The sequence below is a fragment of the Vibrio pomeroyi genome, assembly GCA_041879425.1.
GTDB classification, from domain to species: Bacteria; Pseudomonadota; Gammaproteobacteria; order Enterobacterales; family Vibrionaceae; genus Vibrio; species Vibrio pomeroyi_A.
In genome coordinates this window covers 3,171,929-3,402,614 of the sequence record CP090854.1, presented here as the reverse complement: position 1 = coordinate 3,402,614, position 230,686 = coordinate 3,171,929, and the positions used below count along the sequence as shown (strand labels likewise).

At 45.6% G+C, this 230,686-nt stretch carries 227 protein-coding genes, 2 tRNA genes, 4 rRNA genes and 1 riboswitch (2 of these 234 cut by a window edge); of the genes, 125 read left to right on the top strand and 108 right to left on the bottom strand.

Annotated elements, in window-relative coordinates:
• Positions 1 to 371: the end of a uroporphyrinogen decarboxylase gene (hemE, locus tag L0992_15100; protein XGB67003.1), read on the top strand. It extends 697 nt beyond the left edge of the window; 371 of the gene's 1,068 nt are visible here — the last part of the coding sequence; its start codon lies beyond the left edge, outside the window; its stop codon occupies positions 369 to 371.
• Between the two features lie 104 nt (positions 372 to 475).
• On the opposite strand, the gene L0992_15095 is transcribed toward hemE, so the two are convergent.
• Both L0992_15095 and L0992_15090 read right to left on the bottom strand, forming a co-directional pair.
• Positions 476 to 1,069 carry a uracil-DNA glycosylase family protein gene (locus L0992_15095; GenBank protein XGB67002.1) on the bottom strand — a complete coding sequence of 198 codons (594 nt, stop codon included), beginning with the start codon at positions 1,067 to 1,069 and terminating at the stop codon, positions 476 to 478.
• Positions 1,069 to 1,995 carry a D-2-hydroxyacid dehydrogenase gene (locus L0992_15090; protein XGB67001.1) on the bottom strand — a complete coding sequence of 309 codons (927 nt, stop codon included), beginning with the start codon at positions 1,993 to 1,995 and terminating at the stop codon, positions 1,069 to 1,071. Before L0992_15090 ends, L0992_15095 begins: the two co-directional genes overlap by 1 nt.
• Before the next feature lie 71 nt (positions 1,996 to 2,066).
• Between L0992_15090 and L0992_15085 the strand changes: the two genes are divergently transcribed.
• Positions 2,067 to 2,654: a DUF416 family protein gene (locus L0992_15085; GenBank protein XGB67000.1), complete on the top strand. Its 588-nt coding sequence runs from the start codon at positions 2,067 to 2,069 to the stop codon at positions 2,652 to 2,654.
• A gap of 57 nt (positions 2,655 to 2,711) precedes the next feature.
• Here L0992_15085 and L0992_15080 read toward each other — a convergent pair whose 3' ends face one another.
• Complete coding sequence (locus L0992_15080) at positions 2,712 to 4,043, bottom strand: IS4 family transposase (GenBank protein ID XGB66999.1); 1,332 nt, start codon at positions 4,041 to 4,043, stop codon at positions 2,712 to 2,714.
• 138 nt (positions 4,044 to 4,181) lie between these two features.
• Positions 4,182 to 5,333 carry a hemolysin family protein gene (locus L0992_15075; protein ID XGB66998.1) on the bottom strand — a complete coding sequence of 384 codons (1,152 nt, stop codon included), beginning with the start codon at positions 5,331 to 5,333 and terminating at the stop codon, positions 4,182 to 4,184.
• A 270-nt stretch (positions 5,334 to 5,603) separates the two neighbouring features.
• Between L0992_15075 and hupA the strand changes: the two genes are divergently transcribed.
• The gene (gene hupA, locus L0992_15070) at positions 5,604 to 5,876 is read left to right on the top strand and encodes a DNA-binding protein HU-alpha (protein ID XGB66997.1); all 273 of its coding nucleotides are present in this window, start codon (positions 5,604 to 5,606) and stop codon (positions 5,874 to 5,876) included.
• A gap of 47 nt (positions 5,877 to 5,923) precedes the next feature.
• Positions 5,924 to 6,622: a DUF1481 domain-containing protein gene (locus L0992_15065; GenBank protein XGB66996.1), complete on the top strand. Its 699-nt coding sequence runs from the start codon at positions 5,924 to 5,926 to the stop codon at positions 6,620 to 6,622.
• 176 nt (positions 6,623 to 6,798) lie between these two features.
• On the opposite strand, the gene purD is transcribed toward L0992_15065, so the two are convergent.
• Together purD and purH are read right to left on the bottom strand one after the other, a co-directional pair.
• Complete coding sequence (gene purD / locus L0992_15060) at positions 6,799 to 8,088, bottom strand: phosphoribosylamine--glycine ligase (protein ID XGB66995.1); 1,290 nt, start codon at positions 8,086 to 8,088, stop codon at positions 6,799 to 6,801.
• An 85-nt stretch (positions 8,089 to 8,173) separates the two neighbouring features.
• The gene (purH, locus tag L0992_15055; GenBank protein XGB66994.1) at positions 8,174 to 9,766 is read right to left on the bottom strand and encodes a bifunctional phosphoribosylaminoimidazolecarboxamide formyltransferase/IMP cyclohydrolase; all 1,593 of its coding nucleotides are present in this window, start codon (positions 9,764 to 9,766) and stop codon (positions 8,174 to 8,176) included.
• 325 nt (positions 9,767 to 10,091) lie between these two features.
• On the opposite strand from purH, the gene zntR reads away from it, so the two are divergent.
• A complete protein-coding gene (gene zntR / locus L0992_15050; GenBank protein ID XGB68743.1) occupies positions 10,092 to 10,523 on the top strand; it encodes a Zn(2+)-responsive transcriptional regulator in 432 nt (143 codons plus the stop codon).
• A 121-nt stretch (positions 10,524 to 10,644) separates the two neighbouring features.
• On the opposite strand, the gene fis is transcribed toward zntR, so the two are convergent.
• From fis to L0992_15005, 9 genes are all read right to left on the bottom strand, one after another.
• Positions 10,645 to 10,941 (bottom strand): DNA-binding transcriptional regulator Fis, encoded by a 297-nt coding sequence (gene fis / locus L0992_15045; protein ID XGB66993.1) that lies wholly within the window; start codon positions 10,939 to 10,941, stop codon positions 10,645 to 10,647.
• 23 nt (positions 10,942 to 10,964) lie between these two features.
• Complete coding sequence (gene dusB, locus L0992_15040) at positions 10,965 to 11,933, bottom strand: tRNA dihydrouridine synthase DusB (protein XGB66992.1); 969 nt, start codon at positions 11,931 to 11,933, stop codon at positions 10,965 to 10,967.
• A 139-nt stretch (positions 11,934 to 12,072) separates the two neighbouring features.
• Positions 12,073 to 12,960, bottom strand: a complete 888-nt coding sequence (gene prmA, locus L0992_15035) for a 50S ribosomal protein L11 methyltransferase (protein ID XGB66991.1) — start codon at positions 12,958 to 12,960, stop codon at positions 12,073 to 12,075.
• Positions 12,961 to 13,146: 186 nt separating this feature from the next.
• Positions 13,147 to 14,490 (bottom strand): acetyl-CoA carboxylase biotin carboxylase subunit, encoded by a 1,344-nt coding sequence (gene accC, locus L0992_15030; GenBank protein ID XGB66990.1) that lies wholly within the window; start codon positions 14,488 to 14,490, stop codon positions 13,147 to 13,149.
• A 15-nt stretch (positions 14,491 to 14,505) separates the two neighbouring features.
• Positions 14,506 to 14,961, bottom strand: coding sequence for an acetyl-CoA carboxylase biotin carboxyl carrier protein (accB, locus tag L0992_15025; GenBank protein ID XGB66989.1), 456 nt, complete (start codon positions 14,959 to 14,961; stop codon positions 14,506 to 14,508).
• Between the two features lie 74 nt (positions 14,962 to 15,035).
• Positions 15,036 to 15,485 (bottom strand): type II 3-dehydroquinate dehydratase, encoded by a 450-nt coding sequence (gene aroQ / locus L0992_15020; GenBank protein ID XGB66988.1) that lies wholly within the window; start codon positions 15,483 to 15,485, stop codon positions 15,036 to 15,038.
• 322 nt (positions 15,486 to 15,807) lie between these two features.
• Positions 15,808 to 17,757, bottom strand: coding sequence for an acetate--CoA ligase (gene acs, locus L0992_15015; protein XGB66987.1), 1,950 nt, complete (start codon positions 17,755 to 17,757; stop codon positions 15,808 to 15,810).
• 218 nt (positions 17,758 to 17,975) lie between these two features.
• Positions 17,976 to 18,608, bottom strand: a complete 633-nt coding sequence (locus L0992_15010; GenBank protein ID XGB66986.1) for a 3'-5' exonuclease — start codon at positions 18,606 to 18,608, stop codon at positions 17,976 to 17,978.
• A gap of 11 nt (positions 18,609 to 18,619) precedes the next feature.
• Positions 18,620 to 20,452 (bottom strand): DUF294 nucleotidyltransferase-like domain-containing protein, encoded by a 1,833-nt coding sequence (locus L0992_15005; GenBank protein ID XGB68742.1) that lies wholly within the window; start codon positions 20,450 to 20,452, stop codon positions 18,620 to 18,622.
• A 229-nt stretch (positions 20,453 to 20,681) separates the two neighbouring features.
• Between L0992_15005 and L0992_15000 the strand changes: the two genes are divergently transcribed.
• Positions 20,682 to 21,863 (top strand): 3-phenylpropionate MFS transporter, encoded by a 1,182-nt coding sequence (locus L0992_15000; GenBank protein XGB66985.1) that lies wholly within the window; start codon positions 20,682 to 20,684, stop codon positions 21,861 to 21,863.
• 131 nt (positions 21,864 to 21,994) lie between these two features.
• Positions 21,995 to 25,426, top strand: coding sequence for a hybrid sensor histidine kinase/response regulator (locus tag L0992_14995; protein ID XGB66984.1), 3,432 nt, complete (start codon positions 21,995 to 21,997; stop codon positions 25,424 to 25,426).
• A 79-nt stretch (positions 25,427 to 25,505) separates the two neighbouring features.
• Here the strand turns inward: L0992_14995 and L0992_14990 are convergent, their stop codons facing one another.
• The 4 genes from L0992_14990 to L0992_14975 all read right to left on the bottom strand — a co-directional run bounded on the left by L0992_14990 (position 25,506) and on the right by L0992_14975 (position 29,474).
• Entirely contained in the window at positions 25,506 to 26,891 is a 1,386-nt protein-coding gene (locus L0992_14990; GenBank protein ID XGB66983.1) for a class II fumarate hydratase, read from the bottom strand.
• 12 nt (positions 26,892 to 26,903) lie between these two features.
• Positions 26,904 to 27,290: a hypothetical protein gene (locus L0992_14985; protein XGB66982.1), complete on the bottom strand. Its 387-nt coding sequence runs from the start codon at positions 27,288 to 27,290 to the stop codon at positions 26,904 to 26,906.
• Positions 27,291 to 27,493: 203 nt separating this feature from the next.
• A complete protein-coding gene (locus L0992_14980) occupies positions 27,494 to 29,197 on the bottom strand; it encodes a cation acetate symporter (protein XGB66981.1) in 1,704 nt (567 codons plus the stop codon).
• A 10-nt stretch (positions 29,198 to 29,207) separates the two neighbouring features.
• Positions 29,208 to 29,474 carry a DUF4212 domain-containing protein gene (locus L0992_14975; protein ID XGB66980.1) on the bottom strand — a complete coding sequence of 89 codons (267 nt, stop codon included), beginning with the start codon at positions 29,472 to 29,474 and terminating at the stop codon, positions 29,208 to 29,210.
• A gap of 426 nt (positions 29,475 to 29,900) precedes the next feature.
• Between L0992_14975 and L0992_14970 the strand changes: the two genes are divergently transcribed.
• Positions 29,901 to 31,652, top strand: coding sequence for a potassium/proton antiporter (locus L0992_14970; GenBank protein ID XGB66979.1), 1,752 nt, complete (start codon positions 29,901 to 29,903; stop codon positions 31,650 to 31,652).
• Here L0992_14970 and L0992_14965 read toward each other — a convergent pair.
• The 11 genes from L0992_14965 to aspA all read right to left on the bottom strand — a co-directional run bounded on the left by L0992_14965 (position 31,649) and on the right by aspA (position 46,358).
• Complete coding sequence (locus L0992_14965) at positions 31,649 to 32,278, bottom strand: response regulator transcription factor (GenBank protein XGB66978.1); 630 nt, start codon at positions 32,276 to 32,278, stop codon at positions 31,649 to 31,651. The two genes, L0992_14970 and L0992_14965, sit on opposite strands and share 4 nt — an antisense overlap.
• Positions 32,279 to 32,489: 211 nt before the next feature.
• A complete protein-coding gene (locus L0992_14960) occupies positions 32,490 to 34,349 on the bottom strand; it encodes a protein-disulfide reductase DsbD (protein ID XGB66977.1) in 1,860 nt (619 codons plus the stop codon).
• Positions 34,350 to 34,524: 175 nt separating this feature from the next.
• Entirely contained in the window at positions 34,525 to 35,013 is a 489-nt protein-coding gene (locus tag L0992_14955) for an arginine repressor (GenBank protein ID XGB66976.1), read from the bottom strand.
• A 326-nt stretch (positions 35,014 to 35,339) separates the two neighbouring features.
• The gene (pyrI, locus tag L0992_14950) at positions 35,340 to 35,804 is read right to left on the bottom strand and encodes an aspartate carbamoyltransferase regulatory subunit (GenBank protein ID XGB66975.1); all 465 of its coding nucleotides are present in this window, start codon (positions 35,802 to 35,804) and stop codon (positions 35,340 to 35,342) included.
• Between the two features lie 15 nt (positions 35,805 to 35,819).
• A complete protein-coding gene (gene pyrB, locus L0992_14945) occupies positions 35,820 to 36,749 on the bottom strand; it encodes an aspartate carbamoyltransferase (protein ID XGB66974.1) in 930 nt (309 codons plus the stop codon).
• A 529-nt stretch (positions 36,750 to 37,278) separates the two neighbouring features.
• Positions 37,279 to 38,289: an ornithine carbamoyltransferase gene (locus tag L0992_14940; protein ID XGB66973.1), complete on the bottom strand. Its 1,011-nt coding sequence runs from the start codon at positions 38,287 to 38,289 to the stop codon at positions 37,279 to 37,281.
• Between the two features lie 147 nt (positions 38,290 to 38,436).
• Positions 38,437 to 39,348: a carbamate kinase gene (arcC, locus tag L0992_14935; protein ID XGB66972.1), complete on the bottom strand. Its 912-nt coding sequence runs from the start codon at positions 39,346 to 39,348 to the stop codon at positions 38,437 to 38,439.
• Positions 39,349 to 39,420: 72 nt separating this feature from the next.
• Positions 39,421 to 40,644 (bottom strand): arginine deiminase, encoded by a 1,224-nt coding sequence (gene arcA / locus L0992_14930; protein XGB66971.1) that lies wholly within the window; start codon positions 40,642 to 40,644, stop codon positions 39,421 to 39,423.
• A gap of 815 nt (positions 40,645 to 41,459) precedes the next feature.
• Positions 41,460 to 42,908 (bottom strand): YfcC family protein, encoded by a 1,449-nt coding sequence (locus L0992_14925; GenBank protein ID XGB66970.1) that lies wholly within the window; start codon positions 42,906 to 42,908, stop codon positions 41,460 to 41,462.
• Positions 42,909 to 43,418: 510 nt separating this feature from the next.
• Positions 43,419 to 44,726, bottom strand: coding sequence for an anaerobic C4-dicarboxylate transporter (locus L0992_14920; GenBank protein ID XGB66969.1), 1,308 nt, complete (start codon positions 44,724 to 44,726; stop codon positions 43,419 to 43,421).
• Positions 44,727 to 44,906: 180 nt separating this feature from the next.
• Positions 44,907 to 46,358 carry an aspartate ammonia-lyase gene (gene aspA / locus L0992_14915; protein ID XGB66968.1) on the bottom strand — a complete coding sequence of 484 codons (1,452 nt, stop codon included), beginning with the start codon at positions 46,356 to 46,358 and terminating at the stop codon, positions 44,907 to 44,909.
• Between the two features lie 284 nt (positions 46,359 to 46,642).
• Here aspA and fxsA point away from each other — a divergent pair, with 284 nt between their 5' ends.
• The gene (gene fxsA / locus L0992_14910) at positions 46,643 to 47,182 is read left to right on the top strand and encodes a membrane protein FxsA (GenBank protein ID XGB66967.1); all 540 of its coding nucleotides are present in this window, start codon (positions 46,643 to 46,645) and stop codon (positions 47,180 to 47,182) included.
• 131 nt (positions 47,183 to 47,313) lie between these two features.
• Here the strand turns inward: fxsA and trmL are convergent, their stop codons facing one another.
• The 4 genes from trmL to L0992_14890 all read right to left on the bottom strand — a co-directional run bounded on the left by trmL (position 47,314) and on the right by L0992_14890 (position 50,633).
• Complete coding sequence (gene trmL, locus L0992_14905; GenBank protein ID XGB66966.1) at positions 47,314 to 47,793, bottom strand: tRNA (uridine(34)/cytosine(34)/5-carboxymethylaminomethyluridine(34)-2'-O)-methyltransferase TrmL; 480 nt, start codon at positions 47,791 to 47,793, stop codon at positions 47,314 to 47,316.
• A gap of 77 nt (positions 47,794 to 47,870) precedes the next feature.
• On the bottom strand, positions 47,871 to 48,488 hold the full coding sequence (locus L0992_14900) for a superoxide dismutase (GenBank protein XGB66965.1): 618 nt from the start codon (positions 48,486 to 48,488) through the stop codon (positions 47,871 to 47,873).
• Between the two features lie 76 nt (positions 48,489 to 48,564).
• Complete coding sequence (cpxA, locus tag L0992_14895) at positions 48,565 to 49,944, bottom strand: envelope stress sensor histidine kinase CpxA (protein XGB66964.1); 1,380 nt, start codon at positions 49,942 to 49,944, stop codon at positions 48,565 to 48,567.
• Positions 49,944 to 50,633 (bottom strand): response regulator, encoded by a 690-nt coding sequence (locus tag L0992_14890; GenBank protein ID XGB66963.1) that lies wholly within the window; start codon positions 50,631 to 50,633, stop codon positions 49,944 to 49,946. Before L0992_14890 ends, cpxA begins: the two co-directional genes overlap by 1 nt.
• A 180-nt stretch (positions 50,634 to 50,813) precedes the next feature.
• Between L0992_14890 and L0992_14885 the strand changes: the two genes are divergently transcribed.
• From L0992_14885 to L0992_14870, 4 genes are all read left to right on the top strand, one after another.
• The gene (locus L0992_14885) at positions 50,814 to 51,323 is read left to right on the top strand and encodes a CpxP family protein (GenBank protein ID XGB66962.1); all 510 of its coding nucleotides are present in this window, start codon (positions 50,814 to 50,816) and stop codon (positions 51,321 to 51,323) included.
• A gap of 163 nt (positions 51,324 to 51,486) precedes the next feature.
• Positions 51,487 to 52,395 carry a CDF family cation-efflux transporter FieF gene (gene fieF, locus L0992_14880; GenBank protein XGB66961.1) on the top strand — a complete coding sequence of 303 codons (909 nt, stop codon included), beginning with the start codon at positions 51,487 to 51,489 and terminating at the stop codon, positions 52,393 to 52,395.
• A 317-nt stretch (positions 52,396 to 52,712) separates the two neighbouring features.
• The gene (pfkA, locus tag L0992_14875) at positions 52,713 to 53,675 is read left to right on the top strand and encodes a 6-phosphofructokinase (GenBank protein ID XGB66960.1); all 963 of its coding nucleotides are present in this window, start codon (positions 52,713 to 52,715) and stop codon (positions 53,673 to 53,675) included.
• Positions 53,676 to 53,886: 211 nt separating this feature from the next.
• The gene (locus L0992_14870; GenBank protein ID XGB66959.1) at positions 53,887 to 55,218 is read left to right on the top strand and encodes an IS4 family transposase; all 1,332 of its coding nucleotides are present in this window, start codon (positions 53,887 to 53,889) and stop codon (positions 55,216 to 55,218) included.
• Between the two features lie 54 nt (positions 55,219 to 55,272).
• Here L0992_14870 and tpiA read toward each other — a convergent pair whose 3' ends face one another.
• Positions 55,273 to 56,043 carry a triose-phosphate isomerase gene (gene tpiA / locus L0992_14865; GenBank protein XGB66958.1) on the bottom strand — a complete coding sequence of 257 codons (771 nt, stop codon included), beginning with the start codon at positions 56,041 to 56,043 and terminating at the stop codon, positions 55,273 to 55,275.
• Positions 56,044 to 56,292: 249 nt separating this feature from the next.
• Between tpiA and L0992_14860 the strand changes: the two genes are divergently transcribed.
• Both L0992_14860 and L0992_14855 read left to right on the top strand, forming a co-directional pair.
• Positions 56,293 to 56,640 (top strand): 5-carboxymethyl-2-hydroxymuconate isomerase, encoded by a 348-nt coding sequence (locus L0992_14860; protein ID XGB66957.1) that lies wholly within the window; start codon positions 56,293 to 56,295, stop codon positions 56,638 to 56,640.
• Positions 56,641 to 56,735: 95 nt separating this feature from the next.
• Entirely contained in the window at positions 56,736 to 57,158 is a 423-nt protein-coding gene (locus L0992_14855) for a DUF805 domain-containing protein (protein XGB66956.1), read from the top strand.
• 100 nt (positions 57,159 to 57,258) lie between these two features.
• Here L0992_14855 and L0992_14850 read toward each other — a convergent pair whose 3' ends face one another.
• From L0992_14850 to glpX, 3 genes are all read right to left on the bottom strand, one after another.
• Positions 57,259 to 57,606, bottom strand: a complete 348-nt coding sequence (locus L0992_14850) for a DUF3135 domain-containing protein (protein XGB66955.1) — start codon at positions 57,604 to 57,606, stop codon at positions 57,259 to 57,261.
• A 137-nt stretch (positions 57,607 to 57,743) separates the two neighbouring features.
• The gene (locus tag L0992_14845) at positions 57,744 to 58,370 is read right to left on the bottom strand and encodes a transcriptional regulator (GenBank protein ID XGB66954.1); all 627 of its coding nucleotides are present in this window, start codon (positions 58,368 to 58,370) and stop codon (positions 57,744 to 57,746) included.
• Between the two features lie 182 nt (positions 58,371 to 58,552).
• Positions 58,553 to 59,560: a class II fructose-bisphosphatase gene (gene glpX / locus L0992_14840; GenBank protein XGB66953.1), complete on the bottom strand. Its 1,008-nt coding sequence runs from the start codon at positions 59,558 to 59,560 to the stop codon at positions 58,553 to 58,555.
• 324 nt (positions 59,561 to 59,884) lie between these two features.
• Between glpX and zapB the strand changes: the two genes are divergently transcribed.
• Complete coding sequence (zapB, locus tag L0992_14835; GenBank protein ID XGB66952.1) at positions 59,885 to 60,127, top strand: cell division protein ZapB; 243 nt, start codon at positions 59,885 to 59,887, stop codon at positions 60,125 to 60,127.
• A gap of 94 nt (positions 60,128 to 60,221) precedes the next feature.
• Here zapB and rraA read toward each other — a convergent pair whose 3' ends face one another.
• The 7 genes from rraA to priA form a co-directional block, all read right to left on the bottom strand.
• Complete coding sequence (gene rraA, locus L0992_14830) at positions 60,222 to 60,737, bottom strand: ribonuclease E activity regulator RraA (protein XGB66951.1); 516 nt, start codon at positions 60,735 to 60,737, stop codon at positions 60,222 to 60,224.
• Between the two features lie 73 nt (positions 60,738 to 60,810).
• A complete protein-coding gene (locus tag L0992_14825; GenBank protein ID XGB66950.1) occupies positions 60,811 to 61,728 on the bottom strand; it encodes a 1,4-dihydroxy-2-naphthoate polyprenyltransferase in 918 nt (305 codons plus the stop codon).
• 155 nt (positions 61,729 to 61,883) lie between these two features.
• Complete coding sequence (gene hslU, locus L0992_14820; GenBank protein ID XGB66949.1) at positions 61,884 to 63,224, bottom strand: HslU--HslV peptidase ATPase subunit; 1,341 nt, start codon at positions 63,222 to 63,224, stop codon at positions 61,884 to 61,886.
• A gap of 57 nt (positions 63,225 to 63,281) precedes the next feature.
• On the bottom strand, positions 63,282 to 63,830 hold the full coding sequence (gene hslV / locus L0992_14815; GenBank protein ID XGB66948.1) for an ATP-dependent protease subunit HslV: 549 nt from the start codon (positions 63,828 to 63,830) through the stop codon (positions 63,282 to 63,284).
• Between the two features lie 220 nt (positions 63,831 to 64,050).
• Entirely contained in the window at positions 64,051 to 64,590 is a 540-nt protein-coding gene (ftsN, locus tag L0992_14810; protein ID XGB66947.1) for a cell division protein FtsN, read from the bottom strand.
• A gap of 122 nt (positions 64,591 to 64,712) precedes the next feature.
• On the bottom strand, positions 64,713 to 65,717 hold the full coding sequence (gene cytR / locus L0992_14805; GenBank protein XGB66946.1) for a DNA-binding transcriptional regulator CytR: 1,005 nt from the start codon (positions 65,715 to 65,717) through the stop codon (positions 64,713 to 64,715).
• A gap of 240 nt (positions 65,718 to 65,957) precedes the next feature.
• Entirely contained in the window at positions 65,958 to 68,159 is a 2,202-nt protein-coding gene (gene priA / locus L0992_14800) for a primosomal protein N' (GenBank protein ID XGB66945.1), read from the bottom strand.
• Between the two features lie 344 nt (positions 68,160 to 68,503).
• Between priA and rpmE the strand changes: the two genes are divergently transcribed.
• Both rpmE and L0992_14790 read left to right on the top strand, forming a co-directional pair.
• On the top strand, positions 68,504 to 68,722 hold the full coding sequence (rpmE, locus tag L0992_14795; GenBank protein ID XGB66944.1) for a 50S ribosomal protein L31: 219 nt from the start codon (positions 68,504 to 68,506) through the stop codon (positions 68,720 to 68,722).
• A 333-nt stretch (positions 68,723 to 69,055) separates the two neighbouring features.
• The gene (locus L0992_14790; GenBank protein ID XGB66943.1) at positions 69,056 to 70,345 is read left to right on the top strand and encodes a malate dehydrogenase; all 1,290 of its coding nucleotides are present in this window, start codon (positions 69,056 to 69,058) and stop codon (positions 70,343 to 70,345) included.
• A gap of 165 nt (positions 70,346 to 70,510) precedes the next feature.
• On the opposite strand, the gene metJ is transcribed toward L0992_14790, so the two are convergent.
• Entirely contained in the window at positions 70,511 to 70,831 is a 321-nt protein-coding gene (metJ, locus tag L0992_14785; GenBank protein XGB66942.1) for a met regulon transcriptional regulator MetJ, read from the bottom strand.
• 208 nt (positions 70,832 to 71,039) lie between these two features.
• Between metJ and L0992_14780 the strand changes: the two genes are divergently transcribed.
• The 3 genes from L0992_14780 (at position 71,040) to metF (ending at position 75,811) form a co-directional block, all read left to right on the top strand.
• Entirely contained in the window at positions 71,040 to 72,221 is a 1,182-nt protein-coding gene (locus L0992_14780; GenBank protein XGB66941.1) for an O-succinylhomoserine (thiol)-lyase, read from the top strand.
• A 2-nt stretch (positions 72,222 to 72,223) separates the two neighbouring features.
• On the top strand, positions 72,224 to 74,635 hold the full coding sequence (locus L0992_14775) for a bifunctional aspartate kinase/homoserine dehydrogenase II (protein XGB66940.1): 2,412 nt from the start codon (positions 72,224 to 72,226) through the stop codon (positions 74,633 to 74,635).
• Between the two features lie 276 nt (positions 74,636 to 74,911).
• Complete coding sequence (metF, locus tag L0992_14770; protein XGB66939.1) at positions 74,912 to 75,811, top strand: methylenetetrahydrofolate reductase; 900 nt, start codon at positions 74,912 to 74,914, stop codon at positions 75,809 to 75,811.
• A 173-nt stretch (positions 75,812 to 75,984) separates the two neighbouring features.
• Here metF and L0992_14765 read toward each other — a convergent pair whose 3' ends face one another.
• From L0992_14765 to argE, 3 genes are all read right to left on the bottom strand, one after another.
• On the bottom strand, positions 75,985 to 76,524 hold the full coding sequence (locus L0992_14765; protein XGB66938.1) for a PadR family transcriptional regulator: 540 nt from the start codon (positions 76,522 to 76,524) through the stop codon (positions 75,985 to 75,987).
• A gap of 349 nt (positions 76,525 to 76,873) precedes the next feature.
• Entirely contained in the window at positions 76,874 to 79,510 is a 2,637-nt protein-coding gene (gene ppc, locus L0992_14760; protein XGB66937.1) for a phosphoenolpyruvate carboxylase, read from the bottom strand.
• Positions 79,511 to 79,761: 251 nt separating this feature from the next.
• Entirely contained in the window at positions 79,762 to 80,898 is a 1,137-nt protein-coding gene (gene argE / locus L0992_14755) for an acetylornithine deacetylase (GenBank protein ID XGB66936.1), read from the bottom strand.
• Positions 80,899 to 81,052: 154 nt separating this feature from the next.
• Here argE and argC point away from each other — a divergent pair, with 154 nt between their 5' ends.
• The 4 genes from argC to argH all read left to right on the top strand — a co-directional run bounded on the left by argC (position 81,053) and on the right by argH (position 86,405).
• Complete coding sequence (gene argC / locus L0992_14750; GenBank protein XGB66935.1) at positions 81,053 to 82,057, top strand: N-acetyl-gamma-glutamyl-phosphate reductase; 1,005 nt, start codon at positions 81,053 to 81,055, stop codon at positions 82,055 to 82,057.
• Positions 82,058 to 82,069: 12 nt separating this feature from the next.
• Entirely contained in the window at positions 82,070 to 82,858 is a 789-nt protein-coding gene (gene argB, locus L0992_14745; protein ID XGB66934.1) for an acetylglutamate kinase, read from the top strand.
• A 113-nt stretch (positions 82,859 to 82,971) separates the two neighbouring features.
• Positions 82,972 to 84,183: an argininosuccinate synthase gene (locus L0992_14740; protein XGB66933.1), complete on the top strand. Its 1,212-nt coding sequence runs from the start codon at positions 82,972 to 82,974 to the stop codon at positions 84,181 to 84,183.
• Positions 84,184 to 84,530: 347 nt separating this feature from the next.
• Positions 84,531 to 86,405 carry an argininosuccinate lyase gene (argH, locus tag L0992_14735; GenBank protein XGB66932.1) on the top strand — a complete coding sequence of 625 codons (1,875 nt, stop codon included), beginning with the start codon at positions 84,531 to 84,533 and terminating at the stop codon, positions 86,403 to 86,405.
• Between the two features lie 253 nt (positions 86,406 to 86,658).
• On the opposite strand, the gene L0992_14730 is transcribed toward argH, so the two are convergent.
• Positions 86,659 to 86,907, bottom strand: a complete 249-nt coding sequence (locus L0992_14730) for a DUF3624 domain-containing protein (GenBank protein XGB66931.1) — start codon at positions 86,905 to 86,907, stop codon at positions 86,659 to 86,661.
• An 87-nt stretch (positions 86,908 to 86,994) separates the two neighbouring features.
• Here L0992_14730 and L0992_14725 point away from each other — a divergent pair, with 87 nt between their 5' ends.
• Positions 86,995 to 87,342 (top strand): RidA family protein, encoded by a 348-nt coding sequence (locus tag L0992_14725; protein XGB66930.1) that lies wholly within the window; start codon positions 86,995 to 86,997, stop codon positions 87,340 to 87,342.
• 235 nt (positions 87,343 to 87,577) lie between these two features.
• On the opposite strand, the gene L0992_14720 is transcribed toward L0992_14725, so the two are convergent.
• The 3 genes from L0992_14720 to L0992_14710 all read right to left on the bottom strand — a co-directional run bounded on the left by L0992_14720 (position 87,578) and on the right by L0992_14710 (position 90,288).
• The gene (locus L0992_14720; protein ID XGB66929.1) at positions 87,578 to 89,044 is read right to left on the bottom strand and encodes a dihydrolipoyl dehydrogenase; all 1,467 of its coding nucleotides are present in this window, start codon (positions 89,042 to 89,044) and stop codon (positions 87,578 to 87,580) included.
• A gap of 291 nt (positions 89,045 to 89,335) precedes the next feature.
• The gene (locus L0992_14715; GenBank protein XGB66928.1) at positions 89,336 to 90,064 is read right to left on the bottom strand and encodes a glutathione peroxidase; all 729 of its coding nucleotides are present in this window, start codon (positions 90,062 to 90,064) and stop codon (positions 89,336 to 89,338) included.
• 44 nt (positions 90,065 to 90,108) lie between these two features.
• Complete coding sequence (locus L0992_14710; GenBank protein XGB66927.1) at positions 90,109 to 90,288, bottom strand: hypothetical protein; 180 nt, start codon at positions 90,286 to 90,288, stop codon at positions 90,109 to 90,111.
• On the opposite strand from L0992_14710, the gene oxyR reads away from it, so the two are divergent.
• Entirely contained in the window at positions 90,287 to 91,180 is an 894-nt protein-coding gene (gene oxyR, locus L0992_14705) for a DNA-binding transcriptional regulator OxyR (protein XGB66926.1), read from the top strand. The two genes, L0992_14710 and oxyR, sit on opposite strands and share 2 nt — an antisense overlap.
• A 92-nt stretch (positions 91,181 to 91,272) precedes the next feature.
• Here oxyR and L0992_14700 read toward each other — a convergent pair whose 3' ends face one another.
• Positions 91,273 to 93,834, bottom strand: a complete 2,562-nt coding sequence (locus L0992_14700; GenBank protein ID XGB66925.1) for a PBP1A family penicillin-binding protein — start codon at positions 93,832 to 93,834, stop codon at positions 91,273 to 91,275.
• A gap of 151 nt (positions 93,835 to 93,985) precedes the next feature.
• Here L0992_14700 and pilM point away from each other — a divergent pair, with 151 nt between their 5' ends.
• The 18 genes from pilM to L0992_14610 all read left to right on the top strand — a co-directional run bounded on the left by pilM (position 93,986) and on the right by L0992_14610 (position 114,695).
• Positions 93,986 to 95,011: a type IV pilus assembly protein PilM gene (pilM, locus tag L0992_14695; protein ID XGB66924.1), complete on the top strand. Its 1,026-nt coding sequence runs from the start codon at positions 93,986 to 93,988 to the stop codon at positions 95,009 to 95,011.
• The gene (locus L0992_14690) at positions 94,995 to 95,594 is read left to right on the top strand and encodes a PilN domain-containing protein (protein XGB66923.1); all 600 of its coding nucleotides are present in this window, start codon (positions 94,995 to 94,997) and stop codon (positions 95,592 to 95,594) included. The genes pilM and L0992_14690 overlap by 17 nt, the downstream gene beginning before the upstream one ends.
• Positions 95,587 to 96,198: a type 4a pilus biogenesis protein PilO gene (pilO, locus tag L0992_14685; GenBank protein XGB66922.1), complete on the top strand. Its 612-nt coding sequence runs from the start codon at positions 95,587 to 95,589 to the stop codon at positions 96,196 to 96,198. The genes L0992_14690 and pilO overlap by 8 nt, the downstream gene beginning before the upstream one ends.
• Positions 96,185 to 96,703: a pilus assembly protein PilP gene (locus L0992_14680; GenBank protein ID XGB68741.1), complete on the top strand. Its 519-nt coding sequence runs from the start codon at positions 96,185 to 96,187 to the stop codon at positions 96,701 to 96,703. Before pilO ends, L0992_14680 begins: the two co-directional genes overlap by 14 nt.
• A gap of 35 nt (positions 96,704 to 96,738) precedes the next feature.
• The gene (locus L0992_14675) at positions 96,739 to 98,457 is read left to right on the top strand and encodes a type IV pilus secretin PilQ family protein (GenBank protein ID XGB66921.1); all 1,719 of its coding nucleotides are present in this window, start codon (positions 96,739 to 96,741) and stop codon (positions 98,455 to 98,457) included.
• 176 nt (positions 98,458 to 98,633) lie between these two features.
• Positions 98,634 to 99,152, top strand: a complete 519-nt coding sequence (gene aroK / locus L0992_14670; GenBank protein XGB66920.1) for a shikimate kinase AroK — start codon at positions 98,634 to 98,636, stop codon at positions 99,150 to 99,152.
• Between the two features lie 25 nt (positions 99,153 to 99,177).
• Positions 99,178 to 100,266 carry a 3-dehydroquinate synthase gene (gene aroB / locus L0992_14665; protein XGB66919.1) on the top strand — a complete coding sequence of 363 codons (1,089 nt, stop codon included), beginning with the start codon at positions 99,178 to 99,180 and terminating at the stop codon, positions 100,264 to 100,266.
• A 79-nt stretch (positions 100,267 to 100,345) separates the two neighbouring features.
• The gene (locus tag L0992_14660; GenBank protein ID XGB66918.1) at positions 100,346 to 101,863 is read left to right on the top strand and encodes an AAA family ATPase; all 1,518 of its coding nucleotides are present in this window, start codon (positions 100,346 to 100,348) and stop codon (positions 101,861 to 101,863) included.
• Between the two features lie 69 nt (positions 101,864 to 101,932).
• Positions 101,933 to 102,778, top strand: a complete 846-nt coding sequence (locus tag L0992_14655) for a Dam family site-specific DNA-(adenine-N6)-methyltransferase (protein XGB66917.1) — start codon at positions 101,933 to 101,935, stop codon at positions 102,776 to 102,778.
• A gap of 204 nt (positions 102,779 to 102,982) precedes the next feature.
• Positions 102,983 to 103,657 carry a ribulose-phosphate 3-epimerase gene (rpe, locus tag L0992_14650; GenBank protein XGB66916.1) on the top strand — a complete coding sequence of 225 codons (675 nt, stop codon included), beginning with the start codon at positions 102,983 to 102,985 and terminating at the stop codon, positions 103,655 to 103,657.
• A gap of 118 nt (positions 103,658 to 103,775) precedes the next feature.
• Positions 103,776 to 104,462 (top strand): phosphoglycolate phosphatase, encoded by a 687-nt coding sequence (locus tag L0992_14645; GenBank protein XGB66915.1) that lies wholly within the window; start codon positions 103,776 to 103,778, stop codon positions 104,460 to 104,462.
• A gap of 151 nt (positions 104,463 to 104,613) precedes the next feature.
• Positions 104,614 to 105,630, top strand: coding sequence for a tryptophan--tRNA ligase (trpS, locus tag L0992_14640; GenBank protein XGB66914.1), 1,017 nt, complete (start codon positions 104,614 to 104,616; stop codon positions 105,628 to 105,630).
• A 385-nt stretch (positions 105,631 to 106,015) separates the two neighbouring features.
• Positions 106,016 to 108,610, top strand: coding sequence for an ExeM/NucH family extracellular endonuclease (locus L0992_14635; GenBank protein ID XGB66913.1), 2,595 nt, complete (start codon positions 106,016 to 106,018; stop codon positions 108,608 to 108,610).
• Between the two features lie 200 nt (positions 108,611 to 108,810).
• Positions 108,811 to 109,389 (top strand): aminodeoxychorismate/anthranilate synthase component II, encoded by a 579-nt coding sequence (locus tag L0992_14630; GenBank protein XGB66912.1) that lies wholly within the window; start codon positions 108,811 to 108,813, stop codon positions 109,387 to 109,389.
• 464 nt (positions 109,390 to 109,853) lie between these two features.
• Positions 109,854 to 111,065: an aspartate aminotransferase family protein gene (locus L0992_14625; protein XGB66911.1), complete on the top strand. Its 1,212-nt coding sequence runs from the start codon at positions 109,854 to 109,856 to the stop codon at positions 111,063 to 111,065.
• Between the two features lie 107 nt (positions 111,066 to 111,172).
• Positions 111,173 to 112,192 (top strand): arginine N-succinyltransferase, encoded by a 1,020-nt coding sequence (astA, locus tag L0992_14620; protein ID XGB66910.1) that lies wholly within the window; start codon positions 111,173 to 111,175, stop codon positions 112,190 to 112,192.
• Positions 112,193 to 112,231: 39 nt separating this feature from the next.
• The gene (astD, locus tag L0992_14615; GenBank protein XGB66909.1) at positions 112,232 to 113,689 is read left to right on the top strand and encodes a succinylglutamate-semialdehyde dehydrogenase; all 1,458 of its coding nucleotides are present in this window, start codon (positions 112,232 to 112,234) and stop codon (positions 113,687 to 113,689) included.
• 214 nt (positions 113,690 to 113,903) lie between these two features.
• Positions 113,904 to 114,695 carry a DUF1338 domain-containing protein gene (locus tag L0992_14610; GenBank protein ID XGB66908.1) on the top strand — a complete coding sequence of 264 codons (792 nt, stop codon included), beginning with the start codon at positions 113,904 to 113,906 and terminating at the stop codon, positions 114,693 to 114,695.
• Between the two features lie 143 nt (positions 114,696 to 114,838).
• On the opposite strand, the gene crp is transcribed toward L0992_14610, so the two are convergent.
• The 6 genes from crp to L0992_14580 form a co-directional block, all read right to left on the bottom strand.
• Positions 114,839 to 115,471: a cAMP-activated global transcriptional regulator CRP gene (gene crp, locus L0992_14605; protein XGB66907.1), complete on the bottom strand. Its 633-nt coding sequence runs from the start codon at positions 115,469 to 115,471 to the stop codon at positions 114,839 to 114,841.
• Positions 115,472 to 115,710: 239 nt separating this feature from the next.
• On the bottom strand, positions 115,711 to 116,580 hold the full coding sequence (locus L0992_14600) for a phosphoribulokinase (GenBank protein XGB66906.1): 870 nt from the start codon (positions 116,578 to 116,580) through the stop codon (positions 115,711 to 115,713).
• Between the two features lie 77 nt (positions 116,581 to 116,657).
• Positions 116,658 to 116,870, bottom strand: a complete 213-nt coding sequence (locus L0992_14595; protein XGB66905.1) for a YheU family protein — start codon at positions 116,868 to 116,870, stop codon at positions 116,658 to 116,660.
• 129 nt (positions 116,871 to 116,999) lie between these two features.
• Complete coding sequence (locus L0992_14590; GenBank protein ID XGB66904.1) at positions 117,000 to 117,992, bottom strand: hydrolase; 993 nt, start codon at positions 117,990 to 117,992, stop codon at positions 117,000 to 117,002.
• 293 nt (positions 117,993 to 118,285) lie between these two features.
• Positions 118,286 to 118,756, bottom strand: a complete 471-nt coding sequence (locus L0992_14585) for a TIGR02444 family protein (protein ID XGB66903.1) — start codon at positions 118,754 to 118,756, stop codon at positions 118,286 to 118,288.
• Positions 118,753 to 120,675, bottom strand: a complete 1,923-nt coding sequence (locus tag L0992_14580; protein ID XGB66902.1) for an ABC transporter ATP-binding protein — start codon at positions 120,673 to 120,675, stop codon at positions 118,753 to 118,755. Before L0992_14580 ends, L0992_14585 begins: the two co-directional genes overlap by 4 nt.
• Before the next feature lie 173 nt (positions 120,676 to 120,848).
• Here L0992_14580 and kefG point away from each other — a divergent pair, with 173 nt between their 5' ends.
• From kefG to L0992_14555, 5 genes are all read left to right on the top strand, one after another.
• Complete coding sequence (kefG, locus tag L0992_14575; protein XGB66901.1) at positions 120,849 to 121,433, top strand: glutathione-regulated potassium-efflux system ancillary protein KefG; 585 nt, start codon at positions 120,849 to 120,851, stop codon at positions 121,431 to 121,433.
• Complete coding sequence (gene kefB, locus L0992_14570; protein XGB66900.1) at positions 121,420 to 123,216, top strand: glutathione-regulated potassium-efflux system protein KefB; 1,797 nt, start codon at positions 121,420 to 121,422, stop codon at positions 123,214 to 123,216. Before kefG ends, kefB begins: the two co-directional genes overlap by 14 nt.
• 138 nt (positions 123,217 to 123,354) lie before the next feature.
• Positions 123,355 to 123,555 (top strand): YheV family putative metal-binding protein, encoded by a 201-nt coding sequence (locus L0992_14565; GenBank protein XGB66899.1) that lies wholly within the window; start codon positions 123,355 to 123,357, stop codon positions 123,553 to 123,555.
• Positions 123,556 to 123,649: 94 nt separating this feature from the next.
• The gene (gene slyD, locus L0992_14560) at positions 123,650 to 124,240 is read left to right on the top strand and encodes a peptidylprolyl isomerase (GenBank protein ID XGB66898.1); all 591 of its coding nucleotides are present in this window, start codon (positions 123,650 to 123,652) and stop codon (positions 124,238 to 124,240) included.
• A gap of 236 nt (positions 124,241 to 124,476) precedes the next feature.
• Entirely contained in the window at positions 124,477 to 125,442 is a 966-nt protein-coding gene (locus L0992_14555; GenBank protein ID XGB66897.1) for an isoaspartyl peptidase/L-asparaginase, read from the top strand.
• Between the two features lie 166 nt (positions 125,443 to 125,608).
• Here the strand turns inward: L0992_14555 and L0992_14550 are convergent, their stop codons facing one another.
• Entirely contained in the window at positions 125,609 to 125,836 is a 228-nt protein-coding gene (locus L0992_14550; protein XGB66896.1) for a SlyX family protein, read from the bottom strand.
• A gap of 5 nt (positions 125,837 to 125,841) precedes the next feature.
• Entirely contained in the window at positions 125,842 to 126,819 is a 978-nt protein-coding gene (locus L0992_14545; protein ID XGB68740.1) for a hypothetical protein, read from the bottom strand.
• Positions 126,820 to 126,950: 131 nt separating this feature from the next.
• Between L0992_14545 and fkpA the strand changes: the two genes are divergently transcribed.
• The 39 genes from fkpA to rplQ all read left to right on the top strand — a co-directional run bounded on the left by fkpA (position 126,951) and on the right by rplQ (position 149,553).
• Positions 126,951 to 127,727 carry an FKBP-type peptidyl-prolyl cis-trans isomerase gene (gene fkpA, locus L0992_14540; protein XGB66895.1) on the top strand — a complete coding sequence of 259 codons (777 nt, stop codon included), beginning with the start codon at positions 126,951 to 126,953 and terminating at the stop codon, positions 127,725 to 127,727.
• Between the two features lie 205 nt (positions 127,728 to 127,932).
• Positions 127,933 to 128,658: a transcriptional regulator gene (locus L0992_14535; GenBank protein XGB66894.1), complete on the top strand. Its 726-nt coding sequence runs from the start codon at positions 127,933 to 127,935 to the stop codon at positions 128,656 to 128,658.
• The gene (gene tusD / locus L0992_14530; protein ID XGB66893.1) at positions 128,652 to 129,041 is read left to right on the top strand and encodes a sulfurtransferase complex subunit TusD; all 390 of its coding nucleotides are present in this window, start codon (positions 128,652 to 128,654) and stop codon (positions 129,039 to 129,041) included. Before L0992_14535 ends, tusD begins: the two co-directional genes overlap by 7 nt.
• Positions 129,038 to 129,394, top strand: a complete 357-nt coding sequence (tusC, locus tag L0992_14525; protein ID XGB66892.1) for a sulfurtransferase complex subunit TusC — start codon at positions 129,038 to 129,040, stop codon at positions 129,392 to 129,394. The genes tusD and tusC overlap by 4 nt, the downstream gene beginning before the upstream one ends.
• Positions 129,395 to 129,402: 8 nt before the next feature.
• Positions 129,403 to 129,678 (top strand): sulfurtransferase complex subunit TusB, encoded by a 276-nt coding sequence (tusB, locus tag L0992_14520; protein ID XGB66891.1) that lies wholly within the window; start codon positions 129,403 to 129,405, stop codon positions 129,676 to 129,678.
• A 182-nt stretch (positions 129,679 to 129,860) separates the two neighbouring features.
• Complete coding sequence (rpsL, locus tag L0992_14515; GenBank protein ID XGB66890.1) at positions 129,861 to 130,235, top strand: 30S ribosomal protein S12; 375 nt, start codon at positions 129,861 to 129,863, stop codon at positions 130,233 to 130,235.
• A gap of 107 nt (positions 130,236 to 130,342) precedes the next feature.
• On the top strand, positions 130,343 to 130,813 hold the full coding sequence (rpsG, locus tag L0992_14510) for a 30S ribosomal protein S7 (GenBank protein XGB66889.1): 471 nt from the start codon (positions 130,343 to 130,345) through the stop codon (positions 130,811 to 130,813).
• 165 nt (positions 130,814 to 130,978) lie between these two features.
• On the top strand, positions 130,979 to 133,075 hold the full coding sequence (gene fusA, locus L0992_14505; protein ID XGB66888.1) for an elongation factor G: 2,097 nt from the start codon (positions 130,979 to 130,981) through the stop codon (positions 133,073 to 133,075).
• Positions 133,076 to 133,222: 147 nt separating this feature from the next.
• On the top strand, positions 133,223 to 134,407 hold the full coding sequence (gene tuf, locus L0992_14500) for an elongation factor Tu (protein ID XGB66887.1): 1,185 nt from the start codon (positions 133,223 to 133,225) through the stop codon (positions 134,405 to 134,407).
• Between the two features lie 314 nt (positions 134,408 to 134,721).
• Entirely contained in the window at positions 134,722 to 134,910 is a 189-nt protein-coding gene (locus L0992_14495) for a bacterioferritin-associated ferredoxin (protein XGB66886.1), read from the top strand.
• 81 nt (positions 134,911 to 134,991) lie between these two features.
• Positions 134,992 to 135,474 (top strand): bacterioferritin, encoded by a 483-nt coding sequence (gene bfr / locus L0992_14490; protein XGB66885.1) that lies wholly within the window; start codon positions 134,992 to 134,994, stop codon positions 135,472 to 135,474.
• 425 nt (positions 135,475 to 135,899) lie between these two features.
• The gene (gene rpsJ, locus L0992_14485) at positions 135,900 to 136,211 is read left to right on the top strand and encodes a 30S ribosomal protein S10 (protein ID XGB66884.1); all 312 of its coding nucleotides are present in this window, start codon (positions 135,900 to 135,902) and stop codon (positions 136,209 to 136,211) included.
• 14 nt (positions 136,212 to 136,225) lie between these two features.
• The gene (gene rplC, locus L0992_14480) at positions 136,226 to 136,855 is read left to right on the top strand and encodes a 50S ribosomal protein L3 (protein XGB66883.1); all 630 of its coding nucleotides are present in this window, start codon (positions 136,226 to 136,228) and stop codon (positions 136,853 to 136,855) included.
• Positions 136,856 to 136,871: 16 nt separating this feature from the next.
• The gene (rplD, locus tag L0992_14475; protein ID XGB66882.1) at positions 136,872 to 137,474 is read left to right on the top strand and encodes a 50S ribosomal protein L4; all 603 of its coding nucleotides are present in this window, start codon (positions 136,872 to 136,874) and stop codon (positions 137,472 to 137,474) included.
• The gene (gene rplW / locus L0992_14470; protein ID XGB66881.1) at positions 137,471 to 137,773 is read left to right on the top strand and encodes a 50S ribosomal protein L23; all 303 of its coding nucleotides are present in this window, start codon (positions 137,471 to 137,473) and stop codon (positions 137,771 to 137,773) included. The genes rplD and rplW overlap by 4 nt, the downstream gene beginning before the upstream one ends.
• Positions 137,774 to 137,787: 14 nt before the next feature.
• Positions 137,788 to 138,612 carry a 50S ribosomal protein L2 gene (rplB, locus tag L0992_14465; GenBank protein ID XGB66880.1) on the top strand — a complete coding sequence of 275 codons (825 nt, stop codon included), beginning with the start codon at positions 137,788 to 137,790 and terminating at the stop codon, positions 138,610 to 138,612.
• A gap of 19 nt (positions 138,613 to 138,631) precedes the next feature.
• Entirely contained in the window at positions 138,632 to 138,910 is a 279-nt protein-coding gene (gene rpsS / locus L0992_14460) for a 30S ribosomal protein S19 (GenBank protein ID XGB66879.1), read from the top strand.
• 10 nt (positions 138,911 to 138,920) lie between these two features.
• A complete protein-coding gene (gene rplV / locus L0992_14455; GenBank protein XGB66878.1) occupies positions 138,921 to 139,253 on the top strand; it encodes a 50S ribosomal protein L22 in 333 nt (110 codons plus the stop codon).
• Positions 139,254 to 139,271: 18 nt separating this feature from the next.
• Positions 139,272 to 139,970, top strand: coding sequence for a 30S ribosomal protein S3 (gene rpsC / locus L0992_14450; GenBank protein ID XGB66877.1), 699 nt, complete (start codon positions 139,272 to 139,274; stop codon positions 139,968 to 139,970).
• 11 nt (positions 139,971 to 139,981) lie between these two features.
• Entirely contained in the window at positions 139,982 to 140,392 is a 411-nt protein-coding gene (gene rplP, locus L0992_14445) for a 50S ribosomal protein L16 (protein XGB66876.1), read from the top strand.
• Positions 140,392 to 140,583, top strand: coding sequence for a 50S ribosomal protein L29 (gene rpmC / locus L0992_14440; GenBank protein XGB66875.1), 192 nt, complete (start codon positions 140,392 to 140,394; stop codon positions 140,581 to 140,583). The genes rplP and rpmC overlap by 1 nt, the downstream gene beginning before the upstream one ends.
• On the top strand, positions 140,583 to 140,837 hold the full coding sequence (rpsQ, locus tag L0992_14435) for a 30S ribosomal protein S17 (protein XGB66874.1): 255 nt from the start codon (positions 140,583 to 140,585) through the stop codon (positions 140,835 to 140,837). Before rpmC ends, rpsQ begins: the two co-directional genes overlap by 1 nt.
• A 162-nt stretch (positions 140,838 to 140,999) precedes the next feature.
• Complete coding sequence (gene rplN, locus L0992_14430; GenBank protein ID XGB66873.1) at positions 141,000 to 141,371, top strand: 50S ribosomal protein L14; 372 nt, start codon at positions 141,000 to 141,002, stop codon at positions 141,369 to 141,371.
• A gap of 11 nt (positions 141,372 to 141,382) precedes the next feature.
• Positions 141,383 to 141,700 (top strand): 50S ribosomal protein L24, encoded by a 318-nt coding sequence (gene rplX, locus L0992_14425; GenBank protein ID XGB66872.1) that lies wholly within the window; start codon positions 141,383 to 141,385, stop codon positions 141,698 to 141,700.
• A 24-nt stretch (positions 141,701 to 141,724) separates the two neighbouring features.
• A complete protein-coding gene (gene rplE, locus L0992_14420; protein XGB66871.1) occupies positions 141,725 to 142,264 on the top strand; it encodes a 50S ribosomal protein L5 in 540 nt (179 codons plus the stop codon).
• A gap of 16 nt (positions 142,265 to 142,280) precedes the next feature.
• A complete protein-coding gene (rpsN, locus tag L0992_14415) occupies positions 142,281 to 142,586 on the top strand; it encodes a 30S ribosomal protein S14 (protein XGB66870.1) in 306 nt (101 codons plus the stop codon).
• Between the two features lie 29 nt (positions 142,587 to 142,615).
• Positions 142,616 to 143,008, top strand: a complete 393-nt coding sequence (rpsH, locus tag L0992_14410; protein XGB66869.1) for a 30S ribosomal protein S8 — start codon at positions 142,616 to 142,618, stop codon at positions 143,006 to 143,008.
• 13 nt (positions 143,009 to 143,021) lie between these two features.
• Positions 143,022 to 143,555, top strand: a complete 534-nt coding sequence (rplF, locus tag L0992_14405; protein ID XGB66868.1) for a 50S ribosomal protein L6 — start codon at positions 143,022 to 143,024, stop codon at positions 143,553 to 143,555.
• 9 nt (positions 143,556 to 143,564) lie between these two features.
• Positions 143,565 to 143,918 carry a 50S ribosomal protein L18 gene (rplR, locus tag L0992_14400; GenBank protein XGB66867.1) on the top strand — a complete coding sequence of 118 codons (354 nt, stop codon included), beginning with the start codon at positions 143,565 to 143,567 and terminating at the stop codon, positions 143,916 to 143,918.
• Between the two features lie 14 nt (positions 143,919 to 143,932).
• A complete protein-coding gene (rpsE, locus tag L0992_14395; protein ID XGB66866.1) occupies positions 143,933 to 144,433 on the top strand; it encodes a 30S ribosomal protein S5 in 501 nt (166 codons plus the stop codon).
• 7 nt (positions 144,434 to 144,440) lie between these two features.
• Positions 144,441 to 144,617 (top strand): 50S ribosomal protein L30, encoded by a 177-nt coding sequence (gene rpmD, locus L0992_14390; GenBank protein ID XGB66865.1) that lies wholly within the window; start codon positions 144,441 to 144,443, stop codon positions 144,615 to 144,617.
• 5 nt (positions 144,618 to 144,622) lie between these two features.
• Positions 144,623 to 145,057, top strand: coding sequence for a 50S ribosomal protein L15 (rplO, locus tag L0992_14385; protein ID XGB66864.1), 435 nt, complete (start codon positions 144,623 to 144,625; stop codon positions 145,055 to 145,057).
• 20 nt (positions 145,058 to 145,077) lie between these two features.
• Complete coding sequence (secY, locus tag L0992_14380) at positions 145,078 to 146,412, top strand: preprotein translocase subunit SecY (protein ID XGB66863.1); 1,335 nt, start codon at positions 145,078 to 145,080, stop codon at positions 146,410 to 146,412.
• A 41-nt stretch (positions 146,413 to 146,453) separates the two neighbouring features.
• Positions 146,454 to 146,567 carry a 50S ribosomal protein L36 gene (gene rpmJ / locus L0992_14375; protein ID XGB66862.1) on the top strand — a complete coding sequence of 38 codons (114 nt, stop codon included), beginning with the start codon at positions 146,454 to 146,456 and terminating at the stop codon, positions 146,565 to 146,567.
• A gap of 148 nt (positions 146,568 to 146,715) precedes the next feature.
• Entirely contained in the window at positions 146,716 to 147,072 is a 357-nt protein-coding gene (gene rpsM, locus L0992_14370) for a 30S ribosomal protein S13 (protein XGB66861.1), read from the top strand.
• A gap of 19 nt (positions 147,073 to 147,091) precedes the next feature.
• The gene (gene rpsK, locus L0992_14365; GenBank protein ID XGB66860.1) at positions 147,092 to 147,481 is read left to right on the top strand and encodes a 30S ribosomal protein S11; all 390 of its coding nucleotides are present in this window, start codon (positions 147,092 to 147,094) and stop codon (positions 147,479 to 147,481) included.
• A gap of 31 nt (positions 147,482 to 147,512) precedes the next feature.
• Positions 147,513 to 148,133 (top strand): 30S ribosomal protein S4, encoded by a 621-nt coding sequence (gene rpsD, locus L0992_14360; GenBank protein ID XGB66859.1) that lies wholly within the window; start codon positions 147,513 to 147,515, stop codon positions 148,131 to 148,133.
• 22 nt (positions 148,134 to 148,155) lie between these two features.
• The gene (gene rpoA, locus L0992_14355; protein XGB66858.1) at positions 148,156 to 149,148 is read left to right on the top strand and encodes a DNA-directed RNA polymerase subunit alpha; all 993 of its coding nucleotides are present in this window, start codon (positions 148,156 to 148,158) and stop codon (positions 149,146 to 149,148) included.
• A 24-nt stretch (positions 149,149 to 149,172) separates the two neighbouring features.
• A complete protein-coding gene (rplQ, locus tag L0992_14350) occupies positions 149,173 to 149,553 on the top strand; it encodes a 50S ribosomal protein L17 (protein ID XGB66857.1) in 381 nt (126 codons plus the stop codon).
• 329 nt (positions 149,554 to 149,882) lie between these two features.
• Here rplQ and L0992_14345 read toward each other — a convergent pair whose 3' ends face one another.
• Together L0992_14345 and L0992_14340 are read right to left on the bottom strand one after the other, a co-directional pair.
• The gene (locus L0992_14345) at positions 149,883 to 150,377 is read right to left on the bottom strand and encodes a DUF2780 domain-containing protein (protein ID XGB66856.1); all 495 of its coding nucleotides are present in this window, start codon (positions 150,375 to 150,377) and stop codon (positions 149,883 to 149,885) included.
• A 134-nt stretch (positions 150,378 to 150,511) separates the two neighbouring features.
• A complete protein-coding gene (locus L0992_14340; protein ID XGB66855.1) occupies positions 150,512 to 151,132 on the bottom strand; it encodes an FKBP-type peptidyl-prolyl cis-trans isomerase in 621 nt (206 codons plus the stop codon).
• A gap of 213 nt (positions 151,133 to 151,345) precedes the next feature.
• Here L0992_14340 and L0992_14335 point away from each other — a divergent pair, with 213 nt between their 5' ends.
• Positions 151,346 to 151,930 carry a lysine transporter LysM gene (locus L0992_14335; protein ID XGB66854.1) on the top strand — a complete coding sequence of 195 codons (585 nt, stop codon included), beginning with the start codon at positions 151,346 to 151,348 and terminating at the stop codon, positions 151,928 to 151,930.
• 50 nt (positions 151,931 to 151,980) lie between these two features.
• Here L0992_14335 and L0992_14330 read toward each other — a convergent pair whose 3' ends face one another.
• The 11 genes from L0992_14330 to L0992_14280 all read right to left on the bottom strand — a co-directional run bounded on the left by L0992_14330 (position 151,981) and on the right by L0992_14280 (position 161,940).
• Positions 151,981 to 152,829: a DMT family transporter gene (locus tag L0992_14330; protein ID XGB66853.1), complete on the bottom strand. Its 849-nt coding sequence runs from the start codon at positions 152,827 to 152,829 to the stop codon at positions 151,981 to 151,983.
• Positions 152,829 to 153,281 (bottom strand): GNAT family N-acetyltransferase, encoded by a 453-nt coding sequence (locus tag L0992_14325; protein XGB66852.1) that lies wholly within the window; start codon positions 153,279 to 153,281, stop codon positions 152,829 to 152,831. The genes L0992_14330 and L0992_14325 overlap by 1 nt, the downstream gene beginning before the upstream one ends.
• Before the next feature lie 57 nt (positions 153,282 to 153,338).
• Positions 153,339 to 153,905, bottom strand: coding sequence for a Crp/Fnr family transcriptional regulator (locus tag L0992_14320; protein XGB66851.1), 567 nt, complete (start codon positions 153,903 to 153,905; stop codon positions 153,339 to 153,341).
• Positions 153,906 to 153,976: 71 nt separating this feature from the next.
• Complete coding sequence (locus tag L0992_14315) at positions 153,977 to 155,731, bottom strand: lysophospholipid acyltransferase family protein (GenBank protein XGB66850.1); 1,755 nt, start codon at positions 155,729 to 155,731, stop codon at positions 153,977 to 153,979.
• A 12-nt stretch (positions 155,732 to 155,743) separates the two neighbouring features.
• Positions 155,744 to 156,187, bottom strand: coding sequence for a hypothetical protein (locus L0992_14310; GenBank protein ID XGB66849.1), 444 nt, complete (start codon positions 156,185 to 156,187; stop codon positions 155,744 to 155,746).
• A gap of 10 nt (positions 156,188 to 156,197) precedes the next feature.
• Positions 156,198 to 156,635 (bottom strand): YHS domain-containing protein, encoded by a 438-nt coding sequence (locus tag L0992_14305; protein ID XGB66848.1) that lies wholly within the window; start codon positions 156,633 to 156,635, stop codon positions 156,198 to 156,200.
• A gap of 12 nt (positions 156,636 to 156,647) precedes the next feature.
• A complete protein-coding gene (locus tag L0992_14300; GenBank protein ID XGB66847.1) occupies positions 156,648 to 157,397 on the bottom strand; it encodes an NRDE family protein in 750 nt (249 codons plus the stop codon).
• 2 nt (positions 157,398 to 157,399) lie between these two features.
• On the bottom strand, positions 157,400 to 157,942 hold the full coding sequence (locus tag L0992_14295; GenBank protein ID XGB66846.1) for a DinB family protein: 543 nt from the start codon (positions 157,940 to 157,942) through the stop codon (positions 157,400 to 157,402).
• Between the two features lie 19 nt (positions 157,943 to 157,961).
• Positions 157,962 to 159,095: an ATP-grasp domain-containing protein gene (locus L0992_14290; protein ID XGB66845.1), complete on the bottom strand. Its 1,134-nt coding sequence runs from the start codon at positions 159,093 to 159,095 to the stop codon at positions 157,962 to 157,964.
• Positions 159,092 to 159,679 carry a DedA family protein gene (locus L0992_14285; protein ID XGB66844.1) on the bottom strand — a complete coding sequence of 196 codons (588 nt, stop codon included), beginning with the start codon at positions 159,677 to 159,679 and terminating at the stop codon, positions 159,092 to 159,094. Before L0992_14285 ends, L0992_14290 begins: the two co-directional genes overlap by 4 nt.
• A 284-nt stretch (positions 159,680 to 159,963) precedes the next feature.
• Positions 159,964 to 161,940 carry a bifunctional 2',3'-cyclic-nucleotide 2'-phosphodiesterase/3'-nucleotidase gene (locus L0992_14280; protein XGB66843.1) on the bottom strand — a complete coding sequence of 659 codons (1,977 nt, stop codon included), beginning with the start codon at positions 161,938 to 161,940 and terminating at the stop codon, positions 159,964 to 159,966.
• Between the two features lie 450 nt (positions 161,941 to 162,390).
• On the opposite strand from L0992_14280, the gene cysD reads away from it, so the two are divergent.
• From cysD to cysC, 4 genes are all read left to right on the top strand, one after another.
• A complete protein-coding gene (cysD, locus tag L0992_14275; GenBank protein XGB66842.1) occupies positions 162,391 to 163,299 on the top strand; it encodes a sulfate adenylyltransferase subunit CysD in 909 nt (302 codons plus the stop codon).
• An 18-nt stretch (positions 163,300 to 163,317) separates the two neighbouring features.
• The gene (cysN, locus tag L0992_14270) at positions 163,318 to 164,748 is read left to right on the top strand and encodes a sulfate adenylyltransferase subunit CysN (protein ID XGB66841.1); all 1,431 of its coding nucleotides are present in this window, start codon (positions 163,318 to 163,320) and stop codon (positions 164,746 to 164,748) included.
• Between the two features lie 65 nt (positions 164,749 to 164,813).
• Complete coding sequence (locus tag L0992_14265) at positions 164,814 to 166,538, top strand: SLC13 family permease (GenBank protein ID XGB66840.1); 1,725 nt, start codon at positions 164,814 to 164,816, stop codon at positions 166,536 to 166,538.
• Positions 166,539 to 166,562: 24 nt separating this feature from the next.
• A complete protein-coding gene (gene cysC / locus L0992_14260; GenBank protein ID XGB66839.1) occupies positions 166,563 to 167,183 on the top strand; it encodes an adenylyl-sulfate kinase in 621 nt (206 codons plus the stop codon).
• 147 nt (positions 167,184 to 167,330) lie between these two features.
• On the opposite strand, the gene L0992_14255 is transcribed toward cysC, so the two are convergent.
• The 7 genes from L0992_14255 to L0992_14225 form a co-directional block, all read right to left on the bottom strand.
• Positions 167,331 to 168,239 carry a TIGR03899 family protein gene (locus L0992_14255; GenBank protein XGB66838.1) on the bottom strand — a complete coding sequence of 303 codons (909 nt, stop codon included), beginning with the start codon at positions 168,237 to 168,239 and terminating at the stop codon, positions 167,331 to 167,333.
• 431 nt (positions 168,240 to 168,670) lie between these two features.
• A complete protein-coding gene (locus L0992_14250) occupies positions 168,671 to 169,186 on the bottom strand; it encodes a DUF3299 domain-containing protein (GenBank protein ID XGB66837.1) in 516 nt (171 codons plus the stop codon).
• A gap of 14 nt (positions 169,187 to 169,200) precedes the next feature.
• Positions 169,201 to 170,460: an ABC transporter permease gene (locus tag L0992_14245; GenBank protein XGB66836.1), complete on the bottom strand. Its 1,260-nt coding sequence runs from the start codon at positions 170,458 to 170,460 to the stop codon at positions 169,201 to 169,203.
• Complete coding sequence (locus tag L0992_14240; GenBank protein ID XGB66835.1) at positions 170,457 to 171,173, bottom strand: ABC transporter ATP-binding protein; 717 nt, start codon at positions 171,171 to 171,173, stop codon at positions 170,457 to 170,459. Before L0992_14240 ends, L0992_14245 begins: the two co-directional genes overlap by 4 nt.
• Before the next feature lie 140 nt (positions 171,174 to 171,313).
• Positions 171,314 to 172,036: a DUF2796 domain-containing protein gene (locus L0992_14235; GenBank protein ID XGB66834.1), complete on the bottom strand. Its 723-nt coding sequence runs from the start codon at positions 172,034 to 172,036 to the stop codon at positions 171,314 to 171,316.
• A 42-nt stretch (positions 172,037 to 172,078) separates the two neighbouring features.
• Positions 172,079 to 172,369, bottom strand: coding sequence for a DUF2607 domain-containing protein (locus L0992_14230; protein XGB66833.1), 291 nt, complete (start codon positions 172,367 to 172,369; stop codon positions 172,079 to 172,081).
• A gap of 90 nt (positions 172,370 to 172,459) precedes the next feature.
• On the bottom strand, positions 172,460 to 173,011 hold the full coding sequence (locus L0992_14225) for a YtfJ family protein (protein XGB66832.1): 552 nt from the start codon (positions 173,009 to 173,011) through the stop codon (positions 172,460 to 172,462).
• A gap of 251 nt (positions 173,012 to 173,262) precedes the next feature.
• On the opposite strand from L0992_14225, the gene L0992_14220 reads away from it, so the two are divergent.
• Positions 173,263 to 173,463 carry a DUF1107 domain-containing protein gene (locus L0992_14220; protein ID XGB66831.1) on the top strand — a complete coding sequence of 67 codons (201 nt, stop codon included), beginning with the start codon at positions 173,263 to 173,265 and terminating at the stop codon, positions 173,461 to 173,463.
• A gap of 110 nt (positions 173,464 to 173,573) precedes the next feature.
• Here L0992_14220 and msrA read toward each other — a convergent pair whose 3' ends face one another.
• Positions 173,574 to 174,203, bottom strand: a complete 630-nt coding sequence (msrA, locus tag L0992_14215; GenBank protein ID XGB66830.1) for a peptide-methionine (S)-S-oxide reductase MsrA — start codon at positions 174,201 to 174,203, stop codon at positions 173,574 to 173,576.
• Positions 174,204 to 174,397: 194 nt separating this feature from the next.
• Between msrA and L0992_14210 the strand changes: the two genes are divergently transcribed.
• The 4 genes from L0992_14210 (at position 174,398) to L0992_14195 (ending at position 180,747) form a co-directional block, all read left to right on the top strand.
• Positions 174,398 to 176,110 carry an autotransporter assembly complex protein TamA gene (locus tag L0992_14210; protein XGB66829.1) on the top strand — a complete coding sequence of 571 codons (1,713 nt, stop codon included), beginning with the start codon at positions 174,398 to 174,400 and terminating at the stop codon, positions 176,108 to 176,110.
• A complete protein-coding gene (locus L0992_14205) occupies positions 176,107 to 179,865 on the top strand; it encodes a translocation/assembly module TamB (protein XGB66828.1) in 3,759 nt (1,252 codons plus the stop codon). The genes L0992_14210 and L0992_14205 overlap by 4 nt, the downstream gene beginning before the upstream one ends.
• A gap of 87 nt (positions 179,866 to 179,952) precedes the next feature.
• Positions 179,953 to 180,309 carry a gamma-glutamylcyclotransferase gene (locus tag L0992_14200; protein XGB66827.1) on the top strand — a complete coding sequence of 119 codons (357 nt, stop codon included), beginning with the start codon at positions 179,953 to 179,955 and terminating at the stop codon, positions 180,307 to 180,309.
• Between the two features lie 81 nt (positions 180,310 to 180,390).
• A complete protein-coding gene (locus L0992_14195) occupies positions 180,391 to 180,747 on the top strand; it encodes a DUF2799 domain-containing protein (protein XGB66826.1) in 357 nt (118 codons plus the stop codon).
• Between the two features lie 88 nt (positions 180,748 to 180,835).
• Here the strand turns inward: L0992_14195 and fbp are convergent, their stop codons facing one another.
• Positions 180,836 to 181,846, bottom strand: coding sequence for a class 1 fructose-bisphosphatase (gene fbp / locus L0992_14190; protein XGB66825.1), 1,011 nt, complete (start codon positions 181,844 to 181,846; stop codon positions 180,836 to 180,838).
• Between the two features lie 270 nt (positions 181,847 to 182,116).
• On the opposite strand from fbp, the gene mpl reads away from it, so the two are divergent.
• From mpl to thiQ, 5 genes are all read left to right on the top strand, one after another.
• The gene (gene mpl / locus L0992_14185) at positions 182,117 to 183,475 is read left to right on the top strand and encodes a UDP-N-acetylmuramate:L-alanyl-gamma-D-glutamyl-meso-diaminopimelate ligase (GenBank protein ID XGB66824.1); all 1,359 of its coding nucleotides are present in this window, start codon (positions 182,117 to 182,119) and stop codon (positions 183,473 to 183,475) included.
• Positions 183,476 to 183,513: 38 nt separating this feature from the next.
• Positions 183,514 to 184,137, top strand: coding sequence for a UbiX family flavin prenyltransferase (locus L0992_14180; GenBank protein ID XGB66823.1), 624 nt, complete (start codon positions 183,514 to 183,516; stop codon positions 184,135 to 184,137).
• A gap of 43 nt (positions 184,138 to 184,180) precedes the next feature.
• A riboswitch (TPP riboswitch) is annotated at positions 184,181 to 184,300 on the top strand.
• Positions 184,301 to 184,353: 53 nt separating this feature from the next.
• On the top strand, positions 184,354 to 185,346 hold the full coding sequence (gene thiB / locus L0992_14175; GenBank protein XGB66822.1) for a thiamine ABC transporter substrate binding subunit: 993 nt from the start codon (positions 184,354 to 184,356) through the stop codon (positions 185,344 to 185,346).
• Positions 185,347 to 185,428: 82 nt separating this feature from the next.
• A complete protein-coding gene (gene thiP, locus L0992_14170; GenBank protein XGB66821.1) occupies positions 185,429 to 187,024 on the top strand; it encodes a thiamine/thiamine pyrophosphate ABC transporter permease ThiP in 1,596 nt (531 codons plus the stop codon).
• A gap of 10 nt (positions 187,025 to 187,034) precedes the next feature.
• Positions 187,035 to 187,739, top strand: a complete 705-nt coding sequence (gene thiQ, locus L0992_14165; protein ID XGB66820.1) for a thiamine ABC transporter ATP-binding protein — start codon at positions 187,035 to 187,037, stop codon at positions 187,737 to 187,739.
• A 106-nt stretch (positions 187,740 to 187,845) separates the two neighbouring features.
• Here thiQ and L0992_14160 read toward each other — a convergent pair whose 3' ends face one another.
• Positions 187,846 to 188,370 carry a ribosome-associated protein gene (locus L0992_14160; GenBank protein ID XGB66819.1) on the bottom strand — a complete coding sequence of 175 codons (525 nt, stop codon included), beginning with the start codon at positions 188,368 to 188,370 and terminating at the stop codon, positions 187,846 to 187,848.
• A gap of 118 nt (positions 188,371 to 188,488) precedes the next feature.
• On the opposite strand from L0992_14160, the gene pmbA reads away from it, so the two are divergent.
• Positions 188,489 to 189,832, top strand: coding sequence for a metalloprotease PmbA (pmbA, locus tag L0992_14155; protein XGB66818.1), 1,344 nt, complete (start codon positions 188,489 to 188,491; stop codon positions 189,830 to 189,832).
• A 92-nt stretch (positions 189,833 to 189,924) separates the two neighbouring features.
• Here the strand turns inward: pmbA and mgtE are convergent, their stop codons facing one another.
• The 12 genes from mgtE to L0992_14095 all read right to left on the bottom strand — a co-directional run bounded on the left by mgtE (position 189,925) and on the right by L0992_14095 (position 199,199).
• Positions 189,925 to 191,280, bottom strand: a complete 1,356-nt coding sequence (gene mgtE / locus L0992_14150) for a magnesium transporter (protein ID XGB66817.1) — start codon at positions 191,278 to 191,280, stop codon at positions 189,925 to 189,927.
• 148 nt (positions 191,281 to 191,428) lie between these two features.
• Positions 191,429 to 191,704, bottom strand: coding sequence for an HPr family phosphocarrier protein (locus L0992_14145; protein ID XGB66816.1), 276 nt, complete (start codon positions 191,702 to 191,704; stop codon positions 191,429 to 191,431).
• 2 nt (positions 191,705 to 191,706) lie between these two features.
• The gene (gene rapZ, locus L0992_14140) at positions 191,707 to 192,576 is read right to left on the bottom strand and encodes an RNase adapter RapZ (protein XGB66815.1); all 870 of its coding nucleotides are present in this window, start codon (positions 192,574 to 192,576) and stop codon (positions 191,707 to 191,709) included.
• A gap of 1 nt (position 192,577) precedes the next feature.
• Positions 192,578 to 193,039 carry a PTS IIA-like nitrogen regulatory protein PtsN gene (gene ptsN, locus L0992_14135; protein XGB66814.1) on the bottom strand — a complete coding sequence of 154 codons (462 nt, stop codon included), beginning with the start codon at positions 193,037 to 193,039 and terminating at the stop codon, positions 192,578 to 192,580.
• A 1-nt stretch (position 193,040) separates the two neighbouring features.
• On the bottom strand, positions 193,041 to 193,328 hold the full coding sequence (hpf, locus tag L0992_14130) for a ribosome hibernation promoting factor (protein XGB66813.1): 288 nt from the start codon (positions 193,326 to 193,328) through the stop codon (positions 193,041 to 193,043).
• Between the two features lie 64 nt (positions 193,329 to 193,392).
• Entirely contained in the window at positions 193,393 to 194,853 is a 1,461-nt protein-coding gene (locus L0992_14125; protein ID XGB66812.1) for an RNA polymerase factor sigma-54, read from the bottom strand.
• A gap of 54 nt (positions 194,854 to 194,907) precedes the next feature.
• On the bottom strand, positions 194,908 to 195,633 hold the full coding sequence (gene lptB, locus L0992_14120; protein ID XGB66811.1) for an LPS export ABC transporter ATP-binding protein: 726 nt from the start codon (positions 195,631 to 195,633) through the stop codon (positions 194,908 to 194,910).
• Positions 195,634 to 195,635: 2 nt separating this feature from the next.
• Complete coding sequence (lptA, locus tag L0992_14115; protein ID XGB66810.1) at positions 195,636 to 196,130, bottom strand: lipopolysaccharide transport periplasmic protein LptA; 495 nt, start codon at positions 196,128 to 196,130, stop codon at positions 195,636 to 195,638.
• A complete protein-coding gene (gene lptC / locus L0992_14110; protein ID XGB66809.1) occupies positions 196,111 to 196,674 on the bottom strand; it encodes an LPS export ABC transporter periplasmic protein LptC in 564 nt (187 codons plus the stop codon). The genes lptA and lptC overlap by 20 nt, the downstream gene beginning before the upstream one ends.
• A complete protein-coding gene (kdsC, locus tag L0992_14105) occupies positions 196,671 to 197,228 on the bottom strand; it encodes a 3-deoxy-manno-octulosonate-8-phosphatase KdsC (protein ID XGB66808.1) in 558 nt (185 codons plus the stop codon). The genes lptC and kdsC overlap by 4 nt, the downstream gene beginning before the upstream one ends.
• The gene (gene kdsD / locus L0992_14100; protein ID XGB66807.1) at positions 197,228 to 198,199 is read right to left on the bottom strand and encodes an arabinose-5-phosphate isomerase KdsD; all 972 of its coding nucleotides are present in this window, start codon (positions 198,197 to 198,199) and stop codon (positions 197,228 to 197,230) included. Before kdsD ends, kdsC begins: the two co-directional genes overlap by 1 nt.
• 34 nt (positions 198,200 to 198,233) lie before the next feature.
• Positions 198,234 to 199,199, bottom strand: coding sequence for a calcium/sodium antiporter (locus L0992_14095; GenBank protein ID XGB66806.1), 966 nt, complete (start codon positions 199,197 to 199,199; stop codon positions 198,234 to 198,236).
• Between the two features lie 265 nt (positions 199,200 to 199,464).
• Here L0992_14095 and mlaF point away from each other — a divergent pair, with 265 nt between their 5' ends.
• The 8 genes from mlaF to L0992_14055 all read left to right on the top strand — a co-directional run bounded on the left by mlaF (position 199,465) and on the right by L0992_14055 (position 204,926).
• Entirely contained in the window at positions 199,465 to 200,259 is a 795-nt protein-coding gene (gene mlaF / locus L0992_14090) for a phospholipid ABC transporter ATP-binding protein MlaF (GenBank protein ID XGB66805.1), read from the top strand.
• A gap of 1 nt (position 200,260) precedes the next feature.
• Positions 200,261 to 201,040, top strand: a complete 780-nt coding sequence (gene mlaE / locus L0992_14085) for a lipid asymmetry maintenance ABC transporter permease subunit MlaE (GenBank protein XGB66804.1) — start codon at positions 200,261 to 200,263, stop codon at positions 201,038 to 201,040.
• Between the two features lie 2 nt (positions 201,041 to 201,042).
• On the top strand, positions 201,043 to 201,534 hold the full coding sequence (gene mlaD, locus L0992_14080) for an outer membrane lipid asymmetry maintenance protein MlaD (protein ID XGB66803.1): 492 nt from the start codon (positions 201,043 to 201,045) through the stop codon (positions 201,532 to 201,534).
• Between the two features lie 4 nt (positions 201,535 to 201,538).
• Positions 201,539 to 202,198, top strand: a complete 660-nt coding sequence (locus tag L0992_14075) for a phospholipid-binding protein MlaC (protein XGB66802.1) — start codon at positions 201,539 to 201,541, stop codon at positions 202,196 to 202,198.
• Positions 202,198 to 202,506, top strand: coding sequence for a lipid asymmetry maintenance protein MlaB (locus L0992_14070; GenBank protein XGB66801.1), 309 nt, complete (start codon positions 202,198 to 202,200; stop codon positions 202,504 to 202,506). The genes L0992_14075 and L0992_14070 overlap by 1 nt, the downstream gene beginning before the upstream one ends.
• A 13-nt stretch (positions 202,507 to 202,519) precedes the next feature.
• A complete protein-coding gene (gene ibaG / locus L0992_14065; protein ID XGB66800.1) occupies positions 202,520 to 202,774 on the top strand; it encodes a BolA family iron metabolism protein IbaG in 255 nt (84 codons plus the stop codon).
• Between the two features lie 8 nt (positions 202,775 to 202,782).
• Positions 202,783 to 204,048 carry a UDP-N-acetylglucosamine 1-carboxyvinyltransferase gene (gene murA, locus L0992_14060; protein ID XGB66799.1) on the top strand — a complete coding sequence of 422 codons (1,266 nt, stop codon included), beginning with the start codon at positions 202,783 to 202,785 and terminating at the stop codon, positions 204,046 to 204,048.
• 152 nt (positions 204,049 to 204,200) lie between these two features.
• On the top strand, positions 204,201 to 204,926 hold the full coding sequence (locus L0992_14055) for a 1-acylglycerol-3-phosphate O-acyltransferase (protein ID XGB66798.1): 726 nt from the start codon (positions 204,201 to 204,203) through the stop codon (positions 204,924 to 204,926).
• Between the two features lie 108 nt (positions 204,927 to 205,034).
• Here the strand turns inward: L0992_14055 and L0992_14050 are convergent, their stop codons facing one another.
• From L0992_14050 to arcA (L0992_14030), 5 genes are all read right to left on the bottom strand, one after another.
• Positions 205,035 to 205,424: a RidA family protein gene (locus tag L0992_14050; GenBank protein ID XGB66797.1), complete on the bottom strand. Its 390-nt coding sequence runs from the start codon at positions 205,422 to 205,424 to the stop codon at positions 205,035 to 205,037.
• Positions 205,425 to 205,559: 135 nt separating this feature from the next.
• Entirely contained in the window at positions 205,560 to 206,021 is a 462-nt protein-coding gene (pyrI, locus tag L0992_14045) for an aspartate carbamoyltransferase regulatory subunit (GenBank protein ID XGB66796.1), read from the bottom strand.
• A 12-nt stretch (positions 206,022 to 206,033) separates the two neighbouring features.
• Positions 206,034 to 206,963 (bottom strand): aspartate carbamoyltransferase, encoded by a 930-nt coding sequence (gene pyrB, locus L0992_14040; GenBank protein XGB66795.1) that lies wholly within the window; start codon positions 206,961 to 206,963, stop codon positions 206,034 to 206,036.
• A gap of 287 nt (positions 206,964 to 207,250) precedes the next feature.
• The gene (locus L0992_14035; protein ID XGB66794.1) at positions 207,251 to 208,255 is read right to left on the bottom strand and encodes an ornithine carbamoyltransferase; all 1,005 of its coding nucleotides are present in this window, start codon (positions 208,253 to 208,255) and stop codon (positions 207,251 to 207,253) included.
• 155 nt (positions 208,256 to 208,410) lie between these two features.
• A complete protein-coding gene (gene arcA / locus L0992_14030; protein ID XGB66793.1) occupies positions 208,411 to 209,631 on the bottom strand; it encodes an arginine deiminase in 1,221 nt (406 codons plus the stop codon).
• Positions 209,632 to 210,207: 576 nt separating this feature from the next.
• Here arcA (L0992_14030) and rraB point away from each other — a divergent pair.
• Positions 210,208 to 210,624, top strand: a complete 417-nt coding sequence (rraB, locus tag L0992_14025) for a ribonuclease E inhibitor RraB (protein XGB66792.1) — start codon at positions 210,208 to 210,210, stop codon at positions 210,622 to 210,624.
• A gap of 125 nt (positions 210,625 to 210,749) precedes the next feature.
• The gene (locus tag L0992_14020; GenBank protein ID XGB66791.1) at positions 210,750 to 211,544 is read left to right on the top strand and encodes a hypothetical protein; all 795 of its coding nucleotides are present in this window, start codon (positions 210,750 to 210,752) and stop codon (positions 211,542 to 211,544) included.
• Between the two features lie 24 nt (positions 211,545 to 211,568).
• Here the strand turns inward: L0992_14020 and L0992_14015 are convergent, their stop codons facing one another.
• From L0992_14015 to pepA, 5 genes are all read right to left on the bottom strand, one after another.
• Entirely contained in the window at positions 211,569 to 212,474 is a 906-nt protein-coding gene (locus L0992_14015) for a bifunctional helix-turn-helix transcriptional regulator/GNAT family N-acetyltransferase (GenBank protein XGB66790.1), read from the bottom strand.
• 81 nt (positions 212,475 to 212,555) lie between these two features.
• Positions 212,556 to 212,960 (bottom strand): DUF2061 domain-containing protein, encoded by a 405-nt coding sequence (locus tag L0992_14010; protein XGB66789.1) that lies wholly within the window; start codon positions 212,958 to 212,960, stop codon positions 212,556 to 212,558.
• 220 nt (positions 212,961 to 213,180) lie between these two features.
• Complete coding sequence (locus L0992_14005; protein ID XGB66788.1) at positions 213,181 to 216,054, bottom strand: valine--tRNA ligase; 2,874 nt, start codon at positions 216,052 to 216,054, stop codon at positions 213,181 to 213,183.
• A 102-nt stretch (positions 216,055 to 216,156) separates the two neighbouring features.
• Positions 216,157 to 216,606, bottom strand: coding sequence for a DNA polymerase III subunit chi (locus tag L0992_14000; GenBank protein XGB66787.1), 450 nt, complete (start codon positions 216,604 to 216,606; stop codon positions 216,157 to 216,159).
• Positions 216,607 to 216,705: 99 nt separating this feature from the next.
• Positions 216,706 to 218,226: a leucyl aminopeptidase gene (gene pepA, locus L0992_13995; GenBank protein ID XGB66786.1), complete on the bottom strand. Its 1,521-nt coding sequence runs from the start codon at positions 218,224 to 218,226 to the stop codon at positions 216,706 to 216,708.
• Positions 218,227 to 218,418: 192 nt separating this feature from the next.
• Here pepA and lptF point away from each other — a divergent pair, with 192 nt between their 5' ends.
• Together lptF and lptG are read left to right on the top strand one after the other, a co-directional pair.
• Positions 218,419 to 219,519 carry an LPS export ABC transporter permease LptF gene (gene lptF / locus L0992_13990; GenBank protein XGB66785.1) on the top strand — a complete coding sequence of 367 codons (1,101 nt, stop codon included), beginning with the start codon at positions 218,419 to 218,421 and terminating at the stop codon, positions 219,517 to 219,519.
• 3 nt (positions 219,520 to 219,522) lie between these two features.
• Positions 219,523 to 220,593 (top strand): LPS export ABC transporter permease LptG, encoded by a 1,071-nt coding sequence (lptG, locus tag L0992_13985; protein ID XGB66784.1) that lies wholly within the window; start codon positions 219,523 to 219,525, stop codon positions 220,591 to 220,593.
• Positions 220,594 to 220,656: 63 nt separating this feature from the next.
• On the opposite strand, the gene L0992_13980 is transcribed toward lptG, so the two are convergent.
• Entirely contained in the window at positions 220,657 to 221,133 is a 477-nt protein-coding gene (locus L0992_13980) for an RDD family protein (protein XGB66783.1), read from the bottom strand.
• A 195-nt stretch (positions 221,134 to 221,328) separates the two neighbouring features.
• Here L0992_13980 and L0992_13975 point away from each other — a divergent pair.
• The 8 genes from L0992_13975 to L0992_13940 all read left to right on the top strand — a co-directional run.
• A tRNA-Leu gene (locus L0992_13975) sits at positions 221,329 to 221,413 on the top strand.
• A gap of 475 nt (positions 221,414 to 221,888) precedes the next feature.
• Positions 221,889 to 222,296, top strand: a complete 408-nt coding sequence (locus L0992_13970; protein ID XGB66782.1) for a VOC family protein — start codon at positions 221,889 to 221,891, stop codon at positions 222,294 to 222,296.
• An 83-nt stretch (positions 222,297 to 222,379) separates the two neighbouring features.
• Positions 222,380 to 223,633 (top strand): HD-GYP domain-containing protein, encoded by a 1,254-nt coding sequence (locus L0992_13965; GenBank protein XGB66781.1) that lies wholly within the window; start codon positions 222,380 to 222,382, stop codon positions 223,631 to 223,633.
• A 611-nt stretch (positions 223,634 to 224,244) separates the two neighbouring features.
• Positions 224,245 to 225,799 (top strand): 16S ribosomal RNA (locus tag L0992_13960).
• 65 nt (positions 225,800 to 225,864) lie between these two features.
• Positions 225,865 to 225,940, top strand: a tRNA-Glu gene (locus tag L0992_13955).
• A 313-nt stretch (positions 225,941 to 226,253) separates the two neighbouring features.
• Positions 226,254 to 229,145 (top strand): 23S ribosomal RNA (locus tag L0992_13950).
• 128 nt (positions 229,146 to 229,273) lie between these two features.
• A 5S ribosomal RNA gene (gene rrf / locus L0992_13945) occupies positions 229,274 to 229,389 on the top strand.
• 390 nt (positions 229,390 to 229,779) lie between these two features.
• Positions 229,780 to 230,686: ribosomal RNA gene (locus L0992_13940) — 16S ribosomal RNA — on the top strand (it continues 648 nt past the right edge of the window).
• Together the 16S, 23S and 5S rRNA genes with 1 tRNA gene alongside form the textbook arrangement of a ribosomal RNA operon.

Here is a 230,686-nt window from a genome sequence, read left to right as displayed (position 1 = left end):
GCCTAATCCGTGAAAACGAAGGTCGTCGTGTTCCAGTTACTCTGTTCACTAAGAACGGCGGCATGTGGCTTGAGTCTATCGCAGCAACTGGCTGTGATGCTGTAGGTCTAGACTGGACAATCAATATCGCAGACGCGAAAGCTCGTATTGGTGACAAAGTAGCACTGCAAGGTAACATGGACCCTTCTATGCTTTACGCTCAACCAGAACGTATTCGTGAAGAAGTAGGTAGCATTCTTGAAGGCTTCGGTGACGGTGGTACAGGTCATGTATTTAACCTAGGCCACGGTATTCACTTAGATGTGCCGCCAGAAAACGCTGGTGTATTCGTTGACGCTGTTCACGAATTGTCTAAGCCTTACCACAAGTAATTCTGTGTAAGATGATTGAAAGCGCTGCTGGGCAACCCGCAGCGCTTTTTTATTGCCTGAAGCTTGGCATTTAATACTTGTTGAATTTCGTCACGTACAGTTAATTAGGCATTTAGATCATGGTAGGCCAAATGCTCTGAGATGTGCTTTCGGATATAAGGAATAACCTCACTTTCAAACCAAGGGTTCTTTTTAAGCCAGATATTATTACGCGGTGAAGGGTGGGGAAGTGGTAAAAACTCTGGTGCCCAAGCCTGCCAGTTTTTGACAGTCTCTGTTAATGTTTTGGTTGTCCTTTCCTTCAAATAATAGTTTTGCGCATACTGCCCAATCAAAAGTGTCATTTGAACATTGGGCAGTGACTGCAATACTTTCTTATGCCAGAGCTCAGCACATTCTGGCCTTGGAGGGAGGTCGCCACTTTTTCCTTTCCCCGGGTAACAAAAACCCATAGGCACAATCGCCACTCTTTGTTCGTCATAAAAGGTATCGCTGTCTATCCCGAGCCACTCTCTTAATCTTTCACCACTGGCATCGTTCCAAGGGATGGATGACTCATGCACCTTGATACCCGGCGCTTGGCCTATGATCAGCAAGCGCGCGTTTGGATGTGCTTGAATGACAGGGTTGGCACCATGCGAAAGGTGAGGCTCACACGCTGTGCATTGTCGTATCTCTTTAAGTAGCGAAGAGGACATCAGTAGCCTTTATCAAAATCAATGATATGGTTCAGTGTAAAACCATCTCGCCACTGTTGGTAATTCTCTGTGAAGATCTCGACCACTTGTCTTGGTTCACTGAGTGCAGCAATGTGTGGCGTAATCGTCACTTGCGGGAGTTTCCAGAAAGGGTGGTCTTGCGAAAGGGGCTCGCTTTCAAATACGTCTAAAAATGCGTGTTCTACCCATCGGTTTTTAATCGCTAACAACAAGGCTTTGTTGTCTAAGCTTTCCCCTCTGCCGACATTAAACAGCAGCACATTAGAACAATAACTGAGAGTAGTTTGATTAAGCAGTTGATGGGTTTCAGGTGTCGATGGCAGGGTATTGACCACAATATCTGCTTGCTTGAGGGCGGCTTCTAACTCATTGATGTGGAATGTATCTTTGAAGGTCTCTTGTTTTGATGGGATACCAGTGCGGTTGACACCAATGGTATGAATGCCAAACGCTCCAGCGGTTTTTGCTAAATGGCTACCAATAGACCCCGTTCCTAAAATCACCATGGTTTTGTCAGTTAGGCTAGAATAAAGCTGAGGCTGCCAGTTTCCTTGCTGTTGTTGCTGGTGGTAATGAGGAAAGTGTCTAAAGTGGCTGATTGCGTAACCTAAAACGTACTCCGCGATAGCAGGACCGAAGATGCCTTTGACGTTGGTCAGCGTGTAATCCTGACGAAGCTCTGGCTGAGTGAGCTTATTGATGCCAGCGTAGGTGCTTTGTACCCAATCAAGCGTTTTAAACTCGTTAAGACGCTCGGCTATCAGGGGGGGTGAGGCTAATACAATCTCAGCTAACTCGGGGTTTTGAGTGATTTCTAAGTCGGGTAAATCCTGGTTTAGAATCAGTTGCGTATAGGTATCGTCATGCTCAGTAAGAATATAGAGCTTATTCGTAAAATTGTTCATCGGCTTACCTTTTCCCTCCAGGGTTTATCAAGTACACTTTCGCTGTCTTTTTCTGCAATTATTGAGTGACTATGCTTCAGAATCCACTGCAGGTTCGTCTTGAAAAGTTAGAACCTTGGCAACAAATTACCTTTATGGCGTGTCTATGTGAGCGTATGTACCCTAACTATGCCATGTTTTGTGAGAATACAGAATTTGCGGAAGCTCGAATCTATCGTGATGTTTTGGATAGCATTTGGGAAATCCTAACGGTTAAAACGGCAAAGGTGAACTTTGAACGTCAACTAGAGAAAGTAGAAGAACTATTCCCTAGCGCAGATGATTTTGACTTCTATGGTGTTTACCCTGCTATGGACGCGTGCCAAGGCTTAGCAACGCTGATCCATGGCCTTCTTGACCGTGAGCACATGTTTGAAGCTGTGATTAAAGTGAGTCAACAATCGGTGAAGACGGTTGCTGAGCTTGAGTTTGCTCAAGGCGCAGATGAAGTGACAAACGAAAATCAGAAAGAAAACGAAGCGGTGTGTGAAGAGTGGGATGTTCAGTGGGCCATCTTCCGACCTCTACGTGAAACGACTGAGCGTGACCTAGAGCTTATTAAAGACCTACGCCACGAACTGCGTGAAGACCCAGTCAGTAACATTGGTGTCGCGTTATAATTCGTTATCGCATCAAAGTACGAATAAAAATAAAGGCTCCCTTGGGAGTAATGCCAGTCAGTTAAGCTGACTGGCATTTTTTCTGTTCGTTGCATATTTCTTGGGTTTCAGTTTCACCCAACGAGGGGAACTTCTATCTTCTCTTCGAGGTGGCAGGGTAAACATGGATATTTGCTTGAGTAGTACTTCATAATGTTTAGGAAGTTTTCCAGGACTCGTTAAAGGTAAAGCCGCGAAGTATTGAGTCACAGCCATAGCACTACTCGTAAAGCTTAATTGATTTGGCCAAACGCTATCTAATTGACTCGCAGCCTTTGTCATGACTTGTCTTATAAGGTTATAGGCGAGCAAAATTCCCCAGAGCTCCTGCTTGACCATATCTGGGCGCTTACTGCGTAATGTATACTCACTATCAAGCAAGGTTTGCTTCATTTCCCGATAGCCTAATTCGATTTCCCAACGATAGCGATAAAGCTCTACGATGTCTTCACCAGGAAAGCGCAACCCATCACGCATTGATGTAAGCACCTGATATGTCTTTCCTTTGATAATTTTCGACACTAACCTTGCTTCTATTGTCTCAGGGAGATCACTGAACTTCTTTCTTGCCTGATGTGTCGTTTTTATATCAACGATAGCGTCACTCTGACTGTATTTATGAACGACTTCATACTGGAAGTCTTTTTTCACAGGGAGCATCCAATGCCTTTCTTTGCCTACCTTATTCCAGCGATTAAGTAGCCCTAGAGAGTAGTATCCTTTGTCAAAAATAGTCAACGAATGATCGGGGGTTTGTTCAATGAGTTCTTCTGCAAGGCGCATTTCGCTGGTGCGATAGTCAGAGAATGTACTATCGATTAGTTGATGACTTGTAAGCTCCATCAAGCAAACCATACGTACCTTAGGGTAAATATTCTCAGATGATTGATTGCTTTGTGCTTTAAACTCTTGATGATTTTCAGGTGTATCTGTCGTTCTCCAAACGACACCATCGACGGATAGAAGGTTTAGTCCACACCAAGTTTCGAAGTTAGACGATTGATAGCTATGCGCAGCCATCTTCTTAAAGACTTGCTTAACACCTTCTTCGCCTAATCTCTGTCTCGCTTGAACAACAGCACTTGGGGCAACAAAGCGCTGTTTGTCTGGCAGAACAATATCGAGTTGGTTAGCGATATCCCAAACAGATTGTTGACGAAAGAGACTCATTCCAACAACGGACCAAAGTACAGCCTCCAAAGGTAACCGTCTTCTTCTAACGGTTGCGACGCCAGCTTGCTCAAAACCCTGCTGGATAAGCTCTGGACTAAGAATTTCAGAGTATTTTTCAAAGTGGTGAAAGGTATTACATGACTGAAAAGTATTGACAAGTTGGCTTTCTAAAGACATAAAAAAATCCGATATTAGTTTCCTAATATCGGATTTTGAAGCCTTTTGAGGATCGGTCAAATGATCTCACAAATTTCTTAACTGATCGGCATTACTCCCTTGGGAGCCTTTATTGTATCTGATGATATCAAATCTAGATTAAGCGTCTTTTTTCTCTTCTTTTGGCGCTTGCTCTTCATCCGCAGTTTTTGAATCAGAGGTTTCGTTGTCTGTTGGAGCTTCTTCCGTTAGCTCGTCCTCTTCATCGCGGTTTTCGATAACACCGTGCGTCTCTTTCCACTTCTCCCAGCGTTGAAACGCCAGTTCTTGCATGTCAGTGGTCTTATCCGCTTCGTCGACGATCTCTTCGCCTACAAGGTGCTCAAAGATATCTTCTAGAGTGATAATGCCCTGAATTGTGCCGTACTCATCAACAACCAAAGACAGTTGCAGACGGTTTGCCATCATTTGGTCAAATGCTTTCGCTAGGCCCATGTTGTTCAGTAACACGTGAATAGGACGCATCACTTCACCTAGCGCTTTTTCGCCACAACCGGCTTGCTGCAATCTAAACAGCTCTAAGCGGTGGACAAAGCCGATGATGTTATCACTCTGCTCGCTGTAGACCAGTGGGCGAGAGAATGGCGTGTCTTTGTGTTGCTCAAGGAAAGTATTCACACTCATTTCCGCATCAACACGGAATACAACCGGGCGTGGCGTCATTACTTGAGTCACAGGCACGTCTTGAATGCCAAGTAGGTTGCTCAGGATTTTTGATTCGCCTTCTGCAAACTCACCGCTCTCTTTTGCCAAAATTGCCATTGCAGACAACTCATCACGCATTTTTGGTGCTTGGTGACCGCGAGCCAGACGCTTTGTAATTTGCTCTGAGAACCAAACAAACGGAGTTAGGAAGAACACCATCCAACGAAGTACAGTTGATGATGCTGGAGCAAGTTGACGCCAGTAGGTTGCACCAATCGTTTTTGGAACAATCTCAGACAAGACCAAAATACCCAGAGTTAGCACGGCTGAGAATACACCCAACCATTGGCTACCAAATACAACCGCTGCTTGTGCACCCGCTGTCGCTGCACCGATAGTATGCGCGATGGTGTTGAGCGTTAAAATTGATGCCAGTGGACGGTCAATATCTGTTTTCAGTTTGTCTAATGACTCTGCTGCAGGGTGCCCATTTTGTTTTAGTTGAGCAATGTAGCTCGGACTAATACTCAAAAGTACAGCTTCCAAAACAGAACAAATGAAAGAAACTCCAATAGCAATGGAGACGTAAATAGTTAGCAGCAGCATGTTTGCCCTTAAATTAAATTGTACGCTTTATCAGCGATTCAGCGTGGATTATAGAGAAAAAGTAGTGGCTAGGTCATCATTAATTTTGCGCTGAGCCCCTTTTAAACAAGGGCTTGCTCAATAAAATCAGTAACAAATTGTGAGTTATTACTCATATTATGGCTAAAACTACGGCATTAGAGCTAAAGATCGACGACAAACCTTTGCCAGATGGGGCATTTATGTTTTAGAGTGAATTGAATTCAAAAATACAAAGAAGGGAAACCTAAAATGAACAAGACTCAATTAATCGACTTTATTGCTGAAAAAGCGGACCTTTCTAAAGCACAAGCTAAAGCTGCTCTAGAAGCGACTCTTGGCGGTGTTACAGATGCTCTTAAAGATGGCGATCAAGTTCAGCTAATTGGTTTTGGTACTTTTAAAGTAAACCACCGTGCAGCTCGCACTGGTCGTAACCCAAAAACTGGTGACGAGATCCAAATCGCTGCTGCAAATGTTCCAGCATTTGTTGCAGGTAAAGCGCTGAAAGATTCAGTGAAATAATCTAAACTGTACCGAGGTAGTCGTATTCCACCTCGGTACAGGTTTTTATGAAAAAAGCATTTCTTCTCGTTTCACTGTTATCTACATTTCTCATTGGCTGTTCTTCAACAAGCCCTCGCAAAAACCTAGAGCAATTTGAAACTCATACCGGCGGCCAGGTCATGGGCGACGCGACAAGTTTCTACTGGGTCACCAACAAGCTAACACAACCTCATACTTCAGCTGACTACGTCACTGTGGGCGATTACGGCTGGTACCAAACTGACTATGCTTGGTCGGAAGGTGTACTGCGTGAATTCATTCGTGAAGGCGAACAGCGTAATTCATCGAATGAGCTAGTCCCTTATCGCGTCCATGTGCGTTTCAATAAGTCAGGCGAAGCTGTGTATCAACAGTATCGTCTTAACAACAAGATCTTACCTATCCAAGCTAAACAGCTTGAGAACTACCAGAAGGAAGCTAAGTCGGTTCTAGATACCACAATGAAGCAGTATGACGAAGGTTTTCGATTGATTCAGGGTTACTGGAATGGCAGCTCTTTCGAAACATGTTCTGGTGGCGAATTTGATAGCTTTGAGTTTAACCAGACCTTACCAAGCTTCGTGATTGACCGATTGGCGTCTGTGGAAAGCTATGCCGCGTTTCTAGGCAGCGATTCACTCGGTAAAATGTCGGTTGAAGAGTTACTGATGTTAGCTGATGACAGCCATGACTGTGTGACAAGGCCATCATTACTGAAAGAGTAGTGAGCAATCAAAGAATTAAGAGTATTTGGCCTATGGTAGGCCAAGTGCTGATTTATCTGTACAGCCGCAGATGAAGCAATAAAAAGGCGCCTTAGAGGCGCCTTTTTTCATTTTGTTGCGAACAGTTTTTGCGTCACTCACTCACCGTATTCGGATTAAGCGAGTGACGATATTGATTACTGCTCTTGCTCGCGCGCAATCGCACGGTAACCAATGTCATTGCGGTGGAACATACCATTCCAGCTAACTTGCTTCGTTAACGCGTAAGCGCGCTCCTGAGCCTCAGAAACTGTGTTACCTAGCGCTGTTGCACAAAGTACGCGGCCGCCGTTTGTCACAACGTCGCCAGCTTCGTTATTTGTAGTACCTGCGTGGAAAACCTTTTGGCCTTCAACTTCGCTTGTTGGTAGTGAAATAACGTCACCTTTTGCGTAGTCAGCAGGGTAGCCGCCAGCTGCAAGAACAACACCGATCGAAGCGCGTGGATCCCACTTAGACTCAGCTTCGTCCAGTTTCTCGTCGATAGCCATTAGGCAAAGCTCAACAAGGTCTGACTCCATACGCATCATGATAGGTTGCGTTTCAGGGTCGCCGAAGCGGCAGTTGTATTCGATAACCTTAGGCGTTCCATCAGCATCGATCATTAGGCCAGCGTAAAGGAAACCAGTGTAAGGTGCGCCTTCAGCGTCCATACCGCGTACCGTTGGGTAGATAACTTCCTCAAGGATGCGGTTGTGGATTTCAGGAGTCACAACTGGAGCTGGAGAGTAAGCCCCCATGCCGCCAGTATTAGGACCAGTGTCTTTGTCGCCAACACGTTTGTGATCTTGGCTGGTGGCCATAGGAAGAACGCTAGAACCGTCAACCATTACGATGAAGCTTGCTTCTTCGCCTTCAAGGAACTCTTCAATCACCACGCGGCTGCCTGCCTCGCCAAATGCGTTGCCAGCAAGCATGTCTTTGATTGCGTCTTCAGCTTCTTCAAGTGTCATCGCAACGATAACGCCTTTACCTGCAGCAAGGCCATCAGCTTTTACTACGATTGGCGCGCCCTGCTCACGTACGTAAGCGATAGCTGGATCAATCTCAGTGAAGTTTGCGTAGTAACCCGTTGGGATGTCATGACGAGCTAGGAAGTCTTTAGTGAATGCTTTAGAACCTTCAAGCTGCGCTGCTGCTTGAGTCGGGCCAAAGATAGGCAGACCAACTTCGCGGAATGCGTCAACCACACCAATCACTAATGGCGCTTCAGGGCCAACGATAGTCAGTTCGATTTTTTTCTCTTGAGCAAACGCGACTAAACCTGCGATGTCTTCAACGCCGATGTTTACGTTCTCAAGTTTCGGCTCAAGCGCAGTACCTGCGTTACCTGGAGCAATGAATACTGTTTCAACGTTTGGGTTTTGTGCTGCTTTCCAACCCAAAGCATGTTCTCTACCGCCAGCACCGATGATTAATACGTTCATGTTTCAATCCTTAAGTCTTTAATTCTTAAAAGCCCCTCAAAGTTGAGAGGCTCGATAATTACTAATCGTTTAGATAAACAGGAAATTAGTGGCGGAAGTGACGCATGCCTGTAAAGATCATCGCCATGCCGTGCTCGTCTGCTGCTGCGATAACTTCGTCATCACGCATAGAGCCGCCCGGTTGGATAACACACTTGATACCCGCTTCTGCTGCCGCGTCGATACCGTCACGGAATGGGAAGAATGCATCTGATGCCATCACACAACCTTCAACCTGTAGACCTTCGTCTGCAGCTTTGATGCCTGCGATTTTCGCAGAGTAAACGCGGCTCATTTGGCCTGCGCCTACACCGATAGTCATGTCACCTTTCGAGTAAACGATCGCGTTAGATTTAACGTACTTCGCTACTTTCCAGCAGAATAGCGCATCTTTTAGCTCTTCAGCTGTAGGTTGGCGCTTAGAAACCACTTTAAGGTCGTCTTCAGACACCATGCCTTGGTCACGGTCTTGAACTAGCAAGCCACCGTTAACGCGTTTCACGTCAAAGCCAGTTGTCTTAGTTGTCCATTCGCCACACTCAAGTAGGCGAAGGTTTTTCTTAGCCGCTACGATTTCTACTGCTTCAGCAGAAACAGAAGGTGCAATGATAACTTCAACGAATTGACGCTCAGTGATAGCCGTTGCTGTTGCTGCGTCTAGTTCACGGTTGAAAGCGATGATGCCGCCAAATGCAGACGTTGGGTCTGTTTTGAATGCACGGTCGTAAGCTTCTAGGATGTCTTCACCTAGTGCTACACCACATGGGTTAGCGTGCTTAACGATCACACATGCTGGCTGGTCGAACTCTTTCACACACTCAAGTGCTGCGTCAGTGTCAGCGATGTTGTTGTAAGAAAGTGCTTTACCTTGAATTTGGCGAGCAGTAGACACTGACGCTTCTTCTGGGTTTGCTTCAACGTAGAATGCTGCTGCTTGGTGGCTGTTCTCACCGTAGCGCATGTCTTGTTTCTTCTCGAACTGCTGGTTGAATGTACGAGGGAATTTAGACTCTTCGTCACCTTCTTTGTTCTCGCCGTAGCTAGGAACCATAGTGCCGAAGTAGTTTGCGATCATGCCGTCGTAAGAAGCTGTGTGCTCGAATGCTGCGATAGCTAGGTCGAAGCGAGTCTCTAGCGTTAGAGATTTCTCGTTCGCGTCCATTTCAGCAACAACGCGCTCGTAGTCGTGTGCGTTTACAACGATAGTCACGTCTTTGTGGTTTTTCGCTGCAGAGCGAACCATTGTAGGACCGCCGATGTCGATGTTCTCAACAGCGTCAGCAAGGGTACAACCTTCTCTAGCAACGGTTTCTGCGAATGGGTATAGGTTTACAACAACCATATCGATAGGGTTGATACCGTGAGTTTCCATCACGTCATCGTCTTGACCACGACGGCCTAGAACACCACCATGAACTTTTGGGTGCAGAGTCTTAACACGGCCATCCATCATTTCTGGGAAACCAGTGTAGTCAGATACTTCTGTAACAGAGATGCCTTTTTCAGCAAGCAGGCGAGCAGTGCCACCGGTAGATAGGATATCTACACCACGGTTAGCAAGAGCTTGTGCAAATTCAACGATACCAGTTTTGTCTGATACGCTGATTAGAGCGCGGCGAATTGGACGAGCGTTATTCATGCTTCCATCTTCCTCAAATTCATGGGGTTAAAATAAAGATATTTGCCAAAAAAGAACTTGTTTCTATCTTCTTAGCGTGGATTATCTTAGATACCAGTAAGAGATAAAATATTGGCCAGTTTTGGTAAAGACCTTTTGGGTTTGTCTTATGATCTAGCTATAAGATAACCAACTCCAAATTTGATGGCGCAGATTCTAACTAATTTATTACAAAAAAGCTCGCGCAATCGTTTGGCATCTCAAAATTAATTATGAAAAGTACCATTTCAGCCTGAAAAGTAACGATAAGGTTAATTGTGGAATGGACGAAAGAGTAGGAAAAAACATGTTCCAGATCGGTGAATTAGCGAAACGATGCGGTGTGACGGCCGATACCTTGCGATTTTATGAGAAGAATAACCTGATAGCGCCAGCCAGTCGCAGTGAGTCTGGTTATCGTCTCTATGATGAAAATAACCAGAAACAGGTGACCTTTATTCTCAAATCCAAAGAGTTGGGGCTGAGTTTGGATGAGATTAAAGAATTGCTTGAGATTCGTTTGGAAGCGACGCAGCACAGTTGTGCCGAAGTGAAGTCGATTACTACAGCCAAGTTGGAGATGATCGATGAAAAGATTACCGAGCTCACCAAGATTCGTACGGCACTCAAGAAGATTAATGATGCGTGTTGTGGCCACATAGACGACGATGCGAGCCATTGTTCTATTCTGGCAGCCTTAGACTCAGCTAATCTTGATAAGGGGCGTTGCTGTAGCTAACAGCGCCTTTCATAAACAGTTCTGATGCTAGATTCTTTCTGGTACTCAATCGACAAGCCAAAAAAAAGCCAAACTCAATCAATGAGCTTGGCTTTCAATTCAATTAATTACGAAAGAACGATTAGTTCATGCCGTATTTTTTAAGTTTCTTGCGAAGAGTACCGCGGTTGATACCCATCATAGTTGCTGCGCGAGTTTGGTTACCGCGAGTGTACTGCATGATGGTGTCTAGTAGTGGCTGTTCAACTTCAGCTAATACTAGTTCGTATAACTCGCTGACTTCTTGACCGTTTAATTGAGCAAGGTAGTTTTTCAATGATGCTTTCACTGAATCACGTAGTGGTTTCTGCGTGATTTGGTCTTGTGATGTTACTGTAGTCACTGTCAATGCTTCTGAAGTCAGATTTTGTTCGAACATATTCGGTCTAGCTCTTCTCGTAATTATGGTGCAACGTTATCAAAATAACCTTCTAGCGCCTCAAGCTGCAGATCACCTGCTTCGAGTGCGTTGAAGGTACGGCGAAACTCACTCGCTTGTTCATGCTCTTTTAGATACCAACCCACATGCTTACGAGCGATGCGAGGGCCTAAAAACTCTCCATAGAATTCATGCAGAGCGTTAACATGACCAAGCATGATGTCCTTCACTTCCAAGATTGGGAGCGGGTCCATCGTGGTGCCGTTTTCCAAATAGTGTAGGATTTCGTTAAAAATCCACGGACGACCTTGGGCAGGACGACCAATCATCAAAGCGTCAGCGCCGGTGTACTCCAGCACAAACTTAGCTTTTTCCGGGCTATCGATATCACCGTTAGCAATAACCGGAATAGATACAGCTTGTTTCGCCGCTTTAATGTGTTTGTATTCTGCCTCACCTTTGTACATACAAGCGCGAGTTCTCCCGTGAAGGGCAAGTGCCTGTATGCCGCAGTCTTCGGCTATTTTAGCGATTTGGACACAGTTTCTGTTATCTGTATCCCAGCCTGTACGAGTCTTTAACGTTACTGGAACGTCGACTGCGTTTACGACAGCCTTCAAGATCTCTTCAATGAGTTCTGGATGCTGAAGTAGGGCAGAGCCCGCAAGCTTCTTATTCACTTTTTTGGCTGGACAACCCATATTGATATCGATGATTTGCGCACCGTTATCGACATTGAATTGAGCAGCCTCGGCCATAAGCTGTGGATCTGCACCAGCGATTTGTACTGAACGAATGCCCGATTCGCCTTCATGTACCATACGCTGCTGAGACTTCGACGTTTTCCAAACCTTAGGATTGGAGGACATCATTTCACTGACTGCCATCCCCGCACCATAGCGAAGACACAACTCACGGAATGGTCTATCCGTTACGCCAGCCATTGGAGCGACGATTAGATTGTTCTTAAGTTGATAATTTCCGATTTTCAAAACGTCATCACAGTTCTGTACCAGCAAGGGCGCGCATTTTACGCATTTTTTCGCTGCGTGAAAAGACTAATATTTGAGCATTTACAAATTGTTTTTGTAATTTGCATAAAATTCAATCAATTAGCGCCCAAAGTCTTGTCTAGCCTTGCTTGCGACCAGAGATACGACACCACTCTTGTTGCTCGATGATCGGATCAATGTGAAGCTCATCACGATAATAAGTCGCAACATCTTCCGCTTGTGTATCTAAAACACCCGACATCGCAAGTACACCATTTGGCTTAACTAGGCCTTTAATGATGCCTGAAAGGTCGCGTAATGGACCCGCAAGAATGTTGGCAACAACAACGTCAGCCAGCAAACCTTCAGGTTGATCTTGTGGCAAGAACACCTCTAGTTGCTCAGCAACGCCATTGCGTTGTGCGTTGTCTTTTGATGCAAGCAGAGCTTGAGGATCAATGTCGATCCCGATAACTTTTGCTGCGCCAAGTTTGATCGCTGCGATCGCTAGGATGCCTGAACCACAACCGAAGTCGATCACGGTTTTGCCTGTAAGGTCTAGGCCTTCAAGCCACTCAAGACACAATGCCGTTGTTGGGTGAGTACCTGTACCGAATGCAAGACCTGGATCCAGCATTACGTTTACAGCGTCAGGTTCAGGGATATCGCGCCAGCTAGGGCAGATCCATAAACGCTCACCAAACTTCATTGGGTGGAAGTTGTCCATCCATTCACGTTCCCAATCCTTGTCTTCAATTTGCTCTACTTTATGAGCAAAGTCTGCAGGGAACATGTTGCTTGCTTTAATCTGCGCTAGAACGACACCAGTATCAGTCTCAGCGTCGTAAAGCGCGAGAATGTCAGTATCACCCCAAAGGCGAGTTTCACCCGGCAGAGGCTCAAATACAGGGGTATCTTGTGCATCCAGGAAAGTTACAGAAAGAGCACCAGTCTCTTCCATTAACATGTCGCCGATTTGTTCGGCATTTTCATTGGTAGCATTAAGCTTGATTTGAATCCAAGGCATGGCTGCATCTTCTATATGAGAAAAATTGGATGGCGAGTCTAGCAGAAAATATGAGCAAATTCACCAAAACCCCACGGAATAAAATGGGGATTAAAGATTGAGTTTTTCGGGGCTCTAAAAACAAAAATGCTCACCGAAGTGAGCATTTTAAATGTTCTTAAAAGAACCGATTACTTAGGGTTAGTTTTATTGCAGACCAAGCTTCTTCTCAAGGTAGTGGATGTTCGCACCACCGTGTTGGAAGTTTTCGTCGTTCATAATAGACAGTTGAAGTTCAGTATTAACGTTAATACCTTCAACGATCATCTCACCCAGTGCGTTCTTCATACGAGCGATAGCAACATCACGGTTCTCACCGTAAGTGATCAGCTTACCAATCATTGAATCGTAGTGTGGTGGCACTGTGTAACCTGTGTAGATATGAGATTCCCAACGTACGCCCATGCCGCCTGGTGCGTGGAAACGTTCAATCTTACCTGGAGAAGGTAGGAAACGAACTGGATCTTCAGCATTGATACGACATTCGATTGAGTGGCCACGCAGCTTAATATCATCTTGAGTGAATGATAGAGGCTGACCAGCAGCAATACGCAGTTGCTCTTTCACTAGGTCGATACCCGTTACCATTTCAGTAATCGTGTGCTCAACCTGGATACGAGTGTTCATTTCGATGAAGTAGAACTCACCATTCTCGTATAGGAATTCAAATGTACCTGCGCCGCGGTAACCAATCTCAAGACAAGCACGAGTACAGCGTTCGCCAATGTACTTACGCATCTCTTCAGTGATACCTGGAGCTGGAGCTTCTTCAACAACTTTCTGGTGACGACGCTGCATTGAACAGTCACGCTCACCTAGGTGGATAGCATTACCTTGGCCATCTGCAAGCACTTGTACTTCAATGTGACGTGGGTTTTCTAGGAATTTCTCCATGTAAACCATGTCGTTGTTGAAACATGCTTTTGCTTCAGCACGAGTCATCGCGATAGCTTCTGTTAGTTCTGCTTCAGAACGAACAACACGCATACCACGACCGCCGCCGCCGCCAGATGCTTTGATGATTACTGGGAAACCAATGCGCTTAGCGTGCGCTTTGTTTTTCGCGTCGTCATCATCAAGAGGACCGTCAGAACCTGGTACACAAGGTACGCCAGCTTTCTTCATCGACGTGATAGCTGACACTTTGTCACCCATCATGCGAATAGTTTCAGCTTTAGGGCCAACAAAGATAAAGCCACTGCGCTCTACCTGTTCTGCAAAGTCTGCATTTTCAGATAGGAAGCCGTAGCCAGGGTGAACGGCTACTGCACCTGTAACTTCAGCAGCGCTGATGATACGAGGGATGTTTAGGTAGCTATCGATACCACGAGCTGGACCGATACAAATGGTTTCGTCTGCAAGCAGTACGTGCTTAAGATCGCGGTCAGCTGTTGAGTGAACAGCTACCGTTTTAATACCAAGCTCTTTACATGCACGCAGAATACGTAGTGCAATCTCACCACGGTTCGCGATTACTAATTTATCTAACATAATGAGTGCTCTCTATTATTCGATAATTACTAGAGCTTGGTCGAATTCTACTGGTTGACCGTCTTCAACTAGGATAGCGGTAACAACACCAGACTTATCAGCTTCGATTTGGTTCATCATTTTCATTGCTTCAACGATACATAGAGTTTCGCCAGCTGTTACTGATTGACCAACTTTAACGAATGGTTTTGCGTCTGGGCTTGGAGCGCCGTAGAAAGTACCAACCATTGGAGAAAGAACTTGGTGTCCCGCTGGAACTGCTGGAGCCGCTGCTTCTGCTGCTACAGGTGCCGCCGCAGGAGCTGCTGCCGCTGCTACAGGAGCTGGAGCTGCTGCATATTGAACAGGTGCTACAGGTGCAGTGCTGTTACGACTGATTCGTACTGACTCTTCACCTTCAGAGATTTCTAGCTCAGAAATACCAGACTCTTCAACCAATTCGATTAGCTTTTTGATTTTGCGAATATCCATTGTTTCTTTCTCTTTATCTGTTAATTGAACTTACTCTATGACTGAGTAGGTTAGTAATAGTTCGTTGTTTATGTTTACTTTGAGTTGAGCTTGCTGAGCGCAGCGGTCAAAGCAAATTGATAACCTTGGGCACCTAAGCCACAAATCACACCTTCTGCTTTATCAGATAGGTAAGAGTGGTGACGGAATGGTTCACGCGCGTGAACATTCGATAGATGAACCTCAATAAATGGGATTGCTACGCCAAGTAGTGCATCACGCAGTGCCACACTGGTATGTGTAAAGGCTGCTGGGTTGATAATGATAAAATCAACATTTTGATAAGCACTATGGATCGCTTCAATCAGTTCATACTCGCGATTTGACTGTAAGTGAGATAGCTCAACATCGTGTGCTTTCGCTTGCTCGGTCAATGAGCTAATTATCTGGTCAAGTGTTTGAGAACCGTAGTGTGCCGGCTCTCTTAGGCCTAACAGGTTAAGGTTTGGGCCATTTAAAACTAGAATGCGAAACTTTGTAGACATCGTGGGGCTATCTTCCTTTATCGTGTTTACGAACGTGAATGTTGCCATTTTATTGAAAATTTGCGGTTAATTTCTAGTGAGAAAAACCCAAATTTAAAAATTAGAACCAGATTATAGCTAATTCAGCGCAAATCGCAGCAATTTACTGGTCTAATCTCCTATTGATACAGCGTGGAATTGTTACCAACTTAACAAAAAAGCGCCTTAGCCTTAATTTGGGGCGGGATATTTGAGATCAAGATCAGCCATAAAAAAACCGCCACATAGGTGACGGTTTAGGTAAGGTCTGTTTTAAACAGTAATTCAGGGTGTGACTGGTTGCTTATGCCAGTTCTGCTTTCTCGGCAATCAGCTTATCAACCACACTTGGGTCTGCCAAAGTAGAGGTATCACCTAGGTTACCTGTATCGCCGGTAGCAATCTTACGCAGGATACGACGCATGATTTTACCTGAACGAGTTTTCGGCAATGAGTCGGTCCAGTGCAGCACATCTGGCGTTGCGATTGGGCCAATCTCTTTACGTACCCAGTCTTTTACTTCTTTATGAAGTTCAGCAGTTGGGAACTCGCCATCATTCAGCGTGATGTAAGCGTAAATCGCTTGGCCTTTAATATCGTGAGGAATACCCACAATCGCTGCCTCTGCGATCTTATCAAACGCGACTAGAGCCGATTCAATCTCTGCTGTACCCATACGGTGGCCAGATACGTTAAGTACGTCATCAACACGCCCCGTAATCCAGTAGTAGCCATCTTCATCACGACGAGCGCCGTCACTGGTGAAGTACATGCCTTTAAATGTAGAGAAGTAAGTCTGTTCAAAGCGGTCATGATCGCCATGCACGGTACGCATTTGGCCCGGCCAAGAATCTAGGATTACTAGGTTGCCGTCGGTTGCGCCCTCAATGATGTTACCCATGTTATCAACCAGTGCTGGTTGAACACCGAAGAATGGACGCGTCGCTGAGCCTGGTTTTAGATCGGTTGCGCCCGGTAGTGGTGCGATTAAGATGCCGCCCGTTTCTGTTTGCCACCATGTATCGACAATTGGAGATTGCTCATTACCAATCGTTTTGTAGTACCACTCCCACGCTTCTGGGTTGATAGGTTCACCTACTGAGCCCATGATTCTTAGGCTATCACGAGAAGTGCCTTCAACAGCCTCGTTGCCTTTCGCCATTAGTGCACGAATTGCTGTTGGCGCAGTATAAAGAATATTCACTTGATGCTTATCGACCACTTCACTCATGCGGCTTGTGTTCGGGTAGTTCGGTACGCCTTCAAACAAAATGGTTTTTGCACCATTAGCGAGTGGCCCGTAAACAAGGTATGTGTGACCCGTAATCCAACCCACATCCGCAGTACACCAGAAGGTTTCGCCTTCTTGGTAGTCAAATACGTATTTAAAGGTCATCGCTGCATAAACAAGGTAACCACCAGTGGTGTGCATAACACCTTTAGGTTTGCCCGTTGAGCCTGAGGTATAAAGGATGAATAGTGGGTCTTCTGCGTTCATCTCTTCTGGTGGGCAATCTGCAGATACATTAGCAATAGCATCGTGCCACCACACATCACGGTGTTCATGCCAAGCAACATCGCCGCCAGTACGCTTGAATACCACAACCTTTTCGATGTTCTTCACTTCAGGGTTAGTCAGCGCTTCATCAACGTTTTTCTTCAATGGAACAGCACGGCCGCCACGCACGCCTTCATCGGCAGTGATCACGACTTTAGAGTTTGAATCGATAATACGACCAGACAGAGCTTCTGGTGAGAAACCACCGAATACCACTGTATGAACCGCACCAATACGGGTACACGCCAGCATAGCAACAGCTGCTTCAGGTACCATTGGCATGTATAAACAAACCACATCACCTTTACGTACGCCTTGCTCTTTCAGAGCATTTGAAAACAGGCACACTTCTTTGTGTAGTTCATTAAAAGTTAGAGTTTTATCATCGGCAGGGTCATCACCTTCCCAGATGATTGCGACTTCATCACCGCGTTCTGCAAGGTGACGATCGATACAGTTAGCCGATACGTTAAGCGTGCCATCTTCAAACCAGCGGATGTCGATATGACCAGGGTCGAAAGAGGTATTTTTTACCTGTGTGAAAGGCTTAATCCAATCAACGATTTTTCCGTGTTCACCCCAAAAGCCTTCAGGGTCAGAAACAGATTGCTGGTACATGGCTAGGTAAGTGTCATTATCCGCGTGTGTGGTTGATTTAATATTTTCTTTTACCGGATAAACGTGGGCTTCACTCATTGCATCTCTCCTTGTGCCTACATTCCTAATGAACTGGCAACTTCCTTTGTGTTCAGTTTCTAGGTCTATTACAGAACCGTCTTTGTGTTATCACTCTCGGCTAGGACGGCGATTTCCACAATTAGACTTTAGGATGAGACGCCGCTTTTCACTTAAAAAATAGCGAGTTAAGTTCATTTTTGAGATGTTGCTCTCTATGTAGAAAGCCAGTGGTTGAATTAAGAGTAAGAAGAGTTGAATCGGGGCAAGTCGCCGTGCTTTAGGCGAACAAAGATCAGCGCAGCGGAGATAGCGTCTTGTAATGCATCATGTTTATTGACTGGAATAGGCAAATCGAGCTGGCGACAGATGGCATCCATACTGAGATCGAAGTAGGCGTTGGGCAGCTGTCTTTCGAGTTTGTCTTGGTAGAGTTGGCTCACTTCGACTAATCGGTTAGGCAACGGAAATCCGAGCTGTTTTAAACAGGCACGGTCGAGAATTTTCTTGTCATAGCGGATGTGATAGCCGACTAAAGGACGATTACCAATGAAGCTCAGTAGTTCTATTAGGGCTTGTTTCTCTTCGATTCCGTGCTTGAGATCTTGATGGCGAATACGGTGGATTTTTATCGAATTGCAATCGAGTGATTGAGGCGCCCGTAGCCGCACTTCAAAAGGTTGGCTGGTGATGATTCGGTTACCGATGATCTTTGTCGCGGCAATGGTCACCAGTTCGGCTTGATTGGGATCGAGGCTGGTGGTTTCACAATCGAGTGAAACATATTCTTGATGAACAGGCGCAGTAAATAGAGGCTGATATGAAGAGCCTTTGAGCTTGTGATGCCAGTAATAGCGAACCAGTCTATTCATCGTTCAATCGCCTAGTCCCTTATCTGATAGTGATAGCCAAGCCATTGCTTGAATTTCTTAACCACGTGCAGGCTATGACGAAGCAGATCTCGGTCTGCTCGTTCCATCAATTTGACGTCGATTTTATTACTGCTGTGCTGTTGCGATAGGCGTTGCGATAAGCGCCACTTAAAGAACTGCTTGAGCGCTTCATTGAGGTTATCCGCGGTGCTTTGCTCTAGCACTTTCTTACTCACGAGATGCTCAATACGTTCAAAGGTGTTATTGACCGTGACACCATGTTCAAGGCTCAGTGCTCTCACACCGTGAACAATTGGGAAAATACCGCCTTGTTTGATGTCGAGTCCTGACTTGGACTGTTTCACGTTACCGAAAAGGGTCAAGGGAACCGAGAAGTTAAGGGCTGGGCGGCAGAACTCGGTCAGAATCAATTCTTGTCCGAGCATCAAATCACTCAAGTGCTGCTTGACCGGTTTTAATAGTTCCCTGTTGCCTGCAACGGCTTGTGCATCCGCCATGATGGCGATATCCATCACTGTCTCTGGCGTTGCTTTTCTTACCCAACTGGTGAGGGTTTGTTTCCATTCTTGCTCTGAATGCACCCATTTCGGGTTGTTGACCATCACGTTGCCCGGGCATAACGGATAACCCAATTGCTGCAGTGTGTGGGTGAGGTCGTTCATGGCACTTTGGCATTGATGCCACTCCAAACCATCTTGAATTATTAACGCGTTATCTTGATCGGTTTTGAGGATTTGCTCTCCACGCCCCTCAGAACCTAGCACGATGAGACAGCAATGATTGTGCAGCGCTGGTGGGATAACCAACTCAAACGCTTTCTCTATGATCTGTTCATTTACGGCTGAAATTAGCTCCATGATAAAGCGTGTACGAATGCCATTACTGAGTAGGCTTTCGACCAATTGACGCTGCTTGTTGGAAGCCATGGCCAGTTCTTCAATGCTGGTGGCTCGCGCAATTCGCAAAGTAAGCACGTGCGAGTGAGTAGAGAACGCACTGAGTATTTGCGTCATATCCACCATGCCCACTGCGTTTTGACCATCACAAACCATCAGCCTTTTTACACGATTTCGGGTCATGGTTATCATGGCATTAAATAAGAAATCGCCTTGATTAACATGCAGAACAGGGAAGGTTGCTATCTCGCCAACCGCAGTATCGAGTGGGCGATTATCGAGCATCACCGCGTGCAATAAATTGGTTCGTGTGACGATTCCATACGGGAAGATACATGATGATCCAAAAGCTTTTGGAACATCATGATCTAAATGAACCAGAGCCGAGTCAAGCCCTTGTTCTTTCAGGGTTTGAGTGACTTGATTAATGGGTTGTTCGGGTTTGAGTATCAGTGGTGGGTGATAAATCGAGTCGTCGACTTTGGTCAGTATGAACTCGGCAAGATTCTGTTGTTGCTGAGCCGCTTCAATCAGTGCTTTGCGGGTAGAGAGGTTACTATCAAAGTAAGCCGCGAACTGGCCATTGGCGTGGTAAAGCTCAAGGAAGATATCTGTTGGTAATAGATAACTTAAGGTATCTTCTAGCGCGATATATTGGTGCTTGGTGTGAGGCTCAAACTGGCTGCGCACATCGAAAATATCGTCATTGGCATAGTGCGCGTAGATCTCACCATCGCTGCTGGCACGCTCTTCGACGGCCCCTTTAATCAGAATATGCAGATGGCGACTTGGGCGGTCGGCCTCCAATATCACCTCGTGCGCTCGGTAATAAACCACATCTAATGAGGAACGCAGCGTTAATTGTTCCGCGTCGGACAGGCTATCGAAGGGCGGGTGCTGCATATTAAATTTATCAGGCATAAGCATCGAAAGAGTTAGGAGTCTCTTTTCAGTCTGACAAATTACCAGCGAAGCTCCAGACGACTTTAGTCTAAATGCGATCGTGAGTGCTGGTGAACGCTGGATATTTGAACTAAATGGGATGTCGATATTCATTGAATACAGGAATGCTATCTCTTCAATAATTCCCTTTTTCATCCTATGCGACGTAGGCATAATTGGTGCTGCTTCTTTTTGCACATTTTATAGGTCGCCTATGTTTAGTCCTTCTCCCTATGGCTGGATCTCCCAGTACTTTCTTGGTTTCTTTTTTGCCTATGGTGTTTATTTGCCATTTTGGGCACTGTGGTTTGAAGACCAAGGCGTTTCTGCAGGTGACATTGGTGTATTGATTGGTATCGGCTTTGCGACGCGTTGTGTGGCAAACCTCGTTATTACGCCTCGTATCCATAAAGTTGAACACTTAATGCCGGCTCTGCGTTGGTTGAGTTTTGCGGCACTGCTGTTTGTTGGCTTCCACTTCTTCACTGGCGGTAGCTTTATATTAATGCTGTTGGCAACGGTGCTGTTTAACCTCTGTTATGGGCCGATCATTCCGCTTTCGGATGCGATGGCTAACCACTACAGCCGTCTTAATATGCTCGACTACGGACGCACTCGTTTGTGGGGGTCGATTGCCTTTATCGCAGGTTCGACTGTGGTGGGTTACTTGGTCGCGCAATTTGGCACGGACATGATCTTGTACACGGCGTTTGCTGGTGTGTTGGTGTCATTAGTGCTGGCGATGAGAAATCCGAACGTGATGCCAGTGACACACTCTCAGCAGCAAGCCGTCCGTCCTAAGCTGGGTGAACTGCTGCGAGAGTCTTCTGTTGTGAAGTTCTTGGCTTTGATGGCACTGCTGCAAGGTAGCCATGCCGCTTATTACAGCTTTAGTGCGATTTACTGGAAAGAAGCGGGGCACTCTGAAGCCATTATTGGTTACCTATGGAGCTTGGGCGTGGTTGCCGAAGTGGCGGTGTTTGCTTTGAGTAAGCGATTGTTCTCTGGGTTAACGTTGCGTACTTTGTTTGTTGTGGCGGCCTTAGGTGTGATGGCTCGTTGGGGTATCACAGCATCAACCACGGCCATTGCTGCTCTGATTTTGGTGCAACTACTGCACGGTGTGACCTTTGCGATGGCACATATCGCTGCGATTCAATACATTCAATCTGAAGAACAAAACAAGATGGTGGCGTTACAAGCTCTGTACAACGCAATCCCGCTGGGCGCATTCATTGCTCTAATGACAACACTAAGTGGTTGGGGCTATGAGCTATGGGGTGCCAATATCTTCTGGGCGATGGCTGCGATGGGTGGACTGGCACTGTTCATTAAACTGGATGAAAGAAGCTCTGTGGTTGAAGTGAATCAACCAGAGTCAGAAGTTCATAGCTGATAACCAATCGTGATTATTAGAGTCTAAAGCACAGAATTTAAGCGATGCGATTGAGTTAATCCCACATCCTTAGTTAAATGAAACCTCTCCCTTATGGAGAGGTTTTTTTATGGATGAAGAAAGGGTTTTCAATGCAAGGATGGGTAGTAATTCCAGTCTCTTTAGCCTACTTGGGCGTGTTATTTCTGATCGCTTGGTATGGAGACAGGCAGGTTCGTTGGCTATCGCGTTGGCGACCGTGGATCTATAGCCTTTCGATTGCGGTGTATTGTACTTCGTGGACCTTCTATGGAACGGTGGGTCAGGCGAGCAATAACCCTTGGTCTTTCTTACCCATCTATCTCGCACCGATTCTGGTATTCACTCTTGGGTGGCGGATCTTAGCGCGACTGATTCTGATAGCGAAGCGTGAACACATTACCTCTATTGCCGACTTTATCGCGGCTCGCTACGGAAAATCCCAAGGCTTGGCGGTGGCTGTCACCGTGATTGCTGTAGTCGGCATTCTTCCTTATATCGCGCTGCAATTGCGTGGTATCACAATGGGGCTCGATATTGTTGCTCCGAGCCTGGCGCAAGATTTTGGCTATCAGGATTATCACGTCTCTTGGTTTGTGGTTGGCGCACTGGCCATCTTCACCATGTTGTTTGGTACCAGGCACATCGACAATACGGAACATCACCGTGGCATGATGATGGCGGTGGCGTTTGAGTCTATCGTTAAGCTGGCGGCATTCTTGATTGTTGGTCTGTTTATCATGTATTTAGCGATGAGCAGCGATAAAATAGACCTGCTGGAAGTGGCGGCTTCCACCTACGAATCACCGAATATTCCGACCTTAATTATTCATACCGTTTTAACCATGTTGGCGATTGTCTGTTTGCCACGCCAATTCCATACCATGGTAGTTGAAAACGAACGCCCTCAAGATCTGCATACAGCACGTTGGTTATTTCCGCTTTATCTTATTTTGATGGGTTTGTTCGTACTGCCAATAGCGTGGGCAGGTCAGGGATTATTGACCGACATGCCAGCCGATACTTACGTGATCAGCGTGCCAATGGCAGAGGGTGCTAATCATATTGCCTTGCTCGCTTTCTTAGGTGGTACTTCTGCTGCGAGTGGCATGGTGATTGTCTCGACCATCGCGTTAGCAATCATGGTTTCGAACGATTTAGTGATGCCTTTGCTTCTGCGTCGTATGCGCTTAACTCAAAGAACCCATCGTCATTTTTCGGGTCTGTTACTCGTTATTCGTCGCGGGTTGATCCTGTTGCTTCTGCTTGGCGCTTGGGTGTTCTATCAGGCGCTCGATACCATTCATTCCCTATCGGCAATTGGCTTCCTTTCATTTGCGGCGATTGCTCAATTCGCTCCGGCACTGATTGGCGGTTTGTACTGGCGTCCGGGTAACCGAAAGGGTGTGTATGTCGGCTTAATGGTCGGTTCGGTGATTTGGCTGATTACTCTGATGAGTCAAACCAGCATGTTGGCAGGCGATAGCGAAAGTAACCTTTTGCTGTGGATTATCACGCCGCCAGAACTGCTCAGTAGCTGGAATATCAGCAGTTCTAACTGGGGCATTGTGCTGAGTATTGTGCTCAATACCTTGTGCTATGCCGTGGTTTCGATGTCGACCAGACCAAGCCTAAGTGAGCGCTTACAATCAGCGGCATTCGTTGGTACGCCACTGCCTGAAAATGAAAATATCAGCCTGTATCAGAACCGTGTAACGGTCGCTGAACTAGAGATGTTGGCATCGCGTTTTGTCGGTCGAAAGCGTGCGAAAAGCGCCTTACACAGCTATTGGCAACAACACGGACAGCCGCTGCTTCCCAATCAACAAGCGCCCGCAAGTTTGATTCGCCATGCAGAGCGCGTACTCGCGGGTGTATTCGGTGCTTCTTCCGCTAAGTTAGTACTTACTTCTGCTCTGCAGGGCAGAAATATGCAGCTTGAAGAGGTCGCGACCATCGTTGATGAAGCCTCTGAACTGTATGATTTTAGCCGTGGTTTACTACAAGGTGCGATTGAACACATTGGTCAAGGCATCGCAGTGATCGATAAGCAAATGAGGCTGGTGGCGTGGAACCAACGTTACTTAGAACTGTTTGAATTCCCTGCGGGTTTGATTCAGGTTGGGCGACCCATTTCAGATGTGATTCGCCACAATGCCGAGCAAGGTTTGTGTGGTCCGGGTGACCCAGAAGATCACGTTCGCCGCCGTGTTTATCACCTTGAACAAGGCACGCGACACACCTCTTCACGTATTCGTCCTGATGGCCGAGTAATTGAGGTGCAAGGTAATCCGATGCCAAGTGGCGGCTTCGTAATGAGCTTTACCGACATCACGGTATTCAGACAAGCAGAGCAAGCGTTAAAAGATGCCAATGAAACCTTGGAATCAAGAGTACACGAACGAACTCAAGAGCTAGAAAAGTTGAACCATCGCTTGGTCAAGGCGACACAAATCTCTGACCAAGAATCGCAATCTAAGAGTCGTTTCTTGGCGGCTGTGAGTCACGACTTGATGCAGCCACTCAATGCAGCGCGCTTGTTTGCTTCGTCACTTTCAGAGGTAGCAAAGGAGCAAGAGGTGAAGCAGCTTTCGTCTCACATCGAGAGTGCGCTAGGCGCTGCAGAAGATCTGATTGGTGACTTGCTAGATATCTCTCGATTGGAATCTGGGAAATTGGAAACCAACATTCACGCGATTGCCGTGCATGACGTACTAACTAACTTGAATGCGGAATTTAGTGCCTTAGCGAGACAACAAAAAATTGAGTTTCAGATGATCCCATCGTCATTGTTCATTCACTCAGACCCTAAGTTATTGAGGCGTGTGATTCAGAACTTTTTGACCAATGCTTTTCGTTATAACCCTGAAGGGAAAGTGGTGCTTGGTGCGAGGCGAGTGAACGGTCAGGTACGAATCGATGTGTGGGATAACGGAACTGGTATTGATGAAGACAAGCAACAAGAGATCTTCGAAGAGTTCACTCGTGGTAGCCAAGTTCGTGCTGACCAAGGGTTGGGGCTAGGGCTAGCCATCTCCAAAGGTATTGCTCATGTGCTTGGTCATCAAATTTCGATGCGTTCATGGCCGGGTCAAGGCAGTGTTTTTTCCATCACCTTAGCTCGAGCAGAAAAAGTTGCTCCAGTCGTGCAAGCTTCGACACCAGTGGTGACCAGCGACATCGAGCATCTCAAGATATTGTGTGTCGACAATGAACGAGAAATTTTAGTCGGTATGGAAAACTTGATTGGACGTTGGGGCTGTGAGGTTAAGACGGCGGTTGATCTGGTCGAAAGCTTGAAGTGTCTCGACGATGGCTGGCAGCCGGATGTCATTTTCTCGGATTATCGTCTCGACAATGGTCGAACAGGCCTTGAAGTCTTACAGCAGTGTCGATTGCGCCTTGGAGATTCTTTTGAGGGGGTCATCATCAGTGCCGATAGAACCGATGACATGTTGGCAGCGATAAAGGCCAACAGCTTTAGCTTTATTGCTAAGCCAGTGAAGCCACTAAAACTCAGAGCGGTATTGAATCGTGTGAGTTAATTCAATTAACTATTAGAGACTAAAAAGGCCTCAGATGAGGCCTTTTTTGATCCGATAGACTTGTTATGAGTTACTGATTTTAACCTGCAATGCCACCTTGAGTGAGCGCGGTTGGATCAAGCAGCTTGCTGAGTTCTTCTCGGCTGAGATCGGTTTCTCTTTCTGCAACATCAAGGATTGGCAAACCCTCTTTGTAGGCTTTCTTGGCAATATCCGCAGCTTTCAAGTAACCAATTACAGGGTTGAGTGCCGTCACTAGAATTGGGTTCTTTGAAAGTGCTAAATCAAGATTGTCTTGGCGCACCGTGAAGGTCGCAACCGCTTTATCTGCTAGTGCGACAGAGCTGTTAGCTAAAAGCTCTATACTCTCTAATACGTTATGAGCAATCACTGGCAGCATTACATTTAGTTGGAAATTACCAGATTGGCCTGCGACAGTAATGGTGGTGTCGTTACCAATCACTTGTGCTGCTGCCATTGCTGCGGCTTCTGGAATCACAGGGTTTACTTTGCCCGGCATGATAGAAGAACCTGGCTGTAGCGCCTGCAATTCAATTTCACCTAAGCCTGCTAATGGGCCTGAGTTCATCCAGCGAAGATCATTTGAGATCTTCATGATCGCAACTGCTGCAGTTTTGAGCTGACCCGAGAATGCAACGATCGCGTCTTGGCTACTGAGGTTGAAAAAGAAGTTTTCACTTGAGTTAAAGCTGATCTTTGTCGACTGCGACAAGTTACTCGCAAACTTATCGGCAAAGCGTGGGTCGGCATTGATCCCGGTTCCGACCGCTGTACCACCTTGAGCGAGTGCTTTGATAGCGGGTAGGGTGCTTTCAATAGCTTGCTTAGCGTGTTCAATCTGGAACTTCCAGCCACCAAGCTCTTGAGCAAAGGTAATTGGCATCGCATCCATTAGATGAGTACGGCCTGTTTTTACTACCTCAGCTAGCTCTTGCTGTTTAACGGTAAGTGCTTCTGAAAGGTGAGTTAATGCAGGCAGCAGTTTGTTTTCAGCCATCAGAGCGACACTGACTTGAATTGCGGTTGGTACCACATCGTTGCTGCTTTGGCCCATATTGACGTGATCATTCGGATTCACGTCACCCTGCAAACTTCTTGAAGCGAGTGTTGCAATCACTTCGTTGGCATTCATGTTGGAGCTAGTACCAGAGCCAGTTTGGTAAACATCGATCGGGAATTGATCGAGGTATTTACCATCGATGATCTCTTGGCTCGCTTCGGCGATCGCGTTGGCAATATCACCTTCTAATAAGCCTAACTGAGCGTTGGTGTCTGCGGCGGCCTGTTTAATGAATGCTAATGCTTGAATGAAGCTGGTTGGCATCTTGTGTGAACTAAAAGCAAAGTTATCTGCAGCACGTTGAGTTTGTGCTTGGTATAGCGCATCAGCAGGGACTTTCACTTCCCCCATGCTGTCTTTCTCAATTCGATATTGTAGGGTCATTTTCTATCCTTGTTAGCCAAGTGGGGCTTGGACTTGTTGTAGTGTTTGGCTGAGATTCAAAAAACGCGCTTGGCCTTGAGGTTGCTGGCAGTAATGGCGTTTCAAATAAAATAGTGGTGAGTGAATAGAGTCTAAGCAGATATGACGAAAGGCGAAACTGCGTTCAGGAGACTCAATCGCTTCAATCAAATGGAAGAAAACTTGGCGCAGGTAAAGCTCGCACAACAAGATGTTTTCTTGGGCGGCGTGCTTTTCATAGTAAGCGGAAAGCGTCAGTGCGCACTCGATGTAGTCTCGAATCACAAACGGCTCATGGCCTTGAACTTGCTCTAATGAAGCAAAGCGATCTTGTGCTTTGTAAAACCTCGAATAGAGACCCTGCTGTTCTTTCATCATCATTTGCATTTTCCCATTGGATGTTAATGATAATTATTATCAAATGAGATTTTAAAAACAACCCTTTGTTTCTCTTTTTATAAAATGAAAGGGAAAAAGAAAAAGCCGATACATAACGTATCGGCTTTCTGAGATTCAGTACCTAATCCCTACAATGTAAGTACTGATTCATTTTTTGCTAAACATCTTTTTTTTTGTGGTTGTGTTTAGTGGTCGTGAGCTTCACCAGCACCTTTCGGGTAACGGATGTTCTCAACCATATCTTGTACATCTTGTGGTACTTCAGCTGTTACTTTGTTTACAGCAATCGATACTACGAAGTTTAGACACATACCTAGCGTACCGATGCCTTCTGGGCTGATACCAAACCACCAGTTTTCAGGTGTGCTTGCTGCAGGGTTAATGAACTTGAAGTAGATGATGTAGCTTGCTGTGAATGCAATACCTGACAACATACCTGCAATTGCGCCTTCCTTGTTCATCTTCTTGTAGAAGATACCTAGGATAATCGCTGGGAAGAAGGATGCTGCGGCTAAGCCGAAGGCAAACGCTACTACCTGTGCTACAAAGCCTGGTGGGTTAATACCCAAGTAACCTGCACCGACAATCGCGACCATGGCTGCCAAACGAGCGGCTAACAGCTCCTGCTTGTCGGTCATGTTTGGTCTGAAGCCTTTCTTCAACAAGTCATGTGAAATCGACGTTGAGATTACCAATAGTAGACCCGCGGCTGTTGATAGTGCGGCAGCTAGGCCACCTGCTGCCAGTAGTGCTACAACCCAGTTTGGTAGTTTCGCTAGCTCAGGAGAAGCCAGTACGATGATGTCACGGTTAATCTTCATCTCGTTGCGCTCATCGCCCGAGTAGAACATTTTGCCATCGCCGTTCTTATCTTCCCAACCTACTAGGCCAGTGCTTTCCCAGTTTTTGTACCAGCTTGGTGCGTCTGCTGCTGCGACACCTTGCATGTCTGGGCCGTTGATTGTTTCGATCATGTTTACACGAGCGAATGCTGCAACGCCTGGTGCTGTTGTGTATAGCAATGAGATGAACAGTAGAGCCCAACCCGCTGAGATACGAGCATCACGTACTTTTGGTACAGTGAAGAAACGAATGATTACGTGTGGAAGACCCGCAGTACCTACCATTAGAGCCGCACAGATGAAGAAGACATCCACCATGCTCTTGTTACCTTCGGTATAGGCGGTAAATCCGAGTTCTTCGGTGAGCCCATCCAGTTTATCAAGTAAGTAAACATCCGTGCCTGATAGCGTAGAGCCCATACCAACTTGTGGAAGTGGGTTACCTGTCATCATGATTGATGTAAAGATTGCTGGAACAAGGAAGGCGAAAATGAGGACACAGAATTGAGCTACCTGCGTATAAGTGATGCCTTTCATGCCACCAAGTACTGCGTAGAAGAACACAATACCCATACCAATGATGATACCTAGGTTAATGTCGACTTCTAGGAAACGAGAGAATACAACGCCCACACCACGCATCTGACCTGCAACGTACGTGAATGATACGAAGATTGCACAGAATACCGCTACCATACGGGCTGTTTTCGAGTAGTAACGCTCACCGATGAAATCAGGAACCGTAAACTGACCGAACTTACGTAGGTAAGGTGCTAAACATAGCGCAAGTAGTACGTAACCACCTGTCCAACCCATTAGGTAAACTGCACCGTCGTAACCAACGAATGAGATGATACCTGCCATTGAGATGAATGATGCTGCCGACATCCAGTCAGCGGCAGTCGCCATGCCGTTTGCTACTGGGTGTACACCACCGCCAGCAACGTAGAACTCACTGGTAGACCCTGCACGAGCCCAGATTGCGATGCCGATATATACCGCGAAAGTAATACCGACGAGAATAAACGTCCAAGTTTGAATATCCATGTGCTAGCCTCTAGTCTTCCTGTACGTTGTATTTTTTGTCGAGCGCATTCATGCGAACAACGTAAATAAATATCAGCGCCACGAAGGTGTATATCGAACCTTGCTGAGCGAACCAAAATCCTAGCTTGAACCCGCCAAACTGAACGGTATTGAGGGCATCCACAAATAAGATGCCAGCGCCGTAAGACACTGCAAACCAGACCGCGAGCAGTGTTCCCATAATTCCCAAGTTTTCCTTCCAGTAGGCTTGAGCATGTTCCGTAGATTCGAACGCCATTGCCTTCTCCTTTATTCCGTTTTCGTAGAAACCGTTTTGTGAAACCGTTTTTGTAAAATAGCTTGTTAACGTAATGTTACGATTTAGAATGTAGCAAGGATGAGTCAAGGGATCTGTGCAACTTTAGTCGGGATAGTATTGGCGCTAATGTACTGAAATATGGGAGTTGGAAGGCAGAACCATAGAAAAATGTGATGTTACAAGGTTGTTAAATTAGCCAAAGGTCTAACAAAAGTGGATGAATTAGAGTGAGAGTCATAAAATTTAACAACTAAATGACTGAGAAACGGTATTTAGTCCTGCGTATGACACGAAGGGAAACATAAGTTTGTTATAGTAACTAAAGCACTTTCATCGACCGTGCCATGCTTAGCGGCAGAAGATCAACATGCCTATATCTTGAGTTTTATTCTTTGGGGGAACGAATTGGACGCAATAACTATCAACCACTTATTTTTAACTGGTGCGGTGCTCATCGCCATCAGTGTGCTTTTCTCACAAGTGTCCTCACGATTGGGCGTTCCGATTCTTTTGATCTTTTTGTTCGTTGGTATGTTGGCGGGTGAAGATGGTCCGGGTGGTATTAATTTTGATGATTACTCACTGACTTATTTGGTGAGTAACCTCGCGCTTGCCGTGATCTTGCTTGATGGCGGTATGCGAACCAAGGTCGCAAGCTTCAAGGTCGCGTTCTGGCCGTCGCTCTCATTAGCGACAATAGGCGTAGCCTGTACCGCGACGCTAACCGGTTTAATGGCGGCTTGGCTGTTTGACCTATCACTGATGCAGGGCATTTTGGTTGGTGCGATTGTTGGTTCAACCGATGCGGCAGCGGTATTCTCTTTGCTGAAAGGGCAGAGCCTTAACGAGCGTGTTGGCTCAACCCTAGAGATCGAATCGGGTACCAACGACCCAATGGCGGTCTTCCTGACGGTGACTTTAATAGCGCTACTTGGCACCCCAGATGCCGAGATGGGAATGAACTTCCTACTGAAAAGTTTCGCGATGCAGTTTGGTGTCGGCACGCTTATCGGGCTTGGTGGTGGTTGGGTTCTATGGAGTCTAATCAACCGAGTACAGCTGGCTGATGGCCTGTATTCGATTCTGGTGCTCAGTGGCGGTGTGGCTCTGTTTGCCTTCTCTAACATGCTTGGCGGCAGTGGCATCCTATCAATTTACTTAGTGGGCTTGTTCATTGGTAATCGTCCGACGCGCTCTCGACACTCGATTCTTAATGTCCTTGATGGTATGACGTGGCTAAGCCAAATCGTGATGTTCCTGGTGTTGGGTTTATTGGTAACACCATCGACCTTGATGGACATTGCTCTTCCTGCGTTAGCACTGGCTTTCGGTATGATCTTGTTTGCTCGTCCACTGTCGGTTTGGTTGGGCTTGCTACCGTTCAGAAGCTTTACCACCAAAGAGCGTTGGTTTGTTTCTTGGGTCGGTTTACGTGGCGCGGTGCCGATCATTCTGGCTGTGTTCCCGATGATGGCTGGCCTGCCTAATGCTCAGCTTTACTTCAATATCGCGTTCTTCGTGGTTATGGTGTCGCTAATTGTTCAAGGCGGCAGTTTGATGAAAGTCGCGAGATTAGCTCAAGTGACGCTACCTCCAACGCCGACACCGATTTCTCGTACAGGCATTGAAATCTACCCTGCTAGTGAGTGGGAGATGTTTGTCTACAAGCTGAAAGAAGAGAAATGGTGTGTCGGTGAGCCACTGAAGCGCTTGTCTATGCCGGAAGGAACGCGAATTACCGCACTGTTTAGAAAGGATGCCTTACTTCACCCATCGGGCAGTACCGTGCTAGAGGCGAACGATATTCTCTGTGTGCTTGGTCAAGATAAAGACCTAGATAGCTTAAGTGAGCTTTTCAGTGAGGCACCGTTGGCCGAAGACGCAGCTCGATTCTTTGGTGATTTCTTCCTTGAGGTTGGGCTATCGATTGCCGCGGTGAGTGACTGCTATGGCATTGAACTAGGCTCGGAAGAAGAGCGCGACATGACGCTAAAACAGTTGGCTGAACGTGAGCTTGGCGCGCACCCAGTATTGGGCGATAGCTTCGAGTGGCATGACATCAATTGGGTGGTTGCAGAGATAGATGATCATAAAGTCGTCAAGCTGGGTCTGTGTTTGCCTAAGACGACTTTAGAAGAGGATATGAGCGAAGCCTAGTTATGGACTTCTTGTAGCAAGATAACTGCTTGAGTGCGGTTTTTCACATCCAGTTTACGGAAGATGGCTGTCATATGGGCCTTGATGGTCGCTTCCGAAACATTCAATTCATAGGCGATTTGCTTGTTCAGCAGGCCGTCAGAAAGCATCCCTAATACCTTGTATTGCTGAGGCGTCAGTGTGGAAATCTTTTCCGCAAGGTCGCTGCAGGCAGCATTGTTGGTAATCAATCCTTCAGGGAAGAACGGGTCGCCATTCAGCACTTGATTGAGTGCACTCACCAATTCACGCATATCACTCGACTTAGGAATAAAGCCAAACGCACCGTGGCTCTTCACTTGAGTCACTACGCTGGCATCTTCACTGGCAGAAATCACCACAATCGGTAGATCTGGGTATTCCGCACGAAGTTGAATGAGACCAGACATACCATTTGCTCCCGGCATTTTCAGATCGAGAAGTAGCAGGTCGGGTTCATCTTCTTTCTTAAGCAGAGTCAGTAAGGCGTCGAGAGAATCAGCCTCAAGCAGGTTCGCACCGCTGATCGCCATATGAACTGACTGAAACAGGGCGTTGCGGAAGAGAGGGTGGTCATCAGCAATGATGATGGTATAGGTCGAGTCCATGACGTTCATACTTTTAACAATTTAGTTAATATTTATTATCATCCTGATTGAGTATGTGGACAATATCTATGCATTAAAAGTCTGAACCATATCGACTTTTATCCCTGTTCTTGGAAAGCGTTTCCTATAATCACAAAAAAGCCGCACTGCCATCTCGTTATGAGGAGCAGTGCGGCTTTCGATAGAGCTTATATTTAGACGAATGTCGTCGTTATAGCTGGTGGTCTTGCATGTGTTTTAAGAATACATCGGCAGGCATAAAACCAGTCACACGAGCATTTGGAACATGGTTACCCTCGCCATCCCAGAACTCAATGGTTGGTAAGCCAAGTACCTGTAATTGTTTAAGCAGTTCAATGTCTTGAGGCATGTTTCTCGTCACGTCAGCTTGAAGCAATACGAAGTCAGAAAGCTTGTTCTCAACATCAGCTTGATGGAAGGTGTACTTCTCAAACTCTTTACACGCTACACACCAATCGGCGTAGAAATCGAGCATCACAGGTTTACCCAGTTTCTTCGCTTCGATGAGCTGGATTTCGAGCTCTTCAACGGTGTTGATACGTGCAAATTGGATATGCTGTTGTTCTACTGTTACGCTCTTCTCCGCAAACCAATAGTTCAACGCAGGCTGTGCGGAAGCAAACAAGCCAAGCATTGCGATGATGCCCACAGCGCTCTGTTTCCAACCACCGAATGGCAGCGCATTCTTGCTGTGATACAGCCAACCGAAGGCGATGAAGCCAAGACCAGACCAAAGTACGGTTGCCCATAACTCAGGGATAATACGCTCTAGCAGGAAGATAGGAGCTGCTAGCAAGATAAAGCCGAATACGATCTTCACCTTATCCATCCAGCTGCCAGCTTTCGGTAGTAGCTTATTACCAAACACGGCAACCAAAATCAGTGGGATACCCATACCCATCGCCAATGCGTACAGAGCAATTGCGCCGGTAAACAGGTCACCACTTTGAGCGACATACAACAGTGCACCGGATAGTGGGGCTGTGGTACAAGGCGAACACACCAAGCCAGAGATAGCGCCCATCGCAAACACGCCTAAGGTATTGCCGCCTTGTTGTTTGTTACTTTGGTTGTTGAGCCATGTTTGGATGCTGCTCGGCAGTTGCAGGTTATAAACGCCAAACATCGACATGGCTAACGCCACGAATAGAACGCTCAATGCAATTAACACGTAAGGATGTTGCATCGCCGCTTGGAACTGCATGCCTGCAGAGGCAACCACTAAACCTAATAGGGTGTAGGTTAGCGCCATACCTTGCACGTAGATGAAGGACAACATCAGCGCGCGACCTTGGCTGAGTTTACCGCCACCCAATACGATACCCGTTAGAATTGGGTACATAGGCAGAACACACGGTGTAAAGGCTAAGCCAACACCAAGTGCTAAGAATAATAATGGCGTCCACCAACTGTCACCGAGCTTATCGGCTAGGCTCGCTTCTTTTGAAACGGGTGCACTTGATTGTGGAGTGGTGTTAATTGCAACGTCTGTTTTTGGAGAAGCTTGCTGTGTTGAAACACCGGTCTCACTGTTTGCAGACGATGAATCTTGCGACATTGCATTAGCTTGAGAGTCGCCTGAACCAGAATCTGTAGCTGTAAATGGTTCAATATCGATGATTCTAGTCTCGGGTGGATAGCAAAAACCTGCATCCGCACAGCCTTGATATTTAACGATCAGCTGTGAACCATCTTGGTAACTCTGTAGCGGAACTTGCACGAATAACGGCTGGGTATAAATGCTCACCTCACCAAAGAATTCATCTTGGTGTGGTTTACCATCTTCTAATTCAACGTTACCGATCGCGAGATTTTGCCCAGTGAAAGATAGGCTATGTTGGTAGAGGTAGTAGCCTTCTTTTACCTGCCAGTCGAGAAGCACCTTGCCGTCTTGCTGGTAGTAATTGAAAGGGAAAGCTTGGTCTACAGGGACAAAACCGTTGTTATTGCCTCCGAAGCTTGGCTCGGCGTTGTCATTTCCAAAAAGCGCCCACGCAGGCTGGGTGAATAGGGAAATACAAACAAAAAGTAATGTGGCAAGTCGTCGCATACTATTTAGTCATCAAAATGGAGTTGAAGGTATCTTAACTCAATCAGACCGTAATAGTTTGTGATTAGTTTCATCGACCAGCAAATATCCGCTAGGGCGGGTGAGCCACCTTCGTAGGCAGTCGAGAGAGAGTCAGCAGCGCAACTGCAGTGAACAGACCTTGCCAGTAAGACATTTAGGCAACGCCCAAGCGTGCTTTGACCACTTGTTCGCAAGCATCAATGTTGGTTGTGTCTTTCGGGATAATTAACACGGTGTCGTTGCCGCCAACAGTGCCGATAATCTCGGTATGTGGGTCGATATCAACCAATCGTGCCACTAACTGTGCACAACCAGGGTGGGTTTTTACTATTACCATCGCTTGGTTATGAGTGATTAATTCAATCTGCGATGAGATGGATGCATCGACACGAACTGGTGCGCTTTCAACGGTGATGCAGTACACCTTTTTGCCACAGGCGTTCTGGATTTTTACCACGCCGAGCTGTGACAAAATGCGAGATACAGTCGATTGGCTAATACCGGTATAACCGATCTCAACCAGTTTCTCACGCAGTTGGTTTTGGGTCGAGAAGCTTTGTTGTTGTAGTAAGCGTTTGCACGCCGCAGTCAGTGTTTTATCTTCAGCTGAATACAAGCAACCGTGCTCAGTGATTTCGTTCATGAACAACTCCTTAAGGTCAACGTGTGGATATCGCTTGTCCATAGCGCCGAGCGCACTCCCAAAGCCGTAGAGTACGATTATTAATAGGGCTTACCGATGAATCCCGAAGTAAAGAAGGGAGGGTATGCGAGATGTATGATCATCTATTCATTGAGTCTACCACTAAAGGATAGTTATCTTTTTGAAGGCGATCACCAAATAATATTCTGGTTTATTGCTTTTATTTTGGGGTTTTATTCTTTGGTTGATGGATATTTATTCCGGCGTGGGAATAAATATCCATGTTATCTAAGTGGCTTTTGTTGCGAAGGTAATACCGCTAAGGGTTAGCGAATTTCATTCATGATCTCGCGAGAGAATACTTTTTCACAATAGTGACATTTTAGCTGCACTTTTTCCTGTTTTAGCTGCACTTTAAAGTGACTTTCTACAGGTTCACCGTGTGAAATACAGTTGCTATTTGGGCAAGAGAACACACTGTGGATTTGCTCTGGCAGCACAAGGGTTAGCTTGTTAACTACTTTGTACTCTTCAATCTGATTCACCGTGGCCTGCGGAGCATAAAGAGCCAATTGGTTGGCTTGTTCCTTGGTCAGGAAGATGTTCTCAATCTTGATTAGGTCTTTATGGCCAAGTGCCGATGATGGCAGGTTTAAGCCCATAGTGATGCGCTGTTCTGTCTTGTGCAGCTTAAACAGTTTAAGGATTTTGATACCAAGGTGAGCAGGGATGTGGTCAATCACGCTGCCGTTACGGATCGCTTCTACTTGTAGCTGAGTTTGTTTAACCATGACTGTTTCTCCTGCTTATAAAGTGTCGTTAAGAACTAGGGCCAATAGGGCTTCGCGAGCATATACACCGTTTTCAGCTTGTTCGAAGTAGTAAGCGTGTGGCGTTTTATCTACATCAGTTGTGATTTCGTCGACACGTGGCAGTGGGTGAAGCACTTTCATGTTTTGGCGTGCATCTTTCAGCGTATCAGCTGTTAGAATGTAAGCCGATTTCATGTGCGCGTATTCTGATGCATCAAAGCGCTCTTTCTGTACGCGAGTCATGTACAGAACATCCAGCTCAGGCACCACTTCTTCAATGCTGCTGTGGGTGCTGTATTGGATACCCATCTCTTCCAGTTCTTCACAGATGTAATCAGGCATCGCTAACACTTCTGGCGCAATAAAGAAGAAACGTACGTTATTGAATTTTGATAGTGCTTGCGTCAATGAGTGTACGGTGCGGCCATATTTTAGGTCGCCGACGAATGCCACATTGAGGTTATCAAGCGTGCCCTGCGTTTCGTAAATCGAGAACAGATCCAGCAAGGTTTGCGTCGGGTGTTGGTTGGCACCGTCGCCGCCGTTTACCACCGGAACACCGTTAGAAAATTCAGACGCTAAACGCGCTGCCCCTTCTTGTGGGTGACGCATGACAAAAGCATCGACGTAAGATGAAATAACCTGCACCGAATCGGCTAGCGTTTCGCCTTTCTTCGCCAGTGATGTGTTACCGCCATTATCAAAGCCGATGACCGTGCCACCAAGGCGTTGAACGGCGGTTTCAAATGAAAGACGAGTTCGAGTTGAAGGCTCGAAGAAGCAGCTTGCAACGACTTTATTTTTTAGCAACTCTGGGTTTGGCTCGGCCTTGAGTCTTGCTGCTGTGTCGACGATAAGCTCCAGTTCATTACGAGTGAGCTCAGGTATGGAGATGATGTGCTTGTTAAATAACGAATGCGCCATAACGGGTCTTCCTTCTATGCATACAGTCAAATTGCGGACAAAAAAAAGCCCCCTAAAAATAGGAGGCTTCGAAACGATCAATAGAGCAAAATAAAAATGACACCAACGCCACTCTCGGACGTGTAGTTTGACAATCATGTGCGACAAAATTGCAGTTCATTTTTTGCTCTCTTAAGACAAATTGCGGAGGATTATACTCAGATAAAAACGCCATGCAATACTTTCTGTAAAGTATTCATTTAATGGATTTTTATGCGAAATAACGTCTGCATTTGGCTTTGATTTAAGCCCTTGTTGAAACAGAAAATCTCAGGCTTTTTGGGGCGATAATCCCTTCAAGTTCATGAAAAAAAATGCGGGCTTTATCCAAGGGTTAAATCCCAAGTACGCCACCCGCATTTCCCTGTCATTGCACTTAACTTGTCAATGTCTTGCGAACAAGTGAGTGCTTAACTTATTAGTTGTTTCGATTCTTAGCTGTTTAGCTGTTTAGCTGTTTAGCTGTTTAGCTGTTTAGCTGTTTGGGTAATTAACTGCCTAGGGTTGCAACCATTACTGCTTTGATGGTGTGCATACGGTTTTCAGCTTCATCGAACACGATAGAGTATTCAGACTCAACCACTTCATCTGTTACTTCAACGCCGTCTTTTAGTTGTGGATATTCAGCAGCAAGCTGTTTGCCAACAGTGGTGTCTTCACCGTGGAAAGCCGGTAGGCAGTGCATGAATTTCACATGTGGGTTACCCGTTGCTTTCAGCATTTCCATGTTCACTTGGTAAGGCATCATTAGGTTGATGCGCTCAGCCCATGCTTCTTTCGCTTCGCCCATGGATACCCAAACATCGGTGTACAGGAAGTCACAACCTTGCACGCCTTCTTGAACATCTTCAGTCAGTGTGATTTTGCCGCCTGTGTGCTCTGCGATTTCACGACACTGAGCCAATAGTTCTTCTTGTGGCCAGAACTGTTTTGGAGCAACAAGGCGAATGTCCATACCCATTTTCGCTGCGCCAACCATCAGAGAGTTACCCATGTTGTTGCGAGCATCACCTAGGTAAGCAAAGCTGATTTCATGCAGTTGTTTGCCACGGCCGTATTCGGTCATGGTTAGGAAGTCTGCAAGGATTTGAGTCGGGTGGAATTCGTCAGTCAGGCCATTCCATACTGGCACGCCAGCGTATGCGCCTAGCTCTTCAACGATCTCTTGACCGAAGCCGCGGTATTCAATGCCATCGTACATACGACCAAGAACGCGAGCCGTATCTTTCATTGATTCTTTGTGGCCAATTTGAGAGCCAGATGGGCCTAAGTAAGAGACGCGAGCACCTTGGTCGAATGCCGCAACTTCGAATGCACAACGAGTACGAGTCGAGGTTTTCTCAAAGATAAGCGCAATGTTTTTGCCAGTCAGTTTTGGCTGTTCGTAACCGTTGTACTTCGCTTTTTTAAGCTCCATAGAAAGATCTAACAAGTGTTGAATTTCGCGTGGAGTGAAATCTAGTAGTTTTAGGAAGTTACGATTGCGTAGGTTAAAAGCCATGATGTATTCCTTTTTAGATTTAGGCGCTTCCTTGTTACAGGGAAAGAAAATCCAAGAAAGCGCGATTCAATATTTAGTTAAATTTGTTCGGTTCTGTTTGTTACGTTTAATTCTGTGTTTACAAGGTTATAGAGGCTCGTTAGCCCGTTAACCCTTGGTAATATTGGTGCCCGCTTGGCCTTGCAGGATTTGCAAGCCATCTTCGAGTGCGCCGATACCCACAACTTTGCCGCCTTGCTCAATGAATTCGCACGATGCTTCGATTTTTGGCCCCATCGAGCCCGCATCGAATTCAAACATCGCTAATTCACTTGGCGTGGTACTGCGCAATGCGTGTTGAGTCGGTTTGCCCCAATCAAGGTATACAGCGTCCGCATCGGTCAGAATCAGCAGTGCATCCGCATCCAATTGTTTCGCTAAGAAAGCCGCTGACATGTCTTTGTCGATAACCGCTTCCACACCAACTAATTTGCCATTCTCTTTTTTGACTGGGATGCCACCGCCGCCAGTACAAATTACTAGGTGACCTGCATCGATAAGCTGGGTGATCGCTTCGTGCTCAACAATGCCTGTTGGTCTTGGGCTTGGTACTACGCGACGGAAATGTTGGCCGTCGGGTTTGACGATCCAGTGGAATTTCTCTGCCAATTCACGCGCTTCCGCTTCTTCGTAGATTGGGCCAATCGGCTTAGTTGGATCCGCAAACGCAGGATCATTTGGATCAACCGTCATTTGGGTCAACATGCACGAGATGTTGCGGTTAGGCAGGTAGTTCTTGAACTCTTGCATCAACATGTAACCGATCATGCCTTGAGTCTCACTGCCTAATACATCCAGCGGATATGGATTTACTTTCTTGTATTCCAAACCTTGCAGAGCAAGTAAGCCAACTTGCGGGCCATTACCGTGCACTAACACCACGTTGTACACTTTTGCGATTTCAGAGATGGTTTTCACCGCCGTTTCAATATTGCGGCGTTGAACATCGGCTTCTAACGGCTCACCGCGACGAAGTAGGGCGTTACCACCGAGTGCGACAACAACAGTTTGCTTAGTCATAATTGTGTTCTCTCATTTTGGCCAAGCTGAGATGATTTAAGATTGCTCAACTTGGCCGTTTCGTCTTAGTGATTAGATACCATCACGCTCAATTGGGCAGCTCATGCAGCGTGCGCCACCGCGACCGCGGCCAAGTTCATCGCCTGGAATCGGAAGAACGGTGATGCCTGCTTTGTCGTATTTTTCGTTGGTGTAGGTGTTGCCTTCGTAGCCAATCACGACACCAGGTTTAACGGTTAGAACGTTGTTTGCATCGTTCCACTGTTCACGTTCTGCATGGAAGTTGTCACCACCTGTTGTGATGAGGTTCAGCTTGTCTACGCCCAGTGCTTTTTCGATAGCCGTTACGAAGTAGCCTTCTTCTTTCACTTTTACTGCGCCAGACTCATCGCCAGTTAGGTTCCAGCACTGCACATCTTTACTCACCACTTCTGGGTAAACAGAGAAGGTATCTTCGTTCATGTGCGTCATAACGGTGTCTAAGTGCATGCAAGAGCGGTGTTTTGGTAGCTGCATTGCGATAACTTGTTTCGCTTGACCGTGTTTGAATAGGCTCGATGCTAAGTGCTCAACACCTTGTGCTGTTGTACGCTCAGACATACCGATAAGTACCGTGCCGCGACCGATAACAAGAACGTCACCACCCTCAATGGTTGAGTTGTCGTAGCTGATGCTTTCTTCATCGCCGAAGTATTTAATGAAGTCTTGGCCTGCGAATGTTGGGTGCCAGCGGTAAATAGCGCGAACGTGGTTAGTTTCACGTTGACGAGCTGGTTTCGCCATTGGGTTGATTGATACACCACCGTATACCCAGCAAGATGTGTCGCGAGTAAATAGATGGTTTGGTAGAGGCTCGATAATGAAGTCAGTTGGCGTGTGCATGCCTTGCATCATTGAAGATGATTTCATTGGCATTTCAGCGTAAGACAGACCACCCGTTAGGATTTTCGCTAGCTCTAGGTTTGGTAAGTCGCCTAAGTAGCAGCGCACATCGTTAGCAAAAGTTTTGCCTAAGCGGTAATCAGAAACTTGATGGCTCAAAAGCCAATCTTTCGCTTCTGGCACGGCTAGCGTGTCTGCTAGTAGGTCAGTAAGAAGAAGAACCTCAACACCTTGATCACGTAGCGTTTGAGTAAATGCGTCATGCTCTTTACCTGCACGCTCAACAGCCAGTACGTCATCAAACAGCAAATCGTGACAGTTAGAGGGTGTTAAGTGAGTCAGTGCGCGTCTTGGGCGGTGAACTAGAACGCGGCGTAATTGACCTATTTCAGAACCTACATAGAACTTACTCATGATCGTCTCTCTCTTATATATTTGAATTACTTTTATCGCTAAGAGTAATTATTTATTTTCAGTTGAGAAGAATGAATTATTTATTCATATCTCTTGTCTGGAATTAATATTACGCCTGCTAGTCAGGTATTCTTAGAGATCTATCACAAATCGTTTTTTATCCCGCAGCCCTTTAAAATTAAGGGTTTTAACAAACTTTATGCACTTTTAACTATTGGCTATCCCTTCTAAATAGTTAACTCTTTGGGAACATTATGCATGCTTTTTTCACTCGTATTACTAGAATGGGAATTCTAGGGGTTTATATGCAAATTAAATTTATTGATAAGAATGAGCTTAAGGTGGAAGTATGCAATGTTAGTATTTATATATTTAATTTTGAATGTGAAATTAATTATTCCTTAACAATTTAAATGCGAATTAAGCTATTGCGGTCACACTTTATAATCGAGTGTTTTAATCCGGTTTTCTATGAAAATAGCTAATGTTTGTCCTTTGGTTATTACAGCGTAAATTACTTTAAATATAATTAACGCTAATAAGTGACTAAGTATTTCTCTAAATATAGTAGCGATGAATATTTGCTTTTTAATTAACCTTAGCATCGATATTTAAAGGTTAGCTTTGCTTTCTAGCAAGTGTCTCAGCTCGTTTAGGTTTTGCTGCTTTGATAGGGCGATAGGTTGAGAGAGAGGCTCTTAATGATGCGTGTGCAGCTTGTGAGGGTGTTTCGATGGAAGGGTCTTGTTGGTCATCGATAGTGACAAAAAAGCCGCTAGAAAGCGGCTTTGAGTGAGAAAGTGAGGTGTGTTTGTTTAGATAAGCGCACCAATACTCAGAACAATGATGCAGAACACCATCAAGATACCGATTAATGGCATTACCCATTTAACCCAGCGTACGTAAGGGACACGAGCTATCGCCAAACCACCCATTACTACCGCAGAGGTTGGTGTGATTAAGTTCACCAAGCCAGAAGCTGATTGGTAAGCGGTGATAACAAGGTCACGACCTACGCCAGCAAAGTCGGCCAATGGTGCCATGATTGGCATAGTGAGTACCGCTAAACCAGAGGTTGATGGCACTAAGAATGACAAGAGAATCTCTAAGAAGAACATCACGTTAATAAAGATAACCGAAGATAACCCAGTGACCATTTGCTCTGCAGAGAAGAGGATAGTGTCGGTGATCATACCGCGGTCCATCACCACCACAATACCACGCGCGATACCTATGATAAGCGCCACGCCAAGTAGGTCACGAGCACCATCAATGAAGCTTGAAGTAAACTCTTCTTCGCTCATGCGAGACACGATACCAACGATGATGGTCGCTGCTAAGAACATTGCAGAGATCTCTGCCATCCACCACCCAGCAACGGATACACCGTAAATCATGACCGCGAATGAGCCGCCAAAAATGGTCAGAATCAGTTTTCGAGTTGTGGTGAATTCAAGTTTTTCGCCACTTGCGTTGCCAAGGAAGTGCGCTTTGTTCTCTTCGTACTTGTCGTACACAATTGATTTGCTTGGATCGGCTTGAACCATTCTTGCGTAACGCATGACGTAAGCAACACAGATACCCCAGCCAACAATCAGCATACCAACACGCAGCACAATACCGTCGGTAAATGGAATGCCAGAGGCGTTGGCAGCGATAACCGTTGCGAACGGGTTAATGGTCGAGCCAAGCACCCCAATGCCCGCGCCAAGCAGTACCGTTGCAGCAGCGACCAGAGGGTCGAAGCGAGCTGCCATCATCACTGGTACTAGTAGGGTGTAGAAGGGCAGTGATTCTTCCGCCATGCCGTAGACAGTACCGCCCGCGGCAAACAGTGCCATCAGTATTGGTATCATCAACTCTTCTCGCCCTTCTAAGCGGGCGGTGACGCGTTCGATACCGGCATCAATCGCGCCAGTTTTAGTCACTAGCCCTAAGAAGCCACCAATGATTAAGATGAACAGTGAAACGTCGATTGCCGCAGCTTCATAGCTATTGTGGTCGTAGAAGCCGTCAATAGGCGCTAGCAGTACGTCAATCACGCCTTGAGGGTTGCCCTCTACCGCTTGATAAGTGCCTGTTACGGGTACTTCTCGGCCGAGTTCTTCATTCATTGCTCGGTCGTATTGTCCCGCAGGAACAATCCAGGTAAGCAGAGCAACGAATGCAATTAGAATAAATAGAATGGTATAAGCAGAAGGGAATTTAAAATTGGCAAAGAAGCCACCCTTTTTGGTCTCGCTTGGTATCGTTTGAGTTGTCATGGCTATCTCCTTACATCATCTTAAATAGAAGTGATGTGAATTAGCGACTAATGATTTATAGATCGTAAATACATTGACTCTTATAAAGTGCCCAACGAGAAAAAGTTGCTGACTTTAAATTAAGGTTGTTTTTATATTTACCAATCCAAATGAATTTAGATTTATTTTAGCTGCGGTTATTTTATTCCTTACGTTGGTATTTAAGTTTGGTGTTGTTCACAAAAATAATTGCCAATGAATGGGCTGGAAAATGGCAAAAAAACGGTAAGGTTTTTTGGTTGATTAGCTTGGATTAATATTCGATGTAGATTAAAGGAAAGCGAGGGGGGATTGATTTGATAGGTGTTGTTTCTAGTGGGGTTGAATAACCTTGGAATTTTATTCAAACTTTATTTTTGGGCGGGTTTTAAAGTTTATAATGGTTATTTGACGTGTATCAAATATCACATTGAGTAGAAAACAAAAAAGGAAGCCGAAGCTTCCTTTTTAAAGTCCAATCATCAGCGAATGTTAGATAAACAGACCGCCGAATGCGAAGCCTAACGCTACCGCAGTACTGATTGTTACCACACCTGGAATGAAGAATGGGTGGTTGAATACGTAGTTACCGATACGCGTTGAGCCTGTGTCATCCATCTCAACCGCCGCTAGTAGTGTTGGGTAAGTTGGAAGTACGAACAGCGCACTTACCGCAGCGAAAGAAGCAACCGCTGTTAGTGGTGCTACGCCAATCGCTAGAGCTGCAGGCATAAGTGCAACGGTTGTTGCGCCTTGAGAGTAAAGCAGCATAGAAGCGAAGAACAGAACAAGCGCCAGCATCCATGGGTAGTCAGCCAGTAGAGCGCCTGCTACGTCTTTGATTTCAGCAACGTGTGCGTTTACAAACGTTGAACCTAACCAAGCCACACCAAGTACACATACACACGCCGTCATACCAGAGCGGAATGTTGGAGCTGAAGAAATCTTAGCTGCATCAATCTTAGTGAACATAACGATTGCTGCCGCTGCTGCTAGCATCACAGACATGATTGCTTCGTTACGACCTAGTGCAGGGTTTTCAATTAGGCCAACAGAGCTAGAGATAGCTGCTGCGTAGCAAACCACGAAACCAATCGCTGCTAGGAAGATGTAAGTCGCTTTCTTCGCTGTTGGAAGGATCTCGCGCTTCTCTTCTGTTGCCAGTTTGATTAGACCTTTCTCTAGACGCTCTTGGTAAACAGGATCGTCTTTCAGCTCGCTACCCATGTAGTTCGCGACAACCGCGCCAACCATACAAGCGATGAAGGTTGTTGGGATACAAACCATCAGTAGCGTTAGGTAATCAACACCGAACGGTGCAAGCATTGCCGCGAAAGCCACAACCGCTGCCGAGATTGGCGAAGCTGTGATAGCAATTTGAGAGGCTACAACTGCGATAGACAGTGGACGAGAAGGACGCACGCCTTGGCCTTTCGCTACTTCTGCGATAACAGGAAGTGTTGAGAATGCTGTGTGACCAGTACCCGCCATTAGTGTCATTACAAAGGTCACGATTGGCGCATAAAAGGTGATGCGTTCAGGGTGCTTACGCAAAAAGTTTTCTGCAATTTGCACCAACCAGTCCATACCGCCAGCAACCTGCATTGCAGCAATTGCGGTGATAACAGACATGATGATCAAGATTACGTCGATCGGGATGAAAGATTGGCTTGTTGGAACGCCAAGAATAAGTGATAGGGCAATAACACCAGCACCACCGGCAAAACCGATACCGATACCGCCAATTCTGGCCCCCAAAAAGATAAAGAGCAGGACGATAAATAGTTCTACTGCAATCATAAGTAACACCTCATTTAGATTTTATTATGTGAACATTCGCCGCCGGAATGTTCACATAATAGTTCTATGGTTTAGGTTCAATTAAGCAAAAGTGCAACATACAGAAATCCACAAAATAAACAGGGTTAACCGTATTGGAGCCTAAAAAAGGGCTCCCTTTGGAGCCCTTTCTCGCTAACTTTATTCGTAGCGCTTCGCTTTATACTGAGGATGCATCAAATTTTCAACAGAGAAAATGTCATCAAGTTCTTCTTCGGTCAATAAACCGCGCTCTAGAACCACATCACGCACGCTCTTACCTGTTTCTGCACAGATCTTACCAACAATGTCACCTTCGTGGTGGCCAATGTATGGGTTAAGGTAAGTAACGATACCGATAGAGTTAAATACGTGAGACTCACACACTTCTTTGTTTACAGTAATGCCGTCTACACACTTGTCGCGTAGGTTCACACAAGCGTTTGTTAGGATGTCTAGAGACTCAAACATGCTTTGTGCAATAACGGGTTCCATTACGTTCAGCTGAAGTTGACCACCTTCTGCAGCGAAAGAAACCGTGTTGTCGTTACCTAGAACTTTGAAGCAAACTTGGTTTACTACTTCAGGAACAACTGGGTTTACTTTAGCAGGCATGATTGAAGAACCAGCTTGCAGTTCAGGTAGGTTTAGCTCGTTCAAGCCAGTACGTGGACCTGAAGAAAGCAGACGCAAATCGTTACAAATTTTAGACAGCTTAACGGCTAGACGCTTAAGCGCACCGTGCGTCATTACGTATGCGCCACAGTCAGACGTTGCTTCGATTAGGTCTTCAGCAGGAACACACTCTAGGCCAGTTACTTCAGCTAGGTGTTTCACTGCAAGGCCTTGGTAACCCGGTGCTGCGTTTAGACCAGTACCGATTGCCGTTGCGCCTAGGTTAACTTCAAGCAGTAGCTTTGATGTGTATTCTAGGTTTTTGATTTCTTCGTTGATGGTTACAGCCCAAGCGTGGAACTCTTGGCCAACCGTCATTGGAACTGCATCTTGAAGTTGAGTACGACCCATCTTCAAAATTGTGTTGAATTCTTGGCTCTTAAGCTCGAATGCACCTTTTAGGTATTCAATCGCGTCGATCAGTTTTAGTACGCTGTTGTAAACAGAAATACGGAAGCCAGTTGGGTAAGCACAGTTTGTAGATTGGCTGCGGTTTACATGGTCGTTCGGGTTGATGAACTCATATTGGCCTTTTTCTTTGCCCATAAGCTCAAGTGCCACGTTCGCAACTACTTCGTTCGCGTTCATGTTTACAGAAGTACCAGCACCACCTTGGAAAACGTCTGATGGGAACTGATCCATGCACTTACCCGTGTCTAGAATTAGGTCACAAGCTTGGATGATGTATTTAGCCACTTCGCTAGGAATTACACCTAACTCTTTGTTTGCTAAAGCCGCTGCTTTCTTTGTCATCACCATACCGCGAACGAATTCAGGTACATCTGAGATCGTTACATTTGAGATGTTGAAGTTTTCAACTGCGCGTAGAGTGTGGATGCCGTAGTAAGCATCAGCCGGAACATGACGTTGACCTAAAAGATCTTCTTCGAGACGAGTAGCTTGAGGAGCATCAACTTGTGCTTCTGATAGAGTAGCCATAACAGGATCCTTAGAGAATTATTCTGATTATATAGTTAGTTATTAGCCTATTCTGTGTGCAAATACTCCGTTCGCTAGAATATTGGGCTGATAAATCCGTCCTGACTTATGTGGCACATGATACTGTACCTAGCGCATAAAAATAGTAAGTTGATCACCTTTTTCGCTTTTGTTTCGTCAATATTTTGCAAAGTTATTCTTGGTCAATAAACACGCTTATTTACAGGATAAATTTGAGATTGATAGAGCTTTCAGCGTAAACTGCAAGTAACAAAGGAGGGCGTGTGTTTCCTATCTTATTATTACTATTTATCTTCGTACCCATCATTGAGATTGGGCTATTTATTCAAGTTGGTGGCTTCTTAGGATTGTGGCCAACTATTGCGTTAGTGTTGATTACTGCATTTGTTGGTGCCTCACTGGTTCGTAGCCAAGGCATTCAGACACTGATGTCTGTACAAGGCCGTTTGCAACAAGGCGAAATGCCTGCACAGCAGATTCTTGAAGGCGTGATGCTTGCGGTTGCAGGTGTATTGCTGCTGACTCCGGGCTTTATGACGGATGCACTGGGTATGTTGGTATTGCTGCCAGCACCAAGAGCGATGATTGCTAAGAAAATGATGGAAAAAATGGTGGTTAAAAACATGTCTGGCGGCTTCCATGCTGGTGGACAAGCGGGCTTTGGTCAGGGGCCATTTGGACAAGATCCGTTTAACTCAGGTTCGTTTAAGCAAGACCCATTTGATCAGTCAAAAGACGGCAACACCTTTGAAGGTGAGTTTGAGAAGAAAGACGACGACAACGATCGTAACCGCTTAAACTAATCCTGCTACCTATATAGAAAGACAACAACTGAAAAGGCTCTTACCTTTATCCTTCGTAAGAAAGAGATAATGGTAAGAGCCTTTTTTATTGTCTATTAGCGATGACAGATAATAGGTGTTTGAGGGTTTGGTTATACCGCGCCTTCGAAGCCCATTTGTCGCCATGCTTCAAACGCGATGATTGCTACAGCATTGGATAGGTTCAGGCTGCGTGCGTCTGGCATCATTGGAATACGAATACGTTGTTCCATCGGCATGCTCTCGATGAACTCAGCAGGTAGGCCGCGTGTCTCAGGGCCGAACATCAACACATCGCCTTGTTGGAACTTGGCATCGACGTGGTGACCTGTGGTCTTGGTGGTACACGCAAAGATACGGTAGTCACCTTCACGTTCGTTCTCTAGATACTCAAGGAAGGCTTCTAGGTTCTTGTGACGCTTAACACGCGCTAGGTCGTGGTAATCCAAGCCAGCACGACGAACTTTCTTCTCTTCAAAATCAAAGCCAAGCGGTTCAATCAGGTGTAGGTTTGCGCCGCAGTTAGCACATAGGCGGATGATGTTACCCGTATTGGGTGCAATTTCAGGTTCGTATAAAGCGATATCAAACATGTTGGTTCACAAGAATAATCAAAGATAGCCAGAGTATACGGTGGCAAGCTGAGTGAGTACAGTTCACCACCATTCGCTTACGCTTTATTCGCGAGTGCCTGTGCGTAGTTTTCAGCAACCGCCTTCCAATTCACCACATTCCACCATGCGTTGATGTAATCAGGGCGACGGTTTTGGTAGCTGATGTAGTAGGCGTGTTCCCAAACATCTAGTGCAAGAATTGGCTCACCGTTGCTGGCGATGGTATCCATCCACGGGTTGTCTTGGTTTGAGGTCGAGATGATTTTCAGTTGACCTTCTTCTACCACCAACCACGCAAAGCCTGAACCGAAGGTATTGATTGCCGCTTGAGCGAACTGATCTTGGAACGTCTCGAAATCTCCGAATGTACTCTTGATAGCATCACCAAGCTCGCCAGTTGGTTCACCACCGCCGTCTTGAGACATACAGTTCCAATACAAGATATGGTTGTAGTAGCCGCCACCATTGTTACGAACGGCAGGACTGTGTTGTGAGATGTTAGCGAAGATCTCGGTCAGAGATTGCTGTTCTAGTTCGCTGCCAGACACCGCCGCAACAAACTTATCGTAGTAGGTTCTATGGTGCTTGCTGTAATGCACTTCCATCGTTTTAGCATCAATGTAAGGTTCTAGGGCATCGTAAGCGTAGGGTAGATCAGGGAAAGTGTGCGACATGGTAAATCCTCCATAATTAGAGGATTTACCATAATGATAATAGCAATCATTATCAACTGCGATCTTTGTGGGGGTATTACACCGGTAAGATAGGTAGGGTGATTTCGAGTTGTAATCCACCTAACTGGCTGCGGGTTGCTGTGATGGTTCCGCTGTGTTGGCGAATCGCACTCTCTGTAATGGTTAACCCAAGCCCTGTGCCACCGGTATTACGATCACGGGCAGTAGAAACGCGATAGAAAGGTCTGAAGATAGAATCTAATTCATCATCAGGCACACCATCACCGTTATCGTTCACGCAAATCGTCAGCTGATCTTGCACCACGTGGAACTGCACATCGACTTGATCTTTACCGTAGTAGATGGCGTTACGCGTGATGTTGTCTAGCGCACTCATCAGCAGCTTAGGATTACCCGAAATAGAACGCTCAGGGATCTCAGAGAACGTCAGCTGTTTGCCCATCTGTTCGGCTTCAAACTGAGCGTCTTTCAAGATCTCTTCCCATAGGCTCGAGATAGGCTGAACCTCACGAGTGATGTGGCTGTCGACCTGCATGCGCGATAGCGTCAGTAGCTCGCTGATCATCTGTTCCAGACGTTGTGCTTCAGTATCGATACGCTCAAGTTCTTGGCTCTCACCTTGTTTACGAATTGCCAGTGCGTTGGCCATGCGCAAACGCGTCAGTGGTGAGCGCAGCTCGTGTGAAATATCAGAGAGTAGTCGCTGCTGCCCTGAAATCATCTGGTTCACGGCTTCAACCATCTGGTTAAAGCTCTCACCCGCTTGTCTGAATTCAGATGTGCCTTTTTCAAGTGTTGGATCAACCTCAAACTGACCTTTCGCCACACGTTGCGCTGCGCGCTCAAGCCTGCGGGCTGGTTGGCTTAATGCCCAAGCTAACCAAAGCAATAGTGGGGTACTCGCCAACATCACGGCAAGTAATAGCTGCAGAGGTCTATCAAACAGTCGCAGTAAGAACGGCGGTGGTTGGTTCCACTTCACTCCGGCATACATCAGCAACTCTTCACCGGCGAGAGTAATCGGCACTGGCCCTGCGACCATGTAGTGTCCGTAGAGTTTTTGCTTCGGCATCTCAGGGTTATCAATCGACGTAACAAAGTTACGAATCGCCTTGAGCTTATAGTCCGAATGTCTTTTCGAGGTTAGAACCGCACCCTCAAGATCGGTTAAATAGATGCGGGCGCGAGAATCCTTGCGGCTGCGTGGCGCCTCAAGTTGGAACACAATTTTGCCGAGGTTCGGTTCTCTGGCGTAGCGTTTCTCAGCGGCCTTGGCGATACGCTCTAATTTACCGAGATGATCAGCAGGCACATCGCGCGCGACTCGCGGATCTAAATGAGGAAGTGACAGTACCGACAAAAGCACCAGTAACATGGTGAACCAAAAGATAGCAAAGATACGTCCATATAAGCTGGTGATTTTAGGGATACGCATTAATCCTCCTCTACTAATAAGTAGCCACGACCGCGTAAGGTCTTGATACGAGACTTTCCGTCGCTGCGCTCTGGGATCTTTTTACGCAAGTTGGATATGTGCATATCAATTGCGCGGTCAAACGCTGCCAGCCTTTTGCCCAACACATCTAAGCTCAATGCTTCTTTGGTGATCACTTGCCCCGGGTTTTGGATAAGGTGACTTAGCAGAGCAAACTCTGTGGTGGTGAGATCGATAATCTCGCCATTACAGTAAGCTTCTTGTTTGCCAGGGAATACTTCAATGTCTTGGTATTGAATTCTATCACTGGCCGCTTTCGGTGCCGCGGTGGTTTGCGTTCGACGCAAGATGGCACGAATACGTGCTAGAAGCTCTCGGTCACTGAAAGGTTTAGGTAAATAGTCATCTGCGCCAAGCTCTAGGCCGATCACACGATCGATCTCTTCACCTTTTGCGGTCAGCATCAGTACGGGTGTTTCCCAATTTTCTCTTAGCTTCTTGAGAGTTTCCATGCCATTCAGGCGCGGCATCATCACATCCAAAAGAATCAGGTCAATCTCATCATTGATCGCTTCGAGCCCCGCGTAGCCGTCATTAGCTTCGGAAACAGTGAAGCCCTCAAAGCTCAGAATGTCTTTAAGTAAGCTGGTTAACTCGGTGTCGTCATCAATAAGAAGAATGTTCGCCATAGGGAAGCCTTAATCGGTTATTTACACGTTAATAATACTGCTAATTATTGGTCAGCTTTCACTCTTTACGATTCTTTACGCTTTCTAAACGTCACTTTACGAGGGAAAGACTAATCTATATTCAAGCGCTGAGAAACAGACGCAACACATGACTTATTATACCGAATTGAGGCAACAATTATGAAAATGACTAAGAAACTTGTACTAGCAGCTGCGGCACTTCCACTAATGTTAGGTACAGCAAGCGCGTACGCATTTGGCGGCGGCGATAAAGGCGACCACAAAGGCATGCACGGTAAATGTGGCGGCTTCGATAAGAAAGTGATGCGTCAACTAGACCTAACTGACGCACAAAAAACAGAATTGAAAGAGATGCGCGAAGCGAATCGTGCAGAGATGAAAGAAAAACACGCTGGCAATAAAGCCGATAAAATGGCGAAAATGAAAGCGCACCAAGAGAAAGTTCAAGCATTGGTACTGGCTGACAACTTCGATGAAGCAGCAGCAAACGACCTAGCAAGCGAAATGGTTGAGAAGCAAACTGAGCGTCGCGTGGCAATGCTGAAGAAGCAACACGAAATGATGAGCGTACTAACGGCTGAGCAAAAGACTCAACTGAAAGAAATCCAACAAGAGCGCATGACTAAGTGTGCTGAAAAAATGGAAAAACGCATGAATAAGGACAAGTAATTCGAGCTTGATAAAGCAGCTTTGAATGAAAGTGTTTAGAAAGAAGCGGCCGTGTGCCGCTTTTTTTGATTCCTAAAAATGAATGTCTTACACCCTAGTTGTCATATTCAATTGGTTGTTTGCAGGTTATACTTTGTGCTATCAGTCACTTTATAGCCAAGTTATGAAACAAGAATACGCACGTTTAGTTACGCTCGCTGCTTGGGCAGCCACCACCATCGCCACTATTTTATTGATAGTGAAAGTCGCAGCATGGTGGGTGACAGGTTCTGTGAGTCTGTTGGCTTCCGTGGTCGATTCAATGTTGGATATCGCGGCCTCTGTCGTTAACCTCATCGTCGTTCGTTACTCTCTGCAGCCTGCCGACAAAGAACACACTTTTGGTCATGGTAAGGCTGAATCTCTTGCCGCATTAGCACAGGCGATGTTTATCTCAGGCTCGGCTTGTTTCCTCATTCTTAATGGTATTGAGCGCTTCTTCAGACCTCATGAACTCAACTCTCCAGAGATTGGTATCTACGTCAGCTTATTCGCGATGATGATGACCTTCGGTTTAGTGCGCTTCCAAAAACACGTGGTGAAGAAAACGGGTAGCCAGGCGATTGCCGCTGACTCATTACACTATCAATCTGACCTCTATATGAATGCTGCGATCATGCTGGCACTGGCGTTAAGCTGGTTTGGTATTGGCCAAGCGGACTCTGTATTCGCGGTGGGTATCGGTATCTACATTCTTTACAGCGCTTATCAAATGGCGATGGAAGCGATTCAATCTCTGCTTGATCATAAGCTGCCGGATGAAGAGCTAAAACAGATTAAAGAGACATCGTTGAGTATCGAAGGCGTGTTGGGTGTGCATCAATTACGAACGCGTCGTTCGGGGCCAATTCGCTTTATTCAATTGCACTTAGAACTTGAAGATGAGATGCCACTTATTGAAGCGCATCGCATTTCTGACGAAGTTGAGGCCAAGCTTATCTCCGTATTCCCTGATGCTGATGTATTAATTCACCAGGATCCGTATTCGGTTGTATTTGGACCAGAGAAGCAGCAAAAATTCCACTCGTGGTGATACGGGCTAAAAGTTGAGTGGCAAATGGTAAGTGGGCGGCTTTTGAACTAGAGTGAGTAAAAATTACTAGTTCTTTGGTGATTCAAAAACCACCTTAGTAACAATTAATGTTGATTCTGATGTGAATCAACAAAGTTATTGAGTAAAACTGTAATACTCTTACAGAAGTAGAAATGTTACATAATTTTACGCGATTTAAGTGCTATTCCTGTTGAGGAAATGTAACATAACGCACAAATATAGATTTAAAATCTTGTTGATATACAATCAGCAAGAACAAGAATTGAATAATAGATTCCCAAAAATCGAGGGTGAGCATGATTAAGAAGATCGGTGTTTTGACCAGTGGTGGTGACGCTCCAGGTATGAACGCAGCAGTTCGCGGCGTTGTTCGTACTGCGTTATCAGTTGGCATTGAAGTTTACGGTATTTACGATGGCTACCAAGGCCTTGTTGAAGACCGTATCGAAAAGCTTGACCGTTCAAGCGTATCTGACGTAATCAACCGTGGTGGTACCTTCTTAGGTTCTGCACGTTTCCCTGAATTCAAAGACGTTGCTGTTCGTGAGAAAGGCATCGAGAACCTTAAGAAACACGGTATCGAAGCACTTGTTGTTATCGGTGGTGACGGTTCTTACATGGGTGCTAAGAAGCTAACTGAGATGGGGTACCCATGTATCGGTCTTCCAGGCACAATCGATAACGATATCGCAGGTACTGACTACACAATCGGTTACCTAACTGCGCTTAACACAGTTATCGATTCAATCGACCGTCTACGTGACACATCTTCTTCTCACCAACGTATTTCTATTGTTGAAATCATGGGCCGTCACTGTGGTGACCTTACGCTTATGTCAGCAATCGCGGGTGGTTGTGAGTACATCATTACTCCAGAGACTGGCCTAGATAAAGACCAGCTTATCGGCAACATCCAAGATGGAATTGCTAAAGGTAAGAAGCACGCAATCATCGCTCTAACAGAGCTTATGATGGACGCGAACGAGCTTGCTAAAGAGATCGAAACAGCAACAGGTCGTGAGACTCGTGCAACGGTTCTTGGTCACATCCAACGTGGTGGTCGTCCTACTGCATTTGACCGTGTACTGGCTTCTCGCATGGGTAACTACGCTGTTCACCTTCTTCAAGAAGGTCACGGTGGTCGTTGTGTTGGTATCGAGAAAGAAGAACTTGTTCACCACGACATCATCGATTGTATCGAGAACATGCAGAACCCAGACCGTTCTGAGCTATTCCGCGTTGCAGAAGAGTTGTTCTAAGCCGCGCTTAGCGTTCGCTTAAAGAATTTAAAAACCGCTGATTTTTCAGCGGTTTTTTTATACCTGTCGTTTGAGTTTTCATAAACAGCAGGCAATAAAAAAGGCCAACCTAAGTTGTAATGCCGATCAGTTAAGAAATTTGTGAGATCATTTGACCGATCCTCAAAAGGCTTCAGAATCCGATATTAGGAAACTAATATCGGATTTTTTTATGTCTTTAGAAAGCCAACTTGCCAATACTTTTCAGTCATGTAATACCTTTCACCACTTTGAAAAATACTCTGAAATTCTTAGTCCAGAGCTTATCCAGCAGGGTTTTGAGCAAGCTGGCGTCGCAACCGTTAGAAGAAGACGGTTACCTTTGGAGGCTGTACTTTGGTCCGTTGTTGGAATGAGTCTCTTTCGTCAACAATCTGTTTGGGATATCGCTAACCAACTCGATTTTGTTCTGCCAGACAAACAGCGCTTTGTTGCCCCAAGTGCTGTTGTTCAAGCGAGACAGAGATTAGGCGAAGAAGGTGTTAAGCAAGTCTTTAAGAAGATGGCTGCGCATAGCTATCAATCGTCTAACTTCGAAACTTGGTGTGGACTAAACCTTCTATCCGTCGATGGTGTCGTTTGGAGAACGACAGATACACCTGAAAATCATCAAGAGTTTAAAGCACAAAGCAATCAATCATCTGAGAATATTTACCCTAAGGTACGTATGGTTTGCTTGATGGAGCTTACAAGTCATCAACTAATCGATAGTACATTCTCTGACTATCGCACCAGCGAAATGCGCCTTGCAGAAGAACTCATTGAACAAACCCCCGATCATTCGTTGACTATTTTTGACAAAGGATACTACTCTCTAGGGCTACTTAATCGCTGGAATAAGGTAGGCAAAGAAAGGCATTGGATGCTCCCTGTGAAAAAAGACTTCCAGTATGAAGTCGTTCATAAATACAGTCAGAGTGACGCTATCGTTGATATAAAAACGACACATCAGGCAAGAAAGAAGTTCAGTGATCTCCCTGAGACAATAGAAGCAAGGTTAGTGTCGAAAATTATCAAAGGAAAGACATATCAGGTGCTTACATCAATGCGTGATGGGTTGCGCTTTCCTGGTGAAGACATCGTAGAGCTTTATCGCTATCGTTGGGAAATCGAATTAGGCTATCGGGAAATGAAGCAAACCTTGCTTGATAGTGAGTATACATTACGCAGTAAGCGCCCAGATATGGTCAAGCAGGAGCTCTGGGGAATTTTGCTCGCCTATAACCTTATAAGACAAGTCATGACAAAGGCTGCGAGTCAATTAGATAGCGTTTGGCCAAATCAATTAAGCTTTACGAGTAGTGCTATGGCTGTGACTCAATACTTCGCGGCTTTACCTTTAACGAGTCCTGGAAAACTTCCTAAACATTATGAAGTACTACTCAAGCAAATATCCATGTTTACCCTGCCACCTCGAAGAGAAGATAGAAGTTCCCCTCGTTGGGTGAAACTGAAACCCAAGAAATATGCAACGAACAGAAAAAATGCCAGTCAGCTTAACTGACTGGCATTACAACCTAAGTTGACCTTTCATTCAATTTAAACGGTGAAGTTTAAATTAAGCTTTTGCTTCAGCTGCTGCTTTAGCGATAGCTGCGAAGCTTTTCGCGTCAAGAGCTGCGCCGCCAACTAGAGCACCGTCGATGTCTGGTTGTGCGAAGTAAGCTGCTGCGTTGTCTGGCTTAACAGAACCGCCGTATTGGATAACAACTTTCTTAGCTACTTCTTCAGATTTCTCTGCGATGTGTGCACGGATTTGAGCGTGGATGCGTTGTGCATCTTCAGCTGTAGCTGCTTTACCAGTACCGATAGCCCAGATTGGTTCGTAAGCGATGATAGCGCCTTCAAGAGCTTCAACACCTTGAGTGTTGATAACAGCGTCAAGTTGACGTGCACATACTGCAACAGTTTCGCCTGCTTCGTTTTGTGCTTCAGATTCACCGATACAAAGAACTGGAGTTAGGCCGTTCTCTTTTAGGAATGCGAATTTCTTAGCTACGAACTCGTCTGATTCGTTGTGGTATTCACGACGCTCAGAGTGACCGATGATGATGTGAGATGCGCCGAACTCTTTAAGCATTGCTGGAGACATGTCGCCAGTGAATGCACCGCTGTTGTTTAGGTCAGAGTTTTGAGCACCTAGGATGATCGCGCTGCCCGCTTCAGTAAGCGTACGCTCTGCTAGATCAACGAAAAGTGCTGGTGGAGCAACTGCTACGTCTACGCCTGTTACGCCTTCAAGTTCAGCGTTAAGACCGTTTAGTAGATCAACAACCATTTCTTTGCTGCCGTTTAGTTTCCAGTTACCCATAACTACAGGATGACGCATAGGAATATCTCCAAAGTATTTAAATAAATCGAATGTAAAAAAGTAAACTTTATTACGAAATAATATAACAGATTAATATCAACAGATCATGACTGTGGTCATGACTTTCTTGGATCTTACTCAATGGTCAGAGTAGATTTTGAGCATATATCAGTGATCCGGCAGACAGAATAATAGCTAACTTCTCGGATTTTTCATCGTTAGTTGGTATTAAGGGACAAACGATTGCGTTAACAATAGGAAGTAATAATGCCGAATCTAGTTCTAGAGTACTCAAATTCAGTGGACGAGCGAGTGAATATCCAAGGTTTACTAGAAGATCTTCATAAAGTTGCATTAAACTGTGGCTTGTTTGATGTGCCTTCTGTGAAGTCGCGTTCACTGCGTTGTCATAACTGGCTAGTCGGTGATGAAGAAGACAGTGTGGATTTTATTCACATTAGCTTCGAGTTACTTTCAGGACGTACTGAAGAACAGAAAAGAGAACTGTCGCGTTCGTTAATGCAAACCTTACAAGAACAGGCGAGCCATATCCGCAGCCTAACGGTGAACATAAGAGATATGGACAAAAGCTGCTTTCAGAAAGTGATTAACTGATTTTTTAATAAAAGTGATTAACTAAATAAAAGTGATTAACGAGCAATTTGCTGCTAACTTTTTGGGTAGCGTATTAATTTTTTGAGTATTTTTAGATGTCGATGAAAGATTTACTGCTCTCTTTCAAAGGGAGAATTGGTCGTAAGACTTACTGGATGTGGAACATTTTCTACTACATTGCGATTACTGGTTTTGCTTCTGGTATCTCGGTTTTGTTCCCTGCGTACTCTTACATTCTACTACCTATCTTCCTACTGATGCTGGTTATCCCAGATCTTGCGGTAACTGCCAAGCGTTGGCATGACCGTAACAAATCGAACTACTGGTTACTGTTGAACGTGCCGCTGGTACTTGGTCGTTTGGCTTCACCAATGGCAGCAACGACAACAGAGTCGGTATCGCCAATTCATATGGTGGCAACCGTTGCAGCATTAGTGTGTGGTTTATGGATTCTGATTGAATGTGGCTTGATGAAAGGCACTGAAGGTCGCAATGATTACGGCGAAGATCCGGTGTAATCGCAGAATGATGAATGAACAAAAGGGAGCATAGCGCTCCCTTTTTTTGTTTTATAACAGTCTGATATTCATGTGTGTCTGCTGTTAACTTATATTCGCTTTAATACATTTTTGGCTCTGTATTGGGTCTAAAAGGCACCACATTTTCTGGCAGAGTTTCTTCAAAACCACAGCGGCCTTCGAGCGCGTCTTGGAACTTACAGACCTGACAGCGTAACTCCTGCATAAGTACGACATTGGCATGGTGCGGATTCTTACAACGGCTCACCACCAAGTCGATATGACTTTGTTGAGCGCGGAGTCTGTCTTGCATGGTTTCAGAAGCCGAACAAATCATCTGTTCGCACATCTCGTGTTTGAATTGATTGAATGCTTTAGGATCGCTTTTCGCGAGTTGGACAAGTTCATCAAAGGGTGGCAGTTTTTGATCAGGTTGTGGATGTGCCATCATTCCTTCCTTAGAATTAAGCATGTTTCATATGCTTTAAGCTTAAGAAAGAATTCTGTACAAATTTTGTTCTATTGGCGTTTTCTCAATATTGAGACGAGATCAGTGGCTTAGCGTTCGGCTTTAGCTGCTTGGGATTACGATAAAGGCGTAGGTGTTAACGTGTAAGTGCAACGTCGTTCGCCAGCAATAATGTGCTCAGTGCGGCTTACGTGGCATTCGTCTTTGAGCAGTTCAGTGAAAACATTGAGCTCTGACTGGCATAGGCTAGGGCAGCGAGTCGCCGCCTTGCAGATAGGGCAGTGGTTTTCGATCAAGATGTAATGATCGTCATGCTCTTGAAGCTCAGCCATGTAACCCTCTTCCTCACGAAGTTGAGTCAGTTTTTCGAGCTTACTGATCAGGTCATTGCAGCCAGATAGGGCAGATTGATATTGCTTGAGGGTGTGCTGTTCACGCTCGGCAGCGACCTTAGCAAGCCCTTCTTTACCAAACAGGTTCTCGACTGCATCAATGACTTGAATCGTCAGTTCACCGTGTCGGTCTGAAAATTGTCCGTGGCCATGTTGAGTAAGGGACCAATGACGAGTCGGGCGACCGACTTTCACTTTCACGTCATGAAACGCAAGAATACCGTCATCTTCCAGGCTTTGCAGATGCTGCCTCGCACCCATTGTCGTCATGCCAAATTCTTCTGACAGTTGTTTCGCGGTTACCGCGCCTTGACGCTTAATGGTCTGTAAGATTTTGTCGCTTGTTTTCATACTATCCCTACCTCATGAACCTTACTATTATGAGGCAAGGTGTTTATAAAGCAAACCATTTACTATATTGACCGTAATTTACGCTTTGGACAGAAAGCAGGGGGTGATTGTCATAGGCCAATAAAACAAAAAGCTGATACTTGGTATCAGCCTTTGTCTGTTCTGTTTAACCTAATTTAGGTTTACAGGATATGACCCACTACTTCTGGATCTTTACGCTCTAGGTAGTGGATTGATTTGATGCGGCGAATCGTGCGGCAGCGGCCACGGATAAGCAGCGTTTCTGTTGTCGCAATATTGCCTTGACGAGAAATGCCTTCTAGCAAGTCACCCTTAGTGATGCCTGTTGCTGAGAATACAACGTTGTCGCTGCGAGCCATGTCTTCCATTTTCAACACGATACCAGCCGTTACACCCATTTCTGCACAACGTTCTAGCTCAAGTTCACCGTGTTTGCGGTTCTCTTCTGTGTCGCCTTTTACTTCGTGACGAGGAAGAAGACGACCGTGCATGTCACCGTCAAGTGCACGAATAACAGCAGCCGACACGACACCTTCAGGTGCGCCGCCGATGCAGTACATGACGTCTACTTCGCTGTCAGGCATACAAGTTAGGATAGAAGCCGCAACATCACCATCTGGCACTGCGAATACACGAACGCCCATAGCTTGCATATCGGCGATAACTTGATCGTGACGTGGCTTAGCCAGTGTCGTTACAACCAGTGTATCCAGTGTTTTGCCCAGAGCCTTAGCAATGTTTTCTAGGTTTTCTTTCAGTGGCAGTTCTAGATCGATAACGCCTTTAGCGCCTGGACCTACAACTAACTTTTCCATGTACATATCAGGCGCTTTAAGGAAGCTGCCTTTTTCGCCTGCAGCCAATACTGCCAATGCATTTGATTGGCCCATTGCTGTCATGCGTGTCCCTTCAATTGGGTCAACTGCGATGTCGACAGCGTCGCCGCCCACACCTACGTTTTCGCCGATGTATAGCATAGGTGCATCATCGATTTCACCTTCGCCAATAACAATCTCACCGCTAATTTCGGTTTTGTTAAGTAGGCTACGCATTACTTCTACAGCAGCGCCATCTGCAGCGTTTTTGTCGCCACGGCCAAGCCACTTGTAACCAGCTAGTGCTGCACCTTCTGTGACACGAGAGAATGACATTGCTAAATCGCGTTTCATGCGGACTCCAAAATTTTCAAAGGGGGAATAGAAATTTCGCGCCGGATTTTACCATATCCAAAAGGAAACGTTTGCCTTTTTGTTTTTTGGGGATTGCTCTCGATCAATTTGCAGTGGAAAACCGCTAATATTCATCAAAATAATTGGTTTGCCGTTGTGGCAGTAATCATTCACGTCAATATTCGGTAAAAAGCGCTGTTTTTTTCATCGAATGGCGCAAAATATCGAATATATTGAGTGTTTATCCTTGCTCTGCTGAGTAGAATGGGGAAATAAGTGGAGTGAACCTTCACCATCAAATGGATAACTTAAAGGTAGGCCAGAATGTCTTTTGAAGTACTAGAGCAGCTAGAAGCAAAAATTCAAACAGCAGTAGATACAATTGCACTTCTTCAAATGGAAGTGGAAGAGCTTAAAGAAGAGAAACAAGCACTAGCAACAGAAGCTGGTGAGCTTAAAGCAAGCCGTCACGAGCTAGAGCAAAAAACTCAGCAGATGCAAGAAGAGCATTCAGCATGGCAAGATCGCATCCGTAACCTTCTTGGTAAAATGGATGAAGTAGAGTAATTCACTCTTCAGATTTAAAAAACGACCCCTACTCAGGGGCGGGCGTTTTTGTTTGTTCTTAATTTTGGAGAGGGTAGCTTGGCGTTAACATGGGTTACTCAACCTCTTCTTCAACATCCAAATCAAGCTCAACATCCAAAGGCTCTGCAGAAAGAATAATGCCCGTGTTATCGGCGTAGAGGTAATCTTCCGGTAAGAAGGTCACGCTGCCAAAGTTCACTGGTACGTCTATTTCACCAACACCTTCTTGGCTCGCACCAACAGGAATAGAAGCGAGGGCTTGGATGCCTAGGTTCATGTCTTCAAGTTCATCGACTTCGCGAACGCAGCCGTAAACCACAATCCCTTCCCACTCATTGTCTTCGGCAAGTAAGGCCATCTCAGCGTCGATCAGTGCTTTACGCAGTGAGCCGCCGCCATCGATTAACAACACACGCCCTAGACCATCTTGCTCTAATACCGATCGAATCAAAGCGTTGTCTTCAAAGCACTTTAATGTCGTGATCTGTCCTGCGAAGGATGCTCGTCCACCGAAGTTGCTGAACATTGGCTCCACGACATCAACTTGATCCAAATATATGTCGCACAGTGCTGAAGTGTTGTATTCCATTAGTATACCTTTTGAACAATGAGCTTACTTTGAGTATATCGGTGCTTGATCCCTTTGCAATGATTAGTCTCAATTAACTCAATAGAGTTTGAGCTACGACAACCCCTGCAAACAATAGGTTAGTGACCAATGAGCATTTCACAATCACAGGCATCATTGGCGCGATCTGTGCAGGTTTCTCTGTTTCCCAAACCGCCTTACCATGCTTGTAAACAATCACAATGCTCAGTAAAAACGGCAGGCTGATCCAGACTGGTTTTTCTTGAATCAGTAGGTAAATAGCAAAAGAGACAAGGGCTAATCCAAGCAGCGCAAAGTGGTAGTGTTTGGCTTTACGCTGGCCAAGGCGAACGGCCATGGTGCGTTTGCCACATTCACTGTCGTTTTCGATGTCACGCATGTTGTTGATATTGAGTACCGCAACCGCCATCAAGCCACAGCCCAATGCCGGAAGGAACAGGCTTGGTTCAACATGACCTGTGTGTAGGAAGTAAGTCCCTGACACGCCTAACAAACCAAAGAAGATAAACACCGATAAGTCGCCAAGGCCAATGTAGCCATAAGGCTTATTACCCACGGTGTAAGCAATGGCTGCCACAATTGCTAATACGCCTAATGCGATGAAAGATAAGATACTTTCAATTGAGGTCAGCGCATGAAAAATCAGAATCAACCCAGCAATCATGGTAAACACGATGTTGAGGATGATGGCTTGCTTCATGGTTTTAGCGGTGACCGCGCCAGACTGCATTGCGCGTGTAGGACCTAGACGATTTTCGTTGTCGGTGCCTTTTACTGCATCACCGTAGTCATTAGCTAGGTTCGACAGAATCTGTAATAGGGTGGCGGTTAAAAAAGCCAGTAGTGCTATCGATAAAGAAAACTGATCGCTGGCGAACGCTAAACTACTTCCTGTAAGAATAGAGACGAGTGCGAGAGGCAGAGTTTTCGGTCGTGCGGCATCAAGCCAAATCAGTAGAGATTGTTTCATCGTAGGTCTATTTCGTTGTAAGTCTTCGTTTCATACTGTGATTTGAGTATACGCCCATTTTTCGGGTAATAAAAAGCCCACTCGAAAGTGGGCCTTGAATTCGCTTATTAGCTGCTATTTCTTTGAGTTAGAGCAATAAGTTGGAGTTTCGTGTGCTACAGGATGAAGCGGCTTAGGTCTTCGTCTTCAACGAACTCGCCAAGCTTCGCTGTTACGTAAGCTTCATCAATCACTAGCTTGCTGCCAGCCTTGTCTGTTGCGTCGAATGAAATCTCATCCATCAAGCGCTCCATTACTGTGTGTAGACGACGTGCACCGATGTTTTCAGTGGTTTCGTTCACGCGCCATGCAGCGTCAGCAATCTGGTTGATACCATCTTCAGTGAACTCAATGCTCACATCTTCTGTTTTCATTAGGGCAATGTATTGCTCTGTTAGAGATGCTTTTGGTTCAGTCAGGATGCGTTTGAAGTCATTCGCTGAAAGCGCTTCAAGTTCTACACGAATTGGTAGACGACCTTGTAGTTCAGGGATCAGGTCAGATGGCTTAGCCACTTGGAATGCACCTGATGTGATAAACAAGATGTGGTCCGTTTTCACCATGCCGTGCTTAGTTGATACTGTGCTGCCTTCGATAAGAGGCAGTAGGTCACGTTGAACACCTTCACGAGATACGTCTGGGCCTGAGCTGTCGCCACGCTTACAGATTTTGTCGATCTCATCGATGAATACGATACCGTTGTTTTCAGCGTTGAAGATCGCGTTCTCTTTTAGCTCTTCTTGGTTCACAAGCTTAGAAGCTTCTTCTTCCGTCAGTGCTTTGAATGCGTCTTTGATTTTCATCTTACGCTTTTTCTTGGTGTCGCCCGCTAGGTTTTGGAACATGCCTTGTAGCTGGTTGGTCATCTCTTCCATGCCAGGAGGTGACATGATTTCAACGCCCATTTGTGGTGCTGCTACATCAACTTCGATCTCTTTGTCGTCTAGCTTACCTTCGCGCAGCTTCTTGCGGAAAATCTGACGAGTGTTTGAAGAGGTCGCATCTTCGTTTGATTGCTCGTTCTGACCCCAAGCATCACGTGCTGGTGGCAGTAGGGCATCAAGAATACGTTCTTCAGCCTGTTCTTCAGCGCGGTATTGTACTTTTTCCATCGCTTGCTGGTGCGTCATCTTGATCGCAACGTCCGTTAGGTCACGGATGATGGTTTCAACTTCTTTACCCACGTAGCCCACTTCGGTGAACTTAGTCGCTTCTACCTTGATGAACGGCGCGTTTGCTAGTTTCGCTAGGCGGCGAGCAATTTCTGTTTTACCAACACCGGTTGGACCGATCATCAGGATGTTCTTTGGTGATACTTCAACACGCAGGCTTTCTTCAAGCTGCATACGACGCCAGCGGTTACGCAGTGCGATAGCCACTGAACGCTTAGCGTTGTCTTGGCCGATAATGTGGCGATTGAGTTCGTGAACGATTTCGCGAGGAGTCATCTCAGACATGGTTTTTCCTTAATTCTTTAATCACTGTTGATACAAGATTTTGGGTAGAAGCGTTTGTTATTCTGGCTTTGGCAGCTCAACAGTGCTTTCTAGCTCTTCAACAGTGTGGTGATGGTTGGTGAACACACAGATATCGCCAGCAATATTCAGCGACTTCTCTGCGATTTCACGCGCATCTAAATCAGTATTTTCGAGTAACGCGATAGCAGCGGCTTGTGCATAGTTACCACCCGAACCGATAGCAATCAGGTCGTTCTCTGGTTGAACTACGTCACCGTTACCCGTAATGATCAGTGAAGCGGTTTCATCCGCTACTGCAAGCAGTGCTTCTAATTTACGTAGAGCACGGTCGCTACGCCAATCCTTTGCCAGCTCAACGGCAGCTTTGGTTAGGTGGCCTTGGTGCATTTGTAGCTTGCTTTCAAATTTTTCGAATAGCGTGAAAGCATCAGCTGTACCGCCAGCGAAACCTGCCAGTACTTTGTTGTTGTATAGGCGACGTACTTTGCGGGCATTGCCCTTCATTACAGTATTGCCTAGAGATACTTGTCCATCACCCGCGATGACGACTTTATTATTACGACGTACAGATACTATGGTGGTCACGAGTAGGGCCTCTTAATATTCTTATCTTTGGGTATAAAAAGTATATGAGGATGGCACTCGGATAATTCAAGGAACCACGAGTGATGTCGCGCAACTTATCGGTGGAAGTTGTAAGGAAATTTGGTGAAAGGGGCTAAATAAAAGAAAACCTCCACAATGGGAGGCTTTCGGTGTTTGCTGCGACTCGAGCGGGGTTACACAACTGCGTTATCGCTTATCACTACTCGGTATCTTTCCAAATAGCACAAGGTTCGATTTTCGCGCGTTGTAGCTTGTGGCGATCTCGCTCGGCATCACGCTTCAACTTGTAGGGTCCTAGAACCACGCGGTACCAGCTACTGCCGTCTTTCTTACGGATTTCACTTGAAATACCTTGGAAGGCAATATCCAGTTTACGTGCTTCTGCCTGTGCTGAGGTTTTGTAAGCGCCACACTGCATGATGTAAGGGATCTTAGAGATCTCTTGCTCTTTGGCTTTGACTTCAATCTCGCGGCTCGGCAGCGTTTCAACGTAGTCCCACTTCTCTTCTGGAGGTGGCGGAATCACTTTCGCTGGTTTTGGCTTAGGCTTCGGTTTGCTCACTACTGGAGCCGGCGCTGGTGGCTCAGGGTCATTACTCAATAAGTAAAGTCCGTAACCAAATCCACCAACAAGGAGGATCGCCAAAAGACCACTACGCCATGGTTTACGGCGAGGGGCTTGCTTCTTGGTCGGTCTCTTCGTGCCACGACCGCGCTTTACATAATCTCTATTAGCCACAAGACAATTCAATAGTTGGTAATTCAGCTCTCATGGTAATCCAGATTGCGCGAGGATAATAGTGCAGAAATGGAAGCGGCACATCAAAATGTGCCGCAGATTTATATCGGTATTTCTATGGCTTACATTCGAGGTGGCGCAGTACTGCCACGAACTACTAATTTGGCTTCTAGCAGACGAGAACCTGCTTGCACATCGTTGCCTTTCAGTAGATCAAGCATCATCAACATCGCTTGGCGTCCAATCTCATAACGAGGTTGAGAAATGGTGGTTAGCGGTGGATCGCAGTATTGAGCGAATTGAATGTCATCGAAACCAACAATTGATAAGTCTTGAGGAACTCGTAAACCTAACTTCTTCGCTTCTTGAATTGCACCAATGGCCATCGCATCGTTGTGACAGAAGATAGCGGTTGGTTGTTCAGGCAGCGCCAGTAACTGACGAACCGCTTGAGCACCCGCTTCAAAAGTGAAGTCGCCGACTGTGCTGTAGGCTGGGTTCATTGCCACACCTGCACGACGCAGAGCTTGTTGGTAACCTTGTTGTCGGAACTTACATAGAGTTGCTGATACAGGACCTGAGATTTGAGCGATACGCTTATGGCCTAACTGAGCTAGGTAATTCACGGCTTCAAATGCAGAGGTCAGGTTATCGATGTGTACCGTTGGGAGTTCAAGCTCAGGAGCGAATTCACACGCCATTACCATCGGCGGTAAGTTCTTTTGTTCAGGCTTGCTGACATCAAACGGGTGGTCGGTGCCAAGCAGTAGCATGCCGTCAGCTTGTTTAGTGAAGACAAGGTTAACAAAAGAAGACTCACGCTTCTTTTGCTGGCCGCTGTCACCCAATAGAACAAGGTAGTCATTTTCTACTGCGGCATCTTCGATACCACGAATGATCTCGGCGAAATATGGGTCACAGATATCAGGAACGATAGTGATGATGGTTTTTGATTCGTTGCGACGTAAGTTTCTAGCTAATGTATTGGGTGAGTATCCAGCTTCAAGTACTGCTGTTTCCACTCGCTTACGAGTTGAAACTGAGACTTTCTCAGGGTTCATCAATGCACGTGATACAGTGGCTGTTGAGACGCCTGCTAGCTGGGCAACATCCTTCATTGTCGCCATAAATTAAACCCTCTTTTAAGTTCCTTTGTCGCCTAAGTATCTAAGGCGTGAATAATAAATGTAATCGGATAGATATTGTGAAAGTGTTGCTAACACTTTTTTTATTGCAATATTTTATTCGTTTAATCCGTGTAAAGTTACGGCTAGATTAACAAAAATCACATGACTAGTGTGAAGTTGCTCACGAGAAATATGAAATATTTGTGAACAAACTTATCATTAGTTTTAACCCGCGTGGGTTTAGCTTAAATCTTGCGGCTCGATATCGAGTGACCAGCGGACTTTTTTCGCAGCGGGTAACATATTGATTGCCGGTTTCGCACTCATTAATAGCTTCTGCATCAATGAACGGGTTTGTGTTTGCAAGATCAGCTGCCAGCGAGATTTACCTGCTCGTTTGGCTAATGGCGCAGGGGTTGGCCCCAACACCATGCAATATTGGTCGAACAGTGGATGTGATTCCAATGTATGACGAACCTGACGTAAGAACTCTTCCACCAAGCGTGTGTCATTTGCTTCTGCTCTGAATAGTGTCATGAACGTATAAGGAGGTAACATCGCTTGTTTACGTTCTGCTAAAGCCGTCTGAGCAAAGTGGTTATAGTCTTTGTGTAACAGCGCTTGCAGTAATCCGTGCTCAGGGTGGTGAGTTTGTAATATCACTTCACCGGGTTTGCTTGCACGGCCTGCACGACCAGCGACTTGAATAAACAACTGAGCAAGGCGTTCAGACGCTCGGAAATCACTGCTATATAAAGAGCCATCAACATCCAATAACGCCACAAGTGTTACGTCAGGGAAGTGGTGACCTTTGGCAAGCATCTGGGTACCAATCAGGATTTGGTATTCACCCTTACGAATTGATTCTAATGCGCTTTCTAAGCTGCCTTTACGGCGGGTGCTGTCGCGGTCAATACGTATGGTTTTGTATTCAGGGAATAGCTGACCAAGCTGCGCTTCAAGTTGTTCAGTACCCACACCTACCGTCACCAAATTAGCAGACCCACAGCCTTGGCAGTTGTGCACGATATGCTGTTGTGAACCACAGTGGTGGCAACGCATCTCATTGCTGTATTGGTGATAGGTGTAGTAGGCATCGCAGCGCTTACATTCAGCTGTCCAACCACAGTCGTGACACATCAATGCCGGAGAGAACCCACGGCGGTTGAGAAACAACATCACTTGGTTGCCTGCTTTGAGGTGTCGTTGCATCTCGGCAATTAAAGACGCTGATAAACCACTTTCCAGATATTCGCCTTTCACATCCAACACTTTATTGGTGGTCGGCAAAGCGACCCCCGCACGTGAAGTAAGAGTGAGGTAATTGTATTTGCCTATCTGAGCATTGTGCAGCGTTTCAAAAGCGGGTGTTGCTGACCCTAACACAACCGGAATTTGCGCTTTATGAGCTCGCATGATCGCCACATCACGAGCGTGGTAGCGCAGGCTATCTTGTTGTTTATAAGAGGCATCGTGCTCTTCATCAACAATGATGATGCCTAAATCCGTAAACGGCGTGAACAGCGCAGAGCGGGTACCAATCACGATGCCCGCTATTTTGTCGCGCGCCGATAACCACGCATTCAGTCGCTCAGAATCATTTAGCCCTGAATGGATAACCTCAACAGGCACATTAAAGCGTCGCTTAAAGCGATTAATGGTCTGCGGCGTTAGGCCGATTTCAGGTACCAAGACCAATGCTTGTTTACCCTTATCAAGTATCGGCTTGATCATATTCAGGTAGACCTCTGTCTTACCTGAGCCGGTAACGCCCTCCAATAAGAAGCAGCCAAAGTCGGTCTGGCTATTGACGGTCGCGATCGCGATAGCTTGTTCTGCATTGAGCTTGGGTTTGTCTTGGTCGTTCTCAAGATCTTCAGGCCAAGGTTGGCGCTTCGGCTTTTTCTCTACCGATTCAATCCAACCTTTTTCTTCTAGCGTCTTGAGTACTGCGCTGCCCACCTCTTCATCAATGAACTCTTGATGAGGAACGGGACCGTGCTCAAGCATGTGCATTACTTTGGCTTGCTTAACGGCGCGACCAAAGCCTTGCATCAGTTGGTCTCGGCCTGATGGCGTTAACTGCCACTCGACCAGTGTCGCAAAGTCGGCCGCTTTACCTTTGCGTAACGCACTCGGTAGGGCATTGGCAAAGGTTTCACCTAATGGGTATTGATAGAACTGACTGCACCACGTTAACAGTGAGTAGACTGATTCAGGCCAAACCGGTTGGTTATCCAATAGCGCTTTAATTGGCTTGAGCTTGTCTAGCTCGAATTCGGATTCGTTAACCAGAGCCGTAACTATTCCGGTTAAGGTTTGTCGTCCAAAAGGCACAGAGACTCGTCCACCAATAATCGGAAATAGGTGGTTTGGAATCTTGTAATCGAACTGCTTGTCGAGTGGAACAGGCAGTGCCACACGGGCAATCATTGGACGCATAAAGGGACGGCTTTATCTGAGTTGACGAGAGCGAACAGTCTAAAGGATAAGGCGGTTAAATTCGAGGAGCAGTTTGAATGAGAGAGGGTAAGCTAACGCATGAAGGCAGCTATCATCCCCAAATTTCAATCAACACTTCTGCTTAAAAAGGAAATAAAGACACAATTGGTGAAAAATGTATCAAATCAGTTGATCCTACCTTATAGATTCATTACTATACTGCGCCTTGAAGGTATGGCTTCGTCACTCTTTTGTGCGAACGCGGTGTCTTTATTTCTTTTTTAAACTACGTGTGGTGTGCGGCTTAGAATCGTATAGCGACACGGCCTACTTGAGGTTATCCCATGAAAGCTGGAATCCACCCAGAATACAAAGCAGTTACTGCTACTTGTTCTTGCGGCAACACATTTGAGTTCAACTCAACGCTAGCAAAAGAATCAATCCACCTAGACGTATGTGACAAATGTCACCCGTTCTACACTGGTAAGCAACGTATCGTAGATACTGGCGGCCGTGTTGATCGCTTCAACAAGCGTTTCGGTGCTCTTTCTAGCAAGAAGTAATTCTCGCTATTTAGACATAAAAAGGACACTTCGGTGTCCTTTTTTGTTGCCTGCAATTTGTAAAATCACTGACTCCCACTCAAGTATCCATCTCACCTAACGATAAGTGGCCTCTTTATTCTATTGCGGGGCAATTCCTTGCTTATCATTCACCACTAAAATTCCGCACGAAAGTTCAACAAGCGATAGTAATTTCAACTGCTCACTGGTCTTATTAGTAGTGAAATCTCGTTTTTTAATGAGACAGAGGCTTCAACCACCTAGGAACTTTGAAGTACATCCATTAACATGAACAAGATCCCCCAAATAATAATATCCTAGGAACCTACACCTATGTCTGAAGACAGCAGCCAAGCTCAATCCTCTCAAGAATTATCGCCTCAAGAACAATTCCGTCAGCAAGCTCTTGATTATCATGAGTTCCCGATTCCAGGCAAAATTGCCGTAGAACTGACGAAGCCTGCAAACTCTGCAGAAGACCTAGCACTTGCATACAGCCCAGGCGTGGCTGAGCCTGTTCGCGAGATCGCACAGAACGTTGATAACGTTTATAAGTACACAGGTAAGGGCAACATGGTTGCTGTTATCTCTAACGGTACTGCGATTCTTGGCCTAGGTAACCTTGGTCCTATTGCTTCTAAACCTGTTATGGAAGGTAAAGCGCTACTGTTTAAGCGTTTTGCTGGTTTAGATTCTATCGATATTGAAGTAAAACACCGCACAATCGATGAGTTCGTTGATACAGTTGCGAACATTGCAGATACATTCGGCGGTATTAACCTAGAAGACATCAAAGCACCAGACTGTTTTGAGATTGAACGTCGCCTGATTGAGCGTTGTGATGTACCAGTATTCCACGATGACCAACATGGTACTGCGATTGTAACAGCAGCAGGTATGCTGAACGCGATCGAGCTTCAAGGTAAGAAGCTAGAAGAGTGTAAGATCGTTTGTCTAGGTGCTGGCGCAGCAGCGGTTGCATGTATGGAACTACTGATTAAGTGTGGCGCTCAGCGTGAGAAGATCTACATGCTTGACCGTAAAGGTGTGATCCACACTCGTCGTGACGACCTAAACGAATACAAAGAGCTGTTCGCAAACAACACTGATAAGCGTACGCTTGAAGATGTAATCGAAGGCGCTGACTTATTCTTGGGTGTATCTGGTCCAAACCTGCTTCCAGCAGAAGCACTAACACTGATGGCTGATAAGCCAGTTGTGTTTGCATGTTCAAACCCAGATCCAGAGATCAAGCCAGAGCTTGCTCACGAAGTTCGTTCTGACCTTATCATGGGTACAGGCCGCAGTGATTACCCTAACCAAGTAAACAACGTACTTTGTTTCCCATTCATTTTCCGTGGTGCACTAGACGTGCGTGCAAGCGAAATTAATGATGAAATGAAGCTAGCAGCGGTGAAAGCGATTCGTGAACTGGCGAAAGAAGAAGTTCCAGCTGAAGTACTAGCTGCGGCGGGTGAAACTGCACTGGAATTTGGTAAAGGCTACATCATTCCTAAGCCAATGGACCCGCGCCTACTTCCTCGCGTAGCGAAAGCAGTAGCAGAAGCGGCTGTTGAGTCTGGCGTAGCTCGTATCGAGATGCCTGCTAACTACATGGCGTAGTAGTTGCTGCTCTGTTGAGAGAAAAGAATAATAAAAAACCGACTCATCTGAGTCGGTTTTTTTATGTCTATCATTCACAGCGCAATCATAAAATAGCAATGCGTGATGTGATAAATAGGGTTCAGCTAGAGCGAATCAATATTGAAGGCAGTGACTGAGTTGTTTTTATTCTTCGTCAAACGCTTCGAACTCGATACCCATCTCTGTCATCAGTTTTTTCACTTCAGCAGGAATATCGTCTGGGCGGTCTTTACGAAGGTCTTCATCCGTTGGTAGTGGTTGGCCTGTGTACGCATGTAGAAAGGCTTCGCACAGTAGCTCACTGTTTGTTGCATGGCGTAGGTTGTTAATCTGGCGGCGGGTACGCTCGTCAGTTAGAACCTTTAACACTTTTAGAGGGATAGAAACTGTAATTTTCTTTACTTGTTCGCTTTTCTTTCCATGCTCAGCATATGGGCTTATGTATTCACCATTCCAGTCGGCCATTGCGTACCTTCATCACTTTAGTTGTTAGAATAAATTAATAGTGGTGATTTTAGCGGGATTTACCGCCATAAGCAAAGACATATAGACGTCTAGAAGTGTTGACGTCTCACGTTTATGAAAGTAAAGTGAATAACATATATCTAACACAGCCGTAAAATGCCGACAAGCAGCTGTGATTCTCAGACGCAAAACTTGTAAGGAAGCACCTATGAGCAGCCGGAAGCCAGCAACAATCGCAGTACGTACTGGTATCGAGTCAGACACGCAACACCATGCCGTTGTCCCACCTATTTATCTTTCGACTAACTATGGGTTTCCCGCTTTTGGTGAAGTGCCAAAGTACGATTACACCCGTTCTGGTAACCCAAACCGCGGTTTACTAGAAACTGCACTGTTTGAGCTTGAATCGGGCAAGGGCGCGGTGGTCACTAACTGTGGTACCTCGGCGCTAAACTTATGGGTTTCTGCTTTCTTAGGTGGCGATGATCTTATTATCGCACCACACGACTGCTACGGTGGTACTTACCGTCTGTTTAACACTCGCTCACTGAAAGGTGACTTCAAAGTTCTGTTCGTTGATCAATCGGATCAAGCGGCACTGGATGCAGCGATCGCGCTTAAGCCAAAGTTGATCTTAATTGAAACACCATCGAATCCTTTGGTTCGTGTGGTTGATATTGCAGAAACTTGTCGTAAAGCGAAAGAGGTTGGTGCTCTGGTTGCTGTCGACAACACGTTTTTGACTCCTGTGTTCCAAAAGCCTTTAGAGCTGGGTGCTGATTTTGTTATTCACTCAACCACTAAGTACATCAACGGACACTCGGACGTTATTGGTGGTGTTGTCGTTACGAAAACAGAAGAGCACGCTGAAGAGCTAGCATGGTGGGGCAACTGTATTGGTGCGACCGGCACACCATTTGATAGCTACATGACTCTACGTGGTATTCGTACGCTAGGTGCGCGTATGCGAGTTCACGAAGAAAGCTCACGTGAAATTCTCGCGTCTCTGCAGCAACAAGATCTTGTCGGTACTATTTATCACCCAAGTCTTCTTGAACACCCGGGTCATGATATTGCGAAGAAACAGCAGTCTGGCTTTGGTTCAATGCTGAGCTTTGAGTTTGCGGGCTCATTTGAGGCGCTTAAATACTTTGTCGATAAGTTAGAGCTATTCTCTTTGGCGGAATCACTGGGCGGTGTGGAAAGCTTAATTTGCCACCCTGCGTCGATGACTCACCGTGCAATGGGCGAAGAAGCACTGGCAGAAGCGGGTGTTTCTCAACAGTTACTGCGTCTTTCTGTTGGCCTTGAAGATGCTGAAGACTTGATTGATGACCTCAAGCAAGCGTTTGAAAAGACACAAGGCTTTATCGCTGAAGGGGAGGGTTAATAATGGCAACCTTTCGCCAGCTACATAAATTTGGTGGCAGCAGCTTAGCGAATCCTGAGTGTTACCAACGCGTGGTCAACATTCTTAGAGAATACTCATCAGCCACTGACTTGGTCGTGGTATCGGCAGCGGGTAAAACCACTAACCGCTTGATTGAGTTTGTTGAAGCGCTCGACAAAGATGGTCGTATTGCCCATGAATGTTTGCAAGCACTTCGTCAGTTCCAACTTGAGCTGATTGAAGCACTGCTTGAAGGTGAGTCTGCGGCTCAGCTAACGGCCACCATTCAACAAGAATTTACCGCTTTAGGTGAGCTAACGGCTCCTCTAAGCGAAGCGCAAAAAGCACAAGTGCTAGGACACGGTGAGGTTTGGTCTTCACGTTTGTTAGCCGCTTTGTTGTGCCAACATGATTTACAAGCGGTTGCTCAAGATGCACGTGCCTTTTTGCGTGCAGAAGTAGGTGCTCAACCTGAAGTTGACCGCGCACGCTCTTATCCTCTGATTAAAGAAGCCTTGGCGCAGCATGCACATTGCCGTGTCGTGATTACTGGCTTTATGGCTCAAAATACTGAAGGTGAAACGGTTCTACTCGGCCGTAACGGCTCGGATTACTCTGCAACTGTGATTGGTGCATTGGCTGAGGTTGAACGCGTAACGATTTGGAGTGACGTCGCTGGTGTATACAGCGCAGACCCTCGTTTGGTTTCGGATGCATGCTTACTACCTCTGCTTCGCCTTGATGAAGCGAGTGAGTTAGCTCGTTTAGCGGCTCCAGTACTTCACAGCCGAACTCTACAGCCTGTGGCTCAAAGTGCTATGGACTTAAGCTTACGCTGCAGCTATCAGCCAGAGGCGGGCTCTACACAGATAGAGCGTGTACTGGCATCGGGTCGCGGCGCAAAAATCATTACCTCTTTGGATGAAGTGCTTATCGTACAGCTGACGTTTGGTCACGGACATGATTTCGACCGTCTAGAGAGTGAAGTGCTTGAAGGGCTAAAGCGTGCTCAACTCGAGCCGCTTGCTTATGAGCTTGAACCGGATCAGCACTGTTTGCGCCTTGCTTACACAGAAGAGATCGCTGGTGGTGCTTTAGAATATCTACAAGATCACGCGATTGAAGCTGAGATTAAGCTTAAAGAAGGTTTCTCTTTGATTGCTGCCGTGGGTGCTGGCGTGACTAAGAACCCGAACCATTGCTACGGTTTCTACCAGCAGCTTAAGAGTTCGCCGGTTGAGTTCATCTCGGAGGCCAACTCTGGCTTGAGCTTAGTGGCAGTGATTCGCAAGAGTGAAACATCAAGCCTAGTGAAAGGCATTCACTCTCAACTATTCCAAGCGCAGAAGCGTGTTGCGATTGCTTTGTGTGGTAAGGGCAACATTGGTTCAAGCTGGTTAAGCCTGTTTGCTGAGCAAAAAGCGGAACTCGAAAAGCGTCGTGGAATGAACTTTGAATTGGTTGCGGTGGTTGATAGCCAAACTTATTGGTTCGACGACCAAGGTATTGATGCGACTTCGGTAGGTAAGCGCTTTGACGACGAAGCGATTGCCAACAATGGTAACGACTGGTTAGAGCGTTTAGGCTCTATTCAGGGTTATGACGAAGCAGTGGTTCTGGATGTGACTGCGAGCCCAGTGCTTGCGGAAAAATATCTGCAAATCGCACAACAAGGTATTCACCTTATCTCGGCAAACAAGGTGGCAGGTTCTGCATCAAGCGAGTACTACCATCAGGTACAAGATGCCTTCGCGAAGATCAGCCGTCACTGGTTGTACAACGCGACAGTGGGTGCAGGTCTGCCGATTAACCACACGGTACGCGACTTGCGCGAAAGTGGCGATGACATCATTGCGTTGTCTGGCATTTTCTCGGGCACGTTGTCGTGGTTGTTCCAACAGTTTGATGGCACTGTGCCGTTCAGTGAGTTGGTTGACTTAGCATGGCAACAAGGCCTGACTGAACCAGACCCGCGCGCTGACCTTGATGGTTCAGACGTAATGCGTAAGCTGGTGATTCTGGCTCGTGAATCGGGCTTAGACATTGAGCCTGAAAACGTAAAAGTAGAATCACTGGTCCCTGAAGAGTTGCAAGAACTGTCAGTAGATGACTTCTTTGATAAGGCTTCTGTGTTGAGCGAAGAGTTGGCTGAGCGTTTAGAGAAAGCGCACTCTCAACAGAAGGTTCTGCGTTACGTAGCGCGTTTAGAGAAAAATGGTAAGGCAACGGTAGGTGTTGAAGCCCTATCAAAAGAACACGCTCTAGCTAACTTGCTGCCTTGCGATAACATCTTTGCGATTGAGAGCAAATGGTACAAGGATAATCCATTGGTTATTCGTGGCCCGGGTGCAGGTCGTGAAGTAACTGCGGGTGCAATTCAGTCGGACCTAAACAGAATGTCTAGTCTGTTCTGATACTCAGATCAATTGTTTTAGTACGTAAATAGCATACTATTCACTAAGATAAATAAGGCTGAAAGCACGATGTGTTTTTCAGCCTTTTTTCTACATTATTTCTGCTTTGCGAGTCATCTAACTACTTGAGTTTTACTCACGATCTACTTGAGAAAAATTCATAATGGATCTGTTGACATTAAATCATATTCAATACATTCTACAGACATATAGACGTCTAAACGTCGTTTAAGGATTTGAGATTTTAGTGGTCGCTTTTGCCACAGGGAGAGTAAGATGGGATACACACACGCTAGTCATATCGACGCTTTAAATCAGAATATCGCTGAGCTTTCTGACAACATCAATGTGTCATTTGAGTTTTTTCCACCAAGCAGTGAGAAGATGGAAGAGACCCTGTGGAATTCTGTTCACCGTCTTAAAACACTTCAACCAAAATTTGTATCAGTAACCTACGGTGCAAACTCGGGTGAACGTGATCGTACCCACTCAATCATTAAAGAAATCAAAAACCAAACAGGTCTAGTCGCAGCGCCACACCTAACGTGTATTGATGCGAGCCGCGAAGAGCTGATTCAAATCGCCGACGATTACTGGGTAAATGGCATCGAGAGCATCGTTGCTCTGCGTGGTGATATTCCAGCAGGCGGCGGCGCGCCAGAGATGTACGCATCTGACCTAGTTGAGCTGCTTAAATCTCGTCACGACTTTGATATTTCAGTAGCGGCATTCCCAGAGGTTCACCCTGAAGCAAAAAGCGCTCAATCGGATCTTATTAACCTAAAACGTAAAGTGGATGCCGGTGCTAACCGTGCCATCACTCAGTTCTTCTTTGATGTAGAGAGCTACCTACGCTTTCGTGACCGCTGTGTAGCGGCTGGCGTTGATGTTGAGATTGTACCGGGCATTCTGCCGGTTTCTAACTTCAAGCAAGCGTCTCGCTTTGCTGCGATGAACAACGTAAAAGTACCAGGCTGGATGGCGAAGCAGTTTGAAGGTTTGGATGATGATCCAACGACTCGTCAGCTTGTTGGTGCTAGCCAAGCAATTGATATGGTTCGTACACTGAGCCGCGAAGGTGTGAAAGACTTCCACTTCTATACGCTAAACCGTGCAGAAATGACTTACGCACTTTGCCACACATTAGGTGTTCGTCCACAAGTCGCCGCGCTTTAAGTAAAGTCAAAGAAGTAAAGCCTAAGCGCTTGTAAAAAGTCTCTGGCTGTAAAATTTCAAATCCTATAGATACAAAAAAGGCTTGGACTCTAAGAGTTCAAGCCTTTTGCTTTTCTAGCTTCTAGCTTCTAGCTTCTAGCTTCTAGCTTCTAGCTTCTAGCTTCTAGCTTAACTTAAGCAAGAGCGCCAAGTTCAAGCAGTACTTCTTCAGCCCATACAATCCATGCTTCACGGATAAGTAGGTTACGACGAAGAGTAAGACGCTCAAGGCGTGCTTGCTTGTCTAGTGTTGATGGCGTTGCGTAGTAAGCCGCTTCGATTTCACGGTAGTGAGAAACCAGTTTGCGAGACTCTTCTACTAGCTCAGCAAGTTGTACACGGTAAGCGTCAGAAGGTTGTACAGCACAAGCCATTAGCTTAGCTGAGAACTCGTCACGAACGGTTGGGTGTGCAGTTGGTTGTTCAAACCATTCACCTAGCGCGCCACGGCCAGCATCAGTGATAGAGTAAACTTTACGATCAGGTTTGCCTTCTTGAGGCTCAAGCACGCAAGTTACCTGGTCGTTCTGAGCCATTTTATTTAGCTCGCGGTAAACTTGTTGGTGGCTAGCTTTCCAGAAGTAACCAATGCTTGCGGAGAATTCTTTTGTGATATCGTAACCAGTAGCATCGCGTGTACTTAAAACGGTTAGAATTACGTGTGGTAATGACATGTCTGAAATCCAAATGGTAAACAGTAAACAAATACTTAAACAACAAGTGTGCTTCTAATGGCACGTTATATTGGTTATGTTTAAGTAGCACCAACTCATCGGTTGGTTATGTCACCTTACAAAGCCGTTTATCACCTAGGTTGACCAGTTTATTGGTCAAGATGCTGCAGATTATTTTTTTGGAGTGTTTCCGCAGCGGAGCAGTAGTATATCTAAATAATAAGCATAAAGTAGAATACATGGACAAAATAACCCAAAAAACTGACAAAAAACTAAGTATCGCTTATTTTGTAAAATAAAAAGGTCGCACTAGGCGACCTTTTGTCTATTGAATAGTAGGAATCACTAATTAACCAGTGTTTCGCATGCCTGCTGCAATGCCTGCAATCGTCACCATTAGCGCTTCTTCAAGCTCTGCTGGTGGTGTTTCACATTTACGAGTACGGTAAAGCAGCTCAGCTTGAAGCATGTTTAGTGGCTCAACGTAGATGTTACGTAGGCGGATTGACTCTAGTCCCCAAGGGTCGCTCTGCATTAGGTTCTCGTTGTTCTCAACATTCAGCACGGCTTTGATGTCTTTTTGCAGCTGTTCACGCAGCAATTCACCTAACGGTAATAGCTCTTCGTCAACAAGACGTTGGTCGTAGTACTTAGCGATTTCCATGTTGCACTTCGAGTACACCATTTCCAACATACCGAGACGGGTAGAGAAGAACGGCCACTCGCGACACATCTCTTCCAGTAGGGCTTGATGGCCTTGATCTACAGAGTACTGAATCGCTTCACCAGCGCCTAGCCATGCAGGCAGTACTAAACGGTTTTGGCTCCAAGAGAAAATCCATGGAATCGCACGTAGGCTTTCTACGCCGCCGTTCGGGTTACGTTTTGCAGGGCGAGAACCAAGAGGCAGTTTGCCTAGCTCCAGTTCAGGTGTCGCTTGACGGAAGTAAGGTACGAATTTTTCTTCGCCACGAACCACGTTACGGTAAGCCTCACAAGATACTTGAGACAGCACTTCCATTAGGTCGCGCCACTCTTGTTTTGGCTCTGGTGGCGGCAGAAGGTTCGCTTCTAGAATCGCACTTGCGTAAAGGTTGAAGCTGTTTACAGCAACATCTGGCAAGCCAAGCTTAAAGCGGATCATTTCGCCTTGCTCAGTTACACGTAAACCGCCTTTCAAGCTCTTAGGTGGCTGAGAAAGAAGAGCAGCGTGCGCTGGCGCACCACCACGACCAACCGTACCGCCACGACCGTGGAATAGAGTCAGTTCAATGCCTTCTTCATCACAAACCTTAACCAGCTTGTCCATCGCGTCATATTGAGCCCAACCTGCAGACATTACGCCCGCATCTTTCGCTGAGTCAGAGTATCCGATCATCACCATCTGGTGGTTCTGGATAAAGCCACGGTACAAGTCGATGCTCATTAGCTGTTTCATTACTGCTTCTGAGTTGTTCAAGTCGTCTAGCGTTTCGAACAGCGGACACACGTCCATGCGGTACGGACAGCCGCATTCTTGCAGTAGCAAGTGAACAGCCAGTACATCTGATGCAGTACGTGCCATAGAAATTACGTAAGCACCGAAGGCTTCACGAGGTTGAGCAGCAATGACCTTACAGGTGTCTAAAACCTCTTTAACCTGTTCAGATGGCTCCCAATCGCGAGGAAGAAGCGGTCGCTTAGAGCTTAATTCATTGGTTAAGAAAGCAATCTTGTCTTGCTCGCTCCATTGGTCGTAATCGCCAATGCCTAGGTAGCGAGTCAGTTCAGACAGTACATCTGAATGACGGGTACTTTCTTGACGAACATCGAGACGCACTAGGTGTACACCGAATGCTTTTAGTCGGCGCAGAGTATCAAGCAGAGAACCGTCTGCGATTACGCCCATGCCACATTCGTGCAACGATTGGTAACACGCGTAAAGCGGTGTCCAAAGTTGCTCGATGTTCTGTAGTGTTTCTTTCTTCGGAACCTCTGTGTCATGCAGTTTTGCATCCAACACTTCTAGCGTGTTGTTCAGCAGAGTACGTAGGTTCTTCAGGATTGCACGGTAAGCTTCGTGCTCATCACCGGCTAGTTCACGAACGGCATCATTACACTTAGTCATCGACAGTTCGGTAATTAGCTCGTTAACGTCACCTAGGTAAAGGTCTGCAGCTTTCCAGCGAGATAAGCGTAGCACTTCTTTAGTGATGGTGTGCGTTACGAATGGGTTACCATCGCGGTCACCGCCCATCCAAGATGAGAAGTGTACCGGGCGTGCATCAATCGGCAGGCCTTCACCAAGATAGCCTTTTAGTCGGCCATCCATTTCACGTAGGAAATCAGGAACGGCTTCCCAAAGCGAGTTTTCTACAACCGCAAAGCCCCACTTAGCTTCATCAAGTGGCGTTGGGCGTTGCTGACGAATCACATCAGAGTGCCAACCTTGAGCGATAAGTTGCTCTAGGCGACGTTCGGTTTTCACGCGCTCTTTGTGCGATAGGTCGCTTAATTCTAATTTAGACAGGCACTCGTTGATCTTAACCAGCTTGTTGATCATGGTGCGACGAGTGATTTCTGTTGGGTGTGCAGTCAAAACGAGTTCAATGTTCAGGTCGCGAACGGCTTGAGCCGCATCTAGCTTGCTGATGTCGTTTTGGTTTAATTTGGAAAATAGAGATTGCAGCACGTCTGGTTCGCAAACATGCTCCTCACAGTGGCGAGAGATGGTGTGGTACTGCTCTGCCATGTTGGTGAGGTTGAGAAATTGGTTAAATGCACGAGCAACAGGAGTGAGTTGTTCGTTCGGCAGGTTTTTGATTTCTTCAACTAGGCTGTCACGGTCAGCTTTGTTGCCTGCGCGGGCGGATTTGGAAAGTTTACGGATAGTTTCCACTTTCTCTAAGATAACGTCACCATGTGCATCTTGGATTGTGTTACCTAGCAAGCGTCCCAGCATGCTTACGTTACTCTTGAGAGCGGCGTATTTCTCGTTCATTGTCATCCTGCCTCGTAAAAAAATTACATCCATTGTTCCTTGTTAAGTACACAATCTAGCGAAAACTGCTGTATCTAGTCAAATAAAGCATTCTAAGTTTGCAATTATTAGTTTTCGAAATGCGGGAGAAGTAAATTTTCCAAGACTTCGGAATAAAGTGAAATTTAATTACAAGATCAGGCTTTGGCAGGGATAACAGAATAAAAGCCACCTTTTTGGGCGGCTTTTATAAAAAAATATCGAAAGGGTAGCAATAACTAGAAACAATATTTACGGATGGATTTACTCAGAACATCAATCGTTGGATCGATAAAATCGAAGCTTAAGAACTCATCCGGTTGGTGAGCTTGGTCGATTGAGCCCGGACCCAGAACTAAGGTTGGGCAAAGTTCTTGAAGGAAAGGTGCCTCGGTACAGTAGTTCACGGTTTGTGATTCAGTTTCGCAAACGGATTCCATGCCACCGATAAATGGGTGGTCGTGTTGGCACTCGTAACCCGGGATAGGTTCGTGCAGTGGCGTAATTTCAATTCTGCCCGGCCATTTGGCTTCCACTTCTTTCAGTGCGCTGCGCAGCATGTTATCCAAGCCATCTAAGCTGATACCCGGTAAAGGACGTACATCGTAGTGCAGCTCACAGCAACCACAGATACGGTTGGCGCTGTCGCCACCGTGAATATGGCCAAGGTTTAGAGTAGGGCTTGGAATTGCAAAACCCGGGTGATGGTACTCTTTGACTAACTTGTCACGCAGCTGCATTAACGCAAACAACACTTCATGCATGATCTCGATGGCATTGACGCCTAGTGCAGGATCAGAAGAGTGACCTGATTTACCGGTTACTCGCACTGCATTTGCCACGTGGCCTTTGTGTCCACGAATCGGCACTAGGCTAGTCGGCTCACCAATGATGCAGTAGTCCGGTTTAAATGGTGCATTCTCCGTGAAGTGACGAGCACCTAGCATGGTGGTCTCTTCATCACAGGTTGCCAATACATAAAGTGGCCTTGCCTGATTACTCCAATCCATCTTTTTTGCCGCTTCATAGACGAAAGCGAAGAAGCCTTTCATGTCGGCCGTGCCTAATCCGTAGAAGCGATTATTGTGCTCTGTCAGTGCATGAGGGTTAAAGTTCCAACGCCCTTCATCAAATGGCACGGTGTCGCTGTGTCCTGCTAATAGCAAGCCACCTTCACCAGAACCCATCTTTGCGACCATATTATGTTTGCCGGGCTCGACTTCCACGACCTCTACGCTAAAACCCAAGTCTTTAAACCATTGAGCCAATTTTTCGATCACTTTTTCGTTGCCATGATCCCAGCTTGGATCGGTAGAACTAATAGAGTCGGTGGAAATTAGGCCTTTGTAGACCTCAAGAAAACTCGGTAATTGCATAATATCTTCACTTCTACTATTGACAGGAAAACTATAAGTCGGTAAAACACATATTAAATCATATTTAATGCATAAGAAATCAAATAAAGCTAAAAATTAAGTATGAATAGTCAAATTTTGAAATGTAACTTACCTCAGAAATGGATGTGTTGAGATGTTGAAAACCACGATCATTGGCGCAAGCGGCTACACAGGAGCAGAACTGGCTCTAATGATAAACAGACACCCTGAGCTCACGCTATCAGGTTTATATGTCTCAGCCAATAGTGTAGACGCAGGTAAACCTATTGCGGCATTGCACGGTAAGTTAGCTGGCTTGATTGATATGCCAGTACAACCATTAACGAATCCAGAAGAAGTGGCAAAGCAGTCTGATGTGATTTTCTTAGCCACTGCACACGAAGTAAGCCATGACCTAGCGCCAATCTTTCTAGAGAACGATTGCCAAGTGTTCGACCTATCGGGAGCCTTCAGAGTGAAAGGCGAGAACTTTTACCAAGAGTTCTACGGTTTTGAACACCAACACGAGCAATGGCTAGATAAAGCCGCTTACGGTTTAGCGGAATGGAATGAGCAAGCGATTAAAGAAGCTCAACTTGTCGCAGTCGCGGGTTGTTACCCAACCGCATCACAATTGGCGATTAAGCCTTTGGTTGAAGCGAAGTTACTGGATGAGAGCCAATGGCCTGTGATTAACGCAACGAGTGGTGTTACAGGAGCGGGTCGTAAGGCGACCATGGTTAACAGTTTCTGCGAAGTGAGTCTGCAAGCTTACGGCGTATTCAATCACCGTCATCAACCTGAAATGGCTGCACACTTAGGATGTGATGTGATTTTCACTCCGCACCTCGGCAACTTTAAGCGCGGTATTTTAGCGACCATCACCATGAAACTGGCTGAAGGCGTGACAGAACAACAGATACAAGATGCTTTTGAGCAAGCTTACCAAGGTAAACCTGCGGTGAGATTACTCGAAGAGACATTGCCAAGAATTCAAGACGTAGAACATACACCTTTCTGTGATTTAGGTTGGAAGGTTCAAGGTCAGCACATCATCGTTGTTTCAGCGATTGATAACTTATTAAAGGGTGCATCTAGCCAAGCGATGCAGTGTTTAAATTTACGTTATGGTTTTGCGCCATTAACTGCGTTAGTGTAAGGAAATCTAGATATGAGCCTTAATAATCAACCATTAATCATAAAGTTAGGTGGCGCTGCGCTATCTTGTGGTGAAACACTTAGCAAGTTATTTGGTGCTATCTCTGCTTACCAACAACAAGCCCAACGACCAATCGTGATTGTTCACGGTGGTGGTTACCTTGTTGATGATTTGATGAATAAGTTGAACCTCGAAACCGTTAAGAAAGAAGGGTTACGTGTTACTCCTTATGATCAGATCCCTGTGATTGCTGGTGCACTAGCGGGTACGGCGAATAAATTACTTCAAGGTCAGGCGATTAAAGACGGTATCAATGCCGTTGGTTTGAGCCTAGCGGATGGTGGTTTATGCAAAGTGAGCGAACTGAACCCTGAGCTGGGTGCAGTAGGAAAAGCGGAGCCGGGCGACTCAACCGTCTTGCAAGCGATTCTTAATGCTGGCGCGCTGCCAATCATCAGTTCAATTGGTCTGACTGAACAAGGTCAACTGATGAACGTCAATGCCGACCAAGCTGCGGTTGCCGTTGCTGGCGCACTAGATGCTGAGCTGGTACTTCTTTCTGATGTAAGTGGTGTGTTGGATGGCAAAGGCCACCTCATTCCAAGCCTTAATCAACAACAAGCCGATGACCTTATCGCAGGCAAAGTAATTACCGACGGCATGATCGTCAAGGTTCAAGCCGCACTAGAAGCAGCTAACGACCTCGGACGACCAATCGAAGTTGCTACTTGGCGATACCCAGAAAAGCTAACACAACTGTTTTCAGGTAAAAGCATAGGAACACAGTTTTTACCTCAGTAGTTCTCACAACGAGTCACTACTTAAAGAATTTAGACAAACTAAATAAACATATAATTATGAAGTCATTTCCAACGCTGACCGCCATGTGCAGTATGGAAACTAGGAGAAAGAAAATGAGCAAAGTTAACGTAAAGAAAGTTGTAGTAGCCTACTCTGGCGGTCTAGACACATCAGTAATCATCCCATGGTTGAAAGAGAACTATGACTGTGAAGTGGTTGCGTTTGTCGCGGATGTTGGTCAAGGCGACGAAGAGTTGATTGGTATCGAAGAGAAAGCAAAAGCTTCGGGTGCTTCAGAGTGTTACATCGCTGACCTTAAAGAAGAGATGGTGGCAGATTACATCTACCCAACACTAAAAACAGGCGCTTACTACGAAGGTAAATACCTACTAGGTACTTCTATGGCTCGTCCAATCATCGCGAAAGCGCAGGTTGAAGTAGCACGAAAAGTAGGTGCTGACGCACTGTGTCACGGTTGTACTGGTAAAGGTAATGACCAAGTTCGTTTTGAAGGTGCATTCGCAGCACTAGCACCAGACCTACACGTAATTGCACCATGGCGTGAGTGGGATCTAGTGAGCCGTGAAGAGTGTCTAGATTACCTAGCAGAACGTAACATCCCTTGTACTGCTTCTCTTACTAAGATTTACTCGCGTGATGCAAACGCATGGCACATCTCTACAGAAGGTGGCGTTCTAGAAGATACATGGAATGCGCCAAACGAAGATTGCTGGGCTTGGACTGTAGACCCAGAGCAAGCGCCAAACGAATCTGAAACAGTAACGCTTAAAGTTGAAAAAGGCGAAGTGGTTGCGGTTGATGGCGAAACAATGACGCCGTACAACGCACTGGTTTACCTAAATGAGAAGGGCGCTAAGCACGGTGTTGGTCGTATCGATATCGTAGAAAACCGTCTTGTTGGTATGAAGTCACGTGGCTGTTACGAAACTCCGGGTGGCACCATCATGATGGAAGCACTACGTGCAGTAGAGCAGCTAGTTCTTGATAAAGCGGCATTCGAATTCCGTGAAGAGCTAGGTGTTAAAGCTTCTCACCTTGTATACGACGGTCGTTGGTTCACTCCGCTTTGTAAGTCAATCCTTGCAGCGACAGAAGAGCTAGCACAAGACGTGAATGGTGAAGTGGTTATCAAGCTTTACAAAGGCCATGCAACGGTAACTCAGAAGCGTTCTGACAACAGCCTATACTCAGAAGAGTTTGCAACCTTTGGTGAAGATGAAGTTTACGACCAAAGCCACGCTGAAGGCTTCATTCGTCTTTATTCGCTATCAAGCCGTATCCGTGCTCTGAATAGCCAAAAGTAATCCTAACAATGAGTTAGTGAGCTAGCCTTTGATGAAAAATTAAAGGTCAGTAAACAGACATTATTATGCAAAGCCCATTCACTATTGATTAGTGAGTGGGCTTTTTAGTTTCTATTCGCCTAATAAATCAGCTTCGGTTTTTACTATCGAATGGCATATAATTCGCGCTCCACGCTGAAAATAATCAATGGATTCAACTTTTGGTGAATAAATATGTGAAAATAATGAATTAATACTTTATTTTCATTTTGAATTGCCGTAAGTTTAAACCATCAGAAAAATACTGAATCTTAATCAGAATTATCATTTGCAAAAACAGTGAGCACTGTGCAATTAGGAGATACACAATGGCATTATGGGGCGGTAGATTTACCCAAGCAGCAGACACCCGGTTCAAAGATTTTAACGATTCTCTTCGTTTTGATTACCGATTGGCTGAGCAAGACATTGTGGGCTCAATTGCCTGGTCTAAAGCTCTACTGTCGGTCAACGTATTAACAGAAGAAGAGCAACAGAAGCTTGAGTTAGCGCTGAATGAGCTAAAACTTGAGGTGATGGAAGATCCTGAACAGATTCTACGTTCTGATGCAGAAGATATTCACAGCTGGGTTGAGCAACAACTTATCGGCAAAGTCGGTGACTTGGGTAAAAAGCTTCACACTGGCCGTTCTCGTAATGACCAAGTGGCGACCGACCTGAAACTATGGTGTCGTCAGCAAGGTAACCAACTGCTATTGGCATTGGATCGCCTACAAAGCCAAATGGTGAATGTTGCTTCTCAGCATCAAGAAACCGTGCTTCCTGGCTACACTCACTTACAACGTGCTCAGCCGGTAACTTTTGCTCACTGGTGCTTGGCTTACGTTGAAATGCTTGAGCGTGATTATTCACGTTTGAATGATGCGATTAAGCGTCTAGATACATGTCCGCTGGGTTCTGGTGCCCTTGCAGGAACAGCTTACCCGATGGACCGTGAAGAGTTAGCTCACAACTTAGGTTTCCGTCGTGCAACGCGTAACTCTCTAGATTCTGTATCTGACCGTGATCATGTGATGGAGCTGATGTCGATCGCTTCTATCTCTATGCTTCACCTTTCACGTCTTGCAGAAGATATGATTTTTTACAACTCAGGTGAATCAAACTTCATCGAGTTAGCGGATACCGTGACGTCAGGTTCATCTCTGATGCCACAAAAGAAAAACCCGGATGCGCTAGAACTTATCCGTGGCAAAACGGGCCGTGTTTACGGTTCATTAGCCGCAATGATGATGACAGTAAAAGCTCTGCCTTTGGCGTACAACAAAGACATGCAAGAAGATAAAGAAGGTCTGTTCGACGCTTTAGACACTTGGAATGATTGTATGGAAATGGCGGCACTTTGTTTTGACGGCATTAAAGTGAACGGCGAACGTACACTTGAAGCTGCGAAGCAAGGTTATGCAAACTCTACTGAACTGGCTGATTACCTAGTAGCGAAAGGCATTCCTTTCCGTGAAGCTCACCACATTGTGGGTGTAACAGTAGTAGCGGCGATTGCTAAAGGCTGTGCGCTGGAAGAATTAACCATCGCAGAGATGAAAGAGTTCTCTGAGGTGATAGAAGAGGATGTGTATGACATCCTGACCATTGAATCGTGCCTTGAAAAACGTAGCGCGCTAGGTGGTGTATCACCACAACAAGTGGCTTACGCAGTAGACCAAGCTGAGAAACGTTTGGCGCAGCGTGATACTTCAATCGTTAAGGTTCGTCCTGCTCGTTTGACTGACATCGAAGCATTAGAAGGCATGGTGGCTTACTGGGCGAACATGGGTGAAAACCTACCTCGTTCTCGTAATGAACTGGTGCGTGATATTGGCTCGTTTGCGGTCGCAGAGCATCATGGTGAGGTGACAGGTTGTGCATCGCTCTATGTGTATGACTCTGGCTTAGCGGAAATACGTTCACTGGGCGTTGAAGCCGGTTGGCAAGGCCAAGGGCAGGGAACCGCGATTGTTCAGCACTTGGTTGAGAAAGCACGCCAAATGGCCATCAAGAAGGTGTTTGTACTGACTCGTACGCCTGAGTTCTTTATGAAGCATGACTTCTTACCAACATCGAAATCTCTGCTACCTGAGAAGGTACTGAAAGATTGCGACCAGTGTCCTCGTCAACATGCGTGTGATGAAGTGGCTTTAGAAGTGAACTTGGTCGAGCAGATTATCGCTAAGGTGAATGTTGCATAAGGCATTGATTTTATAGTCCCTAAAAAAAGATCAAAAATCTGATCTTTTTTGGGAACAAATTAAGAAAAGCCCGGTCTATTAAAGTACCACTGCTTTTTCTTAGAATTTTCTAAGAAAGCCCTAGAATCGATTGGTTCTGGGGCTTTTTTCTATCTGTTGTGTGGCAAATTATACTCGTTCGATGGTTGTGACCAATTATCGGAGTATTGAAGCTAGCGTCTAACCATTATTGCCTATCCAACAAACACCTCAGCTAACGCTTTTTGTTCCTCAAAGGCAGCACCACAAACTTCATTATCCAATGCAACGATAGCAAGCCACTGAACGCGAAAGCCGCCATCATCAAAGCGATGGCATTGATGGCTTTCGGGGCTTCTTTGAAAAATAACCACCATACTCCCCAGCTCAAGATAGACAGCACCGTGAGCTGATTCATACAACGTTGGCAGCGGCCGAGTTTGTTGAAGATTTTTTCATTTTTATTGCAATGAAGACATGTCATCTTGGGCTTGATTCGCGTTATGCTTGTTGCCCTGATAATACCACGTCACAAGATATTGGATCACGGTGACATAGAGAGAGAAGATCGATGATTGAGCGCCAAGAAACCAAGCAACGCATGAGCCGTATTGTTAAACATAACGGTACTATCTACCTATGTGGCCAAGTTTGTGCTGATGCAACTAAAGACATCACGGAACAAACACAGACAATGCTAGACAAAGTGGAAGCGCTACTTGAGCAAGCAGGCAGCGACAAAGAGCACATGCTGTCAGCAACGATTTACTTGAAAGACATGAAAGACTTCCAAGAAATGAACGCAGTTTGGGATGCATGGGTACCAGAAGGTCACGCTCCAGCTCGCGCATGTGTGACTGGCGATATGGCTCGCGAAGCGCTACTTGTTGAAATCTCTGTGATTGCTGCTGAGAAGTAATTGCTAAGTATTTAGCGACAGGCAATGGCTTCAAGAGATTCCAGATACCTCGTCCCTCGGTTCTGGAATGACGTAGAGGATTTTGTTCCTACCATATTGTGAAAATTATCGTTATTTCTGATAGTGACGAAGGAGCGTAATCGGGAGTCTGTTATTTGCTCGTTGCAAAAAAGGAAAGCCAATGGCTTTCCTTTTTAGTATCTAGTGTTTGCTAACTGCTAACGATAGTCTGAGATTAACAGCCCGGTCCGCAATCTAGACAGTGTTTCACCGTCTCTGGACCTAGGTGCAGTTTCGCATTCAAGTCACGTAGTGCTGTCCGTACACCTTCTTCAATCACTGGGTGGTAGAAAGGCATGTCTAGCATTTCCGAAATCGTCATCTTATTCTGATGTGCCCAAGCTAATAGGTGCGCCAAATGTTCTGCGTTTGGTCCCATCATCTCAGCACCAAGGAAGCGGCCTGTACCTTGCTCACCGTAAACGTGCAGGATACCTTTGTTGCGTAGCATTACTCGTGAACGACCTTGGTTCTCGAAAGACACTTCACCTGTTGCGAAACAGCCACATGTGCCTAAGCGTGTCGTGATCTCTTTGTACGTTTCACCAACCATCGCGATTTGCGGGTCAGAGAATACTGCAGAGATTTTAGAGCGGCGTAGGCCTGCACGAATCTCAGGGAAGCGACCTGCGTTGTCACCAGCAATGCGTGCTTGGTCAGCGGCTTCATGTAGCAGAGGCAGTTGGTTGCTTGCATCACCCGCAATGAATACTGATGGCAATGATGTTTGTAGCGTGTAGTGGTCTGCGATAGGAACACCACGTTCATCAAGCTCAAGAGAGGTATTCTCTAGGCCAAGTTTGTCTGTATTAGGACGACGACCTGTTGCTGCCAGTACGTACTCAACGATGTTAGTTTCTAGTTCACCTTGCTTATTGATGAACTGGATTTCGACACGTGGTTCACCCGATTCAGTGGTAATACGCTTCATGCTCTCGATTTTTACGTCGGCATCTAGGTAGAACTCTTCATTGAAGGCCCTGTCTGCGTAAGCCATGATCTCTGGGTCGGTTACTGGGCCAACTTGACCACCCAAACCGAACAGTTTGGTCTTCACACCTAAGCGATGCAATGACTGACCAAGCTCTAGGCCAATAACGCCAGGGCCAAATACAGCAACAGATTCTGGTAAATCATCCCAGCTGAACACGTCATCATTAATGATTAGGCGGTCGCCAAGTTCATTCCAAACTGCTGGGTATGCAGGGCGCGAACCTGTCGCGATAACAATACGCTTAGCAGTCACAACCGTATGGTCATCAATTTGCAGCGTGTTGTCGTCTAAGAATTTTGCGTAACCAGAGATCTTGTCTTGCTCTGGGATTTCATCAACACCTTCTAAAACAAAACCAACAAAACGGTCACGTTCAAACTTAACTCGATCCATCACTTCACGGCCGTTAATCACGATATCGCCTTGTGGGTGAACGCCAAAAGCCGGAGCTTTCGCGATTTGGTGTACGCTTTCTGCAGCTGCAATAAGCAGTTTAGATGGCATACAACCAACGCGAGCACAGGTGGTACCGTAAGGGCCGCCTTCAATCATCACGACACTGTCAGTGTGTGCTTTTGCAGCGCGGTAAGAACCTAGACCTGCCGTACCGCCCCCGATAACTGCTACATCTACATTGACTTGTTTCATAATAATTTTCTCGCAATGGCTGAATTTAGTTTGAACGAACCCCTCCAACTCTGGTGATTTTTTTGAGAGTCAGGATAACGGGTCAGTTTTGTGATTCTGTTTTATTAGGTTTAGCTTGTGACTCTGCTTTTGTTACTAACTATAGATTAGTTAAAACTGAGCGAGCCACAGGCTATATTCTTTTTCCAAAGCTCACATGAGAGTGGTTTGGAATAGCTAACCCACAAGAGGGTGGGTTAACTGATATTGCTAGTTCACTTAATTGCTAAGCGTTTATTAGCGACTAAGTAATTAACCTAGGAAAGCTTCTAGTTCTTCGCTGCCACCAATGTGTTTGCCACCGATGAAGACTTGAGGAACAGTAGTGCGACCAGAGATTGCACGTAGGCTTACTGTTGTTGCATCTTTACCTAGAACCACTTCTTCGTAGTTTAGACCTTTGTCGATTAGGTTCTGCTTCGCTTTCATACAGAAAGGACAGCCTGGCTTAGTGAATACTGTGATTGACTCTTGCTCTTTGTGCTCAGGAGCAAGGTAGTTCAGCATAGTATCTGCATCAGAAACCTTGAACGGGTCGCCTGGTACGTCTTCTTCGATGAACATTTTTTCTACCACGCCGTTTTTAACCAGCATGCTGTAGCGCCATGAACGTTTGCCGAAGCCGATGTCGTTTTTCTCAACTAGCATACCCATGCCGTCTGTGAAATCACCGTTACCATCAGGGATGAATGTGATGTTTTCCGCTTCTTGGTCTGCTTTCCATGCGTTCATTACGAACGTGTCGTTTACAGAAACACAAAGGATGTCATCAACGCCGTTTTCTTTGAACACTGAGTGTAGTTCGTTGTAACGAGGTAGGTGGCTTGAAGAACATGTTGGAGTAAACGCGCCTGGTAGGCTGAATACGATAACTGTCTTGTCTTTGAAAAGCTCTTCTGTCGTTACGTTAACCCATGCATCGCCTTGGCGAGTTGGAAATGTTACTTGAGGGATTGATTGACCTTCTTTAGATGCAAACATATTGATTTCCTTAAATAGTATTTTTAATTTTGTTCTATTAGAGCTTAACGTTTTTCGTTGCTCTGTTTCGTTTTGTTGAGCCCATTATTAGATAAATTCTTTGATAGCTCTAATCGTTTGATGTTATGGTTTTGATAGGTAAATTCTATCAAGAGCATTTTTCTTTTAAATGTTGCTATGAAAACCCTTGTTCTTATTAAAACCTGAGGTAAGAGACTGATCATGAACATTCGTGACTTTGAATACTTGGTGGCGCTCGCAGAGCACAAACACTTCCGAAAAGCGGCAGAAGCGTGCTTTGTAAGTCAGCCCACACTGAGCGGTCAAATACGCAAACTCGAAGATGAAATCGGACTTCAGTTAACCGAGCGTAGCCCAAGGAAGGTGATATTTACAGAATCAGGGTTACAACTTGTTGAGCAAGCCAAGCGCATTCTCAACGAGGTGAAGACCTTTAAAGATATGGCGAGTGGACACGGCGAAGCAATGACTGGGCCGATGCACATTGGTTTTATTCCGACGGTTGGCCCTTACATTTTGCCTAAGATTGTTCCTCATCTGAAAGAGAGCTTTCCTGAGCTAGAGCTCTACCTGCATGAAGCGCAAACTCATCAATTGGTAAGTCAGTTAGAAGATGGCAAGCTTGATTGCTTGGTACTGGCTGCGGTCGATGAAACCGCGGTGTTCAAAGAGATTGATGTGTATGACGAGCCGTTAAGTGTTGCCGTGCCGTGTGACCATGAGTGGGCTCAACAAGACAGCGTCGATATGTTGCAGTTAAATGGGCAGACAGTACTGGCGCTGGGTGATGGTCACTGCTTAAGAGACCAAGCATTAGGCTTCTGTTTTGCTGCAGGTGCAAAAGATGACGAGCGCTTTAAAGCGACCAGCCTAGAAACGCTACGAAATATGGTGGCAGCAGGGGCGGGTATTACTTTGCTTCCACAGTTATCAGTACCGAAAGAGAAGCAGAAAGACGGTGTGTGTTACGTGCCTGCGGTGAACCCAACACCTTCACGTCGTATTGTGGTTGCATACCGTCCGGGCTCTCCATTGAAAGGACGCTTTGAGCAACTGGCGGAGACTATTCGCACTCAATTGGAAAAGGTCGTTTAGCTTCATCTCCGTATAGCAGATACAAAAAAGGGTTGATATGAATTCATATCAACCCTTTTTATTTGCTCATGTCGTTAGGTTCAAAAAACTATCTAGAACAGTTCTTCTACCGTTTCACCTGAAGAGGTGGAGTAGATATCATCATTGAAACGTTCAGTGATGTACTCAGTAGGCTCAGTGCCTTTCTCGAAGTACTCGAACATTGATGAGCTATCGAACTTGTTGGTCAGTAAGCCAGTATCACGGTCAATACGAACGCGGACGATGTTTTCCGGAATCTCTTTACGCTCAGCAGGAACGCCTGCGAGTGCAGTACCCATGAAATCAACCCATGCAGGTTCTGCTGTTTTTGCGCCAGCTTCTGCACCAGTAATCTGGTTTTTACCAAGGTTAGAGTTCGCTTTAGTGCGACCTAGGTTGCGGTTGTGGTTATCAAAACCAACCCATACCGTTGCAACCATGCCAGGGCCGTAACCGCTGTACCAAGTATCTTTCGAGTCGTTGGTCGTACCGGTCTTGCCACCAATGTCACGACGCTTCAATGGTTGAGCACGCCAGCCTGTTCCATTCCAACCCGTACCCGCACTCCAGTCACCGCCACCCCAGATGTTGCTGTACATCATTTCACGAACAAGGAAAGCGTTCTGCTCAGAGATAACTTGAGGTGCGTACTGCACTTCAGCGTCAACGTCTTGTTCGGCAAACTCATCCGCCATTGGATCTGCGGTAATAGTCTGTTTGCAATCTTCTTTACACACAACTTTCGGTGTTGCTTCAAACTCAGTTTCACCAAATGGTGTCTCAACGCGGCTGATGTAGAAAGGTTCAACGTAGTAACCACCATTCGCGAATACTGAGTAACCTTGTGCTACTTTCATTGGCGTTAAGCTACCAGCACCAAGCGCAATAGTCTCAGAACGAGGCACTTCATCAATATCAAAGCCGAAACGAGTTAGGTAGTTACGAGTGTCATCTAAACCAACTTCACGCAGCACACGTACCGCCATTACGTTTTTCGATTGAGCTAAGCCAATACGCAAACGAGTCGGGCCAACGTAGGTTGGTGGCGAGTTCTTTGGTCGCCATGCCGTACCTTGGCTCTTATCCCATTGGTTAATCGGTGCATCGTTGATCAGTGAAGCCAGTGTTAAGCCTTTCTCAATCGCTGCTGAATAGATAAATGGTTTGATACCAGAACCCACTTGACGAATAGATTGCGTCGCACGGTTGAATTTGTTGTGTACGAAGTTGAAGCCACCCACCATCGACAATACTGCACCGTTGTTCGGGTTCATTGCCACAAATGCAGTGTTTGCATTGGGCACTTGGCTTAGACGCCAAACAACAGGTGTTTCCGATTCTGCTGTCGCTGACTCTTCTGTCGGCTCTTCAGAAACTTCGTCGCCTGTGACGGCTTCATGGCGAACCCAAACTTGCTCACCAACAGCAAGAATCTCTTTTGCTTGCGAAGGAGCAGGGCCTTGACGGTCGTCTGTTAGGAACTTACGTGCCCAGTTCATACCTTGCCATTCAATTGTGCCTTCGCCTTGGTTTTTAACCCAAACCTGAGCGCTTTTCGAATCAACTGAAGTCACAACCGCAGGGACTAGGTCACCATAGGTTGGCTGAGACTTAAGGTGTTTAACGATTTCGTCTTGGTCCCAAGCCGATTGCTCGGTTTGCCATAAGACTTTTTCAGCACCACGGTAGCCGTGACGCTCATCGTAGCCAAGCAGGTTCTTAATCGCGGCTTGGTTCGCTGCTTTCTGTAGTTTTGAATCAACGGTCGTGTAGACCTTCATGCCTGATGTATAAGCGGCTTCGCCATAGCGTTCGACCATCCAAGCACGTGCAACTTCTGCAACATACGGCGCGCTGAGTTCAATCTCTGCACCGTGGTACTTCGAGATAAGCTCTTCACTGCGAGCTTCATCAAACTCTGCTTGAGTGATGTATTTCTCGTCCAACATACGACGTAATACAACGTTACGACGGTTGGTCGCACGCTCAACAGAGTAGATTGGGTTCATTGTCGATGGTGCTTTTGGCATACCCGCAAGCGTAGCTAACTCACTCAGGGTTAGATCCGGAAGATCTTTACCGAAGTAAACACGCGCTGCTGCGCCGAAACCATATGAACGGTGACCAAGGAAGATCTTGTTTACGTACAGCTCCATGATCTCTTCTTTGCTAAGCAGTTGCTCAATGTGGATCGCAATGAAGATCTCTTTAATCTTACGCATGATCTTTTTCTCATTAGATAAGAAGAAGTTACGCGCAAGCTGCTGAGTAATGGTACTCGCACCTTGTTTAGCAGAACCCGACATAGCAACCACGATCGCTGCACGAGTAATACCGATTGGGTCAATACCTGGGTGTTCGTAGAAACGGCTATCTTCGGTAGCAATCAAAGCCTCAACTAAGTGGCGAGGAATCTCGTCATAAGTGACTGGATTACGACGCTTTTCACCAAATTGAGAGATCAACTTACCGTCTTGACTGAAGACTTGCATCGGCGTTTGGAGTTCTACGTCGCGCAAAGTGGCAACATCAGGCAACTCTGGTTTTACGTAATAATAAAACCCGAAAATTGTACTGACTCCAAGAATCATGCAAATCAATGTAAATATGAATAATCGCTTTATGAACTTCACCGGATAATCCCTGATTAGTTAAGGCTGATAAGCAGCAAACCCTTGTACTCTAGGCTAAAAACTTAGCTTTCGTTTATTAACGCTTATTTAACTAATAATCACAACCCCTAGATAATCAACGAAATGCTTGGCACTTCAGGAGCTAGGTCACATGGGTTCATCATTAATTACAGGTATAGATATAAATCATCACAGCATCAAAGCCGTGGTACTAAAACCCGTGGGGGAGTTGTATGCCCTAGTGGGATACAAAGAGCTGCCGATTTCGGACGACATTTTTACAGCTAACCATACTTTGGAGTATCAGAAAACTGTTAAGAAACTCAAAGAACTTAGGAAAGGACTGCCTTTTGGCTGTCGCAACGTCGCCATTTCGGTACCAGATAACACAGTGATCAGCAAAGTACTGCAAATAGAGAGTGAGTTAGAAGACAGAGAAAAAGAGTTTTCGATCTATCAAACCTTTGCTCACCAGTCTCCCTTTCCTATCGAGGAGCTGAGTTTAGATTTTGTAAAGCTGGAAGACAAACGATTTGGTAAAGGATCGACAAGCAGTTATCAAGTGTATGCCACTCGCAAGGAAGTGGTCGATAGCCGAGCTGATGCGCTAACTAAAGCAGGCTTTAAACCTGTGGTCGTGGATACGCAGGCTCACGGGCTGCTTAATATCTGGCAATTGGCTTCGCGCTTGTATCCCGATAAGAAGAACTGGTTGCTGGTGGATGTTGGAATCGACCAAACCTCGCTAGGGGTTATCCCGCAGAGTTCAGCACCTTTTTATAAAGATATCGCCTTTGGCACTCAAGATCTTCGCAGCTCGGATAACCCGAGTGATATAGAAGGCGTGTTCGGCACGGCTGAAGATACCCACCGATTTATTGTCAATTTGATCGAAAAGCTCAAGCGTCAGTTGCAGCTCTATTCTTCAGTCAATGCACTTCAGCCTATTTCAGGAATCTGGTTAATGGGCGAGGGAGCTAGCATCCCGATGGTTACTGAAGAGCTAGAGCGCCATTTTCAGTTGAGCTGTGAGTCGCTTAATCCTTTATCTCTGTTTGAGAACAAAGTGGCGAAGCGACGTCGACTGCCCATGGACTGGCAACACTTTGGCATTGCCGCGGGTATGGCGATGAGTGGACTCAAGTGGCAGGGAGAAAAGCATGTTGCATCAAATTAACCTGCTGCCTTGGCGTGATGAGATTCGTGCTCAGCACAAAAAGCGTTTTGTTCATCTAGTCATTCTCGGTGTCATCATTGCGCTTGGTGGGCAATGGGCGGTCGGTAACTATTTTCACGACCAACAAGCCAAGCAGCAAGCGCGCCTCAACTATCTCAATCAATACATCGCTGAGCTCGACCGACAGATTCAGTCTTTAAGAGTCGCGGAACAAGAGCATAAAGCCATTCTCACTCGACTGGATGTGGTGGAGTCTCTGCAGCTTGGCCGCAATAAGACCACCGACTTCATGAACCTGATGCCAGAGCTGATTCCTGAGGGGGTGTATGTCGACAAGATAAAGATGAATGGTCAAGAGATAGAAATGTCGGGCATCAGTGACAGTACGGCTCGTCTCGCCACTATGTTGGACAACCTAGAACGATCTGATTCTCTGGAAGGGGTCGAGATGCACTCTATCGTTCATAACCGCAAGCGCTTCAATAAAGAGTTTCAGACCTTCAAGGTCTCTTTTGTGTTCAGTCCAGTGTCATTAGAGGGCACGACCGCACATAGAAAAGGCAAGGGGGCTAACCATGGCTAGCTTTCAAAGCATGATGAGTCTACAAGATCTTGATATCGATGAGATAACCGAGTGGCCGTTGCTGCCTCAGCTTCTAGTCATTCTGGTGTTGATGATATTAATCCAAGGTGTCGGCACTTGGCTTTATGTGTTGCCACTCGACGATGAACTGCAACAGATGAAGCAGCAAGAACAAACCTTAAAGACGACCTTGCGAATAAAGGCCAATAAGGTTGCGGCCTTACCTAAATTGCAGAGCCAGTTAGATGAACTAACCAGTCGCTACGATTATTTGTTGGAGCAGCTGCCGGTTCAAAAAGAACTGGCCAGTATGTTGGCGTCTGTGAATGAACTCGGCTTAGATAATTCGCTGACCTTCACTCGAATCGATTGGGGGCAAAAGCAGAACAAGGAGTTTCTCTTTCGTTTACCGCTCAATATCGAACTGACGGGTGACTACCATGAGATTGGCGACTTCTCTGCGGCCATCGCCAAGCTACCGCGCATCATTAGCTTTGATGATGTGAACTGGCAGCGAGTCAGCCAAGAAAGCAGCACGCTGCACTTTAGGGTTCGAGCTTATACCTACCAGTTTAAATCGGAGGTCAATGATGAAACCCAATAGCGTGCTCTACTCAATCGTGTTGCTGCTTGTGCTGTCAGGCTGCAAAGCCAATCAAGATTCACTCGAAGACTTTGTAGTGCAGGTTGAAGCCAAGGCGAGAAAAGACGTTGAGCAACTTGTCCCTGCGACTGAGTTCTTGGCTGCGACTTATCAGCGCCGAGCTTTTCGTCCTCCCTTTGAACTTCCCAAAGAAGCCATTGTGCAAAACCAGCCTTTGGTTAAGAAAGACTGTTGGCAACCTAGCGCTCGCTCTCGTAACGGAAAGCTAGAGAAGTACCCACTTAGCAAGTTGCGTTTAAGAGGCGTGATGGGCAGTGGGTCAAGTGTATTTGGGCTAGTGCAAACACCGAAAGGCAACGTGGTAAACGTCAAGAAAGGCCAGTTTATCGGCCTAAACAATGGCCGAGTTACTAAGGTGACGAGCCAGTACGTTCAGATTAATGAAACTCTTCCAGATGGCTTAGGTTGTTGGCATAAGCGCAACGTTAGGCTGGCTCTGAAGTAAACCAATGTCACATGATGTGGATATGAGATGTAAATATGAATAAAGGAATAAGTGGATTAGTGAGCAAGGCTCTACAAGGTTTTGCTGTGTCTGTGATGTTGGTTTTTAGCGTACTCAGCCACGCAGAGAGCTTGCCTAATAAATTAGAGAATATTGATTTTAGGGTTAATAAGGATAAAGACGCCGTCATCATTATTGAATTAGCCACCAGTACCGCGGTGGTCGATGTGCAGCGTGCTCAGGAAGGCTTAAGTATAGAGTTACTTAACACTCAGGTTGATGACGACAAACTCTACCTTCTGGATGTGAAAGATTTCGCCACCTTAGTTGAAGGGATTGAAGTCTATAAAGAGACACCGAGCACTCGGCTCCTCGCGACCATCAATAATGACTACCAGTATGAATACAACCTAAAAGGTCGCTTCATTGAGGTGGTGATCAGTAAGCCGGTTATCGATGAAACGACCGCTGAGAAAAGCATCCTAGAGAAAGAGGGCAAGCTGATCTCAATTAACTTCCAAGATATCCCAGTACGAAACGTCCTTCAGTTGATCGCTGACTATAACGACTTCAACCTTGTCGTGTCTGACTCGGTCGCGGGTAACCTGACTTTACGTTTAGATGGCGTACCTTGGCAGCAAGTTCTCGACATTATCTTGCAAGTTAAAGGATTGGATAAGCGCGTGGATGGCAATGTCATCTTGGTTGCGCCGAAAGCTGAGTTGGATCTTCGAGAGCAGCAAGCGCTCGAGAAATCTCGTTTGGAAGAGGAGTTGGGAGAGCTCAAGTCGGAAATCATCAAGATCAACTTTGCTAAAGCCACCGACATCGCTGACATGATTGGCGGTGAGGGTGCGGTGAGTATGTTGTCTGATAGGGGCTCTATTACCATTGATGAGCGCACCAACTCTTTGTTGATCCGTGAGTTGGAAGAGAACATTGCCGTGATAAGAGGCATTATTGAATCCTTGGATATCCCAGTGAAGCAGGTGCAAATAGAGGCGCGTATCGTGACCGTCACTGAAGGTAATCTTGATGAGCTTGGTGTGCGCTGGGGTGTATCCTCGACCAACGGAAGCTTCACTGTTGGTGGTTCAATAGAAGGTAATCATCCATCACAAATCACGCCGTATGACGATGATGGCGGCAATAGTGTGATTGATGACTACCTCAATGTTAACTTGGGGGCGACATCGCCGAATGCATCGAGTATTGCCTTTCAGGTGGCCAAGCTTGGCTCGGATACGCTGCTCGACCTTGAGCTGTCGGCACTGCAACAAGAGTCGAAAGCTGAGATCATTTCTAGCCCACGCTTAATCACCACCAATAAAAAGCCCGCTTATATTGAGCAAGGTACTGAAATTCCTTACTTAGAGTCCTCTTCAAGTGGTGCAACGTCGGTCGCATTTAAGAAAGCGGTATTGAGCCTTAAAGTGACGCCGCAGATCACGCCCGACAATCGCTTGGTATTGGATTTGAGTGTGACTCAAGATAGACCCGGACAAGTGGTAAAAACCGGAACTGGGGAAGCGGTCGCGATAGATACCCAAAGAATAGGCACGCAAGTGCTTGTTAATAATGGTGAAACGGTCGTTCTTGGTGGGATATTTCAACACAGCGTGAGCAGCACAGTCGATAAAGTTCCTGTGTTGGGAGACCTACCTTTGTTAGGTGCATTGTTCCGTCGCAGCTACGAAAATGTGGGCAAAAGTGAACTGCTTATTTTTGTCACGCCTAAAGTTGTGATTCAGTAATGAACAATTAGATTAAAAATAAAGTTGCATTAGTGGCACCTAACCTTGATAATTTCGGGTCTTATCACGAATTATCTGTGAGGAATCGGTGCCACGGGCCTTTTAATTTCAGTACTTGTACTGACCTACCTTGTGGCGATGTCATTGAATTAACGTTGTAAATTACTGCTAAAAACATGGCTGAGAAACGCAATATTTTTCTTGTTGGCCCAATGGGCGCCGGCAAAAGTACAATTGGTAGACACCTAGCTTCCCAACTTCATATGGAGTTTTTAGACTCTGACACTGTGATCGAAGAGCGCACTGGCGCAGACATCGCATGGGTTTTTGATGTTGAGGGCGAAGATGGTTTCCGTAAGCGCGAAGAATCTGTAATCAACGATCTGACAGAAGAACAAGGTATTGTTCTTGCGACAGGCGGTGGTTCAGTGCTGAGCAAAGAAAACCGTAACCGTCTATCTGCACGAGGCATTGTTGTATACCTAGAGACAACAATTGAAAAGCAACTTGCTCGCACTAACCGCGACAAGAAACGCCCTCTACTTCAAACAGACAACCCGCGTGATGTGCTAGAAGATCTAGCTGTATCTCGCAACGCACTATACGAAGAAGTGGCGGACTACACAGTTCGTACTGACGACCAAAGTGCAAAAGTGGTAGCCAACCAGATCGTAAAAATGCTAGAAGAACGTTAAGTTCATTTTTTCGGAGAGCAAACCCATGGAACGGATTACGGTCAATCTAGCTGAGCGTAGCTACCCAATCTCTATTGGCGCCGGGTTATTTGAAGACCCGGCGTACCTTTCTTTTTTATCAGGCAAACAGAAAGTTGTTGTTATCAGTAATGTGACAGTAGCGCCTCTTTATGCTGATAAAATTTTATCGCTATTGGATCAAGTTGGCTGTCAGACTTCTCTTTTAGAGTTGCCAGACGGTGAACAGTACAAAACCCTTGAAACGTTCAATTCAGTGATGAGCTACATGCTTGAAGGAAATTACAGCCGCGATGTGGTGGTGATTGCTTTAGGTGGTGGTGTTATCGGTGACTTGGTCGGTTTTGCTGCTTCTTGTTACCAGCGCGGTATTGATTTCATTCAAATCCCAACGACACTTCTTTCTCAAGTGGACTCTTCTGTAGGTGGTAAAACTGCAGTAAACCATCCCCTTGGTAAGAATATGATCGGCGCTTTTTACCAACCGAAATCTGTCATCATCGATACTAACTGTTTATCAACGCTTCCAGAGCGTGAGTTTGCAGCGGGTATTGCTGAGGTGATAAAATACGGCATCATTTACGATGAAGCCTTCTTTGATTGGTTGGAACAGAATCTAGAGAAACTTTATCAACTTGATGAAGAGGCACTGATTACCGCAATTGCTCGTTGTTGTGCAATTAAGGCAGAAGTGGTAGCTCTAGATGAAAAAGAGTCAGGAATCAGAGCGTTATTGAACCTAGGTCATACATTTGGTCATGCGATCGAAGCAGAACTAGGCTATGGTAATTGGCTACATGGTGAAGCTGTGTCATCAGGCACTGTAATGGCAGCGAAAACGGCGCAATTACAAGGACTGATCTCTCAGCAGCAACTTGAGCGAATTATTTCTATACTCAAGAATGCGAAACTGCCAATCCATACGCCAGAAAGCATGTCTTTTGAAGACTTTATGAAGCACATGATGCGTGATAAAAAAGTGCTGTCTGGTCAGTTACGTTTGGTATTGCCAACAAGTATTGGTACTGCTGAAGTGGTCGCTGATGTGCCTCAAGACATCATTAAACAAGCGATTGATTTCTGCCGTACTCTTTAAATTTGGTTGTGAGGTTGCCTAGTTAAACTCTAGGCAACTGAAGCGTTTTACTGATCGATCTTATCAGTAGGGATCCCCAATGAGTTTGGCTCATGAATTAAGAGTATTAGAGTTAGAATCTCAAGTTGAGCTGCTAGAGCGCTTACAGCTTTTGACTAACTTTGGTTCAAACCTAGTCACGGTTGCTGGTAAAACTGGCTCGGGCCGTTCTTGGTTAGTTCAGCGTTATCTTGAAGCGTGGTCGACAGAAAAAAATCAGTGCTTACTGCTTTGTCACCCAAGCCAAGACGATCAACAACGCCGCGCGCTTATTCTTAGCCAAATTGTTTCAGATCCACTCTTTAATCAGCATGACTCTTTATCTGATAGCCTCACTCGGTTACTGGATGGAGAGCCGTGCAGTGTGGTTATCGTCGTTGATGATGCCCAACGACTTTCTGAGCTATTGGTATCCGAATTATGGATGTTGGTACTGGAAGCTCAATCAAACCCTCAATGGACGATCAATATCGTTCTCTTCTCGGATACGGGTCACTTAGACACGCTATTAACACGTCTGAGTTACGGCCAACCACACAAGCCTATCGACCTTGAAATCGATGACCTTTCGCAACCAGAAGCTGAACATTTCTTTGAATCACTGGTGATTCGATATGTTGATGATGAGTCTGAAACTCGCGTGCGACGTGCGTTTAATAAAGCGCAACCTCTGCCCGGCGAGTTAATGGCTTTAGGAGAATTGAAAGTGGAAAAAAGGATTATTATTCGCTCAATCATTGGCTCACCAATCAATATCGCGATTGTGGTGGCCTTGTTGCTGTTGTTAATTGGTGGTGGTTATTGGTGGATGTTCAGTCAGCCAACACCAGACGATAAAGCGCAGTCGCTTATTGCACCGATTGAACAGACCGCTATTCCAACCTTTGAAGTGGAAAGTGGCACTGAACAAACTGGCGTTGATGGATCTGTTGATTCTGAAGCTGAAACCGACATGAGTTACCAAGGTGCGGATGATGACAGTTCGTCTCTGCCACCGACTGTCGTTGAAGATACAGCGAGTGTTGGGGAAGTCGAGCAAGATCAGCAACGTGTTGTGATCACCTCTGACGTGGTTGATGCTCTGCTTGATGATAAGCCTGAAAGTGCCGATACCAGCGCGATTGACGCGGCAGTTGAGGAAAACACAGGGGCAGCGGTTAGCGCACAACCTGATTCTGCACAAGCCGAGCCACAACCAACAGTCGATGAAGAATCAGAACTAACTGATTCTACGCCACCGACCAAAAAGATTACCTTCTCATTTGCTCGTGAAGAGTTACAAGCTATCTCGCCACGCGCGTATACCTTGCAGTTGAGTGCGATGACCTCATTGGAGGATGTGCAATCTTTCATTGAAGAGTATGACCTTGAGAACAAGGTTCGTATTTACCCAACACTTCGCAACGACATCAAGTGGTTTATCATCACTTATCAAGATTACCCAACGATTCAAGTGGCGAGAGACGCGGTAAGTGCGTTATCAAAACCCCTTCAACAGTTGGAACCTTGGGCAAAATCGATGAATCAAGTGCATCGAGAGATAGAACGTGCGAAATAACCCTGAGCTTAGCCTCAAAATATGTTACATTCCGCAGCCTTATTTTTGAGTTGATAGATAGAGCAGTAAATGAAAAAGCAGCGTGCCTTTCTAAAATGGGCTGGTGGTAAATATGGCCTAGTTGAAGACATCCAACGTCACCTGCCACCTGCTCGTAAATTGGTAGAACCGTTTGTCGGTGCCGGCTCAGTATTCCTGAATACTGACTTTGAACAGTACCTGCTTGCAGACATCAATCCCGATCTTATCAACCTGTACAATCTACTTAAAACCGATCCTGAAACCTATATCACGGAAGCGAAGCGCTGGTTCTGCCCTGAGAACAACCGCAAAGAAGCCTTTCTAGATATTCGTGCTCAGTTCAACGATACCGACAACGTCATGTATCGTTCGCTTGCCTTCTTGTATATGAACCGCTTTGGCTTTAATGGCTTGTGTCGATACAACAAGAAGGGCGGTTTTAACGTTCCGTTTGGTTCTTACAAAAAACCTTACTTCCCAGAAGCCGAGCTGGAGTTTTTTGCTGAGAAAGCGAAAAAGGCCACCTTCGTCTGTGAGGGATATCATGAAACCTTTAGCCGTGCTCGCAAAGGCTGCGTGGTTTACTGTGATCCTCCGTACGCTCCGCTATCGAATACCGCTAACTTTACCTCTTACGCAGGTAATGGCTTCAGCTTAGATGATCAGGCAGCTTTGGCTGATGTCGCTGAAAAAGCCGCAATGGAACGTGGTATTCCTGTTTTGATTTCAAACCACGATACGACACTAACGCGTCGCTTATATCATGGTGCGGAACTGAACGTGGTGAAGGTGAAGCGCACCATCAGCCGTAATGGTGCTGGGCGTAATAAAGTTGATGAGTTACTGGCGCTTTTCCATAAAGAGAAAAACCAGCAACACACATTAACGGAATAGGTCTGGTCAGAATAACCTCCAAATTCATTAAATTGAGTGACCAACGGATACTTTCTTAAACTAATCTTTCGAACTGCTAGGATCTGCTTAGGTGCTTAGGTAGAATTGCACACCAAATAGTCTTGGGCTTGAGTCTTGTATTTGTGTATGAGAGAGCACCAAGGCGGTGACATTCGCAATTTACTCACTCTTAAGAGGTTTGGTATGAAAGATTTTCTAATCGCTCCATCGATTTTGTCTGCAGATTTTGCTCGTCTTGGTGAAGACGTAGAAAAAGTGTTGGCAGCTGGTGCTGATGTTGTGCACTTCGATGTGATGGACAACCACTACGTACCTAACCTGACTTTTGGCGCGCCTATCTGTAAAGCGCTGCGCGACTACGGTATTACTGCTCCTATCGATGTTCACCTAATGGTTAAACCGGTCGACAGCATTGTGCCTGAGTTTGCAAAAGCGGGCGCATCAATGATTACCTTCCACGTTGAAGCATCAGAGCACATCGATCGCACTCTACAGCTCATCAAAGAACACGGCTGTAAAGCGGGTGTCGTTCTTAACCCTGCAACGCCTCTGTCTTGCCTAGATTACATCATGGATAAAGTAGACATGATTCTACTGATGTCTGTGAACCCAGGTTTCGGCGGTCAATCTTTCATTCCTCACACGCTAGATAAGCTACGTGCAGTTCGTAAGCTAATTGATGAGTCAGGCCGTGACATTCGCCTTGAGATTGATGGTGGCGTAAAGGTTGATAATATCCGTGAAATCGCAGAAGCGGGCGCGGATATGTTCGTTGCGGGTTCAGCTATCTTCAATCAACCAGATTACAAAGAAGTGATTGATGAGATGCGTGCAGAGCTTGCAAAAGTTAACGCATAAAAGTAGAACTAGGGTCAGTTGACCTAAAATCAAAAATTTAGATAAAGGGGCTCATTGGCCCCTTTTTTACGTCTTATTGCTCAACACATAAGACGAATATAATTAATAGGAAAGTAAGATGTCATTAAGCTCAATAAAACTGATCGCCTTTGATTTGGATGGAACCTTGTTAGACAGCGTGCCTGATTTGGCTGTTGCCGCTGACCAAGCTTGTCAGGAGCTGGGTTTCCCTTCAGTGAGTGAAGAACAAGTTCGCGACTATGTTGGCAATGGTGCTGACGTGCTTATCGGTCGTTCATTAAGCCGTGATCTAACTGTGGACCCAAGCCTAGAGCCTGAGCTGCTGAAGAAAGCGCGCATCTTGTTTGATGATTTTTACGAACAGGGCGGTCACAAGCTGAGCCACCTTTACCCATCAGTAAAAGAGACGCTGGCTGAGCTACATAAAGCGGGCTTTACTATGGCGCTTGTGACTAACAAGCCATCGAAGTTTGTACCCGACGTTCTGGCGCAACACGGTATCGATAAGTACTTTGTTGATGTCTTGGGCGGCGACTCTTTTCCAGAGAAAAAACCAAACCCAGTCGCGCTGAACTGGTTGCTAGAAAAGCACAACGTAAAAGCGGAAGATATGCTGATGGTTGGTGATTCAAGCAACGACATCAAAGCGGCGAAGAATGCGGGTTGTCACTCGTTTGGCCTGACTTACGGCTACAACCACGGTGAGCCAATTTCAGTATCAAACCCTGACTATGTGGCGGATAACGTTGCTCAATTACTAGATGTCGTTCTAGTTTCAGCATAAAGCGTACAAAAGTTAGCGAACCCACTAGCAAAATACTTATCAATGAGTACACTGGATGAGCCGCGCAGAAAGAGCTGTGCGGCTTTTCTATATTTAAGTTAAGAAGCTAAGCGTTCAATAAACTTAGCGAATAAGCAAAGGAATTAAAACCATGAGCAAGCCCATCGTATTGAGTGGTGTTCAACCATCTGGTGAACTAAGTATCGGTAACTACTTGGGTGCTCTACGTCAATGGCAACAGATGCAAGATGATTACGATTGCCAATACTGTGTTGTAGACCTTCACGCAATTACGGTTCGCCAAGATCCGAAAGCACTGCATGAAGCGACTCTAGACGCATTAGCAATCTGTCTTGCTGTCGGTGTTGATCCAAAGAAGAGCACGCTATTTGTTCAGTCACACGTACCAGAGCATGCTCAACTTGGTTGGCTTCTTAACTGTTACACACAAATGGGTGAACTGAGCCGTATGACTCAGTTTAAAGATAAGTCTGCACGTCACTCAAACGACGTAAACGTAGGCCTATACGACTACCCAGTGTTGATGGCTGCAGACATCCTGCTTTACGGTGCTCACCAAGTGCCAGTAGGTAGCGACCAGAAACAACACCTAGAGCTAGCGCGTGATATCGCCACTCGTTTCAACAACATCTACGGCCCTGAAACACCAATCTTCCAAGTGCCAGAACCTTACATTCCAACCGTGAATGCACGTGTAATGAGCCTACAAGATGCGACTAAGAAGATGTCTAAGTCGGATGATAACCGTAAGAACGTGATTACTCTGCTAGAAGAGCCTAAGTCGATCATCAAGAAGATCAACAAAGCGCAAACTGATGCAGAAACGCCACCACGTATTGCTCACGATTGGGAAAACAAAGCGGGTATCTCTAACCTAATGGGTCTTTACTCAGCAGCGACGGGTAAAACGTTTGAAGAGATCGAAGCGCAGTACCAAGGCGTTGAGATGTACGGCCCATTCAAGAAAGATGTAGGCGCAGCATTGGTTGAGATGCTTGAGCCGATTCAAGCTGAATACCACCGTATCCGTGCTGACCGTGCTTACATGGACGCAGTAATGAAAGCGGGTGCTGAAAAAGCGTCTGAGCGTGCTGCAGTAACACTGAAAAAAGCATACGAAGCAGTAGGTTTTGTTACTCGCCCATAGGGTGAACTAAAACAACTCGCTTGATAATTTGAGCCCAAAGTAGCTTCTGTTTACTTTGGGCTTTTTAATGCCCATTCTATTTGCCTTCCTCGAGAACTCCTTGTTTGAATTGATAATTTACGCAGTATCTGGCTAGCATATCCATCATGTAAATGCTGTGCAGGTGATCTTATTCAGCACTTCTGAACTTTATAAATTCATGCTCATTTCTATATATGTTGGAAATATATAACGTGCCAAACAATTGATGATTCCAAAGTGATAAGTTCCTCATTTTCTTGCCAACTGACTTATTCCTTTCATAAATAAACCTGATAGTTACCACAAAATACATGACTGTCCATAGATGGCAGTGACTATAAATCAATGAACTCAGGTGAAACGGATGGCTCTTTTACACAAACCTTCATTGCTAGCAGTGGCAATTGGTAGCTTGTTAACCACAAGCGCATACGCTGATTTGTTTATTTCACAGTATGTGGAAGGCGGCAGCTACAACAAAGCGGTTGAGATCGCCAATAACGGCGATAGCAGCATTAATTTAGATGGTTATTCACTGGCTAAGTCAGCGAACGGCAACGGATCATGGGGCGCCACTTTACCTTTAGATGGCCACGTTTTAGCGCCCGGTGAGGTGCTTGTTGTTGCTCATACCAGTGCCAGTGATGAGATTAAGGCGGTCGCTGACATTCTCAATGCTTCATTGGCTAATCATAATGGCGACGATCCACTGGCTATCCTGAATTCAGACTCAAGCGTGCTGGATATGATTGGTGTGATGGGTGATGTGGACTGGGGCAAAGACGTTACCTTGGTTCGTGCTGAGCAAACACCTTCGGCGACGTTTGACGCTTCACAGTGGGTATCGCTACCAAAAGACAGCATTGAAGGACTAGGTTCACTAGACAGTGTGGAGCTGCCAGAAGCCTTCGCTTGTACGCAAGATGGCTCTGACCCAGTATTCACCACCATTCAAGAAATCCAAGGTGAGGGCGCTACATCACCATTCATTGATGGCTACCCGTACATCACCGACGATGAGTACTTCGTAAAAGGTGTGGTTAGCGCAGTGACAACGGGCCTAACCAAAGGCTTCTATCTGCAAGCGCTTGAGGATGACTTCAATTCAAGCACCTCTGAAGGTCTATTTATTCACACCAACCAGTCAAGCTCAGATTTAGCTGCGGGCGATGTGGTGTGTGTGAAAGGTAAGGTTCAAGAATACTACAGCCACACTCAGCTTAAAGTTGAAAACAATCAATGGCTAAAACAGGGTGAACAACAAGCCCCTGAAGCGACGGCGATTGAAGCGTTAGACAGTGATGAGAACTTTGCTGCAACGCTTGAACGTTACGAAGGTATGTTGGTGAAAACAACCGAAGCGCTTGATATGCGTGTGACGCGTACCTTTGGTTATGACTACGCAGGCCGTCGTAACAACATGGTATTGGCCCATGAGCGTATTAACATGCAGCCTAACCAGCTTTTCGCAGCGGGCTCTGATGACGCGAAACATCAAACAGAAGACAACGCTGATCGTCGTCTTTTCGTAGAAACGGATCAAAAAGCGGGTGACGGCCAAGTTCCTTTCTACCCAGATTTTGGCCGTACCGACATCGACCAAGATGGTTCGACCGAAGACTACATCCGTATCGATGACACCATTGTTGGTCTAGAAGGCGTGTTGACATACAGCTATGGTGAATACCGTTTAATTGCGACTAACCAGATCTCGGCTGAAAACTTCGTTCGTAACGACCCACGTACCGACAAGCCAGACATGGATGAAGGTGACCTACGTATCGCGACCTTCAATGTATTGAACTACTTCAACTCTCCATTTGGCGGTGATGCGAACCAGCACGGCAACAACCGTGGCGCGAACACCATCACTGAGTTTGAAATGCAGCAAGAAAAGATTGTGAACGCGATTCTTCGTCTAGACGCTGACATCATTGGTTTGATGGAAATTGAGAACAACGGCTTTGGTGAAGGTTCTGCTATTCAACAGCTTGTTAACCAGCTGAATGATCGCATTGAGCGTAAGAAAGACCGTTATACGTTTGTCGCTGTTGATTCAAATGAAGATGGCGTAACCGACGAGATGGACTCGATTGGTACCGACGTTATCACAACAGGTGTTATTTACCGTAAAAAGGTAGTTAAGCTCAAAGACAGCCGCGTTATCGCTATGCCAAGCCAGCAAGCACCAGAGGTGTTAGACGATTCAGGTAAGGTGATTGAAGACGGTAAGAACTACCAGCGTGACTCGTTAGCGCCAACCTTCAAAGTTAAAGGCACTAAAGAGAAACTCACCGTAGCGATTAACCACTTTAAATCGAAAGGCTCTAAGTGTTGGGAAGATGCAGCACCAGTTGAGCAGGGCGGTCAAGGTGGAGTTGATGCCGACAAGCAAGGCTCATGTGAGAACTTCCGTGTAGCAGCGGCAGTTGCTTTGGGTGAAGCGCTAGACGGCATTGAAGGCCATAAAGTGATTCTGGGTGATATGAACTCGTACGGCATGGAAGATCCAATGCTGGTGCTAACGGATTACTCTGAAGAGAAATACGGTAAGCAAATCAAAGCGGCTCGTAACACTTATATTGATGGTGTTGAACAGTTTGGTGACAGCGGTGCGGTAATTACTAAGAACTACGGTTACATTAATGCAGTGGCTCAAAAGCACCCAGATAGCTGGAGCTACTCATACAATGACGAAGTGGGTGCACTGGATCATCTGTTGATCAGCGACAGCCTGAAAGACATGGTGGTGGATGCAACGGATTGGCATATTAACGGCGGTGAATCGACGTTGTTTGACTACAACGAAGAGTACAAAGGCGATCTACCTAAGTACCAAGATCACTTCCGTTCATCGGATCATGATCCTGCGGTTCTTGAGCTCAGAGTCGGCGGTTCATTCGGCTTGGGTGCATTGATGTCATTGTTTGGCCTAGCAATGTGGCGTCGTCGCAAGTAGCTAAATTGTAAGTAGATTGGCAAGCCATACAAGCAAGCCAATTCAGATAACTTAAGGCTATCTGTAAACAATTAAGGTCAACCTAGGTTGGCCTTAATTATTGGCGAAATGCAGTTTCCACTTGCCTTTCGCTATGGGTATTGCACAATACCGCCCCTATATCTCCCAATCCTTTAGTATTTAGTAAACGATTTCGACCCATGTTACTTATCATCGATAACTACGACTCCTTTACCTATAACTTATATCAGTATTTCTGTGAGTTAGGGGTAACTGTAAAAGTTGTACGCAACGATGAGATTGATATCGCAGGTATCGAAGCGCTGAATCCTAGTCACCTTGTTATCTCGCCGGGTCCTTGTACACCGGATGATGCGGGAATCTCTCTGCAAGTTATAGAACACTTCGTTGGCAAGCTGCCGATCTTAGGTGTGTGTCTTGGTCATCAAGCCATTGCTCAAGTGTTTGGTGGTGAAGTGGTGAGAGCCAGACAAGTAATGCACGGTAAAACTTCTCCTATACGCCACAATGGCAAGAGTGTTTTTCAAGGATTGAATAACCCGTTGACCGTGACGCGTTACCACTCACTCGTGGTGAAAAATGGCACGCTACCAGACTGCTTTGAACTGACGTCTTGGACGGAATTTGAAGATGGCAGCATGGATGAAATCATGGGTTATCAACACAAAACCTTGCCAATTGATGCGGTGCAATTTCACCCTGAATCGATTAAAACAGAGCAAGGACACCAGCTTCTCGCTAACTTCCTAGCACGCTAAGTGTTTAAGTTTGACCCTTTCTTCGCCTAAATAAGCCAGTTAAACCTGTCAGCCCATTCGTTAAGCGTTTAAATTCGGGCTTTACGCGCCTCTCTCCCTCTGACGCCGATCACTTTTTATAACATTTCTCTCTCGCTTCGCTAAGTTTTTAGCCTATGCAAAATTATTCGCCTTATTTCCTCTCGAACCCTATATACCACTGTGCCAGTAAGGCTTTGCTATTGCTGGTTATACGTTTAGGTAAAAAAAGCTTCATAAAACAGATTAATTGATGCATAAATAGTCATAGGTAGTGACGTTTAGCTGGTTGTTAGGGATGGCTAAAGAATAATCTACTATTGAAAAGGTTAATTAAATGTAAATATAATGCTGCAGCGGGATTATGGCGAGACAAAATATCTTTGTCTCACTTATGAACCATTACGCTTATTTGCGAAGCTTGCGGTATCGAGAAGGAATGTACGATGACAGTGGAAAATAAAGTAGAACGTAGTCTGTTTAATGAGGTGATGGTGCCTTGTTATAACCCAATGGAAATGATCCCGGTAAAAGGGGAAGGCGCACGCGTTTGGGACCAACAAGGCCGAGAGTATATCGACTTTGCTGGTGGTATCGCTGTGAGCTGTTTGGGTCACTGTCACCCGGCAATGGTTAAAGCAGTTACTGAGCAAGCAAACAAGATTTGGCACCTAAGTAACGTGATGACCAACGAACCTGCACTGCGTCTAGCGAAAAAGCTAACAGACGTATGTTTTGCAGAAAAAGTATTCTTTGCAAACTCTGGCGCGGAAGCGAACGAAGCAGCTCTAAAGCTAGCTCGTCGTTGGGCGGCGGATGTTCACGGTCCTGAGAAATCTGAAATCATTGCATTCAAACAAGGTTTCCACGGTCGTACTTTCTTTACCGTAACGGTTGGTGGTCAAGAAGCTTACTCTGATGGTTTCGGTCCTAAACCGGGCGATGTGACTCACCTTCCTTACAATGATATTGCAGCACTAGAAGCGCACATCTCTGATCGCACTTGTGCAATCATGATGGAACCTCTGCAAGGCGAGGGCGGTATCATCTCACCAACCTCTGAATTCGTGAACACAGTTCGTGAACTGTGTGACAAACACAATGCACTACTTATCTTTGATGAAGTACAAACCGGTAACGGCCGTACTGGTAACTTTTATGCTTACCAAGGTCTAGGTGTAACACCAGACATCTTGAGCACTGCTAAATCACTGGGTGGTGGTTTTCCTATTGGTGCAATGCTCACGACGACTGAATTAGCGACACATCTAAAAGTCGGTACGCATGGCTCTACTTACGGTGGTAACCCACTGGCGTGTGCTGTTGCAGAAGCGGTTGTTGATGTGGTTAGCCAACCTGAAACATTAGCTGGCGTGAAAGAGCGCGAAGCATTGTTCCGTGATGGTCTTGCTAAGATTAACGACAAGTACCAAATCTTCAGTGAAGTTCGTGGCAAAGGCCTACTACTAGGTGCTGCGCTTAACGAAGAGTGGCAAGGCCGTGCACGTGACGTATTAGTAGCAGCAGGCGAACAAGGCTTGATGGTACTGGTTGCTGGTGCAAACGTGGTTCGTTTCACGCCATCACTGGTCATTACTACACAAGAAATTGAAGAAGGCCTATCAAAACTAGACAAAGCAATCGCTACGCTAGTTTAGCCTGAGCGGCGTCATAGGAATGATCGCCAATAGAGCGATCCCATGACGTTCTGCTAAAGGCCCAAGCTTCTGGTTTTGGGCCTATTTTGCATCTGGAGGGAATATTGATGCTAGTTGTTCGCCCAATAAAATTATCTGATTACGATGCGCTGCATACTTGCGCGGTTGAATCTGGTCACGGATTCACATCTCTTCCTGTTAACGAAGAACTGTTAACTAACCGTATTACTCACTCTGAATACAGCTTTGCCAAACCAGACGTGACTGAACCCGGTGATGAAGGCTACCTAATGGTTGGCTTTGATACCGAAACGGGTGAAGTTGCAGGTACCACGGGTATCGAAGCCTCGATTGGCTGGGATGTACCGTTTTACTCTTATCACATCAGCAAGGTGGTTCATTCATCGCAAAAGCTTGGCGTTAATAACGTGGTTAAGCTACTGACTTTTGGTAATAACTACACCGGATGCAGTGAAATTTGCACGTTATTCTTGCGCCCTGACTTCCGTGGTGGTTTGAACGGTCGTTTGATGTCGAAGTGCCGATTCCTACTGATGGCTGAACACCCAGAGCGTTTCTCGAAAACAATTTTTGCTGAGATGCGGGGGGTATCGGATGCCGAAGGTAATTCTCCTTTCTGGCAATGGCTGCAAGAACACTTCTTCTCGATTGATTTCACACTTGCTGATTATCTAACCGGTATTGGTAAGAAAGGCTTCATTGCTGATCTTATGCCGAAGCTACCTATCTATGTGAACCTACTGAGCAAAGAAGCTCAGGCGGTGATCGGAGAGGTTCATGACAATACGCGCCCTGCACTTAAGTTGTTGGAACGTGAAGGTTTCACCAACCGTGGCTATGTCGATATCTTTGATGCGGGCCCAACGGTTGAGTGTGATTTAAGAAACATCGAATCTGTGCGTCATGCGATTAGAGCTCAGGTGAAAATTGCAGAGCACTCAAGCTCTAAAGACTTCCTAATTGGGAATACATCATTTGAGAACTTCCGCGCAGTAGCCGCGAAAGGCGCGTATGACCAAGCAAGCGACACAGTGATTTTATCATCTGAAGTAGCAAGCGCTCTTGAAGTAAAAGAAGGCGAATTCGTTCGCATGTTGGCTCAGTAAGAGCAGCGATTATCTGTCGAAGATTTTAAGGATAGAAGTATGACTCAGTGGATAGCAGGACAGTGGGTGGCAGGTCAAGGTGACGCCATGACATCAGTAAGCCCATACAATAATGAAGTAGTGTGGCAGGGTGATAGCGCAACGCCAGCACAGGTTGAATCTGCAGTGGCAGCAGCTCGTGAAGCCTTCTTGGTTTGGAAAAAACTGAGCTTTGCAGAGCGTGAAGCGATCGTGTTGAACTTTGCTGAGAAGGTAAAAGAGAACAGCGAAGAAATTGCGCAAATCATCGCAAAAGAGACGGGTAAACCGATCTGGGAAACTCGTACTGAAGCGGGAGCGATGGCGGGTAAGATTGCTATTTCCATTCGTGCTTACCATGAGCGTACCGGTGAAGCTTCACGTGAAGCAGCTGGCAACCAGATTGTACTTCGTCATCGTCCATTGGGCGTGATGGCGGTATTTGGTCCTTACAACTTCCCAGGTCACCTACCTAACGGTCATATTGTTCCAGCTCTGCTATCGGGTAATACTGTGGTATTCAAACCTTCAGAACAGACACCTTGGACGGGTGAGTTCGCAATGAAGCTATGGCAAGAAGCGGGTCTTCCTGCTGGCGTGATCAACCTAATGCAAGGCGCTAAAGAGACAGGTATCGCACTGGCTGATGCTAAAGGTCTTGATGGCGTGTTATTCACGGGTAGTGCGAATACGGGTCATATCCTGCATCGTCAATTCGCGGGTCAACCGGGCAAGATGCTGGCACTAGAAATGGGCGGCAATAACCCTATGGTGATCAGTGACCAATACGGTGATGCGGACGCAACGGTATACACCATTATCCAATCGGCGTTCATCAGTGCTGGTCAACGTTGTACATGTGCTCGTCGCCTGTATGTTCCTGTTGGCGAGAAGGGTGACCTACTGATCGATAAGCTGGTAGCGGCTACGCAAAAGATTCGTGTTGATCAGCCTTTCGCTGAACCAGCACCTTTCATGGGCCCACAGATCTCAGAAGCCGCTGCTAAGTTTATTTTAGACGCACAAGCAAATCTGCAATCGTTAGGCGGTGTAAGCCTAGTCGAAGCAAAAGCGGGTGAAGCGGCGTTTGTTTCTCCGGGTATTATCGATGCAACTAACATTGTTGAACTACCAGATGAAGAGTACTTCGGTCCATTGCTACAAGTGGTTCGTTACCAGTCACTTGAGCAAGCGGTTGAATTAGCTAACGACACACGCTTTGGTTTGTCTGCTGGTTTAGTATCGACAGACGATTCTGAGTGGGAATACTTCGTTGACCATATCCGCGCGGGTATTGTTAACCGTAACCGCCAACTCACAGGCGCAAGTGGTGATGCACCATTTGGTGGCCCGGGTGCTTCTGGCAACCTACGTCCAAGTGCTTACTATGCGGCGGACTACTGTGCTTACCCAATGGCTTCAATGGAAGGTGGTGAAACTCAACTGCCAGCGACATTTAGCCCGGGTATCGAGCTGTAGTTTAGATTGATATTGAGCTAAGGCTCATTCATTAGTTATGAGATAAGGAAGCGGCGTATCGCTTCCTTATTTTAACCAAGCTCAGCATCAAGATTGGGCGGTAGATAATAATAGAACAAGTATGTCACAGGCTGATGGCTGCTGACTCTATGTCCAGCCTCTCCCTTTCTAATCCAAATTACTAGCTTGCTAGAACCTCTGACAAGGAGTCACCATGACGCCCGATCTACTCTTTAAATCACTATGGGATGATTACATTCATAGGCTTTGTCCATCGGCTGAGAAAGTACACCACTTGCTGAAAGAAGATGAAGCGCTGATTAACGATCACATTGCGCTACGTACTTTTAATGTTGACCCGCTGGGTATTGAAACATTGGCTAAGCCTTTCCTTGAGCTGGGTTACAAAGCGTGTGGTGATTACCTGTTTGAAAGCAAGAAGCTAGTCGCGAAGCATTACGAGCACCCAGACCCAAAACAGCCGAAAGTGTTCATTAGTGAATTGAAGGTAGAAGAGTGCTCAGGTGAGTTACAACAGATCGTTGCTAAGTTGGTTGAGCAAGTCGATGCAAGCAAGCTGCAAGGTCATGAATTCCTGTTTGGCGGACGCCTTTGGGATTTAAGTTTCGCGGATTTCCAAGTGCTTGCAAAAGAGAGTGAATACGCGTCTTGGTTGGCGGCTCATGGTTACGGCGCAAACCACTTTACGGTGAGCGTAAACCAACTCAATGCCTTTGATGAAGTACAGGCAGTGAATGACTATCTGAGCGAATCTGGTTTCACTATCAATGCATCTGGTGGTGAGGTTAAAGGCTCTCCAGAGGTCTTATTAGAGCAGTCATCAACAATGGCAGACAAAGTCCCAGTTTCATTTGTTGAAGGCAATGAGATGATTCCTGGAGGCTTCTACGAGTTTGCTAAGCGTTATGCGATGGCGAATGGAGAGCTTTATACTGGTTTTGTTGCAGCATCGGCGGACAAGATCTTCGAAAGCACCAATGGTTAAACTGTTAACGGCTGAGTTTTACTGACTCGGCGTTAATGTCATGCCTTTACTCATTCTGGTCTAGATGCATGATAAACAGATAATAAAAAAGCCACCAAATTTGCATTTGGTGGCTTTCAAATTTTTGGCTCAGTTAATCGAGATTAACGAGTGCCGTATACCACGATAGTTTTACCGTGTGCAGAAATTAGGTTCTGCTCTTCTAGCATCTTCAAGATACGACCTACTGTCTCACGAGAACAACCAACGATCTGGCCAATCTCTTGACGAGTGATCTTGATTTGCATGCCGTCAGGGTGAGTCATTGCATCTGGCTGTTTTGCTAGGTTTAGTAGCGTTTGAGCGATACGACCTGTTACGTCAAGGAACGCTAAGTCACCAACCTTTTGGCTAGTTACTTGTAGGCGGCTCGCCATTTGCGCTGAAAGGCGCATCAGGATGTCTGGGTTCACTTGGATAAGTTGACGGAATTTCTTGAAAGAAATTTCAGCTACTTCACAAGGAGATTTAGCACGAACCCAAGCAGTACGCTCTTGGTCTTCTTCGAACAAGCCTAGCTCACCGATGAAGTCGCCTTGGTTTAGGTAAGAAAGAATCATTTCCTTACCTTCTTCGTCTTTGATAAGAACTGCCACAGAACCTTTAACGATGTAGTACAAGGTTTCTGCCTTTTCACCAGCATGAATCAAAGTACTTTTTGAAGGGTACTTATGAATATGACAGTGTGAAAGGAACCACTCTAATGTTGGATCGGTTTGAGGTTTACCTAGAACCATAATATCTCACTTCCTCTGCAGGGTATGCTTGCCGCTTTCCGTATTTTAGCTAAGCCTGGATTGACTTGTAGGATAAGAGCACTCGTTGAGCGCTGCAAGCTATCTTGTGTTTCGTTTAAGAATAGTATCCTTTTTCAGGTACTATTTCTTGATTTTAATCGTGACCAAGCTACGATTTTTTACGCAAAATTGTGCACATGATCACGGTATGAAAAGTAATCAACCAGAACGTCGTTTTGTTAACCTATTTTTCCGGTTTCGATGAGTTGTTGTAGGATTGGCCTTACAATGAGCTCCATAGCAAAACTCATCTTGCCCCCTGGCACCACTAGCGTGTTATGACGAGACATAAATGAGCCGTCAATCATTGCCAAAAGGTAAGGGAAATCGACGTTTTTGATACCACGCAAACGTATAACTACGAAGCTTTCGTCTAAACTTGGAATCCCTTTGGCGTTGAGTGGGTTCGATGTATCTACGGTTGGAACGCGCTGAAAGTTGATATGTGTGCGTGAAAACTGCGGGGTAATGTAGTTAAGGTAATCATCCATTGAACGGACAATAGAGTCCATTACCGCTTCACGAGAGTGGCCACGATCGCGTGTGTCACGAACGAATTTTTGAATCCACTCTAGGTTTACGATAGGTACCATGCCAATCAGCAGATCGACGTGTTGAGATACATTAATATCGCCATCAACCACACCGCCGTGCAGACCTTCGTAAAACATCACATCGGAATTTTCAGGGATATCTTGCCATGGCGTGAAGGTGCCCGGCATTTGATTATAAGGAACAGCTTCATCGAAAGTGTGTAGATAACTACGTACTTTACCGGTGCCTTCGTTCCCGTATTGACGGAAGAACTCTTCTAATGCACCAAAGTCGTTGGCTTGTGGACCAAAGTAGCTAATGTGCTTACCTTGCTCGCGCGCCTTGCGGATCTCGACATCCATTTCTGGTCGAGTGAATCGGTGGAAACTATCCCCTTCAACCCAAGCAGCCTTCACGTCCATCATATTGAACATTTTGCGGAAGGCTTCTGAGGTAGTGGTGGTGCCGGCTCCAGATGAACCCGTCACCGCAATAATTGGATGTTTAGCGGACATGACAACCCTTGTCGTTTGAGTAACTTACTTGTTAGCAATCGTTTTCCACTATAACACGGCTCCTTTCTAAGCGCAGCCTAGAAGCGTTTTGTCACCTGGATATCAACGGTCTCGTGCAGTTCGGAAAACACGATGCTCACGTCACCAGAAGCTAATTGATGTTTCACCTGATCAATCTTGTTTTGCAGTGAGATCTCAACGTCGCCATAGTCTGTGCCTTCACGCAGCACGAATTCTTTGATGAGGTTTTCCAGTGTCTCTGGCGCGATGTCTTGCCATGGGATGATCATAAATACTTCTCTCTTTTATGTTCATTGATATGTTGATTAGTGTGTCTAGTGATGTTTTTAATACAACCCCAATTTGGGGCTGCGCTATCTTATCAAGGTTTCGCGTTTATATTTAGCAAGGCTTCGTCGTTATGCAGAACCTTGGATACTTTCATAATACGCAGGTAAGGCTTCTTCTAACCAGAATCGTGGTTTGAGTGTGCTGCCTGTGATGAACCCAACATGGCCGCCTTTCTGAAACAGGCGATAATCGATGTTATCGGGTAGGACGAATTTTGGAATCACATCATCGGTCATGAAAGGATCGTCTTTGGCATGAATGATCTGTGTTGGTAGTTTTATCTGATTGAGCTTAGGAAGAGCAGAGCACTGTGCATAATAGTCTTGCGCGTTTTTGAATCCGTGCAGGGGTGCAGTAATCCGTTCATCAAACTCATACAGCTTGTCTATCTTCTTGATGGATTCAGCTGTGATGCCGAGTTTCTCCTGCAGCAGCTTCACCTTTTTCAAGGCATTCGATTTGAGTGAATTAAGCAGGTACTTCTTATAGAGCTTCGAGAAGCCTCGTTCTATGCGACTTGAACAACAGGCCAAATCAAAAGGGGCAGAGACTATCGTTGCTGCAGACAGCAGTGGATCATCTGCGTATTCCGCCAAATAGTTCGCCAACATGTTTCCGCCCAAGGAGATGCCAACCGCCACCTTTGGGTTATTGGGAAATTGAGCGTGTAGGTGCCTGAGGAAGAAGCGAGCGTCTTCAACTTCACCAGAGTGATATGCGCGAGCCAAGCGATTCGGTTTTCCGCTACAGCCTCTAAAGTGCATCATCACCGACAGCCAACCATCTTTAGCAAACGCATTCATTAGTCCATTAGCATAAGGGCTCTCAAAGCTGCCTTCCAAACCGTGGAACAGCACGAATATCGGCTTGTTCTTTATATCGTCACTATTTGGATTGTCGCCATCTGGCGATTCGCTCCAAGCAAGATCGAGAAAATCACCATCGGGTGTTTCTAAGGTTTGCCATTGCGGGTTGAACAACGCCTGCTTTCTAATAAATCGTGGCACTAAGGTTTGTAAGTGCGGATTAGATAGACCAGCTGCTGCGGTAAATATTGTCATAAAAACAGTCCATGCTTCTTTTATGGGCTTTGGTAAAGTGTTGAGCTTTTAGCGGAACGCCCACGTTTTTATTTGAGCTTGGTTGATTCTCGGCATAAGCGCAAGGGTTTCACTGATACAGGCAACAAAAACATGCCATAGGTAACTGATTGAATAATATCGGAGTTAGTCTTGTTGCTTGCTGTATGAGTGGCGTGTTCTATCAATAGAATCTACCCGCTATGTTGTAAACATCGATAGGAACCGCTCAGATAAGCTTGGTTCTTGATTGAATAAAAGGGAAAGGAAACGGGTTAGGGCTGAGGTGCTGGTTCAGAAAATGCGTCGTAGAGGTTTTCTGCCCCTAGTAAACGGCAGTATTGAAATGCGAGAGGCGATTGCTGATTGGCGTACAATGGTAGGGAGTTAATACAATCGACGAGATCGGACTGCTGTTGTTTCTCAAGTTGCAATTCGAACTGTAAGGCTTCACGGTACAGTGAATCAACAACGTGCGCCTTGAGATGCTTGCGTAGCTCTCGATAACTATGGAGTAGGGTTTCAGAGCGGCTTAAGCATTGTTGTACCTTGTGCCACTCTTCTTCCGCAAAGGAGAGTTGCTGCTCATCAAGCCATTTGAGAAGCAGCAGTAGATTGACGTTGCCGTGGAACTGGTTTTGCAAAGCTAAGCACGCATCCTTTACACCGCGCACACTGTAATACTGAAGGCTAAATTGCCATAGTCGTTCCAGTGTTAGTGATATTGGGGCGTGCTCTGGGCTCATAAGCTATCCATATCCTGTTCCATCTGCTCAAGCTCTTCTTGAGTGGACATCCAATCCATTTCAACTTCTTCTAGCTGTGACTTACTGCTCGCTTGGAGAGCGAGTACTTTATTCAGTTTAGCCTTATTTTCAGCTTCATACAGTGAAGTGTCGGATAATTCTTGCTCGGCTTCTTCAAGAGCCTGCGTCAGCTTATCCATCTGCTTTTCAAATTGAGTCAACTTTTTACGCAGTGGTGCAGTCAGTTTACGGAACTCGGCTTCTTTACGCTTCTGCTCTTTTTTCGCTGCTGCACTGTTGGCGCCGTCTTTCGCTGGTGCCAATGCTTGTGCTTCTTTACGCTCAACTTTTTGTTGTTCGGTTAGCCACTTGTAGTAATCGCTTAGGTCACCATCAAACGGTGCCACTTGGCGATCGTGAACTAGGTACAGGTCATCTGTGGTTGCACGCAGTAGGTAACGGTCGTGCGACACGATAACCATTGCGCCTTCAAACGTTTGTAATGCAAAAGTCAGCGCCTGACGCATGTCGAGATCCAAGTGGTTGGTTGGTTCATCGAGTAGCAATAGGTTAGGTTTTTGCCATACCAGCAATGCCAATACCAAACGCGCTTTTTCACCACCTGAGAATGGTGCCACTTTATCCAGTGCTTTTTCACCTTGGAAGCCAAAGCTACCTAGGTAATCACGCAGTTGTTGCTCGGTGTGCTTAGGCGCAATCTGCATCATGTGTTGCAGCGGTGTTTCTTCTGGGTGCAGGGTTTCTAGTTGGTGCTGAGCGAAGTAGCCAATCTTAACGCCTTGTGAATAGCTCAGTTCACCGCCTTGTTGTTTCAGCTCACCTGAAAGCAGTTTGATTAGCGTTGATTTACCTGCACCATTTCGACCAAGCAGACCAATGCGGCTGCCCGGAACGAGATTTAGGCGAATCTTTTCCAGAATTAGGTTGTCGTCGTAGCCTGCTGATACCTCGTCCATCATCATGATTGGGTTTGGTAGGGCGTCTGGCTCTCTGAACTCAAAGTTGAATGGGTTATCAAACTGAGCGGGTAGTACTTGCTCCATTTTCTCTAGCGCTTTAATACGGCTTTGCGCTTGGCGAGCCTTTGAAGCTTTGTAGCGGAAACGGTCGATGTAGCTCTGCATGTGCGCCATTTGTTTCTGCTGCTTCTGGAACATCGCTTGTTGCAGGATCAGCTTTTGCGCTCGTTGAGTTTCAAACGACGAGTAGTTACCCGTGTATTCGTTAAGCTGTTGGTTTTCAACATGGACGATACGGTTGACGATAGGATCTAAGAAATCTCTATCGTGCGAGATAAGCACTAGAGTGCCCGGGTAGGTTTGTAACCAACGCTCTAGCCACATTACAGCGTCTAAATCTAAGTGGTTGGTCGGCTCATCGAGCAGTAATAAGTCACTGCGACACAGTAGGGCTTGCGCTAGGTTCAAACGCATACGCCAACCACCAGAGAACTGAGTCAGGTTCCATGTCATTTGTTCTTGGCTAAAGCCTAGGCCGTCCAACAACTCGGCAGCACGTGCCTTGATGCTGTAACCACCAATGGTTTCGATCTTGCCGTGGATCTCTGCGACCAATGTGCCGTTGTCGGCTTGCTCCGCTTTCTCTAGTTGATCTTCAAGGCCGCGGTATTCACGGTCGCCATCAATCACGTATTCAATTGCTGTTCTTTCTAATGCAGGCGTTTCTTGAGCAACCCAAGCCATTTCCCAATGCGCTGGTTTGCTGAATGAGCCGGCATCAATAGACAGTTCGTCCTTAATTAAGGCGAACAGCGTAGATTTACCACAGCCGTTTTTACCAACCAAACCGATCTTGTCGCCAGGGTGAAGAGTCGCAGATGCTTGGTCAAGGAGTGGCTTACCGCCGCGTAGCAATTGAATATCAGAGAAAGTAATCATATAGAGATAGCATAGAAATTAGAGGTGAACAGACGCCTGCATAGTAGGCTGAAACCAGATAAAAGTCGATCACAATGCAATTTGCGTTATGATGCCAATAACATATTAATAACTTTTGCTTAAATTCTTGTGGCCTTGCCACCGTTTAGCCCTCAAAGGAATGTTTCAAAGGAATGAGTAATACTCCCTCGACAGACAAAGTCGTGCCAAAGGTGTTGATCATCTACGCGCACCCAGAGCCGCAAACTTCTATTGCCAATCAGATGATGATTAAAAAGATAGAGTCGCTCGGTCATGTCAAAATTCATGATCTCTACGCCATCTACCCAGACTTCTTCATCGATGTGCCTTATGAGCATGAATTACTGCTCGAGTACGATGTGATTGTGTTTCAACATCCTCTGTTTATGTATTCCTGTCCCTCATTATTAAAAGAGTGGTTTGACCGTGTGTTGGGCAAAGGTTTTGCGTTCGGTGAACAAAGCGCGCTTAAGGGGAAGCACTGGCGTAGCGTTATCACAACCGGTGGTAAAGAAGAGGCGTTTGGTGCCGCAGGCTATAATAAATATCCATTACAAGAGCTCTTGCAACCTTTCGAACTCACCGCTGCTTTGTGTCAGATGAACTGGATATCACCTCTGGTTTTACACTGGGCACGAAATGTCTCGGATATGACGCGTTACCAACACGCTGAAGCGTATCGAAACTGGTTGCGAGACCCGCTACAAGAGATAGGAGCGAATGATGGCTCTGACTAATGATTTTTTGCAAAGTAGTGTTATATTTCTAGCAGCTGCTGTAGTCGCGGTTCCTATCGCGCAGCGAGCTGGCTTGGGCTCAGTATTGGGTTACCTTCTGGCAGGCGTTGCTATTGGCCCATGGGGGCTTGGTTTAATCAGTGATGTCGAGGCGATTCTGCACTTCTCCGAATTCGGGGTGGTACTGCTGCTCTTCCTGATTGGCTTAGAGCTTAACCCTAAAAAATTGTGGCAGATGCGGGCGCCTATTCTCGGATTAGGTGGCGCACAAGTGCTGATCACCACTCTGATTATTACTGCCATCGCCTGCATGTTCGGTTTAACTTGGCAAACGAGCTTGGTCATCGGTATGGGTTTAGCCCTATCTTCGACCGCGATTGCCTTGCGTGTCATTGAAGAGCGAGAGCTTGGCGGCAAAGAAGCAGGGCAGTCTGGCTTTGCAGTGTTACTTTTCCAAGATATTGCAGTCATCCCTATGCTGGCGATGTTGCCTCTGCTTGCGGGTAATACCGGCGGCAGCTGGGCGGACATGTTATGGATGCTAGGCGGAGTAATTGGTTTGCTTGTCGGTGGTCACTTCTTATTGAGACCGCTATTCCGATACGTAGTCATGAGTGGCGTGCGTGAATTGTTCACGGTCGCAGCGCTGTTATTGGTAATTGGTATTGCCGTTATCATGCAGCAGATCGGTTTATCGATGGCATTGGGCACATTCTTGGCGGGCGTGCTTCTGGCTGAAAGTGAATATCGACACGAGCTTGAGATCGCGATTGACCCCTTCAAAGGATTATTGCTTGGTCTGTTCTTCATCTCGGTGGGGATGGCGGTGAACTTGGGTTTACTGGCTGAAAGCCCATTTGCGATACTGATTGCCGTTTCTGCATTGGTCGTATTGAAAGGTTTAGTGCTGTATGCGCTGGCTCGAATCTTTGGTACTCAAGCAAAAGCGCGTAGCCGAATGGCGATGATTCTCAGCCAAGGTGGTGAGTTTGCTTTCGTTATTTTTACCGCAGCGAGTGCTCAGGGTATCTTAAGTGGCGAACAAGTGTCGTTCTTACTGGTGGTTGTGAGTCTGTCGATGGTGACCACGCCATTGATGCTCAAGCTGCAAGACCGATTCTTTGCTCGTCAACTGAATCAAATCAGTGAGAACGCGATGTCTTCGGATGTTGTCGATCGCAGCCCTCGAGTAATCATTGCTGGCTTTGGTCGTTTCGGTCAGATCATTGGTCGTTTGATGTATGCCAACAAGATTCGAATTACTGTCCTCGAAAGTGATGCCAGCCAAATACACATCCTGAGAAAGTTCGGCTACAAGGTATTTTATGGTGATTCAACACATCTAGAACTGTTACGTGCAGCCGGAGCTGATAAAGCAGAAGCCATCGTGTTGTGTACGGATTCTCCTGATGAAATCATGAAAACCGTCGATTTGTGTAAGCAGCACTTCCCACGCTTAAAGATCTTAGCGCGTGCACGAAGCCGTGTTGAAGCGTATCAATTACTTAACCACGGTGTGAGTAACTATTCCCGTGAAACCTTCCTTGGGGCTCTCGATTTAGGTCGTCAGACATTGACCGAACTTGGCATGCACCCATATAAAGCGAAGCGAGCAGAAGCACACTTTAGGAAGTTGGATAATGGTATGCTGAAAGAGTTGCTTCCTCAGCATAACGAGGATGCCGAGTTAGCCCAAAGAGCGAAAGAGGCTCGTAAAGAGCTTGAAGAGATCTTTGGACATGAGATGGAAAATGATCACCAATCTCGAAACTATTGGCAGTAGTTAGAGTGAATAGCAAATAGCTTGAGCATAGAAATAACAGTCTTTAGAACCAATCTAATAATAAACGCGGTCTCTGCTTAGCCTTTAATAAAGCTAGAGTGGAAGAACCGCGAATCCAGAGTAGTAAAGGATATCAACGTGAAACAGAAAAAACGCTTTATCGCAGGGGCGAGCTGCCCAAGCTGCAACACTCAAGACACGCTTCGCTGGTGGATTGAGAATAATATCGAGCTGGTGGAATGTGTCGATTGTGACTTCACAGAGCAACGTAAACCGAAAACTGTAGAGAAATCTGAACACGCGAATCAAGAAATGATCGGTATTTTTAAGCCAGAATGATTGAGTTTCGTTAATTGATCCCCATAATATCCCGGTACAGAATTTTTCCTAAGCTCAACTGTTCGAGCTTAGTCCAAACCTCCTTGGAGCTCTCATGAAAATTGAAAAGAACGTAGTAGTTAGTGTTGCATATCAAGTGAAACTTGAAGATGGCGTAGTAGTTGACCAATCAACTGCAGAAGCTCCACTAGATTACCTTCACGGTCACAACAACCTAATTACAGGTCTTGAAAAAGAGCTTGAAGGCAAAGTTGCTGGTGACAATTTCTCTGCAACTGTTACTCCAGAAGACGCTTACGGCGAGCACAACGATGCTCTAGTTCAACGTGTTCCTGCTGACGTTTTCCAAGGTGTTGAACAAATCGAAGTTGGCATGCGTTTCCTAGCGGATACTGACCAAGGTCCAATCCCAGTAGAAGTTACTGAAGTAGATGGCGACGAAGTTGTTGTTGACGGTAACCACATGCTAGCTGGCCAAACTCTAACGTTTGACGTTGAAGTGGTAGCGGTACGTGAAGCGACTGAAGAAGAAGTTCAACACGGTCACGTACACCAAGAAGGCGGCTGTGGCGGTCACGGTCACGACCATGATCACGAAGGCGGTTGCTGCGGTGGCGAAGGCCACGACCACGGTGAAGAGAAAAAAGACGGCTGCTGCGGCGGCGGTAGCTGTGGTTCTCACTAATACCGAATTAGCGGTTTAGATTAAGAATCTTGAAAGCCTCCCTTGTGGAGGCTTTTTTCGTATTAGCGGCGGCTTTTTGCGCCTGACTTTTAATCTACCGAACTAAGTGCCCGCAAATCTAAGTGTCCGTAAATCTAAGCATTCGCAAAAAGTTTGGTTTTCGCTATCAGACATCGAGCCGTGGATGTGATATTGATAGGCACAACATTATAAGACGACATCAGTGGAGAGTTCGCATGTCACAACCTTTTTCAATTGCCATTCATGGTGGTGCGGGAACCATCTTGCGAGAGCAAATGAGCGATGAATTAAAAACGGGTATTACTGAAGCGTTAGAGAAATCGGTTCTGGCTGGTTATCAAGTGCTGCAATCGGGCGGTGATGCTCTGGATGCGGTAGTGGCATCCGTTAAGGTGATGGAAGACAGCCCTCATTTTAATGCTGGTAAGGGCTCGGTTCTGACTCATGATGAGTTTGTTGAGATGGATGCATCGGTGATGCACGGCCGTGAAATGGATGCGGGTGCGATTGCTGGTGTCCGTCATATCAAAAACCCGATTGAACTTGCGCGTGATGTGATGTTAAAAAGCGACCACGTACTATTGATTGGCGAAGGGGCAGAGAAGTTTGCCTTTGAACATGAGTACACCTTCACTGAGCAAGATTACTTCTTTACCGAGCGTCGCTACGACCAGCTTCAATCAATGAAAGAGAAAGGTATCTTTGCCTTGTCGGAAGCGAAGTACGACGAGCAGCATGCCGAGAAATACCCAGACGACAAAAAGTACGGCACGGTTGGCGCGGTGGCGTTAGACCAATCGGGTAACTTGGCGGCTGCGACAAGCACTGGCGGTGTGACTAATAAGAAGTATGGTCGTGTCGGTGATTCACCTATCATTGGCGCAGGTACCATTGCCGAGAATGGTAACGTTGCGGTTTCCACTACCGGAATGGGCGAGTTCTTCTTAAGAAAGATGGTTGCCAGTGATGTGGCAGCACGAATGCGCTATCTCAAAGAAGATGTACATACCGCTTGTGAACACATCATCCAAGGTGAGCTGAAAACCATGGGTGGCGAAGGTGGCTTGATAGCGATTGATGGCCAAGGTGATATCCACTTCGGCATGAATAGTTCAGGGATGTATCGTGCAAGTGTTGATACTGACGGGCGTGTCGAAGTGAAGATTTACGCCGATGACTAAACCTTTGGTGGTTTGGTTCTAATTTGGTGGCTTGGTTCTAAATAGTAGACATAAAGAAAGGGCGACAGAGAATATCTGTCGCCCTTTCTTTTTATTCGTAATCAACAAGCATTTCGATAGCTAACACACTCAATCGTTAGCGAACTGTAGTTGATTTGAAACGCGCTTAATAGTGCGGTGGTGGCGTTTCTTCTGATGCGTCGGCCAAGTTTGAACCATCAATGTTCTTCACTTTACCCACGACATACTTCATTTGGTCTTTCATCTTAGTGATCAACATCTGTTGCTGGCTAAGCGCTTCATTGAGTTCTTCAATGGTCTGTTCTTGGAAAGCTAGCTGACATTCTAAGTCATTCACGCGGCTTTCTAGTTGTTCAACTCGCTTTTCTGTCATCGTTCTTAATCCACATTCCAAGCTTGGGCTATGCCCGCAGAGGTGCCCGATATCACACGGTTCTTATCATCAAAGGCTGCATCATACACTACCGCACGGGGAGGGCGAGCATCTTTTAGTGGCTCAGCATCGTGATGAGAAATTCGTTTTCCGTCTTGAGTATTCCAAACGCTGACTTGGCTCGACGGTGTACCCGTCACCAACATACTGCCATCGTCAGAAAAACGCGCACTAGAGAAGATCAGCTGTCGCGACCAGCTCTGCAACTGTGCTTGAGGTTCACCAGTTTTAAGATCCCAAATCATCGCTTGGTTGCCGCCATCAGAGGTAAAAGCCAGTTCACCATCGCGCTGTAGCGCAACTCGTACTACTCTTTGTTCATGCTCAAAGGTACGTAATACCAAGCCTGACTCGGTATCCCACAGGTAGGCTTTATAGTCGTTACCACCTGATAACGCGTAGCGACCATTGGAAGAAAGGGAAACAGAATTAACTTTTTCTCGGTGAGCAAGGAACTCAAGACGGCGTCCGGTGACTAAGTCCACATAGATCGCTTTGCCATTAGACAGGCCAAGCAATACTTTTTCACCATTGCTAGAGATATCGACATCGCGAATTAAGCCATCGGAGATAGACCATAGCCCTTCAGCTTGTGTCCAAGAGAGATCCCAAACGGCGAAGTTCATCTGACTGGCGGTAATGGCAAAGCGGCCATTGTCCGAGATACGAATACGCGATACTTGGTTTTCTAATTGATCTTGTGGGCCGAGTTGAGCTAACTCTTTGTTTTCGGCAAGGTCCCAAAGCAGCAGTTGTTTTTGCTGAGAGTAGAGCAGGGCGAAGCGTCCATCTCTGCTAAGGGCAAAGCTGGTGGCACCATTGGGTTCAATTTCCCAACGTTGCTCATCATCTTGGAAGAAAAAACATCCATTTAACAAGGTGATGACAATTGTACATAGCAATGAGTGGAAAAATATTCGCATCACATCTAATAATCCGGTTTGTGTCGAAAGACATATGACTAGTATATTGTTATAACTAACGTATTCACACCAATCTAATCATTAGATTTGTGCACAATAACCAATGGCTTGGCCATTAATTGGAGAATTCAATGAAATCAGTTTTAAAAGTATCACTGCTTGCCGCAACGGTTATGCTAGCAGTTGGTTGTCAGAAAGAAGAACCAAAGGCAGAAGCTCCACAGGTTGAAGAAGTTAAAGTTGAAGCAGTAAACTTTAAAACAGAAGACGACAAAGCGGCATACGCAATCGGCGTATCTTTCGCTAACTACCTAAGCACAAGCATTGATAAGCCAAGCGAGCTAGGCATTAACCTAGACAAAGATATGGTTCTTCAAGGTATCGAAGACGTATTCGCAGAGAAAACTGCACTGAACGAAGAAGAAACTCGCGCAGCTCTTGAAGCTCTAGACAAGCGTGTTGCTGAAACTATGCAAGCACAAGCTGCTGAGAAATCAGCGGAAACTAAGAAAGCAGGTGATGACTTCCGCGCTGAGTTCGCGAAGACTGAAGGCGTAGAGCAAACTGAATCTGGCCTACTTTACCAAGTAATGACAGCTGGCGAAGGCGCTTCTCCAAAAGACACTGATACTGTTCAAGTACACTACAAAGGTACACTAACAGACGGTACTCAGTTTGACAGCTCTTACGACCGTGGCGAACCAGCAACATTCCCGCTTAACCGCGTAATTCCAGGTTGGACTGAAGGCGTACAACTAATGAAAGTTGGTTCTAAGTACAAATTCGTAATCCCGCCAGAGCTAGCATACGGTGAGCAAGACACACCGACTATCCCAGCTAACTCAACGCTAGTATTCGAAGTTGAACTACTAAACATCGATAACGCTGAAGCAGCTCCTGCACAGTAATATCGATTAAAAACTTCGTACTAAAATGCGTTGATTGAATAAAAAGCCTAACTTTGAGTTAGGCTTTTTTTATGATTTGAGGCTGAGTATTTGATTTTTAAACTTGTTCTAAATCACTAGTTGCAATGTTAGCTAGGTGTGCAATTAAAATTTTCTGATAAACTTACATAAATTTGTTGATTTTTCACACGAAGGTAAGGAATAAGTGACTACTACAGAAACAGTCAATGCAGATGTGTTACTTGAAATGGAATCAGTCCACGTTATGCCATTCAGTGAACACGATAAAATCATTCTAAGATCTTATGAGGCCGTTGTTGACGGTATTGCGAGTCTTATTGGTCCGTTTTGTGAAATCGTTTTGCACTCATTAGAAGACCTCAATACTTCTGCGATTAAAATTGCCAATGGCGAGAATACAGGTCGTCAGGTTGGTTCGCCGATCACCGATCTTGCATTGAAGATGCTGAAAGATATTGAAGGTTCTAAGCGTAACTTCTCACGCTCATACTTCACTCGCGCTAAAGGCGGTGTGTTGATGAAGTCGATCACGGTTGCTATCCGCAATGGTGAAGACCGAGTGATTGGCCTGCTGTGTATTAACGTCAACCTAGACGCGCCATTCTCACAAGTGCTGCAATCTTTCATGCCTACGCAAGACGCAGACGAAGCCGCATCATCGGTTAACTTCGCAAGCGACGTTGAAGAGCTTGTCGACCAAACGGTTGAGCGCACCATTGAAGAGATCAATGCTGATAAGTCAGTATCGAATAATACTAAGAACCGTCAGATCGTGATGGAGCTATACGACAAAGGTATTTTCGATATTAAAGACGCGATTAACCGTGTTGCTGAGCGCTTGAATATCTCTAAGCACACTGTGTACCTATACATCCGCCAACGTAAAACAGAGGATGAAGAGGGTTGTTAAGCTATACACTCTTAGTTAATGGACCTGTCTACGGTTCACAGTCAGCAAGAAGTGCTTACCAGTTTGCCGTGGCTCTGATTAAACAGGGCCACAAACTTCACAGTGTATTCTTCTATCAAGATGGCGTCAGTAATGGCTCCGACCTCACCGTACCTGCTAACGATGAATTCGATTTAGCTTCTGCTTGGCAAAAGCTCGCGGATGAGCACGATGTTAGCTTGGAAACGTGTGTAGCCGCCGCGCTAAGACGTGGTGTGATTAGCTCAGACGAAGCAGAGCAACACCAACTAAGCGCATCTAACTTAGCGTCAGGTTTTACTCAGGCCGGGTTAGGGAGCTTATCGGAAGCGCTACTCACGCAAGATAGGGTCGTACAGTTTTGAGAAAGTTAGCCTTTATATTTAATAGTTTTCCTCATACTACCGCTGCAGGTAGAGAAGGGTTAGACGCATTACTTGCCGCTTCTGCTTACAGTGAAGACATCGCCGTGTTCTTTGTTGGCGATGGTGTGACACAGCTTCTCAAAGCTCAGCAATCCGACGAGGTCCTATCACGCGACTACATCTCAGCATTCAAGCTTATGGACCTGTACGACATCGAACAGGTGTATGTGTGTCAGAGCAGTCTAAGTCAGTTTGGTCTTTCGACAGATAACCTGTTGATTGATGCAACCGCCGTTGAAGCCGATGAGTTAACTCAGAAGTTAGCCCAGTGCCAACAGATACTGACTTTCTAGGGGACGCTATGCTTCATATCGTAAAATCAGTCGACAAACTTAAACTCGCATTAACCTATTCTCAACCGCAGGATCAGTTCTTGCTAGTTGAAGATGCAGTGTACGTTTGCCTTCCAAATCATGAGTTATTCACTCAAATCAGTGCAGTCGAGCGAGTGTCGGTATTAAAACCGGATCTTGCTGCTCGAGGTCTCCAAGAACTTGCCTCGGATGTCGTTCCGCAAGTGGACTTCGACGGGTTCGTTAAACTGACGGTTTTAAGCGAAAAATCAGTCACTTGGTAGCTGTGTTTTATCAGTTTGGTTAAAAGTAGACCATCCTGAGCTCTAGACGGCTAAAAAAGATCTGTATATTTCTTGACACACCTCCCACTGCTGAATAGAATTTTGCGTCCCTAATTACGACTTGTGATTAGGGATAGATTTTTCACAAAGCTTACTTTCAAGTAAATTTCAGGAGCTAGTTAATGGCAACTATTAACCAGTTGGTTCGCAAGCCTCGTGTAAAGCAAGTTGTTAAAAGCAACGTGCCTGCACTAGAAGCGTGCCCACAAAAACGTGGTGTATGTACTCGTGTTTACACTACTACACCTAAAAAACCTAACTCGGCACTACGTAAAGTATGTCGTGTACGTCTAACTAACGGTTTCGAAGTAACTTCGTACATCGGCGGTGAAGGCCACAACCTACAAGAGCACAGTGTTGTACTAATCCGTGGCGGTCGTGTAAAAGACCTTCCGGGTGTTCGTTACCACACTGTTCGCGGCGCACTTGACTGTGCTGGCGTTAACGACCGTAAACAAGGTCGTTCTAAGTACGGTGTGAAACGTCCTAAGTCTTAATGCATTTTCTTTTTTTTAAAGAAAGCGTTAAGTAAGGCCAAACACTATTTTATTTATTATTCTGAAAAGTTTTGGAAAAAACCTGAAGAAGACAACGGAGAATATCCATGCCACGTCGTCGCGTAATAGGTCAGCGTAAGATCCTTCCAGATCCTAAGTTCAAATCTGAATTGCTGGCAAAATTCGTTAACATCCTTATGGTTGACGGAAAGAAATCTACTGCAGAAAAAATCGTTTACACTGCACTAGATGCAATGGCTGAGAAGTCTGGTAAAGACCACTTAGCTGTATTTGAAGAAGCTCTTGAAAATGTTCGCCCAGCGGTAGAAGTTAAATCTCGCCGTGTAGGTGGTTCAACTTACCAAGTACCTGTAGAAGTTCGTCCGGTTCGCCGTAACGCTCTTGCTATGCGTTGGGTAGTTGAAGCTGCGCGTAAGCGTGGTGAAAAATCTATGGCTCAACGCCTAGCTGCTGAAATGCTAGACGCGTCTGAGAACAAAGGTACTGCGGTTAAGAAACGTGAAGACGTTCACCGCATGGCTGACGCAAACAAAGCGTTCGCACATTACCGTTGGTAATACCTTTTTAGTGCTGCAAGGTTCCTTGCAGCACTTCTTTAGTTCCTATGCTTATGCTAGGAACTATTGCTATTTCTAGGGCAAGCAATTTTTAGCGAAGCATCGCTTTAACGCATAATCTAGGCATAGCAATAGTCCCTAAGTCTCTAATAAGAGGATTCAACCGTGGCTCGTAAAACTCCTATAGAGCAATACCGTAATATCGGTATCGTTGCTCACGTAGATGCAGGTAAAACAACCACAAGTGAACGTATTCTGTTCTATACCGGTCTTTCTCACAAAATCGGCGAAGTTCACGATGGTGCAGCAACCATGGACTGGATGGAGCAAGAGCAAGAGCGCGGTATTACGATCACTTCAGCAGCAACCACTACGTTTTGGCGTGGTATGGAAGCTCAGTACTCAGACCACCGTATCAACATCATCGACACTCCTGGACACGTTGACTTCACAATCGAAGTTGAACGTTCTCTGCGTGTACTTGATGGTGCAGTTGTTGTGTTCTGTGGCTCATCTGGTGTTGAACCTCAGTCAGAGACAGTGTGGCGTCAAGCTGATAAGTACCAAGTTCCACGTATGGTTTTCGTTAATAAAATGGACCGTACCGGCGCAGACTTCTTGCGCGTAGTTGAACAGATCAAGGACCGTCTAGGCGCAACTCCTGTTCCAATTCAACTGAACATTGGTGCTGAAGAAAATTTCCAAGGCGTTGTCGATCTTATCAAGATGAAGGCAATTAACTGGAACGAAGCTGACCAAGGCATGACTTTCACGTACGAAGATATTCCTGCAGACATGCAAGAAATGGCTGAAGAATATCGTACAGAACTTGTTGAAGCTGCTGCAGAAGCAAATGAAGAGCTGATGGATAAGTACCTTGAAGAAGGTGAACTAACAGAAGCTGAAATCAAACAAGGTCTTCGTACTCGTACCCTTAATAATGAAATCGTACTCGCTACTTGTGGTAGTGCATTCAAAAACAAAGGTGTACAAGCTGTTCTAGATGCAGTTGTTGATTTCCTTCCTTCTCCAGTCGATGTCCCTGCAATTAAAGGTATCGATGAAGATGAGAATGAAGCAGAGCGTCACGCAGACGACAAAGAACCGTTCTCAGCGCTAGCATTTAAGATCGCAACAGACCCATTTGTTGGTACTCTAACTTTCATCCGTGTTTACTCTGGTGTTGTTGAAAGCGGTAAAACAGCTTACAACTCTGTGAAGAAACAACGTGAACGCTTAGGTCGCATTGTTCAAATGCACTCAAACAAGCGTGAAGAAGTAAAAGAAGTACGAGCAGGTGACATCGCAGCCATTATTGGTCTGAAAGATGTGACTACTGGTGAAACCCTTTGTGACCAGAACCATAAGATTGTTCTTGAGCGCATGGAGTTCCCAGACCCAGTTATTCAGATCGTTGTAGAGCCAAGCTCTCAAGCTGATCAAGATAAAATGACTATCGCTCTAGGTAAACTAGCAGCGGAAGACCCATCGTTCCGCGTTGATATGGATGCGGAAACTGGCCAGACTCTGATTTCTGGCATGGGTGAACTACACTTAGATATCATCGTTGACCGTATGAAGCGCGAATTTAGCGTGAACTGCAACGTTGGTAACCCGCAAGTGGCTTACCGTGAGACTATTCGTGGTACTGCGAAAGCGGAAGGTAAATTTATCCGTGAACATGGTGGTAAAGGTCAGTACGGTCACGTATGGCTGAAACTAGAACCATCAGAAGTTGGCGAAGGCTTTGTCTTCGTGGATGAAATTGCCAATGGTATCGTACCGAAAGAGTTTATCGCTTCAGTTGCTAAAGGCGTTGAAGAGCAGATGAACAATGGTGTACTTGCTGGCTATCCAGTTCTGGATATCAAAGCTACACTATATGATGGTTCTTACCATGAAACAGATTCAAGTGAGATGGCGTTTACAATCGCTGCCTCTATGGCTTTCAGAGCAGGTGCACTTGAAGCGCAACCAGTTCTGCTTGAGCCTATGATGAAAGTTGAAGTAACTACTCCAGAAGACTGGATGGGTGACGTTGTTGGCGATATTAACCGTCGTCGCGGCATCATCGAAGGTATGGACGAGGGGACAGCTGGCCTGAAGATAATTCGTGCACAAGTTCCGTTGTCTGTCATGTTCGGTTACGCAACTGATTTACGTTCTGCGACACAAGGTCGTGCTTCTTACTCTATGGAGTTTAGTGAGTACGCTGAAGTGCCTAACAATGTTGCAAAAGCAATCATTGCAGAGCGTGGTTAAACAAAAGGAAGGCATTTTTTTTCATTTTTTGAAAGAACAATGCGTCCAAATATTGCGCTAACGAGAGTTGGCGCATAAAATAGCAATTTCTGGCGCGTCTCGCTCAATAATGAACGTGGCGAATCATAACTAGGAAGGAACACGATTGTGTCTAAAGAAAAATTTGAACGTACGAAACCGCACGTAAACGTTGGTACTATCGGCCACGTTGACCACGGTAAAACAACTCTAACTGCTGCTATCTGTACTACTCTTGCAAAAGTATACGGCGGTGTTGCTAAAGATTTCGCATCTATCGATAACGCTCCAGAAGAGCGTGAGCGCGGTATCACAATCGCAACTTCTCACGTTGAGTACGACACTCCAGCACGTCACTACGCACACGTAGACTGTCCAGGACACGCGGATTATGTTAAAAACATGATCACTGGTGCTGCACAAATGGACGGCGGTATCCTAGTTGTTGCTGCGACTGACGGCCCTATGCCTCAAACTCGTGAGCACATCCTACTTGGTCGTCAAGTTGGTATCCCTTACATCATCGTATTCATGAACAAATGTGACATGGTTGATGACGAAGAGCTACTTGAGCTAGTAGAAATGGAAGTTCGTGAACTTCTTTCTGAGTACGACTTCCCAGGTGATGACCTACCAGTTATCCAAGGTTCTGCACTTGGCGCACTAAACGGCGAGAAGCAGTGGGAAGACAAGATCGTTGAGCTTGCAGAAGCACTAGATTCTTACATCCCTGAGCCAGAGCGTGCAGTAGACCAACCGTTCCTACTACCAATTGAAGATGTATTCTCAATTCAAGGTCGTGGTACTGTTGTAACTGGTCGTATCGAGCGCGGTATCCTACGTGTAGGTGACGAAGTAGAAATCGTTGGTATCAAAGAGACTACTCTTACTACTTGTACTGGTGTTGAAATGTTCCGTAAACTGCTTGACGAAGGTCGTGCAGGTGAGAACGTTGGTGCACTTCTACGTGGTACTAAGCGTGATGACGTTGAACGTGGTCAAGTACTTTCTGCGAAAGGTTCTATCAACCCACACACTAAGTTTGAGTCTGAAGTATACGTACTTTCTAAAGACGAAGGCGGCCGTCACACTCCTTTCTTCAAAGGTTACCGTCCACAGTTCTACTTCCGTACAACTGACGTAACAGGCGACATCACTCTACCAGAAGGCGTAGAAATGGTAATGCCAGGTGACAACGTTCAAATGACTGTTGAGCTAATCGCTCCAATCGCAATGGACGAAGGTCTACGTTTCGCAATCCGCGAAGGTGGCCGTACAGTTGGTGCTGGTGTTGTAGCTAAAATCTTCGCTTAATAGCATTTAGATTTTTGCACTCTCTTCATCAGAAGAGCACGCATCCAAAAAGGGGAGCTTCGGCTTCCCTTTTTATTTTGGTTATAAGGGAAATTCATCGTACTTAATAACCGCAAACTATATTCCAATTTAAATACAGTTATTTACCGACCCGCCTTAATAACCCCCCTTCTGTAATACAACCTTCAAAGCCATTTTTACCAATTACTCGCAAAACACTATAACCAATCGATATAACCAAACCTTAAATATGACTGGTAATAAGAATGATTCCTTTTTATATTTAAGCCTAAGTTAAAGGTTTAGGTTTTAGTATGTACATTTGTTTATGCCATGGGGTTTCGGATAAAAAAATCCGCAAGCTCGTAATAGAAGAGGGCATTACTGACATCAAAGGAATTAAAAAATGTACAGCACTTGGCAGTCAATGCGGTAAGTGTGTACGTTCAGCAAAAGAAGTCATTAACGATACTGCGAAAGACCTGTTCAAACAGGCAAGCTAGTTTTGCCCAAAGGGCATTAGCTTTTTTGACACTTCTCGATTTGGTTCTACAGTTAGAAGAGCCAAAGAGGAGGGCTATGTCATGAAAGGCGATCCAATCATCATTCAACATCTCAATAAAATTCTTGGTAACGAACTCGTCGCAATAAACCAATACTTCTTGCATGCTCGCATGTACAAAGATTGGGGCTTAAAGCATCTTGCTGATAAGGAATACCACGAATCTATCGACGAAATGAAACATGCTGACCATCTAATAGAACGCATACTATTTTTAGAAGGCCTCCCAAACCTTCAAGATCTCGGTAAGCTCAAAATTGGTGAAGATACTGAAGAGATGCTTCAGTGTGATTTGTCTCTTGAGATGGAAGCGATACCTGATTTGAAAAATGCCATCGCGTACGCAGAAGATATTCACGACTATGTGTCGCGAGACCTGTTTCAAGACATCCTGGAAGACGAAGAAGATCATGTCGATTGGTTAGAAACCCAGCTCGGTTTAATCAAAATGACCGGGATCCAAAATTATCTACAAGCTCAATATGTGGATGAAGACGAAGGCTAAAACTTAGTAATTAAAAGAGGTAACAGCTGAGGCTTAAACTGAGCTGTTACCTTGCTTACAACTTTCAACGGTAGGGCACTACCGCACAATCAAAACTCGCCACTTATCTTCTTAAATCGATTCTGCGATTATTTTTCAAACACAGCTTGCAAGTTAAAGTGTGATCTGTATAATGCATCGTACTGGCTAACGCTGGTTGTGAACCAATGAGCACTGAGGAGTAGGTCTTACCTAGTAATGTATACTCAGCTTATGTTCGCGGTTAATAAAAATAGTGAACTTCTTGTTTGCTTCAAAAGTTAACTGACAATGCGTCCTAATTTTGGATGCTACGGTTTCACATAAATCAATCGGCATTCTCTCGTTTTATCGGGTTTGAGTGGCGATATTGTTTGTGTAATTTTTAATAATTGGAGCTCTGTCTCATGCAGAACCAACGTATTCGTATCCGCCTTAAAGCGTTTGATTACAAGCTAATCGATGCTTCAACTGCGGAAATCGTTGAAACAGCAAAACGTACTGGCGCACAGGTTCGTGGTCCTATTCCACTACCTACTCGTAAAGAGCGTTTCACTGTTCTTACCTCTCCACACGTCAACAAAGATGCACGTGACCAGTACGAAATTCGTACTCACAAGCGTTTGATCGACATCGTTGAGCCAACAGATAAAACTGTTGATGCTCTAATGCGTCTTGATCTTGCAGCTGGCGTTGATGTTCAAATCAGCCTAGGTTAAGGGAGATAAGAATAATGATTGGTCTAGTCGGACGTAAAGTGGGTATGACCCGCGTATTTACTGAAGAAGGCGTTTCTATCCCAGTAACTGTTGTTGAGGTTGAAGCGAACCGTATTTCTCAAGTTAAAACTCTTGAGACAGACGGCTACGCAGCAATCCAAGTAACTACTGGTGCTAAGAAAGCTAACCGTGTAACTAAACCTGAAGCTGGTCACTTCGCGAAAGCGGGTGTAGAAGCAGGTCGCGGTCTTTGGGAATTCCGTTTAGAAAACGGCGAAGAGTTTGAAGTTGGCGCTGAGCTAAACGTAGAACTTTTCAACGAAATTAAAAAAGTAGACGTTACTGGTACATCTAAAGGTAAAGGCTTCCAAGGCGCTATCAAGCGTTGGAACTTCTCTACTCAAGATATGACTCACGGTAACTCTTTGTCTCACCGCGCACCGGGTTCAATTGGCCAATGTCAAACTCCAGGCCGCGTGTTTAAAGGCAAGAAAATGGCAGGTCACATGGGTGCTGAGCGTGTAACGACTCAAAACCTAGAGATCGTACGTGTTGACGCTGAGCGCAATCTACTCCTTATTAAAGGTGCAGTACCGGGCTCAACAGGCGGAAACGTGATCGTAAAACCTGCTGTTAAAGCATAACGTCTAGGAGTAAGTAATGGAATTGATGGTTAAAGGTGCTGATGCACTAACTGTTTCCGAGACTACTTTCGGACGTGACTTCAACGAAGCTCTTGTACACCAAGTAGTTGTTGCATATGCAGCAGGTGCTCGTCAAGGTACTCGTGCTCAAAAGACTCGTTCTGAAGTATCTGGCGGTGGCGCTAAGCCATGGCGTCAAAAAGGTACTGGCCGCGCACGTGCTGGTACAATTCGTAGCCCAATCTGGCGTACAGGTGGTGTTACTTTTGCTGCGAAACCACAAGATCACAGCCAAAAAGTAAACAAAAAAATGTACCGCGGTGCTATGAAGAGCATTCTTTCTGAGCTAGTTCGTCAAGAGCGTTTAATCGTTGTTGATAACTTCTCTGTAGAAGCACCAAAAACAAAAGAACTTGTAGCTAAGCTTAAAGAGCTTGAGCTAAGCGACGTTCTGATTGTGACTGGCGAAGTAGATGAAAATCTATTCTTAGCTGCTCGTAACCTATACAAAGTAGACGCACGTGATGTTGCTGGTGTTGATCCAGTATCACTAATCGCTTTCGACAAGGTTCTAATGACTGCTGACGCAGTTAAGCAAGTTGAGGAGATGCTAGCATGATCACTGAAGAGCGTATCTTAAAAGTTCTACGTGCTCCGCACATCTCTGAAAAAGCAACTATGGCAGCTGAGAAAGCGAACACTATCGTTTTCAAAGTAGCTAAAGATGCAACTAAGAAAGAGATCAAAGCAGCTGTAGAAAAGCTATTTGAAGTTGAAGTTAAGTCTGTAAATACTCTTGTATTAAAGGGTAAGACCAAACGTCAAGGTATGCGTGAAGGCCGTCGTTCAGACGTTAAGAAAGCCTACGTTACTTTGAAAGAAGGTCAAGATCTTGACTTCGTTGGCGGCGCGGAATAACAGGAGTAGTAAAAATGGCTATTGTTAAATGTAAGCCGACTTCCCCTGGTCGTCGTCACGTCGTTAAAGTTGTTAACGCTGACCTGCACAAGGGTAAGCCATACGCACCACTTCTAGAGAAAAACTCTAAGAACGGTGGTCGTAACAACAACGGTCGTATTACAGTACGTCACATCGGTGGTGGTCACAAGCACCATTACCGTCTGATTGACTTCAAACGTACTAAAGATGGCATCCCAGCGAAAGTTGAGCGTCTAGAATACGATCCAAACCGTAGTGCTAACATCGCTCTAGTTCTGTACGCAGACGGTGAGCGTCGTTACATCATTGCACCTAAAGGTGTTAACGCAGGTGACCAGATTCAATCTGGTGTAGATGCGCCAATCAAAGCAGGTAACACTCTGCCGATGCGCAACATCCCAGTAGGTTCTACTGTACACTGTGTTGAACTTAAGCCTGGTAAAGGTGCTCAACTAGCTCGTTCGGCTGGTGCTTATGCTCAAATCATCGCTCGCGATGGTGCATACGTAACTATCCGTCTACGTTCTGGTGAGATGCGCAAAGTACTTTCTGAAGGTCGTGCAACGATCGGTGAAGTTGGTAACTCTGAGCATATGCTACGTGAACTTGGTAAAGCTGGTGCTTCACGCTGGCGCGGCGTACGTCCAACCGTACGTGGTGTAGTAATGAACCCGGTGGATCACCCACATGGTGGTGGTGAAGGCCGCACATCTGGTGGTCGTCACCCAGTTTCTCCTTGGGGCGTTCCTACTAAGGGCTTCAAGACTCGTAAGAACAAGCGCACTGACAAGTACATCGTACGTCGTCGCACTAAATAATTTATAAAGAGGAATCGCCATGCCACGTTCTCTCAAGAAAGGTCCTTTTATTGACCTACACTTGCTGAAGAAGGTAGAGAAAGCGGTGGAAAGCGGAGACAAAAAGCCTATTAAGACTTGGTCCCGTCGCTCAATGATCATCCCAACAATGATTGGTTTGACCATCGCTGTCCATAATGGTCGTCAGCACGTTCCAGTTTTCGTTACCGAAGAAATGATCGGTCACAAACTGGGCGAATTTGCACCAACTCGTACTTATCGCGGTCATGCTGCAGATAAGAAAGCTAAGAAGAAATAAGGAGTAGATGATGGAAGCTTTAGCTAAACATAACTTTGCTCGTATTTCTCCACAGAAAGCTCGCTTAGTTGCAGACCAAATTCGCGGTAAGTCGGTAGACCAAGCTCTAGAAATTCTAACTTTCAGCAACAAAAAAGCTGCTGTATTGGTTAAGAAGGTTCTTGAGTCAGCTATCGCTAACGCGGAACATAACGAAGGTGCAGATATCGACGATCTAAATGTCGCTAAAATCTTCGTAGATGAGGGCCCTATCATGAAGCGTATTATGCCTCGTGCTAAAGGTCGTGCGGATCGTATCTTGAAGCGTTCAAGCCACATCACTATTGTTGTAGCAGATCGCTAAAGACTAGGAGAGTAAGCAATGGGTCAGAAAGTACATCCTAATGGTATTCGTCTTGGCATCGTTAAGCCTTGGAATGCTACATGGTTTGCTAATACCAACGAATTCGCTGACAACCTAGACGGCGACTTCAAGGTACGTCAGTTCCTTACCAAGGAACTACAAAAAGCATCATTATCTCGTATCGTTATCGAGCGTCCAGCTAAGAGCATCCGTGTGACTATTCACACTGCTCGTCCTGGCGTTGTTATCGGTAAGAAAGGTGAAGACGTAGAGAAGCTACGCGCAGCTGTAGCTAAAATCGCAGGTGTACCAGCGCAAATTAACATCGCTGAAGTACGTAAGCCTGAGCTAGATGGTCAGCTTGTAGCTGATAGCATCGCGTCTCAACTAGAGCGTCGTGTTATGTTCCGTCGTGCAATGAAGCGTGCGGTACAAAATGCTATGCGTCTAGGCGCTAAAGGCATCAAAGTACAAGTAGGCGGCCGTCTTGGCGGTGCTGAAATCGCACGTTCTGAGTGGTACCGTGAAGGCCGTGTGCCTCTACACACTCTACGTGCAGACATTGATTACGCAACTTCTTCGGCTCACACTCAATACGGTGTGATCGGCATTAAAGTTTGGATCTTCAAAGGTGAGATTCTAGGCGGTATGCCAGCTGCTAACGCAGTAGAGCCTAAAGGCGATAAGCCTAAGAAGCAGCGTAAAGGCCGTAAGTAAGGAGTCGAACGATGCTACAACCAAAACGTACTAAGTTCCGCAAGGTTATGACTGGTCGTAACCGTGGTCTAGCTAAAGGTACTGAAGTAAGCTTCGGCGAATTCGGTCTTAAAGCTGTTGGCCGTGGTCGTCTGACTGCACGTCAAATCGAAGCGGCACGTCGTGCTATGACACGTCACATTAAGCGTCAAGGTCAAATCTGGATTCGTGTATTCCCAGACAAGCCAATTACTGAAAAGCCTCTTGAAGTTCGTCAAGGTAAAGGTAAAGGTTCAGTTGCGTACTGGGTTGCTCAAATCCAACCAGGCAAAGTTATGTACGAGATGAATGGCGTACCTGAAGAGTTGGCACGTGAAGCGTTCCGCCTAGCGGCACGTAAACTGCCTGTTAAAACTACTTTTGTAACTAAGCAGGTGATGTGATGAAAGCACAAGATCTACGCGAAAAGAACGTTGAAGAGCTTAACGCTGAGCTATTGAGTTTGCTACGTGAACAGTTCAACTTGCGCATGCAAGCTGCAACTGGTCAACTTCAGCAAACTCATACTCTAAAAGCTGTACGCCGTGACATCGCACGTGTGAAAACTGTTTTGACTGAAAAGGCAGGCGCATAATGAGCGAAACTAACCGCATCCAGCAAGGCCGTGTAGTAAGCGACAAGATGGACAAGTCTATCGTTGTTGCTATTGAACGCACTGTAAAACACCCAATTTACGGTAAGTTCATCAAACGCACGACTAAAGTACACGCACACGACGAAGACAACACTTGTGGCCTAGGCGACAAAGTTGAAATCGCTGAGTGTCGTCCTCTGTCTAAGACTAAGTCTTGGACATTGGTTAAAGTTCTAGAAAAAGCGAAGATTTAATCTTTGTAATTCTATAACTTATAAGCGGCTCCAAATTATTTTTTGGAGCCGCTTGTTTTTTGTCTACCCAATTTAAAAAAAGGGTGGTACAATTCGCGTCCCTTTTAAAGAGGCAGCCCGACCCGAGAGGGTCTAGTTTTAATATTTAGCGGAGCACTAACAATGATCCAGATGCAAAGTACACTTGACGCAGCAGATAACTCTGGCGCGCGCAAGGTAATGTGTATTAAGGTTCTGGGTGGCTCTCACCGCCGTTATGCACATATCGGTGACGTCATCAAGGTTACAGTGAAGGAAGCGATTCCTCGCGGTAAAGTAAAGAAAGGTGATGTTCTGAAGGCGGTAGTAGTGCGCACCCGTAAAGGCGTTCGTCGCCCAGACGGTTCTGTCATTCGCTTCGACAGTAATGCTTGTGTATTGTTAAACGACACTACTGAGCAACCAGTCGGCACACGTATCTTTGGTCCTGTGACTCGTGAACTTCGTAACGCGAAATTCATGAAGATTGTATCACTAGCACCTGAAGTTCTGTAAGGAGCGGCAACATGGCAGCTAAAATCCGTCGTAATGACGAAGTAATCATTCTTGCTGGTAAAGATAAAGGCAAGAAAGGTAAAGTAACTAAGGTTCTGACAACTGGTAAAGTTATCGTTGAAGGCATCAACCTTGTTAAGAAACACCAAAAGCCGGTTCCGGCTCTAGGTCAACAAGGTGGCATCGTTGAACAAGAAGCAGCTATTGACGCTTCTAACGTTGCAGTTTTTAACGCGGCTACTGGTAAAGCAGACCGTATCGGTTTCCGTATCGAAGATGGCAAGAAAGTTCGTTTCTTCAAATCTAACGGCGAAACTGTTTCTAACTAATTAGAAGTAATTTGGAGTTCTACTATGGCGAAACTGCATGATTACTACAAGTCGTCTGTAGTCGCTGAGCTTACCAAAGAGTTCAGCTACACAAGCGTCATGCAAGTCCCTAGGATTGAGAAAATCACCCTAAACATGGGCGTTGGTGAAGCAATCAACGATAAGAAACTGCTAGAAAACGCAGCAGCTGATATGGCAACGATCTCTGGTCAAAAGCCACTTATCACTAAAGCGCGTAAATCTGTAGCTGGTTTCAAAATTCGTGAAGGCTACCCAATTGGTTGTAAAGTAACCTTGCGTGGTGAGCGCATGTGGGAATTTTTAGAGCGTTTAATCTCTATCGCACTTCCACGTGTACGTGATTTCCGTGGTGTTAGCGCTAAGTCTTTTGACGGTCGCGGTAACTACAGCATGGGCGTTCGCGAGCAAATCATCTTTCCGGAAATCGACTACGATAAAGTCGATCGTGTCCGCGGTCTTGATATCACTATCACGACTTCTGCGGGTTCCGATGAGGAAGGCCGAGCTCTGCTGGCTGCCTTTAACTTCCCATTCCGTAAGTAAGGGTAGGGTTACTGTTATGGCTAAACAATCAATGAAAGCACGTGAAGCTAAACGTGCAAAACTAGTAGCTAAGTTCGCTGAAAAGCGTTCTGCGCTAAAAGTTATCATTAGCGATGTAAACGCATCTGAAGAAGATCGTTGGAATGCGGTTCTTAAACTGCAATCTCTTCCACGTGATTCAAGTGCATCACGTCAGCGCAACCGTTGCAACCAAACTGGTCGTCCACACGGTTACCTACGTAAATTCGGTCTAAGCCGCATTAAGGTTCGTGAAGCTTGCATGAAAGGCGAGATTCCGGGTCTTCGTAAGGCTAGCTGGTAATTGCCACTTAATCATTTGGAGTAAATCTTATGAGCATGCAAGATCCGATTTCGGATATGCTGACCCGCGTTCGTAACGGTCAGGCAGCAAACAAAGTTGCTGTAAAAATGCCTTCTTCAAAGCTTAAAGTTGCAATTGCTGCATTACTTAAAGCTGAAGGTTACATCGTAGACTTCGCTGTAAACAGCGAAGCAAAACCTGAGCTAGAAGTTACTCTTAAGTACTTCCAAGCTAAACCTGTAATCGAGCAAATCAAGCGCGTATCACGTCCTGGTCTAAGAGTTTATAAAAATAAAGACTCTTTACCTACAGTGATGGGTGGTCTTGGTATTGCAGTTGTTTCTACTTCCAAGGGTCTGATGTCTGACCGTGCTGCTCGTAAAGCAGGTCTTGGCGGTGAAATCATCTGTTACGTAGCTTAATAAGGAGTAGATTATGTCTCGTGTTGCTAAAGCACCTGTCGCTATTCCAGCTGGCGTAGAGGTGAAACTAAACGGCCAAGAAGTTACTGTAAAAGGTAGCAAAGGTGAGCTTACTCGCGTTCTTAACAGCGCCGTAGTTATTGCACAGGAAGAAACCAAGCTAACTTTCGGTCCGAAAGAAGGCGTTACTAACGCATGGGCACAAGCTGGTACAGCTCGCGCTCTAGTTAATAACATGGTTGTGGGTGTTACTGAGGGCTTCACTAAGAAGCTAACTCTTAAGGGTGTTGGTTACCGTGCTGCTATGAAAGGCAACTCTGTAGCTCTAACTCTTGGCTTTTCTCACCCAGTAGAGCACGCTCTACCTGAAGGTATTAAAGCTGAGTGCCCTAGCCAAACTGAGATCATCATTACTGGTTGCGATAAGCAAGTAGTAGGTCAAGTTGCGGCTGACATTCGTTCTTACCGTGCTCCTGAGCCTTACAAAGGCAAAGGTGTTCGTTACGCAGATGAAAATGTGCGTACTAAAGAAGCTAAGAAGAAGTAAGGTATCACTATGGATAAGAAAGCATCTCGCATCCGTCGTGCTACACGTGCACGTCGTAAGATTGCAGAACTTGGTGCAACTCGCCTGGTAGTACACCGTACTCCTCGCCATGTTTACGCACAAGTTATCGCGGCAAACGGCTCTGAGGTTATCGCAGCTGCTTCTACTGTAGAAAAAGCGATCCGTGAGCAAGTTAAGAACACTGGTAACGTTGATGCAGCTAAAGCAGTTGGTAAAGCTGTTGCTGAGCGCGCTCTTGAAAAAGGCGTAGCTTCAGTTGCATTTGATCGTTCTGGTTTCCAATACCACGGTCGAGTAGCGGCGCTAGCAGAATCTGCTCGCGAAGCTGGTCTGAAATTCTAAGGTAGGGTTGGAAGATGGCTAAAGAACAACAACAAGCTAATGATTTGCAAGAAAAGCTGATCGCTGTTAACCGTGTATCTAAGACGGTTAAAGGTGGTCGAATCATGAGCTTTACTGCACTAACAGTAGTTGGTGACGGTAACGGTCGCGTAGGTTTCGGTTACGGCAAAGCTCGTGAAGTACCTGCTGCGATTCAAAAAGCAATGGAAAAAGCGCGCCGTAACATGGTTACAGTATCGCTAAACGAAGGCACTCTTCACCACCCGGTGAAAGGTCGTCATTCGGGCTCTAAAGTTTACATGCAGCCAGCTGCAGAAGGTACAGGTGTTATTGCCGGTGGTGCAATGCGTGCTGTACTTGAAGTTGCGGGCGTACATAACGTACTTTCTAAAGCATACGGTTCAACGAACCCGATCAACATCGTTCGTGCAACGATTGGTGCTCTAGTAGACGTTAAGTCACCAGAAATGGTTGCTGCTAAACGTGGTCTAACTGTTGAATCTATTTCGGAGTAAGCACACGATGGCAACTATTAAAGTAACTCAAACTAAAAGCTCAATTGGTCGCCTACCTAAGCACAAAGCGTGTCTTAAAGGTCTAGGTCTTCGTCGCATCAACCATACAGTAGAACTTGAAGATACTCCGTGCGTACGCGGTATGATCAACAAGGTTTACTACATGGTTAAGATTGAGGAGTAATCAGAATGCGTTTGAATACTCTATCACCGGCTGCTGGCTCTAAACCTTCTAAGAAGCGTGTAGGTCGTGGTATCGGTTCTGGCCTTGGTAAAACAGGTGGCCGCGGTCACAAAGGTCAAAAGTCACGTTCTGGCGGCTCTGTTCGTCCAGGTTTTGAAGGCGGTCAAATGCCTCTAAAACAACGTCTACCTAAATTCGGTTTCACTTCTCGTAAGAGCCTAGTGTCTGCTGAAGTTCGTCTAGCTGAGCTAGCGAAAGTAACAGGTGACGTAGTTGATCTTAACAGCCTTAAAGCTGCTAACGTTATCACTAAGAACATCGAATTCGTTAAGATCGTTCTTTCTGGTGACCTAAGCAAAGCTGTGACTGTTAAAGGTCTACGCGTGACTAAAGGCGCTAAAGCTGCAATCGAAGCTGCAGGCGGTAAAATCGAGGAATAATCTCGAGGAACGAGGTACAGATGGCTAAGAAACCAGGACAAGATTTTCGTAGTGCTCAGAGCGGCTTAAGTGAACTAAAGTCGCGCTTATTATTCGTAATTGGTGCACTTTTAGTATTCCGAGCCGGCTCTTTTGTGCCGATCCCTGGTATTGACGCAGCTGTACTTGCCGATTTGTTCGATCAGCAAAAAGGTACCATCGTTGAAATGTTTAACATGTTCTCCGGTGGTGCTCTTGAGCGTGCATCTATATTAGCATTGGGTATCATGCCGTACATTTCGGCATCGATCGTAGTCCAATTGTTAACTGTAGTTCATCCAGCGTTAGCGGAACTCAAGAAAGAGGGTGAAGCAGGCCGTCGTAAGATAAGCCAATATACACGCTACGGCACGCTTGTACTTGCAACATTCCAAGCTATTGGTATCGCAACAGGCTTACCAAACATGGTCGACAATCTGGTTGTTATCAACCAAACCATGTTTACGCTTATTGCTACCGTGAGTTTAGTAACTGGTACCATGTTCTTAATGTGGTTAGGTGAACAAATCACTGAGCGAGGAATCGGTAATGGTATTTCCATTCTGATTTTTGCAGGTATTGTTGCTGGATTGCCTTCTGCAATCGGTCAAACAATCGAGCAAGCGCGTCAAGGTGAATTGCATGTGCTTCTTCTGCTGTTGATTGCTGTATTGTCTTTTGCTGTTATCTACTTCGTAGTTTTCATGGAACGTGGTCAACGTCGTATCGTCGTTAACTATGCGAAACGTCAACAAGGTCGTAAGGTTTTTGCAGCACAAAGCTCTCACTTGCCTCTTAAGATTAATATGGCAGGTGTTATTCCAGCGATTTTCGCATCAAGTATTATTTTGTTCCCAGGAACATTAGCACAGTGGTTTGGTCAAAATGGTGAAAGCAGCGCGTTCGGTTGGTTAACTGACGTGTCATTAGCTCTTAGCCCAGGTCAGCCTTTGTATGTAATGCTTTATGCAGCAGCTATAATCTTCTTCTGTTTCTTCTATACAGCGTTGGTGTTTAACCCACGTGAAACAGCTGATAACTTGAAGAAGTCTGGTGCATTCGTACCCGGTATCCGCCCAGGTGAGCAGACAGCGAAATATATCGATAAAGTGATGACTAGACTAACCCTTGCGGGTGCTCTATACATTACTTTTATATGTCTGATTCCTGAGTTCATGATGGTCGCGTGGAACGTTCGTTTCTACTTCGGCGGCACATCACTACTAATCGTAGTGGTAGTTATCATGGATTTCATGGCACAGGTACAGACTCATCTGATGTCACAACAGTATGATTCTGTGTTAAAGAAAGCGAATCTGAAGGGTTACGGCCGTTAATTCGGTGGTAGCAATTTCGATTCCATTTACGGAGTTTAGCAATGAAAGTTCGTGCTTCCGTTAAAAAAATCTGCCGTAACTGTAAAGTTATCAAGCGTAACGGTGTCGTTCGCGTGATTTGCAGTGAGCCAAAGCATAAGCAACGCCAAGGCTAATTAGCAGAAATTTTTACTTGAAATACAAGGTAGAGTCGAGTATATTCCTCGGCCTACCTTTTGCGTGCAAAAGAAGTAGTATGCCGCAGCGTATCCATAACGGGCTTTGCTGCGGATAATTCTTTTATGAACCCCTTAGGAGTGAATAATGGCCCGTATAGCCGGCATTAACATTCCTGATCATAAGCATTCTGTAATTGCACTTACTGCAATCTACGGTATCGGTAAAACTCGCTCTCAAGCTATTCTAGCTGAAGTGGGTATTGCTGAAGATGCTAAGATCAGTGAACTAACTGAAGAGCAGATCGATCAACTGCGTGATGGTGTAGCTAAGTACACTGTAGAAGGTGATCTACGTCGTGAAGTATCGATGAACATCAAGCGTCTTATGGACCTTGGCTGTTACCGCGGTCTTCGTCATCGTCGCAGTCTACCACTACGTGGACAGCGTACTAAAACCAACGCTCGCACCCGTAAGGGTCCGCGCAAGCCGATCAAGAAATAGTCGGATAAGGTAGAGTACAATGGCAAAACAACCAACTCGCGCGCGTAAGCGCGTACGCAAGCAAGTAGCTGATGGCGTAGCGCACATTCATGCTTCTTTCAACAACACAATCGTAACTATCACTGACCGTCAAGGCAACGCTCTTGCATGGGCTACAGCAGGTGGTTCAGGTTTCCGTGGTTCTCGTAAATCTACTCCGTTCGCAGCACAAGTTGCAGCTGAGCGTTGTGGTGAAATGGCTAAAGAATATGGCCTAAAGAACTTGGAAGTTATGGTTAAGGGTCCAGGTCCAGGTCGTGAATCTACTGTTCGCGCACTGAACGCTGCTGGTTTCCGTATCACTAACATTGTTGATGCGACACCAATCCCTCATAACGGTTGTCGTCCACCTAAGAAACGTCGCGTTTAAGTTTCGTTTCTAGGAATATTGGAGAAAGATCATGGCAAGATATTTGGGTCCTAAGCTGAAGCTTAGCCGTCGCGAAGGTACTGACTTATTCCTTAAGTCTGGTGTCCGTGCGATCGATACCAAGTGTAAAATTGATAACGCACCAGGTGTACACGGCGCTCGTCGCGGTCGTCTATCTGAGTATGGCGTTCAGCTTCGTGAGAAGCAAAAAGTTCGTCGTATCTACGGCGTTCTAGAAAAACAATTCCGCAACTACTACAAAGAAGCTGCACGTCTTAAAGGCAACACGGGTGCAAACCTGCTTCAGCTTCTTGAAGGTCGTCTTGATAACGTAGTTTACCGTATGGGCTTTGGCGCTACTCGTGCTGAATCTCGTCAACTAGTTAGCCACAAGTCTATCCTAGTTAACGGTAAAGTTGTAAACGTTCCTTCTTTCAAAGTAGCGGCAAACGACGTTGTTTCTATCCGCGAGAAAGCTAAACAGCAATCTCGTATTAAAGCGGCTCTAGAAGTCGCTGAACAACGTGAAAAGCCAACTTGGATTGAAGTAGATGCTGGCAAAATGGAAGGTACATTCAAGCGTATGCCTGAGCGTTCTGACCTATCAGCTGACATCAATGAACACTTGATCGTCGAACTTTACTCTAAGTAAGGTTAAAAAAAGAGAGGACACAATGCAGGGTTCTGTAACAGAATTTCTTAAGCCGCGTCTTGTTGACATTGAACAGATCAATACGACACACGCGAAAGTAACTCTTGAGCCATTAGAGCGCGGTTTCGGCCACACTCTAGGTAATGCTCTTCGCCGCATTCTTCTATCTTCTATGCCGGGTTGTGCCGTAACAGAAGTTGAAATTGAAGGTGTGCTACACGAATACAGCACTAAAGAAGGCGTTCAGGAAGATATCCTGGAAATCCTTCTAAACCTTAAAGGTTTAGCTGTACGCGTTGCTGAAGGCAAAGATGAAGTGTTTATTACACTGAACAAATCAGGCTCAGGCCCTGTTGTTGCAGGTGACATCACCCACGATGGTGATGTAGAGATCGCTAACCCTGAGCACGTAATTTGTCACCTAACGGATGACAACGCTGAGATCGCTATGCGTATCAAAGTAGAACGTGGTCGTGGTTACGTTCCAGCTTCAGCTCGTATCCATACTGAAGAAGATGAGCGTCCAATCGGTCGTCTACTAGTTGACGCTACTTACAGCCCGGTTGATAAAATCGCTTACGCTGTAGAAGCGGCACGTGTAGAACAACGTACTGACTTAGACAAGCTTGTTATCGATATGGAAACGAACGGTACTCTAGAACCTGAGGAAGCAATCCGTCGTGCAGCTACTATTCTAGCTGAACAACTGGATGCGTTCGTAGATCTTCGTGATGTACGTGTACCTGAGGAGAAGGAAGAGAAGCCAGAATTCGATCCTATCCTACTACGTCCTGTAGACGATCTTGAACTAACAGTTCGCTCTGCTAACTGTTTGAAAGCAGAAGCGATTCACTACATCGGTGATCTTGTACAGCGCACTGAGGTTGAGCTACTTAAAACGCCAAACCTTGGTAAGAAATCTCTTACAGAGATTAAAGATGTGCTTGCTTCACGTGGTCTTTCTCTAGGCATGCGTCTAGAAAACTGGCCACCAGCGTCAATCGCTGAAGATTAATCGAAAAGTTAGAAGGATTAGGTCATGCGCCATCGTAAAAGTGGTCGTCAACTCAACCGCAACAGCAGTCATCGCAAAGCGATGTTCAGCAACATGGCTAGCTCTCTTGTTCGTCACGAAGTTATCAAAACTACCGTGCCAAAAGCAAAAGAACTACGTCGCGTAATTGAGCCATTGATTACCCTAGCTAAGACAGACAGTGTTGCTAACCGTCGTCTTGCATTTGCTCGCACTCGTGATAACGAAGTTGTAGCAAAACTATTTAATGAACTAGGCCCGCGTTTTGCGGCTCGCCAAGGTGGTTACACTCGCATTCTTAAATGTGGTTTCCGTACTGGTGATAAAGCTCCAATGGCTTACATTGAGCTTGTAGACCGCCCAGCTGCTGAAGAAGCTGCTGAGTAATCTATACTAGATTCTTAATACAAAAAGCCGAGCATTAGCTCGGCTTTTTTGTATCTATCGAATCTGATAACACGATGAAAATTGCACCACGATGTTTGGCACTTTTACTTGCCCTTTCTAGCATGATTCTCAAAAATATCTCGTATCTCGTATCTCGTATCTCGTATCTCGTATCTCGTATCTCGTATCTCGTATCTCGTATCTCGTATCTCGTATCTCGTATCTCGTATCTCGTATCTCGTATCTCCTCTACACTTTTCTTTCGCACACAAAAAAGAGCACCGAAGTGCCCTTATCAAATTCTTAAGCTAGCTATTAATAACTAACGGTTATTGCCATATAGCTGCAAGAGAATCCATTAGGCCACTCGTTGCACCTTGTGACTGCAATGCCTGAAGAATGATTGGTGCAAATGTCGTAACCATTGATGGGTCCATACCTAATCCAGAAAATGCACTTTCAACAGCACCTTGTGAACTCAGTAGCGATGATAGACCAGTAGACTCAAGGCTCGACATACCAGGAATCAGCGTAGCGAGTTCTTTGTTGTCGGTAGAACCAAGTGAGTTTTGTGCAAGCGCTAACATTGAACCAATGCCGCCAATAGCTTGATCGCTAGTGACAGACGCTTGGTCGGCAACAGTATCAGCAAGAGGTGTTGTTTCATTTTGTTGAGACCACATATTCACCGCTGCCATTAGTGCAGTTTGTGATAGTTGGGAATAGTTGGTATCTGATGATGAACTGGTTTGTTCAGAGTCGCTAGTGCTAGCGCAAGAGACAACAGCAAGGCTGCTTAAAACTGTGATGAGTACTTTCTTCATTATTCGTCCTTAAGTAATAAAGTAATTTACTCTTTCACTATAAACGAAAAACGGCGATGTAGTCACATCGCCGTTGCATTATTTTAATTTTATTTGCCTATAGTATTTTGTTTTACTAAAGGTTTTTATAAAAATTAAAGAATAGCTAGAAGTTCAACTTCAAATACTAGAGCAGCAAATGGTGGGATTGCAGCACCTGCGCCACGCTCACCGTATGCTAGATCTTGTGGGATGTATAGCTTCCACTTAGAACCAACTGGCATCATTTGTAGAGCTTGTACCCAACCTTGAATTACGCCAGTTACTGGGAATTCAGCTGGTTGACCGCGAGATACAGAGCTGTCGAAAACAGTACCGTCAGTTAGTTCGCCGTGGTAGTGAACACGTACTTGCTTGTCTGCAGTTGGAATTTCGCCAGTACCTTCAGTTAGTACTTCGTACTGAAGACCAGACTCAAGAACTGTTACTTCTGAACGAAGAGCGTTGTCAGCTAGGAAAGCTTCGCCGTCAGCAGCAGCAGCTTTAGCTAGTTCTTGACGTGCAGCTTCACCACGAGTGTGTAGCTCTTGTAGTGCGTTGTTGATTTCGTCAACTTCGATAGCTGGCATGTCACCAACTAGAGCTGTTGCGATACCAGCAGCGATTGCGTCAACGTTTAGGCCTTCAAGACCAGAACCAGCAAGTTGTTGGCCCATTTGTAGACCGATACCGTAGCTAGCTTTTTGCTCTACAGTTTCAAATTTTACTTCAGACATGAAAAGTCACTCTTTTTGTCAGTACGAAAAGGGTAAGAATACCAGTATTAGCAGCGTGAAGAAACGGCTAGTCCCTGATCACTTGTGCTTTACCGCGTCCAAATCACAGGGATGTCAATTTTCTCCCTTTGAGCCTTGTTGTGACGGAAAGATCTATACTGTTGGTACTTTGGTTTTTATACTGTAGTTATTCAATGTATAGGACGCAGTGGCATGAATCGTCGTCAAAAGAAAAAACAGAAAGTTGACCACTTAGCAGAATTCAAGGATCGACTGAATCAGGTCAAAGAGAAATTGAGTTCGATCGATGTAAAGAAAATGAAAGCCTCGACGGTACAAACTTGGGGTTCATTACCGAAATTACACCAAAGACTGTTGATGGTGATTTCGCCGATCGTACTAATATTACTTTTTGTGCCGCTACCAGAACCAAAAGTAGATGCTACCCCAACCACATCGCGCGTTGCGCTTGAGATCAACACGGTTGGGTTGAGCGAACAACAAAATGCCAATAGCAACTCATCAGAGCCGAGTAACAATAACTGGCAAGAGTACCTTGTTAAGCAAGGAGATACTCTGGCGCAAGTTTTTCGAAACAATGATTTGCCGCTGTCTGATTTGAACGCGTTGGTACGTATTGAAGGCTCAGACAAACCACTTAGTCAGATCCGTAAAGGCCAGCTCGTTCGATTTAAGCTGGCAGAGACCGGGCAACTTGATATCTTGCAGCTAGAGAAAGGCAACACATCGGTGATGTTCTTCCGCTTGTCTGATGGTGGCTTTGGCCGTAGTAAATAAGTGCTTTGCTTGAGTAATGAACTCAACAGCAAGAACGTGATAGAAAAGAGCTAAGCATTAGCTCTTTTTTTTGGTCGCTTGAAAGGGGCGAGTGGCAAGATGATCAGCATGATACCGATAAAGGTTAATGTATCTGGGATCTCATCGAACCAAATGGCGCCAATTAGCGCGACAAACACCAAACCTGAATATTCTGCCAAGGCGATTTGGCTTGAGTGTGCTTTCTGATAGGCGGCAACCGCAAGCCCGTTATAGCTCAAGATGAGTGTTGCGCTGAGTGCTATGTATCCTAAGTGTTCGATAGATACCGGTTGCCAATACAGGAAGCATAATATCAATGAAGCCGGAATTGAGAACAACGTTGTCCACCACAGCGTTGTGACCACCGATTGCTCACTAGGGAGCTTTCGTACCAATACATTGAACAAGGCGAGAGTAAGCGCAGTGCCTAAAGCAAAAAGTGCGGCCCAATGAAATTGTGATGGCCTTAAGACAATCAGCGCACCGATGAAACCTATGGTAGTAGCGATCACCTTCCCAAGTGCAGGCTGCTCTTTGAGTAGAAACATAGAAAGAGGTAACATCAATAGAGGCGCTACGTAAAACACAGCGTTGGCGGTTGCCAACGTTAAATGAGTGATCGCAACAACCATACACCCACTGCCAATTAATATTAGCTGGCCTCGTATGAAGGTGACTTTGGCTTGCTGTAAGCGTCGTTGTTCCTTTTTCTGCTGCCACCATAGTGGAGTTATTATCAGCAGAGATATCAACTGTCGGAAAAAAATATATTGAAGAGGCGGTACTTCGCCATTCAATAGTTTTACGGCTACATCCGAAAGCGAGGCAAACAGGTTACCTGCGATCAGTAATAGGATACCGACAGTGATATTCGACATTACTTCTCTAATCTCATATCGACGTGCGGAATATCATCTTCCAGGTACATCTCAGAGATCGTCTTGAATCCATGATTCTCATAGAAGCTTTCTAGGTGCTCTTGCGCACCAATATCGATGGTCGTGCCAGGCCAAAGAGACTCACAGTGTGTTAATGCTTCTTTCAATAATTGGTGGCCTAAGCCATTGCCTCTTGCTGATTGCTTAGTTGCCACTCGGCCGATGCTGGTGTTGTCATAACTCGTGCCCGGCGGTAACAAGCGAGCACACGCCACTAGCTCCTCATCTGCGTAACCAAGAAGGTGATGAACACCAGCGAATGTGTCTTTACCGTCAAGCTCTGGATAAGGGCAGGTTTGCTCTACCACAAATACATCTACTCGCAATTTAAGTAGTTGATAAAGCTGATGTGTTGAAAGTTCAGAGAAAGGAATTGAGTGCCAAGTGATCATGTTTATATCCAGAGGTTATCGATGCTCTGAATGTACTATGCGCGATGATTGTTGGCATTAACTATTGTTAATTCGACCTTTAATTCTGCTCAAGCTTATTGCTGTTATTCCTAAGTAGGCGGCAATTTGATTATCGTTGAGGCGCTGTTCAAGGTCTGGATAGTGTTCGCAAAAAAGCTGATAACGTTGTTCAGGGGTATAGAGCAGCATGAAACGTTCTTTGTTTTCCTTATGCATCAATTGTGTTTCTAACAGCTTTAAATACAAAGGGTTATTCGATGCACGCCACTCGATTACCGCATTCATTGGCAGCTCTAACATTGTGATGGGTGTTAGTGTTTCAAGCAGATACGGGGAAGCTTGGTTTTTTATCAGACTCTCAAAGCCGATGATCCAATCTTGTTCCCAGTAGAACTCTTTGCTGTATTGCTTACCGTCATCAGTGAGGTAGCAAGCATGGCACAAACCTTCCAGTACGAAGTAGATTGAGCCTGCCATCTCACCTTGGTTAATAAGGATGTGTCTGGTCGGTAGCTCAAGTGGCTTGGCGACAGCGACTAGAGATTCAATCTGACTTTCAGAGAAGTCGAAGCTTTGTAGTTGTTCGATAAAAGAGGTGTGCATGAAAATAACCTAACCCAAATAAGTGCCGAAATCATCGCACTTATTTGAGTGTAGGTACAGAGGGGGCGAAATCAGCGTCGAGCGTGTTGCTCTAGGTAGTCTTGAGCGAGTTCTCGACCCATGTATTTACCTAAGGTCTTCAATGGTACCTTCTTAAGGTTCACGACAATCAAACCATCTAAGGCATCATTAAACGATGGGTCGACATTAAAGCAAACCAGCTTCCCGTTCATCCCTAGATATTGGCGCAATAATACCGGTAAGCCTTTTCCTTGTTCCATCCGTGCTAATACTTTTGAAAGTAGGGGAACACTCGCCAGTGACGACAATAGATGATTCTGCCAGAACACATGACTACTGGTATTGAGAGGTGAAGAAGGGGAAACCAGATTGGCCTTTTCCTCATCGTAATGGTGAATCGATAAGGTAGTTGCTATCAACAGGCGCGCATTGTGGCTGTAATCATTGCTGATGCTGACCGGGCCAAATAGGTGGGTGTATTTAGGGTGACGAGACACAAAGGTCGCAATACCTTTCCATAGTAGTAACAGTGAGTTAAGGCTCTTTTGATAAGGCTTACTCACGACAGAACGACCAAGTTCAATGCTGTTGTCTAACGTATCGATAAACTCTTGGTTATAGTTAAACAGACTGCGGGAATAGAGTTGGTCCAACCCGTGCTCTGCGATTAACTTGTCGACCATACCCAGTCGATAAGCGCCGACTAATTCTGCCTTAGCTTTGTTCCACACAAACAGTTGGTGGTAGTAAAGGTCGTACTCATCTAAATCACAAGCAAGCCCACTGCCTTCTCCAACTTCACGGAAGCTCTCTTCTCTGACTCGACCAATCTCACGCATTAAGTTCGGAATAGATTGGCTTGGTGTGCAGTAGACTTCGAAGTCACCTTGCTCGAGCAGCTTCATCTCTTCAGGGAGTGATCCTATCTCTATTGCCAATACTTCGGGTGATATTGGCGCTATCACTTGGGTATCGAAAGAGGGTGCGTGGATTGGCGTGTTCGGACTATCTTGTTGACTCATTAGGTAGGTATTAAGTCGTAGGTAGTTGACGATATCCATCTCTTTTTCAAACGATTTAATCTCTGAATACGGAATCGATGAGCCAATCGAGATAGAGATAGTTGTCGCCTGTTTATTAAGAAGTTCACGCCCGAGTAGAGCGGTTCTCAACAGTGGATGCACACGACCCGCTTGATAGAAAAGCTCACTGTTTTTACCATTTATAAAGATAGGAACTGTCGTGGCTTGATGACGTTTAACGAATTTCGCGACCGATTTACTCCATTCGATATCCGTCAGTGTTTTTGCCCCTTTACGATAACTCGATACTTCGCCCGCAGGGAACACGATCAACAGCCCGCCATCGGCCAGATGACGATTGGCATCACGAATGGCTTTGGCATTGGTGCGTTTCGACTCTTTACCATTAAAGACATCAACGCCAATGAAAAGATCATCCAGCTCTGGCAGTCGTTTGAGCAACTCATTCGCTAATACCTTCACATCCTTTCTTACTGATCCTACGAGATCAGCCAGGATCACACCTTCAATTGCACCTAGTGGGTGGTTCGCCACAATCACGACTGGCCCTTCTTCCGGGATATTTTCCGTACTTCCCGATGCCACCGAGTAGTCGATATTGAGTGCCGATAGGGTGTAATTCATGAATTCGAAGCTAGATAACTCGTTTTGTCGATCTTGATAGAGTCGGTCTAGCTTAGATAGCCCAGTTGCCCACTCGACAACAGACTCACCTAAACCAAAAGGCGTGTAACGTGGTAAACGAAAAGGACTATCAATCATAATGAAGCTACCTTATTGACTAAAGTTGTTTAGGAAACCGTCTTGATTCTTGAAATCTTTCACACTTAAAAACGCACCGCATAACCAGACTAGGCATGCCATGCCGAACAATAATCCGCCGTCGTAACCGATAATTTCACCCGCTGCATTAAACTCAGGCATTTGAATACCGAGCGGCGTAAACAGGTGGAAGAAAATCGCGCCACTCATGATCCCCACGCTCATGATGGCACCTAAGCCATGCCAACGAGTGAACAACAAAATGGCCGCAATCAATTCGGCGAATCCAATCAAGTAGCCGCCAAACGAACCGAACCAGCTTAAGCCTGACCATGTCGCCAAGGTGCCAAAGATATGCTCAGTCTCGTATGAGCCGGTGAACTTAAAAAACAGCGACTGAACGAACACAAACGCGATAAATGCCGCAGGGATATGTTTAGCTGGAGTGAATGTCATGGTTATTCCCTTATTTGATCAGTTGCGGCCAAACGGTGTCGGCTTTTTGAATATGTTGTGCTCGGTCTTGTTCCCAACGCTGTTTAATCTCTTGGTCGTAGTTGAGGTAAAGCTTGTTATCAACAATTGTCCATTGATTAGGGTCACCGGGTGCAAAGTCACTTTTTGTTGAAACAGCCCAAGCGCAATAGCCACCATATTGAGGTGCATATTTTTCAGGATTATTAACAAATAAAGTCAGATTCTTTTCAGAAGAGAAATACCAGTCCGCACCTTTGTACTCTGTGCTGAATTTTTTACTGCCTTCAATCGGCTTACCTGAAGTGAAATAAGCCACAGTGTCGTAGCCATCGAGCGCCTTGCTGCTAAAGAAGCCGGTGTAGATTTCATCGGCGGCAAATACGTAAGGGCTAACAAGTAGCATGACCATAGTTAATAGTTTTCTCATGATGGACTCCATCTATAGATTGATTGCTGGTGATAAATCGAAGGTAAAACGCTGTTGATTTATCTGGCATGGTTTAATGGGTTCACAAGGCGAGCCGGGTGCGTAAAACATAGAGGCTTGGCCGTGTAGATTGCGTAAGTGTGTAAAGCTCACGGTATGCGCGTCTTCACGATGCATACAGGTCGCTAAATGAGGCTGCTCGCTGTGATGGTGAGAGTGAAACATCAGTAAGTTCTGTTGATTCTTCCCCGTTGACATAAGCTGATCGTATTTTGCTTGTCGGTAGGCTTGCACTCGCTCTAAATCAACTCCAGATGAGAACAGCGGAGAATCGGTTTCGACTATTTTTTGTTGAATACCATCCCACATATAGGCGATAACCAAACCATGGTGTTGAGTTAAGTTCGGCGCGAAAGCCAGCAAGGTAAATGGGGCAAAAGAGTGCAGGTCGAGCTTATGAAATGCTTCAGAGAGCTGACTGATGTTACGACTCGATGATAGATTCTTGAGTAACAAACCACGGCTGACTAAAAGGCCATCAGGTACGATGCCTTGATAGTTATTGAGTAGGCATAGTGAAAGCCCGAACTCATTGATACTGATCCAGCTACCACCACCGGTTGGGTCGAGTGGCATGATGATGTCGACGCCGTTAACTCGATATTGTTTAGGTGGCATCGCCAATGCCCGTGTCTTTTGTTCGTCACGATTAAAAAAGACCTGATAGCCATTGTCTTCAAGCAGCCAAGATACTGAACACATGATTATTGCTCCCTCAGATAGCTGCTGGTGGTTGGGGCGTAACCAAAGGTGTTGCATGTTTCGACATCAAGAAAGGTCGTGATCACCTTGATCATCGCATAGTGATGATTGGCATGCAGAGCAGCAAAGGTGACCTCTCTTTCTAACGTAGAAGGCAGGCTGGCGAACACTTGTGTATCCATTGAAACTTCGGTTTGGATCATGATAGGCGCTTCGAGATCTCGACGGTCTAATCGTTCAAGCCAGTTGATCACGTAATGGATCTCTTTCAACGCAATCGACCTGTCGAATTCGACGGGATGACCACGGCGACGAGTGTTGTAATCAACGGTCGCATTCTTTTTTAAAATCAGAGCGTGAAAAAGATCGAGAGTGTGACGAGTATGCTCACCAATAGAACTTGTGACGTGCGGCTTTGCTCGTGTCAGATAGTCGCTGTCAGATATCGCTAACAAAAACTCTAAACCCTGATTCAATATCTCTACCGCTCCCTTGATACTAGGAGAGAAAGAAGTGAGGGCGCTCGGTTGGGCTATGGGGTTCATTCATGATCCTCGTACAAAGTTAATCGGTGGTCGGATATTGTTGAACAAGACGTCGCTCTTCTTGCCACGCGGTAAACAGGCTCTTAAAAGAAGGAGGCTGGTGGCCTCGCTGTTTTTGCTGAGCGCCAATATCAAAAAGAATGCGGTATTGCAGGAGTAGCGTAGAAAATATCTCTCGCAATGGTGTGTTGCGATCCCAGATATGCCCAGCCTCACTGCTTGCGCCATTGACCTCAAGGATAGTGAAATCCTCGCCGTTCATTAGGCTGTGCATGTCCTTGAATTTGACGTCGAGTCGACCAAAGTGGAAACCATCGAAGTCGTCGAATATCTCATCTAAGCGTTCAGTTAAAGCCTGAGTGATGTATTGGTTGCCGTCTCGGAAGATACAGCCACGGCTATGGCTACCTGCGAACGCAAGTTGGAACTCTTCGCCCTCTGCGAGCACTTGACCCAATTTATCTTGATGTCTTGGCAAATACAGGTGACTAAGCTGCCCAGCACGCGGGCTATTTTCAATTAACTGTTTGAGTGTCGAGCTGCCATCACCCACTACCATTGGCGCATACTTGAGTGTGATCGAGATGATCTCGCCTTGCTTTTTGTTTGGGTAACGAACATAGAAAACCCCCGCTTCAGCTTGATAAGGCGCCTTTTCTTGCAATAGAAAGCGAGCACCATTTGGGAAAGATTCAACATACTGTTCAAGTTGATCTTGTGTGTTGATCAGCTTAACGCCAACACCTCGACAGCCAAGATCCGGTTTAGCCACAATCGGGAAATCGAGATCCGATTGTATGAGTGCACTGCGTGCATCTTCAGCTTGTTTCTTACTGCTGAGATCCGTTTTGGTTAGGGTGATAAACGGAGAGATCCAGCGCTGACTCGATGATCCGGCAAGGCTCAGTATTTCGTGTTTTGATTCGCCTACCATGCCGCTTAGCTTGATGCTCGGGTTGGCGATGAGCGGCAGCGCCCAGTCAAAGTGCCGTAACCCTTGCATCAGGCTTTGAATCACCACTGGCGTGTAGAAGAACCAGGTTGGAAGAAACTCATAAGGAGAGACACTGCGCACGGTATCTTTTTCAAGCAAGGGCATGCCTGCATTGATTTGATGTGCTGGAATGATGCGAATATCTTGCGGTGAACTCATGATAATCCTCTAGAGTAGGTTTTATTCATTAATCGATTGCCGATAAACAACAAAGCGATGGCACACGGGATGATGATCCATTGATATTCAGAGGCTTGCAGCCACGCTGATGTCCCTAAATAGTAGATGGCAGAGAAGACAATGCCAGTCCAGATCGCGGTGGCACTAATAACGGCAAACAAGAAAGTAGGCAGTGGGATGGCGAAAAAGCCACTTAAGGTAAAACCAACGGTACGAAGCCCTGGAATAAAGCGGATGACAAAAAGACTGCTGAATGCGTTCTGACGTAATTTGGTACGAAGTGAACGAAAGTACTTATTAGTGAGGGCTTTATATCGAACGCCTCGGAAATAACGTCCTGATTTACCTAGGTAATAAAGACCGAGATCACCCGTGGCAATGCCGATGAAAATGGCAAGCAGCGCATATTGAGGAAGTATGAGACCTTGAGTGGCTATACCTGCCGCTGTAACAATCGCCAGATCTTCAAGCAGGTAAGAAAGCGCGATGATGCCAAGCATCAGCCATAGCAGCGATTCCTCTCCTGTATTTAACCATGCTTGAATGCTCTCGACAGTGCCCATCAAATGTCCTTATCTATCCTATAGATGAATGGCTTATTGGCCATTCATTGAGTGTAGTAAATTAAATAGACAGGAGGAGCAGAGAAAAACTTACAGCGGATTAGCGTTTTTTTGTAGGGGCTTAAATCGATTGACGGTGTGAGTCGTACTGTTTGGATGCTGAATCAGCGGGCGTTTACGGTGAGAAAAGTAGGGCAGTGGAGTCGATTTCTAAATAACAAAAGAAAAAGGCTGAGTCGTTAAACTCAGCCTTTCAGAAGGTTAACTATGGATTACTGGGTAATCTATTTAGTTAGGTCAATCTGGTAAACAGCAAAACCAACATCGTCAGTCGCAACGCGTTTCATCGGGTATTGACCCTTTTCTTTGATGAACTCTGCCGCTTTGTCGCTTGGAGATGTTTCAAAGCGGATATCTAGTTTGTTATCCGTTTTGATTGGCGCAAATGACCAGTTGTTATCAGCTGTTGGGCTAACTTGACCTTGCTCTTTGCTTACGCGAGAGATGTAGTTCGCAAGAACAGTACGGTTCTCATCTGGAGCATCAAATGCGATGAAGTCTTCACCCGTACCTGGGAACTTAGCACTGTACGCACGGTAGTTGTTGGTTGCGATCAGGAAGTCTTGTTTCATGTCGATTGGCTTACCTTGGTAAGTTAGGCCAACAATACGTTGTGAGTCAGGGTTAACGACTTTACAGTTTGCATCGTATTTCGCAGGTTGAGTTACGTCGATTTGGTAATCAACACCGTCGATAACATCGAAGTTGTATGTGCGGAAGTTATCCCACTCGATCAACTGTTGTGGTGCTGTTGAGTTAACATCAACTTGGTTGAACTGACCAGCAGAACACTCAAGCCACTCTTTTACTTCGTGACCTGTTACCTTCATCGCAACTAGCGTATTCGGGTAAAGGTACAAGTCAGCTGCGTTACGGAATGTCAGTTGACCAGATTCAACTTCAGTGAAGTTCGCTGGGTCATTCTTACGACCACCGGCTTTAAATGGTGCAGCTGCAGAAAGTACTGGCGTACCATCTAGGTCTGGGTCGCCTTGGATGAACTGTTCAACGTAATCTTTCTGCGCAAGGTTAACAATCTGTACTGTTGGATCGTCTTGCACTAAAGATAGGAAGCTGTACATCACGTCGTCTGCTTTACCAATCGGTTGGTTAACAAACTCACGAGTACCAGCGTGGTCTTTTTCTAGTGCTGTTACGATGCCTTCATCAGCTGCAGCAAGAGATTTCTTCTCGATCTTGTCGTAGATAGGGCGCGCTTCTGATTGGCCTTTAACGACTTCCCACTTACCGTCTTTTTGTGCAAGTGTTAGATCCATAACACCAACGTGGCTACCCCAACGACCTGGCATTACTGCCGCAACACCGTTCATTGTGCCAGTTTCGTTATCGATGCCTTGGATGTCATCAAAACCTTTACCTGGGAACACTGCGTGAGAGTGGCCGAATGCGATTGCATCAATGCCATCTACTTCAGATAGGTAGAACGTTGAGTTCTCTTCGCCATTTTTGTATGGGTCAGTTGATACGCCTGAGTGAGGGATAGCAACGATAACTTCAGCGCCTTCCGCTTTCATTTGAGGTACTAACTCGTTAGCTGTCTCAATGATGTCACGAGCGATCACTTTACCTTCTAGGTTCTTCTTATCCCACGTCATGATTTGTGGTGGAACAAAACCGATGTAGCCGACTTTCACTTCATGCTCTACGCCTGCTGTATCTTCAAACGTGTGAGTCTTGATGATGTAAGGTGTGAAGTAGTGTTCTTTGGTTTCTGCGTCGTAAACGTTGGCACTGATGTATGGGAAATCAGCGTCATTGATTGACTCTTCTAGGAACTCAAGACCGTAGTTGAATTCGTGGTTACCTAGGTTTGCAGCGTCGTAGCTTAGTTGATTCATTGCTTTATATGCAGGGTGAACTTCGCCCGCTTCGATGCCTTTGTCTGCCATGTAGTCACCCATTGGGCTACCTTGCAGTAAGTCACCGTTATCAACTAATACGCTGTTGGTTACTTCGCTTTGAGCTTCTTTTACTAGAGTTGCAGTACGTGCTAAGCCGATTTTTTTCGATGGCTTGTCTTTGTAGTAGTCGTAATCCATTAGGTTGGTATGGATATCCGTCGTTTCTACGACACGTAATTTAATCACTTCATCGGTATCTGGTGTTGTTGTGCAGCCTGCTAGAGTCAAACCAAGACCCGCAAGTACAGCCAATGACAAAGGTTTCATTGCAACTTTCATTTTGTAGCTCCAAAGTGGATAGTAGAAAATTCGTTGCGTAATGTAACAAAACCGAATGAAACAATGATTACAACGAATGTTAATTCGTGACTTAGATCGATTACTTTATGGTGTTCTGCAAGACGCCTCCCAAACCTGCTCAATCAATGTACAAATCACATCGATAGTATTAGTCCATTCATTTCACCTATTTATCGATGAATCTCATCCCTTATCAGCTTTTCGAATAAAAAATGAAATTTTAGAATTTCCAGTAATATGAGAGGCTCGTCATAATGCCTATATCAAGGACGTATCAGGCAGATGAATAGCAAGGATAGCTCAAAACGAAGCTTCTGTTTTCTTCTAGTGCCAATACTCCCATTCACTCAAGTGGATGAGTTAAATCCCTTGCTTGGCAAGACCAAGTAATGAATTGCTCGTACTGCGAGCCTTAAAGGAAGCACTGAAATGGACCAAGAACGTTTAACCCACCTAAAACAGCTTGAAGCGGAAAGTATTCATATTATCCGTGAAGTTGCTGCTGAGTTTGATAACCCAGTGATGATGTACTCCATCGGTAAAGATTCTTCTGTGATGCTTCATTTAGCTCGCAAAGCGTTTTATCCAGGCAAGATTCCATTCCCACTATTACACGTTGATACGGATTGGAAATTCCGCGAGATGATTGAGTTTCGTGATCGTACGGCTAAAAAGTACGGCTTCGACCTTTTAGTACATAAGAACCCAGAAGGTATTGAGATGGGATGTAGCCCATTCGTACATGGTTCTTCCAAGCACACTGACATCATGAAAACTCAAGGCCTTAAGCAGGCGTTAAACAAGTACGGGTTCGATGCCGCTTTTGGTGGTGCGCGTCGTGATGAAGAAAAATCTCGAGCGAAAGAGCGTGTTTATTCTTTCCGCGACAAGAACCACACATGGGATCCAAAAAACCAGCGCCCTGAACTTTGGCATACCTATAACGGCCAGGTTAATAAAGGCGAAAGCATTCGTGTCTTCCCACTATCTAACTGGACTGAGCTCGATATCTGGCAATACATCTACCTAGAGAGCATCGATATTGTTCCACTTTACCTTTCAGACAAGCGTCCTGTGGTTGAGCGTGATGGCATGTTGATCATGGTTGATGATGACCGTATGGAACTGCAAGAAGGTGAAGTGATTGAAGAGAAAAGCGTTCGCTTCCGTACTTTGGGTTGTTACCCACTGACCGGAGCCGTTGAATCTGAGGCGAACACGCTAACAGGCATTATTGAAGAGATGCTGGTGGCAACATCCAGTGAGCGTCAAGGTCGAGCGATTGACCATGATCAGTCGGGCTCAATGGAGCTGAAAAAGCGCCAAGGTTATTTCTAAGAATCTAAGGAAAGAAAAATGAATAGTGCAGTAGAAGCCGAATTGGCTGAACTAGGGATTGAAGGTTATCTAAGTCAGCATCAGCATAAATCTATGCTTAGATTTTTAACTTGTGGCTCGGTAGACGATGGTAAAAGTACGTTAATCGGTCGCTTGCTCCATGATACAAAACAGATTTATGAAGATCAGCTAGCAGCGGTTCACTCGGATAGCCAACGAGTGGGTACGACGGGTGAGAAACCTGATTTGGCACTGCTTGTTGATGGCTTGCAGGCTGAGCGCGAGCAAGGGATTACGATCGATGTAGCTTATCGTTATTTCTCGACTCAAAAGCGTAAATTCATTATTGCTGATACCCCAGGGCATGAGCAGTACACGCGTAACATGGCAACAGGCGCTTCAACGTGTGATCTGGCTGTGATCTTGATTGATGCTCGTAAGGGCGTTCTGGATCAAACACGTCGTCACTCGTTTATTTCTAATCTACTTGGTTTGAAGCATTTCATCGTCGCAGTCAACAAAATGGATCTCGTCGAGTACTCGCAAGATCGTTTTGAGGAGATTCGCGATCAATATCTAGAGTTTGCAGAAAACCTAGAGGGTGAGACCAATATTCAGATCTTGCCCGTTTCCGCGCTTGAAGGCATTAACGTTGCTGCACCAAGTAAAGAGCTTGCATGGTTCGAGGGCCCATCGCTATTAGAAGTACTAGAGAACGTAGACATTGACCAAAAACGCTCTGCGGGTGAATTCCGTTTCCCAGTGCAGTACGTCAATCGTCCTAACCTAGATTTCCGAGGCTTTGCCGGCACAGTGGCTTCTGGTCGTGTCAGCGTGGGCGATGAAATCAAGGCGTTGCCTTCAGGTAAAACCTCTAAGGTGGCAAGCATTGTGACCTTTGATGGTGAACTTGAATCAGCACAAGCGGGCTTGGCGGTAACGCTGACTCTTGAAGATGAGATCGATATAAGTCGTGGCGATTTGATTGTGTTGGAAAACGCGCAAATTGAATCCACTAACCACGTATTGGCAGACATCGTGTGGATGACAGAACAACCATTGCAACCGGGTAAAGCTTACGACATCAAAATCGCAGGTAAGAAAACCGTCGGTCAGGTTGAAACGGTTCGCCACCAATATGACATCAACAACCTGTCGACCCACGCTGTCGATGAGTTACCACTGAATGGTATTGGCTTGTGTGAATGGTCACTGAACGAGACTGTCGCATTGGATAAATACCGTGAGAGTGCGGATACCGGTGGCTTCATCGTTATCGACCGTCTAACCAACGTGACGGTTGGTGCTGGTTTGATTCGAGACCGTTTGGACTCTGTTGAACAGCAAGTCGGTAACTTCTCTGCATTTGAACTTGAGTTCAACGCTCTGGTTCGTAAGCATTTCCCTCATTGGGATGCCAAAGATCTAAGCCAATTACTGAAGTCATAAACGACCAAGTAACAGCTTATTGAATCAGGCGGAAACCCATCGTTTCCGCCATAAAGGACGGGTATATGTGGCAACAAGGATTTGTATTAGCGATTTTGCTCGGCATCATTACTTGCCTGCTCGTTACCCGTATTAAGCCAAGCTTTATCTTTGCTGGCGCGGCGTTTATTGCTTTTATGGCTGGCATGATCGACTTGTCGAGCTTGGCTAATAACTTCACTAACTCCTCGTTACTGACTTTAATTCTTCTGATCCTCGCATCAAGTGCGTTGGAGAAAACTCGCTTAATCAGCTGGGTTAGCCGCAATATCTCTGAAGGTAGGCTAGGCACAGTGGTTGCGAAGTTGGGTATTTCCACAGCGTTACTTTCTTCTTTTACCAATAACACGGCGGTGGTTGTCTCTTTGATCGGAGCGATCAAACGCAATCAACAACACGCGCCATCTAAGTTACTTATCCCTCTGTCATACGCTGCCATTTTAGGTGGAACGCTGACATTGATCGGTACCTCAACCAATTTGATCATTAATAGCTTTGTTGAAGATGCCGGATTGCCGAGCTTAAACTTTTTCACACCAACGTTGATCGGTTTAGCCGTCTTAGTCGGTGGAGTGTTGATCCTTATTCCGCTGAGTTACTTCCTACCAAGCTACGATGATGGTTCCCAAGATGATTTGCCTTACTTTCTAGAAGCAAGAGTGGAACCTGGTTCACCGTTAGTTGGTCGTAGCGTAAGCGAGAATAATCTTAGAGCTCTGAGAAAATTGTTCTTAGCGGAAGTGATTCGAGACGGTAAAACAACGGCATCTATAGACCCTGACTTCATACTGCAAGCTCGTGATCGATTACTGTTTTGTGGTGATGTTGAAAGTGTAGCGACACTGCAAGAAATTCAAGGATTAACCCTATTTGGCCAGCATCACCTTAATGGACAAAGCTTTGTTGAAGTGGTGGTGAGTTCGTCTGCAAGCTTCTGTAATAAAACCTTGAAAACCAGCCAGTTTAGAGATCGCTTCGATGCGGTTGTGGTTGCTATTCGTCGCGGTCACGAACGTCTAGAAGGTGGCCTTGGAAACATCACACTAACCGCTGGGGATACCTTGATTTTGGTTCCTGGTAAGCGTTTTGAAGAGCAGCGCCAGCAACACAACAAAGAGTTTGTGTTGATGAATGACTTGGACTCGAGTGCCAAGCTTGATGCGGATAAATCAACGTTTGTATTGCTCGGTTTTGCCAGTGTGATTGGTTTAGCCCTTGCTGAAGTCGTGCCGATTATCAAAGGACTGGCTGGTTTCTTGCTGTTGCTGGTTGCCTTTGGCGTGGTGCAACTTGGTGAGCTTCGTCGCCGTTTTCCGGTTGATATTGTGGTGATCGTTGGCTCTGCACTTTCTATTGCTCAACTGATGATTTCGTCGGGTTTGTCTGAGCGTATGGGGCTGATGTTTATGGAAGCCTTTAATGGCTGGGGTGTGTTCGGTGCGTTAGTTGCGACCTATTTCATGACCTTGGTTCTGACTGAGCTTGTTACTAATAATGCGGCCGCAGCACTCTCGTTTCCAATTGGCTACAGCATGGCTATCGGCTATGGCGTTGACCCTATGCCATTCATTATGGCGGTTCTGTTTGGTGCCAGCGCCAGCTTTATTTCGCCATACGGCTACCAAACCAATTTACTTGTTTATAGCGTAGGTAATTATCATCTCACCGATTATCTACGCATCGGCATCCCAATCTCGATTGTCTATTCGGGCTTGGTGCTGACCCTAATTCCTTACTTTTTCCCATTTTAATGCTGTTTATTTAAAGGACTAATTATGACCGCAGTACTCAAACCAAAAGATGAGAATGTTGTGTGGCATCAACACTCGATTGATAAAGCATTCCGCTCTAATCTGAAATCACAAAAGCCAGCCGTGCTCTGGTTCACGGGATTATCTGGTTCTGGGAAGTCGACAGTCGCTGGAGCATTAGAAAACCGCTTAGCACAGCTTGGTTACCATACTTATTTATTGGATGGCGATAATGTTCGTCACGGATTATGTAGCGATCTTGGTTTCTCTGAACAAGACCGTCGAGAGAATATTCGTCGTATTGGTGAACTTGCTAAATTGATGGCGGATGCGGGTTTGATCGTGTTGTCTGCGTTTATTTCTCCACATCAAGCGGAGAGACAGTTAGTGCGTGATTTATTGCCGGAAGGTGAGTTTCTAGAGGTGTTTGTTAATACGCCACTTGAGGTTTGTGAACAACGCGACCCTAAAGGTTTGTATAAGAAAGCACGCGCTGGAGAAATTCCTAATTTTACTGGCATTAGCTCAGTGTACGAAGCGCCTCAGAACCCTGAGATAGATCTACCTGCGGGTGAGAAGACACTCGATGAACTGGTCGAATTGTGTATTGATGCTTTAGAAAAGCGTAATATTTTAGCCAATTGAGATCGTTGGTATGACTAAGGCTACTCGCCTGTTTATCTGCTTATTCAGATGGATAAATAGAGCAGCCTTGGTTTACCGAGACAAGAAACCTATCCTCTAGATTCTCTTTACTCTTCTCAATATTCTTTACTGTGTACACCGTCATTACTAGACGGTGTAATTCACACTGCTTTTCACTTCTGTCTGTACCGTGAACTTCTGACTTAATAGAGCAATCAGTTGGTCGTAATACTGCATGTTGGGTTTGTTGCCAAGTAAGGTACACAGTTCATTGCCTGTTGGACTGAATCGGTAGTAAACCAGCTTAACCCCTTTTGATATAGGCGCCAGCGACATACTCTTACCTTGATAAGTCAGGTGCAACGCTGGGTCGAAATCAATCTCACCAGACTCTAATTCAGTGCCTAGAATGATTCCGAGCTCAATCAAATGGAGCAGGCTAGAGTAGGGCAGGTTGTGTCCACCAAGGTTGATGGTGTTGGTGGTGTCTCTTTTGCCTAAGCTGAATATTCCAGCATGAGATTTAAAACCAAGTAATAGCTTTCTGCTGCTATCACTACCAAAACTACAGCCAAGTGACGCCGCTCTTTGTAGGGTGAGTGCTTCTTTTGGTGTCATGTCCTGCAAGATCTGCAGCGCCTTCATCGATGTCGAACCTGGGTTGGTGACTTCTCTTTTTAATACCTGAGCCCATAGTCTCTGCATCGATGTATTGTGGATCTCTTGTGCCATATCGAAAAAGCGATATAACCAGTCCTGATCAGGATCTCCAGCCGCTTCATCCTTGCATGAAGAGTGCGCCAATTTCAGAATCTGTTCTAGATTCTTTTGACGCAGTTCTTTACGTTTCTTCTCTCGTAATAGCGCCCGCTCGATAAGCGTATTCTCAGCTTTATCGCTTGGTTTTGCACTATGACTGATTAAAGAATCTAAGCCGAAGCTTTGTGCGATGTGCAGCATTCTACTTGTGCTGTCGGCAATATGAGGCTTTTTCTCATGCTTGTGCTGTGTATCGCTAGCATGCTCAATGATCACTGGCTGTTTGGTTTCTGACATAAGAGTACCGTTAGGAGACGACTCAATACCAATCGTAGTAATTAATTGCTCGCCCTAGTTTGCTAGATAGAACGCTATTTCTGATTACTTACTGTGATTGGTATAACTGTCTAAAATGTAACTCTTTATCTGATTGGTGGCTAGATTTTGCGTGCAGAGTTGAAGACTTCAACAAAATTTTACTTTTGCTAATGATAATAAAATGTTAAATTTGTTGTAATTCTCAAGGAGGAGTTATGAATCAAGTCAATGATAACAAGCTAAAGAAACAGCTTAGCATAGGGTTATTACTCGCTACTTACGTGGCTGTTCTAGCTTATCTGTCTAATTACATCGCGTAATCTAGTCAAACAATATCGTTATTAAACTGTTATTGAATGATATCTTTTATTCAGTGACGGCAGCTCATCCTTGAGCCACCCTTCTAATGACTACATGTCGTCATATTCTTCTATCGCAGTACCTTCAATAAGATAACCAGTCTGAGCTAAGTCGTGACTGATCGATTCTGTTTTCAGCGTACCTACCAAGTAGATCACATCCCATAATTGTTGAATCGGTGCACCTTGCGGGAACTTCACGTAGATAATCTGGTTCGGTGGCGGTGGTGGCACGTGGATACATGCGCCAAAGTACGGCACTAACAGAAACTCAGTGATCATGTTCTCATCGCCTTCCAATGGAATCACAAACCCCGGGATCTTAACCTTGCTGCCGTTTAATTCTGGGCGAACAGCGCCAAGTGTCGATTGCTGAGGTTTTTCCATGCTGTTGTGGTCTACCATCGGCATACCAAACGAATCTAATTGAGCGCGCTCTGATTCTGGAATTAAATCAATCCATTCGAGTGTTAATACCGATTCCTCATTCTGAGTGGTGTCAGCGTGAGCTGTGCTGATAAATGGGAACATAAGTAGCCCAAGTATCAGTAGGAATTTGCGTTGCATCGTAGGTTCCTGTTTTAGATTCGAATAGTCATGCCATCAGATAATGACTGACGGTAAGCCCTGAAAGCGGGAATAAAGCCGATAATGATTCCGGCAACTTGTACCAACATAAGCAGTTTCCACTCATGCGGTGTGATTGCGGATATCGATATGTTGATACCATAACTTTGTTGCACAATAGGAGCAACTACTGCGATCAGAGCAAACAACACTGCAACGCCCAATGTGATACCTAAGAAGGTCAGGGCACTGGCTTCACTAATCAATAGACCAAACACATGACGAGGTCGTGCACCCATCGCACGCAGGATAGCCATCTCGCGACGTCTCTCTTGCAAGCTCGTTAGTAGGCTACTCAGCATTCCTAGTAAACCGGCGACCACAACAAACCCTGAAACAATCAGCAATGCTTGTTCTGCCACGGCCATCATGCCCCATAATTCATGCAGAGCAATGCCCGGCATAATTGCGCTCAACGGTTCTTGACGGTAGTTGTTGATTTCTCTTTGCAGTGCAAAGGTTTGAATCTTCGAGTTCAGTCCAAGCATCATTGCGGTGATTTGCTGAGGCTGGAAATCGTAGGTCTTTAAGGTTTCGGCATCTGGCGTGTGGCCTAGGTTAGCACCCGACTCCCAACCCACGTGAATCGCTTCGATTGCTTCTAGTGATACGTGTACGGTTTTGTCTACCGGCGTTCCGGTTGGTGCCAGTATTCCAACAATCTTGAAGGGCAGATTATCGTGACGGCTGAACGCTACATCACTGATACCGTGTGCAAGAATGATCTGGTCACCGATCGTGTAATCCAGTTTCTTCGCAACATCGGCACCAATCACCACATCAAACAGCTGTTCAAACTCTTTGCCTTGTTGGAAAGTAAGTAATTGCTTACTTCCATAGCGATAGTTTTCAAAGTAGCTATGGTTGGTACCCATCACGCGGAAGCCTTTGTGAGAGTCGCCCAGTGAAATAGGGATCGCCCACTTTACGGCGCTATGTTGGCTAAACTCTTGATAGCTTTTCCAGTCGATATTGTTGGTCGCGTTACCAATTCGAAATACAGAATAAAGCAGAAGGTTTACCTGGCCAGAACGGCCACCGACGATCAAGTCAGTACCTGAAATAGTATTCGCAAAGCTGCTCTTGGCTTCGGTTCTCACGCGCTCTACGCCGAGCAATAGAATGACAGACACTGCCACGGTAAGAATGGTCAGAATAGCTGTGGCTTTACGATTGAGTACGCTTTTTAAGGCTAAGTGAGTAATTACTTTCATACGACAACCTTAGCTTGGTTAACGGTTTTTAAATCTATGGTTCGAGTGAACAATTTTTCGAGTGTTGGATCGTGACTCACGAAGATAAGAGTAGAACCAGCTTGATTGGCTTGTTCTAGCAACAATTCGATAAAGGCTTCTCGGTTGTCATGATCCAATGCGGATGTTGGTTCATCTGCGATGATGATTTTAGGTTGGCCGATTAGGGCACGGGCTGCGGCGACACGTTGTTGTTGGCCAATACTCAGCTCAGTAACAGGTTTATCCATTAGAGCTTGAGGCAGCTTTAGTCGTAACAATAGGTTTTGAGCTGTGGCTTGCAGGCTGTTCTTACTTTCTGTGACTTGTTGCTTGCGAATAGTTGAGAACTGGCAAGGAAGCGTCACGTTGTCGATGACTGATAGGTAAGGAAGCAGGTTAAATTGTTGGAAGATATAACCTATATGGTCGGCTCTGAATTTGTCCCTTTGACGAGGTGTAAGTTGAGTCAGGTCTTGGCCTAAGATAGAGACTTCACCTTGCTCGGCTTGGTTGATTCCAGTCAGCAACCCTAGCAATGTAGATTTGCCACAACCACTTGGCCCTTTTATGAAAAGGTGCTCTTGAGCTTGGATGTACAGAGAAGGGATCTCTAGTGTTGGTGGTAATTCAGGCTTCCAACGAAAGCTAATATTTTCGAGTTTGACCACAAGTGATGAACTGTCAGAAGACATGCGAGCTCCAATAATTAAAGCGGTGTATCTACTGGACAGCAATTAGCAGCATAAATTCCCTAGAGCACACCGATTTGAACAGCCAAGTAAGTAGGTACTTACTTGGCTGCTTATTTACGTTTAATCCGATCTAGGAGTGATTAGAATCGGAAACTAATACGCTCTGCGTTAAGTACTTCTTGCACCTGAGCAGTGTCTGTTAGTAGGTTCACCGTCATTTTTTCAGTGTTGCTGAACTTAGAGAACCACTGAGTGCTAACTGTGTCTAGCTTAGCAACATCTGAACATTCATAGTGGTACTCAACAGTGAACTCACCGTGGCCACCTTCTGAGTGGTCATGGCCTTCATGGTCGTGGTGGTCGTGACCTTCGTGGTCGTCATGATCGTGTTCAGCATGGTCATGGTCTTTGTGGTCATCATGATCATGTTCAGCATGGTCATGGTCTTTGTGGTCGTCATGATCGTGTTCAGCGTGGTCATGGTCTTTGTGGTCATCATGACCGTGTTCAGCGTGATCATGGCCTTCATGCTCATCATGATCGCCCTCTAGCGTGTTAGTCACTGATTTAAATTTCAGAGTACAGCTCGCATTGTTAAAGCTAAACAGCTCGTCTGGCTTGTTCAGTTGTGCGATAGCCTGCTCAAACACTTTCTTTTGCTCAGCAGTTTCTGGAGCATGTTCAAAGCCAACCACATCGGCACCTGGCGCTGTTACTTCAACAAGCAGTTCTTGTCCATCTTGAGCGATGTTTACTTCAACTTGACCATGTACGTGCGCACCATGAGAGCGGAATTCTTCGTTTGCTAGAACACTAGTAGAGACAGTCATGCCGATAACAACGGCTAAAATAGAAGGTTTCATGTTTTGTTTCCTGAATAAAGGTTAATTAAAAAGTAGTGGTAATTAAGTGTTTTTGACAGGAGGAGAGCGCGCTAAATAGGCGAAATAGAGGCGCTGTAGTGAGGTTACTGACTCTGTGACAACGGCAGTAAACTCTGAATGAAACTCTGGAACTTGTGGCAGTGAGTGCGCAGTAATGAACTGATTTATCGAAAACAGCTCACAGTGATGCGAGGTGTGGTGCTCCGGGTCAATGTCCACCATGTGTGTTGCGGCTAACACGCTTAGCATGAGCATCAGCCCAAGCAAGAAGCCTGTTTTGCGTTTCACATTGTTGGGTGTGTCTTGCCACATGAGGATGATTAACCACAGAATTAAAAAAGGATACTGTTACAATATAACAATATCCTTTGATAAGGTCTCGAAAAAGAGGTGAATATCTGATTAAAGACTCGCTTTAATCAATTCAATGACTTGCGTGACCTCTGATTCGTTAAGCGCGCCTTCTTTAACAAACAAGATTTTTCCTTGTTTGTCCTGAACGATAATCGCTGAGCTCTCTTCTTTCAGAGCCCAAGATGAAGCAACGGTGCCATCTTCATCTAACACCATAGAAGACCATGGAAATTCTTCTTTGCTGCTTTCTGCTGACGATTTAACAAAAGAACCCGTACCCCAGATAGCATCATCTTGGTTGATGATGGTGGTGGTTTGGTAGCTGTCTTCTGAGAACTTCGATGCAGTGATGGCTGCCATCAATGGTGCGTTGAGCTCTTTAGAGCTGCTACGGCCAGCGATAGCTTGAACGACGCGAACTTTACCTAGGAGATTGCTGGTTGCCCAAGCTTGATATCCGGTATTGCCGTCGTTTAGAACGATTTCACCATAGTTGCTAACATCGACAGCAGGCAGAGTTGAACCTACAGATAGATTGTGAGCATTGGCGAAGAGTGGAGAGGCTGCGGCTAGAAAAGCCAGTAGAGTTTTGTTTTTCATTATATTTTTGTTCCGCTTATTGGTTTGCACTGGAAGTATAATATGAAATTTGAAAAATGCCTCTTTAACTTTTTATCGTACGATGTAGAAATAAGTTGCGGGCTTGTTATCAAAAGGTATAATGCATCAATATCAAGATGAACAATAGATTATCTTGCTGTTTGCTAAAGGAATTAGCGATTAAATGTGCTTTGAATGCGGTGGTGTTCAGGTGCGTGACTGTAGTACTCAAATGGAATTGAGGTTGTATTATGTTAAGAAAATTTTCTACTTACCGCCCACATCAGGTGGCGCGTTTCGTTAAAGTCCTGTTCAAGGGCCAGTTTGCCATCGAAGGTGTTGGAGAGTTTCGCTTCGACCACGGCAAGGTGCTTCTTCCTGAAGTGTCTGACAAACAAAAGCTTACTATTTTTAAAGAAGTGAACGGCACGATTGCAGCTCTGCCGATGTAACTGAGCTTTATTGATTGGTCTTGCTTCAAATAGATTAACAACGAAAAGGGCTTCCTAATGGAAGCCCTTTTTTAATGGATATCGTTTGAGGTAGGGTGCCTAACTGCCCTCTATTGTGGTGGGAAGCAAACCCCTGTTCCACCTAGTCCGCAGTAACCGTTAGGGTTTTTAGCTAAGTATTGCTGGTGGTAGGTTTCAGCAAAAAAATATTTTCCCGCAGGTAGAACTTCCGTTGTGATCTCGTTGCCTAAAGATTCAGTCATTGCTCTTTGATACTCTTGCTTAGAGTGCTCGGCGATAGACTGTTGCTCTTCGCTGAAAGTGTAGATAGCGGAGCGGTATTGAGTTCCTAAATCGTTGCCTTGGCGCATGCCTTGAGTTGGGTCATGACGCTCCCAGAAAGTCTCTAGTATTCGAGCTAAAGAGGTTTGTTCACTATCGAAAATGACACGAACGACTTCGGTGTGTCCCGTTTGGCCAGTACACACTTGCTCATAAGTTGGGTTGACTGTGTATCCGCCCGCGTAGCCAACGGATGTTGAAATCACGCCATCTAATTGCCAAAACAAACGCTCAGCTCCCCAGAAGCATCCCATACCAAGCAGGACTTCTTGTTGGGAACCTGTAGGAGCATCGAGTAAGTCAGTTTGATTGACGAAGTGGCGCTCAGTAATTTGGATTGGATCAGCATTTCCCGGTAATGCGGTTGCTGCAGAAACCAGTTGTTGTTTGTTTAGCATGTTATATTCCTTTTCGCATACGTTTACCGCGTTGGCTTTATGAACGGTAGGCTCATATTAACTGTTGGTTTATATTGATTAAGTCTTTAAATTAGACCGCGTTATTACCAGATTTATTACAGACTCAATGCCTTTTTAGCGGTATTATTTCTTTTCACTTATTAACGTATTGATAACTTCTTCACTAATTAAACATGATAAGAAAAACTTTACCAGTTCTGATTGGCACTCTACTGTCATCGACGCTCGCTTTCGCTGACGTTTCCCTTGAAATTAAAGGGCTAGATGGAGCGCTTGAGGATAATGTTGATGCTTATCTGAGTGCAGTCCCTGAAGAAGAGTATGCAGTTTCGCTAAGGTTCCAATCTCGCGTGGAATCTATGATAAAAGAAGCGTTGAATGCGTTAGGCTACTACCAACCGACGATCACTTTCACTCACTCTGAAGACGACACCGAATTGACCGTTACGGTTGATAAGGGGGAGCCTGTTGTTATTTACACTTCAGATATTGTGCTGAGTGGTGAAGCCGAAGACGATCCCGACTTTCTGGCGTTAATCGCCAAGAGTAACCTGTCTAAAGGTTCTATCCTGAATCACGGTAACTATGACTCTTTAAAATCGTCGATACGTAACCTTGGACTAGCGAAAGGCTACTTTGATGGCTCGTATGAGGTCAGCAAACTCGAAGTTGCCCCTGAATTAAACCGTGCTTATGTGCGCCTTCATTATAACAGTGGTATCCGCTATCACTTTGGCACCACACAGGTGACGGGCAGCCAAATCGAAGACGATAGAGTGCAATCGCTTAAACCCTTTGAAGATGGCGAACCTTACTCCATCACCAAAGTCGGTGAGTACAACCAAAACCTGTCTAATACGGATTGGTTCTCTTCGGTGTTTGTTGAACCTGACTTAAGCCAGTTGGGTGAAGGCCGTGAAATTCCGATGAAGGTGAGCCTGGCTCCGCAAGCGCGTAACCAAATCGAAACGGGTATCGGTGTATCAACCGACCTTGGTGTAAAAGGTACCCTCAAATGGAAGAAACCTTGGGTTAATGCTCAAGGTCATAGCTTCAATAGCAGCTTATCGATCTCCAAACCAGAACAGACGATTACCGCAGCCTATAAAATCCCGTTGGACGACGTGCTTAATGACTATTATCAAATTAAGTACGGAATGAAGAATCTAGACAACCGTGATACCAAAAGTTTGGAGTCGAACTTAGCCTTAGAAAGATATTGGCGCTTGGATAATGGCTGGCAACGTACTGTGTTCATTCGATACTTGGTCGAGAACTATGAGCAAGGTTTGCAAGATGACTTGGCGCAGTTCGTATTGCCGGGTATCTCTTTCTCACGAACTCGAACTCGTGGTGGCTCAATGCCAATGTGGGGTGATAAACAAACCATCATGCTTGAAGCGGGTGATGACACCTTGTTGTCTGAAACCAAGGTGGTTCGTTTCCAAGGACAAACGGCCTGGATTCGAAGCATTGGTAACAATCATCGTGGCTTAACTCGACTTCAATTCGGCGGTAACTTTGCCGATGAATTTGAGAAGCTGTCACCCTCTCTGAGGTTCTTTGCGGGTGGTGATAACAGCATTCGTGGCTATGGTTACGAATCCATATCTCCTCGTGATGAAAGTGACGCACTAACAGGTGCAAAATTCCTTGCTACCAGCTCATTTGAATACCAATACCGATTAGTTGGAAATTGGTGGGGCGCAGCTTTCTACGATATTGGTGATGCATTTAATGATAAGCCAGATTGGAAACGCGGTACTGGCGTCGGGGTTCGCTGGGCATCGCCTGTCGGTCCTGTGAGTTTAGATTTTGCTTGGGGTCTAGATGCGAAGAAAGGCGATGAGTTCCAACTGCACTTTAGTTTAGGGCCAGAATTATGATCAAAGTGATGGGCAAATGCATTAAGTGGACGTCGATTTCATTGACGTCTATTTTGCTGTTGTTGATAGCCCTGCTCGGTTTTGTATTGTTCACCAATCCAGGGTTGAACACAGTGCTGTGGGGCGCTGAAAAAGCATTGCCACAACTGAAAGTGGAGAGCACCAAAGGGGCTCTGTTCCCAAGTTTCACGCTTAATAACGTTCAGTTTAAAGATGACAGCCTACATATCGATACCAAGGTTCAAAAGCTGAACTTGGCTATTAATCCTCGCTGTTTACTCGACCCTAAGTTGTGTGTCGACCGCTTAGCGATTCAAGGTTTGGACTTCGCATTTACGGAATTACCTCCAGCCTCTGAAGAAGAAACTGAACCGACTCCGCCAGTGACATCGGTGAAAACACCGCTACCAATCGTGATCAACCGTATTGCTTTGTCTGATATCAAACTGAATATTCTAGGGCATGAAATCGAGTGGGGTTTGTTTTCAACGGCTTTGAGTATGCAGGGTGAAAAGCTGACGGTATCGCCAACCTTATTTAATGATCTGAAAGTTAAACTCGCAGAATCAACTGAAGAGCCAAAACCAGAAGTAGTTGAACCAGAGCCTGCGGTGAAAACAGCAATTGAGCTGCCTGAGGTCTGGATTCCGTTACAGGTTGTGCTGGAGCGTTTTGACCTCAACCGTTTCACCTTAGAACAAGAAACTCCGATTGTGGTGAACCACCTTGGACTTGAAGTCCGAGCGGGTAAAAACACGGTCGAAGTGTCCACTCTTGAACTCGATATGCCACAAGCAAGCGCGAACCTTGCGGCTAAAGTTGAGCTTAAAGACGGCTACCCGCTAGATCTTTCTTTAGATGCATTAGTGAAAGAAACCGATCTTGCGGGTCAGAAGTTATCACTGAAAGCACAAGGCAGTGTGGCTAAGCTAAACCTAGAGTCTCAGTTTTCTGAATTGATTGAGGCAAAATTGTCTGGGGAAATTCAACCCTTAGAGCCGACTCTGCCATTTGACCTTCTTTTAGAAGATGGCCAAGCACAATGGCCCCTAACAGGTAAAAGTGATTACCAAGCTGAAATTGAGCGCTTCAAGGCTGATGGCTCATTAGATGGCTTTAATGTGCAGCTCAAAGGTGAAGCGGATGGTAAGGAGATACCTGCCTTAACCATCGACCTAGAGGGCAAGGGCACCACAGAACAGATTGAACTTGAGCGCTTAAAACTGAACACGCTGGGTGGGGAACTCAATGGTGTGGTTAAAGCGAACTGGAAGAAGCTTGTTAACTGGCAAGCCGATGTGACGCTGAAGGATATTCAGCCGGGTCTACAATGGCCAGAAGCTGAAGGTAACATTAGCGGGAGCATCGTTACTTCGGGTGAGTTGACCGAAGCGGGTGGTTGGGCAATTGAGCTGCCTAAGTTAGATATTGAAGGGATCTTGCGAGAATACCCTCTGGATATCGAAGGCCAGTTGTCAGCGTCAGATCGCAGCGCGAGCGGTGAACCTAAATTGAAAACCAGCGGTTTGAGCTTGGCTCACGGGGTGAACTCGATTAAGGCGCAGGGTGAGCTTGATAAACAATGGGATATGGGAGTTGATATCTTCTTCCCTGAGCTCGCAAAAAGTGTTCCTGAGTTGAAAGGCAGAGTGATTGGTAACATCCAACTTAGCGGCCCAACGAACGAGCCTGAAGTCGACCTTGCTTTAAATGTCGATAAGATTGATTGGAATAGCGAGGCAACACTTGAGTCGTTATCGCTTAATGGCTCTGTAGTTCCACTGCCATTACCCGAAGCTCAAGCCGACCTTGTATTGAAAGCGAAGAACCTAACCTACCAAGATCAAAGTGTTGAAAGCATTGATTTAACGGTGAATGGCGGTGAGAAGAAGCATACCGTAACACTTGATGTGATATCCGACATCGTGTCGACAAGTTTGGCAATTTCTGGTCAGTTAATTCAGAAACCTTCTCTGATTTGGGATGGCTCGTTAGACAGAGTCAAAATCACCACTCAGCAGGGACCTTGGGTATTAGACCAACCTGTTGCGATTAAGGCGGATGTCAATAAGCAGTATGCCGACGTTCAAGCACACTGTTGGAAGCAATCAGGTTCGAGCGTGTGTCTGGATGAAGATATCCGAGCCGGGAAATCGGGTGAGGCTAAGCTCGCGATTAACCAATTCGACTTCGAACAAGTTAAAGCGTTTGTACCTAAAGAGACGCAATTGCAGGGCTTAGTGAATGCGACCGCTCATGCCAAATGGTCGGAACAAGGTGAACCTGAGGTGACGGTAAGTGTCGATATGCCTAAAGGTCAGGTTGTTCAACAAGTTGGCGAGCCAATTACACTCGGTTGGGAAAGTGTTGCATTGAATGCACAGCTAAAAGACAACCAACTGAACGCCGACTTTAAACTCGATGTTGCCGACAACGGTGACTTGTCTGGCACTGTGTCGTTACCTGACATTCTCGCAGAAGAAAAAATGGTCGATGCCGCAATAAAGCTGACAACTTTCCATTTGGACTTTTTACAGCCAATCCTTGGCGAATATAGCCTGTTGAAGGCCGATCTTGAAAGTGACCTACAGGTAAAAGGTTCTTTGATGCATCCTCAAGTCTTTGGTCAGTTCTCTGTTGATGGCATTCAAGTTAAAGGTGATGTCACGCCTGTTGATGTTAAAGACGGCCGTATTGATCTCGATTTTGATGGTTACAGCGCGAAGCTGGATGCCAATGTAGAAACGCCTGATGGTCATCTTGATATTGAAGGCTCTGGGGATTGGCAGGACCTTCAAGCATGGCACTCGAACGTGAGAGTATTTGCTGATGAGTTGATGGTTGATATTCCACCTATGGTCAAGGTCAAGGTGGTTCCTGATATGACCATTGATGTTACGCCTGAGCTTGCAAAAATCACTGGTGATATTGCATTGCCGTGGGGACGTATCGTTGTCGAAGATTTACCACCGTCAGCGGTCGGCGTCTCTTCTGATCAAGTTATCTTGAATAAAGATCTTGAGCCAGAGAATGAAGATACGATTCCATTCAATGTGATGACCAATATTAATATTTCCATTGGCGATGACTTTAAACTGTCAGCCTTCGGCCTTGAAGGTGAGCTGGTGGGTAAGCTTAATGTCGCTCAAAAAGACCAAGGTCCATTTATCACCGGTGAGGTAAACATCGTCGATGGTACTTACCAATCATTCGGACAAGACCTGTTGATCGAAGAAGGTAAAATTCTAATGAATGGTCCTCCGGATCAGCCATACGTAGCGATTAATGCGATACGTAACCCTGACAACACTCAGGATGACGTGACAGCAGGTATTCGAGTGACTGGCCCAGCGACAGAGCCGACGATTGAGATTTATTCTGACCCTGCAATGCCGCAAGCCAACGCGCTGTCTTATATCTTGCGTGGCCAAGATATTGATGGCGAGTCGAACGGTTCGATGACGACGACCTTAATTGGTTTGAGCTTAGCGAAGAGTGGTAAGGTTGTTGGCGAAATCGGTGAAGCATTTGGTGTACAAGATCTACAACTGGACACCGCAGGCTCTGGCGATGACTCACAAGTAACGGTAAGTGGTTATATTCTGCCAGGCTTACAGGTGAAGTATGGTGTGGGTATCTTCAACTCATTGGGTGAGTTTACTGTTCGTTACCGATTGATGCAGGATCTCTACGTTGAAGCTGTTTCTGGCTTAGACAGTGCGGTAGACCTCCTCTATCAGTTTGAGTTCGAGTAGAACAGTTTGATTCCGAATAGAGCGGTTTAGGTCGAGAGTGTTTAGCCATTCATTGAATAGCAGAGATGAATGGCTTATGGAGGGTTTATGCAGCATCTTGTGTTCGTCTATGGCACCTTGAGACAAGGTCAATCCAATCACCACTATTTGCAGAATGGTGAGTTGTTGGGACGCTTCGACACACCAGAGTCGTTTGCCCTTTTTGATTTAGGTGCTTATCCGGCGATGATTTCTGGAAAGAAAAGTGTCGCTGGCGAGGTCTATATCATTAACGACGAAATTTTGGAGTCGCTCGATCGGCTAGAAGATGTACCTGTTGAGTATCGTCGCGAGCAAATAGAGACTATATTTGGATTAGCATGGGTATATTTGTATCAGCTTGATCTAACAGCTAATAAAGAAATACTTTCGGGTAACTGGTGTAAGCGGAGCAGCCCGCTATAGTGAATGAACTACTGGAAGCATTCTGACGTAATAGCTAAAAGTCTCAATGTACAGGCTAGTCTTTTCCATCAGGAGGAAATTATGAAATATCTATTATTGGTGCTATCAGTAATGTTATTTGGTTGTGCGCAAACTCCGCCACCAACGTCAATGAACACAACCGATTGGCAGAGCTTTGGCGAAGAAATGGCGCTAAAAGGAAAAACCAAACAGACTGAAGCAAGTTTGGCTGAAGCCGCGTCTTCACCATCAATTGATGCAGACTTATATGCCGCTTATGGCCAAGGTTATGAAGTGGGTAAAACTCAATATTGTTCTCAAAACCCGAGAGCGCTAGGTCGCCGTGGTGAGACTTACCTTGGGATTTGTGACGATGTCGATAAATGGTTCCGCTTCAACTATGAAAGAGGCGCAGAATCGAAGTTTGATATTCGATAATCGAACGAACAGTTAATGGAATAATAAAAAGCCAGCATTTAGATGCTGGCTTTTTTAATGGTGTTAATTTGAGAATGAAGCGAGAGGGTTACTCTGGGTTCAGCTCAAGAAACTCTTCTACTTTGCGAACCATGTTTGTTGAACCAACAAAGAAAGGTACACGTTGGTGCAGCTCAGTTGGTTTGATGTCCATGATACGTTGAGCACCGTCTGAAGCGATACCGCCCGCTTGCTCCATAAGGAAAGCAATTGGGTTGCATTCGTAAAGCAGACGCAGTTTACCTTGCGGGTGGCTTTGTGTGCTTGGGTACAAGTAGATGCCGCCTTTCAGTAGGTTACGGTGGAAATCTGATACTAGAGAACCGATGTAACGTGACGTGTAAGGACGGTTGTCGCTTGGCTCATTCTCTTGGCAGTACTTGATGTACTTTTTAACACCCGTAGGGAAGCGGATGTAGTTGCCTTCGTTGATTGAGTAAATCTTGCCTTCATCTGGAATCATCATGTTTTCATGAGATAGACAGAAGGTACCCAGTGATGGATCGTAGGTGAAGCCGTTTACGCCAGCACCTGTTGTGTAAACAAGCATGGTTGAAGAACCGTAAATCACGTAACCTGCGGCTACTTGCTTGTGTCCTGGCTGTAGGAAATCTTCTTGTGTCGGTGGCGTTCCGATAGGAGACACACGACGGTAGATAGAGAAAATTGTACCGACAGATACATTCACATCGATGTTTGAAGAACCATCAAGTGGGTCCATCAGAACAACGTATTTTGCGTTTTTGTTGAGCTCTTTGTTGAACGCGACTGCTTCGTCTTCCTCTTCACTTGCTACACCACAAACTTGGTCACGAGCTTCAAGAGCCGCTTTAAATTTGTCGTTCGCGTAAAGGTCTAGCTTTTGCTGTTCTTCACCTTGCACGTTGTCTGTACCAACAGCGCCAGTGATGTCGACTAGGCCGGCCTTGTTGATCTCACGGTTAACAATTTTTGCAGCAAGTCGAATAGACGACAAAAGGGATGATAGATCACCGCTTGCATGGGGGAAGTCACTCTGTTTCTCAACAATGAACTCACCAAGGGTGCGCATCTCAGACATGTTATTTCCTTAAACTTCTCTCAATATTAGGGGGGATTTGAGCACTGTAGATTCGGCCTCTTGAGTGGGCTTTATTCATCTAGACGCTTACCTAAATTCTAAAGGTTAGATCTTTTTAATGGTAATGAACTAAGCGACACAGATCTCACTTACTATGTCGACTCAATTTGTTTTGCATTGCCGCTCGCTTTTAATCGTCATTTAATGATAATGAGTGCAAGTAGTTTGATTTAGACATGGTTCATTTAGCCAAGCGTTTGGAAGCAATTTATGCATATTCATATCTTAGGAATTTGTGGCACCTTCATGGGTGGTGCTGCGGTATTGGCTCGTCAATTAGGTCACAAGGTTACCGGTAGTGACGCGAATGTTTATCCGCCAATGAGCACTTTATTGGAGTCTCAAGGGATTGAAATTATTGAAGGGTTCGACCCTAGCCAATTAGAGCCAAGGCCAGACCTTGTCGTTATCGGTAATGCGATGAGCCGTGGTAATCCGTGTGTTGAGTATGTATTGGATAACAACCTTAGATACACATCTGGCCCGCAGTGGTTGCAAGAGTTCTTGTTGCACGACCGTTGGGTGTTGGCCGTATCAGGCACGCATGGCAAGACCACAACATCCAGCATGCTGGCTTGGATATTAGAATACTGTGGCTATGCGCCGGGCTTCTTAGTAGGTGGTGTGTTAGGTAACTTTGGTATCTCAGCTCGTCTGGGGGAAAGCATGTTCTTCGTGGTGGAAGCTGACGAATATGACAGTGCTTTTTTCGATAAACGCTCTAAGTTCGTTCACTACCATCCAAGAACCTTGGTCATGAATAATCTTGAATTTGATCATGCTGACATTTTCGATGATCTTGAAGCGATCAAGCGTCAGTTCCATCATTTAGTGCGTACCGTGCCAAGTAATGGCCGCATTTTCTCACCGAAGCAAGATATGGCTATTCAAGATGTTCTATCTCGTGGATGCTGGAGTGAAACAGAATCGAGTGGTGAACTTGGTGATTGGGATGCCAAGAAGCTGGTTAAAGACGGCTCTAAATTTGAGGTGTACTTCCAAGGCGAATGTGTTGGAACGGTAGACTGGGATTTGGTGGGCGACCATAATGTAAACAATGCCTTAATGGCGATTGCGGCGGCAAGGCATGTGGGTGTAACACCGGATTTAGCGTGTGAATCGCTAGCAACTTTCATTAACACCAAGCGTCGTTTGGAGTTTAAAGGTGAGGTGGCAGGTGTGTCTGTTTATGATGATTTTGCACATCACCCAACCGCGATTGAACTTACGCTCGGTGGTTTACGTAATAAGGTCGACACGAAAAAAATTATTGCCGTTTTAGAGCCTCGTTCGGCCACCATGAAGCGTGGTGTGCACAAAGAAACCTTGGCTGATTCGCTTAAACAAGCGGATTCCACTTACTTATTCCAACCAGATAACATTGATTGGTCTGTACAAGATGTCGCAGATGCTTGTCATCAGCCTGCACACGTCAGTGATGACATGGATGCATTCGTTGATAAAATTGTCTCAGAGGCACAAGCTAGCGACCAAATCTTGGTAATGAGTAATGGTGGCTTTGGTGGTATTCACCAGAAATTGTTGGATGCGTTAGCCCTTAAAGGTTAACCCGATTCAAGACCTTATTATTTGAAGTAACTGAGAACATGACAAAACACGATAAAGCGATAACTCTTGCTTTCACTGGCGCATCTGGTGCGCCTTATGGACTGCGTTTACTCGAATGCTTATTAGCAGCCGATTATCAGGTGTATTTACTGATATCGTCGGCTGCGCGAGTTGTCTTAGCGACAGAGCATGAACTTAAGTTACCTGCTGGGCCGGAAGCTGCGAAACGAGCTTTGGTTAAGCATCTTGGCTGTGATCCAGAAAAGCTGGTGGTGTGTGGCAAGGATGATTGGTTCTCACCAGTTGCCTCTGGTTCAGCAGCGCCGAAGCAGATGGTGGTGTGTCCGTGTTCAGCGGGCAGCTTGGCTTCAATTGCTCATGGCTTATCGGATAACCTGATTGAGCGAGCAGCAGACGTAGTCATGAAAGAGCGAGGCCAGTTGCTATTGGTGGTTCGTGAAACGCCATTTTCTACGCTGCACTTAGAGAACATGCACAAACTCTCAACCATGGGCGTGACGATCATGCCAGCGGCTCCAGGCTTTTATCACCAACCTAAGTCGATTGAAGACTTGGTTGATTTTATGGTGGCGCGTATTTTGGACCATCTTGGTATTGAGCAAGGTTTAGTGCCACGTTGGGGCTACGATCAACGTAATTGATCCAAACTTGATAGCTTATTGTTAAAATTCGAATTACAATTCTGAACACTCATCGGGGAGCGAACCATTCAAATAATGAATGCGAGCTGAGATCAAGCACACGCTTGGGACCCGTAAACCTGAACCAGATAATGCTGGCGTAGGAATTGAGTTAGGAACAACCTCTACCGTTCTCCTCCCTCAAACCTGTGCCGCTCAGACCATGGAGAGCGTCCAGTGAAATTCACATTAACTACCCTTGCTGTTACTACAGCGATCTCTTTTTCTGCCTTCGCTGCAGACAACACTTTGACTGTATACACCTATGACTCTTTTGCTGCGGATTGGGGCCCTCGTCCTGCCGTTGAAAAAGCATTTGAAGAGAAGTGTGGTTGTGATGTGAACTTTGTCGCGCTTGAAGATGGCGTGTCTATCCTTAACCGCTTACGTCTTGAAGGCGGCAACAGCAAAGCTGACATCGTATTAGGTCTAGACAACAACCTAATGGCTGAAGCTAAAGCGACGGGTTTATTGGCTGAGCACAAGGTTGATACTTCATCAGTAACACTACCTAATGGTTGGGATGATAAGACCTTTGTACCTTATGACTTTGGTTACTTTGCCTTTGTATATAACACAGAGAAACTCGCCAACCCGCCTAAGAGCTTGAAAGAGTTGGTTGAGCAGCGTGATGATCTGAAGGTTATCTACCAAGATCCACGTACTTCAACACCTGGTCAAGGCATGATGTTATGGATGAAATCGGTTTACGGTGATGAAGCAACGGCAGCTTGGAAGAAGCTAGCTCAGAAAACAGTGACGGTAACCAAAGGTTGGTCTGAAGCTTACTCAATGTTCCTAGAAGGTGAGTCTGACTTGGTTCTGTCTTACACAACTTCTCCGGCTTATCACATCATTGCAGAAAGTGATTCTAAGTACGCAGCAGCGAGCTTCGAAGAAGGGCATTACACTCAAGTGGAAGTGGCTGCTAAGGTTAAAGGCAGTGAGAACGAAAAGCTTGCTGATGAGTTTATGGCGTTTATCCTAAGTGATGAATTCCAATCGGCGATGCCTACAGGTAACTGGATGTACCCAGTAACGGCTGTCGAGTTACCAAAAGGCTTTGAGCAGTTAACAGTTCCACAGAAAGCACTGAGCTTTAGCTCTGAAGAGATCGCAGAGAAGCGTAAGCCTTGGATTCGTGAATGGCAGAGTGCGCTTACTTTCTAACGTACTTTTAAAAACTCGCTTTCTGTATTTAAAGGTTCATTCGTGATGTTTGGAGTGAGCCATTTACGGTAAAAATCAATTTATGATAAAGAAAACACCTAAGGTAGGGATCTGGGTTGCGATACTCATTACCGCCTTCGTGGTTTCAGCAGTTGGGGCATTGCTTAGCAATGCCCCTTCTCTTGATATCAGCCAAGTATGGTCAGATCCTTACTATTGGCATGTAACGAAATTCAGCTTTTATCAAGCGACACTCTCAACAGTACTGAGTGTTGGCTTTGCTATACCTATTGCACACGCTCTGTGTCGCAGACAGTTTTTTGGACGAGCCTTGTTATTAAGGTTGTTCGCGTCGACTTTGGTTCTACCTGTGTTGGTCGGTGTATTTGGCTTGCTGGCGATTTACGGCAACAGTGGTTGGTTAGCTAAGTTCTTAGCGAACTTCGACATTGAGCTACCATTCTCGATTTATGGCTTGAATGGTATTTTGTTGGCGCACGTTTTCTTTAACCTGCCTTATGCCAGTCGCTTACTTTTGCAAGCGTTAGATACTGTGCCTGCCGAGCAGCATAAACTGTGTGCTCACTTAGGTATGAGTCATTGGAATAAATTCAAATGGGTTGAATGGCCGAGGCTAAGACAGCAATTGCCGCATGTGTGTGGCTTGGTCTTCATGTTGTGCTTCACCAGCTTTGCTACCGTGATGGCGTTGGGTGGTGGTCCGAAATCGACCACCATTGAGCTCGCCATCTATCAAGCAATCAAATTCGACTTTGACCTGCAAGCTGGTGCCTTACTCGCGATATGGCAAATGCTGCTGTGTGGCGTATTAGCGGTGAGTATTCAGCGTTTGTCCAAGCCTATATCTGTGACGGCTAGTCAGCTGTCGGAAGAGAAGTATTTGGTTAAGGACAGCTGGTGGTCAAAAGCTTGGGATAGCTTTTGGATCATCATAGTCTCAATGCTGGTATTGCCGCCATTAGCCATGGTTATTCTAAGTGGTATTAACTCTCAGGCGCTCACTGTACTGAGCAGCGAGCCATTTTGGGCAGCGTTAATGACCTCGGTTCGTGTTGCTTCCCTCGCAAGTATTATCGCCGTTGGTATTGGTATCGCGATCCTTCTGACCAGTCGCGCATGGCGTTTGCAGAACAAGAACTTTAGAGCGGATAAGATTGAGCTGATTGGCACTATCATTTTGGTGACGCCGGGCTTGGTGATCAGTACGGGCCTGTTCTTATTATTGCGCTCGGTTACCGATGTGTTCAGCTTGGCTTTCTTTATCGTGATTGCCGTAAACAGTTTGATGGCGCTGCCTTACGTGATTAAAACCTTAGCTCAACCTATGCTGCATCTTTCTCAGCAGTATCAGTATGTGTGTGCAAGCATAGGAATGACAGGGTTCACTCGTTTTAGACTGGTGGAGTGGCGTGCGCTACGTAAACCAATGGCGCAAGCATTCTCAATCAGCTTTATGCTGGCGATGGGTGACTTAAGTGCGATTGCCTTGTTTGGTAGCCAAGACTTTAGAACTCTGCCTTTGTATCTATTCCAACTGTTAGGTAGCTATCAAATGGAAGCGGCGGCAGTGGTGTCAGTGAGTTTGCTGTTACTGAGTGTGGGCAGTTTTAGTCTGATTGAATTTTTGTTTACTCGAAGCTCAAAGCTAAAGAGTTAAGGAACCGATGATGTTAGTGATGAAAGATGTGGATTACCACTATCACCAAGAGTTGTTTAGTTTTGATTTCCAAGCAGAGCAGGGCGACATTGTTGCTCTAATGGGGCCGAGTGGTGCGGGTAAATCAACGCTACTTGCATTGGTTGCTGGGTTTATTGAGCCGACATCGGGAGAGATCTCGGTGGCAGGACAATCATTGATAGGCAAAGAAGCGCACCAACGCCCGTTGGCGATGTTGTTCCAAGAACACAATCTATTTGCTCACCTCACAGTGCGTGAAAATATCGGATTAGGTCTGCATCCAGGTTTAAAGCTTACCGCAACCCAAAAGATCGACGTTGAGCAAGCCGCTGCACAAGTGGGTGTTGCGGAGTACTTGGATAGGCTGCCTGAACAATTATCTGGTGGGCAACGTCAGCGTGTCGCGCTGGCGCGTTGTTTTGTTCAACCACACGACATTTGGCTGCTTGATGAACCTTTCTCTGCGCTTGACCCTTTGCTACGCGAAGAGATGTTGAGCTTAGTGAAACGATTAGCAGCAGAACGCAACATTACCGTCTTGATGGTGACACACCACTTAGGTGATGCGCGCAGTATTGCGAACAAGTTTGTGTTTGTGGCATTGGGTAAGGTGTTGGTTGAAGACTCGATAGCCATGCTTACTGCTGATCATCAACAACCAGAACTGAGCTCGTTTGTGAAAGCGGGCGAGTGATCGCTTAGTTTTGATATTGAATATGGTTGATACTGAGTACGTCGAAAACAAAAAGACCTAGCATGCGCTAGGTCTTTTATTATCTTTCTGAGTAAAGCGACAAAGATTAGTCTTCTAGCTTTAGCTCTTTTAAGATTTGGAATATCTCACGAGAAGCTTTTGCTGGCTTGTTCGCTGATTTCTCTTTGTTAGCTTGGCGAGCTAGCTGACGAAGACGCTGACGGTCTGCTTCAGGGTACATGTCCATGACTTCTGAAATAGCAGCATCGCCTTCAGCAACAACACGATCACGCAGTTGCTCAAGCTTGTGCAGCTCAGCTGTTGCTTGCGAGTGCTTGTTACGTACTTTATCCAAAGCCGCTTGAATTGGCTCAGGATCAACATTGCGCATTACTTTACCAATGTATTGAAGTTGACGGCGCTTCGCTTCATTTTTAAAGCGTTGTGCATCTTTAATCGCTTGTGCCAAATCTTCAGACAGAGGAAACTTGTCTAATACAGAAGGCTTAAGGGAAACAAGTTCTTCCCCCAGTTTTTGTAGCGCTTCCATGTCGGTTTTCATTTCTGTCTTACTTACCCAGATGATTTCTTCTTCTGGTTCCCATGGGGCTTTTTGGTTTTTGCGAGCCATCTTTTCTGCCTATGTCACTATCTCAAACGAATATATTGCCTATTTTAGCAAGAATCTTGGGGAGAAAGCGAAATTCTTGTTATCCTACGTAATATTGACCTAAAAAATTAGAATAGATATGGATGTAAAACAGCAAGTCGCCCAGCAAAGAGTTGAGCTAGGAGCCGCAGTAGCAAAAGCGTTGGACATGGCCTCTGTGAGTGCCGACGCCGCTGAAGTTGCTATTACTAAGTCAACGGGTTTAAGTGTTTCAACACGCATGTGTGAAGTGGAAAACGTTGAATTTAATAGTGATGGTGCACTTGGTATTACTGTTTATCGCGGCCAGAAAAAAGGCAGCGCATCTACATCTGATCTGAGTGAGAAGGCGATTGCTCAAACGGTAGCAGCCGCACTTGATATCGCTCAATATACATCTGAAGACCCGTTTGCAGGTCCTGCAGCAAAAGAATACATGGTAAAAGAAATTCCAGACTTGGATCTTTTCCACCCTGATGAACCTAACCCAGACTATGCCGCTGAGATTGCGATTGCTGCTGAGAAGCAAGCGTTAGCTTATAGCGACAAGATCAAACAAAGTGATGGCGCAAGCTACGACAGCCACTACGGCGTTAAGGTTTACGGTAACAGCCATGGCTTATTAGCAAGCTACGCTTCAAGCCGTCATAGCACGAGCTGTTGTGTGATTGGACAAGGCGCTAATGGTGAAATGGAACGTGACTACAGCTACACCGTTGCACGTCACCGTGATGAGCTGTGGACGCCTGAGCGTGTTGGTCAAGAAGCTGCAGAAAAGACCATTAGCCGTTTGGATGCGAAAAAGCTACCAACAGGCCAATACCCAATCATGTTCGCAAATGATGTTGCTACAGGTCTTATCGGTCACCTAGTGATGGCGATCAGTGGTGGTAATCTTTACCGTAAGTCGTCGTTCTTATTAGATCATTTAGGCCAGAAAATCCTACCTGATTGGTTCAATATCTCTGAGCGTCCTCATATCCTACGTGGTTTGGCTTCAAGCCCATTTGATAGCGAAGGTGTGTTCACTCAAGATCGTGAAATCATCACTGACGGTGTGCTAGCAACTTACCTACTAACGAGCTATGCCGCACGTAAAATGGATATGACGCCAACCGGTCATGCTGGTGGCATTCATAACTGGTTCGTTAAATCGACCGGTCAAAACTTTGAGCAGATGCTAAAAGAGTTGGGTACGGGCTTCCTAGTCACTGAAGTGATGGGGCAAGGCGTAAACACAGTAACAGGCGATTACTCTCGTGGCGCTGCAGGTTTCTGGGTTGAGAACGGAGAGATCCAATACCCAGTATCGGAAGTGACGATTGCGGGTAACCTAAAAGATATGTTTAATCAGATCGTTGCAGTCGGTAACGATGTTGAAACGCGTTCACAGATTCAAACAGGTTCTATCTTGCTTGAGTCGATGAAAGTCGCGGGCGAGTAATTCAATTCAATCTGATGAATTAAAAAAGGGAGCCAATGGCTCCCTTTTTGTTTTCTGTATTTCGTCAAAAAATGGCTAGCTGCTTATGATAACTAGATCAGTATGGTTGCTAAGCCTAGGAACACCGATAGGCCAATAACATCAGTAACTGTTGTGAGTGCCATACCACCTGCCAATGCCGGGTCGATATTCATCTTCTTCAGCATCACAGGGATGGTTACACCAGCAATACCCGCGACAATCAAGTTGGTCATCATCGCAGCTGAGATGATGCCTCCCAGTATCCAGTTGCCTTTCCAAGCCACAACGATACCACCAATGATAACGGCCCATAGAACGCCGTTGAGGAAGCCGATAGCCGCTTCTTTGAGGAGTAGTTCGCGTTTGTTACTGTCACCGATATGACCGAGTGCTAAACCACGAATCACCAGTGCAACGGTTTGGTTACCAGCAACACCGCCCATAGAAGGCACGATAGTCATCAGAACCGCAATCGCTGCCATTTGGTCAAGCGTTGCTTCAAACATATTGGAAACAGATGCCGCAGCCAGTGCCGCGAGTACGTTAGCACCAAGCCAGACGCTACGACGACGAGCGGATTTTACGACCGGAGCGAAGGTATCTTCGTCATCGTCCATACCCGCCATACTCATCATTGAGTGTTCGGCATCTTCACGGATAACATCAACCACGTCATCGATGGTGATACGACCCACAAGGTGCTGGTTACTATCGACGACAGGTGCAGAAACCCAGTTACGACGTTCAAATAGGCTCGCGATATCTGAAGCACTGGTTTCAACCGCGATCGCTTCGTCGGCGTCATCCATCACTTCTGAAACTGGAACATCAGGCTGAGTTGTTACTAGCGTAGTAAGCGATAGGTTACCGATAAGACGTTCTTCTTCATCGATAACATACAGCGCATCGGTTGCATCGGGCAGTTCGCCACGCATTCGCATGTAGCGTAATACAACGTCGACATCGACATCACCACGAATCGTGATTACGTCGGTATTCATGATCGCACCTGCTGAATCTTCAGGGTACGATAGGGCGGTTTCAACTAGAGCACGATCAACGGAGTCCATTTGAGAAAGGACTTCGCGAGAAACATCGTCGGGTAGGCTTCGAAGTACGTACGCGACGTCATCAGTTTCCATGCCCTCTGTTGCTTCTGCCAAGGTCTCAGGTGCCATTTTCGACACAAGAGCATCTTTGACGTCTTCGTTTAGTTCATCAAGAATTTCACCGTAGTCTTCTGGATCGGTGAGTTGCCAGAGTACGTCACGACTTTTGCGAGGGGAGGCTTCTAAAAGGTGTGCAATATCCTCAGGTTCCATGTCCTGAAGTTGTCGGCGTACGTGAACAAATCGGCCGTTTTCTAGGGCTTCGCTGACTTCTTGGAGGGTTTGGTGAGCTTGGTCGAATTCTAATTGCTCTGCCATATTTTCCTCCTATCTCATTATTCTAACAATGCTTGGAATAGTAACTTAATTCTGGGGCTTATTTAAATCATAAACTTAGGTAGAACTAAGATTTAATATTGGTTGGTTCGCTGTTTGAGTTTTGGGTGTTGTAAATGAAGCGCTTTCGCTACTCACCTTCATCAAACTTGTCTTCAATTAGATGACAGACAGCATCCAGTGCTTGCTGTGAATCGGTGCCAGCAGCTTGAATGGTAATGTGTTGCCCCTGTGCTGATTCCAGCATCAGCAGGCCCATCACGCTGTCTGCTGTCGCGCTTTTATCTTCTTCACTATGGATAGTGATGGTCGCATCAAAGCTTTGTGCAAGCTCAACCAACTTTACGGCTGCTCTAGCGTGAAGACCCAAGCGGTTTTGGATCAGTACAGTTCGAGTTAATTCCATGGTTAGCCCTGTTGGTGCTTCTCTAGGGAGGCGTGTCTGATTTGAACTTGATGACCAAGTTGTTCGAAGTACTCACCAATTTTCTGAGTTAGATAAACCGAGCGATGCTTACCGCCAGTACAACCAATCGCGACTGTTAGGTAGCTGCGATTATTCTTCTCTAACATTGGTAGCCACTGCTCAACAAAGCCTTGGATCTGTTGCTTGAGTTCAATAACTTCTGGGTGTTTTTCTAGGAAAGAGTGAATTGGGGCATCGAGGCCCGTTAATGGTCGTAAATCTGGTTCCCAGTGAGGGTTAGGCAAGAAGCGAACATCAAACACATAGTCAGCGTCACTTGGCAGGCCATATTTGAAACCGAACGATTGAAAGACAATGATCAGCTCTTGCTTCTCTTTGCCTTCAACTTTAAAGCGAACCTTTTCACTCAATTCGTAGAGGTTGCAGTCACTACTGTCAATCACAATGCTGGCTTGTTCAGCAAGAGGTGTCAGGAGTGTCTTTTCTAAATCAATCGCTTGCTCAAGAGATAGCTTTTCTTGGCCGATTGATAGAGGGTGGATTCTGCGTGTTTCGCTGTAGCGCTTGAGTAACGTCTGCTTGCTTGCATCGAGGAACAACACGTTCACGTCAATATCAGTGGCAGCTTCAAGTTGCTCTAGCGTGTCTGTGACTAGCTGAGGCTCTTTCGGTAGGTTACGAATATCAATGCTCACGGCAACGTTTTGATTGATCTCGCGTACCGATTCGACGAAGTCGTTGAGCAGGTTTACGGGGAGGTTATCAACACAGTAATACCCCAAGTCTTCAAGGACTCGTAACGCAACACTTTTACCGGCCCCGGATTGGCCACTAACCACGATTAATCGCATGTTATTGCTCGCAAGTTGGCACTTGAATCATGATGTCGTAAAGCTCTTGATCGCTTTGAGCATTACGCAACTGTTTAAGAGTCTGCTTGTCGTTAAGTCGTTCTGCCATACATGAAAGGGTTTTTAGATGCTCCTTGCACTGTTCACTTGGAACAAGCAGAGCAAATAGTAGGTCGACAGGACGATTATCAATAGCATCGAATTCGATTGGATCTTGGCATTGCAGTAATACAGCAATCGCTTTATCACTGACATTCATACGAGCATGGGGAATAGCTATGCCATTACCAATACCTGTACTGCCCATTTTCTCACGGCTCAACATGCACTCAAACAGCTCTGTTGAATCTTGACCACAGCTTTCTGCTGCGATCTGACTGATGAGCTCAAGGGCTCTTTTTTTGCTTGTGCATTGGACTGCACTTTTGGTGCAGTCCAATGAAAGTACTTCGCTTAATTGCATGTTAGTGACTACTTAGCTTTTCTTTGTGCTTGTTGAGTTGGCGAACGAGTTTATCAACCAATGAATCAATCGCGGCATACATGCTTTCATCTGTTGCTGTCGCATGGATTTCCCCCTGATTTATATGCAGGGTAGCTTCTGCGATTTGATTGATTTTCTCAACTTTTAAAACAACCTGAACGCTATTGATATGGTCAAAGAAGCGCTCAAGTTTGTCGAATTTGGTGTGAACATAGTCTTGCATTGAATCGGTAAGATCAACGTGATGGCCTTGAATATTGATTTGCATAGACTTTCCTTTTCAGTTGGTTACCTAGTTATAAATAGTTTAACGAAACTGCGGGCTAAATTATTTATAACAGGCGTTTACGCTGACTCGATGGGGCAATGCCCAGAGACTCACGGTATTTCGCTATGGTACGTCTAGCTACCTGAATTCCTTGGTCAGCCAGTAAAGCAGCAATCTTGCTATCACTTAAAGGTTTCGCGGTATTTTCTGCCGCGACGAGCTTCTTAATGAGTGCGCGAATTGCTGTTGATGAACATTCACCGCCATTGTCAGTACTGACATGGCTTGAGAAAAAGTATTTCAGTTCGAAGATACCACGAGGCGTATGCATGAATTTTTGAGTCGTCACACGAGAGATTGTGGATTCATGCATATCAACGGCTAATGCAACGTCGTTAAGCACCATTGGCTTCATCGCTTCTTCGCCATGTTCGAAGAAATCACGCTGATGTTCAACAATGCATCGCGCAACTTTGAGTAGCGTCTCATTTCGGCTTTCTAAGCTTTTGATTAGCCACTTCGCTTCTTGCAAGTTTGAACGGATGTATTGGTTGTCAGCGCTGTTGCCTTTGCTCCCCAGATCGGCGTACTGCTGATTCACTTTCAGCTTAGGTACGCTATCAGGGTTAATGGTCACTAACCATTTGCCAAGGTCTTTAAATACAGACACATCTGGAACCACATATTCGGTTTCATCTGGCGTAATCTTGCTACCAGGTCGTGGATCCAGTTGTTGAATCAGCTGCAGAACCTCACGCAGTTCTGCTTCTTTCAACTTGGTCTCTTTGATAACGAGTTTGTAATCACGATTACCGAGTTGGTCGATGTGGCTAGTAAGCACTAACTTAGCTTCTTCAAGCCAAGGTGTATCCTGTGGGAAGGTGGCCAGTTGCAGTAATAAGCAATCTTGCAGGTTTACTGAACCGACGCCTAATGGATCAAATTGCTGAATTCGTTTACGAACGGCTTCAATCTCATCAAGCTCGATCTCTTCATTATCGAAGTTTTCAAGGATGTCCTCACAAGATACGGTTAGGTAGCCATAGTCGTCGATGGCGTCAATTAGCGCGAAAGCAATGCTTCGGTCAGTATCTGTGAATGGTGTTAGATCGAGTTGCCAAAGTAGGTAATCGTGCAGGCTTTGTGTGGTTTCGCCTTGATAAACAGGCATGTCATCATCAATCGCAATGCCAGTGTTGCCGGTATTTGCGCTGTAGACATCTTCCCAAGTTGTGTCGATTTCGAGTTCGTTGCCAATCTCTGATTTTTCGATTAAGTCTGAGCTATCAGGTAAGTCTTGCTCTGTGGCTTCAACTGTTTCTTTCTCGTCACTGCTAGGTTTTTCTTCCGATGTTGGCGTATCTTCATTGCCTTCTTCGACATCGAGTAGTGGGTTAGATTCAAGTGCTTCTTGGATCTCTTGTTGCAAATCTAAAGTAGACAATTGCAACAAACGAATCGCTTGCTGCAATTGAGGAGTCATTGCTAACTGTTGGCCTAGCTTAAGTTGTAATGAGGGTTTCATTCAGTGTTACTTACCTAGTTATTATTCTTAGAACTCTCGATACTCTCTATATAATCATAGACGGAATTGTTCGCCTAGATAAACTTGTTTAACTTGTTCGTTATTGAGAACATCTTCAGGAGTACCCTCAGCGATCAGGTGTCCTTGGCTTACGATGTAAGCTTTTTCACACACGTCTAAAGTTTCACGAACGTTGTGGTCGGTAATCAAAACGCCCAAGCCGCGATCGCGCAGGTGAACGATGATTTTTTTGATATCGATTACTGAGATTGGGTCAACACCGGCAAACGGTTCATCCAGCAGGATAAACTGAGGATTTGCTGCTAGTGCTCGAGCAATCTCAACACGACGACGCTCACCACCCGACAGAGCCATACCATTACTGGTGCGGATATGTTGGATGTGGAATTCTTCTAACAGGTCTTCCAGTTTATCTTGACGCTGTTCGTTGGTCATCTCATCACGGGTTTGTAAAACCGCCATGATGTTGTTCTCTACAGACAGCTTACGGAAGATAGACGCTTCTTGAGGCAGATAACCGATACCAAGACGTGAACGACTGTGCATTGGCAAGATACTGATGTCTCGGTCATCAATACTGATAGTGCCTTCATCACGCGCAACCAGACCAACAATCATGTAGAACGACGTGGTTTTACCTGCACCGTTTGGTCCAAGCAGGCCAACAATCTGACCTGACTCCACCTGCAAGCTAACGTCGGTTACTACCTTACGCTTGCTGTATGTTTTCGCTAGGTTTTTTGCTTTTAAGACAGCCATCGTTACTTATTCACTTCCGTTGGTTGTAAAACCGTTGACACACGTTTGTTCTCACCACTGTCAGCGACTAGTTTCTGAGAGCCGATCTGGTAAGTGATCTTAGAGCCACGAATGATGCTGCCATCTTGAGATAGCATCGCATTCTTGGTCATGATCAATCGGTCAGCAACAAGTTGGTAATGCAGGTCGTCAGCCTCACCGTAGAGTGTCTTCCCGTCGTCAGTTAGCTGAGAGAAGGTTGCAGGCTTACCGAAGCCTTGAATTTCTTCAATCTCACCGTTTACGGCGTTACGAGTAACAATAACCTTATCGGCATTGATGTTGATGCTACCTTGCTTAAGGTTTACATCACCAAGGAAAGTCACTTGGTTACTTTTCATATCCAATTGCTGGCTGTCTGAGTCAATGTAGACAGGTTGCTCGCTATCCGAAGAAAGGGCATAGACATTAGGCGCCGCAAGGGTCAAAGCGAATAAACTAAGGTGTAAGAGTTTCATATCTACCTTGAACAGAATTAAAGAGGGTTGCATTGTTGGTACCGAAGTTACCCTTCATTGCTTGCCCCTCAGTTTCAAAAAATGTACCGATCATATGGACCGGAGTCTCTGAATAAAAATCTCGGCTAGTCAGTTCAACAACCATTTTATCTGTGGTCATCGTATCGAAGCTCGCTTCTGGCAGCAGGTTCTTTGCCACTACGTTGTCATAAAAAGTGACAACTTGATTCTCATCCATAATCGCGCGATCAGCGGTGACTTGCCATTCAATCGTGTGTCCTTCGCGAAATACCGAAAGGACTGGGTTTTGAAAGTGCGTGTCGCCAACCACTGAGTAGTGTTCTAAATAGGTCGATTCAACTTGATAACTACGGATACCAGATTGGTCATAGCTAATGTTGTTTAGACTTTTGCCACTAAACGCGGGCAGCTCCAAATTTGGAGGCACTTGTATCGTCGATGTTTGCTCTTTGTCGTACAGATAATAGGTCGACCAAGAGGCAATAAATATTAGTATTAAATAGATAATACGAGTAAAACTCATATGCTTAAACCTTTATGCACGTCGAGTTCATTTCTTGCTTGTAAAATAAGGTCGCAGACTTCACGTACCGCACCATGACCACCATTAATGGTTGTCACGTAGTTCGCACGTTTTGCAAGTAGCGGGTGACCATCTGCAACACATACCTTCAAGCCAACTTTTTCCATTACAGGCCAGTCGATCAGATCGTCTCCGATGTAACCTGTATTTTCAGGGCTTACAGAAAGCTTATCGCAAATATCTTGGTATGCCTTAACTTTATCGTCCTGACCTTGATAAATCAGCTTAATGCCCAACGCCGTCATTCGATTTTCAACGATCTGAGATTTACGGCCAGTGATGATCGCGATTTCTATGCCTGCGTTCATCAGTGATTTGATACCGTAACCGTCACGAGTGTGGAAGGTTTTTAGCTCTTCACCGTTGTTGCCCATGTAGATGCGACCATCAGAGAAGACTCCATCGACATCGCAAATTAGGAGTTTGATCTCTTTTGCTACTGCAAATACATCAGCATCGACCGTGCCGTATAGAGTTTCGACTGTCTGTGTCATTACATTACTCCTGCTTTCAGTAAGTCATGCATGTTTAGCGCTCCAACCAGTTTGCCTTCTTGGCACAACATCAAGCCGTTGATGCTCTTCGCTTGCATCAAGTTAAGGCCCTCAACCGCAAGCATGTTGGGTTCTGCTACCGTCGGGTTTAGCGTCATCACATCGCCGATCTGAGTGTTATGAATATCAACGCGTTTATCTAAGATACGGCGTAAATCACCATCAGTAAAAATACCGGCCATTTGACCGTCTTCACCAACGATGGCTGTCATGCCCAAGCCTTTCTGAGATATCTCTAGTAGAGCGTCTCTTACTAGCGCATCGGGTGCTACAACAGGAAGAGCATCACCGGTGTGCATGATGTCGTCGAGTTTCAATAACAGTTGACGACCTAAAGCGCCACCTGGGTGAGACAGTGCAAAATCTTGAGCGGTGAAGCCTCGCGCTTGTAAAAGTGCAACGGCTAATGCATCACCCATAACCAAAGTTGCTGTGGTACTAGTCGTTGGTGCTAAGCCCAGAGGACACGCTTCTTCTGGTACTGAAATTTGTAAATGGATATCAGATAAGGTCGCCATGTTCGATGCTGGCTTACCTGTCATGCTGATAATCTTGATGTTGAGGCGCTTTAGTACTGGGAACAGGCTGAGGATCTCTCCCGATTCACCTGAGTTGGATATCGCAATCACGATATCACCCGGCTCAATCATGCCTAAATCACCATGTGCCGCTTCACCTGGGTGTACAAAGAAAGCCGATGTTCCGGTACTTGCCAGCGTTGCCGCGATTTTGTTGCCAATGTGGCCTGATTTGCCCATACCCATCACAACAACTTTGCCTTTGTTGTTCAAGATAAGGTCACAAGCCTTGCAGAAATCATCATTAAAATATTGGTCTAATTGAGTTAGACCTGCAACTTCGGTTTCCAAAACTTGTTTGGCAACACTGCGATAATCAAATGGCTGAGACATCAAATACTCCAAGTACGGGAAGTTAAATCAACAATTAAGCTGACATGTTCATTAGTAGGTAGCTTTGGTAGGCCACGAACGTCACGATTAACACGCCGCCTTCAATACGATTCACACTGCGTGATTTTCCTAGCGCCATCACAACAAGCAGTAGTGAGACACCTAGCATTACCCAGAAGTCACGGCCCATCGCAAACTCGCTCAAGATTGAAGGGTTCAAGATGCCCGGGATACCCATAACAGCAAGAATGTTGAATACGTTTGAACCGATGATGTTACCCACGGCCATATCGTCTTCACCTTTCATTACACCAGCCAGTGATGCTGCAAGTTCAGGAAGGCTAGTACCAACAGCAATGATGGTTAAACCAATCACAAGGTCGCTCATGCCGAAGAATTTCGCGATGATCACGGCGTTATCTACCAGCATATCAGCAGCTAAAGGTAGGATGATTAGACCAATCACCACCCACATTGCGGCTTTAGGGTTACTTACGCCTTCTGGAATTTCTGATTCTTGCTCATCAAGGAAAGCATCGCCGTTCTTTTTCTCGCTGCGGCTGATTTGCAACATAGCAAACAAAAACGCGGCAAAAAGAACAAACAATAATACGCCTTCATAGAAGCCTAGGTGGTTGTCCCACAATAGGGCGCCCGCTAGTAGAGTGACACCGATCATTAATGGTAGTTCACGACGAATCACGCCTGAGCTAATAGATAATGGCTTAATCAGCGCTGTAATACCTAAAATCAGCGCGATGTTGGCGATGTTTGAACCTAAAACGTTACCAACGGCTGTATCTGTTTTGCCATCAAGGGCTGCGGTTGCAGAAACCATCATTTCAGGAGCCGAAGACCCCATTGCTAAGATCGTCATACCGATAACTAGTGGTGAAATACCGAAGTTTCGAGCAAGAGCAGCGGCACCGTAAACCAGCTTATCTGCACTCCACACCAAAAAACCTAGACCGATAATAAGAAACGCAATCGCTTCAAGCATGATGATTCCTAAAAATTAATAAAAAACGGAGAATTAACCGCTAATTTTGACTTGTTGCTAGTTAAAAGGGAAGTCACTCGACAAATTAATTACCAGTTAGTAGTAAAGAAATAGAATCGAATGGATAATTTCTCAATGCTTTCAAATCCCTGCCATACTTTTCTGTTTAATATGAATTAATCGAACAGTGCTTTTAATTCTAAAGTAGACTCATTATTATTGCAGCCATAAATGGCGTTTTTTAAAGCAAGGAAACAACAAAAATATGTTGAACACTGAGCTTGTGAAAGTTAAGAACCTCAGCTTTTCACGCGGTGATCGCGTTATCTTTGATGATATAAGTTTAGAGGTACCTCAAGGCAAGATAACCGCAATCATGGGGCCGTCAGGGATCGGTAAAACGACCTTGCTGCGTTTGATTGGTGGTCAATTGCCGCCAGATGAAGGCGAAATCTGGTTTGATGGCGATAATATCCCTGCATTATCACGTCGAAAGCTGTATCAAGCACGAAAAAAAATGAGCATGCTTTTCCAGTCGGGTGCACTTTTTACGGATCTCAATGTCTTTGATAATGTGGCGTTTCCACTACGTGAGCACACTGAACTGAATGAAAAGTTCATTCGTACCATCGTACTACTTAAGCTTGAGGCGGTAGGGTTACGAGGGGCGGCACAGTTAATGCCGAGTGAATTGTCTGGTGGTATGGCGAGAAGAGCGGCGTTGGCACGTGCGATTGCCTTGGATCCAGAGCTCATCATGTACGATGAACCCTTTGTTGGCCAAGACCCAATCACCATGGGGGTTTTGGTTGAGCTTATCCGTAACCTCAATCAAGCGTTGGGCTTAACCTCGATTGTCGTTTCTCACGATGTTCCAGAGGTAATGAGTATTGCGGATTGGGTTTATCTCATGGCTGATAGCAAAATCATTGCTGCAGGAACGCCGGAAGAGTTGTACAACAATGACGATCCGAGAGTGCAGCAATTCTTGCAAGGTGAAGCTGATGGCCCGGTGCCGTTTAGATTCCCTGCACAAAGTCTAGAAAAGGATTTGTTTTAATATGATTGCTAAAACTATTGCGGGTGTCGGTAGACGCACACTTGCGATTTGTGAGTCATTTGGTCGAGCAAGCCTGATGTTATTCGGGGCTTTGTTTGGCATCCCGCGACTAAAAAACTTCCCTTTATTAGTAAAACAACTTTATAGCGTTGGCGTTCAGTCATTGGCTATTATTTTAGTTTCGGGTCTGTTCATTGGCATGGTACTTAGCCTGCAAGGTTATGTTGTGTTAATTGACTACGGCGCAGAGGGCAACCTTGGTCAAATGGTCGCGCTCTCATTACTACGTGAGCTTGGCCCTGTAGTGACAGCACTGCTGTTTGCAGGTCGCGCTGGTTCGGCGTTAACGGCTGAGATTGGCTTAATGAAGGCAACGGAGCAGATCTCAAGCCTTGAGATGATGGCCGTTGATCCTCTAAAACGTATTATTGCACCACGACTTTGGGCCGGGCTTATCTCAATGCCATTGCTTGCTATGATCTTTATGGCGGTAGGTATTTGGGGCGGTCAGTTAGTGGGTGTTGATTGGAAAGGTATTGACCACGGTAGTTTCTGGTCTGCGATGCAGTCTTCTGTTGAGCTAGGCCGAGATATTGGTAACAGCATGATCAAGTGTATGGTCTTCGCTATCACCGTAACTTGGATCGCACTTTTCAATGGTTATGATGCGGTACCGACCTCTGAAGGTATCAGTCAGGCAACCACACGCACAGTAGTGCACTCTTCTCTAGCGGTATTAGGGCTAGATTTTGTTCTTACCGCATTGATGTTTGGGAATTAATCATGCAACAAACTCGAAAATTAGAATTATGGGTCGGCACCTTTGTTATTGCCGGAATTTGCGCAATCTTAATCATGATCTTTCAAGTCGCTGACGTAAAAGGTATAGGTTCGAACCATACTTACAACTTAAAAGCGACCTTTGACAACATTGGTAGCCTAAAGGTTCGTTCTCCTGTGAAAGTGGGGGGCGTGGTTGTTGGCCGAGTTCAAAGCATTGAGCTTGATACTGAGAGCTATCTTCCTGTAGTTCAATTGTCTATTGATTCGAAGTACTCACAATTTCCAGATACCTCTAGTGCTCAAATCTTAACGTCTGGCTTAATCGGTGAGCAGTACATCAGCTTGGTGCCGGGTTTCATTTTTGACGATGAAGAGATGTTGGTTGATGGTGACTCGATTGAAGACACCAAGTCAGCATTAGTATTAGAAGATTTGATTGGCCAAGTGCTGTATAGCGTTGGTGGTTCTGATGATAGCGAAGCTAAGGAGTAGGCACATGTTAAAGACGAATAACTTATTCAAAGTATGGTTTCTGACTGCCGTCGCTTTTCTTATGTCGGCTCAAGCTTTTGCTGCAGAAGCGATTGATCGTACTCAGCCATACCAGATGATGACTCAAGTAGCAGAAGTTGCATTTGAGCGTTTGAAGAGCGAACAAGACAACATCCACCAAGACCCAGAACTATTGAAGGTCATCGTGGAAGAAGAGTTGATGCCTTATGTGAATGCGCAATATGCAGCACTTAAGTTACTTGGGCCAAACCTGAAAGGCGCAGATAGAAAAGACGTGCGCGTATTTATCGACTCATTCCGTAAATACCTGGTTTCTTCTTACGCTCAAGTACTGACTCAATACACAGATCAGACAATTGAATTTGGTCCTGAACCAAAAATCAAAGCGGATAGCCGCATTACCAGTATCAAGGTAGACATCATCGATTCGCCGCGACCTAATATCAAGCTTGAGTTTAAGCTTCGTAAAGACAAGAAGTCGGGCGAGTGGAAGGCGTTTGATATGGTTGCCGAAGGCATTAGCCTGTTATCGAGCAAGCAGTCAGAGTGGAATACTAAGATTCGTCAAGAAGGTATCTTACAAGTTGCCGACGAACTAGAGAAACTGGCCGCACAACCTATTCGTTTTGAGAGTAACAAATAATGAGCCATTCTCAATGGCAAGCACTAAGCTCTAAAGAGTATCAGCTGCTCGGTGATATTGACCGAGACAGTGTCCCTGCAATCTGGCGTATATTGGAAAAGTGGCAAACAACGGAATCGAGCGTTGAAATTGACCTTAGCCATATAAATCGAGTCGATTCAGCAGGAATGGTGATGCTAATTCACTTATTAGAGCATGCAAAAAATCAAAACTGTCATATAATGCTCAGTTTCGTGCCAGAACAATTACGAACGTTGTTCCAATTGAGCAATATCCAGCCAATGATGGCAGAACACATAAAAAATTAGGCAGGAGCTATTTGTGGACAGCACAAAAGTACAAGAATTATTAGCAGAGGCACTGAACCTTCAAGAGATTTTCGTGAAGGGTGAAGGCAGTCATTACGAAGTTGTTGCAGTTGATCCATGTTTTGACGGCATGAATCGAGTTAAGAAGCAGCAACTAATCTACGGCCCACTAATGGAATACATTCAACGCAATGACATCCATGCTCTTTCTATTAAGGCTTTCACGCCAGAAGAGTGGGAACGTGATAAGAAACTGATGTCACTTTAAGGTTTATGATGGAAAAGTTTCGAGTTATTGGATCGGACAAGCCGCTAAGCGGTGAAGTGACGATCTCAGGCGCAAAAAATGCAGCGCTACCTATCTTATTTGCTTCAATTCTTGCTGAAGAGCCAGTGGAAGTGAGTAATGTTCCTCACCTACGTGACATCGATACCACGATGGAACTACTAAAGCGTCTTGGCGCAAAAGTATCACGTAACGGTAGTGTTCATGTTGATGGCAGCGAAATTAATGAATTTTGTGCGCCTTACGATTTAGTAAAAACAATGCGTGCTTCTATCTGGGCTTTAGGTCCACTGGTGGCTCGTTTTGGTGAAGGCCAAGTGTCACTTCCTGGTGGTTGTGCGATTGGTGCTCGTCCAGTTGATCTGCATATCCATGGCCTAGAGCAGCTAGGTGCAACGATTACGTTGGAAGATGGTTATGTTAAAGCAAGCGTTGATGGCCGTCTGAAAGGCGCGCACATCGTGATGGATAAAGTAAGCGTTGGCGCTACGATTACTATCATGTGTGCAGCAACACTCGCGGAAGGTACAACAGTATTAGACAACTCTGCGCGTGAGCCTGAGATTGTTGATACCGCAGACTTCCTAAACAAACTGGGTGCTAAGATCTCTGGCGCAGGTACAGATACGATTACTATCGAAGGTGTTGAACGCCTTGGTGGTGGTCAACACTCTGTGGTTGCAGACCGTATTGAAACGGGCACGTTCCTTGTTGCTGCGGCAGTGTCTGGCGGTAAAGTTGTTTGTCGTAACACTAACGCTCATCTTCTTGAAGCTGCATTAGCGAAGCTTGAAGAAGCGGGTGCGAAGGTTGAAACGGGCGAAGACTGGATCAGCCTTGATATGACAGGTCGTGAGCTGAAAGCGGTGAAAATCGTAACAGCACCTCACCCTGGTTTCCCAACCGACATGCAAGCTCAGTTTACCCTGCTTAACATGATGGCGAAGGGCAGTGGTGTTATCACTGAGACTATCTTTGAAAACCGCTTCATGCACATTCCTGAATTACAGCGAATGGGTGCAAAAGCAGAAATCGAAGGCAACACGGCTATCTGTGGTGAAACGGAAAAATTGAGCGGCGCTCAAGTAATGGCAACGGACCTTCGTGCATCAGCGAGCCTTGTTATTGCTGGCTGTATCGCTCAAGGTGAAACCATCGTTGACCGTATTTATCACATCGATCGTGGCTACGATAAGATTGAAGATAAACTGTCAGCCCTAGGCGCAAACATTACACGATTTCGTGAGTCTAGCTAACTTAGGTTAGTGAGTTCATGAGTCAGTAAAACGAAAACACAAAAGTCGGAACCTTGGTTTCGGCTTTTTTATAGTTGTATTTACCGCAAGTGAATCTATTGCCAGTGTTTGTGCGAATAGATGAACCCGCTTCGCGGTTGGTGAGGAACAAAATGATAGCAATATTACGTATTTTCGCAGTGGCGATATTTGCGATTCTTATGTTTGTATTTGGGTGTGGTTACTGTTTACTGAGCCCACGTAATCCGAAACACGTATTTACCTTTGGCCGTTACTTCGGTCGTATGTCGAAAATTTTCGGCATGAAGTTAGAACTTCGTATCCCAGAAGATGCTTATTCTCGTGGCCAACATGTGTATGTGGCGAACCACCAGAACAGCTGGGATCTATTCACGATTTCATCAGCGGTAACGCCTAAAGTTGTGACGGTTGGTAAGAAGAGCCTAGTGTGGATGCCGCTATTTGGTCAGCTTTACTGGCTGACGGGTAACATTCTTATTGACCGTGCTAACCGCAGCAAAGCGGTAGGTACTATTGATCAGGTAGTGACTAGCCTAAAAGAGAGCGACGTTTCAGTATGGATGTTCCCTGAAGGGACGCGTTCTCGTGGTCGCGGTTTGCTGCCATTCAAAACGGGTGCTTTCCATGCTGCGATTGGTGCTGGCTTGCCGATTATCCCTATCGTGTGTAGCTCAACGGGTGGCGTGAAGCTAAACCGTTGGAACAATGGTCATGTGATTGTTGAGATGCTGCCCCCAATCAGCACTGAAGGTTTTGATAAGTCTAACGTTCGTGAACTGGCTAACTTAGCTCGTGAGCAAATGGCTGCGAAACTTGAAGAATTAGACAAAGAAGTGGTTGAGCTCAACAAGAAGTAATTGAGCAAAACGCAGAACAATAAAAAAGGTTGCCAAATGGGCAACCTTTTTTTGTATCTGGTAAACACTCAGCTTTATGCTCAGACGTTTATTTTAGATTTAGAAAGACTATTTGCGAACCGCAATAGCTTCGATCTCGATACCTACATCTTTTGGCAGACGAGCAACTTCAACACATGAACGTGCAGGGTAGTTTGCAACGCCGTGCTCATCGAAGAATTTGCCGTAAACTTCGTTTACTGTGCCGAAGTCGTTTAGGTCTTTAACGAATACCGTTAGTTTTACGATGTCTTTTACAGTCAGGCCTGAGGCTTCAACAACCGCTTGAACGTTGTCTAGAGATTGGCGAGCTTGCACTGCGATATCCGCAGATACTTCACCAGTTGCTGGGTTTACTGGGATTTGACCAGAAGTCAGTACCATGTTGCCAAGGTCAACACCTTGTACGTATGGGCCGATTGCAGCTGGAGCAGATTCTGTGTGAAGTACTTTAGTCATTGGTTTATTCCATCAGTTATTAGATAAAAATCGTTTTTCAGTGTGCCTTCAAACTTAGCCTAGGTAAAGCGCAAAATACCTCGCACAGGCGAGGTATTTGATAGTTTTTGCGTTCAAACGGGTTGCCGTATGACGTTATCTTTCAGTCACGATTTCGCGAGAGAAAACTTTTTCGCAGTACTTACACTTCAATCGAATATCTTCTTTCTTTTCAAAGATCTTAAAGCTGCTTTCAACAGGCTCGTTGTGCGTAATGCAGTTAGTATTTGGACACTCGAACACATCGTTGATTTGCTCAGGAAGTTCTAGGGCTAACTTCTTAACCACTTCGTAATCTTCGATTTGGTTCACTGTCGCGTGAGGTGCGTAAAGCGCCAGCTTGCTCGCTTGTTCTTCTGTGATAAACACATTCTCAATCTTAAGCAGGTCTTTGCCACCGAGTGCCGATGACGGCAGATTTAGGCCAATGGTCACACGCTGATGAGAGTTGTGCATGTCGAACAGTTTTAGCACCTTGATCCCGATGTTCGCTGGGATGTGGTCGATAACAGTACCGTTTCTGATTGCTTCAACTTTTAATTGAGTCTCTTTAGACATGATCTCTCTCCTCTACAGCGTTTCGTTAAGAACAAGGGCTAGTAATGCTTCACGCGCGTAAACACCGTTCTCGGCTTGCTGGAAGTAGTAAGCGTAAGGTGTTTTATCGACATCGATAGTAATTTCGTCAACGCGAGGAAGAGGGTGCAGAACCTTCAAGTTATCACGTGCGTTTTCTAGAAGTGCAGCCGTTAGGATGTACGCTGATTTGATGTGCGCGTATTCCGACTCATCAAAGCGCTCTTTTTGAACTCGCGTCATGTACAGAACATCCAGCTCAGGAATCACATCTTCCATGTCGGTCAGTAGTTGGTACTTGATACCCGCTTCATCAAGTTCTTCACAAATGTAGTCTGGCATCGCCAACGCTTCTGGTGCCACAAAGTAGAAACAGATGTTGTCGAATTTCGCTAGTGCTTGAGTCAGAGAGTGAACCGTACGACCGTACTTCAGGTCACCAACGAATGCCACGTTTAGGTTATCTAGGCGGCCTTGTGTTTCAGCGATAGAGAACAAGTCTAATAGTGTTTGTGTCGGGTGTTGGTTTGCACCGTCACCTGCATTAATCACAGGTACGCCGTTAGAGAATTCAGAAGCTAGACGTGCAGCACCTTCTTGAGGGTGGCGCATTACGTAAGCATCAACGTATGAAGAGATAACTTGCACTGAGTCTGCTAGCGTTTCACCTTTCTTCGCCAGTGAAGTATTACCACCGCTGTCGAAACCAATCACATCACCACCGATGCGTTGAATCGCAGTTTCAAAAGAGAGACGAGTTCGTGTTGAAGGTTCGAAGAAGCAGCTGGCAACAACTTTGTTCTTGATGAGTTCTGGGTTTGGTTCAGCTTTAAGTTGACCTGCCGTTTGAACAATTAATTCTAGCTCTTCACGAGAAAGCTCTGGAATTGAGATGATGTGCTTTTGATAGAGCGAATTCGCCATGATCTTCTTCCCCACAATAATGTATTGGCCATAAAAAAGCCCCCCATAATGGGAGGCTTTAAAAAAGTGCTGAAAAGCAGAATAGACGGCCTGGCAAGCATGCTAGCTTGCGAGCAATATTAGGTGTTTTCACAATTTTATTATGTTTTATCACAATATCATTATGTTTTATCACAACATTGCTTGGCGTCATTTTCACTACTCTCAGACAAATTGCCGAGAATTATACGCTTTCAATTTGTGAGCGCAAGCGATTACATCAAGCTTTTGTTTACTTTCATTATTGTCTATTGACCAAGCGTCGCGACCATCACCGCCTTGATGGTGTGCATGCGATTCTCTGCTTCATCAAATACAATTGAGTAGTCAGATTCAAACACTTCGTCCGTCACTTCCAAGCCGTTCATTCCATACTTGTCTGCGACTTGCTGACCAATCACGGTTTCATTGTTATGGAAAGCGGGTAGGCAGTGCATGAATTTCACTTGAGGATTGCCAGTTAGCTTAATGACATCCATATTCACTTGGTATGGTTTCATTACCGCAACACGTTCGTCCCAAGCTTCAGGGGCTTCACCCATTGAAACCCAAACGTCTGTGTATAGGAAATCACAACCTTTCACGCCTTCAGCAACGTCTTCGGTTAACGTGATTTTTGCACCAGTGTTTTGTGCAATGGCTTGGCACTCTTCGACAAGTTGTTCTTCTGGCCAAAAGGCTTTTGGCGCGACAAGGCGAATATCCATGCCCATTTTCGCAGCACCGACTAACAGTGAGTTACCCATGTTGTTACGCGCATCGCCTAGGTAAGCAAAGCTGATCTGGTGTAGGTGTTTACCGCGACCATGTTCGATCATTGTAAGGAAGTCAGCCAAGATCTGAGTTGGATGGAATTCATCGGTTAGGCCGTTCCAAACTGGCACACCAGCGTATGCGCCAAGATCTTCGACAATGCTTTGGCCAAAACCACGGTATTCAATGCCGTCGTACATACGACCTAATACACGAGCCGTATCTTTCATTGATTCTTTCTGGCCAATCTGAGAACCAGAAGGGCCTAAGTAAGAGACTTGAGCACCTTGATCAAAGGCGGCTACCTCAAAAGCACATCGAGTTCGAGTTGATGCTTTTTCAAAGATCAAAGCGATGTTTTTACCGATAAGCTTTTTCTGCTCTGTACCTGCATACTTAGCTTTTTTTAGGTCAGCAGACAGATCGAGTAAAAACTGAATCTCTTTAGGAGTAAAGTCGAGAAGTTTTAGAAAGTTACGATTGCGAAGATTAAAGGCCATCTCTCGCTCCTTGTGTATATAGAATCAATGAAGAACTCAGTTAAACATAAAAATGCTATATTTGTGAATATTTATTTTATTTATTTAATAAAAAAGGCCAGTACGATGGTACTGGCCTAGATAAGTTATTGTTTTTGTTCTATTGAACTATCAGCTTAGATACCGTCTCTTTCGATAGGGCAGCTCATGCAGCGAGCGCCACCACGACCACGACCTAACTCGTTGCCTGGAATTGTCAGAACTTCGATGCCCGCTTTGTCGTATTTCTCGTTGGTGTAAACATTGCGTTCATAACCGATAACGGTGCCCGGTTTGACTGTCAGTACGTTGTTAGCGTCATTCCACTGTTCACGTTCAGCTTCATAGTTGTCACCACCAGTTGTGATGATCTTCAGCTGATCAAGGCCGAGAGCCCCTTCAATTGCTGACAGGTAGTTTTCCGCTTTCTCTACGCGCATCTCACCATTTTCTTTAGGTGTTAGGCGCCAAGTATCTAGATCTTTGCGAACAATCTCAGGGTAGACAGAGAAAGTGTCGATATCCATATGTGTCATCACCGTATCAAGGTGCATACAAGAGCGGTGTTTTGGTAAATCGATAGCAATCACTTCGGTTGCCTGACCCGAACGGAACAAGCTCGCCGCTAGATTTTCGACACCTTGTGGCTTGGTACGCTCAGATATACCAACCAGTACCGCGCCTTTACCGATAACCAGTACGTCACCGCCTTCAATATTGGCGTTGTCGTAGTGCAAATCTTCATCACCGAAGTACTTAATGAAGTCTTGTCCGGCAAACACAGGGTGCCAGCGGTAGATAGCTCGCAAGTGGTTTGTTTCGCGTTGACGCGCCGGTTTCATCATAGGGTTCAGCGACACACCGCCATAAACCCAACATGAAGTATCACGCGTAAATAGGTGGTTCGGCAGTGGTTCGATAACAAAATCAAGTGGGCGATGCATCTTAGGTAGCATCGACGATGATTTGATAGGGAGCTCAGAATAAGCCAAGCCGCCGAGTAAGATAGTTGCTAGATGCTCATTATCCATTTGAGCAAGATAGCTTCTTAAGTCACGGGCAAAAGTCGGCCCATAACGGAAATCTGAGATTTGAGTATTCAGCAGCCACTCGCGAGCCTGAGGTACGGCAAGTGTTTCGACAAGCAAGTCGTGTAGCAGTAGCACTTCTACGTCTTGGCTACGCAGTGTCTCTGCAAAAGCATCATGTTCTTCACCAGCAGCTTCAACAGCAAGCACATCATCAAATAGAAGATCATGACAGTTTGAAGGGGTGAGGTGGGTGAGTGCTCTTTCAGGTCTATTTAGGAGAACTCGTCTTAATTGACCGACTTCGGAGCCAACGTACAGCTTACTCATTTTGCATCCTTACTATTAATCCAGCGTCTATTTATGACAAGCTTGGCCGTAATATGCAAGTTTTGGAGGTTGCGTAAATACAAAGTATTTTTTGAATTTATGGTATTAAAAACCGGATTAATTTGATTTTTTGGGGTTAAGTACTAATTAAGCGTGTATCTCATGGAACAACTGTTTTGAGGATCTATGCTCGATTTAGTGTGTACGAGAAATCTATTTTGCTTATTATTCGTGACTTTTTATTCACTATTATTCACTTTTTGATAGCAAGCTGGGATTTTATGCACCTTGAAACGGGTTGAGCGTATGCATCTGTGGTGACTAAGCACGCAATTTCTATTCAAATACGCTTGAAGCGACAATAAAGATGAAATGCTAAAACAGACGTCAGTTAATAAAATGTTGAAAATTTGTTTCTGTGATTTTGATTTCACTTTTGAATTGATATTGCTCCCGCTATCTGGCGATAAACTTACCTTTCTAAGCCTGATCTGGGTGGCTTTTCTGGACGATCCGTGCCATATTTCGTGGCAATCAAATTTGATCTTTTCATAGTCAACACTCTGGAGCAGACACATGTCTCACGAAGATGAATATCTATCAGTAGCGGAATTAATTGAATTTCAAAAGGAAGAGACTCGCGACATCATTGCAGCACTAATTGAAGATGGTAGCGATCCTGAAGCTCTATACGATATCGAGCATCACCTATTTGCTGAAGATTTCGAAGTGCTTGAGAAAGCAGTTGTTGAAGCATTCAAAATGGGCTTTGAAGTGCTTGAGGCTGAAGAGACAGAAGACGAAGATGGCAACAAGCTACTTTGCTGTGATGCAACTATGCAGTCAACTCTAGATGCTGAAGCGATCGATGCGCAAGTTGAGAAGCTTGTGAACCTTGCAGAGAAATTCGACATTATCTACGACGGTTGGGGCACTTACTACGAAGGTGAAGATGCTATCTACCCTGACGAAGATGATGAAGGCGAAGAGTAACTTCTTCCCAGTTTGAAAGAATGCCAGCCTATAGCTGGCATTTTTTTATCCTCAGAAAAATAAATGTCTTTAAATGCATTCATTCATTATAATGCGGTCAAAATTGATCTGGCTCAAGGAATGATATGCGGTTACTTCTCGATGGTCTTTGGCAAATTTCGCCATTGACGGATCTCTCTATCCCACAAGATGACATTACCTTTCCTGCTCCATTAAGCTCAAAGCTCCCTGATAGCTTAAGTGAAGATGAAATCGCAGAGCAAGAGTGGCACCTGATGCATGACATCGAAGTTGATGATGCTATGTTGGCGTGTCCATTCGTTGAGTTGGTCGTAGCGGGTGTCGATTACTTTGCAGAAGTACGACTGAATGGCGTTGCCGTGTTTGATTGCGATGGTAGCCAAGCTGAATATCGCAAAGATATCCGCCCTTATATGCAGTCTGGCCGAAACCGTTTTGAGATCCTTTTCCTTGAAGAAGAGGAGAGCTTGTTGCTCGAAGAGGATATGGATGAGTCTATATCTTCACAGCCTATCGCTAAATCTGATTCACGCATCGGGATTTGGCAAGCGCCGTACCTGCAGTTCATTCGAAACGTCAAACTAGAACAAGTTGTCACAGAGCAGATCTGGCACCACGGTGGTGGCTGTGAGTTTAAAGTGGATGTGATTTATCAGACGCTAAAAGCAGGTTTGGTATCTGCATCAATTAAGTTCAACGGCATGACACTCGTGATGCCGATAGATGTGCGAGCTGAGCATACTGGCGTGGTGTTTCAAGTGGAGGCTCCTATGGTATTTAACCTTGAGAAGCCTAACCCTAAGCACTTATACCAGTTAGAAGTTGAACTCGATGGGCAAAAAGAGAGTTCTTTCGTTGCCTTAAATCCAGCGTCTTGTGTGAGTAATTTTTTACGTTAAAAGCTAGCAACTAGCGTCTGATACTTATAACGCTTTGGCCATGACAACTTCACAAGCATCATGGCCTGTTTCGCCCCAAGCTAAATCAAGGTGTTGAAACTCCAGTTTTTCATAGAGTTTTACTGCAGCACCCAAGCATTCCGTTGTTTCCAAGTACATATGCTGGTAACCAAGCTGCTTAGCCAGTTTTAGGCTTTGAGCAACGATGCGCTTTGCCAAACCTTGCCCTCGGGTTTGTGGTAAGAAGTACATTTTCTGTAGCTCACATACATCTGGTCGGCCAGCTAATGGTGCAAAACCACCGCCACCTACCACTTCACCTTGATATTCGATCACCCAGTACATTGCGTTCTCTTTGTTATAGACAGAGTACATGTCATCAAGGGTAGGATCGGCCACGCCATAACCTTTATCTTCTGTTAGTCCATGCTCCGCTGAAACCTTTCTAATCACTTCGGCTAACTGTGGGTTATCTGATTGAGTGAGTGGGCGAAGTATGAACTCGTCAGCTTGGCAGACATTCGCTAACCCTTTTAAGTACGTTTCCAGTCCAACTTTCAGCTGTTGTTGCTCATCCTCATTGAGAGTCTGCAACATGTCTTCGAAAAAGGTGTTTTGTTGCACGTCTAATTGACTCAACATGTTTTGTCCACGAGACGTCAGTGTCACCAATTGGCTGCGTTTGTCTTTTGGATTTTCGATAGTCTCTACCAACTCAAGTTTGCTGAGGCCTGCCACCGTTCGACTGGCATTAGATTTATCGACATTGAGCTGTTGTGCTAATTGATTGATGGTTAAAGGTTGGAGTTGGATCTCTCCTAATGCGTGAGCTTGAACAGGAGTGAGCGTGACCTCACCACACTGTTTATCAAGCATACCCAGTAAGCGCACGGCTTGGCGGGAGTATTGTCTTAGTTTTCGAGCATCCATAATTTTCACTCTTACATAAAGTTGCGTACCGCAATTAAATTAATTGTGGTACGCAACTTTGTCAATGGTAAATTCTCTTAATTAAGCATGTTGGTGCAAACAAAACTGAGGTTGGGCTGTTTGTCTTTCTGCTTTTCGTAACCACACTTTCTCGTGGAAGTAGTAAGCAACTGTATTTAAAGTTGGTTCAAGCAAAGCCATCACGCCGCCGATGAAGGCATCGCCAGTCAACAAGTAGACGACGGTAAAGGCAACACTAAAGTGAATGGTCGCAAAACTTGCTGTTTTTAATTTTGTCATCCACTGACGAGCTTTAAGTGCTGGAACTTGAGCCCACGCCTTTTCATGAAAATAGAAGGCGACCGTATTCACAGAAGGCTCAATCATAGCGATTAAGCTACCAATTAAGATGTCGCCGGTTAGTACGTAAGCGACACTAAATGCGATAGTAAAATGTAATGCAGCAAAGGTTAGTGTCTTTTTCATGATAATTACTCAGTCGTTGTGTTGTTTCGATAGAGCTATTATTGAGAATTATTATCATTAAATCTAATGGGTAGTTAAGATTGTTTTGATAGGCAAAAGCTATCAATTAACTTGAGTGAATCTGACTAGGGTGGAACTTGGGGCATAAAAAAAGGCTGACCATGAAGGCCAACCTTTTTATCTAGAGCGAGAGGGTAGAAACCTCCTCGTTCATTCAGTTTTAAAGAGCAGCGATGGTCGCTTTTTGCTCTTCAAGCTTAACAAGAGTCTCTTGGTAGCCTTCAAGCTTCTCACGCTCTTTCGCGATAACCGCTTCTGGCGCTTTAGCAACGAAACCTTCGTTACCTAGCTTACCTTCGATACGCTTAATCTCACCGTGAGTTTTAGCTACTTCTTTATCTAGACGAGCAAGCTCTGCATCTTTGTCGATAAGACCCGCCATTGGGATCATCAGCTCAGATTTGCCAACCAGTTTAGTTGCACAAGCCGGAGTCTCTTCGCCGTCTGCTAGAACTTTAATGTCGTCTAGTTTAGCTAGAGAGTTTAGAACGATCTTGTTCGCTTCGATACGAGCAGCGTCTTTCTCATCAGCGACTTTGATCATTACTTCTAAGCCTTGGCTTGGCGCAATGTCGTATTCCGCACGTAGGTTACGGATAGCTGTGATGAAGGTCTTAACCCATTCGATGTCTTCTACGATCTCAGCATTGAAGTTATCTTCGTTAAACTGAGGAAGCGCTTGAGTCATGATTGTCTCGCCTTCAACGCCGTCTACTAGCGGCTTAACGCTCTGCCAGATAGATTCAGTGATGTAAGGAAGAACTGGGTGAGCAAGACGCAGAGTCTTCTCTAAAACCGTGATAAGCGTGTAACGAGTCGCTTGTTGCTGAGCTTCAGTACCTTTCCAAAGAACAGGTTTCGTTAACTCTAGGTACCAGTCACAGAATTGGTTCCAGATGAATTCGTAAAGCGTGTTTGCTGCCATGTCTAGACGGTAGTTGTCTAGGTGAGCGTTAAACTCTTTCGCTGCAACTTCAAACTGAGATTCAATCCACTTATCCGCTAGAGAGAATTCCATGTTTGCACGGTCTTCAACAGACAATGACATGCCACAATCGTGCTCTTCTGTATTCATCAGTACGTAACGGCTTGCGTTCCATAGCTTGTTACAGAAGTTACGGTAACCTTCAAGACGCTTCATGTCCCAGTTGATGTCACGGCCTGTTGAAGCCATAGCAGCAAGAGTGAAACGAAGAGCGTCAGTACCGTATGGTTCGATACCGTTTTCGAAAGTTTTACGTGTTGCTTTTTCGATCTTAGCAGCCAGTTTAGGTTGCATCATGTTGCCACAACGCTTTTCTACTAGCTCTTCAAGGCCGATGCCGTCAATCATGTCGATTGGGTCAAGTACGTTACCCTTCGACTTAGACATCTTGTCGCCGTTTTCATCACGGATAAGACCCGTCATGTAAACCGTCTTGAAAGGTACTTGAGCCTTGCCATCTTCGTCTTTCACGAAGTGCATGGTCATCATGATCATACGAGCAACCCAGAAGAAGATAATATCAAAACCAGATACTAGTACTTCAGATGGGTGGAATGTTTTCAGTGCTTCAGTATCTTCAGGCCAGCCTTGTGTGCCGAACGTCCAAAGTGCAGAAGAGAACCAAGTGTCTAGTACGTCGTCGTCTTGCTTCAGCACAACAACAGGCGCTAGGTTGTTCTTTTCACGAACTTCTTCTTCAGTACGACCTACGTAAACTTTACCATCGTTGTCGTACCATGCTGGGATTCGGTGGCCCCACCAAAGTTGACGAGAGATACACCAGTCTTGCACGTCACGCATCCACGCGAAGTACATGTTTTCGTACTGCTTAGGCACGAACTGGATTTGACCATCTTCAACGGCTTTAACTGCAGGCTCAGCAAGAGGTGCTGTGCGTACGTACCATTGGTCAGTCAGCATTGGTTCGATAACTACACCACCACGGTCGCCGTAAGGCACGGTTAGGTCGTGATCTTTGATCTCTTCAAGAAGACCAAGTTCTTCGAATTCAGCAACGATAGCTTTACGAGCAGCAAAGCGCTCCATGCCTTGGTACTTAGCAGGGATGTCTGTTGAGTAAACATCGCTTTCTTCGCCGTTGGTTGTGAATACTTCAGCAGCATCACGGATATCAGCGTTGAACGTTAGGATGTTGATCATTGGTAGGTTGTTGCGCTTACCAACTTCGTAATCGTTAAAGTCGTGAGCAGGTGTGATCTTCACACAACCAGTACCTTTTTCCATGTCTGCGTGCTCATCGCCTACGATAGGGATAAGACGGTTAACAACAGGAAGCAGGATTTCTTTACCGATAAGATCTTTGTAACGTGGATCTTCTGGGTTTACGGCTACGCCAGTATCACCAAGCATGGTTTCTGGACGAGTAGTAGCAACAACAATGTAGTCTTTGCCATCCGCCGTTTTAACACCGTTCGCTAGCGGGTAGCGGAAGTGCCACATAAAGCCTTTTTTGTCTTTGTTTTCAACTTCAAGATCAGAAATCGCAGTGTGCAGTTTAGGATCCCAGTTTACTAGACGCTTACCACGGTAGATTAGGTCTTCTTCGTATAGACGAACGAACACTTCTTGAGTCGCAGCCGATAGGCCGTCATCCATAGTAAATCGCTCACGATCCCAGTCTACAGATGCACCAAGACGACGAAGTTGTTGAGTGATCGTGCCACCTGATTCGCCTTTCCACTCCCAGATCTTGTCGATGAAAGCTTCACGGCCGTAGTCGTGTTTTGTTTTGCCTTCTTCAGCAGCAATCTTACGCTCAACAACCATTTGGGTTGCGATACCAGCGTGGTCAGTACCCACTTGCCAAAGCGTGTTTTTGCCTTTCATACGTTGAGCACGGATAAGCGTATCCATGATCGTATCTTGGAACGCGTGACCCATGTGCAGGCTGCCAGTGACGTTCGGTGGCGGGATCATGATGCTGTAAGCTTCTTTTGATGTGTCACCGTGTGGCTTAAAGTAGCCTTTCTCTTCCCAAGTCTGATACAGAGCTTGTTCGATTGATGTTGGGTTGTATGTCTTTTCCATAGTGCTCTTAAACGGATACTGTGAATGGTTAATCGTGGTCAAACTTCATAAGTGAAGCTTCTTGAATCTAAATCCAAAGATAGCTTTAACTATGAGGTTTGACTATGGATGTTGAATCTCGATAGTTTGTAGCTGATAACCAGCCTGACGGTAAATTTTATACCTTTCTCGAGCGAGTTGCTTAGCTTTTTCTTCGCAAGGAACGAAGTCTATCACCTGAGCAAAGGCGTTCGCAAAGGTTGTATGATTATCGGCCAGATTAATTACTAGCTGACGATTCCAATTGTGTTTTACACCTTGGTAGCCGATTTCAATGTTGGTTGAATATTTCGGACCTTCGCCAACTAAGTTGTGCGCAATAAATTCGCTGGGTTCAACTTGCCAGAAAATCTCTGCGATACGCTCGGCATGTTCTTTGTCATTGCAGTTGAGGTAAAGTTTAGCGCCTTGTTTCGCAAAGTGCTGAGCAAGAAACAGCACATAATGAGCAAAACCTTCTTCACTGGCTTGCGGGCTGTCTGATGACACTATGTAAAACGTAGCTGTCTGCATGCTTAATACTCGAACTGGAAATCGTGACTATTCATCTTACTGGGTCAATCGACTCTAACAAATAGCGCTTATTAAAAAAGGGCCCGTAGGCCCTTTTTATTATTTCGAAGATTGCTCTTCAGTCTCATGGCCGCTGCGGTTCAATAAGAATTGGACTAGCATTGAGACAGGACGACCTGTCGAGCCTTTCGCTGCACCAGATTTCCAAGCTGTACCTGCGATATCTAGGTGAGCCCAGTGGTACTTCTTAGTGAACTTAGACAGGAAGCAACCAGCAGTGATAGTACCGCCAGGACGGCCGCCGATGTTCGCCATATCTGCGAACGGGCTGTTTAGCTGCTCATGGTACTCGTCTGCCATTGGTAGACGCCATGCACGGTCACTTGCTTGCTCAGAAGCATTCACAAGTTCGTGAGACAGTGGGTTGTGGTTTGATAGAACGCCACTGATGTGGTGACCTAGAGCAATAACACACGCGCCTGTTAGCGTTGCAACGTCAACTACGCAATCTGGTTCGAAACGCTCAACGTAAGTTAGTGCATCACAAAGAACCAAGCGACCTTCAGCATCAGTGTTTAGAACTTCAACTGTTTGGCCTGACATAGTCGTTAGGATGTCACCTGGGCGGTAAGCATTGCTACCAGGCATGTTTTCACAACCCGCTAGAATACCGACAACGTTGATTGGCAAGTTAAGTTTCGCCAATGCTTTCATTGTACCGAATACAGACGCCGCACCACACATGTCGTACTTCATCTCATCCATGCCTTCACCAGGCTTAAGTGAGATACCGCCTGAATCGAACGTAAGGCCTTTACCTACAAGTACAATCGGTTTTGCATCTGAATCAGGTGCGCCTTTGTACTCCATGATAGACATCATTGATTCGTTCTTAGAGCCACGACCTACCGCTAGGTAAGAAGTCATGCCCAGTTTTTCCATCTCTTCTTCACCGATGATCTTAGTCGTTACGGTTTCGAAGTCGTCAGCTAGGCGACGAGCTTGAGAGGCAAGGTATGCTGGGTTAGCAATGTTTGGTGGCATGTTGCCAAGATCTTTAGACGCTTTAACACCAGAAGCAATAGCAAGACCATGAGAGATCGCTTTTTCACCAAGGCTTAGCTCGCGACGTGTTGGTACGTTGAATACCAATTTACGTAGTGGGCGACGAGTCTCTGGTTTGTTGCTCTTGAATTGGTCAAATGTGTAAAGACCATCTTTAGTCGCTTCTACCGCTTGGCGAACTTTCCAGTAAGTGTCGCGGCCTTTAACGTGAAGTTCTGTAAGGAAACATACTGCTTCCATAGAACCTGTTTCGTTTAGAGTGCTGATGGTTTTTTGAATAATTTCTTTGTATTGACGCTCGCCTAGCTCACGTTCTTTACCACAGCCTACTAGTAGAACACGTTCTGAAAGTACACCAGGTACTTGATGCAGTAGTAGCATCTGGCCAGGTTTACCCTCTAGATCACCGCGACGAAGCAGTGAACTAATGTAGCCATCGCTAATCTTATCTAATTGCTCGGCTACTGGAGAAAGGCGGCGCGGTTCGAATACACCGACAACGATACATGCGCTGCGCTGTTTCTCTGGGCTGCCACTTTTTACACTGAACTCCATGCGTACTCCTACATCCTGAAGACAAATCGAACTAAATGTTAGATAATGGGTTCTTACTTGTTGGATCCTATAATGGAACTAACCTTAAAGAAGAACGCTAACACTTAGCTAAAAATTTAAAAAAATAAAAGGTTCAACGGGAAATTATAGTGATTCAATCAAAAAAACAAGTTTTGTATAGGTAATTTGAGCGTGATTATTGTTAGATATTTGATCCGCGAGACAATCAAGAGCCAATTTGCGATCTTTTTTGTTCTCTTTCTCGTGTTTCTCAGCCAAAAATTCATCAGTGTTTTAGCGGACGCCTCTGATGGTGATATCCCTGCGAGTCTCATATTGTCGATTGTTGGTCTAAATATGCCAGCAATGGGTTTGTTGATGCTGCCACTCAGTATCTATATTGGTATTTTGCTCACTTTTGGCCGCCTTTACGCTGAAAGTGAAATTGTAGTGATGAACGCTACGGGTATTGGTAATAAATTCCTGATCCAATCTGCGCTTTACTTAGCTTTGATTACCGCATCGGTTGCAGCCTTTAACTCATTTTGGTTATCTCCTTGGTCGCAAGACAAAGTTGAGCAAATGTATGAAGAAGTTGCCGCAGAGAACAGTGTCGATTTGCTACCTAAGGGTAAGTTTGAAGGTACGCCGGATGGCTCATCTGTGGTATTCATCGATGATATCGACGGTAATAAGCTAGAAAATGTGTTCGTTGCTCAAATGCGTCCACGTGACTCTGTACTTCCGAGCGTGATGTTCTCTAAATCAGGGGATGTAAAAGAGCTCAGTGACGGTCGCCAAGTCATTGTTATGTACGATGGCACTCGTCATGAAGGTGTGCCTACACGTCTTGATTATATGGTGACGCACTTTGAAGAGTACGAAGGCCTGATTGGTCAGCGTGAAGTTGAGAAGAAAGGACGAGACTGGGAAGCGATCTCAACCCTTGAACTGATTGGTAATCCAAACAATAGCGCGAAAGCGGAATTACAGTGGCGTATTTCATTGGTACTGTGTATTCCATTGTTGACCATGCTTGTTGTGCCACTGTCTGCGGTAAACCCAAGACAGGGCCGTTTTGCAAAGATTGGCCCGGCTATTCTGATTTACCTGACTTACTTCTTGGCAATCAGTGCGACTAAATCTTCTATTGAAGAGGGCAGTATCCCAGCGGTAATCGGCATGTGGCCAATTAATGCGTTATTGTTATTTGTCGCGATTGGTGCAAACTTTATGGATAGCGTGCCAGTAAGGCGTTTGAAAGAAAAATTCAAGAATAAGAGGTTGGCTTAAGCCGTGTTTAAGATTCTCGATTTATATATAGGCAGAACCATCATCGCGACGACGTCACTGGTTTTGGTGACGTTTGTTGGTCTTTCTGGGATCATCAAGTATGTAGAGCAACTGAGAAAGGTTGGTCGTGGTACATACGATCTACTGCAAGCTCTGTATTTCGTTTTACTGAGTATTCCTCGTGATATTGAAATGTTCTTCCCAATGGCGGCATTGCTTGGTGCATTGATTGGTTTGGGTATGTTGGCTGCGAGCTCTGAGCTGGTCGTTATGCAGGCGGCAGGCTTCTCAAAATTAGATATCGGCTTATCGGTACTCAAAACCGCTATCCCGCTCATGATCGTCGTGACTCTTCTTGGTCAATGGGGCGCGCCTCAAGCTCAGAAGATGGCTCGTGACTTAAGAACCATCTCGATCGCTGGTGGTAATATCATCTCGACTCAAAGCGGTGTCTGGGCTCGTGACGCCAATGACTTCATCTTTATCGTTAAAATAGATGATGAGAAGCTTTACGGTATGAACATGTGGCGCTTTGATGAGAACAAAGCACTCAAAACGGCTATCTACTCTGAAGAAGTGGATTACGTTGGAGACAATGTTTGGACTATGAACGATGTGGAGATTACGTCGTTCGAAAATGAAATCCAGATCACTAAAGAAAGTTTACCCACTTATAGATGGGAGACATCACTAGCTCCGGACAAGCTTGCTATAGTAACAGTTAAGCCGGAAGAGCTTTCTTTGAGTGGGTTGTATGATTATGTGTCTTATCTGAAGGCATCAGAGCAAGATGCATCACGCTATGAACTTGCGTTGTGGAGAAAGATAACTCAACCTATATCGATAGCCGTAATGATGTTGATGGCACTGTCGTTTATCTTTGGTCCCCTGCGAAGTGTGACCATGGGTGCTAGGATTTTGTCTGGTGTTATCGCTGGCTTTACCTTCTATATATCCAGTGAGTTCTTTGGCCCAGTGAGTTTGGTTTATCAAATACCACCGGCCTTTGGTGCGATAGCACCGAGCGTGGTGTTCCTCGGAATCGCCATCATGCTCTTGAGGCGAAAACTGTAGATAGAAAAAAGGAAGGCATAGCGCCTTCCTTTTTTGATCTTGTTTGGGTTTCGAATAATGGTGTTATCGAGCCTTAGGTAACACGACCACTTCCGTTTTCGCCCAGATATCGTGGAAGCCACGTTTTTGAGGGTCGAATGGAACACATAGGTTTGCTAATCCAAAACCTGAAGTGCCTAAGCGGATAAGTGCCTGAGTGATTGTAATCGCAGAGCCATCTTTGTTTTGAACTCGTAGTTTCCAAGCTCTCATCCCTAACGTTTGGCCTGCTCTTGTCCAGAAGAACACAAAGAAGTACACCCAAACCACTACTAGGTAAAAAGTGTAAGCAGGGCTCCAAATAGGGTGGTTAGTTAAGAAGTCACTAACATCGGCATATCCACTATGATTGAAAACGCCAAGAGCCATGAGCGCGTGTAGCAGAGCAACAATGACGCCAGCCGCCATCATCTCAATAGCGATTACGATAAGAGCGTCATAGAACAAGGCACCAAATCGGCGCATTACCCCAGCTGGTGGCAGAGTGTTTGTTGATGTCATGGTGTTATTACTTCTTTAAAAATTGAGGCGTCAGAATATAGTTTAAGGCTTGGCCTGAAAAGAGACATGACGCACAGCTTATGACTTAGTGGCGAAATTATCGGCAAACACACATGAATTCAAGTTTTTATACTTGCCACATCAGTTCGCATACGTATAATGCCAAACATCGAAAGGGCAATGCCCCAAGATAATGCCGGTATGGTGAAATTGGTATACACGACGGATTCAAAATCCGTTGCCTTCGGGCGTGGCGGTTCAAGTCCGCCTACCGGTACCATATTTAAATGACAAAGCCTCGACTCAAGTCGGGGCTTTGTTGTATCTGGAATCTGGAAAGCGTTGCCTTCGTGGTAGCGGCAGGAATGCCTGTCCAATCAGTCCGCCTGACCAGTACCAAATATAGAAAGGTCGCTTTTATAGCGGCCTTTCGTCGTTTTGGGCGTTTGTGAATTTGAAACCCAGCGTGTCGGCTTGGATGCAAGCCCAGTCAAGTCGCCTACCGGTACCATATTTTAAGATAGAGCCTCAACGAAAGTTGGGGCTTTGTTGTATCTGGAGTATGGAAAGCATTACCTTCGCGGTGACGGCAGGAACGCCTGTACAATCAGTCAGATCTTGTTGTTTCATTCCTCAATCTTGCTGTTTCCCTTCGTAATTTCATTTTCTAATAAATTAATCATCTTAAATCATACTGTTACCTGTCATTCCTTCTTCTATTGTCTATGTTTAAAGTAGCAATAGAGGAGAAAGATATGCTGACAGTAACCCCTTACTTGTTTTTTGATGGTCGTTGTAGTGAAGCGTTGGATTTTTATCATAAGTGTTTTGGCGGTGTGGTTTTATCGAAGCAACTCTTTAGTGATGCACCACAGGTAATAGAGGGAGCTCAACCTGATTGGGTTATGCATGCTGAGTTCGAAGCATTTGGCATGAAGCTCATGATGTCTGATGGTGTAAAGGCAAAAGAACTAGAAGGGAACAACCTTGCGCTCTCTCTTGTTACCGAAGATACCGCAACTCAAGAGCAAATCTTTGAAAAGCTAAAGCAAGATGGTCGCGTAATGACGCCGTTAGCGGATACTTTTTGGGGCGCTCGGTTTGGTAAGGTCGAAGATAAGTTTGGGATACGCTGGATGGTGCATTGCGATTCTTTAAATTGAACCTGTGAAATTGGATAGTGAAATTGCTGCTTGGTTTTATTAGAATTATAAATAGAGATTATTAATCAATATTATATATAAAAATGGGCAGCATAAAGATTACCGTAGATCGCATTCAGCCCGGTCTGCATATACGACTCCCCGTAAAATGGAATGAACACCCATTTTTATTCAACAGTTTTAAAATCAAAGATGACGCCCAAGTAAAGGTAATTCGACATCTTGGGATTAAGCACGTCTATATAAACTTGAATCAAAGCGATACATCTCCTCTACCTGCTAACCACGTGATTGAGCAAGAAGCCGATACTGATTTACAAGTAAGCCTTGACGCAGAAAGAATGTGGAAAGATAAGCATGAACGTATCGAAACTCTAAGCTCTTATCGTCGCAGAGTGAGTCATTGCGAGAAAGAGTTCGAACGTTCGCTTGCTCGCATGCGTTCTGTGATGACCAAGATCCGTAACCGACCTTTAGATGCAGTAGGGGAGGTAAAAGCTCTGGTTGATGACATTGTCGAAACATTAGTAAGCGATGATAACGTCACATTGCACCTTATGAATGCTAAAGCTGATTTTGAAGACATCTACTTTCATACACTGAATGTTTCTGTTGTCGCGCTGATGATAGGTAAAGCGAAAGGTTACAATACGCAGCAATTAAAAGATCTTTCTTTCGCAGCGTTGTTCCACGATGTAGGCAAAATCAAAATACCAGTCGCCATATTAAGAAAGCAGAGTGCGCTTACGGTACCAGAAGAGAACTACTTAAAGCTTCACACTAAATATGGTGCAGACATTGTCTCAACAATTGATGACTTTCCTGAAAGGGCCAAAAAGGTGATTGCTCAACATCATGAGATGAATGATGGTTCTGGTTATCCCGAAGGCTTAAAAGAAGATGAGATAGATGAATTTGCCAAGATAGTCGCAGTGGCTAATGCATTTGATAACCTTTGCCATGGTAAAACTCAATCTCAACAAATGATCCCGTATCTGGCATTGTCTCACTTATATAAGAGTTGCAAGCATCTATATAGTCAGGACAACTTGAGTTTGTTGGTCAAGTTTATGGGAGTGTACCCGCCAGGAACGGTAGTACAGCTTTCAAATGATTCGATTGGGATTGTGATATCTGTTAATGCCAAGCATATGCTTTATCCGAACGTGCTTATCTATGATCCTAGCGTGCCAAGAACCCAAGCCCCGATTATTGACCTCTTTATTAAAGAGATAAAAATCGTCAATGCCGTTCATCCAAGTAAATTACCGGAACAAGTGAGAGAGTATCTAAACCCAAGAGCTCGTTTATCTTACTTTTTTGATAACGGAGAGTAGTTATCCACAAGGTGTTGTGGGTAATTTGTTCGAAACTTGGGGTGAAAATGGTATAAATAAGCCCTTGGTTGAAATGTCTTCGCTTAACCTCTTTTTTCAATAAAAAACGCATTTAATGCTTGCCAATAAGAGCGGCATCTCTATAATGCCGCCTCACTGACACGGCAGACGCCACAAGGCTTCAGCGAAGAATGTTAGTGAAGGCAACTAGCTTTGAGTGATTATTCGCTCCTACTTTTAGAAAGTAGAAATTAATTCCAAATAAGTGTTTGACACTGAGGATTAAGTCGCTAGAATGGCCGCCTCTTCCGAAGTGATGTAAGTCACAACGAAGAGAAGCTCTTTAACAATTTAAACCTATCAATCTGTGTGGGCACTCGTTGATGAATATCAAAACGTTATTACTTAGGTAATAGCAGTTACTTCGGTAACACAATGATTTCAATGAACTGAGTGACCAATACGAATAATTACTTTCTTTATAGAGAGGGGTTATTTGGCACAGTCAATTCATTATCATTCTGTTGGAATGGTAATAGCTTTAGAATTACATGTTCATTTTCGAATGAATATTAGTTTTGAAGTCAGTATTCGTTGAGTCACAAAATCTTAAATTGAAGAGTTTGATCATGGCTCAGATTGAACGCTGGCGGCAGGCCTAACACATGCAAGTCGAGCGGAAACGACTTAACTGAACCTTCGGGGAACGTTAAGGGCGTCGAGCGGCGGACGGGTGAGTAATGCCTAGGAAATTGCCTTGATGTGGGGGATAACCATTGGAAACGATGGCTAATACCGCATAACGCCTACGGGCCAAAGAGGGGGACCTTCGGGCCTCTCGCGTCAAGATATGCCTAGGTGGGATTAGCTAGTTGGTGAGGTAATGGCTCACCAAGGCGACGATCCCTAGCTGGTCTGAGAGGATGATCAGCCACACTGGAACTGAGACACGGTCCAGACTCCTACGGGAGGCAGCAGTGGGGAATATTGCACAATGGGCGAAAGCCTGATGCAGCCATGCCGCGTGTATGAAGAAGGCCTTCGGGTTGTAAAGTACTTTCAGTTGTGAGGAAGGGGGTGTAGTTAATAGCTGCATCTCTTGACGTTAGCAACAGAAGAAGCACCGGCTAACTCCGTGCCAGCAGCCGCGGTAATACGGAGGGTGCGAGCGTTAATCGGAATTACTGGGCGTAAAGCGCATGCAGGTGGTTCATTAAGTCAGATGTGAAAGCCCGGGGCTCAACCTCGGAACTGCATTTGAAACTGGTGAACTAGAGTACTGTAGAGGGGGGTAGAATTTCAGGTGTAGCGGTGAAATGCGTAGAGATCTGAAGGAATACCAGTGGCGAAGGCGGCCCCCTGGACAGATACTGACACTCAGATGCGAAAGCGTGGGGAGCAAACAGGATTAGATACCCTGGTAGTCCACGCCGTAAACGATGTCTACTTGGAGGTTGTGGCCTTGAGCCGTGGCTTTCGGAGCTAACGCGTTAAGTAGACCGCCTGGGGAGTACGGTCGCAAGATTAAAACTCAAATGAATTGACGGGGGCCCGCACAAGCGGTGGAGCATGTGGTTTAATTCGATGCAACGCGAAGAACCTTACCTACTCTTGACATCCAGAGAAGCCAGCGGAGACGCAGGTGTGCCTTCGGGAGCTCTGAGACAGGTGCTGCATGGCTGTCGTCAGCTCGTGTTGTGAAATGTTGGGTTAAGTCCCGCAACGAGCGCAACCCTTATCCTTGTTTGCCAGCGAGTAATGTCGGGAACTCCAGGGAGACTGCCGGTGATAAACCGGAGGAAGGTGGGGACGACGTCAAGTCATCATGGCCCTTACGAGTAGGGCTACACACGTGCTACAATGGCGCATACAGAGGGCAGCAAGCTAGCGATAGTGAGCGAATCCCAAAAAGTGCGTCGTAGTCCGGATTGGAGTCTGCAACTCGACTCCATGAAGTCGGAATCGCTAGTAATCGTAGATCAGAATGCTACGGTGAATACGTTCCCGGGCCTTGTACACACCGCCCGTCACACCATGGGAGTGGGCTGCAAAAGAAGTGGGTAGTTTAACCTTTCGGGGAGGACGCTCACCACTTTGTGGTTCATGACTGGGGTGAAGTCGTAACAAGGTAGCCCTAGGGGAACCTGGGGCTGGATCACCTCCTTATACGAAGATATTCACGATAAGTGTCCACACAGATTGATATGTTTAGACAGTTAAGAGTAACCTATGTCCCGTTCGTCTAGAGGCCTAGGACACCGCCCTTTCACGGCGGTAACAGGGGTTCGACTCCCCTACGGGATACCATCTTTAAGTACATTTATTTAAGTGTCTTTAAAAATGGTTCATTTATTGAATCAAGCTCTTTAACAATTTGGAAAGCTGACTGATTGATTACTTACGAGTAATTCAATCAAATTTAAAAGTTCTCAATGTTTATCTGCTCTTATTTAATAAGAACGGTATAAACACAACAAACACATTCAAGTGTCTTGTATTCGAATCAAACCTAGTTTGATTCACAATTGAGTCCGGCAAACAGTCATTGAGAATTAACCCTTCTTAATGGCAACCAAAACCTTGGTTAGTTGCCATACACTAAGACCCTTTCGGGTTGTATGGTTAAGTGACTAAGCGTACACGGTGGATGCCTTGGCAGTCAGAGGCGATGAAAGGCGTAATAACTTGCGATAAGCCCAGATTAGGTAGTAATAACCTTTAAGTCTGGGATTCCTGAATGGGGAAACCCACTTACATAAGTAAGTATCCTGTTGTGAATACATAGCAACAGGAGGCAAACCGGGGGAACTGAAACATCTAAGTACCCCGAGGAAGAGAAATCAACCGAGATTCCGAAAGTAGCGGCGAGCGAAATTGGATTAGCCCTTAAGCTTTTAATGAGACAGATGAAGGCTCTGGAAAGTGCCGCAATAAAGGGTGATAGCCCCGTAATCGACATCTCATCATCAGTGAAAACGAGTAGGGCGGGACACGTGATATCCTGTCTGAATATGGGGGGACCATCCTCCAAGGCTAAATACTACTGACTGACCGATAGTGAACCAGTACCGTGAGGGAAAGGCGAAAAGAACCCCTGTGAGGGGAGTGAAATAGAACCTGAAACCGTGTACGTACAAGCAGTAGGAGCACCTTCGTGGTGTGACTGCGTACCTTTTGTATAATGGGTCAGCGACTTAATTTTAGTAGCAAGGTTAACCGTTTAGGGGAGCCGTAGGGAAACCGAGTCTTAACTGGGCGTACAGTTGCTAGGATTAGACCCGAAACCAGGTGATCTAGCCATGGGCAGGTTGAAGGTTGAGTAACATCAACTGGAGGACCGAACCGACTAATGTTGAAAAATTAGCGGATGACTTGTGGCTAGGGGTGAAAGGCCAATCAAACCTGGAGATAGCTGGTTCTCCCCGAAAGCTATTTAGGTAGCGCCTCGGACGAATACTACTGGGGGTAGAGCACTGTTAAGGCTAGGGGGTCATCCCGACTTACCAACCCTTTGCAAACTCCGAATACCAGTAAGTACTATCCGGGAGACACACGGCGGGTGCTAACGTCCGTCGTGGAGAGGGAAACAACCCAGACCGCCAGCTAAGGTCCCAAAGTATAGCTAAGTGGGAAACGATGTGGGAAGGCTCAGACAGCCAGGATGTTGGCTTAGAAGCAGCCATCATTTAAAGAAAGCGTAATAGCTCACTGGTCGAGTCGGCCTGCGCGGAAGATGTAACGGGGCTAAGCTATACACCGAAGCTGCGGCTACGTACCTTAGGGTGCGTGGGGTAGGGGAGCGTTCTGTAAGCCGTTGAAGGTGGTCTGTAAGGGCTGCTGGAGGTATCAGAAGTGCGAATGCTGACATGAGTAACGATAAAGGGAGTGAAAAACTCCCTCGCCGGAAGACCAAGGGTTCCTGTCCAACGTTAATCGGGGCAGGGTAAGTCGACTCCTAAGGCGAGGCCGAAAGGCGTAGTCGATGGGAAACGGGTTAATATTCCCGTACTTCTTACAATTGCGATGGGGGGACGGAGAAGGCTAGGTGGGCCTGGCGACGGTTGTCCAGGTTCAAGTATGTAGGCGGAAAGTTTAGGTAAATCCGGACTTTCTTAACGCTGAGATACGATGTCGAGCTACTACGGTAGTGAAGTCATTGATGCCATGCTTCCAGGAAAAGCCTCTAAGCTTCAGATTGTAAGGAATCGTACCCCAAACCGACACAGGTGGTCGGGTAGAGAATACCAAGGCGCTTGAGAGAACTCGGGTGAAGGAACTAGGCAAAATGGTACCGTAACTTCGGGAGAAGGTACGCTCTTATCAGTGAAGTCCCTTGCGGATGGAGCAGACGAGAGTCGCAGATACCAGGTGGCTGCAACTGTTTATTAAAAACACAGCACTGTGCAAAATCGTAAGATGACGTATACGGTGTGACGCCTGCCCGGTGCCGGAAGGTTAATTGATGGGGTTAGACTTCGGTCGAAGCTCTTGATCGAAGCCCCGGTAAACGGCGGCCGTAACTATAACGGTCCTAAGGTAGCGAAATTCCTTGTCGGGTAAGTTCCGACCTGCACGAATGGCGTAATGATGGCCACGCTGTCTCCACCCGAGACTCAGTGAAATTGAAATCGCTGTGAAGATGCAGTGTACCCGCGGCTAGACGGAAAGACCCCGTGAACCTTTACTACAGCTTGGCACTGAACATTGAACCTACATGTGTAGGATAGGTGGGAGACTATGAAACCGCGTCGCTAGATGTGGTGGAGTCGTCCTTGAAATACCACCCTTGTAGTTTTGATGTTCTAACGTTGGTCCCTGAATCGGGATTACGGACAGTGCCTGGTGGGTAGTTTGACTGGGGCGGTCTCCTCCCAAAGAGTAACGGAGGAGCACGAAGGTGGGCTAAACACGGTTGGACATCGTGTGGTTAGTGCAATGGCATAAGCCCGCTTGACTGCGAGAATGACAATTCGAGCAGGTGCGAAAGCAGGTCATAGTGATCCGGTGGTTCTGAATGGAAGGGCCATCGCTCAACGGATAAAAGGTACTCCGGGGATAACAGGCTGATACCGCCCAAGAGTTCATATCGACGGCGGTGTTTGGCACCTCGATGTCGGCTCATCACATCCTGGGGCTGAAGTCGGTCCCAAGGGTATGGCTGTTCGCCATTTAAAGTGGTACGCGAGCTGGGTTTAGAACGTCGTGAGACAGTTCGGTCCCTATCTGCCGTGGGCGTTGGAAAATTGAAGGGGGCTGCTCCTAGTACGAGAGGACCGGAGTGGACGAACCTCTGGTGTTCGGGTTGTCATGCCAATGGCATTGCCCGGTAGCTAAGTTCGGAATCGATAACCGCTGAAAGCATCTAAGCGGGAAGCGAGCCCTGAGATGAGTTTTCCCTGACGCTATAAGCGTCCTTAAGGGTTGTTCAAGACTAGAACGTTGATAGGCAGGGTGTGTAAGTGCTGCGAGGCATTGAGCTAACCTGTACTAATTGCCCGTGAGGCTTAACCATACAACACCCAAGGGGTTTTGTGGACTCAAAGACAGACCTTGAATGAGTTTGAAGAGACACTTTTAAATACAGTTTTCCAGATTATTTTGCCTTCAGTTTTAAAAAACTGAAAGTAAAAGCAAAATTTGCTTGGCGACCATAGCATTGTGGACCCACCTGATTCCATGCCGAACTCAGAAGTGAAACACAATAGCGCCGATGGTAGTGTGGGGCTTCCCCATGTGAGAGTAGGACATCGCCAGGCTTTAATTTCGACTTTGTTTACTAAGTAGACAAGTCACCATAGAGTTCTAAGTTTTCTTAGTATTTTATGTTGACTTTCAAAGTAGAAAGCGTATTATACGCGTCCTGCTTAAGTGCTAAGGCACTGAAAGCAAAGCTCTTTAACAATTTAAACCTATCAATCTGTGTGGGCACTCGTTGATGAATATCAAAACGTTTTATCGTTAGATAAAACAGATTCTTCGGAATCAAAATTGATTTCAATGAACTGAGTGACCAATACAAATAACCTCGGTTATTTGGCACAGTCAATTCATTACCATTCTGTTGGAATGGTAATAGCTTTAGAATTACATGTTTACTTCGGTAAATATTAGTTTTGAAGTCAGTATTCGTTGAGTCACAAAATCTTAAATTGAAGAGTTTGATCATGGCTCAGATTGAACGCTGGCGGCAGGCCTAACACATGCAAGTCGAGCGGAAACGACACTAACAATCCTTCGGGTGCGTTAATGGGCGTCGAGCGGCGGACGGGTGAGTAATGCCTAGGAAATTGCCTTGATGTGGGGGATAACCATTGGAAACGATGGCTAATACCGCATAATGCCTACGGGCCAAAGAGGGGGACCTTCGGGCCTCTCGCGTCAAGATATGCCTAGGTGGGATTAGCTAGTTGGTGAGGTAATGGCTCACCAAGGCGACGATCCCTAGCTGGTCTGAGAGGATGATCAGCCACACTGGAACTGAGACACGGTCCAGACTCCTACGGGAGGCAGCAGTGGGGAATATTGCACAATGGGCGAAAGCCTGATGCAGCCATGCCGCGTGTATGAAGAAGGCCTTCGGGTTGTAAAGTACTTTCAGTTGTGAGGAAGGGGGTGTAGTTAATAGCTGCATCTCTTGACGTTAGCAACAGAAGAAGCACCGGCTAACTCCGTGCCAGCAGCCGCGGTAATACGGAGGGTGCGAGCGTTAATCGGAATTACTGGGCGTAAAGCGCATGCAGGTGGTTCATTAAGTCAGATGTGAAAGCCCGGGGCTCAACCTCGGAACTGCATTTGAAACTGGTGAACTAGAGTACTGTAGAGGGGGGTAGAATTTCAGGTGTAGCGGTGAAATGCGTAGAGATCTGAAGGAATACCAGTGGCGAAGGCGGCCCCCTGGACAGATACTGACACTCAGATGCGAAAGCGTGGGGAGCAAACAGGATTAGATACCCTGGTAGTCCACGCCGTAAACGATGTCTACTTGGAGGTTGTGGCCTTGAGCCGTGGCTTTCGGAGCTAACGCGTTAAGTAGACCGCCTGGGGAGTACGGTC

What these genes read in the sequence shown, in the direction of transcription:
- L0992_15095 (XGB67002.1), bottom strand. Translation starts at nt 1,069, where the DNA reads ATGTCCTCTTCGCTACTTAAAGAGATACGACAATGCACAGCGTGTGAG.
- L0992_15090 (XGB67001.1), bottom strand. Translation starts at nt 1,995, where the DNA reads ATGAACAATTTTACGAATAAGCTCTATATTCTTACTGAGCATGACGAT.
- L0992_15085 (XGB67000.1), top strand. Translation starts at nt 2,067, where the DNA reads ATGCTTCAGAATCCACTGCAGGTTCGTCTTGAAAAGTTAGAACCTTGG.
- L0992_15080 (XGB66999.1), bottom strand. Translation starts at nt 4,043, where the DNA reads ATGTCTTTAGAAAGCCAACTTGTCAATACTTTTCAGTCATGTAATACC.
- L0992_15075 (XGB66998.1), bottom strand. Translation starts at nt 5,333, where the DNA reads ATGCTGCTGCTAACTATTTACGTCTCCATTGCTATTGGAGTTTCTTTC.
- hupA (XGB66997.1), top strand. Translation starts at nt 5,604, where the DNA reads ATGAACAAGACTCAATTAATCGACTTTATTGCTGAAAAAGCGGACCTT.
- L0992_15065 (XGB66996.1), top strand. Translation starts at nt 5,924, where the DNA reads ATGAAAAAAGCATTTCTTCTCGTTTCACTGTTATCTACATTTCTCATT.
- purD (XGB66995.1), bottom strand. Translation starts at nt 8,088, where the DNA reads ATGAACGTATTAATCATCGGTGCTGGCGGTAGAGAACATGCTTTGGGT.
- purH (XGB66994.1), bottom strand. Translation starts at nt 9,766, where the DNA reads ATGAATAACGCTCGTCCAATTCGCCGCGCTCTAATCAGCGTATCAGAC.
- zntR (XGB68743.1), top strand. Translation starts at nt 10,092, where the DNA reads ATGTTCCAGATCGGTGAATTAGCGAAACGATGCGGTGTGACGGCCGAT.
- fis (XGB66993.1), bottom strand. Translation starts at nt 10,941, where the DNA reads ATGTTCGAACAAAATCTGACTTCAGAAGCATTGACAGTGACTACAGTA.
- prmA (XGB66991.1), bottom strand. Translation starts at nt 12,960, where the DNA reads ATGCCTTGGATTCAAATCAAGCTTAATGCTACCAATGAAAATGCCGAA.
- accC (XGB66990.1), bottom strand. Translation starts at nt 14,490, where the DNA reads ATGTTAGATAAATTAGTAATCGCGAACCGTGGTGAGATTGCACTACGT.
- accB (XGB66989.1), bottom strand. Translation starts at nt 14,961, where the DNA reads ATGGATATTCGCAAAATCAAAAAGCTAATCGAATTGGTTGAAGAGTCT.
- aroQ (XGB66988.1), bottom strand. Translation starts at nt 15,485, where the DNA reads ATGTCTACAAAGTTTCGCATTCTAGTTTTAAATGGCCCAAACCTTAAC.
- acs (XGB66987.1), bottom strand. Translation starts at nt 17,757, where the DNA reads ATGAGTGAAGCCCACGTTTATCCGGTAAAAGAAAATATTAAATCAACC.
- L0992_15010 (XGB66986.1), bottom strand. Translation starts at nt 18,608, where the DNA reads ATGAATAGACTGGTTCGCTATTACTGGCATCACAAGCTCAAAGGCTCT.
- L0992_15005 (XGB68742.1), bottom strand. Translation starts at nt 20,452, where the DNA reads ATGCTTATGCCTGATAAATTTAATATGCAGCACCCGCCCTTCGATAGC.
- L0992_15000 (XGB66985.1), top strand. Translation starts at nt 20,682, where the DNA reads ATGTTTAGTCCTTCTCCCTATGGCTGGATCTCCCAGTACTTTCTTGGT.
- L0992_14995 (XGB66984.1), top strand. Translation starts at nt 21,995, where the DNA reads ATGCAAGGATGGGTAGTAATTCCAGTCTCTTTAGCCTACTTGGGCGTG.
- L0992_14990 (XGB66983.1), bottom strand. Translation starts at nt 26,891, where the DNA reads ATGACCCTACAATATCGAATTGAGAAAGACAGCATGGGGGAAGTGAAA.
- L0992_14985 (XGB66982.1), bottom strand. Translation starts at nt 27,290, where the DNA reads ATGATGATGAAAGAACAGCAGGGTCTCTATTCGAGGTTTTACAAAGCA.
- L0992_14980 (XGB66981.1), bottom strand. Translation starts at nt 29,197, where the DNA reads ATGGATATTCAAACTTGGACGTTTATTCTCGTCGGTATTACTTTCGCG.
- L0992_14975 (XGB66980.1), bottom strand. Translation starts at nt 29,474, where the DNA reads ATGGCGTTCGAATCTACGGAACATGCTCAAGCCTACTGGAAGGAAAAC.
- L0992_14965 (XGB66978.1), bottom strand. Translation starts at nt 32,278, where the DNA reads ATGGACTCGACCTATACCATCATCATTGCTGATGACCACCCTCTCTTC.
- L0992_14960 (XGB66977.1), bottom strand. Translation starts at nt 34,349, where the DNA reads ATGCGACGACTTGCCACATTACTTTTTGTTTGTATTTCCCTATTCACC.
- L0992_14955 (XGB66976.1), bottom strand. Translation starts at nt 35,013, where the DNA reads ATGAACGAAATCACTGAGCACGGTTGCTTGTATTCAGCTGAAGATAAA.
- pyrI (XGB66975.1), bottom strand. Translation starts at nt 35,804, where the DNA reads ATGGTTAAACAAACTCAGCTACAAGTAGAAGCGATCCGTAACGGCAGC.
- pyrB (XGB66974.1), bottom strand. Translation starts at nt 36,749, where the DNA reads ATGGCGCATTCGTTATTTAACAAGCACATCATCTCCATACCTGAGCTC.
- L0992_14940 (XGB66973.1), bottom strand. Translation starts at nt 38,289, where the DNA reads ATGGCTTTTAACCTACGCAATCGTAACTTCCTAAAACTACTAGATTTC.
- arcC (XGB66972.1), bottom strand. Translation starts at nt 39,348, where the DNA reads ATGACTAAGCAAACTGTTGTTGTCGCACTCGGTGGTAACGCCCTACTT.
- arcA (XGB66971.1), bottom strand. Translation starts at nt 40,644, where the DNA reads ATGAGTAAGTTCTATGTAGGTTCTGAAATAGGTCAATTACGCCGCGTT.
- L0992_14925 (XGB66970.1), bottom strand. Translation starts at nt 42,908, where the DNA reads ATGACAACTCAAACGATACCAAGCGAGACCAAAAAGGGTGGCTTCTTT.
- L0992_14920 (XGB66969.1), bottom strand. Translation starts at nt 44,726, where the DNA reads ATGATTGCAGTAGAACTATTTATCGTCCTGCTCTTTATCTTTTTGGGG.
- aspA (XGB66968.1), bottom strand. Translation starts at nt 46,358, where the DNA reads ATGGCTACTCTATCAGAAGCACAAGTTGATGCTCCTCAAGCTACTCGT.
- trmL (XGB66966.1), bottom strand. Translation starts at nt 47,793, where the DNA reads ATGTTTGATATCGCTTTATACGAACCTGAAATTGCACCCAATACGGGT.
- L0992_14900 (XGB66965.1), bottom strand. Translation starts at nt 48,488, where the DNA reads ATGTCGCACACTTTCCCTGATCTACCCTACGCTTACGATGCCCTAGAA.
- cpxA (XGB66964.1), bottom strand. Translation starts at nt 49,944, where the DNA reads ATGCGTATCCCTAAAATCACCAGCTTATATGGACGTATCTTTGCTATC.
- L0992_14890 (XGB66963.1), bottom strand. Translation starts at nt 50,633, where the DNA reads ATGGCGAACATTCTTCTTATTGATGACGACACCGAGTTAACCAGCTTA.
- L0992_14885 (XGB66962.1), top strand. Translation starts at nt 50,814, where the DNA reads ATGAAAATGACTAAGAAACTTGTACTAGCAGCTGCGGCACTTCCACTA.
- fieF (XGB66961.1), top strand. Translation starts at nt 51,487, where the DNA reads ATGAAACAAGAATACGCACGTTTAGTTACGCTCGCTGCTTGGGCAGCC.
- pfkA (XGB66960.1), top strand. Translation starts at nt 52,713, where the DNA reads ATGATTAAGAAGATCGGTGTTTTGACCAGTGGTGGTGACGCTCCAGGT.
- L0992_14870 (XGB66959.1), top strand. Translation starts at nt 53,887, where the DNA reads ATGTCTTTAGAAAGCCAACTTGCCAATACTTTTCAGTCATGTAATACC.
- tpiA (XGB66958.1), bottom strand. Translation starts at nt 56,043, where the DNA reads ATGCGTCATCCTGTAGTTATGGGTAACTGGAAACTAAACGGCAGCAAA.
- L0992_14860 (XGB66957.1), top strand. Translation starts at nt 56,293, where the DNA reads ATGCCGAATCTAGTTCTAGAGTACTCAAATTCAGTGGACGAGCGAGTG.
- L0992_14855 (XGB66956.1), top strand. Translation starts at nt 56,736, where the DNA reads ATGTCGATGAAAGATTTACTGCTCTCTTTCAAAGGGAGAATTGGTCGT.
- L0992_14850 (XGB66955.1), bottom strand. Translation starts at nt 57,606, where the DNA reads ATGGCACATCCACAACCTGATCAAAAACTGCCACCCTTTGATGAACTT.
- L0992_14845 (XGB66954.1), bottom strand. Translation starts at nt 58,370, where the DNA reads ATGAAAACAAGCGACAAAATCTTACAGACCATTAAGCGTCAAGGCGCG.
- glpX (XGB66953.1), bottom strand. Translation starts at nt 59,560, where the DNA reads ATGAAACGCGATTTAGCAATGTCATTCTCTCGTGTCACAGAAGGTGCA.
- zapB (XGB66952.1), top strand. Translation starts at nt 59,885, where the DNA reads ATGTCTTTTGAAGTACTAGAGCAGCTAGAAGCAAAAATTCAAACAGCA.
- rraA (XGB66951.1), bottom strand. Translation starts at nt 60,737, where the DNA reads ATGGAATACAACACTTCAGCACTGTGCGACATATATTTGGATCAAGTT.
- L0992_14825 (XGB66950.1), bottom strand. Translation starts at nt 61,728, where the DNA reads ATGAAACAATCTCTACTGATTTGGCTTGATGCCGCACGACCGAAAACT.
- hslU (XGB66949.1), bottom strand. Translation starts at nt 63,224, where the DNA reads ATGTCTGAGATGACTCCTCGCGAAATCGTTCACGAACTCAATCGCCAC.
- cytR (XGB66946.1), bottom strand. Translation starts at nt 65,717, where the DNA reads ATGGCGACAATGAAGGATGTTGCCCAGCTAGCAGGCGTCTCAACAGCC.
- priA (XGB66945.1), bottom strand. Translation starts at nt 68,159, where the DNA reads ATGCGTCCAATGATTGCCCGTGTGGCACTGCCTGTTCCACTCGACAAG.
- rpmE (XGB66944.1), top strand. Translation starts at nt 68,504, where the DNA reads ATGAAAGCTGGAATCCACCCAGAATACAAAGCAGTTACTGCTACTTGT.
- L0992_14790 (XGB66943.1), top strand. Translation starts at nt 69,056, where the DNA reads ATGTCTGAAGACAGCAGCCAAGCTCAATCCTCTCAAGAATTATCGCCT.
- metJ (XGB66942.1), bottom strand. Translation starts at nt 70,831, where the DNA reads ATGGCCGACTGGAATGGTGAATACATAAGCCCATATGCTGAGCATGGA.
- L0992_14780 (XGB66941.1), top strand. Translation starts at nt 71,040, where the DNA reads ATGAGCAGCCGGAAGCCAGCAACAATCGCAGTACGTACTGGTATCGAG.
- L0992_14775 (XGB66940.1), top strand. Translation starts at nt 72,224, where the DNA reads ATGGCAACCTTTCGCCAGCTACATAAATTTGGTGGCAGCAGCTTAGCG.
- metF (XGB66939.1), top strand. Translation starts at nt 74,912, where the DNA reads ATGGGATACACACACGCTAGTCATATCGACGCTTTAAATCAGAATATC.
- L0992_14765 (XGB66938.1), bottom strand. Translation starts at nt 76,524, where the DNA reads ATGTCATTACCACACGTAATTCTAACCGTTTTAAGTACACGCGATGCT.
- ppc (XGB66937.1), bottom strand. Translation starts at nt 79,510, where the DNA reads ATGACAATGAACGAGAAATACGCCGCTCTCAAGAGTAACGTAAGCATG.
- argE (XGB66936.1), bottom strand. Translation starts at nt 80,898, where the DNA reads ATGCAATTACCGAGTTTTCTTGAGGTCTACAAAGGCCTAATTTCCACC.
- argC (XGB66935.1), top strand. Translation starts at nt 81,053, where the DNA reads ATGTTGAAAACCACGATCATTGGCGCAAGCGGCTACACAGGAGCAGAA.
- argB (XGB66934.1), top strand. Translation starts at nt 82,070, where the DNA reads ATGAGCCTTAATAATCAACCATTAATCATAAAGTTAGGTGGCGCTGCG.
- L0992_14740 (XGB66933.1), top strand. Translation starts at nt 82,972, where the DNA reads ATGAGCAAAGTTAACGTAAAGAAAGTTGTAGTAGCCTACTCTGGCGGT.
- argH (XGB66932.1), top strand. Translation starts at nt 84,531, where the DNA reads ATGGCATTATGGGGCGGTAGATTTACCCAAGCAGCAGACACCCGGTTC.
- L0992_14730 (XGB66931.1), bottom strand. Translation starts at nt 86,907, where the DNA reads ATGACATGTCTTCATTGCAATAAAAATGAAAAAATCTTCAACAAACTC.
- L0992_14725 (XGB66930.1), top strand. Translation starts at nt 86,995, where the DNA reads ATGATTGAGCGCCAAGAAACCAAGCAACGCATGAGCCGTATTGTTAAA.
- L0992_14720 (XGB66929.1), bottom strand. Translation starts at nt 89,044, where the DNA reads ATGAAACAAGTCAATGTAGATGTAGCAGTTATCGGGGGCGGTACGGCA.
- L0992_14715 (XGB66928.1), bottom strand. Translation starts at nt 90,064, where the DNA reads ATGTTTGCATCTAAAGAAGGTCAATCAATCCCTCAAGTAACATTTCCA.
- oxyR (XGB66926.1), top strand. Translation starts at nt 90,287, where the DNA reads ATGAACATTCGTGACTTTGAATACTTGGTGGCGCTCGCAGAGCACAAA.
- L0992_14710 (XGB66927.1), bottom strand. Translation starts at nt 90,288, where the DNA reads ATGATCAGTCTCTTACCTCAGGTTTTAATAAGAACAAGGGTTTTCATA.
- pilM (XGB66924.1), top strand. Translation starts at nt 93,986, where the DNA reads ATGGGTTCATCATTAATTACAGGTATAGATATAAATCATCACAGCATC.
- L0992_14690 (XGB66923.1), top strand. Translation starts at nt 94,995, where the DNA reads ATGTTGCATCAAATTAACCTGCTGCCTTGGCGTGATGAGATTCGTGCT.
- pilO (XGB66922.1), top strand. Translation starts at nt 95,587, where the DNA reads ATGGCTAGCTTTCAAAGCATGATGAGTCTACAAGATCTTGATATCGAT.
- L0992_14680 (XGB68741.1), top strand. Translation starts at nt 96,185, where the DNA reads ATGAAACCCAATAGCGTGCTCTACTCAATCGTGTTGCTGCTTGTGCTG.
- L0992_14675 (XGB66921.1), top strand. Translation starts at nt 96,739, where the DNA reads ATGAATAAAGGAATAAGTGGATTAGTGAGCAAGGCTCTACAAGGTTTT.
- aroK (XGB66920.1), top strand. Translation starts at nt 98,634, where the DNA reads ATGGCTGAGAAACGCAATATTTTTCTTGTTGGCCCAATGGGCGCCGGC.
- aroB (XGB66919.1), top strand. Translation starts at nt 99,178, where the DNA reads ATGGAACGGATTACGGTCAATCTAGCTGAGCGTAGCTACCCAATCTCT.
- L0992_14660 (XGB66918.1), top strand. Translation starts at nt 100,346, where the DNA reads ATGAGTTTGGCTCATGAATTAAGAGTATTAGAGTTAGAATCTCAAGTT.
- L0992_14655 (XGB66917.1), top strand. Translation starts at nt 101,933, where the DNA reads ATGAAAAAGCAGCGTGCCTTTCTAAAATGGGCTGGTGGTAAATATGGC.
- rpe (XGB66916.1), top strand. Translation starts at nt 102,983, where the DNA reads ATGAAAGATTTTCTAATCGCTCCATCGATTTTGTCTGCAGATTTTGCT.
- L0992_14645 (XGB66915.1), top strand. Translation starts at nt 103,776, where the DNA reads ATGTCATTAAGCTCAATAAAACTGATCGCCTTTGATTTGGATGGAACC.
- trpS (XGB66914.1), top strand. Translation starts at nt 104,614, where the DNA reads ATGAGCAAGCCCATCGTATTGAGTGGTGTTCAACCATCTGGTGAACTA.
- L0992_14635 (XGB66913.1), top strand. Translation starts at nt 106,016, where the DNA reads ATGGCTCTTTTACACAAACCTTCATTGCTAGCAGTGGCAATTGGTAGC.
- L0992_14630 (XGB66912.1), top strand. Translation starts at nt 108,811, where the DNA reads ATGTTACTTATCATCGATAACTACGACTCCTTTACCTATAACTTATAT.
- L0992_14625 (XGB66911.1), top strand. Translation starts at nt 109,854, where the DNA reads ATGACAGTGGAAAATAAAGTAGAACGTAGTCTGTTTAATGAGGTGATG.
- astA (XGB66910.1), top strand. Translation starts at nt 111,173, where the DNA reads ATGCTAGTTGTTCGCCCAATAAAATTATCTGATTACGATGCGCTGCAT.
- astD (XGB66909.1), top strand. Translation starts at nt 112,232, where the DNA reads ATGACTCAGTGGATAGCAGGACAGTGGGTGGCAGGTCAAGGTGACGCC.
- L0992_14610 (XGB66908.1), top strand. Translation starts at nt 113,904, where the DNA reads ATGACGCCCGATCTACTCTTTAAATCACTATGGGATGATTACATTCAT.
- crp (XGB66907.1), bottom strand. Translation starts at nt 115,471, where the DNA reads ATGGTTCTAGGTAAACCTCAAACCGATCCAACATTAGAGTGGTTCCTT.
- L0992_14600 (XGB66906.1), bottom strand. Translation starts at nt 116,580, where the DNA reads ATGTCCGCTAAACATCCAATTATTGCGGTGACGGGTTCATCTGGAGCC.
- L0992_14595 (XGB66905.1), bottom strand. Translation starts at nt 116,870, where the DNA reads ATGATCATCCCATGGCAAGACATCGCGCCAGAGACACTGGAAAACCTC.
- L0992_14590 (XGB66904.1), bottom strand. Translation starts at nt 117,992, where the DNA reads ATGACAATATTTACCGCAGCAGCTGGTCTATCTAATCCGCACTTACAA.
- L0992_14585 (XGB66903.1), bottom strand. Translation starts at nt 118,756, where the DNA reads ATGAGCCCAGAGCACGCCCCAATATCACTAACACTGGAACGACTATGG.
- L0992_14580 (XGB66902.1), bottom strand. Translation starts at nt 120,675, where the DNA reads ATGATTACTTTCTCTGATATTCAATTGCTACGCGGCGGTAAGCCACTC.
- kefG (XGB66901.1), top strand. Translation starts at nt 120,849, where the DNA reads ATGAGTAATACTCCCTCGACAGACAAAGTCGTGCCAAAGGTGTTGATC.
- kefB (XGB66900.1), top strand. Translation starts at nt 121,420, where the DNA reads ATGGCTCTGACTAATGATTTTTTGCAAAGTAGTGTTATATTTCTAGCA.
- slyD (XGB66898.1), top strand. Translation starts at nt 123,650, where the DNA reads ATGAAAATTGAAAAGAACGTAGTAGTTAGTGTTGCATATCAAGTGAAA.
- L0992_14555 (XGB66897.1), top strand. Translation starts at nt 124,477, where the DNA reads ATGTCACAACCTTTTTCAATTGCCATTCATGGTGGTGCGGGAACCATC.
- L0992_14550 (XGB66896.1), bottom strand. Translation starts at nt 125,836, where the DNA reads ATGACAGAAAAGCGAGTTGAACAACTAGAAAGCCGCGTGAATGACTTA.
- L0992_14545 (XGB68740.1), bottom strand. Translation starts at nt 126,819, where the DNA reads ATGCGAATATTTTTCCACTCATTGCTATGTACAATTGTCATCACCTTG.
- fkpA (XGB66895.1), top strand. Translation starts at nt 126,951, where the DNA reads ATGAAATCAGTTTTAAAAGTATCACTGCTTGCCGCAACGGTTATGCTA.
- tusB (XGB66891.1), top strand. Translation starts at nt 129,403, where the DNA reads ATGCTTCATATCGTAAAATCAGTCGACAAACTTAAACTCGCATTAACC.
- rpsL (XGB66890.1), top strand. Translation starts at nt 129,861, where the DNA reads ATGGCAACTATTAACCAGTTGGTTCGCAAGCCTCGTGTAAAGCAAGTT.
- rpsG (XGB66889.1), top strand. Translation starts at nt 130,343, where the DNA reads ATGCCACGTCGTCGCGTAATAGGTCAGCGTAAGATCCTTCCAGATCCT.
- L0992_14495 (XGB66886.1), top strand. Translation starts at nt 134,722, where the DNA reads ATGTACATTTGTTTATGCCATGGGGTTTCGGATAAAAAAATCCGCAAG.
- bfr (XGB66885.1), top strand. Translation starts at nt 134,992, where the DNA reads ATGAAAGGCGATCCAATCATCATTCAACATCTCAATAAAATTCTTGGT.
- rpsJ (XGB66884.1), top strand. Translation starts at nt 135,900, where the DNA reads ATGCAGAACCAACGTATTCGTATCCGCCTTAAAGCGTTTGATTACAAG.
- rplC (XGB66883.1), top strand. Translation starts at nt 136,226, where the DNA reads ATGATTGGTCTAGTCGGACGTAAAGTGGGTATGACCCGCGTATTTACT.
- rplD (XGB66882.1), top strand. Translation starts at nt 136,872, where the DNA reads ATGGAATTGATGGTTAAAGGTGCTGATGCACTAACTGTTTCCGAGACT.
- rplW (XGB66881.1), top strand. Translation starts at nt 137,471, where the DNA reads ATGATCACTGAAGAGCGTATCTTAAAAGTTCTACGTGCTCCGCACATC.
- rplB (XGB66880.1), top strand. Translation starts at nt 137,788, where the DNA reads ATGGCTATTGTTAAATGTAAGCCGACTTCCCCTGGTCGTCGTCACGTC.
- rpsS (XGB66879.1), top strand. Translation starts at nt 138,632, where the DNA reads ATGCCACGTTCTCTCAAGAAAGGTCCTTTTATTGACCTACACTTGCTG.
- rplV (XGB66878.1), top strand. Translation starts at nt 138,921, where the DNA reads ATGGAAGCTTTAGCTAAACATAACTTTGCTCGTATTTCTCCACAGAAA.
- rpsC (XGB66877.1), top strand. Translation starts at nt 139,272, where the DNA reads ATGGGTCAGAAAGTACATCCTAATGGTATTCGTCTTGGCATCGTTAAG.
- rplP (XGB66876.1), top strand. Translation starts at nt 139,982, where the DNA reads ATGCTACAACCAAAACGTACTAAGTTCCGCAAGGTTATGACTGGTCGT.
- rpmC (XGB66875.1), top strand. Translation starts at nt 140,392, where the DNA reads ATGAAAGCACAAGATCTACGCGAAAAGAACGTTGAAGAGCTTAACGCT.
- rpsQ (XGB66874.1), top strand. Translation starts at nt 140,583, where the DNA reads ATGAGCGAAACTAACCGCATCCAGCAAGGCCGTGTAGTAAGCGACAAG.
- rplN (XGB66873.1), top strand. Translation starts at nt 141,000, where the DNA reads ATGATCCAGATGCAAAGTACACTTGACGCAGCAGATAACTCTGGCGCG.
- rplX (XGB66872.1), top strand. Translation starts at nt 141,383, where the DNA reads ATGGCAGCTAAAATCCGTCGTAATGACGAAGTAATCATTCTTGCTGGT.
- rplE (XGB66871.1), top strand. Translation starts at nt 141,725, where the DNA reads ATGGCGAAACTGCATGATTACTACAAGTCGTCTGTAGTCGCTGAGCTT.
- rpsN (XGB66870.1), top strand. Translation starts at nt 142,281, where the DNA reads ATGGCTAAACAATCAATGAAAGCACGTGAAGCTAAACGTGCAAAACTA.
- rpsH (XGB66869.1), top strand. Translation starts at nt 142,616, where the DNA reads ATGAGCATGCAAGATCCGATTTCGGATATGCTGACCCGCGTTCGTAAC.
- rplF (XGB66868.1), top strand. Translation starts at nt 143,022, where the DNA reads ATGTCTCGTGTTGCTAAAGCACCTGTCGCTATTCCAGCTGGCGTAGAG.
- rplR (XGB66867.1), top strand. Translation starts at nt 143,565, where the DNA reads ATGGATAAGAAAGCATCTCGCATCCGTCGTGCTACACGTGCACGTCGT.
- rpsE (XGB66866.1), top strand. Translation starts at nt 143,933, where the DNA reads ATGGCTAAAGAACAACAACAAGCTAATGATTTGCAAGAAAAGCTGATC.
- rpmD (XGB66865.1), top strand. Translation starts at nt 144,441, where the DNA reads ATGGCAACTATTAAAGTAACTCAAACTAAAAGCTCAATTGGTCGCCTA.
- rplO (XGB66864.1), top strand. Translation starts at nt 144,623, where the DNA reads ATGCGTTTGAATACTCTATCACCGGCTGCTGGCTCTAAACCTTCTAAG.
- secY (XGB66863.1), top strand. Translation starts at nt 145,078, where the DNA reads ATGGCTAAGAAACCAGGACAAGATTTTCGTAGTGCTCAGAGCGGCTTA.
- rpmJ (XGB66862.1), top strand. Translation starts at nt 146,454, where the DNA reads ATGAAAGTTCGTGCTTCCGTTAAAAAAATCTGCCGTAACTGTAAAGTT.
- rpsM (XGB66861.1), top strand. Translation starts at nt 146,716, where the DNA reads ATGGCCCGTATAGCCGGCATTAACATTCCTGATCATAAGCATTCTGTA.
- rpsK (XGB66860.1), top strand. Translation starts at nt 147,092, where the DNA reads ATGGCAAAACAACCAACTCGCGCGCGTAAGCGCGTACGCAAGCAAGTA.
- rpsD (XGB66859.1), top strand. Translation starts at nt 147,513, where the DNA reads ATGGCAAGATATTTGGGTCCTAAGCTGAAGCTTAGCCGTCGCGAAGGT.
- rpoA (XGB66858.1), top strand. Translation starts at nt 148,156, where the DNA reads ATGCAGGGTTCTGTAACAGAATTTCTTAAGCCGCGTCTTGTTGACATT.
- rplQ (XGB66857.1), top strand. Translation starts at nt 149,173, where the DNA reads ATGCGCCATCGTAAAAGTGGTCGTCAACTCAACCGCAACAGCAGTCAT.
- L0992_14345 (XGB66856.1), bottom strand. Translation starts at nt 150,377, where the DNA reads ATGAAGAAAGTACTCATCACAGTTTTAAGCAGCCTTGCTGTTGTCTCT.
- L0992_14340 (XGB66855.1), bottom strand. Translation starts at nt 151,132, where the DNA reads ATGTCTGAAGTAAAATTTGAAACTGTAGAGCAAAAAGCTAGCTACGGT.
- L0992_14335 (XGB66854.1), top strand. Translation starts at nt 151,346, where the DNA reads ATGAATCGTCGTCAAAAGAAAAAACAGAAAGTTGACCACTTAGCAGAA.
- L0992_14330 (XGB66853.1), bottom strand. Translation starts at nt 152,829, where the DNA reads ATGTCGAATATCACTGTCGGTATCCTATTACTGATCGCAGGTAACCTG.
- L0992_14325 (XGB66852.1), bottom strand. Translation starts at nt 153,281, where the DNA reads ATGATCACTTGGCACTCAATTCCTTTCTCTGAACTTTCAACACATCAG.
- L0992_14320 (XGB66851.1), bottom strand. Translation starts at nt 153,905, where the DNA reads ATGCACACCTCTTTTATCGAACAACTACAAAGCTTCGACTTCTCTGAA.
- L0992_14315 (XGB66850.1), bottom strand. Translation starts at nt 155,731, where the DNA reads ATGATTGATAGTCCTTTTCGTTTACCACGTTACACGCCTTTTGGTTTA.
- L0992_14310 (XGB66849.1), bottom strand. Translation starts at nt 156,187, where the DNA reads ATGACATTCACTCCAGCTAAACATATCCCTGCGGCATTTATCGCGTTT.
- L0992_14305 (XGB66848.1), bottom strand. Translation starts at nt 156,635, where the DNA reads ATGAGAAAACTATTAACTATGGTCATGCTACTTGTTAGCCCTTACGTA.
- L0992_14300 (XGB66847.1), bottom strand. Translation starts at nt 157,397, where the DNA reads ATGTGTTCAGTATCTTGGCTGCTTGAAGACAATGGCTATCAGGTCTTT.
- L0992_14295 (XGB66846.1), bottom strand. Translation starts at nt 157,942, where the DNA reads ATGAACCCCATAGCCCAACCGAGCGCCCTCACTTCTTTCTCTCCTAGT.
- L0992_14290 (XGB66845.1), bottom strand. Translation starts at nt 159,095, where the DNA reads ATGAGTTCACCGCAAGATATTCGCATCATTCCAGCACATCAAATCAAT.
- L0992_14285 (XGB66844.1), bottom strand. Translation starts at nt 159,679, where the DNA reads ATGGGCACTGTCGAGAGCATTCAAGCATGGTTAAATACAGGAGAGGAA.
- L0992_14280 (XGB66843.1), bottom strand. Translation starts at nt 161,940, where the DNA reads ATGAAAGTTGCAATGAAACCTTTGTCATTGGCTGTACTTGCGGGTCTT.
- cysD (XGB66842.1), top strand. Translation starts at nt 162,391, where the DNA reads ATGGACCAAGAACGTTTAACCCACCTAAAACAGCTTGAAGCGGAAAGT.
- cysN (XGB66841.1), top strand. Translation starts at nt 163,318, where the DNA reads ATGAATAGTGCAGTAGAAGCCGAATTGGCTGAACTAGGGATTGAAGGT.
- L0992_14265 (XGB66840.1), top strand. Translation starts at nt 164,814, where the DNA reads ATGTGGCAACAAGGATTTGTATTAGCGATTTTGCTCGGCATCATTACT.
- cysC (XGB66839.1), top strand. Translation starts at nt 166,563, where the DNA reads ATGACCGCAGTACTCAAACCAAAAGATGAGAATGTTGTGTGGCATCAA.
- L0992_14255 (XGB66838.1), bottom strand. Translation starts at nt 168,239, where the DNA reads ATGTCAGAAACCAAACAGCCAGTGATCATTGAGCATGCTAGCGATACA.
- L0992_14250 (XGB66837.1), bottom strand. Translation starts at nt 169,186, where the DNA reads ATGCAACGCAAATTCCTACTGATACTTGGGCTACTTATGTTCCCATTT.
- L0992_14245 (XGB66836.1), bottom strand. Translation starts at nt 170,460, where the DNA reads ATGAAAGTAATTACTCACTTAGCCTTAAAAAGCGTACTCAATCGTAAA.
- L0992_14240 (XGB66835.1), bottom strand. Translation starts at nt 171,173, where the DNA reads ATGTCTTCTGACAGTTCATCACTTGTGGTCAAACTCGAAAATATTAGC.
- L0992_14235 (XGB66834.1), bottom strand. Translation starts at nt 172,036, where the DNA reads ATGAAACCTTCTATTTTAGCCGTTGTTATCGGCATGACTGTCTCTACT.
- L0992_14230 (XGB66833.1), bottom strand. Translation starts at nt 172,369, where the DNA reads ATGTGGCAAGACACACCCAACAATGTGAAACGCAAAACAGGCTTCTTG.
- L0992_14225 (XGB66832.1), bottom strand. Translation starts at nt 173,011, where the DNA reads ATGAAAAACAAAACTCTACTGGCTTTTCTAGCCGCAGCCTCTCCACTC.
- L0992_14220 (XGB66831.1), top strand. Translation starts at nt 173,263, where the DNA reads ATGTTAAGAAAATTTTCTACTTACCGCCCACATCAGGTGGCGCGTTTC.
- msrA (XGB66830.1), bottom strand. Translation starts at nt 174,203, where the DNA reads ATGCTAAACAAACAACAACTGGTTTCTGCAGCAACCGCATTACCGGGA.
- L0992_14210 (XGB66829.1), top strand. Translation starts at nt 174,398, where the DNA reads ATGATAAGAAAAACTTTACCAGTTCTGATTGGCACTCTACTGTCATCG.
- L0992_14205 (XGB66828.1), top strand. Translation starts at nt 176,107, where the DNA reads ATGATCAAAGTGATGGGCAAATGCATTAAGTGGACGTCGATTTCATTG.
- L0992_14200 (XGB66827.1), top strand. Translation starts at nt 179,953, where the DNA reads ATGCAGCATCTTGTGTTCGTCTATGGCACCTTGAGACAAGGTCAATCC.
- L0992_14195 (XGB66826.1), top strand. Translation starts at nt 180,391, where the DNA reads ATGAAATATCTATTATTGGTGCTATCAGTAATGTTATTTGGTTGTGCG.
- fbp (XGB66825.1), bottom strand. Translation starts at nt 181,846, where the DNA reads ATGTCTGAGATGCGCACCCTTGGTGAGTTCATTGTTGAGAAACAGAGT.
- mpl (XGB66824.1), top strand. Translation starts at nt 182,117, where the DNA reads ATGCATATTCATATCTTAGGAATTTGTGGCACCTTCATGGGTGGTGCT.
- L0992_14180 (XGB66823.1), top strand. Translation starts at nt 183,514, where the DNA reads ATGACAAAACACGATAAAGCGATAACTCTTGCTTTCACTGGCGCATCT.
- thiP (XGB66821.1), top strand. Translation starts at nt 185,429, where the DNA reads ATGATAAAGAAAACACCTAAGGTAGGGATCTGGGTTGCGATACTCATT.
- thiQ (XGB66820.1), top strand. Translation starts at nt 187,035, where the DNA reads ATGTTAGTGATGAAAGATGTGGATTACCACTATCACCAAGAGTTGTTT.
- L0992_14160 (XGB66819.1), bottom strand. Translation starts at nt 188,370, where the DNA reads ATGGCTCGCAAAAACCAAAAAGCCCCATGGGAACCAGAAGAAGAAATC.
- pmbA (XGB66818.1), top strand. Translation starts at nt 188,489, where the DNA reads ATGGATGTAAAACAGCAAGTCGCCCAGCAAAGAGTTGAGCTAGGAGCC.
- mgtE (XGB66817.1), bottom strand. Translation starts at nt 191,280, where the DNA reads ATGGCAGAGCAATTAGAATTCGACCAAGCTCACCAAACCCTCCAAGAA.
- L0992_14145 (XGB66816.1), bottom strand. Translation starts at nt 191,704, where the DNA reads ATGGAATTAACTCGAACTGTACTGATCCAAAACCGCTTGGGTCTTCAC.
- rapZ (XGB66815.1), bottom strand. Translation starts at nt 192,576, where the DNA reads ATGCGATTAATCGTGGTTAGTGGCCAATCCGGGGCCGGTAAAAGTGTT.
- ptsN (XGB66814.1), bottom strand. Translation starts at nt 193,039, where the DNA reads ATGCAATTAAGCGAAGTACTTTCATTGGACTGCACCAAAAGTGCAGTC.
- hpf (XGB66813.1), bottom strand. Translation starts at nt 193,328, where the DNA reads ATGCAAATCAATATTCAAGGCCATCACGTTGATCTTACCGATTCAATG.
- L0992_14125 (XGB66812.1), bottom strand. Translation starts at nt 194,853, where the DNA reads ATGAAACCCTCATTACAACTTAAGCTAGGCCAACAGTTAGCAATGACT.
- lptB (XGB66811.1), bottom strand. Translation starts at nt 195,633, where the DNA reads ATGGCTGTCTTAAAAGCAAAAAACCTAGCGAAAACATACAGCAAGCGT.
- lptA (XGB66810.1), bottom strand. Translation starts at nt 196,130, where the DNA reads ATGAAACTCTTACACCTTAGTTTATTCGCTTTGACCCTTGCGGCGCCT.
- lptC (XGB66809.1), bottom strand. Translation starts at nt 196,674, where the DNA reads ATGAGTTTTACTCGTATTATCTATTTAATACTAATATTTATTGCCTCT.
- kdsC (XGB66808.1), bottom strand. Translation starts at nt 197,228, where the DNA reads ATGACACAGACAGTCGAAACTCTATACGGCACGGTCGATGCTGATGTA.
- kdsD (XGB66807.1), bottom strand. Translation starts at nt 198,199, where the DNA reads ATGTCTCAGCCATTTGATTATCGCAGTGTTGCCAAACAAGTTTTGGAA.
- L0992_14095 (XGB66806.1), bottom strand. Translation starts at nt 199,199, where the DNA reads ATGCTTGAAGCGATTGCGTTTCTTATTATCGGTCTAGGTTTTTTGGTG.
- mlaF (XGB66805.1), top strand. Translation starts at nt 199,465, where the DNA reads ATGTTGAACACTGAGCTTGTGAAAGTTAAGAACCTCAGCTTTTCACGC.
- mlaE (XGB66804.1), top strand. Translation starts at nt 200,261, where the DNA reads ATGATTGCTAAAACTATTGCGGGTGTCGGTAGACGCACACTTGCGATT.
- mlaD (XGB66803.1), top strand. Translation starts at nt 201,043, where the DNA reads ATGCAACAAACTCGAAAATTAGAATTATGGGTCGGCACCTTTGTTATT.
- L0992_14075 (XGB66802.1), top strand. Translation starts at nt 201,539, where the DNA reads ATGTTAAAGACGAATAACTTATTCAAAGTATGGTTTCTGACTGCCGTC.
- L0992_14070 (XGB66801.1), top strand. Translation starts at nt 202,198, where the DNA reads ATGAGCCATTCTCAATGGCAAGCACTAAGCTCTAAAGAGTATCAGCTG.
- murA (XGB66799.1), top strand. Translation starts at nt 202,783, where the DNA reads ATGGAAAAGTTTCGAGTTATTGGATCGGACAAGCCGCTAAGCGGTGAA.
- L0992_14055 (XGB66798.1), top strand. Translation starts at nt 204,201, where the DNA reads ATGATAGCAATATTACGTATTTTCGCAGTGGCGATATTTGCGATTCTT.
- L0992_14050 (XGB66797.1), bottom strand. Translation starts at nt 205,424, where the DNA reads ATGACTAAAGTACTTCACACAGAATCTGCTCCAGCTGCAATCGGCCCA.
- pyrI (XGB66796.1), bottom strand. Translation starts at nt 206,021, where the DNA reads ATGTCTAAAGAGACTCAATTAAAAGTTGAAGCAATCAGAAACGGTACT.
- pyrB (XGB66795.1), bottom strand. Translation starts at nt 206,963, where the DNA reads ATGGCGAATTCGCTCTATCAAAAGCACATCATCTCAATTCCAGAGCTT.
- L0992_14035 (XGB66794.1), bottom strand. Translation starts at nt 208,255, where the DNA reads ATGGCCTTTAATCTTCGCAATCGTAACTTTCTAAAACTTCTCGACTTT.
- arcA (XGB66793.1), bottom strand. Translation starts at nt 209,631, where the DNA reads ATGAGTAAGCTGTACGTTGGCTCCGAAGTCGGTCAATTAAGACGAGTT.
- rraB (XGB66792.1), top strand. Translation starts at nt 210,208, where the DNA reads ATGTCTCACGAAGATGAATATCTATCAGTAGCGGAATTAATTGAATTT.
- L0992_14020 (XGB66791.1), top strand. Translation starts at nt 210,750, where the DNA reads ATGCGGTTACTTCTCGATGGTCTTTGGCAAATTTCGCCATTGACGGAT.
- L0992_14015 (XGB66790.1), bottom strand. Translation starts at nt 212,474, where the DNA reads ATGGATGCTCGAAAACTAAGACAATACTCCCGCCAAGCCGTGCGCTTA.
- L0992_14010 (XGB66789.1), bottom strand. Translation starts at nt 212,960, where the DNA reads ATGAAAAAGACACTAACCTTTGCTGCATTACATTTTACTATCGCATTT.
- L0992_14005 (XGB66788.1), bottom strand. Translation starts at nt 216,054, where the DNA reads ATGGAAAAGACATACAACCCAACATCAATCGAACAAGCTCTGTATCAG.
- L0992_14000 (XGB66787.1), bottom strand. Translation starts at nt 216,606, where the DNA reads ATGCAGACAGCTACGTTTTACATAGTGTCATCAGACAGCCCGCAAGCC.
- pepA (XGB66786.1), bottom strand. Translation starts at nt 218,226, where the DNA reads ATGGAGTTCAGTGTAAAAAGTGGCAGCCCAGAGAAACAGCGCAGCGCA.
- L0992_13980 (XGB66783.1), bottom strand. Translation starts at nt 221,133, where the DNA reads ATGACATCAACAAACACTCTGCCACCAGCTGGGGTAATGCGCCGATTT.
- L0992_13970 (XGB66782.1), top strand. Translation starts at nt 221,889, where the DNA reads ATGCTGACAGTAACCCCTTACTTGTTTTTTGATGGTCGTTGTAGTGAA.
- L0992_13965 (XGB66781.1), top strand. Translation starts at nt 222,380, where the DNA reads ATGGGCAGCATAAAGATTACCGTAGATCGCATTCAGCCCGGTCTGCAT.